Origin of the sequence: Leifsonia poae (assembly GCF_050632865.1) — a bacterium.
Taxonomy (GTDB): Bacteria; Actinomycetota; Actinomycetes; order Actinomycetales; family Microbacteriaceae; genus Leifsonia; species Leifsonia poae_B.
This window is the reverse complement of sequence record NZ_JBODSA010000001.1, coordinates 396,185-616,152: the sequence shown is the minus strand read 5'-3', so window position 1 is coordinate 616,152 and position 219,968 is coordinate 396,185. Positions and strand designations below refer to the sequence as shown.

The 219,968-nt window shown below is 70.4% G+C and carries 227 protein-coding genes, 1 tRNA gene and 14 pseudogenes (2 of these 242 running past the window's edge); 118 read left to right on the top strand and 124 right to left on the bottom strand.

The genetic code is table 11. From position 1 onward, the window contains the following. Positions 1-213 carry the start of a DEAD/DEAH box helicase gene (locus tag ACRAWB_RS03100; protein ID WP_431352016.1) on the bottom strand. 2,376 nt of this gene lie to the left of the window's left edge, so only the first 213 of its 2,589 coding nucleotides appear in the window; the start codon lies at positions 211-213; its stop codon lies off the left edge, out of view. Between the two features lie 105 nt (positions 214-318). On the opposite strand from ACRAWB_RS03100, the pseudogene ACRAWB_RS03095 reads away from it, so the two are divergent. The 9 genes and pseudogenes from ACRAWB_RS03095 to ACRAWB_RS03055 all read left to right on the top strand — a co-directional run bounded on the left by ACRAWB_RS03095 (position 319) and on the right by ACRAWB_RS03055 (position 8,776). Beyond that, positions 319-1,844: pseudogene (locus ACRAWB_RS03095) on the top strand (molybdopterin-dependent oxidoreductase). A gap of 40 nt (positions 1,845-1,884) precedes the next feature. Next, on the top strand, positions 1,885-3,018 hold the full coding sequence (locus ACRAWB_RS03090; RefSeq protein ID WP_431352015.1) for a ThiF family adenylyltransferase: 1,134 nt from the start codon (positions 1,885-1,887) through the stop codon (positions 3,016-3,018). Positions 3,019-3,050: 32 nt separating this feature from the next. Next, positions 3,051-4,280 (top strand): molybdopterin molybdotransferase MoeA, encoded by a 1,230-nt coding sequence (locus ACRAWB_RS03085; protein ID WP_431352014.1) that lies wholly within the window; start codon positions 3,051-3,053, stop codon positions 4,278-4,280. After that, positions 4,277-5,275: a bifunctional molybdenum cofactor biosynthesis protein MoaC/MoaB gene (gene moaCB / locus ACRAWB_RS03080; RefSeq protein WP_431352013.1), complete on the top strand. Its 999-nt coding sequence runs from the start codon at positions 4,277-4,279 to the stop codon at positions 5,273-5,275. The genes ACRAWB_RS03085 and moaCB overlap by 4 nt, the downstream gene beginning before the upstream one ends. Further along, complete coding sequence (locus ACRAWB_RS03075; RefSeq protein WP_431352012.1) at positions 5,272-5,685, top strand: molybdenum cofactor biosynthesis protein MoaE; 414 nt, start codon at positions 5,272-5,274, stop codon at positions 5,683-5,685. The genes moaCB and ACRAWB_RS03075 overlap by 4 nt, the downstream gene beginning before the upstream one ends. A gap of 55 nt (positions 5,686-5,740) precedes the next feature. Continuing rightward, the gene (locus tag ACRAWB_RS03070; RefSeq protein ID WP_431352011.1) at positions 5,741-6,145 is read left to right on the top strand and encodes a TOBE domain-containing protein; all 405 of its coding nucleotides are present in this window, start codon (positions 5,741-5,743) and stop codon (positions 6,143-6,145) included. Continuing rightward, the gene (modA, locus tag ACRAWB_RS03065; RefSeq protein ID WP_431352010.1) at positions 6,142-6,936 is read left to right on the top strand and encodes a molybdate ABC transporter substrate-binding protein; all 795 of its coding nucleotides are present in this window, start codon (positions 6,142-6,144) and stop codon (positions 6,934-6,936) included. The genes ACRAWB_RS03070 and modA overlap by 4 nt, the downstream gene beginning before the upstream one ends. Next, entirely contained in the window at positions 6,933-7,760 is an 828-nt protein-coding gene (locus ACRAWB_RS03060) for an ABC transporter permease (RefSeq protein ID WP_431352009.1), read from the top strand. The genes modA and ACRAWB_RS03060 overlap by 4 nt, the downstream gene beginning before the upstream one ends. Next, the gene (locus ACRAWB_RS03055) at positions 7,757-8,776 is read left to right on the top strand and encodes a sulfate/molybdate ABC transporter ATP-binding protein (protein WP_431352008.1); all 1,020 of its coding nucleotides are present in this window, start codon (positions 7,757-7,759) and stop codon (positions 8,774-8,776) included. Before ACRAWB_RS03060 ends, ACRAWB_RS03055 begins: the two co-directional genes overlap by 4 nt. 72 nt (positions 8,777-8,848) lie before the next feature. Here ACRAWB_RS03055 and ACRAWB_RS03050 read toward each other — a convergent pair whose 3' ends face one another. Both ACRAWB_RS03050 and moaA read right to left on the bottom strand, forming a co-directional pair. Beyond that, the gene (locus ACRAWB_RS03050) at positions 8,849-9,094 is read right to left on the bottom strand and encodes a MoaD/ThiS family protein (protein WP_431352007.1); all 246 of its coding nucleotides are present in this window, start codon (positions 9,092-9,094) and stop codon (positions 8,849-8,851) included. Next, entirely contained in the window at positions 9,087-10,172 is a 1,086-nt protein-coding gene (gene moaA, locus ACRAWB_RS03045) for a GTP 3',8-cyclase MoaA (protein WP_431352006.1), read from the bottom strand. Before moaA ends, ACRAWB_RS03050 begins: the two co-directional genes overlap by 8 nt. Positions 10,173-10,219: 47 nt before the next feature. Here moaA and ACRAWB_RS03040 point away from each other — a divergent pair, with 47 nt between their 5' ends. Genes ACRAWB_RS03040 through ACRAWB_RS03030 form a run of 3 tightly spaced genes read left to right on the top strand, consistent with a single transcriptional unit; the run spans position 10,220 to position 11,840 of the window. Further along, positions 10,220-10,813, top strand: a complete 594-nt coding sequence (locus ACRAWB_RS03040; protein ID WP_431352005.1) for a sulfite oxidase-like oxidoreductase — start codon at positions 10,220-10,222, stop codon at positions 10,811-10,813. Then, the gene (locus ACRAWB_RS03035) at positions 10,810-11,577 is read left to right on the top strand and encodes a ferredoxin reductase (RefSeq protein ID WP_431352004.1); all 768 of its coding nucleotides are present in this window, start codon (positions 10,810-10,812) and stop codon (positions 11,575-11,577) included. The genes ACRAWB_RS03040 and ACRAWB_RS03035 overlap by 4 nt, the downstream gene beginning before the upstream one ends. Next, positions 11,574-11,840, top strand: a complete 267-nt coding sequence (locus ACRAWB_RS03030) for a DUF6510 family protein (RefSeq protein WP_431352003.1) — start codon at positions 11,574-11,576, stop codon at positions 11,838-11,840. Before ACRAWB_RS03035 ends, ACRAWB_RS03030 begins: the two co-directional genes overlap by 4 nt. Before the next feature lie 9 nt (positions 11,841-11,849). Here ACRAWB_RS03030 and ACRAWB_RS03025 read toward each other — a convergent pair whose 3' ends face one another. Both ACRAWB_RS03025 and ACRAWB_RS03020 read right to left on the bottom strand, forming a co-directional pair. Next, positions 11,850-13,814 carry an amino acid transporter gene (locus ACRAWB_RS03025; RefSeq protein WP_431352695.1) on the bottom strand — a complete coding sequence of 655 codons (1,965 nt, stop codon included), beginning with the start codon at positions 13,812-13,814 and terminating at the stop codon, positions 11,850-11,852. Positions 13,815-13,875: 61 nt separating this feature from the next. Beyond that, on the bottom strand, positions 13,876-15,378 hold the full coding sequence (locus ACRAWB_RS03020) for an SDR family NAD(P)-dependent oxidoreductase (RefSeq protein ID WP_431352002.1): 1,503 nt from the start codon (positions 15,376-15,378) through the stop codon (positions 13,876-13,878). 29 nt (positions 15,379-15,407) lie between these two features. On the opposite strand from ACRAWB_RS03020, the gene ACRAWB_RS03015 reads away from it, so the two are divergent. Next, positions 15,408-15,839, top strand: a complete 432-nt coding sequence (locus tag ACRAWB_RS03015; protein ID WP_431352001.1) for a DUF1622 domain-containing protein — start codon at positions 15,408-15,410, stop codon at positions 15,837-15,839. Between the two features lie 3 nt (positions 15,840-15,842). Here ACRAWB_RS03015 and ACRAWB_RS03010 read toward each other — a convergent pair whose 3' ends face one another. After that, a complete protein-coding gene (locus ACRAWB_RS03010; protein ID WP_431352000.1) occupies positions 15,843-16,226 on the bottom strand; it encodes a DUF5997 family protein in 384 nt (127 codons plus the stop codon). A gap of 33 nt (positions 16,227-16,259) precedes the next feature. On the opposite strand from ACRAWB_RS03010, the gene ACRAWB_RS03005 reads away from it, so the two are divergent. Together ACRAWB_RS03005 and ACRAWB_RS03000 are read left to right on the top strand one after the other, a co-directional pair. After that, complete coding sequence (locus ACRAWB_RS03005; RefSeq protein WP_431351999.1) at positions 16,260-16,892, top strand: LysR family transcriptional regulator substrate-binding protein; 633 nt, start codon at positions 16,260-16,262, stop codon at positions 16,890-16,892. Between the two features lie 433 nt (positions 16,893-17,325). Beyond that, positions 17,326-18,627, top strand: coding sequence for an alpha-hydroxy-acid oxidizing protein (locus ACRAWB_RS03000; RefSeq protein ID WP_431351998.1), 1,302 nt, complete (start codon positions 17,326-17,328; stop codon positions 18,625-18,627). A 4-nt stretch (positions 18,628-18,631) separates the two neighbouring features. Here ACRAWB_RS03000 and ACRAWB_RS02995 read toward each other — a convergent pair whose 3' ends face one another. The 4 genes from ACRAWB_RS02995 to ACRAWB_RS02980 all read right to left on the bottom strand — a co-directional run bounded on the left by ACRAWB_RS02995 (position 18,632) and on the right by ACRAWB_RS02980 (position 21,818). Beyond that, a complete protein-coding gene (locus tag ACRAWB_RS02995; protein ID WP_431351997.1) occupies positions 18,632-19,039 on the bottom strand; it encodes a hypothetical protein in 408 nt (135 codons plus the stop codon). A gap of 30 nt (positions 19,040-19,069) precedes the next feature. Further along, the gene (locus tag ACRAWB_RS02990; protein ID WP_431351996.1) at positions 19,070-19,993 is read right to left on the bottom strand and encodes an NADP-dependent oxidoreductase; all 924 of its coding nucleotides are present in this window, start codon (positions 19,991-19,993) and stop codon (positions 19,070-19,072) included. A gap of 76 nt (positions 19,994-20,069) precedes the next feature. Beyond that, positions 20,070-21,098: a 6-phosphofructokinase gene (locus ACRAWB_RS02985; protein ID WP_363808147.1), complete on the bottom strand. Its 1,029-nt coding sequence runs from the start codon at positions 21,096-21,098 to the stop codon at positions 20,070-20,072. Positions 21,099-21,194: 96 nt separating this feature from the next. Next, positions 21,195-21,818 carry a CYTH domain-containing protein gene (locus tag ACRAWB_RS02980; RefSeq protein ID WP_431351995.1) on the bottom strand — a complete coding sequence of 208 codons (624 nt, stop codon included), beginning with the start codon at positions 21,816-21,818 and terminating at the stop codon, positions 21,195-21,197. A 76-nt stretch (positions 21,819-21,894) separates the two neighbouring features. On the opposite strand from ACRAWB_RS02980, the gene ACRAWB_RS02975 reads away from it, so the two are divergent. Both ACRAWB_RS02975 and ACRAWB_RS02970 read left to right on the top strand, forming a co-directional pair. After that, positions 21,895-22,287 (top strand): DUF3224 domain-containing protein, encoded by a 393-nt coding sequence (locus ACRAWB_RS02975; protein WP_431351994.1) that lies wholly within the window; start codon positions 21,895-21,897, stop codon positions 22,285-22,287. 44 nt (positions 22,288-22,331) lie between these two features. Further along, positions 22,332-22,532 carry a hypothetical protein gene (locus ACRAWB_RS02970; protein WP_431351993.1) on the top strand — a complete coding sequence of 67 codons (201 nt, stop codon included), beginning with the start codon at positions 22,332-22,334 and terminating at the stop codon, positions 22,530-22,532. Positions 22,533-22,552: 20 nt separating this feature from the next. Here ACRAWB_RS02970 and ACRAWB_RS02965 read toward each other — a convergent pair whose 3' ends face one another. The 3 genes from ACRAWB_RS02965 to ACRAWB_RS02955 form a co-directional block, all read right to left on the bottom strand. Next, positions 22,553-24,712, bottom strand: coding sequence for a DEAD/DEAH box helicase (locus ACRAWB_RS02965; RefSeq protein ID WP_431351992.1), 2,160 nt, complete (start codon positions 24,710-24,712; stop codon positions 22,553-22,555). Positions 24,713-24,881: 169 nt separating this feature from the next. Beyond that, positions 24,882-25,226, bottom strand: coding sequence for a DUF6804 family protein (locus tag ACRAWB_RS02960; protein ID WP_431351991.1), 345 nt, complete (start codon positions 25,224-25,226; stop codon positions 24,882-24,884). Between the two features lie 131 nt (positions 25,227-25,357). Continuing rightward, complete coding sequence (locus ACRAWB_RS02955) at positions 25,358-25,786, bottom strand: RbsD/FucU domain-containing protein (RefSeq protein ID WP_431351990.1); 429 nt, start codon at positions 25,784-25,786, stop codon at positions 25,358-25,360. A gap of 171 nt (positions 25,787-25,957) precedes the next feature. Between ACRAWB_RS02955 and ACRAWB_RS02950 the strand changes: the two genes are divergently transcribed. Genes ACRAWB_RS02950 through ACRAWB_RS02935 form a run of 4 tightly spaced genes read left to right on the top strand, consistent with a single transcriptional unit; the run spans position 25,958 to position 28,104 of the window. After that, positions 25,958-26,236, top strand: coding sequence for a metal-sensitive transcriptional regulator (locus ACRAWB_RS02950; RefSeq protein ID WP_431351989.1), 279 nt, complete (start codon positions 25,958-25,960; stop codon positions 26,234-26,236). Between the two features lie 4 nt (positions 26,237-26,240). Further along, complete coding sequence (locus ACRAWB_RS02945) at positions 26,241-26,771, top strand: O-acetyl-ADP-ribose deacetylase (protein ID WP_431351988.1); 531 nt, start codon at positions 26,241-26,243, stop codon at positions 26,769-26,771. Then, on the top strand, positions 26,768-27,436 hold the full coding sequence (locus tag ACRAWB_RS02940) for a M20/M25/M40 family metallo-hydrolase (protein ID WP_431351987.1): 669 nt from the start codon (positions 26,768-26,770) through the stop codon (positions 27,434-27,436). The genes ACRAWB_RS02945 and ACRAWB_RS02940 overlap by 4 nt, the downstream gene beginning before the upstream one ends. Continuing rightward, a complete protein-coding gene (locus ACRAWB_RS02935; RefSeq protein ID WP_431351986.1) occupies positions 27,433-28,104 on the top strand; it encodes a M20/M25/M40 family metallo-hydrolase in 672 nt (223 codons plus the stop codon). The genes ACRAWB_RS02940 and ACRAWB_RS02935 overlap by 4 nt, the downstream gene beginning before the upstream one ends. Positions 28,105-28,108: 4 nt before the next feature. Here the strand turns inward: ACRAWB_RS02935 and ACRAWB_RS02930 are convergent, their stop codons facing one another. From ACRAWB_RS02930 to ACRAWB_RS02910, 5 genes are all read right to left on the bottom strand, one after another. Next, entirely contained in the window at positions 28,109-28,588 is a 480-nt protein-coding gene (locus ACRAWB_RS02930) for a GDSL-type esterase/lipase family protein (RefSeq protein WP_431351985.1), read from the bottom strand. Positions 28,589-28,835: 247 nt separating this feature from the next. Then, a complete protein-coding gene (locus ACRAWB_RS02925) occupies positions 28,836-29,696 on the bottom strand; it encodes an aldehyde dehydrogenase family protein (protein ID WP_431351984.1) in 861 nt (286 codons plus the stop codon). Next, on the bottom strand, positions 29,693-31,189 hold the full coding sequence (locus tag ACRAWB_RS02920; RefSeq protein ID WP_431351983.1) for an aldehyde dehydrogenase family protein: 1,497 nt from the start codon (positions 31,187-31,189) through the stop codon (positions 29,693-29,695). The genes ACRAWB_RS02925 and ACRAWB_RS02920 overlap by 4 nt, the downstream gene beginning before the upstream one ends. A gap of 18 nt (positions 31,190-31,207) precedes the next feature. Beyond that, positions 31,208-32,260, bottom strand: a complete 1,053-nt coding sequence (gene deoC, locus ACRAWB_RS02915) for a deoxyribose-phosphate aldolase (RefSeq protein ID WP_431351982.1) — start codon at positions 32,258-32,260, stop codon at positions 31,208-31,210. 11 nt (positions 32,261-32,271) lie between these two features. After that, complete coding sequence (locus ACRAWB_RS02910) at positions 32,272-33,255, bottom strand: sugar-binding transcriptional regulator (RefSeq protein ID WP_431351981.1); 984 nt, start codon at positions 33,253-33,255, stop codon at positions 32,272-32,274. Between the two features lie 91 nt (positions 33,256-33,346). Between ACRAWB_RS02910 and ACRAWB_RS02905 the strand changes: the two genes are divergently transcribed. Next, positions 33,347-34,309 (top strand): ROK family protein, encoded by a 963-nt coding sequence (locus tag ACRAWB_RS02905; RefSeq protein WP_431351980.1) that lies wholly within the window; start codon positions 33,347-33,349, stop codon positions 34,307-34,309. An 18-nt stretch (positions 34,310-34,327) separates the two neighbouring features. On the opposite strand, the gene ACRAWB_RS02900 is transcribed toward ACRAWB_RS02905, so the two are convergent. From ACRAWB_RS02900 to ACRAWB_RS02870, 7 genes are all read right to left on the bottom strand, one after another. Beyond that, complete coding sequence (locus ACRAWB_RS02900; RefSeq protein ID WP_431351979.1) at positions 34,328-35,461, bottom strand: hypothetical protein; 1,134 nt, start codon at positions 35,459-35,461, stop codon at positions 34,328-34,330. 73 nt (positions 35,462-35,534) lie between these two features. After that, on the bottom strand, positions 35,535-36,755 hold the full coding sequence (locus ACRAWB_RS02895; RefSeq protein ID WP_431351978.1) for an MFS transporter: 1,221 nt from the start codon (positions 36,753-36,755) through the stop codon (positions 35,535-35,537). Further along, a complete protein-coding gene (locus tag ACRAWB_RS02890) occupies positions 36,755-37,699 on the bottom strand; it encodes a bifunctional riboflavin kinase/FAD synthetase (RefSeq protein WP_431351977.1) in 945 nt (314 codons plus the stop codon). Before ACRAWB_RS02890 ends, ACRAWB_RS02895 begins: the two co-directional genes overlap by 1 nt. Further along, positions 37,696-38,184, bottom strand: coding sequence for a hypothetical protein (locus tag ACRAWB_RS02885; RefSeq protein ID WP_431351976.1), 489 nt, complete (start codon positions 38,182-38,184; stop codon positions 37,696-37,698). Before ACRAWB_RS02885 ends, ACRAWB_RS02890 begins: the two co-directional genes overlap by 4 nt. Positions 38,185-38,223: 39 nt before the next feature. After that, positions 38,224-38,592: a hypothetical protein gene (locus ACRAWB_RS02880; protein WP_431351975.1), complete on the bottom strand. Its 369-nt coding sequence runs from the start codon at positions 38,590-38,592 to the stop codon at positions 38,224-38,226. Then, the gene (gene truB / locus ACRAWB_RS02875) at positions 38,589-39,500 is read right to left on the bottom strand and encodes a tRNA pseudouridine(55) synthase TruB (protein WP_431351974.1); all 912 of its coding nucleotides are present in this window, start codon (positions 39,498-39,500) and stop codon (positions 38,589-38,591) included. Before truB ends, ACRAWB_RS02880 begins: the two co-directional genes overlap by 4 nt. Further along, a complete protein-coding gene (locus tag ACRAWB_RS02870; RefSeq protein WP_431351973.1) occupies positions 39,497-40,159 on the bottom strand; it encodes a TetR/AcrR family transcriptional regulator in 663 nt (220 codons plus the stop codon). The genes truB and ACRAWB_RS02870 overlap by 4 nt, the downstream gene beginning before the upstream one ends. A 73-nt stretch (positions 40,160-40,232) precedes the next feature. Here ACRAWB_RS02870 and ACRAWB_RS02865 point away from each other — a divergent pair, with 73 nt between their 5' ends. From ACRAWB_RS02865 to ACRAWB_RS02855, 3 genes are all read left to right on the top strand, one after another. Then, positions 40,233-41,723 carry a DHA2 family efflux MFS transporter permease subunit gene (locus ACRAWB_RS02865; protein WP_431351972.1) on the top strand — a complete coding sequence of 497 codons (1,491 nt, stop codon included), beginning with the start codon at positions 40,233-40,235 and terminating at the stop codon, positions 41,721-41,723. Positions 41,724-41,816: 93 nt separating this feature from the next. Continuing rightward, entirely contained in the window at positions 41,817-42,584 is a 768-nt protein-coding gene (locus ACRAWB_RS02860) for a ketopantoate reductase family protein (protein ID WP_431351971.1), read from the top strand. Between the two features lie 11 nt (positions 42,585-42,595). Next, a complete protein-coding gene (locus tag ACRAWB_RS02855; protein ID WP_431351970.1) occupies positions 42,596-42,817 on the top strand; it encodes a ketopantoate reductase C-terminal domain-containing protein in 222 nt (73 codons plus the stop codon). On the opposite strand, the gene ACRAWB_RS02850 is transcribed toward ACRAWB_RS02855, so the two are convergent. Then, positions 42,806-43,399 (bottom strand): hypothetical protein, encoded by a 594-nt coding sequence (locus tag ACRAWB_RS02850; RefSeq protein ID WP_431351969.1) that lies wholly within the window; start codon positions 43,397-43,399, stop codon positions 42,806-42,808. The two genes, ACRAWB_RS02855 and ACRAWB_RS02850, sit on opposite strands and share 12 nt — an antisense overlap. A 38-nt stretch (positions 43,400-43,437) precedes the next feature. Here ACRAWB_RS02850 and ACRAWB_RS02845 point away from each other — a divergent pair, with 38 nt between their 5' ends. Then, complete coding sequence (locus tag ACRAWB_RS02845) at positions 43,438-44,301, top strand: A/G-specific adenine glycosylase (RefSeq protein ID WP_431351968.1); 864 nt, start codon at positions 43,438-43,440, stop codon at positions 44,299-44,301. Here ACRAWB_RS02845 and ACRAWB_RS02840 read toward each other — a convergent pair. The 4 genes from ACRAWB_RS02840 to ACRAWB_RS02825 all read right to left on the bottom strand — a co-directional run bounded on the left by ACRAWB_RS02840 (position 44,286) and on the right by ACRAWB_RS02825 (position 48,352). Then, positions 44,286-44,657: a YciI family protein gene (locus ACRAWB_RS02840; RefSeq protein ID WP_431351967.1), complete on the bottom strand. Its 372-nt coding sequence runs from the start codon at positions 44,655-44,657 to the stop codon at positions 44,286-44,288. The two genes, ACRAWB_RS02845 and ACRAWB_RS02840, sit on opposite strands and share 16 nt — an antisense overlap. Before the next feature lie 38 nt (positions 44,658-44,695). After that, positions 44,696-45,142, bottom strand: coding sequence for a 30S ribosome-binding factor RbfA (gene rbfA / locus ACRAWB_RS02835; protein ID WP_431351966.1), 447 nt, complete (start codon positions 45,140-45,142; stop codon positions 44,696-44,698). 58 nt (positions 45,143-45,200) lie between these two features. Further along, positions 45,201-47,996: a translation initiation factor IF-2 gene (infB, locus tag ACRAWB_RS02830; RefSeq protein ID WP_431351965.1), complete on the bottom strand. Its 2,796-nt coding sequence runs from the start codon at positions 47,994-47,996 to the stop codon at positions 45,201-45,203. Positions 47,997-48,100: 104 nt separating this feature from the next. Next, a complete protein-coding gene (locus ACRAWB_RS02825) occupies positions 48,101-48,352 on the bottom strand; it encodes a YlxR family protein (protein ID WP_431351964.1) in 252 nt (83 codons plus the stop codon). A gap of 138 nt (positions 48,353-48,490) precedes the next feature. Between ACRAWB_RS02825 and ACRAWB_RS02820 the strand changes: the two genes are divergently transcribed. Next, positions 48,491-50,935, top strand: coding sequence for a cell wall-binding repeat-containing protein (locus tag ACRAWB_RS02820; protein WP_431351963.1), 2,445 nt, complete (start codon positions 48,491-48,493; stop codon positions 50,933-50,935). Between the two features lie 25 nt (positions 50,936-50,960). Here ACRAWB_RS02820 and nusA read toward each other — a convergent pair whose 3' ends face one another. Then, on the bottom strand, positions 50,961-51,968 hold the full coding sequence (gene nusA, locus ACRAWB_RS02815; RefSeq protein WP_431351962.1) for a transcription termination factor NusA: 1,008 nt from the start codon (positions 51,966-51,968) through the stop codon (positions 50,961-50,963). Between the two features lie 108 nt (positions 51,969-52,076). Here nusA and ACRAWB_RS02810 point away from each other — a divergent pair, with 108 nt between their 5' ends. Then, the gene (locus ACRAWB_RS02810; protein WP_431351961.1) at positions 52,077-52,868 is read left to right on the top strand and encodes a DUF1206 domain-containing protein; all 792 of its coding nucleotides are present in this window, start codon (positions 52,077-52,079) and stop codon (positions 52,866-52,868) included. Between the two features lie 57 nt (positions 52,869-52,925). Next, positions 52,926-54,659, top strand: coding sequence for an Ig-like domain-containing protein (locus tag ACRAWB_RS02805; protein ID WP_431351960.1), 1,734 nt, complete (start codon positions 52,926-52,928; stop codon positions 54,657-54,659). A 13-nt stretch (positions 54,660-54,672) separates the two neighbouring features. Here the strand turns inward: ACRAWB_RS02805 and ACRAWB_RS02800 are convergent, their stop codons facing one another. Next, positions 54,673-55,641 carry an aldo/keto reductase gene (locus tag ACRAWB_RS02800; protein WP_431351959.1) on the bottom strand — a complete coding sequence of 323 codons (969 nt, stop codon included), beginning with the start codon at positions 55,639-55,641 and terminating at the stop codon, positions 54,673-54,675. Between the two features lie 132 nt (positions 55,642-55,773). Here ACRAWB_RS02800 and ACRAWB_RS02795 point away from each other — a divergent pair, with 132 nt between their 5' ends. Continuing rightward, the gene (locus ACRAWB_RS02795; RefSeq protein WP_431351958.1) at positions 55,774-56,271 is read left to right on the top strand and encodes a methylated-DNA--[protein]-cysteine S-methyltransferase; all 498 of its coding nucleotides are present in this window, start codon (positions 55,774-55,776) and stop codon (positions 56,269-56,271) included. Continuing rightward, positions 56,268-56,891 carry a DNA-3-methyladenine glycosylase I gene (locus ACRAWB_RS02790; protein WP_431351957.1) on the top strand — a complete coding sequence of 208 codons (624 nt, stop codon included), beginning with the start codon at positions 56,268-56,270 and terminating at the stop codon, positions 56,889-56,891. The genes ACRAWB_RS02795 and ACRAWB_RS02790 overlap by 4 nt, the downstream gene beginning before the upstream one ends. Positions 56,892-57,194: 303 nt before the next feature. Here the strand turns inward: ACRAWB_RS02790 and ACRAWB_RS02785 are convergent, their stop codons facing one another. The 13 genes and pseudogenes from ACRAWB_RS02785 to ACRAWB_RS02725 all read right to left on the bottom strand — a co-directional run bounded on the left by ACRAWB_RS02785 (position 57,195) and on the right by ACRAWB_RS02725 (position 67,984). After that, complete coding sequence (locus tag ACRAWB_RS02785; RefSeq protein ID WP_431351956.1) at positions 57,195-58,004, bottom strand: YaaA family protein; 810 nt, start codon at positions 58,002-58,004, stop codon at positions 57,195-57,197. Beyond that, a complete protein-coding gene (locus ACRAWB_RS02780; protein WP_431351955.1) occupies positions 58,005-58,562 on the bottom strand; it encodes an AAA family ATPase in 558 nt (185 codons plus the stop codon). A gap of 1 nt (position 58,563) precedes the next feature. Beyond that, positions 58,564-58,824: a F0F1 ATP synthase subunit epsilon gene (locus ACRAWB_RS02775; protein ID WP_064111460.1), complete on the bottom strand. Its 261-nt coding sequence runs from the start codon at positions 58,822-58,824 to the stop codon at positions 58,564-58,566. 2 nt (positions 58,825-58,826) lie between these two features. Further along, positions 58,827-60,287, bottom strand: a complete 1,461-nt coding sequence (gene atpD, locus ACRAWB_RS02770) for a F0F1 ATP synthase subunit beta (RefSeq protein ID WP_431351954.1) — start codon at positions 60,285-60,287, stop codon at positions 58,827-58,829. A gap of 25 nt (positions 60,288-60,312) precedes the next feature. Next, the gene (locus ACRAWB_RS02765; RefSeq protein WP_064111457.1) at positions 60,313-61,212 is read right to left on the bottom strand and encodes a F0F1 ATP synthase subunit gamma; all 900 of its coding nucleotides are present in this window, start codon (positions 61,210-61,212) and stop codon (positions 60,313-60,315) included. Positions 61,213-61,247: 35 nt separating this feature from the next. Beyond that, positions 61,248-62,885, bottom strand: a complete 1,638-nt coding sequence (gene atpA, locus ACRAWB_RS02760; protein ID WP_431351953.1) for a F0F1 ATP synthase subunit alpha — start codon at positions 62,883-62,885, stop codon at positions 61,248-61,250. Positions 62,886-62,907: 22 nt separating this feature from the next. Continuing rightward, positions 62,908-63,699: a F0F1 ATP synthase subunit delta gene (locus tag ACRAWB_RS02755; RefSeq protein WP_431351952.1), complete on the bottom strand. Its 792-nt coding sequence runs from the start codon at positions 63,697-63,699 to the stop codon at positions 62,908-62,910. Then, positions 63,699-64,256 (bottom strand): F0F1 ATP synthase subunit B, encoded by a 558-nt coding sequence (locus ACRAWB_RS02750; RefSeq protein WP_431351951.1) that lies wholly within the window; start codon positions 64,254-64,256, stop codon positions 63,699-63,701. Before ACRAWB_RS02750 ends, ACRAWB_RS02755 begins: the two co-directional genes overlap by 1 nt. Before the next feature lie 32 nt (positions 64,257-64,288). Continuing rightward, positions 64,289-64,510 (bottom strand): ATP synthase F0 subunit C, encoded by a 222-nt coding sequence (gene atpE / locus ACRAWB_RS02745; protein WP_064111451.1) that lies wholly within the window; start codon positions 64,508-64,510, stop codon positions 64,289-64,291. Positions 64,511-64,561: 51 nt separating this feature from the next. After that, a pseudogene (atpB, locus tag ACRAWB_RS02740) lies at positions 64,562-65,358 on the bottom strand (F0F1 ATP synthase subunit A). A gap of 173 nt (positions 65,359-65,531) precedes the next feature. Beyond that, positions 65,532-66,026 carry a hypothetical protein gene (locus ACRAWB_RS02735; protein ID WP_431351950.1) on the bottom strand — a complete coding sequence of 165 codons (495 nt, stop codon included), beginning with the start codon at positions 66,024-66,026 and terminating at the stop codon, positions 65,532-65,534. Next, positions 66,023-67,285: an MraY family glycosyltransferase gene (locus ACRAWB_RS02730; protein ID WP_431351949.1), complete on the bottom strand. Its 1,263-nt coding sequence runs from the start codon at positions 67,283-67,285 to the stop codon at positions 66,023-66,025. The genes ACRAWB_RS02735 and ACRAWB_RS02730 overlap by 4 nt, the downstream gene beginning before the upstream one ends. Positions 67,286-67,288: 3 nt before the next feature. After that, the gene (locus tag ACRAWB_RS02725) at positions 67,289-67,984 is read right to left on the bottom strand and encodes an L-threonylcarbamoyladenylate synthase (RefSeq protein ID WP_431351948.1); all 696 of its coding nucleotides are present in this window, start codon (positions 67,982-67,984) and stop codon (positions 67,289-67,291) included. Positions 67,985-68,044: 60 nt separating this feature from the next. Between ACRAWB_RS02725 and ACRAWB_RS02720 the strand changes: the two genes are divergently transcribed. Beyond that, the gene (locus ACRAWB_RS02720; RefSeq protein ID WP_431351947.1) at positions 68,045-68,677 is read left to right on the top strand and encodes an HAD family hydrolase; all 633 of its coding nucleotides are present in this window, start codon (positions 68,045-68,047) and stop codon (positions 68,675-68,677) included. A 12-nt stretch (positions 68,678-68,689) separates the two neighbouring features. Here the strand turns inward: ACRAWB_RS02720 and ACRAWB_RS02715 are convergent, their stop codons facing one another. Both ACRAWB_RS02715 and ACRAWB_RS02710 read right to left on the bottom strand, forming a co-directional pair. Next, the gene (locus ACRAWB_RS02715) at positions 68,690-69,487 is read right to left on the bottom strand and encodes an ABC transporter permease (RefSeq protein ID WP_431351946.1); all 798 of its coding nucleotides are present in this window, start codon (positions 69,485-69,487) and stop codon (positions 68,690-68,692) included. Then, positions 69,484-70,389, bottom strand: a complete 906-nt coding sequence (locus tag ACRAWB_RS02710; protein ID WP_431351945.1) for an ATP-binding cassette domain-containing protein — start codon at positions 70,387-70,389, stop codon at positions 69,484-69,486. Before ACRAWB_RS02710 ends, ACRAWB_RS02715 begins: the two co-directional genes overlap by 4 nt. Positions 70,390-70,497: 108 nt before the next feature. On the opposite strand from ACRAWB_RS02710, the gene ACRAWB_RS02705 reads away from it, so the two are divergent. Beyond that, on the top strand, positions 70,498-71,445 hold the full coding sequence (locus tag ACRAWB_RS02705) for a TetR/AcrR family transcriptional regulator C-terminal domain-containing protein (RefSeq protein ID WP_431351944.1): 948 nt from the start codon (positions 70,498-70,500) through the stop codon (positions 71,443-71,445). A 4-nt stretch (positions 71,446-71,449) separates the two neighbouring features. Here the strand turns inward: ACRAWB_RS02705 and epsC are convergent, their stop codons facing one another. Both epsC and cysK read right to left on the bottom strand, forming a co-directional pair. Further along, positions 71,450-72,019 (bottom strand): serine O-acetyltransferase EpsC, encoded by a 570-nt coding sequence (gene epsC, locus ACRAWB_RS02700; protein ID WP_431351943.1) that lies wholly within the window; start codon positions 72,017-72,019, stop codon positions 71,450-71,452. A 5-nt stretch (positions 72,020-72,024) separates the two neighbouring features. After that, positions 72,025-72,963 carry a cysteine synthase A gene (gene cysK, locus ACRAWB_RS02695; protein WP_431351942.1) on the bottom strand — a complete coding sequence of 313 codons (939 nt, stop codon included), beginning with the start codon at positions 72,961-72,963 and terminating at the stop codon, positions 72,025-72,027. Between the two features lie 163 nt (positions 72,964-73,126). Here cysK and prmC point away from each other — a divergent pair, with 163 nt between their 5' ends. Then, positions 73,127-73,945: a peptide chain release factor N(5)-glutamine methyltransferase gene (prmC, locus tag ACRAWB_RS02690; protein ID WP_431351941.1), complete on the top strand. Its 819-nt coding sequence runs from the start codon at positions 73,127-73,129 to the stop codon at positions 73,943-73,945. Positions 73,946-73,962: 17 nt separating this feature from the next. Here prmC and prfA read toward each other — a convergent pair whose 3' ends face one another. From prfA to lysA, 6 genes and pseudogenes are all read right to left on the bottom strand, one after another. Then, positions 73,963-75,039: a peptide chain release factor 1 gene (prfA, locus tag ACRAWB_RS02685; RefSeq protein WP_431351940.1), complete on the bottom strand. Its 1,077-nt coding sequence runs from the start codon at positions 75,037-75,039 to the stop codon at positions 73,963-73,965. Positions 75,040-75,129: 90 nt separating this feature from the next. After that, a complete protein-coding gene (gene rho / locus ACRAWB_RS02680; protein ID WP_431351939.1) occupies positions 75,130-77,319 on the bottom strand; it encodes a transcription termination factor Rho in 2,190 nt (729 codons plus the stop codon). A gap of 254 nt (positions 77,320-77,573) precedes the next feature. Continuing rightward, complete coding sequence (thrB, locus tag ACRAWB_RS02675; protein WP_431351938.1) at positions 77,574-78,530, bottom strand: homoserine kinase; 957 nt, start codon at positions 78,528-78,530, stop codon at positions 77,574-77,576. Next, positions 78,527-79,650: pseudogene (thrC, locus tag ACRAWB_RS02670) on the bottom strand (threonine synthase). The gene thrB and the pseudogene thrC overlap by 4 nt, the downstream one beginning before the upstream one ends. Next, positions 79,650-81,023 carry a homoserine dehydrogenase gene (locus ACRAWB_RS02665; protein ID WP_431351937.1) on the bottom strand — a complete coding sequence of 458 codons (1,374 nt, stop codon included), beginning with the start codon at positions 81,021-81,023 and terminating at the stop codon, positions 79,650-79,652. Before ACRAWB_RS02665 ends, thrC begins: the two are co-directional and overlap by 1 nt. Then, positions 81,020-82,477, bottom strand: coding sequence for a diaminopimelate decarboxylase (gene lysA / locus ACRAWB_RS02660; protein ID WP_431351936.1), 1,458 nt, complete (start codon positions 82,475-82,477; stop codon positions 81,020-81,022). The genes ACRAWB_RS02665 and lysA overlap by 4 nt, the downstream gene beginning before the upstream one ends. Before the next feature lie 155 nt (positions 82,478-82,632). Between lysA and ACRAWB_RS02655 the strand changes: the two genes are divergently transcribed. Then, entirely contained in the window at positions 82,633-82,884 is a 252-nt protein-coding gene (locus ACRAWB_RS02655; RefSeq protein WP_431351935.1) for a hypothetical protein, read from the top strand. Between the two features lie 12 nt (positions 82,885-82,896). Here ACRAWB_RS02655 and ACRAWB_RS02650 read toward each other — a convergent pair whose 3' ends face one another. Further along, the gene (locus tag ACRAWB_RS02650) at positions 82,897-83,691 is read right to left on the bottom strand and encodes an LmeA family phospholipid-binding protein (RefSeq protein WP_431351934.1); all 795 of its coding nucleotides are present in this window, start codon (positions 83,689-83,691) and stop codon (positions 82,897-82,899) included. Between the two features lie 8 nt (positions 83,692-83,699). Next, a complete protein-coding gene (gene argS, locus ACRAWB_RS02645) occupies positions 83,700-85,397 on the bottom strand; it encodes an arginine--tRNA ligase (protein WP_431351933.1) in 1,698 nt (565 codons plus the stop codon). Between the two features lie 284 nt (positions 85,398-85,681). On the opposite strand from argS, the gene ACRAWB_RS02640 reads away from it, so the two are divergent. After that, positions 85,682-86,146 carry an iron ABC transporter ATP-binding protein gene (locus ACRAWB_RS02640; protein ID WP_431351932.1) on the top strand — a complete coding sequence of 155 codons (465 nt, stop codon included), beginning with the start codon at positions 85,682-85,684 and terminating at the stop codon, positions 86,144-86,146. 51 nt (positions 86,147-86,197) lie between these two features. Then, a tRNA-Arg gene (locus ACRAWB_RS02635) sits at positions 86,198-86,270 on the top strand. 20 nt (positions 86,271-86,290) lie between these two features. Here the strand turns inward: ACRAWB_RS02635 and ACRAWB_RS02630 are convergent. Beyond that, complete coding sequence (locus ACRAWB_RS02630) at positions 86,291-86,932, bottom strand: TetR/AcrR family transcriptional regulator (protein ID WP_431351931.1); 642 nt, start codon at positions 86,930-86,932, stop codon at positions 86,291-86,293. Positions 86,933-87,087: 155 nt separating this feature from the next. Between ACRAWB_RS02630 and ACRAWB_RS02625 the strand changes: the two genes are divergently transcribed. From ACRAWB_RS02625 to rlmC, 7 genes and pseudogenes are all read left to right on the top strand, one after another. After that, entirely contained in the window at positions 87,088-88,767 is a 1,680-nt protein-coding gene (locus ACRAWB_RS02625) for an ABC transporter substrate-binding protein (RefSeq protein WP_431351930.1), read from the top strand. 79 nt (positions 88,768-88,846) lie between these two features. Continuing rightward, entirely contained in the window at positions 88,847-89,671 is an 825-nt protein-coding gene (locus tag ACRAWB_RS02620; protein WP_431351929.1) for an ABC transporter ATP-binding protein, read from the top strand. Continuing rightward, positions 89,668-90,480 (top strand): ABC transporter ATP-binding protein, encoded by an 813-nt coding sequence (locus ACRAWB_RS02615; RefSeq protein ID WP_431351928.1) that lies wholly within the window; start codon positions 89,668-89,670, stop codon positions 90,478-90,480. The genes ACRAWB_RS02620 and ACRAWB_RS02615 overlap by 4 nt, the downstream gene beginning before the upstream one ends. Further along, positions 90,477-91,544 carry an ABC transporter permease gene (locus ACRAWB_RS02610; RefSeq protein WP_431351927.1) on the top strand — a complete coding sequence of 356 codons (1,068 nt, stop codon included), beginning with the start codon at positions 90,477-90,479 and terminating at the stop codon, positions 91,542-91,544. The genes ACRAWB_RS02615 and ACRAWB_RS02610 overlap by 4 nt, the downstream gene beginning before the upstream one ends. Positions 91,545-91,546: 2 nt before the next feature. Further along, positions 91,547-92,578 (top strand): ABC transporter permease, encoded by a 1,032-nt coding sequence (locus tag ACRAWB_RS02605; RefSeq protein ID WP_431351926.1) that lies wholly within the window; start codon positions 91,547-91,549, stop codon positions 92,576-92,578. After that, entirely contained in the window at positions 92,575-94,860 is a 2,286-nt protein-coding gene (locus ACRAWB_RS02600; protein ID WP_431351925.1) for a glycoside hydrolase family 3 N-terminal domain-containing protein, read from the top strand. The genes ACRAWB_RS02605 and ACRAWB_RS02600 overlap by 4 nt, the downstream gene beginning before the upstream one ends. 13 nt (positions 94,861-94,873) lie before the next feature. After that, positions 94,874-95,997, top strand: a pseudogene (gene rlmC, locus ACRAWB_RS02595) (23S rRNA (uracil(747)-C(5))-methyltransferase RlmC). Positions 95,998-96,004: 7 nt separating this feature from the next. Here rlmC and ACRAWB_RS02590 read toward each other — a convergent pair. From ACRAWB_RS02590 to msrB, 4 genes are all read right to left on the bottom strand, one after another. Beyond that, positions 96,005-96,817 (bottom strand): ABC transporter permease, encoded by an 813-nt coding sequence (locus ACRAWB_RS02590; protein WP_431351924.1) that lies wholly within the window; start codon positions 96,815-96,817, stop codon positions 96,005-96,007. Further along, positions 96,814-97,686, bottom strand: coding sequence for an ABC transporter ATP-binding protein (locus tag ACRAWB_RS02585; RefSeq protein ID WP_431351923.1), 873 nt, complete (start codon positions 97,684-97,686; stop codon positions 96,814-96,816). Before ACRAWB_RS02585 ends, ACRAWB_RS02590 begins: the two co-directional genes overlap by 4 nt. Positions 97,687-97,771: 85 nt before the next feature. After that, entirely contained in the window at positions 97,772-98,281 is a 510-nt protein-coding gene (msrA, locus tag ACRAWB_RS02580) for a peptide-methionine (S)-S-oxide reductase MsrA (protein WP_064111397.1), read from the bottom strand. A gap of 14 nt (positions 98,282-98,295) precedes the next feature. After that, on the bottom strand, positions 98,296-98,745 hold the full coding sequence (gene msrB / locus ACRAWB_RS02575; RefSeq protein ID WP_431351922.1) for a peptide-methionine (R)-S-oxide reductase MsrB: 450 nt from the start codon (positions 98,743-98,745) through the stop codon (positions 98,296-98,298). A 194-nt stretch (positions 98,746-98,939) separates the two neighbouring features. On the opposite strand from msrB, the gene ACRAWB_RS02570 reads away from it, so the two are divergent. Beyond that, a complete protein-coding gene (locus ACRAWB_RS02570; protein WP_431351921.1) occupies positions 98,940-99,665 on the top strand; it encodes an alpha/beta fold hydrolase in 726 nt (241 codons plus the stop codon). On the opposite strand, the gene ACRAWB_RS02565 is transcribed toward ACRAWB_RS02570, so the two are convergent. Continuing rightward, positions 99,662-100,132, bottom strand: a complete 471-nt coding sequence (locus tag ACRAWB_RS02565; protein ID WP_431351920.1) for a hypothetical protein — start codon at positions 100,130-100,132, stop codon at positions 99,662-99,664. The two genes, ACRAWB_RS02570 and ACRAWB_RS02565, sit on opposite strands and share 4 nt — an antisense overlap. Continuing rightward, positions 100,129-101,304, bottom strand: coding sequence for a mechanosensitive ion channel family protein (locus ACRAWB_RS02560; RefSeq protein WP_431351919.1), 1,176 nt, complete (start codon positions 101,302-101,304; stop codon positions 100,129-100,131). Before ACRAWB_RS02560 ends, ACRAWB_RS02565 begins: the two co-directional genes overlap by 4 nt. Positions 101,305-101,510: 206 nt before the next feature. Here ACRAWB_RS02560 and ACRAWB_RS02555 point away from each other — a divergent pair, with 206 nt between their 5' ends. From ACRAWB_RS02555 to ACRAWB_RS02520, 8 genes and pseudogenes are all read left to right on the top strand, one after another. After that, positions 101,511-102,518, top strand: coding sequence for an SDR family oxidoreductase (locus tag ACRAWB_RS02555; protein WP_431351918.1), 1,008 nt, complete (start codon positions 101,511-101,513; stop codon positions 102,516-102,518). Positions 102,519-102,626: 108 nt separating this feature from the next. Beyond that, complete coding sequence (locus ACRAWB_RS02550; RefSeq protein ID WP_431351917.1) at positions 102,627-103,745, top strand: ROK family transcriptional regulator; 1,119 nt, start codon at positions 102,627-102,629, stop codon at positions 103,743-103,745. A gap of 82 nt (positions 103,746-103,827) precedes the next feature. Continuing rightward, positions 103,828-105,159 (top strand): ABC transporter substrate-binding protein, encoded by a 1,332-nt coding sequence (locus ACRAWB_RS02545; RefSeq protein WP_431351916.1) that lies wholly within the window; start codon positions 103,828-103,830, stop codon positions 105,157-105,159. A 10-nt stretch (positions 105,160-105,169) separates the two neighbouring features. Then, positions 105,170-106,153, top strand: a complete 984-nt coding sequence (locus ACRAWB_RS02540) for a carbohydrate ABC transporter permease (RefSeq protein ID WP_431351915.1) — start codon at positions 105,170-105,172, stop codon at positions 106,151-106,153. After that, positions 106,150-107,058 (top strand): carbohydrate ABC transporter permease, encoded by a 909-nt coding sequence (locus tag ACRAWB_RS02535; RefSeq protein ID WP_431351914.1) that lies wholly within the window; start codon positions 106,150-106,152, stop codon positions 107,056-107,058. Before ACRAWB_RS02540 ends, ACRAWB_RS02535 begins: the two co-directional genes overlap by 4 nt. Positions 107,059-107,063: 5 nt before the next feature. Further along, a pseudogene (locus tag ACRAWB_RS02530) lies at positions 107,064-108,334 on the top strand (6-phospho-beta-glucosidase). Next, entirely contained in the window at positions 108,331-109,332 is a 1,002-nt protein-coding gene (locus ACRAWB_RS02525; RefSeq protein ID WP_431351913.1) for an N-acetylglucosamine kinase, read from the top strand. Before ACRAWB_RS02530 ends, ACRAWB_RS02525 begins: the two are co-directional and overlap by 4 nt. Before the next feature lie 37 nt (positions 109,333-109,369). Then, positions 109,370-109,987: a protein-L-isoaspartate(D-aspartate) O-methyltransferase gene (locus ACRAWB_RS02520; RefSeq protein ID WP_431351912.1), complete on the top strand. Its 618-nt coding sequence runs from the start codon at positions 109,370-109,372 to the stop codon at positions 109,985-109,987. Positions 109,988-109,996: 9 nt separating this feature from the next. On the opposite strand, the gene ACRAWB_RS02515 is transcribed toward ACRAWB_RS02520, so the two are convergent. Further along, on the bottom strand, positions 109,997-110,731 hold the full coding sequence (locus tag ACRAWB_RS02515) for a gamma-glutamyl-gamma-aminobutyrate hydrolase family protein (RefSeq protein ID WP_431351911.1): 735 nt from the start codon (positions 110,729-110,731) through the stop codon (positions 109,997-109,999). A 147-nt stretch (positions 110,732-110,878) separates the two neighbouring features. Between ACRAWB_RS02515 and ACRAWB_RS02510 the strand changes: the two genes are divergently transcribed. The 7 genes from ACRAWB_RS02510 (at position 110,879) to ACRAWB_RS02480 (ending at position 118,153) form a co-directional block, all read left to right on the top strand. Beyond that, the gene (locus ACRAWB_RS02510) at positions 110,879-112,948 is read left to right on the top strand and encodes a TPM domain-containing protein (protein WP_431351910.1); all 2,070 of its coding nucleotides are present in this window, start codon (positions 110,879-110,881) and stop codon (positions 112,946-112,948) included. Between the two features lie 59 nt (positions 112,949-113,007). Continuing rightward, positions 113,008-113,757, top strand: coding sequence for a PspA/IM30 family protein (locus ACRAWB_RS02505; protein WP_431351909.1), 750 nt, complete (start codon positions 113,008-113,010; stop codon positions 113,755-113,757). Then, on the top strand, positions 113,754-114,620 hold the full coding sequence (locus ACRAWB_RS02500) for an arginase family protein (protein WP_431351908.1): 867 nt from the start codon (positions 113,754-113,756) through the stop codon (positions 114,618-114,620). The genes ACRAWB_RS02505 and ACRAWB_RS02500 overlap by 4 nt, the downstream gene beginning before the upstream one ends. 10 nt (positions 114,621-114,630) lie before the next feature. Continuing rightward, positions 114,631-115,416, top strand: a complete 786-nt coding sequence (locus tag ACRAWB_RS02495) for a crotonase/enoyl-CoA hydratase family protein (RefSeq protein WP_431351907.1) — start codon at positions 114,631-114,633, stop codon at positions 115,414-115,416. A 66-nt stretch (positions 115,417-115,482) separates the two neighbouring features. Further along, complete coding sequence (locus ACRAWB_RS02490; protein ID WP_431351906.1) at positions 115,483-116,934, top strand: dihydrolipoyl dehydrogenase family protein; 1,452 nt, start codon at positions 115,483-115,485, stop codon at positions 116,932-116,934. Further along, positions 116,931-117,311 carry a Fe-S oxidoreductase gene (locus ACRAWB_RS02485; RefSeq protein ID WP_431351905.1) on the top strand — a complete coding sequence of 127 codons (381 nt, stop codon included), beginning with the start codon at positions 116,931-116,933 and terminating at the stop codon, positions 117,309-117,311. The genes ACRAWB_RS02490 and ACRAWB_RS02485 overlap by 4 nt, the downstream gene beginning before the upstream one ends. Further along, a complete protein-coding gene (locus tag ACRAWB_RS02480; RefSeq protein WP_431351904.1) occupies positions 117,308-118,153 on the top strand; it encodes an SDR family NAD(P)-dependent oxidoreductase in 846 nt (281 codons plus the stop codon). The genes ACRAWB_RS02485 and ACRAWB_RS02480 overlap by 4 nt, the downstream gene beginning before the upstream one ends. A gap of 135 nt (positions 118,154-118,288) precedes the next feature. On the opposite strand, the gene ACRAWB_RS02475 is transcribed toward ACRAWB_RS02480, so the two are convergent. Further along, positions 118,289-118,729, bottom strand: coding sequence for an SIP domain-containing protein (locus tag ACRAWB_RS02475; RefSeq protein WP_431351903.1), 441 nt, complete (start codon positions 118,727-118,729; stop codon positions 118,289-118,291). Positions 118,730-118,808: 79 nt separating this feature from the next. On the opposite strand from ACRAWB_RS02475, the gene ACRAWB_RS02470 reads away from it, so the two are divergent. Then, the gene (locus ACRAWB_RS02470) at positions 118,809-119,879 is read left to right on the top strand and encodes an ATP-dependent DNA ligase (protein ID WP_431351902.1); all 1,071 of its coding nucleotides are present in this window, start codon (positions 118,809-118,811) and stop codon (positions 119,877-119,879) included. 52 nt (positions 119,880-119,931) lie between these two features. Further along, positions 119,932-120,569 (top strand): annotated as a pseudogene (locus tag ACRAWB_RS02465) (UdgX family uracil-DNA binding protein). A 3-nt stretch (positions 120,570-120,572) separates the two neighbouring features. Here ACRAWB_RS02465 and ligD read toward each other — a convergent pair. Next, positions 120,573-121,592, bottom strand: coding sequence for a non-homologous end-joining DNA ligase (gene ligD, locus ACRAWB_RS02460; RefSeq protein WP_431351901.1), 1,020 nt, complete (start codon positions 121,590-121,592; stop codon positions 120,573-120,575). Between the two features lie 155 nt (positions 121,593-121,747). On the opposite strand from ligD, the gene ACRAWB_RS02455 reads away from it, so the two are divergent. The 3 genes and pseudogenes from ACRAWB_RS02455 (at position 121,748) to ACRAWB_RS02445 (ending at position 124,484) form a co-directional block, all read left to right on the top strand. Beyond that, positions 121,748-122,425, top strand: coding sequence for an endonuclease/exonuclease/phosphatase family protein (locus ACRAWB_RS02455; RefSeq protein WP_431351900.1), 678 nt, complete (start codon positions 121,748-121,750; stop codon positions 122,423-122,425). Continuing rightward, on the top strand, positions 122,422-122,964 hold the full coding sequence (locus tag ACRAWB_RS02450) for a cysteine hydrolase family protein (RefSeq protein WP_431351899.1): 543 nt from the start codon (positions 122,422-122,424) through the stop codon (positions 122,962-122,964). Before ACRAWB_RS02455 ends, ACRAWB_RS02450 begins: the two co-directional genes overlap by 4 nt. Positions 122,965-123,030: 66 nt before the next feature. After that, positions 123,031-124,484: pseudogene (locus tag ACRAWB_RS02445) on the top strand (lipase maturation factor family protein). A gap of 1 nt (position 124,485) precedes the next feature. Here ACRAWB_RS02445 and ACRAWB_RS02440 read toward each other — a convergent pair. Further along, complete coding sequence (locus tag ACRAWB_RS02440; protein ID WP_431351898.1) at positions 124,486-124,992, bottom strand: hypothetical protein; 507 nt, start codon at positions 124,990-124,992, stop codon at positions 124,486-124,488. Between the two features lie 7 nt (positions 124,993-124,999). After that, complete coding sequence (locus ACRAWB_RS02435; protein WP_431351897.1) at positions 125,000-125,566, bottom strand: DUF7144 family membrane protein; 567 nt, start codon at positions 125,564-125,566, stop codon at positions 125,000-125,002. A 62-nt stretch (positions 125,567-125,628) separates the two neighbouring features. Between ACRAWB_RS02435 and ACRAWB_RS02430 the strand changes: the two genes are divergently transcribed. Together ACRAWB_RS02430 and ACRAWB_RS02425 are read left to right on the top strand one after the other, a co-directional pair. Further along, on the top strand, positions 125,629-125,928 hold the full coding sequence (locus ACRAWB_RS02430) for a DUF1905 domain-containing protein (protein ID WP_431351896.1): 300 nt from the start codon (positions 125,629-125,631) through the stop codon (positions 125,926-125,928). A gap of 111 nt (positions 125,929-126,039) precedes the next feature. After that, positions 126,040-127,371, top strand: a complete 1,332-nt coding sequence (locus ACRAWB_RS02425; protein WP_431351895.1) for a glycosyltransferase — start codon at positions 126,040-126,042, stop codon at positions 127,369-127,371. A gap of 9 nt (positions 127,372-127,380) precedes the next feature. Here ACRAWB_RS02425 and ACRAWB_RS02420 read toward each other — a convergent pair whose 3' ends face one another. Continuing rightward, the gene (locus ACRAWB_RS02420; RefSeq protein WP_431351894.1) at positions 127,381-128,073 is read right to left on the bottom strand and encodes a DUF1345 domain-containing protein; all 693 of its coding nucleotides are present in this window, start codon (positions 128,071-128,073) and stop codon (positions 127,381-127,383) included. Between the two features lie 136 nt (positions 128,074-128,209). Here ACRAWB_RS02420 and ACRAWB_RS02415 point away from each other — a divergent pair, with 136 nt between their 5' ends. Both ACRAWB_RS02415 and ACRAWB_RS02410 read left to right on the top strand, forming a co-directional pair. Further along, a complete protein-coding gene (locus ACRAWB_RS02415) occupies positions 128,210-128,680 on the top strand; it encodes a (deoxy)nucleoside triphosphate pyrophosphohydrolase (protein ID WP_431351893.1) in 471 nt (156 codons plus the stop codon). Further along, positions 128,677-129,707, top strand: a pseudogene (locus tag ACRAWB_RS02410) (zinc-dependent alcohol dehydrogenase family protein). Before ACRAWB_RS02415 ends, ACRAWB_RS02410 begins: the two are co-directional and overlap by 4 nt. Positions 129,708-129,753: 46 nt before the next feature. Here ACRAWB_RS02410 and ACRAWB_RS02405 read toward each other — a convergent pair. Next, complete coding sequence (locus ACRAWB_RS02405; RefSeq protein ID WP_431351892.1) at positions 129,754-130,545, bottom strand: hypothetical protein; 792 nt, start codon at positions 130,543-130,545, stop codon at positions 129,754-129,756. Between the two features lie 112 nt (positions 130,546-130,657). Here ACRAWB_RS02405 and ACRAWB_RS02400 point away from each other — a divergent pair, with 112 nt between their 5' ends. Together ACRAWB_RS02400 and ACRAWB_RS02395 are read left to right on the top strand one after the other, a co-directional pair. Next, entirely contained in the window at positions 130,658-131,266 is a 609-nt protein-coding gene (locus ACRAWB_RS02400; protein ID WP_431351891.1) for a cyanamide hydratase, read from the top strand. After that, complete coding sequence (locus ACRAWB_RS02395) at positions 131,263-132,150, top strand: 3-methyladenine DNA glycosylase (protein ID WP_431351890.1); 888 nt, start codon at positions 131,263-131,265, stop codon at positions 132,148-132,150. Before ACRAWB_RS02400 ends, ACRAWB_RS02395 begins: the two co-directional genes overlap by 4 nt. A gap of 15 nt (positions 132,151-132,165) precedes the next feature. Here the strand turns inward: ACRAWB_RS02395 and ACRAWB_RS02390 are convergent, their stop codons facing one another. Next, a complete protein-coding gene (locus ACRAWB_RS02390) occupies positions 132,166-134,667 on the bottom strand; it encodes a penicillin-binding protein (RefSeq protein ID WP_431351889.1) in 2,502 nt (833 codons plus the stop codon). 214 nt (positions 134,668-134,881) lie between these two features. Here ACRAWB_RS02390 and ACRAWB_RS02385 point away from each other — a divergent pair, with 214 nt between their 5' ends. After that, positions 134,882-135,973: a type I restriction endonuclease gene (locus ACRAWB_RS02385; protein ID WP_431351888.1), complete on the top strand. Its 1,092-nt coding sequence runs from the start codon at positions 134,882-134,884 to the stop codon at positions 135,971-135,973. Between the two features lie 128 nt (positions 135,974-136,101). Here the strand turns inward: ACRAWB_RS02385 and ACRAWB_RS02380 are convergent, their stop codons facing one another. From ACRAWB_RS02380 to ACRAWB_RS02370, 3 genes are all read right to left on the bottom strand, one after another. Next, positions 136,102-138,648 (bottom strand): ATP-dependent Clp protease ATP-binding subunit, encoded by a 2,547-nt coding sequence (locus ACRAWB_RS02380; RefSeq protein ID WP_431351887.1) that lies wholly within the window; start codon positions 138,646-138,648, stop codon positions 136,102-136,104. Positions 138,649-138,709: 61 nt separating this feature from the next. Continuing rightward, positions 138,710-139,564, bottom strand: a complete 855-nt coding sequence (locus ACRAWB_RS02375) for an aldo/keto reductase (protein ID WP_431351886.1) — start codon at positions 139,562-139,564, stop codon at positions 138,710-138,712. Positions 139,565-139,618: 54 nt separating this feature from the next. Further along, positions 139,619-140,074 (bottom strand): Lrp/AsnC family transcriptional regulator, encoded by a 456-nt coding sequence (locus ACRAWB_RS02370; protein WP_431351885.1) that lies wholly within the window; start codon positions 140,072-140,074, stop codon positions 139,619-139,621. 103 nt (positions 140,075-140,177) lie between these two features. Here ACRAWB_RS02370 and ACRAWB_RS02365 point away from each other — a divergent pair, with 103 nt between their 5' ends. After that, positions 140,178-140,642 carry a DUF2000 domain-containing protein gene (locus tag ACRAWB_RS02365; protein ID WP_431351884.1) on the top strand — a complete coding sequence of 155 codons (465 nt, stop codon included), beginning with the start codon at positions 140,178-140,180 and terminating at the stop codon, positions 140,640-140,642. 19 nt (positions 140,643-140,661) lie between these two features. On the opposite strand, the gene ACRAWB_RS02360 is transcribed toward ACRAWB_RS02365, so the two are convergent. Both ACRAWB_RS02360 and ACRAWB_RS02355 read right to left on the bottom strand, forming a co-directional pair. Next, positions 140,662-141,210, bottom strand: a complete 549-nt coding sequence (locus ACRAWB_RS02360) for a hypothetical protein (protein ID WP_431351883.1) — start codon at positions 141,208-141,210, stop codon at positions 140,662-140,664. Continuing rightward, on the bottom strand, positions 141,210-143,048 hold the full coding sequence (locus tag ACRAWB_RS02355) for a glycoside hydrolase family 15 protein (RefSeq protein ID WP_431351882.1): 1,839 nt from the start codon (positions 143,046-143,048) through the stop codon (positions 141,210-141,212). Before ACRAWB_RS02355 ends, ACRAWB_RS02360 begins: the two co-directional genes overlap by 1 nt. Before the next feature lie 157 nt (positions 143,049-143,205). On the opposite strand from ACRAWB_RS02355, the gene ACRAWB_RS02350 reads away from it, so the two are divergent. Both ACRAWB_RS02350 and ACRAWB_RS02345 read left to right on the top strand, forming a co-directional pair. After that, positions 143,206-144,291, top strand: a complete 1,086-nt coding sequence (locus ACRAWB_RS02350; protein ID WP_431351881.1) for a DUF998 domain-containing protein — start codon at positions 143,206-143,208, stop codon at positions 144,289-144,291. Positions 144,292-144,329: 38 nt separating this feature from the next. Continuing rightward, positions 144,330-145,421 carry a DNA glycosylase AlkZ-like family protein gene (locus ACRAWB_RS02345; RefSeq protein ID WP_431351880.1) on the top strand — a complete coding sequence of 364 codons (1,092 nt, stop codon included), beginning with the start codon at positions 144,330-144,332 and terminating at the stop codon, positions 145,419-145,421. Between the two features lie 28 nt (positions 145,422-145,449). Here ACRAWB_RS02345 and ACRAWB_RS02340 read toward each other — a convergent pair whose 3' ends face one another. The 6 genes from ACRAWB_RS02340 to ACRAWB_RS02315 form a co-directional block, all read right to left on the bottom strand. Further along, the gene (locus ACRAWB_RS02340) at positions 145,450-145,785 is read right to left on the bottom strand and encodes a hypothetical protein (protein ID WP_431351879.1); all 336 of its coding nucleotides are present in this window, start codon (positions 145,783-145,785) and stop codon (positions 145,450-145,452) included. Then, on the bottom strand, positions 145,782-146,147 hold the full coding sequence (locus tag ACRAWB_RS02335) for a hypothetical protein (RefSeq protein ID WP_431351878.1): 366 nt from the start codon (positions 146,145-146,147) through the stop codon (positions 145,782-145,784). Before ACRAWB_RS02335 ends, ACRAWB_RS02340 begins: the two co-directional genes overlap by 4 nt. Before the next feature lie 10 nt (positions 146,148-146,157). Continuing rightward, on the bottom strand, positions 146,158-147,402 hold the full coding sequence (locus ACRAWB_RS02330; RefSeq protein ID WP_431351877.1) for a hypothetical protein: 1,245 nt from the start codon (positions 147,400-147,402) through the stop codon (positions 146,158-146,160). Further along, positions 147,399-147,767 (bottom strand): hypothetical protein, encoded by a 369-nt coding sequence (locus tag ACRAWB_RS02325; RefSeq protein WP_431351876.1) that lies wholly within the window; start codon positions 147,765-147,767, stop codon positions 147,399-147,401. The genes ACRAWB_RS02330 and ACRAWB_RS02325 overlap by 4 nt, the downstream gene beginning before the upstream one ends. A gap of 139 nt (positions 147,768-147,906) precedes the next feature. Beyond that, complete coding sequence (locus ACRAWB_RS02320; RefSeq protein ID WP_431351875.1) at positions 147,907-148,347, bottom strand: hypothetical protein; 441 nt, start codon at positions 148,345-148,347, stop codon at positions 147,907-147,909. A 41-nt stretch (positions 148,348-148,388) separates the two neighbouring features. Then, on the bottom strand, positions 148,389-149,162 hold the full coding sequence (locus ACRAWB_RS02315; RefSeq protein ID WP_431351874.1) for an SDR family oxidoreductase: 774 nt from the start codon (positions 149,160-149,162) through the stop codon (positions 148,389-148,391). A 101-nt stretch (positions 149,163-149,263) separates the two neighbouring features. Between ACRAWB_RS02315 and ACRAWB_RS02310 the strand changes: the two are divergent. From ACRAWB_RS02310 to ACRAWB_RS02285, 6 genes and pseudogenes are all read left to right on the top strand, one after another. Next, positions 149,264-150,129 (top strand): annotated as a pseudogene (locus ACRAWB_RS02310) (helix-turn-helix transcriptional regulator). Positions 150,130-150,139: 10 nt separating this feature from the next. Further along, complete coding sequence (locus ACRAWB_RS02305; RefSeq protein WP_431351873.1) at positions 150,140-151,072, top strand: hypothetical protein; 933 nt, start codon at positions 150,140-150,142, stop codon at positions 151,070-151,072. Continuing rightward, complete coding sequence (locus ACRAWB_RS02300; protein WP_431351872.1) at positions 151,069-151,791, top strand: histidine phosphatase family protein; 723 nt, start codon at positions 151,069-151,071, stop codon at positions 151,789-151,791. The genes ACRAWB_RS02305 and ACRAWB_RS02300 overlap by 4 nt, the downstream gene beginning before the upstream one ends. Beyond that, positions 151,784-152,661: pseudogene (locus ACRAWB_RS02295) on the top strand (NAD(P)H-hydrate dehydratase). The gene ACRAWB_RS02300 and the pseudogene ACRAWB_RS02295 overlap by 8 nt, the downstream one beginning before the upstream one ends. Before the next feature lie 103 nt (positions 152,662-152,764). Further along, positions 152,765-153,145, top strand: a pseudogene (locus tag ACRAWB_RS02290) (SHOCT domain-containing protein); the annotation flags it as partial. Positions 153,146-153,266: 121 nt separating this feature from the next. Continuing rightward, on the top strand, positions 153,267-154,511 hold the full coding sequence (locus tag ACRAWB_RS02285) for an AI-2E family transporter (protein WP_431351871.1): 1,245 nt from the start codon (positions 153,267-153,269) through the stop codon (positions 154,509-154,511). Here the strand turns inward: ACRAWB_RS02285 and ACRAWB_RS02280 are convergent. Further along, positions 154,508-155,596: an ATP-binding protein gene (locus ACRAWB_RS02280; RefSeq protein ID WP_431351870.1), complete on the bottom strand. Its 1,089-nt coding sequence runs from the start codon at positions 155,594-155,596 to the stop codon at positions 154,508-154,510. The two genes, ACRAWB_RS02285 and ACRAWB_RS02280, sit on opposite strands and share 4 nt — an antisense overlap. A 55-nt stretch (positions 155,597-155,651) precedes the next feature. Beyond that, positions 155,652-155,990 (bottom strand): hypothetical protein, encoded by a 339-nt coding sequence (locus ACRAWB_RS02275; protein WP_431351869.1) that lies wholly within the window; start codon positions 155,988-155,990, stop codon positions 155,652-155,654. A 100-nt stretch (positions 155,991-156,090) separates the two neighbouring features. Between ACRAWB_RS02275 and ACRAWB_RS02270 the strand changes: the two genes are divergently transcribed. After that, positions 156,091-157,491, top strand: coding sequence for a DUF2252 domain-containing protein (locus ACRAWB_RS02270; protein ID WP_431351868.1), 1,401 nt, complete (start codon positions 156,091-156,093; stop codon positions 157,489-157,491). Positions 157,492-157,602: 111 nt separating this feature from the next. On the opposite strand, the gene ACRAWB_RS02265 is transcribed toward ACRAWB_RS02270, so the two are convergent. After that, positions 157,603-158,397: an alpha/beta fold hydrolase gene (locus ACRAWB_RS02265; RefSeq protein ID WP_431351867.1), complete on the bottom strand. Its 795-nt coding sequence runs from the start codon at positions 158,395-158,397 to the stop codon at positions 157,603-157,605. Next, the gene (locus ACRAWB_RS02260) at positions 158,394-159,083 is read right to left on the bottom strand and encodes an ABC transporter ATP-binding protein (protein ID WP_431351866.1); all 690 of its coding nucleotides are present in this window, start codon (positions 159,081-159,083) and stop codon (positions 158,394-158,396) included. The genes ACRAWB_RS02265 and ACRAWB_RS02260 overlap by 4 nt, the downstream gene beginning before the upstream one ends. 228 nt (positions 159,084-159,311) lie before the next feature. Here ACRAWB_RS02260 and ACRAWB_RS02255 point away from each other — a divergent pair, with 228 nt between their 5' ends. From ACRAWB_RS02255 to ACRAWB_RS02215, 9 genes and pseudogenes are all read left to right on the top strand, one after another. Further along, the gene (locus ACRAWB_RS02255; RefSeq protein ID WP_431351865.1) at positions 159,312-160,322 is read left to right on the top strand and encodes an acyl-CoA dehydrogenase family protein; all 1,011 of its coding nucleotides are present in this window, start codon (positions 159,312-159,314) and stop codon (positions 160,320-160,322) included. Further along, complete coding sequence (locus tag ACRAWB_RS02250) at positions 160,316-161,224, top strand: PIG-L deacetylase family protein (protein ID WP_431351864.1); 909 nt, start codon at positions 160,316-160,318, stop codon at positions 161,222-161,224. Before ACRAWB_RS02255 ends, ACRAWB_RS02250 begins: the two co-directional genes overlap by 7 nt. Continuing rightward, positions 161,179-161,583, top strand: a complete 405-nt coding sequence (locus ACRAWB_RS02245; RefSeq protein WP_431351863.1) for a class I SAM-dependent methyltransferase — start codon at positions 161,179-161,181, stop codon at positions 161,581-161,583. Before ACRAWB_RS02250 ends, ACRAWB_RS02245 begins: the two co-directional genes overlap by 46 nt. Then, positions 161,580-162,260 (top strand): glycosyltransferase, encoded by a 681-nt coding sequence (locus ACRAWB_RS02240; RefSeq protein WP_431351862.1) that lies wholly within the window; start codon positions 161,580-161,582, stop codon positions 162,258-162,260. Before ACRAWB_RS02245 ends, ACRAWB_RS02240 begins: the two co-directional genes overlap by 4 nt. Positions 162,261-162,442: 182 nt before the next feature. Continuing rightward, complete coding sequence (locus ACRAWB_RS02235) at positions 162,443-162,994, top strand: hypothetical protein (RefSeq protein WP_431351861.1); 552 nt, start codon at positions 162,443-162,445, stop codon at positions 162,992-162,994. Continuing rightward, positions 162,981-163,334 (top strand): hypothetical protein, encoded by a 354-nt coding sequence (locus ACRAWB_RS02230; protein WP_431351860.1) that lies wholly within the window; start codon positions 162,981-162,983, stop codon positions 163,332-163,334. Before ACRAWB_RS02235 ends, ACRAWB_RS02230 begins: the two co-directional genes overlap by 14 nt. Positions 163,335-163,343: 9 nt before the next feature. Next, complete coding sequence (locus ACRAWB_RS02225; RefSeq protein ID WP_431351859.1) at positions 163,344-164,231, top strand: hypothetical protein; 888 nt, start codon at positions 163,344-163,346, stop codon at positions 164,229-164,231. Then, the gene (locus ACRAWB_RS02220; protein ID WP_431351858.1) at positions 164,228-165,430 is read left to right on the top strand and encodes an OmpA family protein; all 1,203 of its coding nucleotides are present in this window, start codon (positions 164,228-164,230) and stop codon (positions 165,428-165,430) included. The genes ACRAWB_RS02225 and ACRAWB_RS02220 overlap by 4 nt, the downstream gene beginning before the upstream one ends. A gap of 55 nt (positions 165,431-165,485) precedes the next feature. Beyond that, positions 165,486-166,132 (top strand): annotated as a pseudogene (locus tag ACRAWB_RS02215) (NADPH-dependent F420 reductase). 21 nt (positions 166,133-166,153) lie between these two features. Here the strand turns inward: ACRAWB_RS02215 and ACRAWB_RS02210 are convergent. Continuing rightward, positions 166,154-166,429 carry a hypothetical protein gene (locus tag ACRAWB_RS02210; protein ID WP_431351857.1) on the bottom strand — a complete coding sequence of 92 codons (276 nt, stop codon included), beginning with the start codon at positions 166,427-166,429 and terminating at the stop codon, positions 166,154-166,156. A 126-nt stretch (positions 166,430-166,555) separates the two neighbouring features. On the opposite strand from ACRAWB_RS02210, the gene ACRAWB_RS02205 reads away from it, so the two are divergent. Further along, positions 166,556-169,111: a DUF4062 domain-containing protein gene (locus ACRAWB_RS02205; RefSeq protein WP_431351856.1), complete on the top strand. Its 2,556-nt coding sequence runs from the start codon at positions 166,556-166,558 to the stop codon at positions 169,109-169,111. A gap of 96 nt (positions 169,112-169,207) precedes the next feature. Here the strand turns inward: ACRAWB_RS02205 and ACRAWB_RS02200 are convergent, their stop codons facing one another. Both ACRAWB_RS02200 and ACRAWB_RS02195 read right to left on the bottom strand, forming a co-directional pair. Further along, on the bottom strand, positions 169,208-169,474 hold the full coding sequence (locus ACRAWB_RS02200; RefSeq protein WP_431351855.1) for a hypothetical protein: 267 nt from the start codon (positions 169,472-169,474) through the stop codon (positions 169,208-169,210). A 137-nt stretch (positions 169,475-169,611) separates the two neighbouring features. Beyond that, the gene (locus ACRAWB_RS02195) at positions 169,612-169,926 is read right to left on the bottom strand and encodes a hypothetical protein (RefSeq protein ID WP_363807913.1); all 315 of its coding nucleotides are present in this window, start codon (positions 169,924-169,926) and stop codon (positions 169,612-169,614) included. 123 nt (positions 169,927-170,049) lie between these two features. On the opposite strand from ACRAWB_RS02195, the gene ACRAWB_RS02190 reads away from it, so the two are divergent. After that, positions 170,050-170,307 (top strand): hypothetical protein, encoded by a 258-nt coding sequence (locus ACRAWB_RS02190; protein WP_121259778.1) that lies wholly within the window; start codon positions 170,050-170,052, stop codon positions 170,305-170,307. Between the two features lie 60 nt (positions 170,308-170,367). Here ACRAWB_RS02190 and ACRAWB_RS02185 read toward each other — a convergent pair whose 3' ends face one another. The 4 genes from ACRAWB_RS02185 to ACRAWB_RS02170 form a co-directional block, all read right to left on the bottom strand. After that, positions 170,368-171,138 carry an EAL domain-containing protein gene (locus ACRAWB_RS02185; RefSeq protein WP_431351854.1) on the bottom strand — a complete coding sequence of 257 codons (771 nt, stop codon included), beginning with the start codon at positions 171,136-171,138 and terminating at the stop codon, positions 170,368-170,370. 75 nt (positions 171,139-171,213) lie between these two features. Continuing rightward, positions 171,214-171,417, bottom strand: coding sequence for a hypothetical protein (locus tag ACRAWB_RS02180; RefSeq protein WP_431351853.1), 204 nt, complete (start codon positions 171,415-171,417; stop codon positions 171,214-171,216). An 84-nt stretch (positions 171,418-171,501) separates the two neighbouring features. Next, the gene (locus ACRAWB_RS02175; RefSeq protein ID WP_431351852.1) at positions 171,502-172,848 is read right to left on the bottom strand and encodes an MFS transporter; all 1,347 of its coding nucleotides are present in this window, start codon (positions 172,846-172,848) and stop codon (positions 171,502-171,504) included. A gap of 10 nt (positions 172,849-172,858) precedes the next feature. After that, positions 172,859-173,719: an SDR family NAD(P)-dependent oxidoreductase gene (locus ACRAWB_RS02170; RefSeq protein WP_431351851.1), complete on the bottom strand. Its 861-nt coding sequence runs from the start codon at positions 173,717-173,719 to the stop codon at positions 172,859-172,861. Positions 173,720-173,778: 59 nt separating this feature from the next. Between ACRAWB_RS02170 and ACRAWB_RS02165 the strand changes: the two genes are divergently transcribed. The 5 genes from ACRAWB_RS02165 (at position 173,779) to ACRAWB_RS02145 (ending at position 177,253) form a co-directional block, all read left to right on the top strand. Further along, complete coding sequence (locus ACRAWB_RS02165) at positions 173,779-174,432, top strand: TetR family transcriptional regulator (protein WP_431351850.1); 654 nt, start codon at positions 173,779-173,781, stop codon at positions 174,430-174,432. Between the two features lie 32 nt (positions 174,433-174,464). Then, positions 174,465-175,940, top strand: a complete 1,476-nt coding sequence (locus ACRAWB_RS02160; protein WP_431351849.1) for an MFS transporter — start codon at positions 174,465-174,467, stop codon at positions 175,938-175,940. A 356-nt stretch (positions 175,941-176,296) separates the two neighbouring features. Then, a complete protein-coding gene (locus ACRAWB_RS02155) occupies positions 176,297-176,542 on the top strand; it encodes a hypothetical protein (RefSeq protein ID WP_431351848.1) in 246 nt (81 codons plus the stop codon). Position 176,543: 1 nt separating this feature from the next. Beyond that, positions 176,544-176,873: a hypothetical protein gene (locus ACRAWB_RS02150; protein ID WP_431351847.1), complete on the top strand. Its 330-nt coding sequence runs from the start codon at positions 176,544-176,546 to the stop codon at positions 176,871-176,873. Positions 176,874-176,878: 5 nt separating this feature from the next. Further along, complete coding sequence (locus ACRAWB_RS02145) at positions 176,879-177,253, top strand: hypothetical protein (protein ID WP_431351846.1); 375 nt, start codon at positions 176,879-176,881, stop codon at positions 177,251-177,253. An 11-nt stretch (positions 177,254-177,264) separates the two neighbouring features. On the opposite strand, the gene ACRAWB_RS02140 is transcribed toward ACRAWB_RS02145, so the two are convergent. From ACRAWB_RS02140 to ACRAWB_RS02115, 6 genes are all read right to left on the bottom strand, one after another. Then, positions 177,265-178,296 (bottom strand): cupin domain-containing protein, encoded by a 1,032-nt coding sequence (locus ACRAWB_RS02140; RefSeq protein ID WP_431351845.1) that lies wholly within the window; start codon positions 178,294-178,296, stop codon positions 177,265-177,267. A gap of 97 nt (positions 178,297-178,393) precedes the next feature. Continuing rightward, positions 178,394-178,984: a YdeI/OmpD-associated family protein gene (locus ACRAWB_RS02135; protein WP_431351844.1), complete on the bottom strand. Its 591-nt coding sequence runs from the start codon at positions 178,982-178,984 to the stop codon at positions 178,394-178,396. 39 nt (positions 178,985-179,023) lie between these two features. Continuing rightward, positions 179,024-180,925: a Na+/H+ antiporter NhaA gene (gene nhaA, locus ACRAWB_RS02130; RefSeq protein ID WP_431351843.1), complete on the bottom strand. Its 1,902-nt coding sequence runs from the start codon at positions 180,923-180,925 to the stop codon at positions 179,024-179,026. 71 nt (positions 180,926-180,996) lie between these two features. After that, positions 180,997-181,290: a hypothetical protein gene (locus tag ACRAWB_RS02125; RefSeq protein WP_431351842.1), complete on the bottom strand. Its 294-nt coding sequence runs from the start codon at positions 181,288-181,290 to the stop codon at positions 180,997-180,999. 39 nt (positions 181,291-181,329) lie between these two features. Beyond that, the gene (locus tag ACRAWB_RS02120) at positions 181,330-181,728 is read right to left on the bottom strand and encodes an ATP-dependent DNA ligase (RefSeq protein ID WP_431351841.1); all 399 of its coding nucleotides are present in this window, start codon (positions 181,726-181,728) and stop codon (positions 181,330-181,332) included. A 5-nt stretch (positions 181,729-181,733) separates the two neighbouring features. After that, positions 181,734-182,048: a hypothetical protein gene (locus tag ACRAWB_RS02115; RefSeq protein ID WP_431351840.1), complete on the bottom strand. Its 315-nt coding sequence runs from the start codon at positions 182,046-182,048 to the stop codon at positions 181,734-181,736. 146 nt (positions 182,049-182,194) lie between these two features. On the opposite strand from ACRAWB_RS02115, the gene ACRAWB_RS02110 reads away from it, so the two are divergent. Further along, the gene (locus ACRAWB_RS02110) at positions 182,195-182,836 is read left to right on the top strand and encodes an NAD(P)-dependent oxidoreductase (RefSeq protein WP_431351839.1); all 642 of its coding nucleotides are present in this window, start codon (positions 182,195-182,197) and stop codon (positions 182,834-182,836) included. Here the strand turns inward: ACRAWB_RS02110 and ACRAWB_RS02105 are convergent. Beyond that, the gene (locus ACRAWB_RS02105; protein ID WP_431351838.1) at positions 182,830-183,132 is read right to left on the bottom strand and encodes a hypothetical protein; all 303 of its coding nucleotides are present in this window, start codon (positions 183,130-183,132) and stop codon (positions 182,830-182,832) included. The genes ACRAWB_RS02110 and ACRAWB_RS02105 overlap by 7 nt on opposite strands. A gap of 168 nt (positions 183,133-183,300) precedes the next feature. Between ACRAWB_RS02105 and ACRAWB_RS02100 the strand changes: the two genes are divergently transcribed. Together ACRAWB_RS02100 and treS are read left to right on the top strand one after the other, a co-directional pair. After that, positions 183,301-183,708 (top strand): Rho termination factor N-terminal domain-containing protein, encoded by a 408-nt coding sequence (locus ACRAWB_RS02100; protein WP_431351837.1) that lies wholly within the window; start codon positions 183,301-183,303, stop codon positions 183,706-183,708. A 110-nt stretch (positions 183,709-183,818) separates the two neighbouring features. Next, positions 183,819-186,056 carry a maltose alpha-D-glucosyltransferase gene (treS, locus tag ACRAWB_RS02095; protein WP_431352694.1) on the top strand — a complete coding sequence of 746 codons (2,238 nt, stop codon included), beginning with the start codon at positions 183,819-183,821 and terminating at the stop codon, positions 186,054-186,056. A gap of 12 nt (positions 186,057-186,068) precedes the next feature. Here the strand turns inward: treS and ACRAWB_RS02090 are convergent, their stop codons facing one another. From ACRAWB_RS02090 to ACRAWB_RS02080, 3 genes are read right to left on the bottom strand one after another with little or no spacing between them, the layout of a single operon-like run. After that, entirely contained in the window at positions 186,069-187,130 is a 1,062-nt protein-coding gene (locus tag ACRAWB_RS02090) for an LLM class flavin-dependent oxidoreductase (protein WP_431351836.1), read from the bottom strand. A 29-nt stretch (positions 187,131-187,159) separates the two neighbouring features. Then, a complete protein-coding gene (locus ACRAWB_RS02085; protein ID WP_431351835.1) occupies positions 187,160-187,819 on the bottom strand; it encodes an NADPH-dependent F420 reductase in 660 nt (219 codons plus the stop codon). Next, positions 187,816-188,307 carry a MarR family winged helix-turn-helix transcriptional regulator gene (locus tag ACRAWB_RS02080; protein WP_431351834.1) on the bottom strand — a complete coding sequence of 164 codons (492 nt, stop codon included), beginning with the start codon at positions 188,305-188,307 and terminating at the stop codon, positions 187,816-187,818. Before ACRAWB_RS02080 ends, ACRAWB_RS02085 begins: the two co-directional genes overlap by 4 nt. A 104-nt stretch (positions 188,308-188,411) precedes the next feature. On the opposite strand from ACRAWB_RS02080, the gene ACRAWB_RS02075 reads away from it, so the two are divergent. Next, entirely contained in the window at positions 188,412-188,705 is a 294-nt protein-coding gene (locus tag ACRAWB_RS02075) for a hypothetical protein (RefSeq protein ID WP_431351833.1), read from the top strand. 184 nt (positions 188,706-188,889) lie between these two features. Here the strand turns inward: ACRAWB_RS02075 and ACRAWB_RS02070 are convergent. From ACRAWB_RS02070 to ACRAWB_RS02030, 9 genes and pseudogenes are all read right to left on the bottom strand, one after another. After that, a pseudogene (locus tag ACRAWB_RS02070) lies at positions 188,890-190,148 on the bottom strand (alpha-hydroxy acid oxidase). A 268-nt stretch (positions 190,149-190,416) separates the two neighbouring features. Then, a pseudogene (locus tag ACRAWB_RS02065) lies at positions 190,417-191,535 on the bottom strand (rhamnulokinase); the annotation flags it as partial. Between the two features lie 50 nt (positions 191,536-191,585). Continuing rightward, on the bottom strand, positions 191,586-193,622 hold the full coding sequence (locus ACRAWB_RS02060) for a bifunctional aldolase/short-chain dehydrogenase (protein ID WP_431351832.1): 2,037 nt from the start codon (positions 193,620-193,622) through the stop codon (positions 191,586-191,588). A 5-nt stretch (positions 193,623-193,627) separates the two neighbouring features. Further along, positions 193,628-194,791 (bottom strand): L-rhamnose isomerase, encoded by a 1,164-nt coding sequence (gene rhaI / locus ACRAWB_RS02055; RefSeq protein ID WP_431351831.1) that lies wholly within the window; start codon positions 194,789-194,791, stop codon positions 193,628-193,630. 40 nt (positions 194,792-194,831) lie between these two features. Continuing rightward, entirely contained in the window at positions 194,832-197,111 is a 2,280-nt protein-coding gene (locus ACRAWB_RS02050; RefSeq protein ID WP_431351830.1) for a family 78 glycoside hydrolase catalytic domain, read from the bottom strand. A gap of 49 nt (positions 197,112-197,160) precedes the next feature. Further along, positions 197,161-197,454 carry a hypothetical protein gene (locus ACRAWB_RS02045; protein WP_431351829.1) on the bottom strand — a complete coding sequence of 98 codons (294 nt, stop codon included), beginning with the start codon at positions 197,452-197,454 and terminating at the stop codon, positions 197,161-197,163. Beyond that, the gene (locus ACRAWB_RS02040; protein WP_431351828.1) at positions 197,433-197,993 is read right to left on the bottom strand and encodes a carbohydrate ABC transporter permease; all 561 of its coding nucleotides are present in this window, start codon (positions 197,991-197,993) and stop codon (positions 197,433-197,435) included. Before ACRAWB_RS02040 ends, ACRAWB_RS02045 begins: the two co-directional genes overlap by 22 nt. Next, on the bottom strand, positions 197,990-198,937 hold the full coding sequence (locus ACRAWB_RS02035; protein WP_431351827.1) for a carbohydrate ABC transporter permease: 948 nt from the start codon (positions 198,935-198,937) through the stop codon (positions 197,990-197,992). The genes ACRAWB_RS02040 and ACRAWB_RS02035 overlap by 4 nt, the downstream gene beginning before the upstream one ends. 96 nt (positions 198,938-199,033) lie before the next feature. Next, positions 199,034-200,347 (bottom strand): ABC transporter substrate-binding protein, encoded by a 1,314-nt coding sequence (locus ACRAWB_RS02030; protein WP_431351826.1) that lies wholly within the window; start codon positions 200,345-200,347, stop codon positions 199,034-199,036. A gap of 208 nt (positions 200,348-200,555) precedes the next feature. Here ACRAWB_RS02030 and ACRAWB_RS02025 point away from each other — a divergent pair, with 208 nt between their 5' ends. Then, positions 200,556-201,569 (top strand): LacI family DNA-binding transcriptional regulator, encoded by a 1,014-nt coding sequence (locus tag ACRAWB_RS02025; protein ID WP_431351825.1) that lies wholly within the window; start codon positions 200,556-200,558, stop codon positions 201,567-201,569. 92 nt (positions 201,570-201,661) lie between these two features. On the opposite strand, the gene trxA is transcribed toward ACRAWB_RS02025, so the two are convergent. The 3 genes from trxA to ACRAWB_RS02010 are packed head-to-tail and all read right to left on the bottom strand — an operon-like array spanning position 201,662 to position 204,395. Then, positions 201,662-202,084, bottom strand: a complete 423-nt coding sequence (gene trxA / locus ACRAWB_RS02020; RefSeq protein ID WP_431352693.1) for a thioredoxin — start codon at positions 202,082-202,084, stop codon at positions 201,662-201,664. Further along, positions 202,081-203,796, bottom strand: coding sequence for an ABC1 kinase family protein (locus tag ACRAWB_RS02015; RefSeq protein ID WP_431351824.1), 1,716 nt, complete (start codon positions 203,794-203,796; stop codon positions 202,081-202,083). Before ACRAWB_RS02015 ends, trxA begins: the two co-directional genes overlap by 4 nt. Positions 203,797-203,801: 5 nt before the next feature. Continuing rightward, a complete protein-coding gene (locus ACRAWB_RS02010) occupies positions 203,802-204,395 on the bottom strand; it encodes a PadR family transcriptional regulator (RefSeq protein ID WP_431351823.1) in 594 nt (197 codons plus the stop codon). Positions 204,396-204,572: 177 nt separating this feature from the next. Between ACRAWB_RS02010 and ACRAWB_RS02005 the strand changes: the two genes are divergently transcribed. The 4 genes from ACRAWB_RS02005 (at position 204,573) to ACRAWB_RS01990 (ending at position 207,754) form a co-directional block, all read left to right on the top strand. Next, a complete protein-coding gene (locus tag ACRAWB_RS02005) occupies positions 204,573-205,880 on the top strand; it encodes a GmrSD restriction endonuclease domain-containing protein (protein WP_431351822.1) in 1,308 nt (435 codons plus the stop codon). Between the two features lie 72 nt (positions 205,881-205,952). After that, a complete protein-coding gene (locus tag ACRAWB_RS02000) occupies positions 205,953-206,171 on the top strand; it encodes a hypothetical protein (protein WP_363807868.1) in 219 nt (72 codons plus the stop codon). Between the two features lie 39 nt (positions 206,172-206,210). Next, positions 206,211-206,828 carry an HAD-IA family hydrolase gene (locus ACRAWB_RS01995; protein ID WP_431351821.1) on the top strand — a complete coding sequence of 206 codons (618 nt, stop codon included), beginning with the start codon at positions 206,211-206,213 and terminating at the stop codon, positions 206,826-206,828. Positions 206,829-206,977: 149 nt separating this feature from the next. Then, on the top strand, positions 206,978-207,754 hold the full coding sequence (locus ACRAWB_RS01990) for a hypothetical protein (RefSeq protein ID WP_431351820.1): 777 nt from the start codon (positions 206,978-206,980) through the stop codon (positions 207,752-207,754). Between the two features lie 106 nt (positions 207,755-207,860). Here the strand turns inward: ACRAWB_RS01990 and ACRAWB_RS01985 are convergent, their stop codons facing one another. After that, complete coding sequence (locus tag ACRAWB_RS01985; RefSeq protein WP_431351819.1) at positions 207,861-208,550, bottom strand: response regulator transcription factor; 690 nt, start codon at positions 208,548-208,550, stop codon at positions 207,861-207,863. A 481-nt stretch (positions 208,551-209,031) separates the two neighbouring features. Here ACRAWB_RS01985 and ACRAWB_RS01980 point away from each other — a divergent pair, with 481 nt between their 5' ends. Together ACRAWB_RS01980 and ACRAWB_RS01975 are read left to right on the top strand one after the other, a co-directional pair. After that, entirely contained in the window at positions 209,032-209,250 is a 219-nt protein-coding gene (locus ACRAWB_RS01980) for a hypothetical protein (protein ID WP_431351818.1), read from the top strand. Positions 209,251-209,292: 42 nt separating this feature from the next. Next, a complete protein-coding gene (locus ACRAWB_RS01975; RefSeq protein ID WP_431351817.1) occupies positions 209,293-209,895 on the top strand; it encodes a GrpB family protein in 603 nt (200 codons plus the stop codon). A gap of 29 nt (positions 209,896-209,924) precedes the next feature. On the opposite strand, the gene ACRAWB_RS01970 is transcribed toward ACRAWB_RS01975, so the two are convergent. The 3 genes from ACRAWB_RS01970 to ACRAWB_RS01960 all read right to left on the bottom strand — a co-directional run bounded on the left by ACRAWB_RS01970 (position 209,925) and on the right by ACRAWB_RS01960 (position 212,074). Then, on the bottom strand, positions 209,925-210,746 hold the full coding sequence (locus tag ACRAWB_RS01970; RefSeq protein WP_431351816.1) for a MerR family transcriptional regulator: 822 nt from the start codon (positions 210,744-210,746) through the stop codon (positions 209,925-209,927). A gap of 37 nt (positions 210,747-210,783) precedes the next feature. Further along, positions 210,784-211,641, bottom strand: coding sequence for an NADP-dependent oxidoreductase (locus ACRAWB_RS01965; RefSeq protein ID WP_431351815.1), 858 nt, complete (start codon positions 211,639-211,641; stop codon positions 210,784-210,786). Positions 211,642-211,759: 118 nt separating this feature from the next. Further along, positions 211,760-212,074 carry a DUF5652 family protein gene (locus tag ACRAWB_RS01960; RefSeq protein WP_431351814.1) on the bottom strand — a complete coding sequence of 105 codons (315 nt, stop codon included), beginning with the start codon at positions 212,072-212,074 and terminating at the stop codon, positions 211,760-211,762. Positions 212,075-212,370: 296 nt separating this feature from the next. On the opposite strand from ACRAWB_RS01960, the gene ACRAWB_RS01955 reads away from it, so the two are divergent. From ACRAWB_RS01955 to ACRAWB_RS01920, 8 genes are all read left to right on the top strand, one after another. Beyond that, positions 212,371-213,096, top strand: a complete 726-nt coding sequence (locus ACRAWB_RS01955; RefSeq protein ID WP_431351813.1) for a hypothetical protein — start codon at positions 212,371-212,373, stop codon at positions 213,094-213,096. A gap of 8 nt (positions 213,097-213,104) precedes the next feature. After that, positions 213,105-213,419 carry a hypothetical protein gene (locus ACRAWB_RS01950; RefSeq protein ID WP_431351812.1) on the top strand — a complete coding sequence of 105 codons (315 nt, stop codon included), beginning with the start codon at positions 213,105-213,107 and terminating at the stop codon, positions 213,417-213,419. A gap of 434 nt (positions 213,420-213,853) precedes the next feature. Next, on the top strand, positions 213,854-214,060 hold the full coding sequence (locus ACRAWB_RS01945) for a hypothetical protein (protein ID WP_431351811.1): 207 nt from the start codon (positions 213,854-213,856) through the stop codon (positions 214,058-214,060). A 26-nt stretch (positions 214,061-214,086) separates the two neighbouring features. After that, positions 214,087-214,401: a helix-turn-helix domain-containing protein gene (locus tag ACRAWB_RS01940; RefSeq protein ID WP_431351810.1), complete on the top strand. Its 315-nt coding sequence runs from the start codon at positions 214,087-214,089 to the stop codon at positions 214,399-214,401. A gap of 71 nt (positions 214,402-214,472) precedes the next feature. Further along, positions 214,473-214,775, top strand: a complete 303-nt coding sequence (locus tag ACRAWB_RS01935) for a hypothetical protein (RefSeq protein WP_431351809.1) — start codon at positions 214,473-214,475, stop codon at positions 214,773-214,775. Between the two features lie 11 nt (positions 214,776-214,786). Next, positions 214,787-215,353, top strand: a complete 567-nt coding sequence (locus ACRAWB_RS01930) for a hypothetical protein (RefSeq protein ID WP_431351808.1) — start codon at positions 214,787-214,789, stop codon at positions 215,351-215,353. A gap of 33 nt (positions 215,354-215,386) precedes the next feature. After that, complete coding sequence (locus tag ACRAWB_RS01925; protein ID WP_431351807.1) at positions 215,387-216,397, top strand: hypothetical protein; 1,011 nt, start codon at positions 215,387-215,389, stop codon at positions 216,395-216,397. A gap of 50 nt (positions 216,398-216,447) precedes the next feature. Then, the gene (locus ACRAWB_RS01920) at positions 216,448-216,717 is read left to right on the top strand and encodes a hypothetical protein (RefSeq protein WP_431351806.1); all 270 of its coding nucleotides are present in this window, start codon (positions 216,448-216,450) and stop codon (positions 216,715-216,717) included. Between the two features lie 303 nt (positions 216,718-217,020). On the opposite strand, the gene ACRAWB_RS01915 is transcribed toward ACRAWB_RS01920, so the two are convergent. After that, positions 217,021-217,737, bottom strand: a complete 717-nt coding sequence (locus ACRAWB_RS01915; RefSeq protein WP_431351805.1) for a hypothetical protein — start codon at positions 217,735-217,737, stop codon at positions 217,021-217,023. 132 nt (positions 217,738-217,869) lie between these two features. Here ACRAWB_RS01915 and ACRAWB_RS01910 point away from each other — a divergent pair, with 132 nt between their 5' ends. After that, positions 217,870-218,175 (top strand): hypothetical protein, encoded by a 306-nt coding sequence (locus tag ACRAWB_RS01910; RefSeq protein ID WP_431351804.1) that lies wholly within the window; start codon positions 217,870-217,872, stop codon positions 218,173-218,175. Between the two features lie 153 nt (positions 218,176-218,328). Here the strand turns inward: ACRAWB_RS01910 and ACRAWB_RS01905 are convergent, their stop codons facing one another. From ACRAWB_RS01905 to ACRAWB_RS01895, 3 genes are all read right to left on the bottom strand, one after another. Continuing rightward, positions 218,329-219,219: a hypothetical protein gene (locus tag ACRAWB_RS01905; RefSeq protein ID WP_431351803.1), complete on the bottom strand. Its 891-nt coding sequence runs from the start codon at positions 219,217-219,219 to the stop codon at positions 218,329-218,331. A gap of 70 nt (positions 219,220-219,289) precedes the next feature. Next, the gene (locus ACRAWB_RS01900) at positions 219,290-219,526 is read right to left on the bottom strand and encodes a hypothetical protein (RefSeq protein ID WP_431351802.1); all 237 of its coding nucleotides are present in this window, start codon (positions 219,524-219,526) and stop codon (positions 219,290-219,292) included. Continuing rightward, a protein-coding gene (locus tag ACRAWB_RS01895) for a hypothetical protein (RefSeq protein ID WP_431351801.1) crosses the window boundary here: on the bottom strand, positions 219,526-219,968 show its end. The gene runs 1,999 nt beyond the window's last position; 443 of the gene's 2,442 nt are visible here — the last part of the coding sequence; the start codon falls outside the window, past its right edge — the gene reads right to left on this strand; it ends in the stop codon at positions 219,526-219,528. Before ACRAWB_RS01895 ends, ACRAWB_RS01900 begins: the two co-directional genes overlap by 1 nt.

Here is a 219,968-nt window from a genome sequence, read left to right as displayed (position 1 = left end):
GGTGCCGGTCGGGGTGCTCAGGATGAGGTTCGCGCCGCCGACGACCTCGATCGCCGACTCGTCCTGCGCCGGGTACAGCTCGATGCCACCGGCCTCGACCCACGCGACGAACGTCTCGTAGACGGCGTCCTCGGACACCGAGCCGGGCCCGGTCCACCCGGGGATGTCCTCGACGCGCAGGCGGCGTGGGGCGGAGGCTTCGGAATCCGACATGATTCCTCCACCCTTTCACAGGCGGCGGCCCGCCGAATCGGGTGAAAGCATTACGAATCCGTAATCCCTGCGCCCACGCACAGGCGGCGGCCCTAAGTTGGCGGTATGGCGGAGTTCTGGCGGCCGGCGGCCGCGGGCGTGGCGAGCGTCGTCGCGGGGGTCGGCGCTGCGGAGCTCCTGAGCGCCTTCCTGGTGCAGAACGGCAGCCCGGTGCTCACCGTGGGCGCGCTCCTCATCGACCTCGCGCCGCCGTGGCTGAAGGAGGCCGTCATCGGCCTGTTCGGGACCGGTGACAAGGCGTTCCTCATCGTCTCGCTCGGGGTGGTGGTGCTCGCGGGGGCCGCGCTGGCCGGCTGGCTGGAGCGGATCCGTCCGCCGCTCGGCCGCATTCTCATCGGCGTGGGCGGCGCCGTCGGCGTGCTCGCGGCCGTCACGCGCTCGGGCAACGGGATCGTGGATGCGCTCCCTCGGTCCTCGCGGCGGCCCTGGCGATCCTGCTGCTCGGCTGGCTGATGCGGATGCTGCGCGACACCGAGCCGACGCGCGCGACCCCGAGAGGGCGGGTGAGCCGGCGGCGGTTCGTCGGTGCGACGGCGGCGACGGCGGCGGGCGGAGCGCTCGCGCTGGTGATCGGCCAGGCGGTGGCGGGCGGCTTCCGCGCGGCCTCGGCGGCGCGGGCCGCGATCCGACTGCCGAGCCCGGCGAAGAAGGCGCCGCCGGTCCCCGCCGGAGCCTCGTTCGACATCCCGGGCCTGTCGCCGATCATCACGCCGAACGCCGACTTCTACCGGATCGACACCGCCCTGCAGATCCCCGGCATCGACGCGAACGCGTGGAAGCTGCGCATCTTCGGGATGGTGGAGCAGGAGGTCGAGCTGACGTTCGCAGAACTCCTCGCCCTGCCGTTGGAGGAGTCGACCACCACGCTGACGTGCGTCTCGAACGAGGTCGGCGGCGACCTCATCGGCAACGCGACCTGGCTCGGCTACCCGATCCGCCACCTCCTGTCGAAGGCGAAGCCCTCCTCCGACGCCGACATGGTGCTGTCGACGAGCCAGGACGGCTGGACGGCGTCCACGCCGCTCGAGACCCTGACCGACGACCGCAACGCGATCCTTGCGGTCGGGATGAACGGCACCCCTCTGCCGCTGGAGCACGGCTACCCCGTGCGGATGGTCGTGCCAGGCCTGTACGGCTACGTGTCGGCGACCAAGTGGGTGGTGTCGCTGGAGGTCACCCGCTTCGACGAGCACACGGCTTACTGGACGACGCGCGGCTGGTCCGAGCGCGGCCCGGTGAAGCTGTCCTCGCGCATCGACGTGCCGGCGGCCGGACGGCAGGTGAAGGCCGGGACGGTCGCGGTGGCCGGCGTGGCGTGGTCGCAGCACGTCGGCGTGAGCGCCGTGCAGGTGAAGGTGGACGACGGACCCTGGCAGGAGGCGACGCTCGCCGACGCGATCTCCGCCGACACCTGGCGGCAGTGGCGGTACGCGTGGGACGCGACGCCCGGCACGCACACCCTCCGGGTGCGGGCGACCGACGCGAAGGGCCTGGTGCAGACCGCGACCGAGCGGGACGTGGTCCCCGACGGCGCCACCGGACTGCACGAGGTGCAGGTGACCGTGGTCTGAGGTCGGTGCGGCGGCGTCCCGGGTGTGATTGGCTGAGGACATGGCCCTCCCGCCGCTGGTCGACCCCGGCCCCGAACTCTCGCCCGAGCGCACCGCCCGCTACGCCCGCACCTCGCAGCTGCCCGGCTTCGGCCCGGTCGCGCAGCGCCGCCTCGCCGCCGCGCGCATGCTCGTCGTCGGCGCGGGCGGGCTCGGTTCCGCCGTGCTGCCGCTGCTCGCCTCCGCGGGCGTCGGCACCATCGGGATCGTGGACGACGACCGCGTCGAGCCGAGCAACCTGCCGCGGCAGAGCATCCACACGCCCGCCGACGTCGGGCGCGCGAAGGTCGAGTCCGCGGCGGACGCCGTCCGGGCGCTCGACGACGACATCGAGCTGCGGCTCTTCCGCGAGCGGCTGACTTCGGAGAACGCCGAACGCATCCTCGCCGGGTTCGACCTCGTGCTCGACGGCAGCGACAACTTCCCCACCCGGTACCTTGTGGACGACGCGGCGACGCTCGCGGGCATCCCCGTGGTGTGGGGCGCGGTGCACCAGACCGGCGGCCAGGCCGGCCTGAGCTGGGCTCGGCAGGGGCCGACCTACCGCGACCTCTTCCCGGTGCCGCCGGCGCCGGGAAGCGTCGCGAGCTGCGCCGAGGCCGGGGCGCTGCCGTCCGTCTGCGGCGTGATCGGCGGCCTGATGGTCGGCGAGGCGCTGAAGCTCATCACCGGCACCGGGGATCCGCTGCTCGGCCGGGTGATCGTCCACGACGCGCTGCGCGGCGCGTTCCGCGAGCTCGCCTACGAGCGCGATCCGCAGGCGGCGCCGGTGACGGAGCTGATCGACTACGACCTGTTCTGCGGCGTCACCGACACGATGTCGCCCGCCGAGCTCCACGCCCGGCTGATCGCCGGGGAGCCGCACACGCTCCTCGACGTGCGGGAGACGTGGGAGGCGGAGATCGTCGAACTGCCCGGCTCGCTGCTCGTGCCGCTCGGCGTCGTGCAGGGCGACCCGTCGGGAGTGGCCGCGCGCCTGCCGCAGGACGACCCGCTCGTGATCGTCTGCCACCATGGCATCCGCGCCGAGACCGCGCGGCAGCTGCTCGCCGACGCCGGGATGCGCGGCGTCGTGCTCGCGGGCGGGCTCGACGCGTGGGCGCGCGACGTCGATCCCGAGATGGCGCGGTACTGAACGCGACGCGCGCGGCGCGGGATACTGAACCCATGACACGCGACCCCGCCGACGAGCGCCGGACCGTCGAGGAGCACGCCGCCATCGTCGCGCGGATGCTCGAACCGCTCACCGAGCAGCCCGCCACCGAGTCGGTGCCGCTCGACCGCGCGCTCGGCCGGGTGACCGCGGCGGAGGTGCGGTCGGAGGTCGACCTGCCGCTCTTCCGCAACTCGCAGATGGACGGCTACGCGGTGCGCGCCGCCGACGTGCGCACGGCGCCGGTCGCGCTCGAGGTGAGCGGCGACATCCCGGCCGGCCACACCAGCCCCGTCTCGCTGATCCCCGGTACCGCGCTGCGGATCATGACGGGCGCGCCGGTTCCGACCGGGGCCGACGCGATCGTTCCGGTCGAGGACACCGAGCTCGTGCTCGGCCGCGACGACGACCTCGCCGGCGCGGTCGTCGAGATCCGGCGTCCGCGCAAGCGCGGCGAGTACGTGCGCGAGCGCGGCAGCGACCTGCGACGCGGCGAGGTGCTGGTCGCGGAGGGAACGCGTCTCGCCCCGCGCCACCTCGCGGCCCTGGCCGCAGCGGGCGTCGAGACGGTGGCCGTGCGCGCCCGGCTGAGGGTCGGGATCCTGACCAGCGGCACCGAGCTCGTCACCGGGTCCACGCCGGCGTTCGGGCAGGTCTACGACGCGAACGGCATCGCGCTCGCGGCGCTCGTGGAGGAGGCCGGCGCCACGGTGTCCGTGCGCGCCAGCAGCAGCGACGACCCCGCGGCGTTCGAGCGCATCCTGGACGACGCGTTGCACAGCAGCGACCTTGTCATCACCTCCGGCGGCATCTCACGCGGCGCCTACGAGGTGGTGCGGGAGGTGCTGCACCCTCACGGCGCCGACATCACGACGGTCGCGATGCAGCCGGGCGGCCCGCAGGCGACCGCTGTGATCGGCGGCGTGCCCGTGTTCGCTTTCCCCGGCAACCCGGTGAGCACGCAGGTGTCGTTCACGGTGTTCCTCCGTGGCCCGCTGCGCGCCGCCGCCGGCCTGCCGGAGATCCGGCCGGTGGACGCGACGCTGACGCACCGCGTCGTCTCCGTGCCCGGACGGCGCCAGTTCCTGCGCGGCCGGCTCGACGTCAACGGCGGCGTTGCCCCGGCCTCCGGGCCCTCCTCGCACCTCGTCGCCGGGATGGCGCAGGCCGACGTGCTCATCGACATCCCCACCGACGCGGACGTCCTGGACGAGGGCGCCGCCGTGACAGTCTGGACGCTATGACCCAGCTCACCCACCTCGACTCCGACGGCCGCGCGCGCATGGTCGACGTCGGAGGCAAGCCCGAGACCGACCGCGAGGCCGTCGCGCGAGGACGCTTCGTGACGACCCCCGAGGTCGTGCGACTCGTGGCGGCCGACGACCTGCCGAAGGCGGATGTGCTGGCGACTGCGCGCATCGCGGGCATCGGCGGTGCGAAGCGCACCAGCGAGCTCATCCCGCTCTGCCACCCGCTGCCTCTCAACAGCGTGCGGGTCGACTTCGAGCTGGATGCCGACGCCGGAGCGATCGAGATCGAGGTGGTCGCGCGCACGCACGGCCGCACCGGCGTCGAGATGGAGGCGCTGACCGCCGTCGCGGTCGCCGGGCTCACCCTGCACGACATGGTGAAGGCGGTGGATCCGGCGGCGAGCCTGACGGACGTGCGGCTCGTCGCCAAGAGCGGCGGCAAGCGCGGCGAGTGGCGGCGGGACGGGGAGCCTGCGACTGCTGCAGCTCAGGCTGCGCCCGACGTCGCGGGCCCCACCCCGGCCGCGGGCGCGATCGTGCTCGTCGCCTCCACGCGCGCCGCCACCGGCGTCTACGAAGACACCACGGGTCCCGTCATCGCCGAATGGCTGGCCGAGCGCCGCCTCCCCGCCGACGTCCGCGTGGTGCCCGACGCCGAGGTGGACGCTGCCCTGCGCGACGCCGTCGGCGCGCGTCCCCTGGTCCTCATCACCACCGGCGGCACCGGAGTCTCCCCCACCGACCGCACACCGGAGGCCACTGCGGCCGTGCTCGACCGCGAGCTTCCCGGCGTCGCCGAGGCGCTGCGGGCGCACGGCGCCGCCGCCACACCGCTGGCCGCGCTCAGCCGCGGGCTCGTCGGCGTGGCCGGCCCCACGCTCGTCGTCAACCTGCCCGGCTCGCGCGGCGGCGTGAAGGACGGCCTCGAGGTGCTGGACGGCCTGCTCCCCCACCTGCTCGACCAGCTCCGCGGAGGCGATCACCGATGAGCGACATCCTGGCCACCGTCACCCCCGATCCGCTCGAGCCGTCGACCGTCGACGAATTCGTCTGGCGCGCCGAGGCGGGTGCCGTCGTCTCCTTCCAGGGGATCGTCCGCGACCACGACGGCGGCCGCGGCGTCGTCTCGCTCGACTACCGCGCGCATCCCGAGGCCGAGGACTTCCTCCGGCAGTGCTGCGAGGAGGTCGCCCGCACCACCGGACTGCGCGTGGCCGCGCAGCACCGGGTCGGGTCGCTGACCATCGGCGACCTCGCCCTCATCGCCGCGGTCGCGGCCCCGCACCGGGCGGAGGCGTTCGCCGCGTGCTCGGAGCTGGTGGAGATCATCAAGGCGCGCGTCCCGATCTGGAAGCGGCAGCACTTCACCGACGGCGCCTCGGAGTGGGTCGGCCTCTGATCCTACGGGCGCGACGCCCTCGACCTGCCGCACCTGCGGCTCTACGATGGGTTTCATGCCGCAGATACGGATCAAGGACGCCGCGCTCTACCTCGGGGTGAGCGACGACACCGTTCGCCGCTGGATCGACTCCGGAGTTCTCAGCAGCCGGCACGACGGGTCCGGACGCACCGTCGTCGACGGGCTGGAACTCGCCCAGCTGGCCAAGCAGAACGCCGTGCTGCCGGCCGACCCGTCGGGCGTCGCCGGGTCCGCGCGCAACCGGTTCGTCGGGCTGGTGACCGACATCGTCGCCGACAAGGTCATGGCACAGGTCGAGCTGCAGTGCGGCCCCCATCGCGTGGTGTCGCTGATCAGCAGCGAGGCCGTGCGCGAGCTGGGGCTCGAGCTCGGGTCGGTCGCGGTCGCGGTGATCAAGGCGACCAACGTCATGGTCGAGGCGCCGTCGGTGGCGCGATGAGCCGGCGGCTGCGCGTGGCCGCCGCTCTGCTCCTGGCATGCGCGGCGCTCACCGGCTGCAGCTCGGCCGGTTCCGCCCCGGACCTGAGCCCGAGTGCATCGGCCGGCGACGACGTGACCGGCACGGTGACGGTGTTCGCCGCCGCATCCCTGACGAAGACGTTCACCGAGCTCGGGAGGGACTTCGAGGCCGCGCACCCCGGAGCCAAGGTGACGTTCTCGTTCGCCGGCTCCTCCGACCTCGTGTCGCAGTTGACCGCGGGCGCCCCGGCCGACGTGTTCGCGTCCGCCGACGAGGCGAACATGACCAAGGCCGTGGAGGCGAAGGTCATCGACGGGAAGCCGGTCGACTTCGCGACGAACGTGCTCGCGATCGCCGTCCCTTCTGGGAACCCCGCCCACGTGAAGAGCTTCGCCGACCTCGCCTCCCCGGGCGTGAAGACGGTCGTCTGCGCGCCCCAGGTGCCGTGCGGCGCCGCGACCGCGAAAGTCGAGAAGTCGGCGGGCGTCACGCTGACCCCAGTGAGCCAGGAATCGTCCGTGACGGACGTGCTCGGCAAGGTCAGCAGCGGCGAAGCGGACGCAGGGATCGTGTACCGGACGGACGTCAAGGGAGCGGGGTCGGCGGTCGAGTCCGTCCCGTTCCCGGAGGCCGCGAAGACGGTGAACGTCTATCCGATCGCCACGGTCGCGAAGGCGCCGAACGCGCAGGGCGCGGCGGCATTCGTCGCGTTCGTCACCGGCCCAGACGGACGGAAGGCGCTGACCGCCGCCGGATTCGGCGCGCCGTGATCGCGGGCGCGCGGCTGGCCGTCCCGCGCTGGATCGTCGCCGTCGCAGTCGTCGGGGCGCTGTTCGTGGTGCTCCCGCTCGTCGCGATGGCGCTCCGGGTGGACTGGGCGCACTTCCTCCCGCTGATCGCCTCGCCGTCGTCGCTGGATGCCCTGCTGCTCAGCCTGCGGACGTCGCTGCTCGCGACGGCCGGATGCCTGGTGCTCGGCGTCCCGATGGCCATCGTGCTCGCGCGCGTGCCGTTCGCCGGGCAGCGGGTGGTCCGGGCGATCGTGCTGCTGCCGCTCGTGCTTCCGCCGGTGGTCGGGGGTCTGGCGCTGCTCGCGCTGTACGGGCGACGTGGACTGCTCGGCGGCGCGCTCGACGTGGCGTTCTCGACCCCGGCGGTGGTGATCGCGCAGACCTTCGTGGCGCTGCCGTTTCTGGTGCTGAGCCTGGAGGGTGCGCTGCGGTCGGCGGGCGAGCGGTACGAGGCCGTGGCGGCGACGCTGGGCGCGCGTCCCTCGGCCGTGCTGTTCCGGGTCACGCTGCCGCTGGTGCTTCCCGCGGTGGTGTCGGGCGCGATCCTGTCGTTCGCGCGGGCGCTGGGCGAATTCGGGGCGACGCTGACCTTCGCCGGCAGCCTGCAGGGCGTGACCCGCACTCTGCCGCTCGAGATCTACCTGCAGCGCGAGACCGACCCGGATGCGGCCGTCGCACTGTCGCTGGTGCTCGTCGCCGTCGCGATCGCCGTCGTCGCGGTGGCGCACGGCGCGGGCGAGCGGGTGCAGCCGTGGCGGGCGCGGCGGCGGACCCGGGCCTCCACTGCGCGGACCGCCGCATGAGCCTGCGCATCGCAGCCGCGCATGCGGAGCGCGACGTCTCCATCGACCTCGCGGTCGCGGCCGGTGAGACGCTTGCCGTGCTCGGTCCGAACGGCGCGGGCAAGTCGACCGTACTCGGGATGCTCGCCGGGCTCATCCGGCCCGACCACGGGCGCGCGACCCTCGGCGACGACGTGCTGTTCGACCTCCCCCGCGCCTGGCTGCCGCCGCACCGCCGTGGCGTCGCGCTGCTCGCCCAGGACGCGCTGCTGTTCCCGCACCTGAGCGTCCGGGCCAACGTCGCATTCGGCCCGCGGTCGGCCGGCGCCACCCGGATCGAAGCGGGGTCGCGAGCCGACGAGTGGCTACGCCGCACCGGCACGGAGGCGTTCGCCGACCGGCGCCCGTCCGAGCTCTCCGGCGGCCAGGCGCAGCGCGTGGCGATCGCCCGGGCGCTCGCGGCGGAGCCGAGCCTGCTCCTCCTCGACGAACCGCTCTCGGCCCTCGACGTGTCCGTCGCGGCGGAGGTTCGTGGGGCGCTCGCCGACGTCCTGGCCGGACGCACGACCGTGCTCGTAACGCACGACGCGCTGGACGCCTACCTCCTCGCCGACCGCGTCGCCGTCATGCACGACGGCCGGGTCGTCGAGGAGGGACCGACGCGCCAGGTGCTCGAGCGGCCGCGGCATCCGTTCACCGCCGAGCTGTCCGGCCTGACCCTGCTGCGCGGAGTGCGGACCACCGAGGGCCTGGAGACGCCCGAGGGCCTGCGACTGACCGCGGACGGGCCGGGCGCCCCGGGCGCGGAGTTCTTCGCCGCCGTACGGCCGTCCGCAGTCCGCCTCCTGCCCCCGGCCGCCGCCCCGGTGGTTGCGACCGTCACCGCCCTCCAGCCGCAGGCCGACCTCGTCCGCGTCCGCACCGACCGCCTCGACGCCCTCGTCCCGCCTGCGGTCGTGGCCGACCTCGCCCTCCACCTCGGAGCCCCCGTCGGCCTCCACATCCCGCCCGACGCCGTCTCCCTCTACCCCGCCTAGCCCCCGAGCACAGGAAAAACGTCCCCGAGGGACCCGAGGACGAACGTTTTTCCTGTGCTCGACGGCTGGGGGTCAGCCGCCGGCGAAGGGCGGGAGGACGTCGACGGTGGCGGTGAGCTCGCGGGAGGGGTCGCGCGAGACGACGCCGCCGACGAGGAAGGAGCCGGAGCGGACCACGCGCTCCATCGGCTCGCCATAGCGGGCGACGAGCTCGGTCTGTAGGCCGCCGACCGTCGCGTCGGCGACCTCGACGCGCTCCTCGGGGCGGCCGGCCGCATCCTCCGCCGCCGCGAAGTACCGCACCAGCACCTCAGCCACCGATCGCCCCCATGCTCCGTACCGGCGGCGCGAAGCCGGCCGCGTCCATCCCGTGACCGGACTGCTTGCCCCACATCGCCGCGCGCCACCACTGCGCGATCTCGGCGTCGTCCGCACCTCCGCGCAGCAGGCCGCGCAGGTCGGTCTCGTCGTCGCCGAACAGGCACGACCGCACGGTGCCCTCCGCGGTGATCCGCGTCCGGTCGCACGCGGCGCAGAACGACCGCGTGACCGAGGCGATGATGCCGACCGTCGCGGGCGCGCCATCCAGCGTCCAGCCTTCGACCGTCCACTCCTCGGCCGGCGCGTGCGGGTCGTCGCGGCCCGCCTCGGTCAGCTCGAACCGCTCGCCCAGCACCGCGAGCAGTTCGGCCGCCGGGACCATGTTCTCGCGCAGCCAGGAGCGGTCGGCATCCAGCGGCATCTGCTCGATGAACCGCAGACGGCAGTCGTTCTCCAGCGCCCACTGCAGCAGGTCGGGGGCGTCGGCCAGCGTGTCGCGCATCATCACCGCGTTCAGCTTCAGCGGGGTCATCCCGGCCTCGTGCGCGGCGCGGATGCCGGCGAGCACCGCGGGGAGCCGGTCGCGACGCGTGAGCCGGGCGAAGTGCTCGCGGTCGACCGTGTCCAGCGACACGTTCACGCGGGTGAGTCCCGCGTCCACCAGGGCGTGGATGCGGTGGTCCAGCCCGATGCCGTTCGTCGTGATCGAGAGGTCGATGCCGGGCGCTGCCGCCGCGGAGAGGCCGATGATCTCGGCGAGGTCGGCCCGCATCAGCGGCTCGCCGCCGGTGAACCGCACCTCACGCACACCCAGCTCGCGGACGCCGATCCCGACCAGCCGCGCGATCTCCGCCGCCGACAGCAGGTCGTCGCGCGGGATCGCGGGCAGCCCTTCCGCGGGCATGCAGTACGTGCAGCGCAGCGAGCACTTCTCGGTGACCGACACGCGCAGGTCGCGCGCCACCCGTCCGAACCGGTCGATCAGCCCCGCATCGTCGGGGCGATCGGAGGTGTCTGGCGGTGAGGCCGGCGGCAGGGTCGCCCGCAGAGGGAGCCCCAGATTCACGGCGGTCATGCCTTCACCATAGACCGGCCGGAGCGCAGGTGGATAAGCTTCCGCTCATGGGTATCATCTCGTCCGGCTTCCTCGGCCGTCGGAGGACCGACGACCCCCGCCTCCCGCCCGGTCAGTACCTGACCGAGGGCTTCCCGGTGCTGAGCGCCGGGCCGACGCCCCGCATCGCCAAAGACGACTGGGCGTTCACGATCACCACCGAGAAGGGCGACGTGCACCGCTGGAGCTGGGACGAGTTCCTTGCGCTCCCGCAGGAGGACGTGAGCACCGACATCCACTGCGTCACCAGCTGGTCGAAGCTCGGGACGTCGTGGCGCGGCGTGGCGCTCGACACCCTGTTCAAGGATGTCGACACCTCGTACGAGTACACGATGGCGCACAGCTACGGCGGCTACACCACGAACGTGCCGCTGGCGGACCTGCTGAACGGCAAGGCCTGGGTCGCGCACAGCTTCGACGGTAAGGACCTGGAGCCGGAGCACGGCGGCCCCGCGCGCCTGCTCGTGCCGCACCTGTACTTCTGGAAGAGCGCCAAGTGGGTCAACGGGCTGCAGATGCTGCCCCAGGACCAGCCGGGCTTCTGGGAGCAGAACGGCTACAACATGTACGGGGACCCGTGGAAGGAACAGCGCTACTGGTGAGCAGCGTATGGCGGGTGGCCGACGTGGTCGATACGCGCATGGAGACCCCGACGGCCCGCACCATCCGGTTGCGCATTCCCGGCCTGCACGGCCACCTCGCCGGCCAGCACGTCGACATCCGGTTGACGGCGCCGGACGGATACCAGGCCGTCCGCTCGTACTCGATCGCGTCGGGCGGTGGCCTGGGTGCGCTCGAGCCGCACCAGCTGCCGGACGACGAGCTCGAGCTGACGGTCGAAGAGCTCGCCGACGGCGAGGTCTCGCCCTACCTCGTGCGCGGCCTCATGAACGGCGACCAGCTGGAGGTGCGCGGACCAGTCGGCGGCTGGTTCGTCTGGCGACCGGGCGACACGACTCCGGTGCAGCTCATCGCGGGCGGATCGGGTGTCGTACCGCTCATGTCCATGGCCCGCGCCCATGCCGCCGCGGACAGCACGGCGCCGTTCCGGATGCTGTACTCGGTGCGCGCGCCGTTCTCCCGCTACTACACGGACGAGCTCGCGAGCCTGGCCATGAACTCCGCGCCGCTCGAGGTCGACTACATCTACACGCGGCAGGCTCCCCCTGGGTCGGACGCGATGCCCGGTCGCCTGACCGCCGAGGGCCTGATGCAGCGCGTGCTGCCGGCCTCCGACTCCCCCACCTTCTTCATCTGCGGTTCCACGCCGTTCGTCGAGGCGGTCTCCGGGTGGCTGGTCGACGCCGGCCACGACCCGGCACGCGTCCGCACCGAGCGCTACGGCGGAGTCGGAGGCACGCCATGACCGATCTCTCCTACCTCGACGGCAACGCGGCCGCCGGCCTCCTGTCCGAGGTCTTCGCCGCCGACATCACCACCGCGGTCGGCCGCTGCGCCAACTGCGGCGACGAGGCGGTGGTCGCGCGGGCCCGCGTGTACGTCGACGAGCACGGCCTCGTCGTCCGCTGCTCGGTCTGCGGCGACGTCATCGCCGTCGCCGCGGAGCGCGCCGGCCGCCTCTGCCTCGACCTCCGCGGCCTCGCCTGGTTGGAGTTCCCCGTCGAGTAGGCGCCCGCGTCAGGAGACGTGCACCGCGGGACGGCGCTTGACGTCGCGCTCGGCCTCGCGCAGCACCTCGCGCGTCACCGGCGCCACCTCGCCGACACCGGTGATCAGGTAGCGGAACATGTTCGAGATCGGGTTGCCCTCGGTCCACTCGAAATAGATCGTCGGGACGACGCCGGTCACATCCCGGATCTCGATGAGCACCGCGGCGATCGTGTTGGGCACGTTGCCGCTCTTCACCTGCAGCACCCGGTAGCCGTGCTTGACGACGCCGTGCACGACCAGGTCCTCCTCGAAGTCGGAGGAGTCGGACTTCATCACCTCGAGGAAGATCGTCCGCGAGCGCTGCGGGATGTGGCTGTACTTCCGCTCGTCCTTGTTCTTCTGCTCGTACTCCTTCGTCGTGTCGACATCGGGCTCGTGCGAGATGATGCGGATCTCGCCCTCCTCCGCGTCCTCCAGGATGAAGTCGAGCGCCGTGACGTCGAACGTCACCGACGTGGCGCGGAGCTGGAACGACCGGCCGATGCGCGACACGATCGACACCACGAGGATGCCGAGGATGAAGAGCGTCGCGATGCGCAGGCCGTCGGGCCGCTCGATGATGTTGTCGATGGTCGTGTAGACGAAGATCGCCGTGATCAGTCCGAACACGACCGTGCGCTTCGGCTGCCGTTTGCGCTTGGCGGAGAGGGTCACCGCGAGGGATGCGGACGTGATGAGCACCAGCACGCCGGTCGCGTACGCGCCGCCCTGCGCATCCACGCTCGCCTGGAAGATCAGCGTGATCAGGAAGGCGATCGCGGTGAAGACGAGCACCAGCGGGCGCACGGCGCGCGCCCACTGCGGCGCCATCCCGTAGCGGGGCAGGTAGCGCGGCACCAGGTTGAGCAGGCCGGCCATAGCGGAGGCCCCCGCGAACCAGAGGATGAGGATGGTCGACAGGTCGTAGACCGTGCCGAAGCCGTTGCCCAGGTACTCGTGCGCCAGGTACGCGAGGGCGCGTCCGTTCGCCTGGCCGCCGGGCTGGAACTCGCGCTGCGGGATGAGCAGCGTCGTGGTGAAGCTCGACGTGATGAGGAAGACGCTCATGATGATCGCGGCGGTGGTGAGCAGCCGGCCGGCGCCGCGGATGCGCCCCTTCGGGTACGCGGGGTCGTCGTCGGGGCGCCCCTTGATCTGCGGCATCACCGCGACGCCGGTCTCGAAGCCGGAGAGGCCCAGTGCGAGCTTCGGGAAGACCAGCAGCGCGACTCCGACGATGATCAGCGGATTGCCGTTCTGCCGGAACAGCGCCTCGGACCAGTCGGTGACGGCGGTGGGATGCGCGAACACCTGCACGATGGAGACGCCGACCACGACGACGTTCAGCGCGAGGTAGACGGCGACCAGCACCACGGCGATGCCGATGGCCTCCTTGAACCCCTTGAGGAACACCGCACCGAGGAGCGCCAGCAGGAACAGCGTGATGAGGACGTTGTTGCCGTGGAACCACTCGGGGGCGAACGGGTTCTCGATCGCGTGCGCCGACGCGTCGGCGGCCGACAGCGTGATCGTGATCATGAAGTCCGTCGCCGCGAAGCCGAGCAGCACGAGCACGAGCAGCTTGCCCGCCCACCACGGAAGCAGCCGCTCCAGCATGGCGATCGAGCCGGAGCCCTTGAAGCTCTCGCGCGCGACCCGGCGGTAGACCGGGAGGGCGCCGAGCAGCGTCAGCGCCACGAGCACGAGCGTCGCGAACGGCGAGATCAGGCCGGCGGCGAGCGCCGCGATGGCCGGCTGGTAGCCGAGGGTCGAGAAGTAGTCGACACCGGTGAGGCACATGACCTGCCACCACGGGTGGGTGCGCTCGGGGTTGCGACCGTGCGGTCCCTGCTGGGTGCCGCGCTCGTCCACGAGGCCGGTGAGCAGCCAGTGCCGCAGGGCGCCGCCCTTCGCCGCCTGCGGGACGGGACGCGCCTGCCCCGGAACGGTGATCTCGCTGCGCGGGGTCACGCGCGGCAGGGGCGTGTCTTCGCTCACGTGTTCAGGGTAGCTCTCACCAGGCCGAGGCACGGTAGTCCTTCAAGAAGACACCGTGAAGGTCCTCGCCGGCCTCGCCGCGGACGATCGGGTCGTAGACGCGGGCGGCGCCGTCGACCAGGTCGAGCGGGGCGTGGAAGCCCTCCTCGGCGAGCCGCACCTTGGTGTGGTGCGGGCGCTCGTCGGTGATCCATCCCGTGTCGACGCTCGTCATGAGGATGCCGTCGCTCTCGAACAGCTCGCCCGCGCTGGTCCGCGTGAGCATGTTGAGCGCCGCCTTGGACATGTTGGTGTGCGGGTGACCGGCGCCCTTGTAGCGGCGGCCGAACACGCCCTCCATGGCGGACACGTTGACGACGTACGACCGTCCCGCGGCGGCGAGCGACGGACGCAGCCGGTCGATCAGGATGAACGGCGCGGTCTGGTTGCACAGCTGCACCTCGAGCAGTTCGAGGGCGCCGATGCTGCCGATCGCCTGCGTCCAGCTGTTGACGCGGGCGACGTCGGGCACGAGACCGCCCGCGTCGATCGCCGTGCCGTCGGCGTGCTTCGCCAGCGACGACGACCCGGCGCTCATCGCCGCGGTCGCGAGGTCGTCGGCGGTGAGAGCCGCGGCCCCGGCCAGCTCGGCGATCGTGCCGCGCACGTCGGCCGCGGAGAGCAGCGGATGCGCGGCGACGGAGCGCTCGAGAGCGAGCGGATGCGGGGCGGCGGTGTGGCCGAACGTCTCCAGTTCCGGCAGCGGCCCGTCGGGCAGCGGCTGCGTCTCCGCCTCGGCGAGCAGCGAGTACGCGCCGGGCGAGCGGCGGACCGTCTGCGCCGCGTTGTTGATGAGGATGTCGAGGGAACCGCGCTCGGCGACCGAGTCCGCGAGCGCGATCACCTGCGCGGGGTCGCGCAGGTCGATCCCGACGACGCGCAGCCGGTGCAGCCAGTCCCCCGCATCCGGGAGCTGCGAGAAGCGGCGGACCGCGTCCCGCGGGAAGCGCGTCGTGATCGTCAGGTGCGCGCCGTCCCGCAGCAGCCGCAGCGCGATGTGCATGCCGATCTTCGCCCGGCCGCCGGTGAGCAGCGCACGCTTGCCCGTCAGGTCGGTGCGCGCGTTGCGCTTGGCGTGGCTGAATGCGGCGCACGACGGGCAGAGCTGGTGATAGAACCAGTCGACCTCGGTGTACTGCTGCTTGCAGATGTAGCAGGCCTGGGAGTTGAGGAGGGTGCCGGCGGTGGTCGAGCCGGTCGTACTCGAGGTCAGCTCGCGGCCGCGGGTCTCGTCGTCGATGCGGTCGGGCGCGCCGGTCGCAGTGGCGGCGATCACGGCGCGGTCGGCGGCGAGCTCCTGCTCGCGGAGCTCGCGGCGGCGCGCCTGCTTCGAGGCCTTGAACATGTGCGAGGTCGCCCGGCGCACGGTCACGTAGTCCGGGTGTTCCTTGTCGAGCTCGTGCAGCTGCGCCAGGACGCGGAGGGTGGTGGCGAGCTCGTCGGGATCGAGGCCGGGAGCGGCCGGGGTTTCGGGAGGCACCGGAAGATTCTACGTGGCACGATGAACGCATGGATGCGCACGCGTTCTTCGAGGTGACCGGCATCGCGTTCGAGTTCGCCGGGGTCGGCGCGATGGCGGTCGGCTTCATCGTGTCCGTGGCGCTCGCGGTCACGGCGTGGACGCGACAGCGGAGCGGGGCGGCGGCGTTCCGGACGCTGCGCGAGAGCTTCGGCGGCGTCATCCTGCTCGGGCTCGAGATCCTGGTCGCCGCGGACCTCGTCAAGACGGTCACCTCGACGCCGTCGCTGACCGACGCGTTCGTGCTGGCGATCATCGTGCTGATCCGCACCATCCTGAGCTTTTCGCTGCAGGTCGAGATCGATGGAGTGGCGCCGTGGAAGCGCGCGCTGCTCACGAACGGGCCGCAGACGCTCGCGCGCGCGGCCCGGTCGGCGACGGCGCGGACCCCGGACGGCGGGCAGCAGCCCAGCGGGGTGTAGCGGCTACTCGGCTCTGCGCGCTGCGCGCTCGGCGTCGCGCTGCTTGACGCGCGCGTTCTCGGCGCGCACCGCGGCCTGCGTCGCCCGCTCGTCCACCAGCCACTGCGGCGGATCGGCGAGCAGCGCCTTGATCTCCGCGGTCGTCAGCGCCTCCGTGACGCCGCCGCGCGCGAGGCCGGAGTTGGAGACTCCGAGCTTGCGCGCCACGACGTCGCGCGGGTGTGGTCCGTCGGCGCGAAGGGTCTGCAGCCACTCCGGCGGGTTGGCGTTCAGCTCGTCGAGCTCGGTGCGGCTGATCTCGCGGTCGCGGAAGTCGTCGGGCGCCGCCGGCAGGTAGATGCCGAGCTTCTTGGCCGCCGTGGCCGCTTTCATGGTCTGCGCCTTCATGTCCTCCAGGCTACCGTTCGCTACCCTCGTGGGATGTCCACCCGCTTCTCGCTCGCCTTCCCGCTCGGCGTCACCGTCGGCAAGTGGACGCGCACATTCGAGCAGCGCTTCCCCGACGTGGAGCTCGTGGTGCGGCCGAGCGACGACCCGCTGGGGATGCTCGCGGCCGGCGAGGCGCACATGGTGTTCGCCCGCGACGCCTCGGCGGACGACGAGCGGCACCTGATCCCGCTGTACTCGGAGGACGTCGTCGTGGTGATGCACCACGAGCACCTGCTGACGCTGGAGGAGCACCTGTTCCTGGAGGAGCTGGCCGACGAGCCGCGGGTGACCGGCGAGCCGTCGGAGGCGTTCATGCGCAGCGTCGCGGCCGGGGACGGCATCGCGCTGCTGCCGGCCTCGGTGGCCAAGGCGCTGCGACGCAAGGACGTCGTGGCGCTGCGCGTCGAGGACGCCCCGCAGAGCAGCATCGGCCTGACCTGGCCGCGCGAGGGACAGCATCCCCTGGTCGACGACTTCATCGGGATCGTGCGCGGCCGCACGGCGCACTCCTCCCGCAACCCCGAGGTCGCCGCGCGCGAGGCGTCCGCCCGCGAGACGGCGCCGCGCAAGCCCGCGCCGCGCCCGGCGCCCGCGGCCCGCGGCAAGCGCCCCCGCCGCCGCTGACGCGCATCCACGGGCCGCAACACGCCGTTATGCCGCGCCCGTAACGGCGTGTCGCGTCCCATAGATCACCTACTCGTCCAAACACGCCGCTAAGCCCCGCTGCATAACGGCGTGTCGGGACCAGCGGATGGCCGCCCCTTGCGTCATCCATGGGCCGCAACACGCCGTTATGCAGCGCTCATAACGGCGCGTTGCGTCCCATGGATGACCTACTCGTCCCAACACGCCGTTACGTGGCGGCCCACAACAGCGTGTCGGGCCGAGTAGGTGGCGGCCGCTGGCAGCAGCATCCAGGGGTCGCAACACGCCGTTATGCCGCGCCCGTAACGGCGTGTTGCGTCCCATGGATGAGGTGGTCGGGCCGACACGCCGTCAGGCGGCGACGCATGGCGGCGTGTCGGGAGCTGCGGGTGGCCGGGCGCAGAATGGGGGCATGAGCAGCGCCGGCAGAGACGCCCAGTCGGAGATCTACCGCGCGGGGGTGTCCGGCCGGCGGCCGCGCATCCCTGTGGGGTTCCGGCAGCTGGAGCGGGTGGCCCAGCGGCGGATGAGCCGTGCGGCTTTCGCGTACATCGCGGGTTCCGCAGGCCTCGAGCGCACCGCGCAGGCCAACCTCGACGCGTTCGCCCGGCACCGGATCGTCCCGCGCGTGCTGCGCGACGTCGCGGCGCGCGACCTGTCGATCGAGCTGTTCGGCGTCCGTCGCCCTACTCCCCTGCTGCTCGCCCCGATCGGCGTGCTCGAGCTGGCCCGTCGTGGTGGGGACGCTGCGGCAGCGCGCGCGGCGGCCTCGCTCGGCGTCCCGGCCACGCTGTCCACCCAGGCGTCGCAGCCCATGGAGGAGGTGGCCGCATCCATGGACGCGGTCGCGCCCGGCGCGTCCCGCTGGTTCCAGCTGTACTGGAGCTCGTCCCGCGACTTGGTCGCCAGCCTCGTCTCCCGCGCCGAGCGCTCCGGCTGCGAGGCGATCGTCGTCACCCTCGACACGCACGTGCTGGGCTGGCGTCCGCGCGACCTCGACCTCGGCTACCTCCCATTCAGCCGCGGTCTGGGCATCGCGCAGTACACCAGCGACCCCGTGTTCCAGGAGCTCGTGCGCGAGCGGGCCGCGCGCGGCGGGCGTCCGGCCACCACGCCGACGCCTGCCGCTCTCGCCTCGTTCGCGAGCATCCTGCGCCACCACCCCGGCACCCTGCGCGAGAACCTGCGCTCGGGCGAGCCGCTGGCCGCGGTCGAGACCTTCCTCGACGTCTTCGCCGACCCGTCCCTCACCTGGGACGACCTCGCGTTCCTGCGCGACCGCACCCGCCTGCCGATCGTGCTCAAGGGCGTCCTGCACCCCGACGACGCACGTCGGGCGATCGACGCCGGGATGGACGCGGTGCAGGTCTCGAACCACGGCGGACGCCAGATCGACGGCGAGATCGCAGCCCTGGATGCGCTGCCCGGGGTCGTCGAGGCCGTCGCCGGGCGCCTCTCGGTGCTGTTCGACAGCGGCATCCGCAGCGGGTCGGACGCAGTGGTCGCGCTCGCGCTCGGAGCCCGCGCGGTCGCGATCGGCCGGCCCTACGCGTACGCCCTCGCGCTCGCGGGCGAGGAGGGCGTACGCGAGCTGCTGCGCAACACCATCGCGGAGCTGGACATCACCCTCGCCCTCGCGGGCGTCCGCAGCGTGGACGACCTGGACGCGCGCATCCTGGCCGCCTCCGCCTCCGCCGCCTTCTCGGCTGGTTGACCCCCTACGACACCGACGCCCCGATCAGCGACAGCAGCGCCTGCGCGTACGCCGTCGCGGCGTCCTCGTGCTCGTAGAAGCGCTCCTCGCCGCCGAAGTACACGGTGACGCGGTAGCCGTCGGGCGTCCGCGCCAGGTGGCGGAAGCTGCCGGCGAGGAGTTCGCGCAGCTGGTCCTCGCGCGGGATCCACAGCGCGTCCTCGACGGCCAGCGAGTCGAGCGCCCACTCCGTCGTGCCGTTGAAGCCGAGGATCGTGCCCGTGTCGAAGTGGTGGGGCTCGATCGTCATCTCGCTGACCGTGAACCGCTCACCCTCCATCCCGGGCCGGTCGATGGCGAACGTGTCGCCCGACGCCGGCTGCCAGCGCAGGCCGGCGGCACGCAGCTGCCGGGCGATGTCCTCTGCGATCATGGATGCTCCTCTCGGCGGCCGAGGCCGCGCTCAGTCGGTGACGACGACGACCTTGCCGCGCACGTGGCCGCCCTCGAGCCTTCCGTAGGCCTCGACTGTCCGCTCGATCGGGAAGATGGAGTCGATGGGCAGCACCAGCTCGTTCTCGGCCAGCAGGTCGGCCAGCTCGGCCAGTTCGGCGTTGCCCGCAGCGCGGCCGCCGACGCTCCGGGCGCCCTGCGCCTGCGGACCGAAGACCGCGATGGTGTTGACCCGCTCGATGGGCACGCCGAGTTCGAGGGCCGCCTCGATGGTGTCGGCGCCGTGATTGTCGAGCACCACGGTCACGCGGTCGTCGTCGAGCACATCGCGCACGCGCTGGGCCAGGCCCTCCCCGTAGGTGACGGGGATGACGCCGAGCGATTCGAGGAATTCGTGGTTCTCCTCCCCCGCCGTGCCGATGACGGTCGCGCCGGACCGCACCGCCAGCTGCGCCGCGAGCACGCCGACCCCGCCGGCCGCGGCGCTCACCAGCACCGTGTCCCGCTCGTGGATGTCGGCCGCGCGCACCGTCGCCATCGCCGTGCGGCCCACCACGCCCAGCGACCCGGCCACCTCGAAGGTGAGCGGATCGGGCTTGGTGATCACCTGTCCGTCCTCCGGGACGACCACGAAGTCCGCGATCGCGGCGAACGGCGCGGTTCCGAGCACGGCCTGCCCCATGTCGAACCCCGTGACGCCCTCGCCCAGCTCCTCGACGAAGCCCGCGAAATCCTGCCCGATGCCCGACGGCAGGGTCACCCCCATGTGCGCCGCGGCCTGCTCGGAGCGGTACGCCTTGATGTCCATCGGGTTGAGCCCGGCGGCCATGACGCGCACCAGGATCTGGCCGGGCCCCGGCCACGGTCTCTCCCGCTCGACCACCTGCAAGTAGTCGCGCGAACCGAACTCCTCGAACTGGACGAAACGCGGCACCGATGGGGCTCCTTCCCTCTCGTAGGAGGGAGCCTAGCCCCGCCGTCCGTGCACCGGCACCGGGTGCAGCGGATGCTCAGCCGAAGAGCAGCGCGGCCTCTTCGTAGCGGGCCTCCGGAACGGTCTTGAGTCCTCCGGTCGCGTCGGCGATCGAGACGTTGACGACGTCGGTGCCGCGAAGCGAGACCATCGAGCCCCAGCGTCCCTCGTAGACCGCGTCGACCGCGGCCATCCCGAGGCGCGTGGCGAGCACGCGGTCGTAGGCGCTCGGCACGCCGCCGCGCTGCATGTGGCCGAGGACGGTCGCGCGCGACTCGATGCCGGTGCGCTCCTCGATCATCGGGGCGAGCATTTCACCGATGCCGCCGAGGCGCGGACGGTTGAACGCATCCAGGCCCTTGTGCGAGTGCGCCTCCTCCATGGTGTCGAGGTGGAAGCCCTCCGACACCACGATCACGGGCGCCCGACCGCGGTCGCGCACCGACTCCACCCACTCGCAGATCTGCTCGATGGACTGCGGCTGCTCCGGGATGAGGATGGCGTGCGCGCCGCCGGCCATGCCCGAGTGCAGGGCGATCCAGCCGACGTGGCGGCCCATGACCTCGACGACCATGCAGCGCTGGTGGGACTCGGCCGTGGTGCGCAGGCGGTCGATCGCCTCCGTCGCGATCTCGACCGCGGTGTCGAAACCGAACGAGTAGTCGGTGGCGGCAAGGTCGTTGTCGATGGTCTTCGGCACGCCGACGATCTTGAGACCGGCGTCGGTGAGGCGGCGGGCGGCGGTCAGCGTGCCCTCCCCGCCGATGGCGATGATGGCGTCGATGCCGTTCTCGTCCATCATGCGCTGGATGTTCTCCGGGCCGCCCTTGTCGCCCTCGAACGGGTTGGTGCGGCTGGAGCCGAGGATGGTGCCGCCCTGGCGGGACAGGCCGCGGACGCTGTGCCGGTCGAGCGGCATGATGTCACCCTCGACCACACCGCGCCAGCCGTAACGGAAGCCGGCGAACTCGGAGTGGTGGACGCGGTCGCCCTTCAGGACCGCGCCGCGGATGACCGCGTTCAGGCCCGGGCAGTCGCCGCCGCTGGTGAGGATGCCGATCTTCATGCTGCTCCGTTTCGAGTCCGTGCTTGAATCATGCCCGCCCGCGCCGGGCTGCACAAAATCGCACTGGACGGATGACGGCCGTCGGTGGTAGGCGGATCAGAGCCCGAGGGCGCGCTGCAGCTTCGACGAGCTCTCCGACGGACGGGCGCCCGCGTCGCGCAACCGCTCCTCGATCGCGTCGAGCAGAGCCTCCCGGCGATCGCGCTTGTCGGGAGCGCCGGCGAGCAGTTCGACCTCCCACTCGCGCCACTCCTGCGTGCCGCCCGAGCGCAGGTTCTCGCTGCGGACGTGGTCGTCGGTCAGCTCGGCGAGGTCGAAGCCGGCCGCATCCTGGAGCACGACGCTGTCGCGCTGGTTCGTGACCCGGGCGATCGGGACGAGCGACTGGTCGCCGATCAGCGGGCGCAGGTGCTCGCGGACCTCCGCGGGCGGCTCGTCGTCGTCGGTCAGCGGCCAGTGCAGCTCGGTGCGGCCCTCCTCAGCCGGCTCCTTGATGTGCCAGCCGGCGTCGTGGCCGCCGCGGCGCACGCGCAGCGCCGTCCGGTGCTGCGCGAGGGTCAGGTCGGCGGTGTCGAAGTAGGTGGCCACGAGCTCGTGCCGGACCGGCTCGCCCTGGACCGCGACCGCGCCCACGCCGACGAGCTGCGGATGCCGGGCGTCGGCCTCCACGTCGTACTTGCGCTCGATCTCGACCTGGGAATGGTGCTTCTGGTCCGGCATCCACCCTGTCTAGTCCACATTTCCGCCGACGCGAAATCCGATCCGCGCTGTCGGCGGCCTGCTCTACGGTGAACGCATGACTGTTGAGACGATCACCGCCCGCTTCGACGTCACCGGGTGGGAGCCGGCGGACCTGCCCGGTATCGACGGCGACTGGGTCGGGGCGGTCGTGATGCGCAAAACATACACGGAGGGCCTGGTCGGCGAATCCATCGCACACTTCGTCTCGTCGGGAACCGAGGAGGGCGGTCGCGGCTACCTCGCCGTCGAGCGGATCAGCGGACGGCTCGACGACGGACGCGAGGGCTCGATCACCGTGCACCACGGCGCGCTGCAGCACCCCGACGACCCCTCCGCGTTCGGCTACATCGTGCCGGGAACGGGCACCGGCGCCTTCGCCGGCTTCACCGGCCGGGCGCGGATCGTCCACGACGACGGCGGGCCGTTCTTCGTGTTCGAGCTCGACTGAAGCGGGCGCTTCACGAGCCTGACGCCCGGCGGTACCCTCGGGGCATGAGCGACCCCAAAGGACGTGATTACAGCGAAGACGACGACCTCGACGACTTCCGCGAGGCCCAGGAGACCGACTACGAGCCGGAGCCCGTCGTGCACGACCCCGAGGACATCCCGGTGGTCGACGACGAGGACGACGAACTGCTCCCCGACGACGACCGTCCGGTTCCGCTCGACCCTGACGACGCCGAGATCGCCTGACCGCGGCGTCGGCCGTCGGGCTACGCCAGCGCGTCCTCCAGGAGGTGGATGAGGGCGTCGAGCTGCACGGAGTCGGCCGAGCCGACCTCGACGTCGCTGCCGTCGAGGGCCCGCGCCGCGAGTCCCTGCTTGGCGTCGATCAGCTCCGCGATCTTGGAGTCGATGGTCTGCGCGGCGATGATCCGCCACGCGGTGACCGGCTCCTCCTGGCCGATGCGGTGGACGCGGTCGATCGCCTGCGTCTGCTCGGCGGCGGTCCACGACAGCTCGGCGAGCACCACGTTGGACGCGGCCTGCAGGTTGAGGCCGACGCCCGCGGCAGTCAGCGAGCACACCGCGACCGCGACCTCGGGGTCGTTGTTGAACGCGTCGATCTCCTTCTGACGCGCCAGGGCGGACTGGTCGCCGCGGATCGAGATCGTCTTCAGGTCGCGGGCCGCGAAGGCCTCCTCCGCCGCATCCATCACGTCGATGTGCTTGGCGAAGAAGACCACCTTGCCGACCGAACGCGCCAGCTGCGCGGTGTAGTCGGAGGCCAGCCCGGCCTTCGCCTGGCCGATCTTGCGGACCATCGTGAAGACGTTGTCGCCGGTCTTCGCCGACTTCGACTCCTCCAGCTCCGACTGCGCGACGAGGCGGATGAGGTGGCGGCGGTGCGCCTCGTCGTCGCCCTCGAACGAGTCGGGGCGACCGGCGGCCGCGGCACGGTGGAACTTCGCGACGAGTCGCGCCGCGAGCTCCTTCTCGGCCTGGCGGATGGAGCGGCCGAGCTCGTCGTCCAGCTCGACCGGCAGGTCGACGACGCGGCGGCTCGGCAGGTCGGCGGCCACGTCGATCTTGCGGCGGCGGACGATGCCCATGTCGATGACGGACTCGCGCGCGGCGGCGTAGAAGCCGAAGTCGGCCGGGGTCAGCCCGGTCTCCTCCAGGTGCTCCATGAGCTGCGCGGTCGGCTTGTTGCCGTCGATCCAGCCGAGGAACTGCCAGATCGCCTTGAAGTCGTCGATGTCGTTGATGAGCGGCGTACCGGTCAGCGCGATCATCAGCGGGTCGGGCGTGGAGTGACGGATGGCGTCAGCCAGCCCGAGCACGAGGCGTGAGCGCTGCGAGTGCAGGTTCTTGATGAAGTGGGCCTCGTCGACGACCATCCCCTTGAAGCCGAGCGTGCTCAGCCAGGAGAGGTGCCGATCCAGGACCTCGTAGTTGACGATGACGACGTCGGCGAACGCGTCCAGGCCCTCGCCGTCGCCGTGGATGACGGTGGCGCGGCGGTGCGGCGTCCACTGCTCGACCTCGCGCGCCCAGTTCATCTTGACGACGTTCGGCACCACGGCGAGCAGCGGGTAGGCCCCCGCGACGGAGGCGGCCAGCACCGACTGCGCGGTCTTGCCGAGGCCCGGCTCGTCGGCGAGCAGGAAGGAGCGGTGGCCCTGGCGCACGCTCTCGATGAACCGCGACTGGTGGTGCATCAGCTCCAGGCCGTTGGGCGAGTAGCGGTCGATGAGCGGCGCCGGTGGCAGCTCCATGCTGGCCGCCTGGCCGCCCGCTCCGTACTCGAACGACTTGAACAGCGGGCCCAGCAGTTCCCACGAGTCCAGGCGGCGGCGCGGGGTGGGCGCCGCGGGCGTGAGCCGGGAGAGGTCGGGCGCGAGGAACGGGTTGGACAGCTGGCGCGCCTTCACCGACGGCGGCACGACCTGCTTCTCCGCCAGCTCCGGCGGGATGACGCTGTCCTGCTTGGGAGCAGGACGCTCGATCGTGATGATGAGGTCGTCCGGCGACAGCTCGGTGCCCGACTCGAGCAGCCAGTCGCGCCGCATCTTCTGCGCGGTGGCGCTGGACGCGGTCTCGCTCTCGAGCAGGGAGATGAGCGACGTGTCGCGCGCGGCCGTCTTGGCGAGGATGGTGGCGATGCCGTCGAGCCGCTTCAACTGCTCGGCGCGGGCGGCGTCGCTCAGCTCCGGGTCGGCCTTGGCGCGTGCGCGCTCCTCGCGCATGAGGAAGGCGATCACCTGGAACTTGGTGCGGTTGGTCGGCCCGAGCTTCTTGCCGTCGGCCGCCTTCGCCTCGACCTCGCGTACCTTGCGGGCGAGCACGGGGATGAGCCCGTCGTTGTTGGCGTGCCGGTTCTTCCGCTGCTGCGGCCTGGTCGGGCTGGTGCGCTGACCGGAACGAGACATGGTCCTCCAGTGGAGGCGCCGTGCGCGGACTGCGGGCACGACGCCAGTGGTCATGAGGCCGGCGGGGCGGCGAGCTTCGGGAACCGAGTGGTCCGGGCTCGACGCGGTGACGCCGGGAGCGCGACACAGGACGGTCGCGCAACATCCATTCTACCGGCTGCGGAGCCGTTCAGCGACGAGTGTCGGCGGGGATCTTGATGGTGAGCGCGGCGACGATGAAGACGGCCGCCGCGGCGAGGCTCAGCAGCGGCAGCGCGCCCGCCACCGCGGTGATCGGCCAGACCGGGTTCCACAGCACGGCGATCGGGATGAGGCCCGCCAGCCACCACCAGCGTCCGGCCTGTCCGGCGAAGACGCAGAGGATGAGCGCGAGGATGCTGACCGCGTACCGGACGTAGAGGTACCAGTCACCGGGAAGCGCCAGGCCGAACAGGAGAATCAGCGCTCCGAGCATCCCGGGTGCGAGCGCCGCCCGGTTGAAGGCGGGCTGCTGCGGCGTATGGGGACGGGACACGGCATCCCACTCTACGCGGCCCGGGTGCGATCGGCGGCCCGGACATGGTGCGCCCGCCCGGGTATCGGAGACGTCCTCTCCGGCCCGGACGGGCGACGTGGTGGTGCGGGTGCTGTGTTGCAGGCGGCCGGTCAGAGGACTCCCCGGCGGAGGAGGAAGGCGCACGGCGGTGCGTCGGAGCCGACGCGGACCGTGACGGCGGAGTCGCACGCGAGCTCGAGGAACGGTTCGAGCTCGAGGCGGGTCATCGATACCCGACGGAGTTCGGCGTCCGACGCGATCCCGTTCACCGCGAACGCGACGTCGGGTACGTCGTAGGGCTCGTCGGCGAGGTCGAGGAACACGATCGGGGAGGCGTCGTCCTGATCGAGCGGGAACACGGAGAGGATCGCCTCGGCGGCGGCCTCCGTGGTGACGTCGTCCCCGAGGTGGACGACGGGCGACGTGATCCGGTCTTCGGGATAGCCGCTGCCCACGAGGGTCAGCGTCTCGCCATCTGTCATGGCGTCGAGAGCGCTCAAGAGCGCGCCGGACAGCAGTGGGCTGAGGTTCTTCAGCAAAGTCGGGCCTTTCCTGTTAAACGAATATTTCTCAACCCCTCCCTGGAGGATAGACCCAGCTGTATGTCCGCACGTATCCCCCGTTCGGGGGATGCTGCTTGCGGAACGTTCGCTCGACGACCATCGAACTACCCCTCTGGGGTATGCCGCCCGCGGGCATATCCTGAGGGGATGATCGCGGACATCAAGAAGCGCGCGCTGCACCGGACGCGCATCCTCGAGGGCCAGCTCCGGGGGCTCGAGAAGATGATCGAGAACGAGGACTACTGCATCGACATCATCACGCAGTCGCTCGCAATCCAGAAGTCGCTCGGGTCGCTCAACCGGCTGCTGGTGGAGAACCACCTCCGCACCCACGTCACCGAGGCGTTCGAGGAGGGCGGCTCCGCGGCGGACGACGCGATCGTCGAGCTGCTGAAGATCTACGAGCTCTCGAACAACCGGGGCTGACGGGATGGCCGAGGAGCTGATCCGCATCGTCCGCGGCGACATCACCGACGAGACCGTGGACGCGATCGTGAACGCCGCCAACAGCTCGCTGCTCGGCGGGGGCGGCGTCGACGGCGCCATCCACCGCCGCGGCGGCCCACGCATCCTTGACGCGACGAAGGAGCTGCGCGCGACGACGCTGCCCGACGGGCTGCCGACCGGCCAGGCCGTCGCCACGACGGCGGGCGACCTCGCGGCCAAGTGGGTCATCCACACGGTCGGACCGGTGTGGTCGTCCCGCGAGGACCGCACCCCGCTGCTGCAGAACGCTTACCGCTCGTCGCTGCGGGTCGCACGCGAGCTCGGCGCGCGCACGGTCGCGTTCCCCGCGGTCTCGGCCGGCATCTACGGCTGGCCGATGGACGACGCGGCGCGCATCGCGATCAGCACGGTCCGGGCGGTGCTGTCGTCGGGCGTCGGGTCGGTCGAGCACGTGCGGTTCGTGCTGTTCAACGACGAGGCCTTCGACGCCTTCCGCGAAGCGGCCGGCGAGTGACGGGCGCCGACGCCGCGGAGGCGCTGGAGCGCTTCCGGACGCTGCTGCACATCCCGACGATGTCGCGCAACGCTGTCGAGGAGACCGACTGGGAGGCGTTCGACCGCTTCGTGGACGCGCTGCCGGGGCTGTATCCGGCGCTGCACGCCACGCTCGAACGCGAGCGGCACGGGCATTCGCTGCTGTACCGCTGGCGCGGTGGGGGATCGGGCGCGCCGACCGTGCTGATGGCCCACTACGACGTCGTCCCCGCCACCGACGAGGGATGGACGCATCCCCCGTTCTCCGCGACGCTCACCGGCGACGGCCAGCAGCGGCTGCTGTGGGGGCGCGGGGCGATCGACGACAAAGGCGCGGTGGTCGCCATCCTCGAGGCGGTGGAGGCGCTGGTGCGGTCGGGCTTCCGGCCGGCCGACGACGTCTACCTCAGCTTCGGGCACGACGAGGAGACTGTCGGCTCGGGCGCACGCGGAATCGCCGCGGTGCTCGCCGAGCGCGGGGTCCGGCCCGCCCTCGTGCTCGACGAGGGCGGCGCGGTCGTCGAGGGCATCTTCCCCGGCGTCGCGAAGCCCATCGCGGTGGTCGGCGTCAGCGAGAAGGGCATCACCAGCGTGCGGCTCACCGTCGAGCAGCAGGGCGGGCACGCATCCACTCCCCGGCCATGACGGCGACCGTGCGGCTGGCGCGGGCGATCACCCGGCTGAACGCACGGCCGTTCCCGGCGCGGCTGACCGAGACGAACCTGCGGATGGTCGAGACGCTGGGCGCGCACGCGACCGGACCGCTGCGGTCGGTTTTCACGCGTGCGCGCCGCCTGCAGCCGGTGCTGCGGACCGTGTTCGGGCGGCTGAGCGACGAGACGCGGGCGATCGTCCGCACCACGACCGCGGTCACTCAGCTGCGCGGCAGCCTGGCCGCGAACGCGCTGCCCGAGACCGCCGAGGCCATCGTCAACGTCCGGATCGCGGTCGGCTCGTCGGTCGCCGAGACGCTGGACCACCTGCGCAAGGCGATCCGCGACGACGCCGTGCGCGTGGAGGCGGTGGATGCGAGCGAGCCGTCGCCGGTGTCCCCCTCGGACGGACCGCAGTGGGACCGGCTGGCCGCCGCGATCGCGGCTGTGCACCCGGACGCGGTGGTGACGCCGTACATCATGCTCGGGGCGAGCGACAGCCGGCACTTCACCGGCATCTGCGAGGCTGTGTACCGGTTCACGCCGTTCGAGCTGAGCGCGGACGAGCGCGCCGCCCTGCACGCCCGCGACGAGCGCATCCGCGTCGCCACCTGGCTGCGCGGCATCGCCGTCTACGAGGGCCTGCTCCGCGCCTCCTGAGCCTTCAGGAGTCTCCGCCGAGGTACGGCAGGGTGATCGCGCGGGAGTTCGGCGGGAGCTCGCGGATGCGCTCCAGCGCCGGCGCGAGCTCGCCGGCCCAGACGCGGTAGCCCTCGGCGTTCAGGTGGAGTCGGTCCTCGGTGTAGGCGGGATTCAGCTCGCCGTCCTCCAGAGCCAGGGCAGGCCAGAGGTCGAGCCAACCGGCGTGCGCGCTCGGCGCGAACTGCCAGAGGTGGCGGTTGATGTCGCGGATCTGATCGGCGAACTCGTGCCCGCGCGGCATCACCGACTGGACCAGGATGCGGGAGTCGGGCAGCTCCCGCCGCAGCGTCACCAGCATGGTCTCGATGTTGCGCACGACGTGCTCGACCGACCGGCGCCAGGCCAGGTCGTTGGTCCCGACGAGCAGGGCGACCGTCGCGGGCCGCGCGTCGATCACGTCGCCGAGGCGCGCGATGACGTCGTCGGTCGTGTCACCCGCCATCCCGAAGTTGCGGACCGCCTCACCCGGCAGCAGCGCATCCCAGTCGCCCCCTGCGTCAGGCTGTCGCCGACGAGGGCCAGCTCTCCGTGCTCCGGTCTCCAGTCATCCCCCATGGCGCCTCCGTCTCGTCCCCTCCATCCTCCCTCACAAGCTTGGGAAGCGGAAGGAACGCCCACCGCGCCGATGTTCGTGCCGAATGTGCGCTCTTCGTGACGGATAGCGCACATTCGGCACGAATCTGCGGAGGTCAGAGCAGCGACTTGGTGTGCCAGACCGTCTTGGTCTCGGTGAAGAACGCGATGCGGTCGAGCGACGGGGCCGCGGCGTCCGGGCCGTTCTCGGGGGTGAGCACGCGCTTGAGCGTGTCGGCCGCCGCGATCTGCAGGTCGATCCACTCCAGCTCGCCGGCGCCGACGAGGTCGAGCGCGTTGACGTCGGCGTGCGACGCCAGCCACGGCGCGATCTCGGCCGGGGAGCCGGTCAGGATGTTGACCACGCCGCCCGGGACGTCGCTCGTCGCCAGCACCTCGCTCAGGCTGATCGCCGAGAGCGGGAACCGCTCGCTCGCGATCACGACGACGGTGTTCCCCGCGACGAGCGCCGGCGCGACCGCGCTGACGAAGCCGACGAGGCTCGAGTCCTGCGGCGCGACGATCGCGACGACACCGGTCGGCTCGGGCACCGAGATGTTGAAGTACGGGCCGGCGACCGGGTTGGCGTTGCCCGCGACCTGCGCGAACTTGTCCGCCCATCCCGCGTACCAGACCCAGCGGTCGATCGCCTCGTCCACCTGGGCCGTCGCTGCCGCGGCGGAGACGCCCTCGGCCTGCTGGATCTCATCCACGAACTGCGCGCGACGCCCTTCCAGCAGCTCGGCGATGCGGTAGAGCACCTGGCCGCGGTTGTACGCGGTGGCACCCGACCATCCGGAGACGGCGGCGCGAGCGGCGACCACCGCATCCCGGGCGTCCTTGCGCGACGCCTTGGCGGCATTCGCGAGGAACGCGCCCTTGGCCGAGACGACCTCGTAAGTGCGGCCGGACTCGCTGCGCGGGAACTTCCCGCCGATGTAGAGCTTGTAGGTCTTGGGGACGGCGAGCCGGGTCACTTGGATGCTCCCTTGCGAGCGAGGCGGGCGGGGATAGAGGCCGCGGCGGGCAGCGAGCGGCCCGGCACCAGGTAGGCGCCGAGACCGTGGCGGCCGCCCTCGCGGCCGTAACCCGACTCCTTGTACCCGCCGAAGGGGCTGGCCGGGTCGAAGCGGTTGAAGGTGTTCGCCCACACGACCCCTGCGCGCAGCTGGTCGGCGACGGCGAGGATGCGGCTCCCCTTGTCGGACCAGATACCGGCCGACAGGCCGTACGGCGTGTTGTTCGCCTTGGCGATCGCCTCCGCCGGGGTGCGGAAGGTCAGCACGGACAGCACCGGGCCGAAGATCTCCTCCCGGGCGATCCGGTGGCTGGTGGAGACGTTGTCGAAGATCGTCGGCGCGAACCAGAAGCCGTTCTCCGGGATGGCGCAGTCGGCCGTCCAGCGGTCGGCGCCCTCGGCCTCGCCGATGTCGGAGAGCTCGCGGATGCGCTGCAGCTGCTCGGCCGAGTTGATCGCGCCGATGTCGGTGTTCTTGTCGAGCGGGTCGCCGAGGCGCAGCGTCGAGAGGCGGCGCTTCAACCGGTCGACGACCTCGTCGTGGATGCTCTCCTGCACCAGGAGACGGCTGCCCGCACAGCAGACGTGGCCCTGGTTGAAGAAGATGCCGTTGACGATGCCCTCGATCGCCTGGTCGATGGGCGCGTCGTCGAAGACGATGTTGGCGGCCTTGCCGCCGAGCTCCAGCGTCAGCTTCTTGGAGGTGCCGGCGACCGTGCGGGCGATCTCGCGTCCGACGGCGGTCGAGCCGGTGAAGGCGACCTTGTTCACGTCGGGGTGCGCGACCAGCTCGCGGCCGGTCTCCCCCGCGCCGGTGACGATGTTGACGACGCCGGCGGGCAGGTCGGCCTGCTGCACGATCTCCGCGAACAGCAGAGCGGTGAGCGGGGTGGTCTCGGCCGGCTTCAGCACGACCGTGTTGCCGGCGGCCAGCGCCGGGGCGATCTTCCACGCGAGCATCAGCAGCGGGAAATTCCACGGGATGACCTGAGCCGCGACACCGAGGGCGCGCGGCGCGGGGCCGAGGCCGGCGTGCTCGAGCTTGTCCGCCCATCCCGCGTAGTAGAAGAACCAGGCGGCGACGAGCGGGACGTCCACATCCCGGCTCTCCTTGATCGGCTTGCCGTTGTCGAGGCTTTCGGCCACGGCGAGCTCGCGCGAGCGCTCCTGGATGAGGCGGGCGATGCGGAACAGGTACTTGCCCCGGTCGCTGCCGCTCATCCGCGACCAGACGCGGTCGTAGGCGCGGCGGGCGGCGGCGACGGCGGTGTCCACGTCGGAGGCGTCGGCAGTCGCGATGGTCGCCAGGCGCTCCTCCGTGGCCGGGGAGATGGTCTGGAACGGCGTGCCGTGGCCGGCGACGAACTCGCCGTCGATGAACAGGCCGTACTCGTCGCGCAGGTTCAGGATCGACCGCGACTCGGGAGCCGGGGCGTATTCGAGGAAGCTCATGTCAGTTCTCGTTTCGGGTCAGTCGATCGTCACGTAGTCGGCGCCGGAGTAGTGCCCGGTCGTCAGCTTCTGGCGCTGCAGCAGCACGTCGTTGAGGAGGCTGGACGCGCCGAACCGGAACAGGTGCGGCTGCAGCCAGCGCTCGCCGACGGTCTCCGCGACGGTGACCAGGTACTTGATGGCGTCCTTCGAAGAGCGGATACCACCGGCCGGCTTGACGCCGATCTCCTCGCCGGTGAGCCGATGCCAGTCGCGCACGACCTCCAGCATCAGCAGCGTGACGGGCAGGGTCGCGGCGGGCGCCACCTTGCCGGTCGAGGTCTTGATGAAGTCGCCGCCGGCCAGGATGCTGAGCCAGGACGCGCGACGCACGTTGTCGTACGTGTTCAGCTCGCCGGTCTCGAGTATCACCTTGAGGTGGGCGTAGGTGCCGTCCTCGCGGCGGCAGGCCTCCTTGACGGCGACGATCTCGTCGAAGACCTGGCCGTAGCGTCCGGAGAGGAAGGCGCCGCGGTCGATGACCATGTCGATCTCGTCGGCGCCCGCGGCCACCGCGTCCGCCGTGTCGGCCAGCTTGACCTTGAGGGACGCACGTCCGCTCGGGAAGGCGGTGGCGACAGCGGCGACGTTGATGCCGCCACTGTGCCCATCGGCGTTGGCGCCGGCCCGGCGCACGGCACCGGCGTGGGATGCGCCCAGCGCCTCCACCGCGTACGGAACCATGTCGCCGTACACGCAGACGGCGGCGGGACGCGGGGCCGTCAGGTCCGACGGGTCGGGCGTGAGCGCCTTGGCGACGAGCGAGCGCACTTTGCCGGGCGTGTCCGCACCCTCGAGCGTGGTGAGGTCGATCAGCTCGATGATCGTGTCGAGGGCCCACTTCTTGCTCGTGGTCTTGATCGAGCGCGTGCCGAGGCCGGCAGCGCGCTGCTCCAGCCCGACCGCGTCCACCCCCGGGATACCGCCCAGGTAGCGCCGCAGCGACCCCTCGGTGAGGTCGCCGCCCAGCACCTCGACGGCGCGGGCCGCCGGCGCCAGCGTGCGCACGGGCGGCGTGGTCTCGATGGTCATGTGGTCCTCCATTACTGTGCCGCGACCTGGTCGGCCGTGGCGCTCGGCGCGGTACGGCCGAGCAGATCGTTGGCGGTCGCCTCGTCGGTGATGAGTGTCGTGCACAGGCCGCTCGCCACGACGGCGTGCGCGACCCGGTGCTTCGCCTCCCCGGCGATGACGGCGATGGATGTGCGCGCCGAGCGGAGCTCGTCGAGGCTGAGTCCCAGCGTGCGCGAGTCGAGCTCAGGATCGGCGACCTGGCCGTCGTCGGTGATGAAGCGGCCGACGACATCGCCGACGGCGCCCTTCTCGGCGAGTCGGGCGACATCCTCCACCGAGAGGTAACCGGAGTCGACGTGCACCGAGCTGGTGTCGACGACGCCGGCGCTGAACAGGTAGGCGCTCGCGTTGCGGGCGAGATCGAGCACGCTCTGCACCGAGCGGTCGGCCTCGATCGCCCGGCGGGTGGCGGCGTGCTCGAAGATGGCGGGACTGGGCAGCAGCGTTGCGGTGCCCTGCGCCTTGCGCGCGATGACGACGGCGGTGTCGGCAGCGGCGGTGGCCTGGCGGGTCGAGGAGACACTGCCGTTGATCTGCACCGGGTTGACGCCGACGGCCCAGCCCGGTCGCAGGCGCGCCGCGACGGCGTGCAGCGTGCGGCCCCAGCTCACGCCGAGGGTGCGCGGGACCGGACGCAGCGTGGTCAGGTAGTCGGCGGCCGCCTGCGCGACCCGGCCTTGCACCTCGGCGTCGGACTCCGCGGCGGGGACGACCACCGCGTCATCGATCCCGTAGAAGCCGCACAGCTCGCGCTCCAGCGAGAAGCGGCGGGCGCTCGGGTGCACGATCTCGATGCGCACGAACCCGTGCTCGCGGGCGGCGACGAGGAGTCGGCCCACCTTCCAGCGGGAGACGTTGAGGGCGACGCCGATCTCATCCTGCGTCTTGCCGGCCTCGTAGTAGAGCTCTGCGGCTTTGACGGCGAGGATCTCGTCGGAATCGTTCAGGGCCACCCCTCAAGCTTAGGAAGCGTCCGCGCACGTGAGCAACATGTGCGTGGTAGGTGCTCAAATGAGCACGGCTCGTCTCGTCTATCGTTTAGTCGTGCCCACGGACCTCCAGCCCAGCTCCTCTCTGTTCGCCCTCGCCGTCGACTTCGGCGGCACGAAGGTGGAGGCGGCCCTCGTCGACACCGACGGGCGCCTGGTCGAGGGCTCGCGCCACCGCCGTCCGACCGGGCGCAACGCGACGGTCCCGGAGCTCGAGGAGTCCGTCGGCGGCGTCGTGCGCGCCGCGTTCGCGGCCCTGCCCGAGGGCGGCCGGATCGTCGGTGTCGGCATCGGCAGCGCCGGTCCGATCGACCGCCAGAAGGGGCTCGTCTCGCCGCTCAACGTGCCGCACTGGCGCGACTACCCCATGCGCGACTTCGTCTCGCGCGTCGCGACCGAGCTCGGCCTCGACGTGCCGGTCACCCTGGAGATGGACGGCGTCGCGATCACCATGGCGGAGCACTGGGTGGGCGCCGCGCAGGGCGTCGAGAACGTGATGGGGATGGTCATCTCGACCGGGATCGGCGGAGGCCTCATCGTCGGCGGCCGCGTGATCACCGGCCCGACCGGCAACGCCGGGCACATCGGCCACGTGGAGGTCGGCGACATCCGCGGTGAGGACACGTTCGGCAGCCCGTTCGCGCTGGAGGCGATGGCCTCCGGCCCGCACACCGTCGCGTGGGCGCGGCACCAGGGTTTCGAAGGCACGACCGGTGAGGAGCTGGCGGCGGCGTACGCGGCGGGCGACCCGATCGCGCACGAGGCCATCGCACGCACCGGCCGCGCGGTCGGCCACGCGATCGCCTCCGCGACCGCACTGCTCGACCTGGAGCTGGTCGCCATCGGCGGCGGCTTCTCGCACTCGACGCCTGACCTGTTCGACCATATGCGCGCCGTGATCGCCGAGCACTACTTCCCGTTCGTGCGCAAGGTCCGCATCGTCCCGTCCGGCCTATCGTCCGAGGGCCCGCTCGTCGGCGCCGCCGCCCTCATCCACCGGTCGCACCTGCTCCCCTAGCCGCCGGGCTTCGGAGGCTCAGGGACGCCAGCGCAGCTCGATGATCTGGTGCGCGTCGCTGAGATAGAAGACGTTCTGCGTCCCGTCGTCCACTTCGACGAACGCCGCGGCGTCGCCGACCACCGGTGGCGCGCCGACGGCCGCCGCGACGTCGTTGAAGTGCCACACGCCTGAGCCGTACCAGAGCTCGTGGAGCAGCGAGTCGGTCCCCGCGTACCAGACGTGCTGGGTCGCGTCCGGCTGGAGCCGCCCGGACTCGAAGGCGTAGCCCGTCGGGCTCGATCCCGCGAGCGCGAGAGTGCTGGTTCGGGACGCGTTGGTCAGGTCGTTGTGGTGCCAGCCGGAGGGGTAGTACCACCACAGCTCGTGGACATGGCCGTCGACGCCGACGTAGTCGATGTGCTGCGTCCCCTCCCCGCGGAAGACGTACCCGTGGATGCTCTCGCAGGGCGAGATCGGGGGCGCACCGACCGTGGCCGTGAGGTCCGCCCAACGCCAGGAGGAGCCATCCGACCAGTACTCGATGATGTGCCCTTTTCCCGAGTCCGCCTCCGTGTGCACCAGGACGTGCGCCGTGTGCTGATCCTCGAAGGAGTAGCCGACCGGCGCGGACGTCGGCGCGGCGTTCGGCGCACCCGCCGCGGCCGTCAGGTCGAGGTGGTGCCAGCCGTCCCCGGAGTTCCGCAGCTCGTGCACATGAAGGTCGCGCCCCTGGTAGACGACCCGCTGCGACCCGTCGTAGTACGTCTCGTAACCGGACGGCTGACCGAGGGTGAGGGGCGCCCCGGCGGCGTTCGTGAGGTCGTTGGCGTTCCAGCCGTCGTCGCTCGTGTACCAGAGCTCATGCACGTGCCCGTCGAACTGGCGCCCTTGGTAGACCACGTGCTGCGACCCTTGGTGCGCCCAGATGTAGCCGTTCGCGTTGGTGGCCGCCGCTGCGCCTCCCGCCTCCGACACGAGGTCCTTGACGTGCCAGTCGTCGCTGGCACTGCAGTACAGTTCATAGAGCTGCCCGTCGTCGCCGTTCGTGAAGTCGAACCCCTGGAACACGACGTGACGGGTGAACTGCGCGAAGAGCCACGCAGTGGGCTGGTAGACGGCGAGGCGAGTCCCCGGTGTGCTCGTCGTCAGGTTCTTGGTGGTCCATCCCATGATCCCGCTCCGATCTCGAACCCACCCAGGCTAGAACCGGAGGAGCCGATCGAGGCTGCGGGAATCCCGGTGGTCAGTCCTCGAGGTAGCGGGGACGGGCGACGACGGCGCCGGCGATGGCGGCGGCGAGGACGGTCGCGGTCAGGACCAGGAGCGCCAGCGTCCACGAGCCGGTCAGTTGGTGCAGCACGCCGACCGCGAGCGGTCCGAGGGCGCCGAGCGTGTACCCGAGGCCCTGCGTGAAGCCGCTCAGTGCGACCGAGCCCGCGTGCGTCCGCGTGCGCACGTTGATCAGCACCAGGCACAGCGGGAACAGCAGCGGCCCGAGACCGGCGAGCGCCACCCACAGCCACGTCGCAGCGCTCGGCGCGAGGATGAGCCCGAGATACCCGACCACGAAGAACGCGACGCCGGCGTAGATCAGGATGGCGACGTTCCGCATCCGCGCCGCGAGCAGCGGGACGAGCAGTCCGGCCGGTATGCCCATCCCGGCATACACCGAGAGCAGCGCGCCCGCGTCGGCCGGCGGGACCCCCGCCACGTCGTGCAGGATCTGCGGCAGCCAGGCGAACATCGCGTACGCGTTCAGGCTCGACACCGCGAACACGACGGCCAGAGCCCACGCGAGCGGCGAATGCCAGACGCGTCCCGCCATGGCCGGCTGCGCCTTCTCGACGTCGACGTCGTGATCGGGATGCGCCGGCCGGTGGGTGATCAGGATGCGCAGCCACGGCAGGATGGCGAGCAGGCTCACCAGCGCCCACATGCCCACCGAGACATGCCAGCCCGCGGCGTCGGCCACGGGCACCGCGACCAGCGGCGGCAGCAGGGTCGACACCGACATCACCGTCGCGTAGAGCGAGGTGACGAGCCCGATGCGGTCCGGGAAGTAGCGCTTCACGAGCGGCGGCAGCAGGACGTTGCCCACGCCCATCCCCGCGAAGGTCACCGCCGAGCCGATCGCGAGCACCGCGAACGACGTCGCCGAGGCCCGGATCAGGTGGCCGAGCAGGATGACGCCGAGCGCGAGCAGGACGACCGTTTCGAGCTTCAGCTTGCGGGTGAAGGACGGCGCGATCAGGCCGAACAGCGCGAAGCAGACCGGCGGGAGCATCCCGAGCAGCCCGACGCCGATGCTCGACACCTCGAACTCGGTGCGGATCTCGGCGAAGATCGGCGACAGCGCGGCGACGGCGGTCCGGAGGTTCGCGGCGACGAGCAGGATGCCGACCAGCGCGATCGCGCGGCCGTGCCAGAGCGGCCGCGCCCCCGCGGCCGAGTCGGGATCCGCCATCAGGACGGCTCGCCCGCGCCCAGGATGCGCCGCGCCTGCTCGACGTCGTCGGCGATCTGCGCGATCAGCGGCTCGATGCCGGTGTAGGCGACCATGCCCCGGATGCGGTGCACGAACGACACCTCCACCGTGTGGTCGTACAGGTCGAGCTCGCGGTCGAGCACGTAGGCCTCGACCTGCTTGTGCGGCACGCCCTCGAAGGTCGGGTTGTTGCCGACCGAGATGGCCGCCGGGTAACGCTCGCCCCCGTCGGTCAACCAGCCCGCGTACACGCCGTCGGCCGGGATGAGCCCTTCCGACTCCGGCGACAGGTTCGCCGTCGGGTAGCCCAGCTCGCGTCCGCGCGCGGCGCCGTGCACCACGAGTCCGCGGACGGTCGGCGCCGAGCCCAGCAGCTCGGTCGCGTGGTCGACGTCGCCGTCGGCGAGCAGTTCGCGGATCCAGGTGGACGACACGCGCCGGCCGTGCTCGGGCCGCACGTCGTCGATGAGCTCCACCGCGAACCCGTACGCCTCCCCCAGCTCGCGGAGCATGGCCACATCGCCCGCGCCGCGCGCGCCGAAGCGGAAGTCGCTCCCGACCAGCACCGCCGCAGCGTGGAGGCGGTCGACCAGGATGCGGTGGACGAACTCCTCGGGAGGCAGCCCGGCGAGCGCCTGATCGAAGTGGACCATGAGCGTCGCATCCACCCCGGTCGAGGCGAGCAGGTCGAGCTTCTGCGCGTTGCTCACGAGCGATGCCGGACACTTCTCGGGCGCCAGCACCTCGAGCGGGTTGCGGTCGAAGGTGATCACCGTCGACACCAGGCGGCGCTCGGCGGCGACCGCGCGCAGGCGGTCGATCACCGCGCGGTGCCCGGTGTGGACGCCGTCGAACTTGCCGATCGTGACCGCTGACGGCCCCCAGCCGTCCGGGACCTCCTCGACCGCGTGGAAGACCCTCACGACGCCGCCTCGGCAGGGGCCTCGACCGGCTTGTGGCCGCGCAGCCACAGCATCCCGAGCACCGGCAGCACGAGCGGGATGAACAGGTACCCCATCCCGTACACCGACCAGACGGTCGCATCGCGCCCGAACGGGTCGATGTCGTGCAGGCCGAGGACGGCGGGCGCGAACAGGCTCAGCGTGCCGATGATGAGCACGCCGGCCAGCTCGAAGCTGATGGTGATCCAGGCCACGCGGTACCAGACGCGCCCAGGGGCGATGAGAGCGATGGTCGCGACGATGTAGACGACCGCGGCGAGCGCCGACAGCGTGAAGGCGACCGGCGCCTCCGAGTAGCGGTCGATGATCTGGAAGACGCTGCGCCCGGTCGCGGCGAGTGCGAGAACGCCGTAGACGAAGACGAGCACCCGGCCGACCCCCGACATCCGGCGCCGCGGGGACGACGGAGCGGCATTCGTGCGCGAGGAGGTGGTGTGGTGGGACATCGCTTCGATTCTATTTGCCGCGGGAGCCGGCAGGGGCCGTCAGGCGCCCTGCACGAACCAGATCTGCCCCATCCGATAGACCATGACGGCGATGGCGAGGCAGACGCCGCCCAGGATCACGGTGCTCCAGCGGTTGCGCTCGATCAGCGCCCAGAACCCGCCGGCGAGCGGGAGGATGATCGCCGAGATGAGGTAGATGTAGAACTCCGCGAGGCTGCCGGAGGGGTTGTTGCCGACCGCGGGCGCGATGATCGCGATGACCAGCTGCGCGAGCAGCAGCAGCTCGACGAGCGCGACGGCGCCCATCGACACGTCGCCGGGAAGCCGCCCGATGAGTCCGAGCACCAGGCACAGGATGCCCGCGGCGCAGGCCACGAGGACCTGCACGGTCGTGAACCACTCGATCATGCGCGGCCGACGGCCTCGTCCGTGGGGAAGTTCACGAGCGTTCTGGCTTCCTTTCCGCGGAACTCGATCAGTCCCACAAGCGCTCCGTTCGGGGCGACGGCGGCGACGGGCTCGCCTCCCGGCCCTTCGCGGTCGGCCACGTGGATGCGCCGCCCGTGCGTCAGGTCGATCGCCTGCTGCTCGGTGAGGTCGAGCCGTTCGAACAGGTCGGTCGCCGCATCCACTGCCGGGATGAGGGCGGCCTCCGCATCGAGCGTAGCGAGGTCGTGGGCGTCGCGCACATGGAAGGCGCCGACGCGGGTGCGCCGCAGCGCGGTGAGGTGGCCGCCGACGGCGAGCGAGCTGCCGAGATCGCGGGCGAGCGAGCGGATGTAGGTGCCCGACGAGCAGACGACGCGGACGTCGAGGTCGATCGCCCCGTCGATCCGGTGGGTCGCCAGCAGCTCGAACTCGGACACCGTGACGGCGCGCGGCGCGAGCTCGACCTGCTCCCCCGCCCGGACGCGGGCGTAGGCGCGCTTGCCGTCGACCTTGATCGCCGAGACGGCGCTCGGGACCTGCTGGATCTCGCCGGTGAGCGCAGCGATTCCTGCGGCGATCGCGTCGTCGGCCACCGCATCCAGCGCGTGCTGCGAGACCTCCGCGAGCAGATCGCCCTCGGCGTCGTCGGTGGTGGACCCGGCGCCGAGCCGGATGGTGGCCAGATACTCCTTGTCGGCCCCGACGATGTAGGTCAGCAGGCGCGTGGACGAGTTGACGCCGACGATGAGCAGACCGGTCGCCATCGGGTCGAGCGTGCCCGCGTGGCCGACCTTGCGGGTGCCTGCGGCCCTGCGCACGCGGGCGACGACGTCGTGGCTCGTCATCCCGTCCGGCTTGTCGATCAGGATGAGTCCGCTGCCGGTCACGCGCGCACGCCTTCGTCGGCCGACACGTCGAGGACGAGCTGCAGCTTGGTGCGGAACGTGCACTCGATCAGCTCGGTCGCGGCGGGGTCCTTCTGGTAATCGTCCGTCAGGCGCAGGCCCAGCAGGGTGTTCAGCAGCATCCCCTCGGCGAGGAACGAGCGCGCCTCCTCCGGCTCGAAGCCGGCCTCCTCGCGCAGCAGCCGGTAGATGGTGAGGAAGCCGCCGCGCGCCTTCGCGCCGATGGTCGGGTCCTGCCCCATGCTGAACGCCTGCATCAGCGAGAGCAGGAGGCCGCGGTCCTCGATCAGGTTGACGTACGCGAGGCCGAGGCGGCGGCCGATCTCGCCGTGGACGCCCGGCATGATCGCGGCGATGTCGCTGCCGGGAGCGGCGGGCGACCCGTCGGCCTTCCACTGCGCGATCGTCTCCGTGAAGGCGACGAGCAGCCGCTCCAGCGAGCGCGAGAGGACGCCGACGAACAGGTTCTCCTTGCTGCCGAACATCCGCACCACGTAGGGCTGGCTGATGCCGGCCTCACGCGCGATCTGGTCGGTGGTCGCGCCGAAGTAGCCGCGCTCCCCGAAGACCCGGCTGGCGGCCTCGAGGATCTGGACGCGGCGCTCGGCGGAGGGGATCCGCTCGGTGTTCTTGTCCGTCACGCTTGACAGGTTATCAGTTGATTACTAATCTCAGCTCTTGTAATCATCCGATAACAACAACAGGAGGCGCCGCATGTCCGCACCCGCCGCACCGCGCACCCGCTCCATCCCCGTCTGGCTGGCGATCGTCGCGGCGTCCCTGCCGATGTTCATGGCGACGCTCGACAACCTCGTCGTCACGAGCGCCCTGCCCGTCATCGCGAAGGACCTCACCGCCTCCATCGAGGAGCTGCAGTGGGTGGTCAACGCTTACACCCTCAGCTTCGCGACCCTCATGCTCATGGCCGTCGCTCTCGGCGACCGGCTCGGCCGGCGGTCGGTGTTCCTGGCCGGCATCGCGGTATTCACGCTGGCAAGCGCCGCAAGCGCCCTCGCGACCGAGCCGTGGATGCTCATCGCCGCCCGCGCGGTGCAGGGAGCGGGCGCGGCCGCACTCATGCCGCTGTCGCTGACACTGCTCGCCGGCAGCGTCAGCGAACGCCTCCGCCCGGCCGCCATCGGCATCTGGGGCGGCATCTCCGGTCTCGGCGTCGCCCTCGGCCCGCTGATCGGCGGTGCCGTGGTGCAGGGATGGAACTGGCAGGCGATCTTCTGGCTCAATGTCCCGCTCGGCGTGATCGCCGTCCCGCTGGTGCTCGCCGCCCTGCCGAACAGCTTCGGCGCACGCGTCCGCGCCGACGTGGTCGGACTGCTCCTGGCCGCACCGGGCGTGCTGGGGGTGGTCTTCGCGATCGTGCGTGGCAACGACGCGGGCTGGGACAGCGCGCAGGTCCTCATCCCGCTGATCGCCGGGGCGGCGCTGCTGGTCGCGTTCGTCCTGTGGGAGTCGCGCGCCACCGCTCCCCTGCTGCCGCTGCGGCTGTTCCGCGACCGCAGCTTCACGGTCGCGAACCTCGTCGGCGTCACCTTCAGCTTCGGCATCTTCGGGGCGATCTTCATCCTCATCCAGTTCCTCCAGGTCGTGCAGGGCCACACCCCGCTCGAGGCCGGCGTGATGACCATGCCGTGGACGCTGGCGCCGATGGTGGTCGCGCCGCTCACCGGGCTGGTGTCGGGCCGGACCGGGACGCGCCTCCCGGTCGTCGCGGGCCTGGTGCTGCTCGCGGTCGCCATGGGCTGGATCGCGCTGACCCTCTCGGCGACGCTGCCCTACTCGCAGATGTGGCCGCCCTTCCTGCTCGCCGGCATCGGCATGGGCCTGGTGTTCGCGCCGTCGTCGACCGCCGTGCTGGCCAACATGCGCCCCGCCGACCACGCCAAGGCGTCCGGCACGAACTCGACCCTGCGGGAGGTCGGCGTCGCGCTCGGCGTGGCCGTGCTGACCGCCGTGTTCACCGGGGCGGGCGGGACGCTCACCCCCACTGGCTATGTGGATGCGGCCATCCCGGCCGTGTGGGTCGGCGCCGGCGTCCTGGGGCTGGCCGCCGTGATCGCACTGGCGCTGCCGTCCCGCCGCGCCGCCCGCGCGGCCGCCGCCGCCCTCGCCGAGCGCGAGGAGTCGCCGGCCGAGGCCGCCGTCGACGCGCTCGCCACCGCCGAGCCCGCGCCCGTCCTCGCCGACTGACGCCCGTCCCATCTACTGGGCCCGACACGCTGTTACGGCCTCGACCGTAACGGCGTGTCGGGCCCACTCGTTCGCCGGATTAGGCTTGAGCGCGTGCGTATCGGCGTGATCGGGACTGGGGCCATCGGCGGGACCATCGCGGCACTCCTGGATCGCGTCGGCCACCTCGTCGAGGTCACCGCGCGCGGCGAGCAGCTGGCGGCCATCCGGGCCGACGGCCTGCGGCTCGACGGAGCGTGGGGAACGCACACCGCCCATCCCGCCGCCGCCGAGACGCTGCAGACCCGCCCCGAGCTTGCGTTCGTCTGCACGAAGGCCCAGGATGCGGCGGCCGCGATCGAGGCGAACCGCGCACTGCTCGAGGGCATCCCGGTGGTGATCGTCCAGAACGGCCTCGCCGGCCTCCGCGAAGCGCAAGCGCTGCTGCCTGACTCCGACTGCGTCGGCGCGCTGGCCCTCTACGCCGCCAGCTACCTCTCCCCCAGCCGGGTCTCGGTCACCACCCCGGCGAACACCTACCTCGGGGCCGGCGACGGCCCGCCGCCGCCCGCTGCCGTGGAGGCCGCGCGCACCCTCGATGCCGCGATGCCGGCGCAGGCGATCGACAACTTCACGGGCGCCCAGTGGACGAAGCTCATCGTCAACCAGATCAACGCCCTCCCCGCCATCACCGGCCTGAGCGCCCAGGAGGTCATCGGCGACCGCCGGCTGCGGCCCATCCTCACCGCGAGCCTGCAGGAGGCCACGCGGGTCGGCTACGCCCGCGGCGTCCGCTACGGCAGCATCCAGGGCCTCGACGACCGCCTGCTCCGTATCGTCGCGCGTGCGCCGCGCTGGGCCGCGCAGGGGTGCCGCTGCTGATGAAGCGGCGGATGGGCGCCACACCGAACCCCGGATCGACGCTGCAGAGCATCCGCCGCGGCCAGCTGACCGAGATCGACTACCTCAACGGCGCGGTCGTCGACGAGGCGCGCGCGGCGGGCGTCGAGGCGCCCATCAATGCCGCGATCACGGCCCTCGTGCACGAGGTGGAGCGGGGCGGCTTCCTCACCCCCGATCAGGTCGCCGAGCGGATGCGTCCCCTACTGGGCTGAGTCACCCCGCGCCGCCCACACCGGACGGGACGGCTCGGTGTCATCCACGAGGTAGTCGGCGTGCGAGGCGGGATGCGCGTCCTCGATGTAGAGCTCGTCGCGCGGCGCGCTCACCAGCCGGATGGAGGCGTTCCATTCGCCGCGCAACGAGGGACGCAGCAGGAACACACCGTCGAGAACGAGCACCGCGTCCATCCCGGCCGTCAGCCAGCGCGCCTCCACCGGCTGGTCGCGCACCGCGTCGAACGCGGCGAGCTGGAAACCCGTGCTGCCGCCGAGGCGGAACGGGTCGAGGAGGACGCGGCGGAGCGTCACGTAGTCGTAGGCGTCGCGGTAGTAGCTCTCCGGCGTCTCGGGACCGAGTCGCGTGCGGTAGGCACGCGACGAATGGAAGCCCGACATCGACGCACGGAACGTATCGGACCCGGCTTCGCGGAACACCGCTGCGAGGTCGTCGGCGAACCCGCCGTCCACCCGGCCGCCGTCGACCGCGACGACCACCCTCCCGACCGGCGCCTGCCGGCGGATGGCGGCCACGAGCTCCCGCAGGAACAGCACGCGGGGCGTCGGCGGGAGCATCATGCGACGAGCATAGGCCGCGCACCGGTTAGCCTCGAAGCATGCACGACTTCGCCGGGACGGTGGTGGCCTGGTACCACGCCAACCGGCGCGACCTGCCCTGGCGGCGCGACGGCTTCACGGCCTGGGGGACGCTGGTCAGCGAGTTCATGCTGCAGCAGACTCCCGTGAGCCGGGTCATCCCGCGGCTCGAGGAGTGGCTGACGCGCTGGCCCACGCCGGCCGACCTCGCGGCGGTCCCGCCGGGCGAGGCGGTGCGCGCCTGGCAGTCGCTCGGCTACCCGCGTCGCGCGCTCTGGCTGCATGCCGCGGCGGTCGCGATCACCGAGAAGCACGGCGGGGTCGTGCCGGAGGATGTGGATGCGCTCCTCGCGCTGCCGGGGATCGGCGACTACACCGCGCGGGCCGTCGCGGCCTTCGCTTACGGCCACCGGCATCCTGTCGTGGACACCAACATCCGCCGGGTCATCGCCCGCGCGGTGGACGGACAGGCCGAGCCCGGGCCGCCCTCGAAGCGCGACCTCGCTGCGATGGAGGCACTGCTCCCAGAGGACCGGCCCGCGGCGACGGCGTTCAACGCCGGGATGATGGAGCTCGGCGCGATCGTCTGCGTCGCCCGCACACCGCGCTGTGACGCGTGCCCGCTCGCCGAGACGTGCGCGTGGCGGCAGGCGGGCTATCCAGCCTACGACGGGCCGCGCAAGGCGGTGCAGAAGAAGTACGAGGGCAGCGACCGGCAGGTGCGCGGCCGCATCCTCGCGGAGCTCCGCGCGTCGCACATCCCGGTCAGCGCGACGGAGCTCGAGGCGGTGTGGCCGGACGCCGCACAGCGCGACCGTGCACTCGCGGGACTCGTCGCCGACGGCCTGGCCGTCGCGGCAGAGGGCGGCTACACGCTCCCCTGATCCGCCGAATTGCTCGTCGTTGCGGTCGCGGACGGCGTGTCGACCGCATCCGCGAGCGATTCGCGGATCGCGACGGGGAAGACGAGCGGGTCCCAGTCCAGGATGCGCGACCGGTACACGAGGCCTTCGGTGACGAACGGGTCGCCCTCGCGGAACCGCTCGGCGGCCTCCCGAGACCGGAAGATCGCCATGGACCCCTGGGTCATCGGCTCGCCGAAGGTGCCGATCATCAGCACCTCGCCGCCCTTCGCGAACTCGTCCAGGTAGGCGCGATGTCGCGGGTACGCCTCGGCGATGCGCTGGAAGCTGTCGGGCGAGGCGTCCGGATCGGGGTCGTAGAACGAGACGGCGAACATGCCGTCAGCCTAGGACCGACCCCGACCCGGGTGGGAGGTCACTCCTCCTCGTCGTCCTCATCGAACTCGCGAGGCTTCACGTACGGGTCCTCGTCGCCGGCGTAGCTCGCGCCCGCGGCGAGGCCCGCGACCGTGGTGTCGCGCTCGCGCGCCTCCCGCAGCAGGTCCTCGATGTGGGCGGCGTTCTCGGGGATGGCGTCGAGCTGGAACTCCAGCGTCGGCGTCAGCCGCGCGGTGATGTTCTTGCCCACCTCGCTGCGCAGCATCCCGGTCGCCGCCTTCAGCGCGGCCGCCGAGTCCTCGCGCTCCTGCTCGGTGCCATACACCGTGTAGAAGACGGTCGCGTGCTGCAGGTCGCCGGTCACCTGGACGTCCGTGATAGTCACGAAGCCCAGGCGCGGGTCGCGCAGGCCGCGGTCGAGCCGCTTGGCGACGATCTCCTTGATCCTGTCCGCGAGCTTCCTCGCGCGTGCCGGATCAGCCATGATTCTCTCCCTTCAAGCACGATGGCCGGTGGCGTCAGCCACCGGCCATCGTTCGCGACTACACGCGAGGCTTCTCGCGAAGCTCCGTCGTCTCGATCTCGTCGCCGACCTGGATGTCGTTGTACTTGCCGAGGCCGATACCGGCCTCGAAGTCCGTACGGACCTCCGTGACGTCGTCCTTGAACCGGCGCAGCGACTCGATGGCGAGGTTGTCCCCCACCACGACGCCGTCGCGGATGACGCGCGCCTTGGCGTTGCGCGTAATCGTTCCGGACCGGACGATGACACCGGCGATGTTGCCGAACTTGGAGGAGCGGAACACCTCGCGGATCTCGGCCACACCCGACTGGACCTCTTCGAACTCGGGCTTGAGCATGCCCTTCAGCGAGTTCTCGATGTCCTCGATGGCGTTGTAGATGACCGAGTAGAAGCGGACGTCCACACCCTCGCGGGCCGCACGCTCGCGCGCCTTCACGTCCGGACGGACGTTGAAGCCGATCACGATCGCGTTGTCGATGGTCGCCAGGTCGATGTCCGACTCGGTGATCGCGCCGACGCCGCGGTGCAGGATGCGGAGGCTGACCGAATCGTCGACCTCGATCTTCATCAGCGACTCCTCCAGCGCCTCGACGGCACCGGACACGTCGCCCTTGATGATGAGGTTGAGCGCTTCGACCTTGCCCTCTTCCAGAGCGCGGGTGAAGTCCTCGAGCGAGATGCGCTTGCGGGCCTTCGCCAGCTGCGCGTTGCGCTCGGCGGCCTCGCGCTTCTCGGCGATCTGCCGGGCGGTGCGGTCCTCCTCGGTGACGAGGAAGACATCACCGGCGCGCGGGACGCTGGACAGACCCTGCACCTGGACCGGACGCGACGGAGCAGCCTCGAAGACGGCGTCGCCGTTCTCGTCGGCCATCGCACGGACACGGCCGTAGGCGGTGCCCGCCACGATCGCGTCGCCGACCCGGAGCGTTCCGGACTGGATGAGCACGGTCGCCACGGCGCCGCGGCCCTTGTCGAGCTTCGCCTCGATCGCGACACCGCGGGCGTCCTTGTTCGGGTTCGCACGCAGGTCGAGACCGGCGTCGGCCGTGAGCAGCACGGCGTCGAGCAGGTCGTCGATGCCGATGTTGTTGCGGGCCGAGACGTCGACGAACAGGACGTCGCCGCCGTACTCCTCCGCCACCAGGCCGAACTCGGTGAGCTGCTGTCGCACCTTGGCCGGGTTGGCGTCGGGCTTGTCGATCTTGTTCACCGCGACCACGATCGGCACGTTGGCCGCCTGGGCGTGGTTCAGCGCCTCGATGGTCTGCGGCATGATGCCGTCGTCCGCCGCGACCACGAGGATCGCGATGTCGGTGACCTGCGCACCACGGGCACGCATGGCGGTGAACGCCTCGTGACCCGGGGTGTCGATGAAGGTGATGGCACGCTCGATGCCGTCGTGCTCCGTCCACACCTGGTACGCACCGATGTGCTGGGTGATGCCGCCGGCCTCGCCCGCGACGACGTTCGCGTTGCGGATGGCGTCGAGGAGTCGCGTCTTACCGTGGTCGACGTGACCCATGACGGTCACGACCGGCGGACGGATCTCGAGGTCTTCGTCGGACTCGCCCTCCAGCTCGGCGTCGAGGTCGATGTCGAAGCCCTCCAGGAGCTCCTTGTCCTCGTCCTCGGGCGACACGACCTGGATCTTGTAGCCCAGCTCCTCGCCCAGCACCTCGAAGGTGGCCTCGTCGAGCGATTCGGTCGCGGTCGCCATCTCGCCCAGGTGGAAGAGGACGGTGACCAGCGACGCGGGGTTCGCGTCGATCTTGTCGGCGAAGTCGGAGATCGAGGAGCCGCGACGCAGTCGGATGACCGTGTCGCCGTTGCCGCGGGGAACGCTCACGCCGCCCAGCGACGGGGCCTCCCGCATCTCGAACTCTTGACGCTTCGCGCGCTTCGACTTGCGTGCCTTGCTCTTGCCGCCTCCGCGACCGAACGCACCGGCGGTACCACCGCCGGGGCCACGGCCACGACCGCCGCCTCCACCGGGACGCGGGCCGCCGAAGCCGCCGCCTGGACGCTGGAAGCCGCCGGCGCCTGCACCGGCACCCGCACCGCCGCCGCTGCCGGGGCGCTGCTGGAAGCCGGGACGACCGCCGCCGCCGCCCGGACGACCGGGACGGTTGCCGCCGCCCTGGCCGGGCGCGCCGACGCGCGGCGAGCCGGGACGCGGCGGGGTGGGACGCGGGATGTTGCCGGGCGAGGGACGCTGGCCCATGCCCTGCGACGACGAGAACGGGTTGTTGCCCGGACGCGGCGGACGCTGGCCCATGCCCTGGTTGCTCGAGTACGGGTTGTTGCCCGGGCGCGGGGCGCTCGGACGCGGGATGCTGCCGGCGCCGGGGCGCGGGCCCGCGGGCTTGGCGGCGTCCGGAGTGGACGGCTTGCCCTGGCTCGACGAGCTCGGGGCGGGGGTGCCGGCGGCCTTCTCAGCAGCCTTCTCGGCCGCCTTCTCAGCAGCGGCCTTCTCAGCCGCGGCCTGACGCTCGGCGACCGACATCGGCGCCTGCGGCTTGGGGCCTGCGGCGGTGTCGGACGAACCGGTCGAACCGGACGACGCCTGCTGCGGGCGCGGCGCAGCCGGACGCGGCGCCTGCGACGGCGCCTTGGGCGCAGCAGCGGTCGCCTTGTCGGCGGACGGCTTGGCGCCCTCGGCCTCGAGGGCGGCACGCAGCTTGCGTGCTACCGGAGGCTCGATGCTCGAGGACGGGCCCTTGACGAACTCGCCCATCTCCTTGAGCTTCGCGAGCGCGACCTTGCTGTCGACGCCGAGTTCGCTCGCGACCTCGTGTACGCGTGGTTTTGCAGCCACAATTCTCCTGTCTGGGGGCCTACCCCGGACAGGGCAGGCGTTAGTAGCGGACGGTACTCATTTCGAGCCGCTCATCGGTTGTCACTCATGTGAAGTCAACTTCTTCAGCCTGTTCTAATGAATTGCGACCGGATGGCCGCGGTGTCGAGGGCTCCTTCTACGCGGAGCGCCCGGCCGAAGGCCCGGCGCTTGACCGCGAGGTCGAAGCACTCGGCTGTCGGATGAAGCCACGCACCCCGTCCCGGTCGGGTGGCGGACGGGTCCGCCACGAGTTCCGATTCCTGGACGACGACCCTCAGAAGAGAGGACCGGGGAGCGCGAGAACGGCATCCGACGCACGTTCTGACGGATTCCATCTTACTCCTCCCGGCGCGCTGCGCCGAACCTGACGGCGCCGGGCGCCCGTCCCAGGCTAGTCGTCCCCCGGCGAGTCCGTCGTGTGGAGGACTGGCAGCGGTCCACCGATCGGTGGAGACTTCGCGCTGGGAGGGACCATGACCACTGAACGCGACGACGCGCATCCCGCAGGACGGCGCCTGCTCCACCTCACCCTGGCCGCGGCTCTGGCCGCCACCGCTCTCGCGGTGATGCAGCCGGCGGTCGCGCCCGCCGAGGCGGCGCCCGTCGCGTGGAGCCAGTTCGGGAACGGCCCCTCGCACTACGGTGTCAACGCCGCGGAGACGCAGATCATTCCGTCGACCGTCGGCAGCCTCAAGCCGCTGTTCACGGCGACGCTCCGTGGCGTGTCGGACGGGCCGCCCGTCGAGCAGCCGGGCGTCGCGACCGCGGGCGGCACGCGCGACCTGCTGTTCACGACGACCAAGGACGGCTGGATCACCGCCACCGACGCCCGGACGGGCGCGGAGGTGTGGGCGCACCAGAACGGCCCGGGCTCCTGCCGGATCAACAAGGGCGCCAACGTCTGCTATACCACCTCCTCCCCCGCCGTCGACCCGAGCGGCGCGTTCGTCTACAGCTACGGACTCGACGGCAAGGTGCACAAGTACGCGACCGGCTCGGGCGCCGAGACGACGGGCGGCGGCTGGCCGCAGGTGGCGACGGTCAAGCCGTACGACGAGAAGAGCTCGCCCGCGCTGAGCATCGTCAGCACCGGGGGCCACACCTATCTGTACGTCGCTAACGGCGGCTACCCCGGCGACCGCGGCGACTATCAGGGGCACGTCACGACGATCGACCTGGCCAGCGGATCCCAGAAGGTCTTCAACTCCCTCTGCAGCGACAAGACCGGCCACCTCGGGGCAGGCGCGTGCGCGAATGTTCAGTCGGCGGTCTGGGCGCGCCCGAGCGTGGTGTGGGACGCGGGCACGCAGCGCATCCTGTTCGCCACCGGCAACTCGGTGTTCGACGGCTCCCGCAACTGGGGCGACACGGTCCTCGCCATCAACCCGGACGGCAGCGGGAGCAACGGCGGTCCCGTCGACAGTTACACCCCGACCAACTACGCGCAGCTCAACCAGCAGGACGCCGATCTCGGCAGCACCGCGCCGCAGGTCGTCGCCCCGCCGGCCGAGTCGGACCTCTCGCACCTGGCCGTTCAGAGCGGGAAGGACGGGCGGATCCGGCTCCTGAACACCGCGAGGCTCGGGGGCGCGGGTCACGGTGCGACGGGCGGCGAGGTGCAGAACATCGCCGTGCCGCAGGGCGGCCAAGTGCTCACCCAGCCGGCCAACTGGGTCGACGGGTCGGGCACCTCGTGGGTGTTCATCGCCAACAACAGCGGCATCTCCGCGCTGAAGCTCGCCTCGGTCGGAGGCAAGCCCGAGCTCTCGACGGCCTGGTCGCAGACCGTCGGCGGGACCACGCCCATCATCGCGGGCGGCGTGCTCTTCTACCTCTCCCACAACGGCGTCCGGGCGCTGAACCCCGCCACCGGCGCGCAGCTGTGGACGGATGCGTCCGCCGGGGCGAACGGGCTCCACTGGCAGAGCCCCATCGTCGTCAACGGCGCGCTGTACTTCACCGACGGCGGCGGCAAGCTGCGGGCGTACTCGATCCCGGCGGGCGCGCAGAAGGTCGTACGGCTGGACGGCGACGACCGGTTCGGCACGAGCGCAGCGGTGTCGGCGGCGACCTTCGCGGCGAACGCGCCGGTCGCCTACATCGCGTCGGGTTTGCAGTTCCCGGATGCGCTGTCCGGCTCCCCCGCCGCCGCGCGGGCGCACGGGCCGGTGCTGCTCGTGCAACCGGGCGCGATCCCGGTGGCAGTGCAGACGGAACTGAAACGGCTACACCCGGCGAAGATCGTCGTGCTGGGCGGCGTGAACAGCGTGTCGGACGCGGTGACGACCCAGTTGAAGGGCTTCACCACCGGATCGGTGACGCGGCTGAGCGGGTCGGACCGCTTCGAGACGAGTGCCGCGGTGTCGCGGGCAACCGCGACCGTCGGCGCGCAGGTCGCGTACGTGGTCTCGGGTCAAGCCTTCCCCGACGCGCTGGCCGCGGGCGCGCTGGCGGCCCGCACGAGCGGGGCTCCCCTGCTGCTGACGGCGCAGGGCTCCCTCCCCGCGCCGACCGCCACGGAGCTGAAGCGCGTCGCGCCGAAGTCGATCGTCGTGGTCGGCGGTCCGAACGCCGTCTCGGATGCCGTGCTCACCGCCTTGAAGGCGTACACGGCGGGGTCCGTGACGCGCCTCAGCGGCAGCGATCGGTTCGAGTCGGCGGCTGCGGTCGCCAAGGCGTTCCCGGCCGGAACCGCGAACGTCTTCGTGGCATCGGGTCTCGACTTCCCCGATGCGCTGTCGGCCTCGGCCGCCGCGGGGCAGAAGGGCGCGCCCCTGCTGCTCACGCTGCCCGGCGCCGTGCCCGCGCCGACCGGCTCGCAGCTGTCGCGGCTCGGGCCGACCCGCATCGCGCTGGTCGGCGGGACGAACGTGGTGTCGGACGCGGTCAAGACGGCGCTGGCGGCCTACGCGAAGTAGGCCGCCAGCGGCACATCAACCGCGGTCAGTCCCGGTCGAGGATCGAATCCGGCTGGATGTCGATTTTCGCGCCCGTCAGCTTCGCCGCGAGGCGGGCGTTCTGACCCTCCTTGCCGATCGCGAGCGACAACTGGTAGTCGGGCACGAGCGCCCGAACGGCCTTCAGCGACTCGTCGATGACGAAGGCGCTTGTGACCTTGGCCGGGCTCAGCGCGCTCGACACGAAGGTCGCGAGGTCGGGCGAGTAGTCGACGATGTCGATCTTCTCGTTGTTCAGCTCCGCCGTGACCGCCCGGACGCGCTGCCCCAGCTCGCCGATGCAGGCGCCCTTGGCGTTCACACCCGGCTCGGTCGCGCGCACGGCGATCTTCGTGCGGTGGCCGGCCTCGCGAGCCAGCGAGACGATCTCGACGACGCCGCTCGCGATCTCCGGGACCTCGAGCGCGAACAGCTTGCGGACGAGCGCCGGGTGCGTGCGCGACACCGTGATCGACGGACCCTTCGGGCCCTTCGTCACGCTCGTGACGTAGACGCGGATGCGCGACCCGTGCGTGTACTCCTCGCCCGGCACCTGCTCCTCGGGCGGGAGGATGGCCTCCACCGTGCCGAGGTCGACGTGGATCATCCGCGGGTTCGGACCCTGCTGGATGACGCCGGCGACGATGTCGCCCTCGCGGCCCCGGAACTCGCCCAGCACCGCGTCGTCCGCGATGTCGCGCAGACGCTGGTTGATGACCTGCTTCGCGGCGAAGGCGGCGATGCGGCCGAAGTCGCTCGGGCTGTCCTCGGCCTCGCCGATGACGTTGCCCTCCTCGTCGCGCTCGGGCACGTAGACGGTGACATGACCCGTCTTGCGGTCGAGGTGCACGCGCGCGGCCGGCGGCTGGTCGCTGTGACCGTGCCGGTGGTCGGCCTGGTTGGTGTGCTTCAGGTAAGCGGTAAGGATGGCCTGTTCGATGATCTGCACCAGCTCGTCGAACGGGATCTCCTTCTCGCGCTCCATGAGACGCAAGACGCTGAGGTCGATGTCCATGCCGGCCTCCTCTATTCAGATCTCGCCGCCGCGCGATGGCGCGGCGGACTCAGTCCTCCAGGGTACCCGAGATTCCGGAAGCCGTGTGAGCCGGGTACCGTGCACGGCATGACGTCCCCTACCCGAGCGGCCGCCCGCGTCGAGCGCCAGCCCGCCGTGCGCGTGCTGGCCCGCGTCGGGCTGTTCGCCATCGGCATCCTGCACATCCTGATCGGGATCATCGCCCTGGCGGTCGCGGCGGGCACGGGCGGCAACGCCGACCAGTCGGGTGCCCTCCAGGCGGTCGTCGCCGTGCCCGGCGGCCTCTTCGCCCTCTGGGCGGTGATCGTCGGACTGATCTTCCTTTCGCTGTGGCAGATCCTTCAGGCGATCACGGCGCACGGAGCCGGCGAGAAGATCACGGAGGTGCTGAAGTGCGTCGTCTACGCCGCCCTCGCCGTGATCGCGATCTCGATCGCCCTGGGCGGGCGAAGCAACTCGTCGTCCTCGGAGAAGTCGAGCTCCGCCAAACTGCTCGCCATGCCCGGCGGCGTCTTCCTTCTCGCAGCCATCGGCGTGGTCATCGTGATCGTCGGCGCGGTGTTCATCTTCAACGGCGTGACCCACCGCTTCGAGCGCGACCTGCGCCTCCCGCCGAACCGCTGGGCGTACATCACCACGACGCTCGGCCGTGTCGGGTATGTCGCGAAGGGCGTCGCTCTCATCATCGTCGGCGGCCTCGTCGTGTTCGGCGCGATCACCTCCGACCCGAGCAAGGCGGGCGGGCTCGACGGCAGCCTGAAGGCGCTGACGAAGGTGCCCTTCGGAGTCTTCCTGCTGATCCTCATCGCCCTGGGGCTGATCGCCTACGGGCTGTTCTGGTGCGTCCGCGCGTTCGCGTCCAGGCTGAAGGAGCCGTGATCGCACCGAATGACCGCAATGGATTGAGGTGACGCATGTGACCCTAGGGTGGTTTTCATGCGAAATATCTCCTTCGGGCTGGCCGCGCTTGCTGTGACCGCGCTGGGCGTCGCCGCGCCCGTGGGCGCGGCAGCGTCGGCCGTCACCGCGGCGACCACTCCGGCTCCACCGCCCGCGCACGAGGTCGTCATCGACCCGAAACCGGTCGCCGCGGAGGGGCCGCTGATCTCGCAGCGCTCGCTCCCGACGCCGCCGCCTGCGCCTCTGTCCGAGACCTTCGAGCTCCAGTCGCTCCCTGGCGCCAAGCGCACGGTGTACCTGAACTTCGTCGGCGGGACCGTCGCCGGCAACGTCTGGAGCGACGACTACAACGACGGCAAACCGATCACGGTCGAGCCTTTCTCGATGAACGCCCCCGTCAGCACCGCCTTCGACGATCAGGAGCTCGCCGAGGTCCAGCGCATGTGGCAGCTGGTCGCCGAGGACTTCGCGCCATTCGAGGTCAATGTGACGACAAAAAACCTGGGCAAGGGCGCCATCGACCGCACGGCGCCGGAGGACGACCTCTACGGCACCGAGGTCTGGATCACCACGGACGGTCCGGTGAGCACGAACTGCGATTGCGGCGGGATCGGGCAGATCGGTTCGCTGCCCCACGTCTACGGACACGACTACCTCGGTGGGGCGTGGGTGTTCACGAAGGACGAGGGGACGCGCCGTCCGCTCAGCAAGGATGTCGGAGAGTCGATCTCCCACGAGGTCGGACACACCTTCGGGCTCCGGCACCACGGCACCTCCACCCGCTCCTACTACCTCGGTGAATGGCCCTGGGAGCCGATCATGGGCGCCAACTACTCGATGCCCGTGACGCAGTGGTCGCACGGCGAGTACCCGGACGCGAACAACCCGGGGCAGGACGACGTGGCGATCATCGCCGCGGCCTCCGGCCAGGAGGACGAGTTCGGAGACACGTCCGCCACCGCCTGGGCGCTCGACGCCTCCGCGCCCGTCGCCGGCATCATCCAGACCCGGACGGACGTCGACGCGTTCCGCTTCACGGCCGCCGGCAACACCACGGTCGCGGTGACCGAGGGTCCGTACGCCAACCTGGACGCCCAGCTCACGATCCTGGACGAGAACGGCACCACGGTCGCCACCGTCGACCCGCCGGTCGACACGATCAACGCCGTCGAGGCCTCGGGCCTCGACGCGAGCTGGACCGCCGTTCTGCCGTCGACGCCCGCGACCTACACGGCGCTCGTCACCGGCGTCGGGTCCGGCGACCCGCGCATCGAGGGCAAGTACAGCGACTACGGTTCGCTGGGCAGGTACACCATTAGCCTCTCCACGGAGAGCGCCACGACGGACCCCGACCCGGACCCGGTCGTCCCGGACGAGACGCACCCGCTCGCCTTCACCCACCCGGCAGACGGGAAGCCGTTCCTCGATGACGGCAGTGCGAGGATCACGGGAACCGGAACGCCGGGGGCGACGATCACCGTCACGGCCACCGGCGCCACCGTCGGCACTACGACCGTCGGCGCGGACGGCATGTGGTCGGTGCAGCCCGCGGCGGGCACCCTCTCGGCCGGCTCCGTCACGCTCACCGCGACGGAGGTCGACAACGGAGTGACCCGTACGGCGAGCGTGGACGTCGACGTGCTCGACGCGTCCCGGGTCCCCGAACTGCCGCTGGTCGACGCCCGTGTCCTCGCGGCGCTCGGGGTGGTCGGCCTCGCCTTCGCGGCGTTCCTCCTGGCTCGCAGACGGCGCGCGCACGCCCTCGGCTGACCAGCGGACGTCGTCAGTCGGCGGCGAAGATCTCCGAGATCGCGTGGACCTCGTCAGCGGACGGGGTCCACGCGGTCGCGGCTTCGGCGTTCGCGACGATCTGCTCGGGCTTGGTCGCCCCGGCGATCACGCTGGTGAGCCCCGGCTGGGCCAGCAGCCAGCCGAACGTCGCCTCGAGCATCGTCACGCCGTGCTCGTCGCAGAACGCCTGGAAGCGGTCCATGCGGTCCCACGGCGCGTTGTCCAGCAGGTGCCTGCGCAGGTTCATGATGCGGCTGTCGGCCGGGCCGCCCTCGCGCGTGAACTTGCCGGTGAAGAGACCGTTGTAGAGCGGGAAGTAGGGCAGGAAGCCGAGGCCGTACCGGTTCACCGCGGGCAGCACCTCCCGTTCGGCGTCGCGGGTGAGCAGGTTGTACTCGTTCTGGGCCGAGACGAACTTCGGGTGGTGGTTCAGCTCGGCGGTGAACTCGGCCTCCGCGATCTCCCAGCCGGCGAGGTTCGAGTGGCCGATGTAGCGGATCTTGCCCTCGCGGATGAGGTCGTCCAGCGTCGCCAGCGTCTCCTCGATCGGCGTGATGCCGTCCGGTCGGTGCAGCTGATAGAGGTCGATCCAGTCCGTCTGCAGGCGGCGGAGCGAGCTCTCGACCGCGAGGCGGATGTAGCGTCGGGACGCGCGGGCGTCCCAATCGGGGCCGTTGACGCCCTCCATGTCCATCCCGAACTTGGTCGCCAGGACGATGCGGTCGCGCTTGCCTTTCAGGGAGTTGCCCATCAGCGTCTCGGAGAGGCCGCGCTCCTTGCCGTAGATGTCGGCGGTGTCGAACAGCGTCACGCCCGCGTCGATCGCGGCGTCGATGACCGCGTCCGTGCCCTCCTGCGTCTCGGTCAGGGTGTCTTTGCGGCCGAAGTTGTTGCAGCCGAGCCCGACGGTGGAGACGACCAGACCGGAGCGGCCGAGGGTGCGGTATTCGATGTTCGCCATGCTCCGAGTCTAGGCACGCGATGACGGCCGGATGGGCGGGCTGAACCTGTCCACAGGCAGCGGTGTTCGCGAGTTATCCCCGATGTCCGATTCTCGCGAGTGCGCGTCGGCGGTGCACCCTAGAGTCGATCCATGAGCAGTTCCTTCGCCTACCTCCTTCGCACACCGAGCCCCATCGGGAGGCTCGAACTCACCAGCGACGGCACCGCCGTGACGTCGCTCTCCATCGAGCGCGCCGGGCGGCTGCCGCTCGAGGAGCACCCAGAACGCAGCACGGCCGTGCTCGACGACGCGGCGGCGCAGCTCGCCGAGTACTTCGACGGCTCACGCCGCGCCTTCGACGTGCCCGTGCGGCTGCAGGGCACGCCGTTCCGGCAGGCGGTCTGGGAACAGCTCGCGGCACTCGAGTTCGGCACCTTCGTCTCCTACGGCGAGCTGGGCGCCTCGCTCGGCCATGCCGGCTACGGCCGGGCCATCGGCGGCGCGGTCGGCGCCAACCCCGTGCCGATCATCGTCGGCTGCCACCGCGTCCTGTCTTCGAGCGGGCGCGTCACCGGCTACAGCGGAGGCGACGGCATCCCGACCAAGATCTGGCTGCTCGAGCACGAGGGGATCATGCTGGCCGCATGAGCGCATCGACCGACGAAGCCGCCTCGCCTGCCGAGGTGCCGGAGCGCACCGCCCTCGTGGTCGGCGCCGACGGGCTCGCGCGCTGCTCCTGGGCGGCGAGCGATCCGGAGTACCAGAGGTACCACGACGAGGAGTGGGGGCGTCCGCAGCACGATCCGCGGGCGCTGTACGAGAAGCTGTGCCTCGAGGGGTTCCAGGCCGGGCTGTCGTGGATCACCATCCTGCGCCGTCGTCCGGCGTTCCGCGAAGACTTCCTGAACTTCGAGCCTGAGAAGGTCGCCGGGATGACGGAGTCCGATGTGGAGCGACTACTGCAGGACGCGCGCATCATTCGGCACCGCGGCAAGATCGAGGCGACCATCGCCAACGCCCGGGCGGTGCTGGCGCTCGATGTGCCGCTCGAGGAGCTGATGTGGGGGTTCGCGCCCGGGCACCGAGAGCGCCGGCGTCCGAGATCGTGGGGCGACGTACCGGCGGTCACCCCGGAGTCGACGGCGATGAGCAAGGAGCTGCGGCGGCGCGGCTTCCGCTTCGTCGGGCCGACCACCATGTACGCGCTCATGCAGTCCACGGGGATGGTCGACGACCATTTCGAGGGCTGCTTCCGCGCGGGCGAGTAACCGAGAGAGTCGGGCCGACGGCGAAGGACTCCACCGCCGGATTCTCGCTGGTGAGGGCGATACCGCTCGTGCCCGACCGCAGGCGGATTCTTGGTGCCTCACACTCCGACGGGGAAACGACGCATGGGGATGACGCGCCGGCCTCCGCACATCGGCCCGACTTGTTGAGGTCGTAAGGTCTGCACACGTGCGCGCCTACGCCTCGGATCAGTGATCCTCTCTCTTGGTCGTGAGCTTATCTCACTTTTCATCACTGCACCACTGGGAATTCGCGGTGTGTCGCACGAAGATTCCGTGAGACATTCAGGCGCGCAATGCCGCCATGAGACGGCCCGGAACACCGCGCACCTCGGGCACCACGAGCAGCAGATCACGGGAGCCGTCGGCCGCCGGCCGCAGCTCGTAGCCCTCCTCCTCTGCCCACTCCAGCAGGTGGTCAGTGGAGCCGAAAGATGCTCCGGCCTCCACGATGGCGCGGGTCAGCAGCCCCTTGGCCTGCTTATTGAAGTGGTTCAGTGCGCGCACCTGGCCGTCGTCCCCGCGAGCCAGCACGCGGACATAGTGGGCGCCTTCCCGGTCCGGGAGCGGCGCGAGCGCCGCGTACCCCTCCGACCGGAGATCGAGCAGGAGGTCGTCGCGCTCCGCCAGCGCCGCCGCACCGGCGGCGGCCCAGCGTTTCTTGAGCGATGCGGCGCCCCGCTTCGTCGACAGCTTCGAGTCGAAGGAGAGCCGGTACGCGGGGATGGGGTCGGCAGCGCCCACGAGTCCGAACAGCGCCGATTGGACCGCCACCGACTCGGCGGCAGCCTGCCATTCGGCGTCGGACAGCGACGACGCCTCCAGCGCGTCGTAGAGCACGCCGGTGTACCGCTCGAGCGCCCGCATCGTGGGCGCTGTCGGGAGCGACCGGTTCCGCTCCACCTCGCCTGCCTGCTTGGGGCCGAGCTTGAGCGCCTTCACCGACGCCTCGCGGTCGGCGGACAGCTCCACCAGCGCACCCACCACCTCGCGGCGGACGGGGTGGAGCTCAGGGAAGCTCAGGCGGTCGAGGGCGAGCGGAGACCCCGCTCCCCCGTCCCTCTTGGTCTCCGAGGGCGGGAGCAGGATGAGCACTCAGCCCGCCACGAAGTCCAGGGCGGCGTCGACGTTCTCGCCCAGGGGGCCCGAGGTGTCGAGCGTGACACGCGGAAGAGAGCCGCAGGCGCCCCGCCACTCGTCGTACTCCTCGGTGTTCTGCTCGACGGCGTACGCCGCGACGAGGGGCGAGCGCTTGGACAGCCGCTCCTCGTGCAATTCCGGGTCGGAGCACACCGTCTCGACGACCCGGAGCTTCACGTCGCACCGCTCCGCCAGATCGCGCCACTGCAGGCGCGCCGGCTCCACGGCGTTGACGGCGTCCACGACGACCGAGTGTCCGGAGAGCAGCACCTGCTCGGCCATCGTCTCGGCGACGAGGTAGGCCGCGAGCCCGGTCGGCTGATCGGAATCGATCCCCGCGCGGAGGATCGACGCCTCGATCGGGTCCACCGAGATCACCGTCGCGCCGAGGCGGCCGGCCAGGATCTCCGCGATGGTGGACTTGCCGGAACCAGGAAGCCCCGCCATCGCCACCAGCATCGGGACGCGGACGTCTCCGAACTGGCGCTCCAGCGGGGCTCCCGGTTCAGCCATGTCAGACCAGCTCGGCCTGGCGGGCCACGATCGTGACCGTGTTGTTCTCGACGGAGAGGAAGCCGTCATCGGCGTTCGCCGTGACCGACTCTCCCCCGTTCAGGGTGACGCGCACCTCGCCCTCGGCGAGGATGGCGAGCAGCGGCTCGTGGCCGGGCAGGATACCGATCTGCCCCTCCACGGTCCGCGCGACGACCATGCTCGCCTCGCCCGACCACACCTCGTGGTCGGCGGCGACGACGCTCACGTTGAGGACAGCCATGCTCAGCCGTTCTCCTTCTGGATCTGCGCCCACTTCTCCTCGACGTCGGAGATCGCACCGACGTTGAAGAAGGCCTGCTCGGCGACGTGGTCGAACTCGCCCTTGGCGATCGCGTCGAACGACTCGATGGTGTCCTTCAGCGGAACGGTCGAGCCCTCCACACCGGTGAACTTCTTCGCCATGTAGGTGTTCTGCGAGAGGAACTGCTGGATGCGGCGCGCACGCGACACCGTGATCTTGTCCTCTTCGGAGAGCTCGTCGACACCGAGGATGGCGATGATCTCCTGCAGCTCCTTGTTCTTCTGGAGGATCTGCTTGACCGTGGTGGCCACGCGGTAGTGGTCCTCGCCCAGGTAACGGGGGTCGAGGATGCGCGAGGTCGAGGTCAGCGGGTCGACGGCCGGGTAGAGGCCCTTCGACGCGATCTCACGGGAGAGCTCGGTCGTGGCGTCGAGGTGCGCGAACGTGGTCGCCGGCGCCGGGTCGGTGTAGTCGTCGGCCGGCACGTAGATCGCCTGCAGCGAGGTGATCGAGTGACCGCGGGTCGAGGTGATGCGCTCCTGGAGCTGGCCCATCTCGTCGGCGAGGTTCGGCTGGTAGCCCACCGCGGACGGCATGCGGCCGAGCAGCGTGGAGACCTCGGAGCCCGCCTGGGTGAACCGGAAGATGTTGTCGATGAAGAGCAGCACGTCCTGGTTCTGCACGTCGCGGAAGTACTCCGCCATCGTCAGAGCGGACAGCGCGACGCGGAGACGGGTCCCCGGCGGCTCGTCCATCTGGCCGAAGACGAGCGCGGTCTTGTCGAAGACGCCCGCCTCCTCCATCTCGTGGATGAGGTCGTTGCCCTCACGGGTGCGCTCGCCGACACCGGCGAACACCGACACACCACCGTGGTCCTGCGCCACGCGCTGGATCATCTCCTGGATGAGGACCGTCTTGCCGACGCCCGCACCACCGAAGAGGCCGATCTTGCCACCCTGCACGTACGGGGTGAGCAGGTCGATGACCTTGATGCCGGTCTCGAACAGCTGGGTCTTCGACTCGAGCTGGTCGAACGCCGGCGGGTTGCGGTGGATCGGCCAGCGCTCGGTGATCTGCACCGTCTCGCCCGGCTCGAGGTTCAGGATGTCGCCGGTGACGTCGAACACCTTGCCCTTGGTCACGTCGCCCACGGGGACGGTGATCGGGGCGCCGGTGTCGCGCACCTCGCCGCCGCGGACCAGGCCGTCGGTCGGCTTCAGCGCGATCGCGCGGACCAGGTCGTCGCCGAGGTGCTGCGCGACCTCGAGGGTGATCTCGTTCGACTCGTCGCCGATCGTGATCGTGGTCTTCAGAGCGTTGTAGATGCCCGGGATCGCATCGTGCGGGAACTCGATGTCGACCACGGGGCCGGTGACGCGCGCGATGCGCCCGACGCCCGGCTGCGCGGTCGAAGCCTGGGCTTCGGCGGTAGCGGTAGTCATGATTTCTATCTCTCTCGTAGACGTTTTACTTGGCCGAGCTCAGCGCGTCCGCGCCGCCGACGATCTCGGAGATCTGCTGGGTGATCTCCGCCTGACGGGCGTTGTTCGCGAGACGCGTGTAGTCGGTGATGAGCTTGTCGGCGTTGTCGCTCGCGGCCTTCATCGCCTTCTGCGTGGCCGCGTGCTTGGAAGCGGCGGACTGCAGCATCGCGTTGAAGATGCGGCTCTCGATGTAGACGGGCAGCAGCGAGTCGAGGACGGTGCCCACGTCGGGCTCGAACTCGTACAGCGGCAGGACCTGCGTGCGGTCGGGCTCCTCGACACCCTCCACGACCTCCAGGGGAAGCAGGCGGACGACCTGCGGCTCCTGCGTCAGCATGCTGACGAAGCGGTTGTAGATGATGTGGATCTCGTCCACGCCGCCGTCGGAGGCGTCGCGCAGGAACGACTCGAGGATCGCGTCGGCGACCTCCTTCGCCTGCTCGAACTCCGGGGCGTCCGTGTTGCCGGTCCAGACCCGCTCGAACGCGCGGCGGCGGAAGCTGAAGTAGCCCTGCGCCTTGCGGCCGATGAGGAAGTACACGACCTCCTTGCCCTGGCTGCGCAGCAGCTCGGCAAGCTTTTCGCTCTCCTTGAGGACGTTCGAGTTGAACGCGCCGGCGAGACCGCGGTCCGACGAGAAGATGACGATCGCAGCGCGCTCGATCTTCTCCGGCTCGGTGGTCAGCACGTGGTCGACGTTCGAGTAGGTCGCCACCGCCGACACCGCGCGCGTGATCGCGCGGGCGTACGGCGAGCTGGCGGCCACCCGGGCCTGAGCCTTCTGGATGCGGGAGGCGGAGATCAGCTCCATCGCACGGGTGATCTTCTTGGTCGTCTGGGCAGATCTGATCTTCTGCCGGTAGACCCGAAGCTGTGCTCCCATGTGTCTCCTAAATACCTTGTCTCGTCAGGCCGCGCTCAGCGCTTGGCCTTGACGATGCGCTCCTGGTCGACCTCGTCCTCGTCGATGGCCTCGAACTCCTCGCGTCCGACCGAGGCGAGGGGCTTGCCCTCACCGGTCTGGAACTCGAGCTTGAACGCGTCCACCTCGGAGTCGAGCTTCGCGACCGTGTCGTCGTCGAGGACGTTGGTCTCGCGCAGCGTCGTGAGGATGTCGGTGTTGCGGCGCAGGTGGTCCAGCAGCTCCGACTCGAAGCGCAGGACGTCCTCCACGGCCACCTCGTCGAGCTTGCCGTTGGTGCCGGCCCAGATCGAGACGACCTGCTCCTCCACCGGGTACGGCGAGTACTGCGGCTGCTTCAGCAGCTCGGTGAGGCGTGCGCCACGGGCGAGCTGACGGCGGCTGGCCGCGTCGAGGTCGGATGCGAACATCGCGAACGCCTCGAGCGAGCGGTACTGCGCGAGCTCGAGCTTGAGCGTGCCGGAGACCTTCTTGATCGACTTCACCTGCGCGTCGCCGCCGACTCGGGAGACCGAGATGCCGACGTCGACCGCGGGACGCTGGTTAGCGTTGAAGAGGTCGGACTGGAGGAAGATCTGGCCGTCGGTGATCGAGATCACGTTGGTCGGGATGTACGCGGAGACGTCGTTCGCCTTCGTCTCGATGATCGGCAGACCGGTCATCGAGCCGGCGCCCAGCTCGTCGGAGAGCTTTGCGCAGCGCTCCAGCAGGCGGGAGTGCAGGTAGAAGACGTCGCCCGGGTAGGCCTCGCGTCCCGGCGGACGGCGGAGGAGGAGCGACACGGCGCGGTACGCCTCGGCCTGCTTGGACAGGTCGTCGAAGACGATGAGGACGTGCTTGCCGCCGTACATCCAGTGCTGGCCGATGGCCGAGCCGGTGTAGGGGGCGAGGTACTTGAAGCCCGCGGGGTCGGAGGCCGGGGCGGCGACGATGGTGGTGTACTCCATCGCGCCGGCGTCCTCGAGCGCGCCCTTCACCGAGGCGATGGTCGAGCCCTTCTGGCCGATCGCGACGTAGATGCAGCGGACCTGCTTGTTCTCGTCGCCCGACTCCCAGTTGGCCTTCTGGTTGATGATCGTGTCGATCGCGATGGCCGTCTTACCGGTCTGGCGGTCGCCGATGATGAGCTGGCGCTGGCCGCGGCCGACGGGGATCATGGCGTCGATCGCCTTGATGCCGGTCTGAAGCGGCTCGTGCACCGACTTGCGCTGCATGACGCCGGGGGCCTGGAGCTCGAGCTCGCGGCGGCCCTCGCTGGCGATCTCGCCGAGGCCGTCGATCGGGTTGCCCAGCGGGTCCACGACGCGGCCGAGGTAGCCGTCGCCGACCGGGACGGAAAGGACCTCGCCGGTGCGGGTCACCTCCATGCCCTCGACGATGTCGTCGAACTCGCCGAGGACGACGACGCCGACCTCGTTCTCGTCGAGGTTCTGGGCGAGGCCCAGCGTGCCGTCGGCGAAGCGGATGAGCTCGTTGGCCATGACGCTCGGAAGGCCCTCGACGTGCGCGATGCCGTCGGAGGCGTCCAGGACGTGGCCGACCTCGGTCGCCTCAGCGGCCGCCGGCTCGTACTTGGTGACGAAGTCCTTGAGCGCGTCGCGGATCTCGTCGGGGCTGATCTGGATGTCTGCCATTGTGATTCCTATCTTGAGGCGGTCAGCCCGCCAGCTGAAGCCGGAGTTCGGCCAGACGCGATGCGATGCTTCCGTCGATGACGTCGTCACCGATCTGTACGCGCAATCCGCCGATGATCGAGGGGTCGACGACCTGGTTGATCTTCAGGTCGCCGTAGGTGGCGCTGAGCACCGAGCGCAGGCGCTCGGCCTGGACCTCGGGCAGCGGGGACGCGGCGTAGACCGTCGCGATGGTCTGCCCCTCCTGGGCGGCCACGATGCGCGCGGCCGTACGGAGCGACTCCCGGATGCTGCGGCCGCGGGGCTGCTCGACGAGCTGCCGCACGATGGCGAGAGTCTCCTTCGACGCCCGTCCGCCGAGCAGGCGCTCGACCAGGGCGACCTTGGAGTCGGTGCCGGCGAGCTTGCTGCGCAGCGCGAGCTCGAGCTGCGCGTCGGAGGTCACGGCGCCTCCGAAGGTGAACAGCTCGGCCACGATGTCGACGTTCCGCGGCGCCGAGGCGGCGATCGCGCGGATCCCCAGCTCCTCGATGGCACCGAGCAGGTCGTCGTGCGACGACCAGCGCTGCGCGACGACGACGCCGAGCAGCGTGACAGCCGGCTCCGACAGGGAGGAGAAGACGCGCTTCACGAGCGCGGCCTTGCCCTCCGGGTCGGCCGTGGGGTCGCTGAGGACGGCTCGGAGCTGGGCGGAGTCGGCGACGACTCGTCCTGCGGCGAACAGGTCCTCGGCCGTCGCCAGATCGGCCTTGGATCCCAGGTCGGCGAGAGCCGACACGGACCGGGCCAATGCTTCTCTGGTGGCGCTTCCCATCAGTTGCCCGATCCTGCCTTCTGCTCGTCGGCCTCGAGGTCCGCCAGGAAGCGGTCCACGATCGCCTGAGCGCGCTTGTCCTCGTCGAGCGCTTCGCGCACGACGGTCGACGCGAGGTCGATGGCGAGCGAGCCGACCTCGCCGCGCAGCTGCACGAGCGCCGTCTGGCGCTCCGCCTCGAGCTGCGCCTGGGCCTGCGCGGTCACGCGGGCGGCCTCGGCCGCCGCTGCCTCGCGAGCCTCCGCGACGATCTTCTGACCGTCGGTGCGAGCCGTCTCGCGGATCTTCGCGGCCTCGGCGCGGGCCTCGGCGAGCTGAGCGGTGTACTCCTCGAGCAGGGCCTCGGCCTTGCGCTGCGCCTCGTCTGCCTTCTCGATGTTGCCTTCGATCGCCTCGGCACGCTCATCGAGCAGCTTCTTCATGCGCGGAAGCACGAGCTTCCAGAAGAAGAACAGGATGATGACGAAGCAGATGAACGCACCGACGAGGTCAGCGGGCTCCGGGATGAGCGGATTGTGCTGCTGCTCCTCCGCGGCGATCACCACACTTTCGAGCATGGTTCCTCCTTTACTGAGTGAGAAAAGAGGACTCAGACGAAGATGAAGTAGGTCGCGATACCGATGAAGGCAAGTGCCTCGGTGAACGCGATACCGATGTACATCAGGACCTGGAGACGGCCGGCCAGCTCAGGCTGACGGGCCACGCCCTCGATGGTCTTGCCGACGACGATGCCCACGCCGATGGCCGGGCCGATGGCGGCGAGGCCGTAACCGACGGTGGCGATGTTGCCGTTGATTGCAGCGATGTCCACGTTGTGTGTTTCCTTCCGTGATGGCGATCCGTGCGGGTGCGCGGATCGTTCTTAGTGTTCCTCGGCGACTGCCAGCTGGATGTAGACAGCGGTGAGCAGTGCGAAGACGTAGGCCTGCAGGACTGCGACCAGGATCTCGAAGAGCGTGAAGACGAACCCGAAGGCGAAGGTGCCGATGCCGAACAGCGACCACCAGCCGCCTGCCGTGAAGATGAAGAACGACGTCGCGCTGAAGAACAGGACGAGCAGCAGGTGCCCGACGACCATGTTCATCAGAAGTCGGAGGGTCAGCGTAATCGGACGCAGGATGAAGGTCGAGACGAACTCGATCGGCGTCACGATGATGTAGAGGAACCACGGCACGCCCGGCGGGAAGAGCGAGTTCTTGAAGAAGTTCTTCGGGCTCTTCTTGACGCCTGCGTAGATGAAGGCGATATAGGCGACGATCGCGAGCAACAGCGGGACCGCGATGACCGAGGTGCCCGCGATGTTCAGCCCGGGGACCACACCGGTGATGTTGAAGAACAGCACCATGAAGAAGATGGTGGTCAGCAGCGGCAGGAACCGCCGGCCGTCCTTCCGGCCCAGAAGGTCTTCCGCGATGTTGACGCGGACGAAGTCGAGGCCCATCTCGACGACCGACTGGAAGCGGCCCGGGATGAGCTTCATGCGGCGCGTGCCGAGCCAGAAGATCAGGAGGAGCGCGATCGTCGCGATGAGACGGACGATGATGATGCGGTTGAACTCGAGGCCACCGATGGTGAACAGGGTCGGGGGAAGAACTCGTTGATCGAGGGACCATGGAAGCTTCCATCATCGGAGCTTGCGGCCTGGACCAGCAGGTTCACAGCGTTAGCTAACAGCGCTATCTCCTGTTTCGGGGCGTCGAGCTCATGGCTCTCGCGACGACGAACGGTGGGGCACCCGGCACTACTCGCACTACGGTTTTCTTCGCGCGAACGGGTGGGGGATCACTGATAACTCTACAAGAGTTTTCAGTCCATAACGAATCAGAAACGAGTCAGCGCTTCTCACCCGGAAGGGTGACGTCGCTGGCGTAGGGGACGCGCGACCGGAAGACCACGATCATGTCCACCACGAGCGATCCGATCACCCCGGCGATCAGACTCAGGAACAGCACCACGGGGTTGATCCAGGGCTGGTCGCGCAGCAGGATCGCGAGCACCAGGAACAGCACGAACTTGACGATCCAGCCGCCCAGCACGATGCCGAAGAACAGGCCGACGAAGAGGTCGGAGCCGATGAACCGGTTGGCGATCAGGATGCTCAGCGCGGTGATCGAGAGGAACACCGCCGCCATCGCCGTGCCGATCAGGGCGCTGGTGACGCCGATCCAGCCGGCGAACAGGCCGCCGAGCAGCATCCCGACGATGGCGATGGCGCCGGCGAGGATGAGGCCGTACTTGAGGACGTCGCGCAGCACGGGCGTCGAGGTCGGCTGGGCGGCGGGCTGGGCCGGCCGGGAGGCGGGGGCGCCGTCCGGGTGGTCGGTCATCGGGGCTCCTCTGTGAGGGTGTGGTCAGGGAGGGTCTGGGTGGTGGATGCGGGGGCCGGGCGCTCGCTGGCGGCGTCGAGCTGGTCGAAGCGCGCCGTCTCGGCCGCTTCGACGCTGCCCGCGGGCGCGAGCTCTGCCACGGCCTCGTTGGCCTTGCGGCGGCTGAGCGGCGCGAGGGTGAAGGCGGTGCAGACGACCAGGCCGATGGCCACAAAGACGATCGCCATCCAGTACGGGTCGAAGAAGAACAGCAGGCAGCCGATCGAGAGCACGGCCGTCCACGCGTAGAAGATGAGCACGGCGTGGAGATGGGTGTGGCCCATGTCGAGCAGGCGGTGGTGCAGGTGCTTGCGGTCGGCGCTGAACGGCGACTTACCGGCCCGCAGGCGGCGGATGACCGCCAGCCCGAAGTCGAGCAGCGGGACGACCAGCACCGCGAAGGGCAGGATGACCGGGATGAACGCGGGCACCAGCGACGACTTGCCCAGCGTCTGCAGCGCCTCGGGGTTGATCGTTCCGGTGACCGAGATGGCCGACGTCGCCATGAGGAGGCCGATCAGCAGCGCTCCCGCATCCCCCATGAACATCTTCGCGGGGTGCCAGTTGAGCGGGAGGAACCCGGCGCACGCGCCGACCAGGATCGCGGCTATCACGCCGGCGAGGCTGAAGTAGTTCTGCGGGCTGATCTCGCGCTGCAGCAGGTACGTGTAGACGAGGAACGTGCCGTTGGCGATCAGCGCGACGCCCGCGACCAGGCCGTCCAGCCCGTCGATGAAGTTGATCGCGTTCATCACCAGCACGATGGCGAACAGCGTGATGATGATCGACATCACCGGCGATCCGACCGTGAGGCCGCCGATCGGCAGCGAGTAGATCTGCACGCCCAGCCAGGCCACGAGCCCGGCGGCCACGAACTGGCCGGCGAGCTTCGTCATCCAGTCGAGGTCCCAGAGGTCGTCGGCGACGCCGAGCACCACGATGAGCAGCGAGGCGCCCAGGATCGCGAGAATCGGCCCCTGGTCGGAGAAGATCAGCGACAGCACGCCGAACTGGCTCGACAGCAGCCACGAGACGCCGAATGCCACCAGGATGCCGAGGAACATCGCGACGCCGCCGAGGCGGGGCGTGGGACGCGTGTGCACATCCCTGGCGCGGATCTTCGGGTAGAGCTTGAAGCGCATCGCCAGCTTGTAGACGACGAACGACATCCCGAACGTGATGACGGCCGAGATCAGGGCGAGCGCGAGGAGGAGGGTCACGGGTCAGGCGTCCGAGGGGACGGCGAGGGCGTCGCCGACGACCTCCCGCAGCTGCTCGACCGAGATGACGCCGTGGCGGAGGATGCGCAGGCCCCCCGAGCCCGAGGCAAGCGCGGTGGCGTCCACGATGGTCGAGGAGCTGTCTTTGCCCTCGACGCGCTGGTAGCCGTCGCCGGCCTCTCCCCCGTCGAGGTAGACCGAGATGGAGTCGCCGAGCATCGCCTCGGCCTCCGCGGCGGTGCGGGCGGCGGGACGGCCGGTCTTGTTGGCCGACGAGACGGCGAGCGGCCCGGTCTCGGACAGCAGCTCGAGGGCGATGGTGTTGTCGGGCATGCGCAGCGCGACGGTGCCCTTGGTCTCGCCGAGGTCCCAGACCAGCGACGGGGAGGCGGGAAGCACGATGGTGAGGCCGCCCGGCCAGAAGGCCTCGACGAGCGCATCCACCTCGTCCGGGACCCGCTCGGCGAGCGCGGCGAGCGTCGGGACGCCGGGGACGAGCACGGGCGGCGGCGACTGGCGGCCGCGTCCCTTCGCGTCGAGGAGGCGCTGGACGGCCGCGGGGTTGAACGCGTCGGCGGCGACGCCGTACACCGTGTCGGTGGGGATGACGACGAGTTCGCCGCGCCCGATCGCCGCCCGGGCGAGACGCATGCCGGTGAGCAGTTCGGAGTCGACCGAGCAGTCGTAGATGGTTGCCATGACGGGGTCAATGATAGCCGGGGGGAAGACGCCCAGACTGGGAGGACGATACTGGAGGCGATGGACGTCTACTTCTTCGACTGCGACAAGACGCTCTACGACTACGACTTCCACAAGCGCCTGCCGAAGCTCGCGCAGTTGGGAGGCGTGAGCCAGTACCGGCTCGCCTCCTCCTGGTGGGCCGGCGGTTTCGAGCGGGCGGCCGAGATCGGCGAGTACGCCACCAGCGAGGAGTACCTGGACGCGTTCCACGAGGTCACCGGCGCTCGGCTCACCCTCGAGCAGTGGCAGGAGGCGCGGAAGGCCGCGATGACGCCCATCCCCGGGGCGATCGAGGCGCTGCACGAGGCTGCGGGGCTCGGGACGGTGTCGCTGCTCTCGAACAACCCCATCCCGTTCAAGGACTCGCTGCCGGTGCTGACGCCCGAGATCGTCGACGTGCTCGGCGGCAACGACCTGGTGTCGGCGGTGCTCGGCGCGCGGAAGCCCGAGCGCCGCATCTACACGCGAGCGCTCGGGCGGTTCGGTGTGAAGCCCGAGAACGCGATCCTGTTCGACGACTCGGTCGCGAACGTCGAGGGCGCCCGCGAGTGCGGGATGCAGGCGTACCACTTCGTCAAGCGCGAGGACGGATCGTTCGACACCGACGGGATGCGGGAGGCGATCCACGCCTTCGCCTCCCGCAACCGGTAGCCGCCGCGCGGCCTAGCGCCGGGCCGCCGAGCGGCGGAACAGCCAGGCCGCCCACACGTAGGCCCCGACGATGATGAGCGCGCACCAGCCGAGCGCCCACCACAGGTCGCTGCCCGGGTCGCGGCCGAACAGGAAGGCGCGGATCGTCTCGATGATCGGCGTGATCGGCTGGTTCTCGGCGATCCACTGCAGCCAGGTCGGCATGGTGTCCGTCGGGACGAACGCGCTCGACAGGTAGGGCAGGAACAGCAGGGCGAAGCCGTAACCGCTCGCCGCCGTCGGGCTCTTCGCCGCGAGGCCGATCCCGGCGTAAAGCCAGGTGATCGCGAGGATGAAGAGGGCAACGACGCCGAGGGCGCCGATCCACTGCAGGAGGTTCGCGGTCGGGCGGAAGCCGACCAGCAGGGCCACCCCGATCACGACGCCGGTCGCGAACAGGTTGCGCAGCAGGCTCGCGACGACGTGGCCGGTGACGACGCCGCGCGAGCGCAGCGGCATGGTGCGGAAGCGGTCCACGATCCCGTCGCTCATGTCCTGCGCGACGTCGACCGCCGTGCTGGAGGCGCCGAAGCCCGCGCAGAGCAGGATGATGCCCGGAACGACGTACTGCACATAGCCGCCCTCGCGATCCAGCGCTCCCCCGAACACGAACGTGAACAGGAGCATGAGCATCACGGGCAGGACGATCGCCATGGTCAGTGCCTCGACGTCGCGCAGGGAGTGGCGGATGCTGCGGCCCACGAAGACGCGGGCGCTGGTGAGCGGCGTGACGGCGCGCTCGGGGCGGGTGGTGAGGGTCGCGGTGGTCATCGGACGGCCTCCTTCTCGGTGGGTGTGGACGCGGTGGGCTGGCCGGTGAGGGCGAGGAACGCGTCGTCGAGCGACGGCTTGCGGATGCCGATGGCACCGCCCGCGACCCCGAGCGCGTCGAGCTCGTCGATCGCGGTGCGAAGCGCCTCCACGCTGCCGTCGGTCGGGAGCTCGCGCACCAGTTCGCCGCGTGCATCCCGGAGCTCGACGACCTCGCCCCCGACCCTGGCCTTCAGCTCGGCGGCCGTGCCCTCAGCGACGATGACGCCGTGGTCGAGCACCGCGATGCGGTCGGCCAGCTGGTCGGCCTCCTCGAGGTACTGCGTCGTCAGCAGGATCGTGGTGCCGCGGTGGGCCAGGTCGAGGATGATGTCCCACAGCGTCTGCCGGCTGCGGGTGTCGAGGCCGGTGGTCGGCTCGTCCAGGAAGATGACCGGCGGGGTCGCGACCAGGCTGAGCGCCAGGTCGAGCCGCCGGCGCATCCCGCCGGAGTAGGTGGAGACGCGCTTGCGGGCGGCGGCCTGGAGGTCGAAGCGCTCGATCAGCTCGGCCGCGCGGCCCTTGGCCTCGGCGGGCGTCGCGCCGGACAGCCGGGCCATCATGCGCAGGTTCTCGTCGCCGGTGAGCACGCCGTCCACGGCGGCCGCCTGGCCGGTGACGCTGATGACGCCGCGGATGCCGTCCGCGTCCGTCTCCAGATCGTGGCCGTCGATGACGACGCGTCCCGCATCCGGGCGGACCAGTGTGGACAGGATGGTGATGAGCGTGGTCTTCCCCGCTCCGTTCGGCCCGAGCAGGGCGAACACGCTGCCCGCCGGAACGCGCAGGTCGATGCCGTCGAGCACGGTCTGCGCGCCGTAGGACTTGCGCACCCCCGTGACCTCGATCGCCGGTCGATTCATGGTGATCCCTCTCTGTGTGTCACGTAAACTGTTTATGCCGCATACGGTTGTTTAAGTGATACACAGTTCTAGGATGAGTGTCAACACACTGATCGGAGAGGTGCGGGAATGGCCGACGACGTCGAGGACGCGCTCCCCCGCGCCGTCGCGCTCAGCTGGGGCGTCGCCGAGCGCCCTCAGCGCGGACCCAAGCGCGAGCTGAGCGTCGAGCGCATCATCGACACCGCGATCGAGCTGGCCGACGCCGAAGGGCTCGGGGCCGTGTCCATGAGCCGCATCGCGAGCGAGCTGGGCTTCACGACCATGTCGCTGTACCGGTACGTGACCAGCAAGGACGACGTGCTCGCGCTGATGCAGGACGCGGTGTGCGCCGTCCCCATCCCGCCGGACGACGCGCTCGCCGGCGGCGCTGCCAACCACGACTGGCGCGAGGGCCTGCGGCGGTGGTCGATGGCCACGATCGACGTGATGCGCGAGCACCCGTGGTTCCCCGACATCCCGATCAGCGGCATCCCGCTGATGCCGAACAACCTGGCAGTGCTCGACTGGGGGCTGCGCGAGATGCGGACGCTGCCGCTGACCGACGCCGAGAAGATGTCCACCGCGCTGCTGCTGTCGTCGTACGCCCGGGCCGTCGGCGTCGTGGAGCGGGATGTGAGCCGGTCGCGTCAGGCGGACGGGCCGCCGGCGAACGGCGATGCGTTCACGTCCGCGCTCGCAGAGCTGGTCACGCCGGAGCGGTTCCCCGACCTCGCGCCGCTGGTGGCGTCCGGCACGTACGCGGACGCGGAGGGCGACGATCTGGACGACTTCGCCTTCGGGCTGGAGCGCATCCTGGACGGCATCGAGCGGTACGTCGCCGCGCGGGGCGAGGGCGCTTCGATCGCGCCCATGCCGCGCCCGGAGTCCGCCCCGCGTGACAAGGCCGTGCGCGAGGCCGCCAAGGCCCGCCGCGAGGCCGAGTCGAAGCTGCGCGAGGCCCGGAAGCGCGAGCGCGAGGCCATCGCCCGCGCCGTCGAGCGCGCCGCCCGCGAGGCCGACCGCGGCTCCCGCTAGCCGGTCAGATGTAGATGGCGGGGTCGATCCAGTCGTCGCCGGCGATCTGCTCGTGGCCGGAGCGCGGGCGCGGGTGCGCAGGCACGCCGACGAGGAGCGAGTCGGGAGGCGCGTCGCGCGTGACGACGGCGTTCGCGCCGATCACCGAGTGCGCGCCGATCGTGATGGCGCCGAGCACCTTCGCGCCCGCGCCGACGATGACGCCGTCCTCGATCGTGGGATGCCGCTTGCCGTGCCCGCTCCCCCGGCCGCCGAGGGTGACGCCGTGGTACAGCATCACGTCGTCGCCGATCCACGTCGTCTCGCCGATGACCACGCCCATCCCGTGGTCGATGAAGAAGCGACGCCCGATGCGCGCGCCCGGGTGGATCTCGATGCCGGTCAGGAACCGCGTGAACTGCGACAGGATGCGGGCGGGCATGCGCAGACCGGCCTGCCAGAGGCGGTGGGCGACCCGGTACGACCAGACGGCGTGCAGGCCCGAGTAGACGACGGCGACCTCGGCATCGCCGCGCGCCGCCGGGTCGTGGCGGCGGGCGTTGCGGATGTCCTCGCGCGCCCGGAAGATCGGCACCCCGCTCAGTCCACCAGGTCGGCCCACAGCGGGGTCGAGATGTAGCGCTCGCCCGTGTCGCACACGATGGCGACGACGGTCTTGCCCGCGTTCTCCGGACGCTTCGCCACCTGCAGCGCCGCCCAGATGATCGCGCCGGACGAGATGCCCGCGAGGATGCCCTCCTCGCTCGCCAGCTTCTTGGCGACGTCGAGCGCGTCGTCGAGCGACACATCCACGACCTCGTCGTAGATCGTGGTGTCCAGGATCTCGGGCACGAAGTTGGCGCCGATGCCCTGGATCTTGTGCGGGCCGGGCTGGCCGCCGTTCAGGATGGGCGAGTCCAGCGGCTCCACCGCGATCACCTTCACGTCGGGCTTGCGCTCCTTGAGTACCTGGCCGACGCCGGTGATGGTGCCGCCGGTGCCGACGCCCGCGACGAAGATGTCGACGCCGCCGTCGGTGTCCTCCCAGATCTCCTCGGCCGTGGTGGCGCGGTGGATGGCCGGGTTGGCCTCGTTCTCGAACTGGCGGGCCCAGATGGCGTTGTCGGTGGTCTCGACGATCTCCTGCGCCCGCGCCACCGCGCCGCGCATCCCGTCGGGGCCCGGGGTCAGCACGACCTGGGCGCCGAACGCGCGCATGACGACCCGGCGCTCCTTGCTTGCCGTCTCCGGCATCGCGAGGATGACGGTGTAGCCGCGCGCGGCGCCGACCATCGCGAGCGCGATGCCGGTGTTGCCGCTGGTCGCCTCCACGATCGTCCCGCCGGGGCGCAGCGCACCGGCCTTCTCGGCCGCGTCGATGATCGCGACGCCGATGCGGTCCTTCACGCTCGCGGCCGGGTTGTAGAACTCGAGCTTCGCGAGCACCGTCGCATCGATGCCCTCGGCGAGCCGGTTCAGCCGGACGAGCGGTGTACGGCCGACGGCCTCGGTGACGTTCGCGTAGATGTGTCCGGACATGGTCCTCTTCCTTGGGCGAGGGGCGGATGGGATCGCGTCACCACTCTAGACGTCACGCGCGGACGGGGAAGGTCTGTGACGGGTAGGCTCGTCGGGCGATGTCACCCGAAGCCGCCTCCCCCGCCCCCGCTCCGCCCGCTCCCTCCGCGACGAGACCGCCGCCATGCTCGCGCGTGCCGGCGTCCCCGACCCCGAGGTGGATGCGGAGCTGCTGATCGGCCACGTGCTCGGCGAGAGCCGCGGCCGCGTCCAGGCGCTGATCGTGATGGATGCCGAGGTCTCCGCTGCCGACGCCGCGCGGCTGCGCGAACTGGTCGAGCGCCGCGCCGCCCGGGAGCCGCTGCAGCACATCACCGGCCGGGCGCCGTTCCGGTCGCTGGAGCTCAACGTCGGGCCGGGCGTCTTCGTCCCGCGCCCCGAGACCGAGCAGGTGGCGCAGTTCGCGATCGACGCGCTGCGCGCCGTCCCGTCGCCCGAGCCGGTCGCCGTCGACCTCGGCACGGGCAGCGGCGCGATCGCCTTGGCGCTCGCCACCGAGGTGCCGCACGCCCGCGTGTATGCGGTGGAGAACTCCCCCGAGGCGTTCATCTGGGCGCGCCGCAACATCGACGAGGTCGGCGCGACCAACCTGACGCCGGTGTTCATCGACCTCGCCGACGCGCTCCCGCAACTCGACGGGACGGTCGACGTCGTCATCTCCAACCCGCCCTACGTGCCGGACGACGCCATCCCGCGCGACCCGGAGGTGCGCCTCCACGACCCGCACGCGGCCCTGTACGGCGGTCCGGATGGCCTGGATGTGGTGCGCACGATCTCCCGCATGGCCCAGCGCCTGCTCCGCCCCGGCGGCACCCTGGTCCTCGAGCACGGCGAGCTGCAGGGCGCCGCGATCCGCGAGTTGCTGACGGCCGACGGCTGGCGCGCCGCGGCCACCCACCGCGACCTCACCACGCGCGACCGCGCCACGACCGCCCTGCGCTAGCAGCCCGAGCTCGGCGGCTAGTCCTGGGCGAGGTCGGCGAGGCGGGATTCCTCGTCGGCCTGGATGTTGCTGTCGATGACGGGGTCGAGGGCGCCGTTCATCACGGCGTCGAGGTTGTAGGCCTTGTAGCCGGTGCGGTGGTCCGCGATGCGGTTCTCCGGGAAGTTGTAAGTGCGGATGCGCTCCGAGCGGTCCATCGTGCGGATCTGGCCCTTGCGGAACTCGGCCGCCTCGGCGTCCGCCTCCTCCTGCTGGCGCGCGAGCAGGCGAGCGCGCAGCACGCGCATCGCGGCCTCGCGGTTCTGCAGCTGGCTCTTCTCGTTCTGCATCGACACGACGATGCCGGTCGGGACGTGCGTGATGCGCACCGCGGAGTCCGTCGTGTTGACCGACTGGCCGCCGGGGCCGGACGAACGGAAGACGTCGATCTTGAGGTCGTTCGGGTTGATCTCGACCTCCTCCGGCTCGTCCACCTCCGGGAAGACGAGCACGCCGGCGGCGGAGGTGTGGATGCGGCCCTGCGACTCGGTCGCCGGCACGCGCTGCACGCGGTGCACGCCGCCCTCGTACTTGAGGTGCGCCCAGACGCCCTCGGCCGGGTCGCTGGAGCTGCCCTTGAACGCGACCTGCACGTCCTTGATGCCGCCCAGATCGCTGGAGGTCTGCTCGATGATCTCGGCCTTCCAGCGCTTCGAGTCGGCGTAGTGGAGGTACATGCGCAGCAGGTCGCCCGCGAACAGCGCGGACTCGGCGCCGCCCTCGCCCATCTTGATCTCCATGATGACGTCGCGGCTGTCGTTGGGGTCGCGCGGGATGAGCAGGCGGCGCAGCTTCTCGGAGGTCTCCGCGACGCTCTCCTCCAGCCCCGGGATCTCGTCGGCGAAGGCCGCGTCCTCGGCGGCCAGCTCGCGGGCGGCCTCCAGGTCGTCCGTCAGCTGCTTCCACTCGTTGTAGGCCGCGACGATGCGCGACAGCTCGGCGTAGCGCCGGTTGACCTTCTTGGAGCGCACGGGGTCGCTGTGCAGCTCGGGGTCGGAGAGCTGGCGCTGCAGGTCGTCGTGCTCGGCGATGAGGGTGTTCACCGATTCGAACATGGGGGTCTTCTTTCTGCCGAGGGGAGGCCGGGGAACGACGAAGCGCCCGCCCGTCCTGCACGTGGCAGGGCGGACGGGCGCTGATCGCAGCTAGCGGTGGTCGTTCTCGTGGCCGTGCGAGTGCGCGTTGCCGTGGCCGTTGGTCGGCTGCGGCATCGACTTCTGCACCTGCATCAGGAACTCGACGTTGCTCGAGGTCTCCTTGAGGCGGCCGAGGACGATCTCGAGCGCCTGCTGCTGGTCGAGCCCGGCGAGGGCGCGGCGCAGCTTCCAGGTGATCTTGACCTCGTCCTGGCCCATCAGCATCTCCTCGCGGCGGGTGCCGGAGGCGTTGACGTCGACGGCCGGGAAGATGCGCTTGTCGGCCAGCTGGCGCGACAGGCGGAGCTCCATGTTTCCGGTGCCCTTGAACTCCTCGAAGATGACCTCGTCCATCTTGGAGCCGGTCTCCACCAGCGCCGAGGCGAGGATGGTGAGCGAGCCGCCGTGCTCGATGTTGCGCGCGGCGCCGAAGAAGCGCTTCGGCGGGTACAGCGCCGACGCGTCCACACCACCGGAGAGGATGCGTCCCGACGCCGGAGCGGTCAGGTTGTACGCACGGCCCAGTCGGGTGATCGAGTCGAGCAGCACGACCACGTCGTGACCGAGCTCCACGAGACGCTTCGCGCGCTCGATGGCGAGCTCGGCGACCGTGGTGTGGTCCTCGGCGGGACGGTCGAAGGTCGAGGCGATGACCTCGCCCTTCACCGTGCGCTGCATGTCGGTGACCTCTTCGGGCCGCTCGTCCACCAGCACCACCATGAGGTGCACCTCGGGGTTGTTGGCGGTGATCGCGTTGGCGATCTGCTGCATCACGATGGTCTTGCCGGCCTTCGGCGGCGCGACGATGAGGCCGCGCTGGCCCTTGCCGATCGGGGCGACCAGGTCGATGATCCGCTGGGTCACCTTGCTGGGCTCGGTCTCGAGGCGCAGGCGCTCCTGCGGGTAGAGCGGCGTCAGCTTGCCGAACTCGACGCGCGCAGCGGCCTCCTCCGGGGTCTGCCCGTTGATGGAGTCGACCTTGACCAGCGCGTTGTACTTCTGGCGGCTGTTGTTCTCGTTGTCGCGCGGCTGGCGGATGGCGCCGACAACGGCGTCGCCCTTGCGCAGGTTGTACTTCTTGACCTGGCCCAGCGAGACGTACACGTCGCTCGCACCGGGCAGGTAGCCGGTGGTGCGGACGAACGCGTAGTTGTCGAGCACGTCGAGGATGCCCGCGACGGGGATGAGGACGTCGTCCTCGGTCAGCTCGGGCTCGAACTCGTCGCCGGCGGCACCGCCGCGGCGCTTGCGGTTGCGGTCGCGGTAGCGGCCGCCGCGCTCGCCCTCGGGGTCGCTCTGCTGGTTCTGGGCGTTCTGGCCGCGGTTCTGCTGGCCCTGACCGCCCTGCTGCAGATCCTTCGGCTGGCCCTGCTGGTTCTGCTGGCCCTGCTCGTTCTGCTGCTGGTTGTTCTTGTTGCGGTTGCGGTTGCGGCGGTTGCGGCCGGAGCCCTGCTGCTCGTTCTGGCCCTCGCCCTGCTCGCCCTGCTGGTCGGCCTGCTCGCCCTGCGCCTGTGCGGCGTCCTGGGACTGCTGGCCGTTCTGCTGGTCTTGGCCGGCCTGACCCTGCTCGCCGTTCTGGCCGCCCTGGCCGCGGCCGCGGCGACGGCGTCCGCCGCCCTGGCCCTGCTCGGCGTTCTGCTGGCCACGGGCCTGCTCGCGGGAGGCGAGCGCGGAGTCGAGCAGCGCATCCACGTCGGGGATGAGCGAGTCGACGCCCGTGGCGCCGGAGTTGACGTGCGAGCCGGTCGCGACGGGGGCGGTGATGCCCGTGCCGTCCGGGCTCGAAACGCGGCGCGAGCCGCGGCGGCGCGGCTCGGAGCCGGCCTGGTCGCCCGTCGGCGCCTCGGCGCTCTGGGCGGAGTCGACCGGCGGGAGCACCGGGTCGCCCACGGTGGGCTCGACGCGCTCGGCGCCGGCCGGCTCGGCGATGAGCGGTTCGGCGATCAGCTGCTCGGTGAGCACCTGCGAGGCGGCGGCGGGTGCCTCCACCTCGGCGGTCTCGATCAGGGCCGGCTCGGCGGCATCGGCCGGAGCGCCCGCCGCACGCGCGGCGGCGATCGCCTCGACCAGCTCGCCCTTGCGGAGCCGGCCTGCGCCCTGGAGCCCGAGCTCTGCGGCGAGAGCCTGGAGCTCCGCCACCTTGAGCGAGGTCAGGTCGCTGGTGTCCACGCCCCCGGCGTGGAGTTCGACATCAGTCACGGAAGAGGATCCTTTCCCCCGGCGCGCCTTTGCGCGCCGTCTGTGAAGCTTCGTCACATGAACTGCCGGTACGTGCTGCGTTCTGATCCGCGCTACGTCGCCCTCTTCGGTTCTCGCGAGAGGAGAACCTGAAGGGCAGGCAGGAGTGACGGCATGATTGCTAGGAGATCACCCGGAAAGCTGGATTCGCTCGTGACGCGGGTTCTTCACGGGTGCGACTGCAGTTTACCACCTCGGGCGACGCGCTCCGGACGCTAGGCGGCCGGTGTGTCAGCCCGAGCCGCTTCGGTGCGCACGACCGTCGCGCCCTTGAAGTCGACGGCGAGCATCAGCGGCTGCCAGCGCGTCTGCGCGGCCTCCTCGACGAGCTTCGCGGCCGCGAGCCGCTGGCTCGGGTCGCTGCCCAGCACGAGGATGGACGGGCCCGCACCCGAGACGACGGCGGCGAAGCCGTTCTCGCGCAGCAGCGTGATCAGCCGGTCGGTCTCCGGCATGGCCGAGGCGCGGTAGCTCTGGTGGAGCTTGTCCTCGGTCGCCGCGTGCAGCAGCTCGGGGCTCTGGATGAGGGCCGCGACGAGCAGCGCGGAGCGGGAGACGTTGAACACGGCGTCCTCGTGCGGCACCGACTGCGGCTGCAGGCTGCGCGCGAGGGCGGTGGACATGACGTGCTCAGGCACCAGCACGAGCGGCGAGACGCCGCGGTGCACGATCAGCTTCTTGAAGCGCGGGCCGTCGGGCGTCACCCACGCGATCGTCAGGCCGCCGAACAGCGCCGGTGCGACGTTGTCGGGGTGGCCCTCCATGTCGTTGGCGAGCGCCAGCAGCTGCTGCGCGTCGAGGTCGACCACGCCCTCCAGGAGCCCCTTGGCCGCCATGATGCCGGAGACGATAGCGGCGCCGGAGGAGCCCATCCCCCGGCCGTGCGGGATGCTGTTGCGCGCCCGCAGGTGCAGACCCGGCAGCGGCACGCCGACGGCGTCGAAGGTATGCGCGATGGCGCGGACCACGAGGTTGCTCTCGTCGGTCGCGACCTCGCCCTCGCCGACGCCGGTGACCTCGACGGTCGCGCCGGGCTCGTCGCGGACGGAGACCTCGAGCTCGTCGTACAGCGCGAGCGCGAGGCCGAGGGTGTCGAAGCCGGGGCCGAGGTTCGCGCTCGTGGCGGGGACCTTGACGACGACCGTGCGGCCGCGCAGGTCGGGCGACGTCACGCGTTCGCCTCGGCGTTCGAGGTGGCGCCGCTGGCCTGCAGGCCGAGCACGTCGGCGATCGCCGTCGTGTCCACCGGCACCACGGTCGGCTGCACGTCGGAGCCGTCGGCGGTGCGGAGGGCCCACTGCGGGTCCTTCAGGCCGTGGCCGGTCACGGTGAGAACGACCGTCGCGCCCGCCGGGATGACGCCCGCCTCGGCGCGCTCGAGCAGGCCCGCGACGCTGATCGCGGACGCCGGCTCGACGAAGATGCCGACCTCGGCGGAGAGGATGCGGTGCGCCTCGAGGATCTTGGCGTCGTCGATCGCGCCGAAGTAGCCGTCGCTGTCGTCGCGCGCGTTGAGCGCGAGCTCCCACGAGGCCGGGTTGCCGATGCGGATCGCGGTCGCGATGGTGTCCGGCTCCTTCACGGCGTGGCCGAGCACGATCGGCGCGCTGCCCGCGGCCTGGAAGCCGAACATGCGCGGCAGCTTCGTCGACTCGCCGCGCTGCAGCTCCTCGGTGTAGCCGCGGTGGTAGGCGGTGTAGTTGCCCGCGTTCCCGACCGGGACGATGTGGAAGTCCGGCGCCTCGCCGAGCGCTTCCACGACCTCGAAGGCGGCGGTCTTCTGGCCCTCGATGCGGTCCGGGTTGACGGAGTTGACCAGGTGCACCGGGTAGTTCGTCGCCAGCTCGCGCGCGATGTCGAGGCAGTCGTCGAAGTTGCCCTGCACCTGCAGCAGCTGCGCGTTGTGCGCGATCGCCTGGCTGAGCTTGCCCATCGCGATCTTGCCCTCCGGCACGAGCACGACCGACTGGATGCCCGCGTGCGTCGCGTAGGCGGCGGCCGACGCGGAGGTGTTGCCGGTGGAGGCGCAGATGACGGCCTTCGCACCGTGCTCGACGGCCTTCGAGATGGCCATCGTCATGCCGCGGTCCTTGAACGACCCGGTCGGGTTCATGCCCTCGAACTTCACGTACACGTCGGCACCCGTGCGCGCGGACAGCGCGGGGCCGGGATGAGCGGCGTGCCGCCCTCGCCGAGCGTGACGATCGGAGTGGCGTCGGAGATGTTCAGGCGGTCCGCGTACTCGCGGAGAACGCCTCGCCACTGACGACTGTAGGCCTTCGGCTGGGGCATTACGATCCTTCGACTCGGAGAACGGAAGAGATGGCGACCACGACATCGCTCGCTGCGAGCGCTTCGACGGTGGCCGCGAGCGCGGCCTCCTCGGCTTCGTGGGTTCCGATGACCAGGGTAGCGGTGGCCGTCCCGCCGCCGTGAATCGGGGCGCCCGGTTCGCCGCCCGCGTTACCCGCGATGACGACGGGCCCGGTGCGGCTCGGCACCGACTGCTGCACGGTCTCGACGCTGACGCCGCCGTCGCTCAGGATGCGCGCGACCGCGGCGAGCACGCCCGGCTGGTCCTCCACATCCAGGGTGATCTGGTAGCGGGTGACGACGCGGCCGATGTCGAGCACCGGGATGCCCGCGTGGGTCGACTCCGCGACGCCCGGGCCGCCGACGACGTGACGGCGGGCCGCCGAGACGACGTCGCCGAGCACGGCGGAGGCGGTCTCGACGCCGCCTGCGCCCGCGCCGTAGAACATGAGGTCGCCCGCGGCGGCGGACTGCACGAAGACGGCGTTGTGCGCGCCGTGCACGGCGGCGAGCGGGTGCTCGCGGCTGATCAGCGCCGGGTACACGCGGGCCGATACGCCCTCCTCCCCCGTCTCCGGGTCGGTCATCCGCTCGCAGATCGCGAGCAGCTTGATGACGGCTCCGGCCTCGCGCGCCGCATCCACCTGCTGCTTGGTGATGCTGGTGATGCCCTCGCGGTAGACGCGGTCGAGCGGGACCGTGGTGTGGAAGGCGAGGCTCGCCAGGATGGCGGCCTTCTGCGCCGCGTCGTAGCCGCCGATGTCGGCGGTCGGGTCGGCCTCGGCGTAGCCGCGCTCGCCCGCGGTCGCCAGGGCGTCCTGCAGCGTCTCGCCGGTCACATCCATGCGGTCGAGGATGAAGTTGGTCGTGCCGTTGACGATGCCGAGGATGCGGTTGATCCGGTCGCCGGCCAGGCTGTCGCGCAGCGGCCGGATGATCGGGATCGCCCCGGCGACGGCCGCCTCGTAGTAGAGCTGAGCGCCCACCTGCTCGGCCGCGTCGAACAGCTCGGGGCCGTGGGTCGCGAGCAGCGCCTTGTTCGCAGTGATGACGTCGGCGCCGGAGTTCAGAGCCTCCAGGACGTAGCCGCGGGCCGGCTCGACGCCGCCCATCAGCTCGACGACGATGTCGGCGCCCAGGATGAGCGAGCTGGCGTCGGTCGTGAACAGGTGACGCGGGAGGTCGACGTCGCGCGGCGCGTCCACGTCGCGGACGGCGATACCGACCAGTTCGAGGCGGGCGCCGATGCGGGAGGCGAACTCGTCCCCCTGCTCCAGCAGCAGACGGGCCACCTGCGAGCCGACGGAGCCGGCCCCGAGCAGGGCGACGCGGAGGTTGCGGTACTCGATCATGCCTGGTTGCGCTCCTTCGACGCGGTGGGGCGGGCTGCGGCGGGGTCATAGGCGGCGTCGCGCGCCAGCAGGTCGTCGATCGTCTCGCCGCGGACGATCACGCGGGCGTCGCCGTCGCGCACGGCGACGACGGGCGGCCGCCCGAGATAGTTGTAGTTGCTCGACAAGGCGAAGCAGTAGGCACCGGTCGCGGGGACGGCCAGGAGGTCGCCCGGCGCGACGTCGCCCGGGAGGTATTCGGCGTCCACCACGATGTCGCCGCTCTCGCAGTGCTTGCCGGCGACGCGGACGAGCGCCGGGGGGACGGACGAGACGCGGTTGGCGATGCGGGCGGAGTATTGGGCCTCGTAGAGCGCCGGGCGCGCGTTGTCGCTCATCCCCCCGTCGACGCTGACATAGCGGCGGAGGGCGGACTCGCCGTCGTCCTGGAAGGCGACCGGCACGTCCTTCGTCGTCCCGACCGTGTAGAGCGTGAGGCCGGCGGTGCCGATGATCGACCGGCCGGGCTCGAACGCCACGACCGGGAGCGGGATGTCCAGCTCTTCGCATCCCGCCGCCACCGTCTCCGCGATGCGCCGGGCCAGCTCGTCGATCGGCGCCGGGTCGTCGGCGGACGTGTAGGCGATGCCGAAGCCGCCGCCGAGGTTGAGCTCGGGGACGTCGCCGCCCTCGAGCAGCTGCTTCTGCAGGGTGAGCAGGCGGGCGGCGGATTCGGCGAAGCCGTCCGCGCCGAAGATCTGCGAGCCGATGTGGCAGTGCAGCCCTTTGAAGACGAGCGAATCGCGCGAGCGGATGCGCGCCACGGCATCCACCGCCGCCTCCAGACCGATGCCGAACTTCTGGTCCTCGTGCGCCGTCGCCAGGAACGCGTGGGTGTGCGCGTGCACGCCGCTGTTCACGCGCAGGCGGACGCTCTGCCGCACGCCGTGGCGAGCCGCCGCCTCGGCGACGCGGTCGATCTCCTGCAGGCTGTCGATGACGATGGCGCCGACACCCACCTCGACCGCGCGGTCGATCTCGGCGAGCGACTTGTTGTTGCCGTGGAAGCCGAGCCGTTCCGGGTCGACGCCGGCGGCCAGCGCGACCGCGAGCTCCCCGCCGCTGCACACGTCGATGAACAGGCCCGCCGCGTCCATCCATCGGGCGACCTCGACGCTCAGGAAGGCCTTGCCCGCGTAGTAGACCTTCGCTGCGGTGCCGACCTCGGCGAACGCCTCGTCGAAGGCGCGGCGCACCTCGACCGCACGCGAGCGGGCGTCGTCCTCGTCGATGACGTAGAGCGGAGTGCCGAAGCGCTCGGCCAGCTCGGTCGCGGCGACGCCGCCGATGGTCAGGCCGCCGCCGTCACGGGCGACGGTGCGCGACCACAGACCGGGCGCGAAGGCGTTGGCGTCGGCGGGCACGTGCAGCCACGGCGGGGCGAGCGGGTTGGGGGCAGCGGCGGAGACGGCCATAGGGATCCTCACGGGCGGCGACGAGTGGGGGCCTCCTAGGCGAGCGGACCCGGATTGGCCCCTGAAGCCGGATGGAGAGTGCTCTGGAAGTCTATCGGGGCGGAACGGCGCCCATGCTGCGTGTTACGAACGGCCCCCACGACGTCTATAGGGGTATGGACACCTTCACCTACGACCTCCGCGTGCAGGGATGCACGCACCGCCAGCTCTCCGCTTACGCCCGCGCGGTCACGGGGCGCCCGGCGACGAGCATCCAGCCGGTGGACGCGCCCGGCGACGGCCCTGCCGCCTACCGCCTGGTGGTGCGGCCCGCCGCGCACGGCCTGGACGCCGCGACGACCGTCGCCTCCTTCGCCTGGATGCTGCGGGCGGCCGGCCGCCTCATCTCGCTGCGTCCGCGCTCCTGAACCGGCTCCGCGTCAGGAGCAGCTGCCCTTGCTGTTCAAGAACTTCTCGTCGAGCACGAAGTCGGAAGCGGTCAGCGTCACGGTCGCGTGACCGGGTGTGACCTGGATGTCGGAGACCTTCACGCCCTCCGGGAGGTACTGCGCTGCGCAGACCGGGAAGGGCCCCTGAGAGGTCAGCGACTGGAGCAGGCGGTCGAGGTTGACGTTGCCCGCGCCGGTCTTGAGCGACGCCTTGTCGGCGGTGAGCAGCACCTGGTCCCCGGCCGCCTCCGGCGTCGCGGTCACCGTGTAACCGACCGGGAGCCCGAGCAGGTCGATCGAGCCGTCGTAGCCGATCGTCCCGTCGTTCAGCGTGATGTCGCCGGTCGCGCCGGGGATCTGCACCAGCTTGTTGAGCGAGGCCTGGCTGACGGAGAGCGTCCCGGTCGCGTCGGCGATCGGCTTGGAGAAGTCGGCGGGGACTCCGGTGGCGACGACCTTCGCGCTCAGCGGCGCGCCCTTCACCACGACGTGGGGCGCATCCAGCTCGACGCGCTGGAACGTGCCCGAGAGGTACTGCTGGATGATCGAGAAGCCGCCGATGTGCGTATGCACCTGGCCCTGGATGTCGGACGGCAGGTTCTTCTCGATCTCATCGGAGACCCGCTGCTCGGCGTAGGCGCGCACGGCGAAATCGGCGATCACGAGGAGCACGACGATGACGACGACCGGGATGCCGATCCCGAGCAGCAGCTTCAGCCACCGGGGTCGCCGACGGCGCGCAGGCGCCTCGGGCGCCGGAAGGACCTGGGTGGTGTTGTCGCTCATACGTCCCCTCACATGCGGTCGGGCGCCGAGACCCCCAGCAGCCCGAGACCGTTGCGGATGACCTGGCCGGTGGCGTCGTTCAGCCACAGGCGGGTGCGGTGCAGGTCGGTCACCGGCTCGTCGCCGTGCGGGAGCACCCGGGTGGAGCCGTCGCGGACCGCGTACCAGGCGTGGTACAGCCCGGCCAGCTCCTCGATGTAGCGGGCCACGCGGTGCGGCTCGCGCAGCTCGGCCGCCTGAGCGACGATGCGCGGGAACTCCTGCAGGCCGCCCAGCAGCGCCGACTCGGTCTCGTGCGTCAGCAGCTCCGGCGCGAACGCGCTGTGGTCCACCCCCGCCTTCTCGGCGTTCGCCGCGACCGAGCGGGTGCGCGCGTGCGCGTACTGGACGTAGTAGACGGGGTTCTCGTTGCTGCGCTTGGCGAGCAGATCGAGGTCGATGTCGAGCTGCGAGTCGGTGGACGAGCGCACCAGGGAGTAGCGGGCGGCGTCGACGCCCACCGCGTCCACCAGGTCGTCGAGCGTCACGATGGTGCCCGCGCGCTTCGACATCCGCATCGGCTCGCCGTCCTTCACCAGGTTCACCATCTGTCCGATGAGAATCTGGAGGTTGACGTTCGGGACGTCGCCGAACGCCTCCACCATCGCCATCATGCGGCCGATGTAGCCGTGGTGGTCGGCGCCCAGCATGATGATGTTCTGCTCGAAGCCGCGCTCGCGCTTGTCGAGGTAGTAGCCGAGGTCGCCCGAGATGTAGGCCGGCTCGCCGTTGGAGCGGATGACGACGCGGTCGCGGTCGTCGCCGAAGGTGGTCGTGCGCAGCCAGATCGCGCCGTCCTCCTCGAAGATGTGACCCTGCTCGCGCAGGCGCTCGATCGCGCGCTCCACGGCGCCGGACTCGTGCAGCGAGTCCTCGTGGAAGTACACGTCGAAGTCGACGCCGAACGAGTGGAGGCGCTGCTTGATCTCCTCGAACATCAGCTGCGTCCCGATGGAGCGGAACACCTCCTGCTGCAGCTCGCGCGGAAGGGCGGCGATGTCGGTGCCCTGCGCCGTCGACTCCGCCACCACGCGGTCGGCGATCTCGCCGATGTACGCGCCGCCGTAGCCGTCCTCCGGCGTCGGCTCGCCGAGGTAGGCGGCGAGCAGGCTGCGGGCGAACCGGTCGATCTGCGAGCCGTGGTCGTTGAAGTAGTACTCGCGGGTCACGTCCGCGCCCTCGGCCTGCAGGATGCGGGCGAGGCTGTCGCCGACGGCCGCCCAGCGGGCGCCGCCCATGTGCACCGGTCCGGTGGGGTTGGCGGAGACGAACTCCAGGTTGACGGTCAGGCCGTCGTAGACGTGGCCGCGGCCGTACGCCTCGCCCGCCTCGACGATGGTCTGCGCCAGCTGACCGGCGGCGCCGGCCTCCAGGCGGAAGTTGATGAAGCCCGGGCCGGCGACCTCGGCGGACGCGACGCCGTCGATGCCGGCGGCCGCGGTCGCGATCTGCTCGGCGAGCTCGCGCGGGTTCGTTCCGACCTTCTTCGCGAGGCGCATCGCGACGTTCGAGGCCCAGTCGCCGTGGTCGCGGTTCTTCGGGCGCTCCAGCGGCACGTCGTCGACGGTCAGGGTCAGTTCGGGGATGTCGGCGCCGGCCTCTCGTCGCTGCTCGAGCACCGTCGTCACGATGTCGAGAAGGGCGGCGGAGAGGTCAGCGGGAGTCATGAGGATCGATTCTACCGGGCGCGCGGGTACGCTCCCGCGCGCGGTCGGGAGGGCGCAGCCCGAATTGATAGGGTCGTCGCGACGCGCGTCCCCGCACGGCGCGCGCCGAGCAGAAAGACGAGTCGCCGCATGACACTCACCACCCGCCGCTTCGCTCTTCTCGCCGCGACCGCAGCCGCCGGTCTGGCCGCCGCAGCCGTCCTCGCCGGCTGCGCCCCGAGCGCGACGCCGGCCGCCTCCCCTCGCCCAGCGCGAGCGCGAGCGCGACCGCGAAGCCCTCCGATGTGCCGCTGCCGGTCGTCACCCCGACGACGCCGCCGACCCCGGTGGGCCTCACCTGCGACCAGGTGCTCACCGCCGACCAGCTGTATGCGTACAACCCCAACTTCGGCCCGGATCCGGACTACGCGCCGAAGGACGGCTCCCTCGAGAAGAAGATCACCGACTGGCAGGGAGTCGCCTGCGCCTACCTCAACCAGACCAGCGGCGACGTCGTGCAGATCGCGGTGGCGAAGCCGCCGTCGGATGTGATGGAGAGCCTGAAGAACACGGCGATCACCACCGCGAAGCCGGTGCCGACCTATGGGACGCCGCCGACCGTCGAGGGCTACTTCAAGCCGGGCGATGCGGGCCAGGTGCAGATCTTCCGCGGGCCGTACTGGATCGTCGCGGAGTCGACGTCGTTCTTCGAGCCCGGCGACGCCGCGCCGCTGATGCAGAGCGTCATGGGGAACGTCCCGGGGTCCTGACCCGTGTCACGGGCTGCGCGCCGGGGATGCTAGCCTGGGTTGCGCACCCTGGCCCCCATAGCTCAGGGGATAGAGCGTCTGCCTCCGGAGCAGAAGGCCGTAGGTTCAAATCCTACTGGGGGCACCCTTTCACTCCTCGCCCTTTCACTCCTCGCGCAGGTACGACGACACCGGCGGCGCCGGCCGCAGCACGCCATCGACGATCGCCTCGATGGCGAAGGTGCTCGCCGCTGCGAGATCGACCTCCGTCGGGTCGAGCAGCCACTGCAGCTGCAGCCCGTCCATGACCGCGAGGATGGAGGCCGAGGCTTTCGCGATCGTCGCCGGCTCCGTCACGCCCTCCTGGGCGCAGAGCGCGCGAAAGGCCTCGGCGACCTCGCCGCGGAGGGTGCGATACCGTTCCTCGAAGAACGACTTCGCAGGGTGCTCGTCGGTCACGGACTCCGCCGAGAGCACGGTGTAGACCTGCACGATCCCTTCGCGCTGGGCGTTGCGCTGGGCCGTGGCGACGAGGTGGGCGAACAGCGCCGGCCCGTCGGGGATGCGGCGCGAGGCGAGGTGTGCGACGTCGTCGCGGTCGCGGAACTCGAGCATTTCGAGCAGCAGGTTCTGCTTCGACCCGAAGTGGTGGAGAACGCCGGCGTGGGTGATGCCGACCTGTTCGGCGACGTCGTTCAGGGTCCCGTTCACGGACCCCTTCGTGCCGAAGGTCTCGATCGCGGCCTGCAGGATGTCCCTGCGCTTGCGCTCCGTCTCGGGGCGCGGATGGGCGGTACCGCTGCTCATGGAGTCTTCCGTCGGCTTTCTTCTCGATGCGGTTGCGTGTGAGCTTACCAGCCAGTAACCTCACTCCAACTTGTTTACTTTCTGACCAGTAAGCAACGATCACAATCCCGCAGCACCCCGGACACAACGAACGTGTCCACCACGAAGGAGAAGCAATGAGGCTTAAGAAGTTCCTGGTCACCGCGTCCGCGGTTGCCGCCGTCGGTGCGCTGTCGCTCACCGGCTGCTCGTCGAACGGCTCGAACGGCGCAAGCAGCTCGACCGGCGGATCGCTCACGGTCGCAAAGCCCGACGGCGCGGCCATCCTGGCGACGCAGATCAACAACCCGTTCATCACCACCGGATCCGGCATGTCGCTCGGCTACGACCGGATGATCTACGAGCCCCTGGCGATCGTCAACCCGGTCGGCAAGAACGAGACCACCCCGTGGCTCGCGTCCAAGGTGAAGTGGAACGACGACTACACGCAGCTCACCGTCACCCCGCGCAAGGGCGTGAAGTGGAGCGACGGCAAGCCGTTCACCGCCGACGACATCGTCTTCACCTACAACCTGATCAAGAACACCCCCGCTCTCGACCTCGGCGGCCTCAAGCTCGCCGACGTCAAGAAGGACGGCGACGACGTCGTCCTGTCCTTCAGCGAGTCGAAGTTCGTCAAGCAGGGCGACGTCCTCCAGGTCGCGATGGTCCCTGAGCACCAGTGGAAGAGCATCGCCGACCCGACGAAGGACGCGGTCAAGGACGCGGTCGGCACCGGCCCGTACACGATCAAGACCTTCTCGTCGCAGGGCGTCGTGCTCAAGGCCCGCACCGACTACTGGGGCGGCAAGGTCCCGGTGGGCGAGCTGAAGTACCTCGAGTACAACGACAACACCGGCCTCCTCCGCGCGCTGCAGAGCGGCGAGACCGACTGGGCGCAGATCTTCATCACCGACTACCAGAAGAACTACGTCGACAAGGACCCGAAGCACAACGTGTTCTGGGGCGCCAACGTCCTCAGCCCGGACATGATCGTGGTCAACACGACCAAGGCCCCGTTCAACGACGTCGCGTTCCGGAAGGCCGTGAACCTGGTCGTGGACCGCAAGGCGCACGCCGAGAAGGCCCGCGGCAACGCCGGCCCCGAGCTGACCAACGTGACGGGCATCCCGCAGCCGACCGGTGACCAGTACATCGCCGACGAGTACAAGGACCGGACGTTCAAGATCGACGTCGACGCCGCCAAGAAGGTGCTGACGGACGCCGGCTACACCTGGAAGGACGGCGCCCTGATCGACCCGTCCGGCAACCCGGTCTCGTTCACCCTGCAGGACCCGCAGGGCTGGAACGACTACGTCACCGGCATCCAGCTGGCTGCGACCCAGATCAAGAGCACGCTGGGCGCGGACGCGAAGGTCGCCACCCCCGACGCCGACACCTGGTTCGCCAACATGGGGTCCGGCAACTTCGACGCCGCCCTGCACTGGACCGGCTCGGGCTCGAACCCGTGGCACATCTACGACGACGTCATGAACTCGAGCTACCTCGACCAGGCCGCCGACGGGAAGGTCTCGGACAACTTCGGCCGCTACAGCAACCCGGAGGCCACCGCCCTGCTGAAGGAGTACGCCCAGGCGTCCGACGACAGCGCCCGCACCGCCGCCCTCGAGAAGCTGCAGAAGATCTTCGTGGACGACGTCCCGGCCATCGCGATCGGCACCCACCCGCAGCTGGCCCAGTACAACACCCGGAAGTTCACCGGCTGGCCCAGCGAGAAGGACCAGTACGCGACCGCCGACCCGACCCAGCCGTCGGCCGTCCAGGTGCTGATGAACCTGAAGCCCGCAGGCAAGTAGTCACCGACATCCGGGGCGGGTGCGGCTCCCCGGCCGCACCCGCCCCGGACCCTCCGCGGACAGCAGGAAAGCGACACCCATGACAGACTCCCTTCTCTCCGTACGCGACTTCTCGGTCGTGTACGACGTGGACCCGCCGGTTGCGGCGGTCAAGAACGTCACCCTCGACATCAAGCGCGGCGAGATCGTCGGTCTCGCCGGCGAGAGCGGCTGCGGCAAGACGACCCTCGCCTACGGCGTGCAGCGCCTCCTCAAGCCGCCGGCGGTCATCACAAGCGGCAGCGTCGTCTTCCACGACGAGGGCGGCGAGGACATCGCCATCGACTCCCTCGACGCGGAGCAGATGCGGCGCTTCCGCTGGGACAAGATCTCGATGGTCTTCCAGGGCGCGATGAACGCCCTCAACCCGGTCGCCACCATCGGCTCCCAGCTGGACGACGTCTTCCGCGTGCACCGCCCGCGGATGAGCCGCCAGGAGCGCCGCGCGGCCGTCATCGAACTCCTGGAGATCGTCAAGGTCGGCGGCCAGCGGGTGAAGTCCTACCCGCACGAGCTCTCCGGCGGCATGCGCCAGCGCGTCATGATCGCGATGGCCCTCGCTCTGCGACCCCAGCTCATGGTGATGGACGAGCCCACGACGGCGCTCGACGTGCTCGTGCAGCGCGAGATCCTGAAGCAGATCTCGCAGCTCCGCCACGACTTCGGCTTCTCCGTCGTCTTCATCACGCACGACCTCCCGCTGCTGCTGGAGATCAGCGACCGGATCGCGATCATGCGCGAGGGCGAGATCGTCGAACTCGCGTCCGCCGAGCAGATCTGGACCAACCCGCAGCACGAGTACACCCGCACGCTGCTGAGGTCGTTCCCGCGTCTCACCGGAGAGAGAGGAGTGGTCGTCCGATGACGACGCTCGAGTTCAGGAACGTCACCAAGATCTACAACGTCCGCGGCTCCGGCCAGCTGAAGGCGCTGGACGACGTCAGCTTCACGCTGGGCCCGCGGCAGACCATCGGCCTCGTCGGCCAGTCCGGCAGCGGCAAGTCCACGATCGCGAAGATCCTCACCCAGCTGGAGACGCCCACGAGCGGCGAGGTGCTGCTCGACGGCTCCCCCGTCCCGCGCTCCGGCAAGCGGCTGCGCCGCTACCGGCAGCAGCTGCGGATGGTCTTCCAGGACCCGTTCGCCTCGCTCAATCCATCCCACTCGATCCGCCACCACATCGAGCGCCCGCTGCGCCTCGACCGCGTGGTGCCGCGCGCCCAGGTGGACGACGAGGTGCGGCGCCTGCTGAACCGCGTCCAGCTGGATGCGGACACGGTGATCGACCGCCGCCCCCATGAGCTCTCCGGCGGCCAGCGGCAGCGCGTCGCGATCGCCCGCGCGCTCGCGTCGCGGCCCGCCCTCCTGGTCGCGGACGAGCCGGTGTCGATGCTGGACGTGTCCCTCCGCCTCGGCGTGCTGAACCTGCTCGCCGATCTGCAGCGCGAGGAGGGACTGGGTGTGCTCTACATCACCCACGACCTCGCCACCGCGCGGCACTTCAGCGACGAGATCATCGTGCTCAACCAGGGCCGGATCGTGGAGCACGGACCCGCCGACGAGGTCATCCTCCGGCCCCAGGATCCGTACACCCGCGAACTCCGCGCCGCGTCCCCGGACCCCGAGGAGCACTTCGGGGCGCTGGCCGCACAGACTGCAGGAGGTGCGCTGTGAGCGCCGAGACCACCCGCTTCGACCCGACGCTGGTCGGCACGACCGCCACCCGCGCCGAGCGCGGCCGCGCCCGCGTCCCGTGGCGCTTCATCGGCGGACGCGTCGCGTTCTACGCCTTCACCCTGTGGGCCGCGATCACGATCAACTTCTTCCTGCCGCGCCTGATGAAGGGCGACGCCGTCGACGCCTACATGGCCCGCAGCCAGGGCCAGCTGACCCCGGACGCCGAGAAGGCGCTGCGGCTGATGTTCGGTGTGGACCATTCGGTGCCGCTCTGGCAGCAGTACCTCGACTACTGGAACATGCTGCTGCACGGCAACCTCGGCGTCTCCATCTCCACCGGCATGGCGCCGGTGGGCGACGCGATCGCGTCCGCCCTGCCGTGGACGCTCGGCCTCGTCGGGTTCGCCACCGTGATCTCGTTCCTGGTGGGCACGTGCCTCGGAGCCGTCATCGGCTGGAAGCGCGGAAGCCGGCTCGACCTGTTCATCCCGGCGACGACGTTCCTCGGGACCGTGCCCTACTTCTGGGTCGGCCTGATCTTCATCGCCATCTTCTCGACGACGCTCGGCTGGTTCCCCGCCGGGCACGCCTACGAGCTGGGCGTGGACCCCGGATGGAACGGGGACTTCATCGGCCAGGTGATCTCCCACGCCGCGCTGCCGATGTTCACGATCATCGTGGTCTCGCTCGGCGGCTGGGTGCTCGGCATGCGCAACATGATGCTCACCGTCCTCGACGAGGACTACATCACCGTCGCGCAGGCGAAGGGCATGCCGAACCGTCGCGTGCTCTGGCGCTACGCCGCCCGCAACGCGGTGCTCCCCCAGATCCAGAGCTTCGCGCTGGCGCTCGGCTTCATCGTGAGCGGCACCATCGTGATGGAGATGGTGTTCTCCTACCCCGGCATCGGCCTGCTGCTGCTCAACGCCACCAACGCCAAGGACTACGCGCTGATGCAGGGCATCTTCCTCGTCCTCGTGCTCGCGGTGCTGATCGCGAACATCATCGCGGACATCGCCTACGCCATCCTCGACCCGCGCACCCGTCAGACGGAGGCCTGACCATGACGACCCCCTCCACCTACCACCTGAAGGCCGTCGCCCCGAAGGCGGCGCCGTCCCGCGCGACGTTCTGGTCGCAGCTGAAGGCCTCGCTGGCCATGTTCAGCAACCGGAAGTCGGCCACCGGCCTGATCATCCTCGGCGTGTTCGTGCTGGTCGCGATCTTCGCCCCGCTGATCGCGCCCTACGACCCGAACGCGCAGCACCTGAACGAGACGCTGCAGCCGCCGTCGTTCACGCACCTCCTCGGCACGACGCACATCGGCCAGGACGTCTTCAGCCAGCTCGTCTACGGCACGCGCGGCGTCCTCGTCGTCGGCTTCCTCGCGACGATCATGGCGACCATCGTCGCGATCGTCGTCGGCGTGACCGCGGGCTATCTCCGCGGCTGGAAGAGCGAATCGCTGTCCGCGCTGTCGAACGTGTTCCTCGTCATCCCTGCGCTGCCGCTCATGATCATCGTGGCGTCGCAGTTCCAGGACCCGCCGCTCTGGCTGATCGCCGCGGTCCTGGGGCTCACGGGCTGGGCGTGGGGCGCGCGAGTGCTCCGCGCGCAGACGATGTCGCTGCGCAACCGCGACTTCATCCAGGCCGCCCGCGCCAACGGCGAGCCGCTGCACCGCATCATCCTCGTGGAGATGCTGCCGAACCTGCTGGCCATCATCGCCTCGAGCTTCGTCGGCACCATGACGGCCGCCGTGCTCGGACTCACGACGCTGGCGTTCATCGGCGTGATCCCGGTGTCGAACCTGAACTGGGGCACCATCCTGTTCTGGGCTCAGCAGAACAACGCGTTCCCCGACTACTGGTGGTGGTACGTCCCCGCCGGGCTCTGCATCGCGTTCCTCGGCGTCGCTCTCGCCCTCATCAACTTCGGCATCGACGAGTACGTCAACCCGCGCCTCCGTTCGGCCGGCGAGCGCGCCAGGGCGATGAAGCGCAAGGGCATGAACATCAACGCCGCCGTCACCCAGGTCCGCACCGAATCCCGCACGGCCGCACCGGCCGCATCCTCACCGGAAAGCACCGCATGACTTCGCTCCTCCCCTCGACCGACACCGAGACCGCACAGGAGGCCCTTCCGTACCGCGACCCCTCTCTCAGCACCGCCGACCGCGTCCGCGATCTGCTCGCGCGCATGACGGTGGAGGAGAAGATCGGCCAGATGCTGCAGCTGGACGCGCGCGACGACCTGCGCGACCACGTGCTGCGGCGCCACGTCGGCTCCATCCTGCACACGTCGCCGGAGCGCATCCTCGAGGCCAACCGGCTGACGGGTCAGACGCGGCTGCGGATCCCGCTGCTGGTCGGCGAGGACTGCATCCACGGGCACTCGTTCTGGCCGGGGGCGACCATCTACCCCACCCAGCTCGGGATGGCCGCGTCGTGGGATGCGGAGCTCATCGAGCGCGTCGCCCGCGCGAGCGCCGAGGAGGTCTCGGCGACCGGCGTGCACTGGACCTTCTCCCCCGTGCTCTGCATCGCCCGCGATCTGCGCTGGGGCCGGATCAGCGAGACCTTCGGCGAGGACCCGTTCCTCATCGGCGAGCTCGCGAGCGCGATGGTCCGCGGCTACCAGGGCACCGGACTCGACGACCCGTCCGCCATCCTCGCGACGGCGAAGCACTTCGCCGGGTACTCCGAGACCCAGGGCGGGCGCGACGCGAGCGAGGCGGACCTGTCCCGCCGCAAGCTGCGCAGCTGGTTCCTTCCGCCGTTCGAGCGGGTCGCCCGTGAGGGCTGCCGGACCTTCATGCTCGGCTACCAGAGCACGGACGGCGTCCCGATCACCGTGAACGACTGGCTGCTCAGCGACGTGCTGCGCGGCGAGTGGGGGTACACCGGCACGCTCATCACCGACTGGGACAACGTCGGCCGCATGGTCTGGGAGCAGAAGGTGCAGCCGGACTACGCGCACGCGGCGGCTGCCGCCGTCCGCGCCGGCAACGACATGGTGATGACCACGCCGATGTTCTTCGAGGGCGCGCTGGAGGCGGTGGAGCAGGGGCTGCTGGAGGCGGACGCGTTCGACACGGCCGTCGCCCGTATCCTGACGCTGAAGTTCGACCTGGGCCTGTTCGAGGACCCGCGCCTCCCCTCCCCGTCGCTGGACGAGGTGGTCGGGAGCGCGGCGCACGCGGAGCTCAACCTCGAGACCGCGCGCCGGTCGCTGGTGCTGCTCGAGAACGACGGGACGCTGCCGCTGGCGGCTTCCGCCTCGGCGGCGTCACCGCTGCGCGTCGCGCTCGTCGGCCCGCTCGCGGACGACGCCCAGACGCAGCTCGGCGACTGGGCCGGCGGCTCCGGCCAGGCCGGCTGGCTGGACGGCCAGCCCCGCGAGATGATCACCACCGTGCTCGACGGCCTGCAGGCGATCGAGGGCTGGGACGTCGTGCACGCCCGCGGCGCCGACATCCTGACGCTCGAGGAGGACCCGCGCGGCGCCACGTTCCCGGACGGGCAGCCGCGGCCACCGGTGGTGGTGCCCTCTCCGCCGGACCAGCGCCTGATCGACGAGGCCGTCGCCGCCGCCGAGGCGTCCGATGTCGTCGTCGCCGTCGTCGGCGACCGGATCGAGCTGGTCGGCGAAGGCCGCTCCACCGCGACGCTGGAGCTGATCGGCGGACAGAACGCGCTGCTCGACGCCGTGATCGCGACCGGGAAGCCGGTCGTCGTGGTGCTCCTCGCCTCCAAGCCGCTGGTCCTTCCGCCGTCGGTCGGACGCGCCGCCGCCGTGGTGTGGGCGGCGAACCCCGGCATGCTCGGCGGCCAGGCCATCGCCGAACTCCTGGCCGGCCGGATCGAGCCCTCCGGCCGCCTGCCGATCTCGTTCGCCCGCCACGTCGGCCAGCAGCCGACGTACTACAACCAGCTGCGCGGGCAGCACGGCGACCGCTACGCCGACCTCACCCAGCGGCCGGCGTGGGCGTTCGGCGAGGGCCTGTCGTACACGACGGTCGAGTACGAGGACCTGGCGCTCGCGCAGACCCGCCTCGGCATCGGCGACGAGATCGTCGCGGAGGTGACCGTCCGCAACACCGGAGCCCGTCCGGTCCGGGAGACGGTCCAGGTGTACGTGCGGGATGCGGTGACCAGCGTCAGCTGGACCGACCGGGAGCTCAAGGCCTACCGGCAGGTGGAGCTCGCGCCGGGCGCGTCCGCGCGGGTGCGCATCCAGCTGCCCGTCGCGGACTGCACCATCGTGGACGCGGACGGTGTGCGCGTGGTCGAGCCGGGCGCCTTCGAGCTGCTGGTCGGCCCCTCGTCGCGCGAGGCCGTGCTGCTCTCGGCGGGTTTCGAGGTGGTCGCGCCGTAGAATCGGGCGCGGGATGGACTGTTCGTACTTCGACGCCGGCGTGTGCCGCTCGTGCACGCTGATGGGTGTGCCGTACTCCGAGCAGCTGGAGGGCAAGGATCGACTCGCCCGCGACCTGCTCGCGCCGTTCGGCGACGCGTCGTGGCTGCCGCCGGTGGCCAGCGCCGAGTCGGGTTACCGCAACAAGGCGAAGATGGTCATCGGCGGCACCGCCGACGCCCCCACGATCGGCATCCTCGACGAGGCCGGACGCGGAGTGGACCTGCGTGAGTGCGGCATCTGCGCGCCCGGCATCCGCGCCGCGCTGCCGGTGCTGGCCCGGTTCATCGGACGGCAGCGGCTGGAGCCGTACAGCGTCCCGGACCGGCGCGGCGAGCTGAAGTTCGTGCTCGTCACCGAATCCCCCGACGGCGAGTTGATGGTGCGGTTCGTCGCGCGCACCGACGCGACGGTGGAGCGCGTGCGCGCCGGCCTGCCCTGGCTGCTCGCCGAGCTGCCCGCCGCGCGGGTCGTGACCGTCAACCTCCAGCCCGAGCACAAGGCGGTCGTCGAGGGCGAGACGGATGTCGTGCTCACCCGCGACTCCGCGCTGCCGATGCGGATGGGGCCGGTGTCGCTGCGCCTGCGGCCGCAGAGCTTCTTCCAGACCAACACCGCCGTCGCGACGGAGCTTTACGCGCAGGTCGCGGGCTGGGTGGACGAGGTCTCCCCGCCTCCGTGTGGGATCTCTACTGCGGCGTCGGCGGCTTCGCCCTGCACGTGGCCGCGCCCGGTCGCCGCGTCGTCGGTGTCGAGACCAGCCGGGAGGCGGTCCGCAGCGCGCGGGCCAGCGCCTCCGCGGCGGGGCTTCCCCAGGTGGCGTTCCGGTCGGGCGACGCGACGGCGTTCGCGCTCGGGGCCGCCACCGCGCCCGAACTGGTCATCGTCAATCCGCCGCGTCGCGGCATCGGGGCCGAGCTGTCCGGCTGGCTGGAGGACTCCGGCGTGCCGAGCGTCGTCTACTCCAGCTGCAACCCGAAGAGCCTGGCGACGGACCTCGCCCGGATGACCTCGTACCGCATCCGCGCCGGCCGCGTGCTCGACATGTTCCCGCAGACCGGGCACATGGAGGTGGCGGTCCTGCTCGAGCGGCGCTGACCTGCGCTCAGCCGTTCCGGCGGACCCAGCGGAAGGTGAGGCGGCAGCCGATCAGTCCGACGACCAGCCAGATGGACAGCACGACGGCGATCCAGCCCAGCTGCCATCCACCGCTCGGCTCGGACGCCGCGAAGCTGTCGGGCAGGAAGACGCTGCGCATCCCCTGTGCGATCCACTTCAGCGGGAAGATCGACGCGACGTTCTGCAGCCAGGCGGGAAGCACGTCGAACGGGATGTAGACGCCCGAGATGAACTGCAGGATGAGCACGATCGGGATGATCACCGCCGTCGCGCTGCGGCCGGTGCGCGGCACCGCCGACAGCGCGATCCCGAGCACCGCGGAGGTGACGATCCCGAGCAGGTAGATCCAGGCGAACCGCAGCCAGAGGTCCGGTTCGGTGGGGAGGGTGACCCCGAACGCGAGCCGGGCGACGACGAGGAGCAGGGCGATCTGAAGCACGCTGGTCGCGAGCACCTGGCCCATCTTGCCGGTGAAGTAGGACAGCACCGGCAGCGGCGTCCCGCCCAGGCGCTTCAGCGTCCCGTCGCTCTTCTCGCCCGCGATGTCGACGGCGAGGTTCTGCACGCCCGACAGCAGGATGCCGGCGGCGATCATCCCGGGGAGGTAGTAGGCGGCCCGGGTGATGCCGCCCGACCCGTCCGGGTTCGCGCCCACGTTGCCGAGCCCCTGGAAGGCGACGGAGAAGATCCCGAGCATGACGACCGGGAACAGGAAGGTGAAGAAGATGGTGTCCGGCTGGCGGAAGTAGACCAGGGTCTCGTAGCGGGCGCGCTCCAGCCCGAGGGACGCGGCGCTCACGTGCCCACCTCGGCCGGCGCCTCCGCCTCGCGGACGAGGTCGAAGTAGATGTCCTCCAGACTGGGCCGGATGACCTCGAGCTCGCGCGGCTCGCCGTCGGCCTCGCCGACCAGCCGCGCTACGAGGGAGGCCGGGCGCTCGCTGCGCTCGGACTGCAGCGCGCCGTCCCTGTCGCGCCAGCGCACGATCGGGATGCGGGCAGCGACTCCGCCGAGCTCGCCGACCGGCCCCATCGCGACGAGGCGGCCGGCGGCGATGACGGCCGCCCGGTCGCTCAGCTGCGCGGCCTCGTCGAGGTAGTGCGTGGTGAGCAGGATGGTGGTGCCCTCGCGCTTGAGCTGACGGATCAGCTCCCAGAACTGCCGCCGCGCCTCGGGGTCGAACCCGGTGGTGGGCTCGTCGAGGAAGAGCAGCTGGGGGCGGCCGATCACGCCGAGCGCCACATCCAGCCGCCGCCGCTGGCCGCCGGAGAGGTTGCGGACGCGCGTCTTCGCCTTCTCGGTGAGGCCGACGGCGGCGATGACCTCGTCCACATCGCGCGGCGCCGGGTAGAAGCGGGCGAAGTGGGTCAGCTGCTCGCGCACGCTGACGTTCGCCGCCTCGGCGCTGGTCTGCAGCACCATGCCGAGCCGCGACTTCCACGCCGTGCCGCCGGTCGCCGGGTCGACGCCGAGCACCGACACCTCTCCCGAGGTGCGGTCGCGATACCCCTCGAGGATTTCGATGGTGGTGCTCTTGCCCGCGCCGTTCGGACCGAGGAGCGCGAACGTCTCCCCGCGGGCGATGTCGAAGTCGACGCCGCGGACCGCCTCGACGGCCCCGTAGGACTTCGTCAGCCCGCGGACCGAGACGGCCGGATCACTGCTCACCGGGTCAGTATCGCAGCGAGCGCCGCATCCCGCACAGGTTCCGGGACGCGACGCTCACTGTGAATCGCCGGTGATGATCCTCGGATCAGCTCGCGGCGGACTCGCGCTTCGGCAGCTTCCAGCCCGGGCGCACGAAGTGGCAGGTGTAGCCCCACGGGATGCGCTCCAGGTAGTCCTGGTGCTCCGGCTCGGCCTCCCAGAAGGGTCCGGCCGCGGTCACCTCGGTGACGACCTTGCCGGGCCAGAGGCCGGAGGCGTCGACGTCGGCGATGGTGTCCTCGGCGATCCGGCGCTGCTCGTCGTCCTCGTAGAAGATGGCGGAGCGGTAGCTGGTGCCGATGTCGTTGCCCTGGCGGTTCTTCGTCGAGGGGTCGTGGATCTGGAAGAAGAACTCGAGGAGGTCGCGGTAGCTGGTCTTCTCGGGGTCGTACTCGATCTCGATCGCCTCGGCGTGGGTGCCGTGGTTGCGGTAGGTGGCGTTGGGGACGTCACCGCCGGTGTAGCCGACGCGGGTGTCGGTCACGCCGGGGAGCTTGCGGATGAGGTCCTGCATGCCCCAGAAACAACCTCCGGCGAGGATGGCCTTCTCAGTCATAGTCGTGTCCTTCGTTACTTGTTCTCGAAAAGATGGGTGTACTGGCCGTAGCCGGCCTCGTCGAGCTCGTCGAGCGGGATGAAGCGCATGGCCGCGGAGTTGATGCAGTAGCGCAGCCCGCCGGCCTCGGCCGGGCCGTCGTCGAACAGGTGGCCGAGGTGGCTGTCACCGTGAGCGGAGCGGACCTCGGTGCGGATCATCCCGTACGTGCGGTCGGTCTTCTCGACGATGTTGCCGGGCTCGACCGGGATGGTGAAGCTCGGCCATCCCGAACGGCTGTCGTACTTGTTGACGGACGCGAAAAGCGGCTCCCCCGACACGATGTCGACGTACAGACCCTCGTCGTGGTTGTCCCAGTACTTGTTGCGGAACGCCGGCTCCGTGGCGGCCTCCTGGGTGACCGCGTACTGCTGCGGCGTCAGCCGGCTCACGGCCTCCGGGCTCTTGCGGTAGTCCTGTGTCACGTTTCCTCCTTGCGCGGCGCGCTGGCTGCTGCGCCGTCAGTAGATGGAACACGGTTGGTGCCCCGGTTGGTCCCGCTGTTCCTGTGAGTTCGCCGAGTGCGCGAGGGCTAGACGCAGCGCGCGGGCGGGCCCTAGCCTGGCGCCGTTCCGAGAGCGTCATCCCACCCGTTCACAGCACCGAGCGAAGGAACCCCATGGCACTCCCCACCATCGTCCTCGTCCACGGAGCGTGGGCGGACGCGTCGAGCTGGAATCCCGTCATCACCGACCTCCGCGACCGCGGCTTCACCGTGCTCGCCCCGCCGAACCACCTCCGCAACGCCGCCGACGACGGGGCGTACATCGCCGCGTTCCTGCAGCAGCGCACCGAAGGACCCGTCGTGCTCGTCGGGCATTCGTACGGCGGCGCGGTCATCAGCGCCGGCGGCGCGCACGGCGGCGACGTGCGCGCGCTCGTCTACGTCGATGCCTTCCTGCCCGACGAGGGCGAGACGGTGTTCAGTCTGCTCGGCGGCTCCGGCTCGGTGTTCGACGTGCCCGACCCGTCGACCGTGTTCGACCTGATCGGCATTCCGGGCGCCGCGGAGGGCAACCCGGACGTGTTCCTCAAGCCGGCCACCGTGCACGCGTCGTTCGCGCAGGACCTCGAGGTGGAGGCGCGCGACCAGATCGTCGCGGGCCAGCGGCCGATCGCCCTCGCCGCGAACACCACGCCCGCCCCGGCTCCCGCCTGGCGCGAGCGGCCGGTATGGGCTGTCGTCGGCACCGAGGACAAGGTGATCCCGCCCGCGCTGCAGCGCCGGATGGCCGAGCGCGCCGAGGCGGTCGTCGTCGAGACGCCGTCCAGCCATGTCTCGATGCTGTCGGCGCCGGATGTCGCGGCCGGCGCGATCGTCGCGGCGGCGGAGTCGGTCTCCTAGCCCTCCGCCGGCCGCGCCTCATGGCCCGGCTCGCCGTGGGTCCGCCGATCCTCCTTCATCTCCGCCTCGAAGAGGTGACGGCGGCCCCCGGCGAGCCGGTAGCGGGCATCCTTCTCCAGCTCGCGGAACAGGGCGTAGTAGCCGTCGTCGAAGTCCTCGACGATCTGGAACGTCCACCGGCCCTCGATCACGTTGCGGCCCACCAGCTCGCGGTCGATGCGGTCGGCGAGCTCGGTGTGGCCGGCGTCCCGCAGCGACTCGACGGCCTCGCCGAGGGTCAGGTCCGCCTTGCCGGTCAGCCGGTGGAACCCGTACAGGAACCCACGGGCCTGCTCCATCACCTCCAGCGCCTCCGACAGCTTCCCCAGCGCCTCCACCGTGGCGTCGTCGAGCCCGTCCGGGCGGCGGTGGGCGGCGTCGGGTCCGTCGGCGGGGGCGGCTTCCGGGGCGGCGTCCTGACCGGTCATCGGTCCTCCTTCGGTGCTTTCGCAGTGTCCGGGATATCGGCGGGGTCGACCGCGACGGGTTCGCCCTCGGGCGACCGGATGATGGGGATGGCGTCGGTGAACTGCTGCGCGCGCTGCTCGCCCTCCGGCGTGCCGCTGAAGAGCCGGCCCTCGTCCTCGCTCCGCGCCCGCAGCGGCCGCTCCTGGGGCTCCGGCTTCTCCACCAGCTCGACCCGCTGCCGCGGGAGCGACGCGGGCGAGTAGCGCTGCATCCAGTCGATGAGGCGTTCGCGGATGAGGCAGCGCAGGTCGAACAGGGTCGGGGCGTCCTTCGCCGTCACCAGGACGCGGACGCGGACGAAGCCGCCGACGGCGTCCGTCACCTGCAGGATGCCCGTGCGGTGATCCCACAGGTCGGTGCCGGCCAGGACGCGGTTGAGCTCGGCGCGCATCCCGCCGGTCGAGACGCGCCAGTCGAGGTCGAACTCCACGGAGCCCAGCAGCTCGCTGTGCTGGCGGGTCCAGTTCTCGAACGGCTTGGTCGTGAAGTAGGTCGACGGCAGCACCAGCCGCCGGTCGTCCCAGACGTGCACGACGACGTAGGTGAGGGTGATCTCCTCGATCGTGCCCCACTGCTCCTCCACCACCACGACGTCGTCGATCCGGATGGCGTCGGAGAAGGCGAGCTGGATGCCGGCGAACAGGTTGGCGAGGCTCGACTGGGCCGCGACACCGGCGATGATGCCGATGATGCCGGCCGAGGCCAGCAGGCTCGCACCGGCCGCCTGCAGCGCGGGGAAGGTGAGCAGAATGGCGCCGAGGCCGATGACGACGGCGGCGACGACGGTCAGCCGGCGCAGGATGAGCACCTGCGTGCGCACGCGCCGCGCGTACCGGTTGTCGGGCACGTCGAGGCGGTAGCGGGCGAGCCCCAGGTCCTCCACGAAGATGACGAGCGCGGCGGCGAACCAGGTGCCGGTCGCGATCGTCAGGATGAGGAACGCGTGGTGGATGCCACTGCGCCACGCCGCGGTGGTGTCCGGCGGCAGCGTCACCGTCACCGCGATCCACAGGACGACGACCAGCAGGAACAGCCGGAACGGCAGTCGCGAGCGCCGGATGAGGAGGGCAGGCCACTCCCGCCTCCGTCCGATCAGCCGCAGGATCAGGGCGAGGAGCGCGGTGACCGCCACGGCGACGACCAGGGCCAGGAAGCAGGCGACGGCCAGGGCGGGCCAGCTGCGCAGGGGGACACGGGTCGGCGGACTCCTCGGGTCGGTTCGCTTCGGCAGTGTACGCGCGACGGGCCCGGGCCTCGACCCGGCCTCGCATGCGCGGTGAACCGGGACTAGCCTGGCCATTCGGGCGGAGGTCCCTCCCGGAACGTGAAGGAGCGGTGATGGCAGCGACACGGACACTCTTCATCGGAGGGACGGGCGTCATCAGCTCGGCCTGCGTGGCGGAGGCGCTGGAGCAGGGTCACGAGGTCACGGTGGTGAACCGCGGCAACAGCTCGACGCGTCCCCTGCCCGACGGCGTCGAGGTGCTGCACGCCGACGTCCGCGACCCGGAGAGCGTCCACCGCGTCCTCGGCGAACGCAGCTTCGACGTGGCGGCGGAGTTCCTGTCGTTCACCCCGGAGCACATCCGGACCGACCTCGGGCTGTTCGAGGGCCGGGTGGGTCAGTTCGTGTTCATCAGCTCGGCGTCGGCCTACCAGAAGCCGCCATCGCGCGTACCGGTCACCGAGTCCACTCCCCTGCGCAACCCGTTCTGGCAGTACTCGCGCGACAAGATCGCCTGCGAGGACCTGCTGATGGAGGCGTACCGCGACCGCGGCTTCCCGGTCACGATCGTGCGCCCCTCCCACACCTACGACCGCACGTTGATCCCGACGACGGGGCACTGGACCGACCTCGCGCGGATGCGGCGCGGCGCGCCCGTGGTCGTGCACGGCGACGGCACCAGCCGGTGGACGATCACGCACAACACCGACTTCGCCGTCGGCTTCGTCGGCCTGCTCGGACGCCCGGAGGCCGTCGGCGACAACTTCCACATCACGGGCGACGAGGCCCCCACCTGGGACCGGATCTACTGCGACCTCGCGGAAGCGCTGGGGGTCGAGGCCGAGCTGGTGCACGTCGCGAGCGAGTCGATCGCCGCCGTCATCCCGGAGGCCGGCCCCGGGCTCCTCGGGGACAAGGCCCACTCCATGCACTTCGACAACAGCAAGGTGAAGGCCCTGGTGCCCGGCTTCCAGCCGAAGGTGCCCTTCGCGCGCGGCGCCGGCGAGATCGTGGAGTGGTTCCTCGCCGACGCCGAGCGCCAGAAGGTCGACCCGGACCTGGATGCGGCGTTCGACCGGCTGGTCGACCACGCGCGCGCCTTCGCCGCAGTATCCGTCTGATCCCCTCCCAGCACTTTCCACCATCAAGAGAAAGAAACAGGAGCTTTACTATAAAGAAACTTTCCTGATACATTCTCCGGCAAGGATCGTTCCAACGAAGGGATGAGGATGGCCGGACCTGTACGCGGCACCCCCGGGTGGCTGCGCGAGACCAACGACCGCACCGCGCTGTCGCTGCTGCTCGAGCACGGTGTCCTCACCCGCTCCCGCATTGGCGAACTCTCCGGGCTCTCCAAGCCGACCGCCGCCCAGATGGTGGCGCGACTCGAGACGGCGGGCCTCATCCACGTTGTCGGCGAGGTCTCCGGCGGCCGCGGGCCCAACGCCGCCAGCTACGCGGTGCGGACCGACCGGATGCTCGGCGTCGCGATCGATATCGACGCGGAGGCGATCCGCTCGACGGTCGTGGATGCGGCGGGAGCCGAGCGGCCGATCGCCGTCACCCCGCTCGCCGGACGCGCACCCGAGGAGGACATCCGCCTCGCCGTCGACGCGGCCTGCGCGGCCTCGGACGCCGACCCGCAGCGCGTCGGCGCGGTCTGCATCGGCGTGCAGGGCGCGCTCGACCCGCGCACCGACGAGCTCACGTACATCGAGACGCTGCCCGGCTGGCCCAAGCAGGGCATCCGGCGCCGCCTCTCCGAAGCGCTCGGGATCGCCGTGCACATCGACAACGACGTGAACCTCGCAGCGCTCGCCGAACGCACCGACGGCGCCGGCCGCGACACGGGCGGGTTCGCCCTGCTCTGGCTCGACGAAGGCCTCGGCCTGTCGGTGGACCAGGGCGGCAGCGTCCACCGCGGCGCGTCGGGAGGCGCGGGCGAGATCGGCTACCTGCCCATCCCCCGCTCCGCCGCCGAACTGGATGCGGACGCCCGCGACCTGCAGGACCTCATCGGAGGCCCGGCGGTCGCCCGGCTCGCCGCCGCGCACGGGCCCGACCAGGACGCGTTCCTCCGCGAGCTCGCCCGCCGCGTCGCCGTCGGCGTCGTGCCGGTGCTCGCCCTCCTCGACCCCGAGCTCGTGGTGCTCGGCGGCGCGACCGGCCTGGCCGGCGGTCCGCGTCTCGCCGAACTCGTCACCGCCGAGCTCCGCCCCGCCTGGGGCGACCGCAGCGTCGTCGCGACCGGCGTCGCCGCCCATCCCGTGCTCCGCGGAGCCCGGGAACACCTCGCAGGCGTAGTGCGCGATGCGCTCTTCGCCGAGGTGTCGCGGATCGCACCGTAGCGACCGCGCACCGCACCATCCAGCACCGCACCACCCGGCACTGCACCATTCGGCACCACCCAACAGTGAGGGAGCCCCACCCGTGAAACACCGTCATCTCGTCGCCGCGGCCGCGATCACCGCCGCCGCCGCGCTCGCCCTCTCCGGATGCTCCGGAGGCTCCGGCGGCGCGAACTTCAGCGACAGCGCCCCGAAGGACCTGAGCGGCACCGTGTCGTTCTGGCACTTCTTCTCCGACCGGGAGGCGAAGGTCATCCAGTCGGTCGTCGACGACTTCGAGAAGAAGTACCCGAAGATCAAGGTCGACGTGCACTCCGGCCAGGACGACGAGAAGCTGCAGAAGGCGATCGCCACCGGCAGCAAGGTCGACGTCGGCCTCTCGTACTCCACCGATATCGTCGGCAACTTCTGCTCGAACGGCGCATTCCGGAGCCTCAACAAGGTGATCGAGCGCGACGGCGTCGACCTGAGCCAGTTCTCCGACACCGTGAAGTCGTACACCGAGTACAAGGGCACCCGCTGCGCGATGCCGATGCTCGCCGACGTCTACGGCCTCTACTACAACAAGGATCTGCTCCAGGCCGCCGGCTACACGGCGCCGCCGAAGACGCTCACCGAGCTCGAGGCGATGGCCGAGAAGCTGACCACGCTCAACCCGGACGGCTCGATCAAGACCCTCGGCTTCAACCCGACCATGGGCTGGTACGAGAACTCGGCCGCGCACTACGGACCCGCCGCGGACGCCGAGTGGCTGAAGCCGGACGGCACCAGCGCGGTCGGCTCCAGCGAGGGCTGGAAGCAGCTGATGACCTGGCAGAAGGGCTTCGTCGACAAGATCGGCTGGGACAAGCTGAACGCCTTCACCTCCGGGCTCGGCCAGGAGTTCTCGGCCGACAACGCCTTCCAGACCGGCCAGGTCGCGATGAACCTCGACGGCGAGTACCGAACGGCGTTCATCGACGACCAGGCGAAGGGGCTCAACTACGGCACCGCACCCTTCCCGACGAGCGACGATCACACCGACCTCTACGGCGGCGGCTACATCACCGGCAACATCATGGGCATCTCGAAGGGCTCGAAGCAGCCCGAGCTCGCCTGGGCGCTCTTGAAGTACCTGAGCACCGACACGGACGCGGTCGTGAAGCTGGCCAACGGCCTGAAGAACGTGCCGACCACGAAGGACGCGCTGAACAGCCCGAAGCTGGAGGTGTCGGAGCAGTTCAAGACGTTCCTCGACATCGCCTCGGACAAGAACGTCCAGACCACGCCGCCGAGCCCGCTCGGCGCCGGCTACCAGCAGACCTTCGAGGACTACTGGAACAAGTACCAGAGCCAGGGCGGCGACCTGGATGCGGGACTGAAGACGGTCGACAAGCAGATCGACGACGCCCTCTCGCTGAGCACCGGGCCGTGATCGGAGCGTCATGACCGCGACCATCGATCGTGCGGGGCGGGCCACCGCCCGCCCCGCACGGCGGTCCGCCGCCCGGCGCCGCCGCAGCCTCGTCACGCTCGCCCTGCTCGCCCCGGCGCTGCTCGGCCTGTTGATCTTCTTCGTCTACCCGCTCATCGCGTCCGTGTACTACTCGTTCACGCGCTTCGACCTGGTCTCGGCGCCGGAGTGGATCGGCCTGCGCAACTACGAGTACCTGTTCACGCAGGACCCGAACGTGTGGCTGGCGACCCTCAACACGCTGTGGTTCGTCGTGATCTGGGTGCCCGTGAAGACGGCGTTCGCACTGCTCATCGCCGGCCTCCTCGCCCGGGCGCGCCGGGCATCCGGGTTCTGGCGGACGGTGTTCTACCTGCCGGCGCTCGTGCCGCCGGTGGCGAGCGTCGTCGCGTTCGTGTTCCTGTTCAATCCGGGGACCGGTCCGGTCAACCAGGTGCTCGCGTGGTTCGGCATCAAGGGCCCGCTGTGGTTCAACGACCCCGCGTGGTCGAAGCCGTCGCTCGTGCTGCTCGGCATCTGGGTGATGGGCGACGTCATGATCATCTTCCTGGCCGCGCTGCTGGATGTGCCGCGCGAGCAGTACGAGGCCGCATCGCTCGACGGAGCGGGCGGGCTGCAGAAGCTGCGCTACGTCACCCTGCCGTCGATCAGCCCCGTGCTGCTGTTCGCGGCGGTCACCGGGGTGATCGCCGCCATCCAGTACTTCACGGAGGCGGCGGTCGCGTCCTCCGTCGCGTCTGGCAAGGCGGTGGTCGGCCAGGGAATCTCGACCAACCTCGGCTACCCCGACGGCTCGCTGCTGACGTACACGCAATGGCTCTACGTGCGCGGCTTCGGCACCTACCAGCTGGGCTACGCCTCGGCGCTCGCGGTGCTGCTGTTCGTCGTCGCGGCCGTCATCCTCGTCCTGCTGCTCCGCCGCTTCAAGGCGTTCACCCCGGAAGGCGCGCAATGACCTCCGCCACCCTCTCCCCCGGCACGACGACGAACAGTCGTCCGCCCACGAGCCGCCGCATCCCCACTCCGCGCTCGCTGCGCACCCGCAGCATCCTGGGCTGGATCGCGGAGCACACGGTGCTGGTGCTGCTCGCCGTGCTGTTCATCGCGCCGGTCGTGTTCGTCTTCCTGACCTCGCTGATGTCGAGTGAGCAGACGCTGACGGCGTCGCTGTGGCCGCAGCCGTTCCACTGGGACAACTACGTGAAGGTGTTCACCACCGTCCCGCTCGCGCAGTGGTTCGCCAACTCGGCGCTGTACGCGGTGCTCGCCACGGCGTTCATGCTGGTGTCGAGCGTCCCGGCCGCCTACGCGCTCGCGAAGATCCGCTTCCGCGGCTCGGGCGTGCTGTTCACGGTCATCATCATCGCGATGCTGCTGCCGCCGCAGGTGACGGCCATCCCGATCTACGTGATGTGGTCGCAGCTCGGGCTCACCGGGACGCTGTGGCCGCTCATCCTGCCGAACCTGCTGGGCGACGCGTTCTCGATCTTCCTGCTGCGGCAGTTCTTCCTGACCATCCCGAGCGAGTACTCCGACGCCGCCCGCATCGACGGCAACGGCGAGTTCGGCGTGCTCTGGCGGGTGGTCATCCCGATGGCGAAGCCGGGCATCGCGGCCACCGCGATCTTCCTGTTCTTCGCCTCCTGGAACGACTACTACGGACCCCTGCTGTACACGTCCGAGAACCCGGCCGCCTGGCCGGTCGCCTACGGGCTCGCGTCGTTCCGCGGCGTGCACGGCACCGACTGGGGACTGACCATGGCGATGACGATGCTCGTCACCGTGCCCGTCGTCCTGATCTTCTTCTTCGCCCAACGCGTGTTCGTCGAGGGCATCACACTCACCGGCGTGAAGGGATAGACCACGTGAAACTCACCGTCGTCGGAGGCGGCTCCACCTACACCCCCGAGCTCATCGACGGGTTCGCCCGGCTGCGCGCCGTGCTCCCGATCGAGGAGCTGTGGCTGGTCGACCCGGATCCCGACCGGCTGCGGCTGGTCGGCGGGATGAGCGAGCGGATGTTCCGCGCGGCCGGCCACACCGGGCGCGTGGTACCGACCTCCGACCTGGTCGCCGGCGTCGCGGACGCGGACGTCGTGCTCATCCAACTCCGCGTCGGCGGGCAGGCCGCACGGCACGGAGACGAGACCTGGCCGCACGAGTGCGGCTGCATCGGGCAGGAGACCACCGGCCCCGGCGGGTTCGCCAAGGCGCTGCGCACCGTGCCCGTCGTGCTGCGCGTCGCCGAGGAGGTGCGCCGGCACGCGAAGCCGGACGCCTGGATCGTCGACTTCACCAACCCGGTCGGCATCGTCACCCGTGCGCTGCTCCAGGAGGGCCACCGCGCGGTGGGGCTGTGCAACGTCGCGATCGGTTTCCAGCGCCGGTTCGCCGGGATGCTGGGGGTCGCGCCCTCGCAGGTGCAGCTCGGGCACGTCGGGCTCAACCACCTGACCTGGGAGCGGTCGGTGCTGGTGACCGACGACTCTGGAACCCGGGACGCGCTGCCCGGCCTCCTCGACGCGCGGCTCGAGCAGCTGGCGGAGGAGATCGAGCTGCCGGCGTCGCTGCTGCGGCTGCTCGGCGATGTGCCGAGCTATTACCTGCGCTACTACTACGCCCACGACGAGGTGCTGCGCGAGCAGCTGGACTCCCCACCCGCGCCGAGGCGGTGCAACGCGTCGAGCGCGAGCTGCTGGAGCTGTACGGCGACCCGTCCGTCGACACCAAGCCCGAGCAGCTGAGCCAGCGCGGCGGCGCCTTCTATTCGGAGGCCGCGGTCGACCTCATCGCGTCGCTCACCGGCGATCGCGGCGACGTCCAGGTCGTGAACCTCCGCAACGAGGGGACGCTGCCCTTCCTCCCGGACGACCATGTCATCGAGGTGCCCGCGACGGTGGACGCGCGCGGCGTGACCGCGCTGCCGGTCGAGCCGCTGCCCGCCGACCATGCGGGCCTGATCGCGCACGTCGCCGGCTACGAGCGCCTTGCGCTCGAGGCGGCGGTGCACGGCGGCCGCGACCGGGTGCTGCGGGCGATGCTCGCGCATCCCCTCGTCGGCCAGTACGACAAGGCGGAACGGCTCACCGACCTGCTCATCGCGCACAACCGGGACCACTTGGCGTGGGCGCGATGAGCGGCGATACGACGACCGGTCCCATCGTCGTGGCGGTGGACGGCGGCGGCTCGAAGACCGACGCCGTCGCCCTGTCGCTCGACGGCACCGTGCTCGCCGAGGCGCGCGCAGGCACCTCCAGCCCGCACGTGCTCGGGATGGACGGAGCGGTGGCGCTGGTCGGCGACCTGATCCGCGAGCTGCTGGCCGCGACCGGCCCGCGGCCGCTCGCCGCCGCGAACCTGTACCTCTCCGGGCTCGACCTGCCCGCCGAGATCGCGGACTTCCGTGAGCGGATCGTCGGCACGCCCTGGGCGGACGCGACGATCGACAACGACCTGTTCGCCCTGCTCCGCGCGGGGACCGGCGAACCGGATGCGGTGGCCGTGGTCTGCGGCACGGGCATCAACTGCGTGGGCGTCCGCTCCGACGGCGCCGTCGTCCGCTACGCGTCGCTCGGCACCATCTCCGGCGACTGGGGCGGCGGGTGGCACCTCGGCGAGCGCGCCCTCTGGTACGCCGCGCGGGCGGTCGACGGACGCGGCCAGCCGACCGTTCTCGCCGAGGCGGTCCCGGCGGCGCTGGGGCTTCCGAGCGTGCAGGCGGTGATCGAGGCCATCCACTTCGGACGGCTGGCGAGCAGCGAGCTGTCGCGCCTGTCGCCGATCGTGTTCGCCTGCGCGCGGGACGGCGACGCCATCGCCGCCGGGCTGATCGACGAGCAGGCGGAGGAGATCGCGACGATGGCGGTCACGACGTTGCGGCGCCTCGACCTGCTCGGCCGCGCGGTGCCCGTCGTGCTCGGCGGCGGCGTGATCGGCAGCCGGGACGAGCGCCTGCTCGGGACGGTCGAGCGGCTGCTCGCCGAGCGCGCGCCCCTGGCGCGGATGGAGCTCGTGACGGCGGCGCCCATCCTCGGTGCTGCGCTCCTCGCGCTCGAATCGGCCGGGGCGTCCGCCGACGCCGTGGAGACCGCGAGGAGCACCCTGACGGAGCGGCCCGCCGCGGTGGTTCACTAGTCGTATCGAGTACGACTACGCCGGCCAACGCGCGCGGATGGTCGAGGAACAGCTCGCCCGCCGCGGGATCGGGGATCAGCGGGTCCTCGATGCGATGCGGCGCGTGCCCCGGCACCTGTTCGTGGAGGCGACCGCCGCGCCGTACGCGTACGAGGACCATCCCATGCCCATCGGCGACGGGCAGACGATCTCACAGCCGTACATCGTCGCGCTGATGCTGGAGGCGGCGCGCATCGGTCCGGAGGACGCGGTGCTGGATGTCGGCACCGGCTCGGGCTACGCCGCCGCGATCGCCGCGGTGCTGGCCCACCGCGTGGTCAGCATCGAGCGGCATCCCGACCTCGCGGTCGGTGCGGCGGCGACGCTCGAGGCGCTGGGCTACCGGGTGGACGTGGTGACCGGCGACGGGACGCTCGGCTGGCCTCCGGGCGCGCCGTACGATGCGATCGTCGCGGCGGCGACCGGTCCGTCCGTCCCGCCGTCGTGGTGGGATCAGCTCGCTCCGGGCGGCCGGATCGTCATGCCCGTCGGCCGCCCCGGACGCGCGCAGCGCCTGGCGCTCTTCCAGCGCGACGACGCCGGGACGCCGCACGAGACCAACCTCGGCGGCGTCGCCTTCGTCCCCCTCCTCGGCGAGCACGGCTGGCCCGCCTGACCCTTGGTGTCAGGCGGCGGCGAGGGCGGGGGTGCGCAGGCCGGCCAGCAGGGCGGCGAGCTGACCCTCCGGAGCGTGGACGTCCTCGGGGTGCCACTGCACGGCGAGCACGGGCGCATCGCGGTGCTCGACCGCCTCGACGTGGCCGTCGTGCGAGCGGGCGGTGACGACGAGGCCGTCGCCGAGCGCGTCCACCGCCTGATGGTGGGCGCTGCGCACCTCGACGGTCGGCTCGCCCAGCAGCTCGGCGACGCGGCTGTCGTGCTCGACGTCCACCGTGTGCGTGGTCAGCACCTGCGGGATGGGGACGCCGCGGTTGACGTGTCCGCACTCCTCGCCGAGGTCCTGCACTAGGGTGCCGCCGAGGGCGACGTTGACGATCTGCAGGCCGCGGCAGATGCCGAGCAGCGGCGTGCGGCGGTCGATCGCCGCGCGGGCGAGCGCGAGCTGGGCCGCATCCGCGATGGGAAGGTGGCGTGACTCGTTCGGGTAGCCGGTCTCGGCGCCATAGAAGCCGGGGTGGATGTCCTCCCCGCCGACGATCACGATCGCGTCGGCCGCGGCGGTGGCGGCGAGCAGCGCCTCCGTGCCGGCGTCGGCCGCGAGACGGTCGACCGTCCAGCCCTGGGCGCCGGCCTCGGCGAGGACGTTGCCGACGAGGAGCTGCACGTAGTCGTGGTACGCCGGGTCGTGCGCGCGGAGGCGGGTCGCCTCGACGACGGCCAGGACGGGCTGCACGGACATGCGCTCCTCCTCTCGACCGGGACCACTCCATCCCAGCAGGCGACCCCGCCGGCCGCATCCCCGCCCGTAACAGGCCGAAACCTTCACAGTGTCCGGGTGCCCGAATAGACTCGGTTGCATCCCAGCCGGACCCGAGAGAGTGGGTGGATGTTGCGACGTCTGCTGAGCCGGGCCGTGCTCGTTCTGGGGCTCGCCGCCGGGTCGCTGACGCTCGCCGCCTCCCCCGCGGTCGCGACCGACCCGGTCGATCTCGGCCCCAGCCACGTCGTCGACCAGTCGCAGGTGCTGAGCAGCGCCGACGAGGCGCGCATCACCGAGGCCGCGAAGAAGCTGTACGACCAGGACCGCATCGACCTGTTCGTCGCCTTCGTCCCGCGGTTCACCAACCCGACCGAGGCGGCGGACTGGGCCAACGAGACGGCCGCGCGCAACGGGCTCGGTCAGCGGGACTACCTGCTCGCCGTGTCCACGGACGGCCGCACCTATTACCTCTCCGGCGACGACGACGGTCCGGTGAGCGCCGACCAGCTCGACAGCATCGAGCAGAACGACATCGAGCCGAAGCTGAAGGCGAACGACTGGACCGGCGCGGCCGTGTCGGCAGCGCAGGGGCTCGGCGACGCGGTCGGCGGCGGAGCCGGCGGAGCCGTGTTCTTCTGGGTGTTCCTGATCGGCGTGATCGTCATCGGCGTCGTCGTGTTCGTGCTGGTGCGGTCCCGCAATTCCCGCAAGAAGCAGGCGGCGACCGGGCCGGCCACCCCGCAGAGCGAACTGCAGACCATCCCGCTGGACGAGCTGGAACGCCGCGCCGGGTCGGCCCTGGTGCAGACGGACGACGCCATCCGCACCAGCGAGGAGGAGCTGGGCTTCGCGACCGCGCAGTACGGCGCGGACGCGGTGGTGCCGTTCCAGGCCGCGCTCGACCAGGCGAAGGCGCAGCTGCGGGAGGCGTTCACCCTCAAGCAGCGCCTGGACGACGCCGAGCCGGACACCGACGAGCAGCGGCGCGAGTGGAACATCCGCATCGTCCAGCTCTGCGGCGCCGCCAACCAGGCGCTGGACGCCCAGGCGGATGCGTTCGACGAGCTGCGGGCGCTGGAGAAGCGCATCCCGGAGGCGTCGGCCGAGATCCAGACCCAGGCGGCGGCGCTGCGGCAGCGGCTGACCACCACGACCGCGACGCTGGATGGACTCGCCCAGCGGTACACGGACGCGTCGCTCGCGACCGTGGCCGACAACGTCCAGCAGGCGACGCAGCGCCTCGATTTCACCGACACGGCGCTGGCCGGGGCCGCGCAGAAGGCGGCGGCCGGACAGGCCGGTGCGGCGGCGGTCGGCGTGCGCGCGGCCGAGGAGTCTGCCGACCAGGCCGGGCTGCTGCTGGACGCGGTCGACCGCCTCGGCGCCGACCTGGCGGCCGCGCAGCAGTCGCTCGACACCACGCTCGCCGAGCTCCGCAGCGACCTGGCCGAGGCCAAGGCCCTCGCCGCCGCGGACGACCCGGGCGGCACCATCGCGGCGACCGTCGCCGGCACCGAGCAGACGGTGACCGACGTGCAGGCGAAGATCGCCGCCGGTCGCGTGAACCCGCTGGAGCTGGCGCAGCGTCTGGACGCGGCCAACCGATCCATCGACGGCGTGCTTCAAGGCGTCCGGGATGCGCGGGCGCAGGCGCAGCGCGCAGCCTCGGCTCTGCAGCAGACGCTCCTCACCGCGAAGGCCCGCGTCTCGGCATGCGAGGACTTCATCACCGCCCGCCGCGGCGCGGTCGGCCCCGAGGCCCGGACCCGGCTCGCCGAGGCCGGGCGACTCGTCGTGCAGGCCGAGCAGACGGCGCCGACCGACGCGGTCTCCGCCCTCGCGCTGGCCCAGCGGGCCGCGCAGCTCGCCGACGAGGCGACCCAGCTCGCGCAGCAGGACGTGGGCGGGTTCTCGCCGCAGATGGGTGGAGGCCTCGGGGATGTCTTCGGCGGCGGCACGTCCGGCCGCGGCGGCGGAAGCGGCACCATGGGCGCGATCCTCGGCGGCATCCTCATCGACTCGGTGCTGCGGGGCGGCATGGGCGGCGGAGGCGGCAGCTGGGGAGGCGGCGGTGGCGGCTTCGGCGGCTGGGGCGGCGGAGGCGGCGGCGGTCGCAGCGGCGGGGGCGGCGGCTTCAGCGCGGGCAGCTTCGGCGGAGGCGGGACCCGCAGCCGGCGCGGCGGCGGACGGTTCTGACCGGAACCACGACAGACCTCACAAGCGCCCATCGGGGGCGGGAGCGAAAGGAAGAGCACATGGCGAAGCAGTCCATCTTCGGGCGGATCTCGCAACTGTTGCGGGCGAACATCAACGCCCTCCTCGACCAGGCGGAGGACCCGGAGAAGATGCTGGACCAGATGGTCCGCGACTTCACGAACAGCATCGCCGACGCCGAGAGCGCGATCGCGGAGACCATCGGCAACCTGCGGCTGCTCGAAGACGACCACCGCGAAGACGTCGAGGCCGCCGCCGAGTGGGGCGACAAGGCGCTGGCCGCGAGCCGCCAGGCCGACCAGTACCGCGCGTCCGGCAACACCGCCGACGCCGACAAGTTCGACAACCTCGCGAAGGTGGCCATCCAGCGCCAGATCTCGTCCGAGAACGAGGCGAAGGCCGCCGAGCCGCAGATCGCCGCGCAGACCGAGGTCGTCGAGAAGCTCAAGACCGGGCTCAACCAGATGAAGGAGAAGCTGGAGCAGCTGAAGAGCAAGCGCGCCGAGCTGATCGCCCGCGCCAAGAGCGCCCAGGCGCAGGCTCAGGTGATCGACGCCGTGAAGAGCGTCGACATCATGGACCCGACCAGCGAGGTCTCCCGCTTCGAGGAGAAGATCCGCCGCGAGGAGGCCAAGGTGCGCGGCCAGCAGGAGCTCGCCGCCTCCAGCCTCGACGCGCAGTTCGAGCAGCTGGACGACCTCGGCGAGCTGACCGAGGTGGAGGCTCGGCTCGCGGCGATCAAGTCCGGCGGCGGTGCGCAGCAGGCGGTCACGTCGGGCGCCGAGGGGTGAGCGGCGCGTCCTTCCTCGTCGTCCCGCAGTGGCAGGGCTCCGGGTCGTCGCGGGCGATGCGCCTGATCGACGGCGCGGAGGCCATCCGCGGCGACCTTCCCGGCGCTCGCACCCACCAGGTGCCCGTACCGGCAGCGGCCGGCGAATCGCTCGGGACCGGCGTCAACCGGTTCTCGTCGCTGGCCGCGGTGCGCGAGGCGACCGAGGCCGAGCTGGCGTTGCTCGAGGAGCCGGTGGTCACGATCGGCGGCGACTGCGGCGTGGAGCTTGCGGCCGTCCAGCACGTGTTGGCGTCGCATCCCGCAGGCACTGTCGCCGTGGTCTGGTTCGACGCGCACGGCGACCTCAACGACGTGGACTCGTCGCCGTCCGGCGCCTTCCACGGGATGGTGCTGCGCGCGCTGCTCGGCGACGGCCCGGACGGGCTCGCTTCGACGGAGGGAAACCGCCTGGCGCCGCCGCAGCTGGTGCTCGCCGGGACGCGCGCCCTCGACGACGGCGAGTCCGCCTATGTGACCGAACAGGACATCCGGGTCGTCGCGCCGGGCGAGTTCGACGACCCCGACGCGATCGTGAACGCGGTCGCGGCGACCGGTGCGTCGGCCGTGTACCTCCACATCGACCTCGACGTGCTCGACCCCTCCGCGATCGACGGGATCGGCTATCCCGAGCCGTTCGGGGTGCAGCCGGAGCGGCTGACGGAGGCGATCCGGGCGCTGCGGCGCCGGTTCGAGCTGGTCGGCGCCGGGCTGATGGAGTTCGCTCCCGAGTCACCGGATGCGGCCACGCGCGACCTGCCGGTCATCCTGCGCATCCTCGGTGCGCTGACCGGTCCGACCGGAGCCCCCGCGGAGGCGCGCTAGCGTGGGCAGCATGACCGAGCCCAAGATCCTCGTCGAGCGGCGGGGCCACATCCTGCTGATCGGCCTCAACCGCCCCGAGAAGCGCAACGCCGCCGACTTCGAACTGCTCTCGCAGCTGGCCGACGCCTACGGAGAGCTCGAGCGCGACCCGGAGCTGCGGGTCGGGCTGATGCACGCCGTCGGCGACCACTTCACCGCCGGGCTCGACCTGGCGGATCTCGGCCCTCGGATCGGCCGCGACGGCCTGTCGTTCGTGGGCGAGCACGGCATCGACCCGTGGCAGGTGTCGGGGCGACAGCTCACCAAGCCGGTGGTGATCGCCGTGCAGGGCACCTGCCTGACCCTCGGCATCGAGCTGATGCTGGCCTCCGACATCGTCGTCGCGGCCGCCGGCACGCGGTTCGGCCAGATCGAGGTCACGCGCGGCATCCTCCCGTTCGGCGGCGCCACGCTGCGCTTCCCGCGGGCGGTGGGATGGGGGAACGCGATGCGCTACATCCTCACCGGCGACCTGTTCGACGCGGCCGAAGCACACCGGCTCGGTCTGGTGCAGGAGGTCGTCGACGACGGGACGCAGTTCGACCGCGCGCTGGAGCTCGCCGAGCGCGTGGCCGCGCAGGCGCCGCTCGCGGTGCAGGCCGCGCTCGCGAACGCCAAGCGCGCGGTGCGCGACGGGGATGCGGCCGCAGAGGCGGACCTGCAGCCCGCGCTGGTCCGGCTGGTCGGCAGCGAGGATGCGCGGATCGGCATGGAGGCGTTCCTGACGCGGACCGAGACGCAGTTCGTGGGCCGCTGACCGATCCGATCCCTCCCAGACGACGAACAACCAGGAGCGGCACGGCCGCGGAACCGAGGAGAAGGCATGAGCGAGACCCGGGACTACGACGTCATCGTGATCGGGGCGGGTGCGGTCGGCGAGAACGTCGCGGACCGCGCCGCGCAGGGCGGGCTGAAGACGGTGATCGTCGAGTCCGAGCTGGTCGGCGGCGAGTGCTCCTACTGGGCGTGCATGCCCTCCAAGACCCTGCTGCGCAGCGGCGCCCTGCTTCGGGCGACCCAGCGGGTGGGCGGCACACGGGAGGCCGTCACCGGTCCACTGGACGTCGCGGCCGTGCTCAAGCGCCGCGACGACATGACGAGCAACTGGGACGACGCCGGCCAGGTCGAGTGGCTGAACGGCGCGGGCATCGACCTGGTGCGCGGCTGGGCCGTCATCACCGCGCCGAAGGAGGTGACGGTGACGGCCGAGGACGGCACGGTCACCGTCCTGCGCGCCAAGCACGCCGTCTCCGTCTCGACCGGGTCCGCCGCCCTGATGCCCGACATCCCGGGCCTGCGCGAGAGCGAGCCGTGGTCCAGCCGGGAGGCGACCAGCGCGCAGCGCGTGCCGGTGTCGCTCGCGATCCTCGGCGGCGGCGTGGTGGCCACCGAGATGGCGACGGCCTACGCCGGGTTCGGCACCGAGGTGCACCTGATCGCGCGGAGCGGGCTGCTCGGCGGCGAGGAGCCGTTCGCGGGCGAGATGGTGGAGGCGTCGCTGAAGGAGCTCGGCGTGACCCTGCACCTGGACGCGAAGACCGAGAGTGTGGAGCGCACGGACGACGACGGCTTCCGCATCCGGCTCGACGACGGCACGGTGGTCGAGACGGACGAGTTCCTGGTCGCGACCGGTCGCCTCCCCCGCACGTTCGGCATCGGCCTGGACGCGTTCGGGCTGGAGGAGGGCGCCTGGCTCGACGTCGACGACAGCATGCGCGTGCTCGGCTCCGACGGCCGGCCCGTGGACGGCGGGTGGCTGTACGGCGTCGGCGACGTCAACCACCGGGCGCTGCTCACCCACCAGGGCAAGTACCAGGCGCGGGCCGCCGGCGACGCGATCGCCGCCCGCGCGCACGGTCGCGACGTCTCGCTGGAGCCGTGGGGCACCTACGTGGCGACCGCCGACCACCAGGCGGTCCCGCAGGTGACGTTCACCGACCCGGAGGTCGCGTCGGTCGGACTGACGGCCGCGCGCGCCGAGAAGGCCGGGTATCGCATCCGCGTGGTCGACTACGACATCGGCAGCGTCTCCGGGGCGCACGTCGTCGCCGACGGCTACACGGGCAAGGCCCGCATGGTCGTGGACGAGGACCGCGGCGTGGTGCTCGGCGTCACCTTCGTCGGCCAGGACGTCGGCGAGCTGCTGCACTCGGCGACCGTCGCGGTCGTCGGCGAGGTGCCGCTGAGCCGACTGTGGCACGCCGTCCCGTCCTACCCCACGGTCAGCGAGGTGTGGCTGCGGCTGCTCGAGGCCTACGGGCGGCCCACCGAATGACGGCGTTCGACCGGACGCCGCTCGGACGCCTCCTGCTCGACTCACCCCTCTCGCGATTGGGCTACCTCTACGCGACCGCGGTCGGCCACGCCTGGGGGTTCCTGTGGAGCACCGGGCGGATCGAGCGGCGCGCCGGGCTGACGGTGTTCCGAGGGATGCCGACGCGCACGTTCGGCCGCGGCGGCTCGTGCGTGGGAGGCGTCTACCTCACCGACCACAACGTCAGCGACGACGTTCTCGAGCACGAGGCCGTGCACAAGCGGCAGTGGCAGCGGTACGGGATGCTGTTCCCGTTCCTGTACCTCGTGGCGGGGCGCGACCCGCTGCAGAACCGATTCGAGATCGAGGCGGGCCTCGAGAAGGGCGGCTACCGATGACGCGCACCATCGTGATCACGGGGGCGAGCTCCGGCATCGGCGTCGTCGCCGCGGAGCAGCTGGCGGCGGCGGGCGACGAGGTCGCGATCGTCGGCCGCAACCCCGAGCGGACCCGCGCGGTCGCCGAGCGGATCGGCGCCACGCCCTTCCTCGCCGACTTCGAGCGGCTGGACGACGTGCGCGCCCTCGCCGCCGCCCTCCTCGACCGCTACGACACGATCGACGTGCTCGCCAACAACGCCGGCGGCCTCAACCACGAGCGCGAGTTGACGGTCGACGGGCACGAGCGCACCATCCAGGCGAACCACCTGGCGCCGTTCCTCCTCACCGCGCTGCTGCGTCCCCGGCTCATCGAGACCGCGGCGGCGGGACGGGACGTGCGCGTCGTGTCCACCGCGAGCCTCGCCAACCGCTTCGGGCAGCTCCGCGTCGACGACCTCGACTGGGAGAAGCGGCCGTGGCAGGGCGGTTGGCGGGCGTACGGCACGGCGAAGCTGGCGACGATCCTGTTCGCCGCGGAGCTGGCCGAACAGCTGACCGGGACGGGCGTGACCGCGTACTCGTTCCATCCCGGCACCATCGCCACCAACTTCGGCAACTCCTCGCCGCTCATCCGCTTCGGGCACCTGGTGACCCGGAGCACGTTCGGCATCCCGGTCGAGGCGGGCGCTGCGCCGCTGCTGTTCCTCGCGGGACCGGCGCCGGTCGGAGCCCCGAGCGGCACCTACTTCGACAGGCTGACCGCCAACGGCCGCACCAACCCGCAGGCGCGCAACGCGCAGCTCGGCCGCGACCTCTGGGCCGCGAGCGAGACGCTGGTCGGCCTCCGCACCCCCGCCTGACCCGCCTCTGGTTGACGCAACACGCCGTCCCGCCATCTCGCCGCACGGCGTGTTGCGTCAACCAGACGGCATCCAGGGGACGCAACACGCCGTTATGCACGCCGCGTGACGGCGTGTTGCGACCCATGGATGGGGTCAGCGGGCGGCGGAGACCGCCTCGGGAGGCATGCCGACGGCGTCGAGGAGGTGGTCGCGCACCTCGGCGGCGAGCGTGAAGGCGCCGGTCACGATCGCTCGGGTCTCGCCCGGGCCGTCGCACAGCATCTCGTCGCACCAGGCCCGCACGGCGCGGGAGCCGGCCTCGCCAGGGGCGCACCGCTCGCCGGTGCCCGGGCGTCCGCTGCGCTGCGAGCGCGCCAGCCAGGTGACGGTCATCCGCATCGGCGTGGCCAGCGGGACGATCTGGGAGTCGTCCGCGACCTCGACGAACACCCGCCCCCGGGCGCACAGCGGCAGCAGCGCGAGCTGCGCCTCCAATTCGGCCAGCGACGTCTCGTCGCCGACGACCAGGAACTGGACGCGGTCGTCCGCATGCGCGGTCGACGCGGTGTGGGCGGCGTGGTCGGGACGGTACATCTCGCCTTCCACTATAGGTGAGCCTCACCTAACCTCCGCATCCCTTCCGGAGGTCGGGGGTTCGCGGCATGATCGGAGCATGCAGCCCTCCGCCTCCTCCCCCATCGCCCCGATGCTCGCGAAGGCGGTCCCCGCCGTGCCCGCGCCCGACAGCGTCGCCGGCGGCCTGAGCTACGAGCCGAAGTGGGATGGCTTCCGCGCGATCGTCTACGCGGAGGACGCCGGCGACGGCACGATCGGCGACGTGCAGATCGGCAGCCGCGGCTCCAAGATGCTGACCCGCTACTTCCCGGAGCTGGTCGACGCGTTCCGCCGCATCCTCCCGGGGCCGTGCGTGCTCGACGGCGAGATCGTGGTGCCGACCGGCGAGCCCGGGAGGCAGCGGCTGGACTGGGAGGCGCTATCGCAGCGCATCCATCCCGCCGCGAGCCGTGTGAACATGCTCTCCGAGTCCACCCCGGCCACCTTCGTCGCGTTCGACCTGCTCGCGATCGGCGACGAGTCGTACGTCGACCGGCCGTTCGCGGAGCGCCGCGCTGCGCTGGAGGAGTTCGCCGGCGACCTGCCCGCGCCGATCCAGCTGACCCGCACGACGACCGACCTCGAGACCGCGCAGCGCTGGCTGGTCGAGTTCGAGGGCGCCGGCCTGGACGGCGTGGTCGCCAAGCCGTTCGCCGGCCAGTACGCCCCGAACAAGCGCACGATGCTGAAGATCAAGCACCACCGGACGGCGGATGTGGTCGCGCTCGGCTACCGCATTCACACCAGCGGGCGCGGCGTCGGCTCCCTGCTCGTCGGCCTCTACGACGACTCGGGGCGGCTGCTCAACGTCGGCGGCGTCTCGGCGTTCACCGACGCCAAGCGCCTGGCGCTCATCGACGAGCTCGCCCCGCTGGTCGAGCGGGACGAGAACGGCGAGGCGGTCACCGGCGAGACCGACCGCAGCCGGTTCTCCGGCAGCAAGGACGTGTCCTTCGTGCGGCTGCGTCCCGAGCGCGTGCTGGAGGTCCGGTACGACCAGATGGAGGGGATGCGGTTCCGGCACACCGCGCAGTTCGAGCGCTGGCGGCCCGACCGCGAGGCCCGGTCGTGCACCTTCGAGCAGCTGGACCGCCCGATCGCCTACGACCTCGGAGACGTGCTGACCTGATCCGGCCGCGCGGCCGTTGCGCGGCCGCCGGGACGGTGGTTGCGTGTGCCGCATGGCAGACGAGGAGCGGCCGGGCGCCGAGCGGTTCCTGCCGCCGAAGCGCGATGTGGAGTCGCTGCGCGCGGCGGCGCCGGACTGCCGCGGCTGCGAGCTGTACCGCGACGCCACGCGGGTCGTGTTCTCCGCCGGCCGCCCGGGCGCCACGCTCGTGCTCGTCGGCGAGCAGCCGGGCGACCGCGAGGACATCGAGGGCGAGCCCTTCGTCGGCCCGGCCGGCCACCTCCTCGACCAGGCCCTCGAGGATGCGGGCATCGACCGCGGCGACGTCTACGTGACCAACGCCGTCAAACATTTCCGCTTCCACCGCCAGGCAAGCGGCGCATCCACGAGAAACCGGCGGTCGGCAACATCGTCGCCTGCCATCCGTGGCTGGACGCGGAGCTCGCCGCCGTCGATCCGCGTGTCGTGGTCTGCCTGGGCGCGACCGCCGGGCGCAGCGTGTTCGGCCGGCCGGTGCGCATCCAGCAGGAGCGCGGTCGTGTGCAGGAGACGCGGGACGGCCGCGCCGCGCTCATCACGACGCACCTGTCCGCACTTCTGCGGCTGCGCGACGACCCGGGATGGGATGCCGCCTACGACGCGTTCGTCGCCGACCTGCAGGCGGCAGCGAAGGCCGCCACCGCGTCCTGACCCCTACGCCTTCTTCGCCCGGCTCGGCTGCACGCGCGGCGGCTCGCCCGGCATCTTCGGGTAGTCCGGTGGGAACGGCAGCTCGCCGAGCCCGTTCGAGAGGTCGCGCTCCCACCAGCCGAGGAGTTCGTCGATGCGCCCCGGGGCTTCGGCGAACGACTCCCACGGGTCGCCGACCGTGCGCAGCCGCTCCGGCATCGTCAGCACGGTGAACTGCTCCGGGGACACGTGCTCGAGCTCGTCCCAGGTGATCGGCGCGGAGACGGAGGCGTGCGGCAGCGCCCGCGGGCTGTACGCCCCGGCCATCGTGCGGTCGCGGTTCGCCTGGTTGAAGTCGACGAAGATGCGCTCCCCGCGCTCCTCCTTCCACCACGCGGTCGTGACCTTGTCCGGCATCCGGCGTTCGAGCTCGCGCGCCGCCGCGATGACCGCGTGCCGCACATCCAGGAACTCCCGCTCCGGGACGATCGGCGCGAACACGTGGAGGCCGCGGTTGCCCGAGGTCTTGATGAACGCCGTGAGCCCCGCCTGCTGCAGCACCGCGCGCAGCTCGATCGCGGCGGGCACCGCGTCCGCGAACCCGGTGCCCGGCTGCGGGTCGAGGTCGATGCGCAGCTGGTCAGGGTTGTCGGAGTCCTCGGCGCGCGACGGCCACGGGTGGAAGACGACCGTGTTCATCTGGGCGGCCCACACGGCCGCGGCCGGCTCGTCGATCACGAGCTGTGGGTGCGATCGGGCGCTCGGATAGACCACCGGCACCGAGCGGACGTAGTCCGGCGTGCCGCGCGGCGGGTTCTTCGAGAAGAACTGCTCGCCGTCGATCCCCTCCGGGAAGCGCTGGAGGGACACCGGCCGGTCGCCGTTGGCGCGCACGAACACGTCGCCGACCTCGACGAGATAGTTCGCGAGGTCGAGCTTGGTGATCCCGACCTCGGGGAAGATGACCCGGCCGGGACTCGAGATGCGCACCTCCCGATCGCCGTGGGGGCCGGGAACCGTGAGGACGACCGCGTCACCTGCCATGGCACCCACCGTACCGCCCCAACCGCCGGTGTCCGCGATGTGAATTCGCAGTGGGATACCGCGGGGCCGCTTGAGCCCGGCCGCGCGTGGGACAGAATGGCTAAGCGGGCACGCATTCGTGCCGCCCGCGCTGAAGAGGTCTCGAGAAGAGGTGCATGACCCTGAGGATCGTGAGCTACAACCTCCGTAAGCACGCCGCCAGCGGCGAGCTGCAGGACATCGCGCAGGACCACGACGTCGACGTGCTCTGCCTGCAGGAGTGCGACAGCGAGGCGCTTCCGCCCCGCCTCCACCACCTGGCGCTCGCCGACACCACCCGCGCCAATCGGCTGGGACTCGCGGTGTACGTGCGCGACGACCGCTACGAGATCCTCCACTCGCAGGTGTTCGCGGTTAAGAAGTCCCTGCACGACCGGGTCCTGGCTCCCGCCAACGAGCGCCTGCTCGCGGTTCACCTGCGCGACCGGGACAGCGGCGAGGACGTCCTCGTCGGGTCGTTCCACGCGGCGCCCCTGACGGCCCTCAACTCGCTGCGCCGCGAGCAGATCGCAGCAGCGCACGCCGGGATGCGGTCCCTCTCGCCCGACACGCCCGCGGTCATGGTCGGCGACTTCAACTACCCGTGGTTCATCCGCGGCCTGGAGCGCCACCTCACGACCTCCGGCTACACGCTGAAGCGGACGACCGAGCCGACCTACCTGCGCTACAAGTTCTTCTCCGGCTACTTCGACTTCGTCACCTCGACGGGCTTCGAGATCGAGCACGTGGACGTGCTGCCGGCCGGGGCGTCCGACCACCGGGCCATCCGTCTGGATGCGGAGCTCGTGGCGTGAGCGACGGCGTCCCCTCCGCCCTGCTCGTGATCGACCTGCAGAAGGGCGTCCTTCCCGGCTGCGTCGACGTCCCTGCCGTCTTGGGGCGCACCGTCGCCCTGGTCGACCGTGCCCGCGCCACCGGCACCCCGGTCATCTGGGTGCAGCACGAGGAGGACGGGATGGAGGAGGGCACGCCCGCCTTCGACCTCGCCGACGAGCTGACGCCGGCCGACGGCGAGCCGCGCATCCTGAAGCACTACCGCGACGCCTTCGCCGACACCGACCTCGACGAGATCCTGGAACGCCTGGACGTCGGCCGCCTGGTCATCGCCGGCGCGCAGACCGACTACTGCATCCGCACGACGGCGCAGAGCGCGGCGGTCCGCGGCTTCGACGTGACCCTGGTGTCGGACGCGCACACCACGACCGACACGGAGTGGGACGGCGTCGAGATCAGCGGACAGCAGATCGTCGCGCACACCAACCGGTACTTCGCGGGGCTGCGGTACCCGGGTCAGCTGTTCGCGGCGGAGCCCGCGGCGGACGTCGTGCTCTGACTCCGGCCTCGCGCCGCCGGTAGCCCCGGCGTACCGTGACCCGCATCCGACGGCGAGGTGGTGTGGATGGAGTTCCCCGCGTGGCTGACCGGGTGGCTGGCCGGCGACGACTACACGATCGCCCGCGAGATCCTGGAGCGGGGTGTCGCGGCGATCTACCTCATCGCGTTCGTGTCGGCCGTCAACCAGTTCCCGGCGCTGCTCGGTGACCACGGGCTGTTGCCCGCCCGCCGCTTCCTGCAGCATCCATACGCCCAGAAGCAGCCGACCCTCTTCCGTTGGCGGTACTCCGACCGGCTGCTGCGAACGGTCGCGTGGACGGGCGCGGTGCTGTCCGCCCTCATCGTCGCCGGAGTCGTGCAACTCGCCCCGACGTACGTCTTCGTCCCCGTCTTCCTCATCGTGTGGTTCCTGTACCTGTCGATCGTCAACATCGGGCAGACGTTCTACGGCTTCGGCTGGGAGAGCCTGCTGTGCGAGGCGGGATTCGTCGTCGCCTTCCTCGGCGCCTGTGACACGGCCCCGCCGATCACGATCGTGTTCTTCATCCGCTGGCTGGTGTTCCGGCTGGAGTTCGGCGCCGGGATGATCAAGATGCGCGGCGACCGCGTGTGGCGCGACCTGACCGCGCTGTACTACCACCACGAGACGCAGCCCATGCCCAACCCGTTCAGCCGGACCGCGCACCTGCTACCGAAGTGGTGGCACCGGGTGGAGGTGCTGGGCAACCATTTCGCGCAGCTGATCGTGCCCTGGTTCCTGTTTGCGCCGCAGCCCGTCGCGAGCGTCGCCGCCGCCATCATGATCCTCACCCAGCTGTGGCTCGTGCTCACGGGCAACTTCGCGTGGCTGAACTGGATCACGATCGTGCTGGCGTTCGCGGGCATCAGCGACGGCGTCTGGAGGTGGCTGCTCGGCGGGGCGCCGGTCGGCGGGATCGGCGCGGACATGGTCCCGCTCTGGTACGCCGTGGTCGCGGTGGCGGTTACCGTGTTCCTCGTCGTGCTGAGCTGGCCGCCGCTGCGCAACCTGTTCGCGCGCCGCCAGCTGATGAACGCGAGCTTCAACCGCTGGCACCTCGTGAACGCCTATGGCGCTTTCGGCAGCGTGACGCGGGAACGCTACGAGGTGGTCGTGGAGGGCACAGCCGACGACCCGCACGACCCGGAGGCGGTCTGGCGCGAGTACGGGTTCAAGGGCAAGCCCGGCGATCCGCACCGGGTGCCGCGGCAGTTCGCGCCATACCATCTGCGGCTGGACTGGCTGATGTGGTTCCTCGCGCTCGGCTCGCGCGACTCCCCTGGTTCGAGGTGTTCCTGCTCCGTCTGCTGGAGGCCGACCGCCCGACGCTGAAGCTCCTGCGGCAGGATCCTTTCGACGGGGAGCCGCCGCGCGCCGTTCGGGCCAGGATGTTCCTCTACCGCTTCTCGACGCACGCCGAGAAGCGTGAGACCGGCGACGTGTGGGTGCGGTCGGAGGTCGGCGAGCTGGTGCCGCCGATCAGCCTCCGCGGGCACTGACTCAGTAGCCGGTGCGCTCGTCCTCCAGGCGGGCGAGGTCGCGCCAGATGAGCAGCTTGAGCCGCGCCGGCTTCTCGCGCTCGTAGTCGGCCTTCAGCGCCTCGGCGCCCGAGAACGCGTCCAGCCCCGCCTCGATCGCGCGGCCGACCTCATCCCAGGCGTCCTTCCGGCCGCGCTCGACCAGCGCCGTCAGCTCGTCGTCGGAGTCGGCCTTCGCCCGCAGCTGCCGGGCCAGCTCGATCGCCGCATCCCGTCGCAGCCGGAGGTTGTCCACATCCACCTTGCGGTAGTCGTGGGGATGCTCGGCGTCGCCGCCCAGGTTCTCGGCCGCCTCCAGCTCCTCCTCGATGCGGCCGGCGGCGATCCCCTGCTCGGACGCCAGCTCGCGCAGCATGGCGGCCGCCTCCATCGCGTGCAGCGCGGGATCGTACGAGTTGCCGTACTGGATGGTGTCCACCACGATGTGGTTCTTCACCGACATGCGGGTGGCGTATTCCGCGAGGAGCATGCCCTCCTCAACCGACTGCTCGAGGGTGGGCGCGACGGGCTCTGGCAGGGCGTCCTCGTCGAACGGACGCGTGCGCGTCGTCTTCTCGACGCTCCTGCGGAACCACTTCGGCCAGCGCATGGAACTCCTCGGAACAGGGGCGCAGCTCTCGCGCCCCCGTCCATTCTGGCCGATACCGCCGACGGATCAGCGGCCGGCGAAGAACTCGTCTCGCGCGCCGCGTGTAGAGCAGGACGATGATGAGCAGCGACCACAGGATCTGGATGATCCCGCTCGCCACCTGCGAGGTGAACAGCATGAGCAGGCCGTTGAGGATGTCGATGATCATGACGATGGTCACCACCGCCCGCGCGCCCGAGCTTCCCCGCAGCAGCCCGCGGGCCACGATCACGACGATGATGCCGAGCAGGATCGACAGGATGGCCGCCGTCGTGATCCCCGCCAGCGCGCCGCCGTTCCCCGCCGCCATCTGATCGCGCGTGAACAGCACGATGATGCCGCCGATGATGTTCAGGATGCCGTTGATGTAGGCGAGGACGGCCACGAAGGTGACCGATCCGGGTCGTGGGTTCATGTCCTGATCCTCCGCTCTCGCCGACCGCGCCGATGTCGGTCGCTTCCGGTAGCTTGGCGGATATGGCCGGCTACCGCTACGAGTTCGAGGCAGAGCTGTTCCGCTGGGCGTCCCGGCGGGAGCTCTGGGTGTTCGCCCGGCTGCCGCTGGAGGTGTCGGAAGATATCCGCCTCCAGCCGCATCCACCCGCCGGGTTCGACTCGGTGAAGGTGTCGGTGACCTTGGGCGGCTCTCGCTGGTCGACGTCCATCTTCCCGCAGGAGGACGGCAGCTACGTGGTGCCGATCAAGAGCGCGGTCCGCAAGGCCGAGGGCGTCGAGTTGGGCGACCGGGTCAGGATCGGGGTCGAGCCCCTGCTGTAGTCCGAAAATGTGCCGACGCGCGTAAGGAATCGCACGTCGTCCCGTCGTAGTAGATGTGTGGTTGGACATCTCGACAGCAGCGTCGGTGCTCATCAGCAAGGAATCGAACTCGTGAGGGCTGTCGCCTGCGCGGTGTTCGTCCTCGCGTCAGTGGGCTTCGCGATCCTGTGGTGCTGCGCGGGCGGCCCCGGTTGGTACGGGATCGTCGTGACCGTCCTGTGCGCGTCGAAACTGCTCCTGTCGTGGGTGCACCGGCCGAAGGTCGTCCGCGCGCCGGAGGAGCAGGCGCAGCTCGACCGGCTGCGCGTCGGTGTGGCCATCCCGATGTACAACGAGGATCCCCACATGCTGCGTGCGTGCCTGGCCTCGTTGCTGGTGCAGACCCGCGCCGTGCAGAGCGTCGTCGTCGTGGACGATGGATCGCATGATCCGACATCCATCGAGGAAGCCCGGGGGTGGATCCCGTCCTTCGCCGAGCGCGGCATCCGTCTCGAGGTCGTGGAGTTCGACACGAACCGGGGAAAGCGCGAAGGCCTCATGGAGTGCGTCGAGCGGCAGGCGCAGACGAACCTGATGCTCTGCGTGGACTCGGACACCGTTCTCGACGAGAAGGCGGTGGAACAGGCGATCATCCCCTTCGTGCAGTCGCAGGTCACGGTCGTCACCGGTCTCGTGCTCGCCATCAACTACCACAAGAATCTCTTGACGCGTCTCACCGATCTTCGCTCCGGCAATGCCTTCCTCTACGAACGCGCCGCCTATTCGAGTCTGCGGTCGGTGCTCTGCGCGTGCGGCTCGCTGGCGGTGTATCGCACGGCGATCATGCGCGCACGACGGGAGGACTTCCTCACGCAGACGTTCCTCGGCATTCCCGCCGTCTTCGGCGACGACCGGAGGCAGACGAACTACGGACTGCTCGAAGGGGACGCCCTCCTCCAGCCGTCGGCCATCGCGTATACGGCGGTGCCCGAACGGTTCAGCCATTACACCCGGCAGCAGATCCGGTGGAACAAGTCATTCTTCCGTGAATCCCTCTGGGTGCTCGGGTCGATCCGCCCGACGGAGGCCGCATTCTGGCTGACGGCGGTCGAGCTGGTCAGTTGGGTCGCGCTCTCGCTGGGCATGGCCTACGCGGTGCTCGTCGCGCCGATCGTCTACGGCAGCTCACCCTTCGTGCTGTATCTGCTCTGTATCGTGCTCCTCTCCTACGCACGGTCGATCCGGTACCTGGACATGGAGGGGACGACTCGTTCTCGCTCCGAGCGCGTGGGCGGTTTCCTTCTGGCGCCGGCATACGGGCTCCTCCACGTGTTCTACCTCCTGTGGCTTCGGGCCTACGCGCTGGTGACGTTACGACGCGGACGGTGGGGCACGCGACGAAGCGTGGAGGTCGTCCTGCCGGAGGAGCACCGAGTGGAGCCCGAACGTCTGGGCGCGCGATAGCCCCGGCCGTCACCTGCTGCCGGTGATCGTGTTCAGCGCGAGCACGATGATGAGCCCGTTGAAGAAGAAGCTCAGCACCGAGTGCCACACGACCGTCCAGCGCAGGCGCGTGCTCAGTACCTCCACGTCGGAGGCGGCGAACGTCGTGCCGAGGGTGAAGGCGAAGTACACGAAGTCCACGAAGCGCGGGTCGGTCGGGGGCTGGTCGGCGGGATGCGGGAAGCGCAGCATCGGCGTCGGCGCGCTGTAGTACCGCTGGTAGTAGATCTGCGAGAAGCCCCAGTGCAGGAACCCCCAGGCCAGCAGCATGGACCAGACCCCGACGACGTCGGTGAACGAGCCGATCTCCGGATCGTTGCGGGGACCGAGCACCTGGATGGCCGCGCCCAGCCCGATCAGGCTCGCGAGGATGGTCGCCGTCATCGACACCACCCGCGCGCCGCGGCCCGTCTCCCAGCGCGCCGGACGGCCGGCGGGCGGCGCCACGGCCTTCGCGAGCCGACCGAGCACGATCAGCGTCACGATCAGGTAGACCGTCCCGATCGAGCACCACAGGCCGAGCAGCAGAAGCGCGGTGACCACGTCGTCCTCCGCGAAGACGACCAGCCACAGCCCCACCGCGATCATCGCCAGCTGGGCGAGCAGGCTCGCGACGAACCCCACCACGACCATCGGGCGCCGTGCGGGCGCGCTCTGCGACATACCTGGATGCTAGGGGCTCGTGCCGCCAATGTCGGAGATTCGGGCGTGATCCGTCCGAATCTCCCGCCGCACCGCCTTCCGTCGGAGATTCGGACGGTGTTCTCCGACGATCAATGCCACAGGGCAGGATGGAGGGATGCAGCCCCTCCTCGTCGTCGCCGCCGTCATCCGGTCCGACGACGGCGGCCGCGTTCTCGCCTGCCGGCGCGCGCCGGGCAGGGACGCCGCGGGGCGGTGGGAGTTCCCGGGCGGCAAGGTCGAGGCCGGCGAGGCTCCGGAGGCGGCGCTCGCGCGGGAGATCGGCGAGGAGTTGGGCGCCGGCATCCGGGTCGGCGGCCTGCTCGACCGCACGGTGACGGTGAGGCACGACGGCCGGGCGATCGACCTCGCCTGCTACGACTGCCGGCTTGACGGCACCGTCCCGGTCAGCAGCACCGACCACGACGAGCTGCGGTGGGTGGGTCCGGCCGAGCTGGCGGAACTGGACTGGGCTGAGGCCGATCTGCCGGTGGTGAGGATACTGACCGAGGGCCGCCTGGCGCGTGCTGGAGGCGACGAAACGAGCGTCCGGCGCCGTTCGGCGGGCGACGACGAGGAGGACACGTGAAGGCCCTGTACTACGAGCGGTTCGGCGGACCGGTGACGGTCGCCGACCTCCCCGACCCCTCGGTGCCCGACGGCGGCGCCGTCATCCGCGTCGGAGCGTCGGGTCTGTGCCGCAGCGACTGGCACGCGTGGGTCGGACACGACGACACCGTGGCGCTCCCGCACGTTCCCGGTCACGAGTTCGCCGGGGTCGTGGAGGCGGTCGGCGCCGGCGTGACCCGCTGGCGCCCCGGCGACCGCGTCACCGCGCCCTTCGTGAACGGCTGCGGCGAGTGCGAGTGGTGCCGCGCGGGGGCGGCGCAGGTGTGTCCGCAGCAGACGCAGCCCGGGTTCACGCACTGGGGTTCGCACGCCGAGGTCGTCGCCGTGCGGGCCGCGGACACCAACCTCGTCCGCCTGCCGACCGGCTTGGAGGCGGATGCGGCCGCCGCCCTCGGCTGCCGGTTCGCGACGGCGTTCCGCGCGGTGACGGCGCGGGCGCGCATCCAGCCCGGGCAGTGGCTCGCGGTCTACGGAGCCGGCGGCGTGGGATTGAGCGCGGTCATGATCGCAGAAGCGCTGGGCGCGCGGGTGGTGGCCGTCGACCGCTCCCCGCTGCGCTGGAACTCGCGACGCGGCTGGGCGCCGAGCGTACCGTCCTCGCCGGCCCGGACGCCGCGGACGCCGTGGTGGACGCGACCGGTGGCGGCGCGCACGCGAGCATCGACGCGGTGGGGTCGGCCGAGACGGCGGCCGCGTCCGTCCGCTCGCTGCGCCGCCAGGGCCGCCACGTGCAGGTCGGCCTGCTCGCGACCGCGGTCCCCGACCTCCCGCTCGACCGCGTCATCGGCTGGGAGCTCGACGTGCTCGGCAGCCACGGGATGGCCGCGGCCGACTACCCCGAGATGCTGGCCCTGGTCGCCTCCGGACGCCTCCGCCCGCAGGACCTCCTCGGCCGCACGGTCGGCTTCGAGGAGGCCGCGCGGCTGCTGGAGACGGCGGACACGGCGCCGCCGACGGGCATCGCGGTGCTGCACCCCGCGGGCTGACCCGGATCGGCTCCTCAAGATCCGGACATGCTTCAAGGTCTGGCCGTCAGGGTGCGGACTCGGGTGGGGATTCGGTGGAGAGCGCTCCCGCGGACGGCCTCTCGGGGATCGGAGGAGCCCACTCCTGACCTTCGGGACTCGACGGCGGTTCTGCAACGATCAGCTGCGGTGCATCCACCGCGCCGGCACCGTAGGTCACCGGGTTCGCCGAGGTCTTCGGCTCGAACGCGAACACAATGACCGGGATGAGAAACAGTACTGCCGTCACGAGTGTCGCCGCGCCCACGAGACGCCACCACACATCAGGCCATTCGAGTTCGGGCAGCGTCGGCGGCAGGGCGAGCAGGACGGCGATCGCCCAGACGAAGGCGACCGCCAGGGAGGCGAAGACCTTCGTGGCCTGCGATGTCGCATTGGCTACGAACCGACGCCCGTACGTCTGAGTGACGAGCAGCGCCGCGCGGACCAGAACGATGATCCAGAAGAACCGAAAGAACTGCGTGGACCAGACGACGGCGTTCGCGGAGTCCTCCGGCTGGAAGAGACCACCCCACGTCTTCAGCAGTCCGACGAGGACGAGGATCGCATTGACCCCCGTCGACACCGGCAGATACCACCGGTGAGGGCCGTTGGCCAACCCGGCGTCGAGCACAACAGTGCCCGCGAATGCCGCTGCGATCAGCAGTGTCAGCCACGCGCGTCCGGCGATCTCCGCCTGATCGCCCAGGATGATGAAGACCGACCCGAGTAGCGCTGCCGCCACGAGGACACCGATCGCCAGCCACAACGACAGGCGTCGCCAACGTGGACCTCGGGTCGTCGTGCCTACCTGATCCATGCTGATTCCTGCCGTTCCGCTCGTGAGCCGCCGGTACGGAAAGTCCGTACATCAATGAAGACGAGCTCGACGGGGAATCATGACGCCCCAGACCATCGGGCAGAATGAAGGGATGCGCATCGCCGACTTTCCTCGCCCGGACACGGCCGCCGCCCGCGCCGCCGTCCAGATCGCGACGACCTACCACACGCCGTCGCTGCTGAACCACGTGCAGCGGTCGTGGCTGTGGGCGGAGGCCTTCGCCGCGCACGGCGGGTTCGCGCCCGACCACGAACTCCTCTACGTCTCGGCGCTGCTGCACGACCTCGGCATCACGCCCGAGTTCGACAACGCCACCCTCGCCTACGAGGACGCCGCCGGGCACGTCGCCATCGCCCTGACCGCCGGGGCGGGGTGGCCGGCCGAGCGCCGCGTCCGCGCGCACGAGGTGATCGTGCGGCACAACTGGCCCGAGGTCGACCCGGCGATGGATGTGGAGGGCCACCTGCTCGAGATCGCCACCGCGCTCGACATCTCGGGCGCCCGCGCCGACGTCCTTCCGGTCGAGTTCCAGCGCGAAGTGCTGACGGCGTACCCGCGGTTGGAGCTCGCCGCCGAGTTCGGCGCGTGCGTGGCCGACCAGGCCGAGCGCAAGCCGGACACCTCCGCCCGGCGGCTGGTGGACGGCGGCGTGCAGCGCAAGCTCCGCGACAACCCGCTGGAACGTATCCTCGAAGGGTGACCGCCGCCCTCGACTCCGTGCTTCTGCCCGCGGACAGCTGGCGCGACCGCGAGCGCGCGCACGCCGAACGCGCGGACGCGCTGACCGCGGACCATCGCGCCCGGGCCGCGCGCGGCGAGAAGCACCCGGTGTGGGACTTCCTGTTCATCTACTACTCGTACTCCCCCGCGCAGTTGCGCCGTTGGCATCCGGGGCCCGGGGTCGAGCTCGCCGACGCGACGGCCGACCCGCGCGCGTCCTGGCGCTGGTACACGCCGGGCAGCACGCCCGGCTCACTGACCGTCGACCGCGACGGGATGGAGCGCGAGAAGGCGCCGATGCTGCGCACGGTCGAGCGCATCCTGCGGTCCACCGCCGCGCGTCCCGGCCGGTTCGGCTGCTTCGGCCTGCACGAGTGGGCGATGGTCTACCGGCAGGACGAGCACCGGCATCCCGTGCCGCTGCGGCTCGGGCAGATAGCGACCGATGCGGTGGTCGAGTCGCACGAGCTGCGGTGCACCCACATCGACGCGTTCCGCTTCTTCACATCGGACGCCGTGCCGCTCAACCGGTACGCCCCGACCCGGGAGACGCAGCCCGAGCTGGAGCAGCCCGGCTGCCTGCACGCCGGGATGGACGTCTACAAGTGGGCGATGAAGCTCGGCCCGCTGGTGCCCGGCGAGGTGCTGCTGGATGCGTTCGAGCTCGCCCGCGACATCCGGCTGCTCGACATGCAGGCCTCGCCGTACGACATGCGGCCGTGGGGCGCCGAGCCGGTCGCGATCGAGACGCCGGACGGCAAGGCCGAGTACGTGCGGCGGCAGCGCGCCTTCGCCGAGCGGTCGAATGCGCTGCGGGCGCGCATCCTCGACGCCTGGCTCGGCGCGGAGGCGGCCGCCGCCTGACCCCGGCCCGGCCGGTCAGCCGTTGCCGCCGCCCTTGCCCTTGCCGTCGCTCTTCGTCGGACTCGGCGTCGGCGCGGGTGTCGGCACAGCGGTCCCGTTGCCCGGGCCCGACGATCCGCCCGCCGTGCCGTTGCTGACCGTCAGGGTCACCGACTCCCCGTCGCTGAGCGTCGCGCCCGCCGCCGGGTCGCTCGCCGCGACCGTGCCCGCAGGCTGGTCGCTGTCGACCGGCGTCGGGTCGACGGTGACATCGAGCCCCAGGCCCTCGAGGAGCTTCTGCGCCACATCCGGCGCCTTGCCCGTCACATCCGGCATCGTGATCTCGCTGCCGTAGAGCACGGCGTCCGTCGGCTCGGTGAAGTCGGTGCCGCCGTACAGCGCGTTCAGCGCCGTCAGGATCGGCTTGGCGATCCGGAACTTCACATTGCCGCCGCCGACACCGTTGAAGTACAGCGAGCGCAGCGGGGTGTCGCCCGAGACGTTGCCCACCCACGTCGCCGTCGCGACCTTGGTCGTGGAGGTGATCAGCCAGTTCTCGAGCGAGTCATCGGTCGTGCCGGTCTTGCCCATGATCGGGATGTCGTCATAGGGGTTCGCGCTCGCCGCCGTGCCGCCTCCCCGCATGACGCCCTGCAGCGCGTACGTGACCCCCGCCGCAATGTCGGGCTTCAGCCCCTGCGTGCACGTCGTCTTGCTGACCGCGTGGTCGGTGCCGTCCGCGTTCACGACGCGGTCGATCGCGACCGGCGTGCAAACCGTGCCGTTGTTCGCGATGCCGGCGTACGCGGTCGCCATGGTGAGCGGGGAGATGTAGTTCGTGCCGAGGATCATCGACGGTGTCGAGATCAGCGGGTTGCTCTTGGAGGCGGGATGCACTCCCAGCGACTTCGCGGCATTCAGGATCGCGCAGAGGTCCGTCTTGGTGCCCATCTGGGCGAACGCGGTGTTGACCGACTCGGCCGTCGCCGACATCACCGAGAGTCGGCTCGCCGATCCCTCGTCGTTGGTGACGTGCCAGTCCGGACCGTCGATGTTCGCGCAGGTGTTCGTGAAGTCGGAGGTCGGAAACGTGTGCTGCGAGGCGTTGACCGTCTCGTAGAGGCTGTGCCCCGACTCGAGCCAGGCCGCCAGGTCGAACGCCTTGAACGTCGACCCGGTCTGGAAGCCCTGCGACCCGCCGTAGTCCTCGTCGGTGTTGTAGTTCACCGCGGTCGTCCCGTCGATGGGCGTGTCCGTGTTGTTGAAGGCGCGGTTCTGCACCATCGTCACGATGCGTCCCGTCCCCAACTCCATGGCGACGTTCGATGCGCCGAGGTCGATGTCCGGCCGGGAGGCGGGGATGTAGTTGTTCAGCGACGCCTGCGCCACCTGCTGCAGGTCGAGGTTCAGCGTCGTGTAGATCTTGAGGCCGCCGCGGTTGAGGGTCTGGAACCGCTCGTCCGCCGTCTTGCCGTACGCCGGGTCGGTGAGGATGACATCCCGCACGTAGTCGCAGAAGAACGCGGCGTTGAACTGCTGCGCGCCGGCGCATCCCTGGGTCGTCGGGGTGATCGTGGGCGTGATGGGCGTGGCCTTGGCCTGGTCGCGCTGCTGCTTCGTGATCGTGTGCGTGATGTACATGCGGTCGAGCACGTAGTCGCGGCGCTCCTTGGTGAGCTTGTAACCGTTGGCCTTGCCGTTGTCCTTGTTATCCGGCTGGTCGATGCGGAGGTTCGCCGGGTTGTTCAGGATGGCCGCGAGCGTCGCCGCCTGCGCCAGGTCGAGCTTCGCCGCCGTCGTGTTGAAGTAGTACTGCGCCGCGGCCTGCACGCCGTAGACCTGGCCGCCGAAGCCGACGACGTTCAGGTAGCCGGTCAGGATCTCCTTCTTGGAGTAGTTCTTCTCGACCTGGACCGCGTAGCGCATCTCCTGCACCTTGCGCTGCAGGGTCACGCCCGCGGCATCGGTGTAGCAGGCCTCGATCTTCTTCTGGCTGGTCAGTGCCTCGCACTTCTCGACCTCGACGTTCTTCACGTACTGCTGCGTGATCGACGAGCCGCCCTGCACATCGCCGCCGGCGACGGTGGAGACGGCGCCGCGGAGGGTGCCCCAGATGTCGACAGCGCCCTCCGAGTAGAAACGCGGGTCCTCGGCCGAGATGGTCGCGTCCTTCATGGTCTGCGCGATCTGCTCCCACGCGACGTCCTGTCGGTTCTGCGCGAAGAACGTGGCGATCGGCACATCCTGACCGCCCTGCTTGGCGAAGACGGTCGAGTTCTGGGCGAACTGCTGGATGTTCAGGTTCGACGGCAGGGCATTGAAGTCGCTGGCCCCGGCCGCGGCGGTCGCACCGAGCCCGACGAACGCGGGCAGCACGAAGATGGAGCTGAGCACGGCCGCGACGAGGGCGAGCCCCAGGAACTGGGCGATCTGCCCGCCACGGGTGCGGGCGGGCGTGAACTCGAAACGCTTGACAGGCTCCAGCCGCTCGTCGAGCGCGGCGAGCCGAGAGGGCAGGGGTCGGTCGGGTGCAGACATCCCCTCCAACAAACCAGGAGAATCTGGGCGACTCCAGGGGGTTGCGTGTATGTGGGTTTGGAGATGTTCAGGATGCGTACATGACGAAGCAGTTCGGAAACCGCACATTGGTTTCCGCTTCGTGTCCCCAATAGAGGTGCGAACGCCCGAACGAACCATACCGACCGGTCTGTCTTCGATACTGTCTGACTGACACTCGATCGGGGAGCATTAATTGGAGTTTGCAGAAGTACTCGCCGCCATGGCACAGAAGGTCTCGAACCAGCGCGAGGCCATCCACACCGAAGAAGCGACGAAGAACGCGTTCGTCATGCCGTTCATATCGAATGTGCTCGGCTACGACGTGTTCGATCCGCTGGAGGTGGTGCCCGAGTTCACGGCCGACGTGGGCATCAAGAAGGGCGAGAAGATCGACTACGCGATCGTGCGGGACGGCGAAGTCCAGATGCTGATCGAGACCAAGAAGTCGACCGAGGCGCTGACCATAGAGAACGCGTCGCAGCTCTACCGCTACTTCGCGGTGACCAATGCGCGCGTTGCGGTTCTCACGAATGGACAGGTATACCAGTTCTATACGGACTTGGACGCGCCCAACCGGATGGACGACAAACCGTTCCTCGTCCTCGACCTCCTCGATATCGACGAGACGCTGATCCCGGAGCTTCGGAAGCTGACAAAAGAGTCGTTCGATCTCGAATCGGTCATCAACGCCGCCGGCGAGTTGAAGTACATCGGACAGATCAAGCGAGTGCTGGCGTCGCAGTTCCGCGAGCCGGAAGACGAATGGACGCGCTTCTTCATCAGCCGCGTCTACGACGGCGCGATCACGCAGCGCATCCGCGAGCAGTTCGCTCCCCTCGTCGCCAAGGCCACCAAGCAGTTCCTGAACGATCAGGCCAACGATCGCCTGAAGTCGGCACTTGGCGGATCGAGTTACGCGACGGTCGAGGCCGCTCCCGGCGAAGCGGTCAGCAGCCAGCCGGCCGCAGATGACGACCTCAACCGCGACACGGAGATCGAGACCACCCTCGAAGAGCTCGAGGGTTACCAGATCGTTAAAGCCATCGCGTGCAGCGAGGTGAAGCCGCAGCGCGTCGCCCAGCGCGATTCCAAGTCCTACTTCGCTGTTCTCATCGACGACAACAACCGCAAGCCGGTCGCCCGCCTCCACTTCAACGGCAAGTCGAAGAAGTATCTGGGCTTGTTCGACGCCGACAAGAACGAGACCCGTCACGAGATCGCATCGCTGGATGAGATCTACCGCTTCGCTGACGACATCCGCGAAGCGGTCCGCCGCTACGCCTGACCTCGGTCAGCCCTCTACTGGTCGCAACACGCCGTTATCGGCGCCGCCATAACGGCGTGTTGGGACCAGTAGACGCGACGAAGGCGCCGGCCCTGCGAACAGGACCGGCGCCTTCGGGGTGCGGTGGGTTACGCCGCGAGCGGCAGCGACACCGACGCCGCGGTGACACGCAGCTCGCCGTCGGCGGCGTCCACGAGCACGCGGCCGCCCTCCTCCAGCTCGCCCGAGACCATCAGCTCGGCGATGCGGTCGTCGACCTCGCGCTGGATGACGCGGCGGAGCGGGCGGGCGCCGTACTCGGGCTCGTAGCCGGCCTCCGCGATCCAGGCGATCGCCGCGTCCGTCGCCTCGAAGGCGATCTCGCGGGCGGCCAGGCGGTTCGCGGTCGCGTTCACCAGCAGGCGGACGATGTCGCGCAGCTGCTCGGTGTCGAGCTTCCGGAACAGCACGATCTCGTCGATGCGGTTCAGGAACTCGGGACGCATCGCCTCACGGAGCTTGCCCATCACGCGGTCGCGGATGTCCTTCTCCGAAGCGAAGCCGTCCGAGCCCGCCGGGACGAAGCCGAGCGCGCCGCTGCGGGAGGCCAGGAACTCCGAACCGAGGTTCGAGGTCATGATGACCACCGTGTTGCGGAAGTCGACCGTGCGGCCCTGGCCGTCGGTCAGGCGGCCGTCGTCGAGCACCTGCAGCAGCAGGTTGAACACGTCCGGGTGCGCCTTCTCGATCTCGTCGAACAGCACCACCGAGTACGGGTTGCGGCGGACACGCTCGGTCAGCTGGCCGGCCTCGTCGTAGCCGACATACCCGGGAGGGGCGCCGACCAGTCGGGCGACCGTGTGGCGCTCGCCGAACTCGCTCATGTCGAACCGCAGCATCGCCTTTTCGTCGCCGAACAGCGACGACGCGAGCGACTTCGCCAGCTCGGTCTTGCCGACACCCGTCGGACCAAGGAAGAGGAAGCTGCCGACCGGGCGGCGCTCGTCGCCGAGGCCGGTGCGGTTGCGTCGGACCGCCTTCGCGACCGCGACGACCGCGTCGTCCTGGCCGACCACACGCTCGTGCAGCTCCGACTCGAGGCGCGCCAGGCGCTCACGGTCGGCCTCGCCGACGCGGGACACCGGGATGCCGGTCGCCCGCGACACGATGGCCGCGATCTCCGGCTCGCCGACGACCGCCTCAACGCGCGGGGCCGAGGCGAGGGCATCCAGCTGACGCTGCACGTCCTCGATCTCGTCGCGCAGGCGCGACGCCTCCTCGTAGTGCTCGGCGGCGACGGCGGAGTTCTTCTCGGACTCCAGTGTGGCCAGGCGCTCCATGAGGGCGGACGTGTCCACGCGCTTGCCGAGCGACAGGCGCAGGCGGGCGCCGGCCTGGTCGATCAGGTCGATGGCCTTGTCCGGCAGGAACCGGTCGGAGACGTAGCGGTCGGAAAGCTCCACCGCGGCGCGGATCGCGTCCTCGGTGTAGCGCACGCCGTGGTGCTCCTCGTAGGCGGCGCGGAGGCCGTCCAGGATGAGGACGGCGTCCTCGATCGAGGGCTCGCCGACGGTCACCGGCTGGAAGCGGCGCTCCAGCGCCGGGTCCTTCTCGATGCGGCGGTACTCCTTGAGCGTGGTCGCGCCGACCAGGTGCAGGTCGCCGCGGGCAAGGCGCGGCTTGAGGATGTTGCCGGCGTCCATGCCGCCGGACTCGCCGGACCCTCCGGCGCCTACAACGGTGTGCAGCTCGTCGATGAACACGATCAGCTCGTCCTTGCCGGCGCTGATCTCGTCCATGAGGTTGGTGAGCCGCTCTTCGAAGTCGCCGCGGTACCGGGTCCCTGCGACCATCCCCGCGAGGTCGAGCGAAACGACCTTCTTGTCCTGCAACTGCTCGGGCACGTCGCCGGCCACGATCGCGCGGGCCAGGCCCTCCACGATCGCGGTCTTGCCGACGCCCGCCTCGCCGACCAGCACCGGGTTGTTCTTGGTGCGGCGGGAGAGGATTTCGACCGTCTGCTCGATCTCGTCGAGGCGGCCGATGACCGGGTCCAGCTTGCCGTCGCGCGCGAGCGCGGTCAGGTCGGTGCCGAACTGGTCGAGCATGGGGGTCTCGGAGGCGCTGCCCTCCGCGGCCGGGTCGCCGGGCCGGCCGGCGCCCACGGTCGTGCTCTCCTGCATCGACTCGGTCAGCGCCTCCGGGGTCACGCCTGCGGCCTGCAGGACGCGGCCCGCGGGGGCGTCACGGCCGATGACGAGCGCGAAGAAGACGTGCTCGGGGTCGATGTAGGTCGAGCCGGAGGCCTGCGCCACCTGGTACGCGTGGAACAGCGCACGCTGCAGCGCACCGGTGATGGAGGCGCCGTCGGCGCGGATGACGTCGCCGGACGCGGGAAGGCGCGACTCGGCGGCCTGCGCGACCCGCGACGGGTCGACGCCGATGCGGCGCATGGCGTCCGCGGCCGGCTCCTGCTCGGCCATGACGCGCAGCACGTGCAGAGCGTCGAGCTCGCTGTGGCCGTGCTCCAGCGCGAAGCGTCCGGCCTCCGCCAGGATCTCCTGGGTGCGCCGGCTGAGGAAGCGGCTGATGTCGATCGAGCGTCCGTTGCGCGCACGCTCGCCCGCGAGGTAACGGGCAAGGAACTCGTCGAACGAGTTGGCGCCGTCACCGTCGGGAGTGAAGTTCTCAGGCACGTGTTCTCCTGTTTCTGAAAGTTGAGCCTTGTGCACTCAAGTTCAACGCAAGAGGGGGAGGTTATTCCCGGCGTGCTGAGAACTCCACTCCGGGGCGGCTACTCCCCGCGTCGAGCGCGTCGAGGGCGGCCACATCCTCCGGCGACAGCTCGAAGTCGACGTCGGCGTTCTCGCGGATGCGCTCGGGGGTGGTCGACTTCGGCAGCGGCAGGATGTCCTTCTGCAGCAGGTAGCGGATGCTCACCTGGGCGACCGACTTGCCGTACTTCTGGGCGATCGCGGCGATCTCCTCGTTGTCGAGCAGGCGGCCGGTGGCGAGCGGCGAGTAGCCCTCCACCAGAATGTCGTGCTCCTTCGACCACGCCGTCGTCTCGGGCTGGGTGTTGCCCACGAACCAGCGGATCTGGTTGGCGTGCGGCACGACCTCGGTCGCGTCGACCAGCGACTCCAGGTCGGCCACCTCGAAGTTGCTGACGCCGATCGCGCGGGTGAGACCCTGCTCGTAGACCTCCTCGAACACCTTCCAGACCTCGATGTTGCCCGCGCGGTGGTCGCTGCCGATCGCGTTCCACGGCCACGGCGCGTGGATGAGGTAGAGATCGATCGGGCCGAGGTCCAGCAGTTCGGTGGAGCGCTGGAACGCGTGGCGGGCGCCGTCCGCATCCTTCACCTCGGCAGGGCATTTCGTGGTGATGAAGATGTCCTCGCGGGCGATGCCGCTGTCGCGCACCGCGCGACCGACGCTCGCCTCGTTGCCGTACGCGCGGGCCGTGTCGATGTGGCGGTACCCGACATCGAGGGCGGTGCGGACCGAGTCGTAGGTCTCGTTCCCGTCCGGGATCTGCCAGGTGCCGAACCCGATCTTGGGGATGGCGACGCCGTTGGAGAGCGTGAAGGTGTCGGTCAGAGCAGGCATGCGGGGTTCCCTTCAGAAGGATGCGGTGCGCCACATCGTAGACCCGCCCGGCGGTCAGTCCAGCGGCTGCGGCGCTCCGTTACGCAGGTGCTCGTAGACGACCGAGGTGCGGACGTCGGCGATCTCGCGGCGCTGCGTCAGCCGGTCGATGACGAACGCGTACAGGCTCTCGTTGTCGGCGACCGCGACGTGGACGATGAAGTCCTCGTTGCCGCTCGTGACGAACACTCCAAGGGTTTCGGGCAGCGACGCCACCCAGTCCCGGAAGCCTTCGATCACGGGACGAGACGGCGGCCGGATGCGCACCGCGATGAGCGCCTGCACGGGCCGGCCGATCGCGGAGAGATCGACGTCGAGGGTCGCGCCGCGGATGATCCCTCGCCTGCGCAGCGCCCGGGTGCGCTCCAGCGCGGTGCTCGGCGAGACGCCGACGGCCGCCGCGATGTCGCGGTTGCTGCGCCGCGCATCCGACTGGAGTTCGCGCAGGATCGCCCGATCTAATTCGTCCATGCCGGGCAGGATATCGCTTTGGTCGAACGAAATTCGGACAGCCAGCGAGCATCCCGCGTTCTCTGTAGATTCTCCCGCACAACACCGAACGAGAGGACGACGCATGCACGCCACCGTGGGCTTTCTGCCCGAGGAGATCGACACCGGAGCGCCCACCCGGGCCGCGCGGCTCAAGTGGGTGGTGATCGTCGGGGAGTCGCTGCCCGCCGGCATCGCCGCCAACGCGGCCATCTGCACCGCCGCCGCGACGGCGACTCGCGTCCCCGGCCTCCTCGGTCCCGACGCGGTGGATGTGGAGGGCGGCGTGCATCCCGGGCTGCCCTGGGCGGGCGTCTCGGTGCTGCGCGCCTCCGCCGAGCAGCTGAACGGCATCCGCGAGAAGGCGCAGACGGCGGAGGACGTGTTCGTCGCCGACATGCCGGCCGCCGCCCAGCTCACCCGCGTGTACGACGAGTACCTGCAGACGGTCGCGGGCGCGGCCTCGGCCGACCTGCCGTACTACGCGGTCAGCGTCGTGGGACCGCGCAACCGGGTCGACAAGATCGTGGGGCGGCTGCCACTGCTGTGAGCCTCAGCGCTGCGGGCGCTCAGTGCTGCAGGGCGCTCTTGAGCAGGATGACGACGACGCCGAACGAGCCGGTGACCACCGCGCCGAGCAGGCACACCATGATCGATCGGCCGCGCAACAGGAAGATGGAGAACCCGAGCAGCGCCAGCATCAGCACGGAGAACCACAGCGACAGCGCCACGCCGAAGTCCGGCGGCAGCACGCCGAGGGCGGCCAGGAGCAGCGGGATGCTGGGCACGATCGCCGCCTCCAGCATCCCTCCCGATTCGGCGAGCGCATGCCGCAGGGAGTCGCGAAGGCGATCGGCGGCGTGCTGCTCGTCGCCCTGGAACCCGAGCGCGGTGGAGTAGACGTGCGCCAGCCAGAACACGACGATGCTGACCACGCTGAGGACGAGCAGGCGCACGGCGGAGGCCTGGTCGTCTTCGACTCCGGAGGCGGCGGCCACGACGCTCGCGTACACGATCGTCCCGTAGATCGCGGCCGGCGTCCCCCAGTGCCGCCAGATCCCGCGATGGAGGGCGCCGCGGTCCCCCGAGGTGCGGGGGCCCGGTTCGTTGAGGTCCATCAGCGGCGGGCTGCTCGGGCCTCGAGCGCGGCATCCAACTCGCTCGCGGCCTGGATCAGCGCGAGATGCGTGAACGCCTGGGGGAAGTTCCCGAGCTGCAGCCCCGACGGGTCGATCTCCTCCGCGTAGAGGCCGACGTGGTTGCCGTAGGTCAGCATCTTCTCGAACGCGTACTGCGCCTCCTCCAGCTTCCCCGCGTCGGTGAGCGCCATCACATAGAAGAAGGAGCAGAGCGAGAAGGTGCCCTCCTCGCCGGGCAGCCCATCAGGCGACGCGGCCGGGTTGTAGCGGTACACGAGGCTGTCGGTCACCAGCTCCTCGGTGATGGCGTCGAGGGTCGACAGCCACATGGGATCGCGCGGCGCGATCATCCCGACCCTCGGCATGAGGAGTGTGATCGCGTCCACCACGTCCGTGCCGGGGTACTGCGTGAACGCCTTGCGCTCCGGGTTCCAGCACTTCGTGAACACCTGCTCGTAGATGGCGTCGCGCTCAGCCTCCCAGCGGTCGAGCGGCGCCGGGAGACCGCGGTCGCGGGCGATCCGGATCGCGCGGTCGAACGCCACCCAGCACATGATGCGGCCGTAGGTGAAGTCCTTCCGCCCGCCGCGGGTCTCCCAGACGCCTTCGTCGGGCTGGTCCCAGTTGTCGGCGAGCCATTCCATGATGCCGCGGAGCTTCGTCCACCCGGGGTTGCCGATCGGACGCAGCTTGTCGCCGACCGCCAGCGACTGCATCGCCTCGCCGTAGATGTCGAGCTGGAGCTGGTCGGCGGCGCCGTTCCCGACGTGCACCGGCCGCGATCCGGCGTAACCCTCGAAGTGGTCGAGGTCGAGCTCCACGAGGTCGGAGGAGCCGTCGATCCGGTACATGATCTTGAGCGGTCCGGACTCGTCGCCCGCCTGTTCGGCCACGCGGTCGCTCAGCCAGAGCATGAACGACAGGGCCTCTTCGGCGTAGCCGAGCGACAGGAGGGCGTAGACGCTGAAGGAGGCATCGCGCACCCAGGTGTAGCGGTAGTCCCAGTTGCGCACGCCGCCCAGCTGCTCGGGCAGCGCGGCGGTGGGGGCGGCGACCAGAGCGCCGCTCGGCGCATACTGCAGCAGCTTGAGCACCATGGCGGAGCGCTCCACCGACTCGCGCCAGCGGCCGGTGTAGGTGCCGCGCGACAGCCACTCGCGCCAGAAGGCCGCGGTCTCGCGGAACAGCCGCTGCCCGCGCCCCCGGCCGATCTTCCGGGCGTCGGCGTCCGGCTCCGTCTCGAAGGCGATGATGTGGAGCTTGCCGTCCGAGAACGTCAGGGTGGTGTCCACATCGCCGTCGACGATCGCGTCGGCGGAGATCCCGTGCAGCTCTGCGCTCATCCCCTCGGCGTCGAAACGGACCCCGGTCTCGAAGGCGGACGCCGTGTGCGGGCGGCGGCCGTAGTCGAAACGTGGACGGCACTGGACCCGGAAGCTCAGCTCGCCCCGGACGACGCGGATCCCGCGCACGATCGTACGGTTCGTCGTCGCGACGGTGGGCTCGTCGGCGACCGGCATGAAGTCGATCACCTCGCCGACGCCGTCGTCCGACATGAATCGGGTGATCAGGATCGCCGTCTGCGGGAAGTACATCTGCTTGACGCGCATCCCCTCGCCGAGCGCGTGGATGCGGAAGTAGCCGCCCTTCTCGCGGTCGAGCAGCGAGGCGAAGATCGACGGCGAGTCGAAGCGCGGCGCGCAGAACCAGTCGATCGTGCCCTCGGTGGAGACGAGCGCGACCGTCTGCAGGTCGCCGATCATGCCGTGCTGGTCGATGTCCGGAAAGCCTCCGTCGTCCCGCGCTTGCGCAGCCATGTCCGCCCTCTCCGACCCGTGCTCCCCCGGCGACCGGTTCGCGCGCATGCTAACGCCGCCGTCGCCACCGCGGGAAGCCACGACTCGTGCGCAGAATCGGCTGTTGCCACGGCGTCGCTCGGCGGGGCATCATGCGGCCGACGGAGGAGGTGGCGGGATGACCGGCGTGCGCCAGCGGAGCACCGAGCGGGTGGCGGCGCGGGCCGCGGCCCTGGATCTCGAGGGAGCGGCGATCGTCGTCGGCGCCGCCGCGCTCGTCGTCGGCGCGATCGTGTCGCTGCCGTTCTTCTGGGGACGGTCGCTCCCGATCGCGGGCCCCGGCTCGCTGTCGCAGTTCGCGGCGTTGACGGCCGGGGTGGTCGGTATCGCGGCATACGTGGTCGCGCGCCTGTGGCATCGGGACGCGCTGACGCCGTTCGGGGGCAGAGCCGACCGGCCGTCGGAGGCGCCGGCCGCTCGCCGGTCGCTGACCGGCCCCGCCCTGTTCGACACCGTGGTGATCGCGCTGGCACACGGCATCATCGCCGTCCTCGGCTGGCTGGTGCTCGGCGCCATCCTCGCCGACGGCTTCCAGGACGCGACGGTGTACGCGGTGTCGGCCACGGTCCTCGCCGGCGTGGCCGTCGGCTTCAGCGCCTACGTCATCTTCCTGTCCGGGGCGAGGATGGACCTGATGCGGCTCTCCACCGTGCTCGCGGTGTTCGCCGCGTTCGGCATCCTCGCCGCCATGCTGAGCGCGCCCGACCCGCACTGGTGGGAGTACCACCTCAGCGCCCTCGGGATGACGAAGAGCGTGTCGTCGCTCACCTTCAACCTGACGCTCATCGTCGCCGGCCTGATGATGGCGGCGATCGCCCGCTACGCGACCGACCTGACGGGCGTCGACCCCGCCGTGCGGCCGGCCCGGATGCGCGTGCGCGTGTGCCTCATCCTGATCGGTCTGCTGCTCGCCGGGGTCGGGCTGTTCCCGCTGAACGTCTCGCAAATCCTGCACAACGGCTCGGCGGTCGGCATGCTCGTCGCCTTCTCGCTGCTCGTCTTCTGGGTGCGGCGGGCACTGCCCGAGGCGCCGCGATCGTTCTTCCTGCTCGGCTACGTGCTGTTCGGGGTGATCGTGCTGGCAGCCGTCTTCTTCGTCACCGGCTATTACGTGCTCACGGCGACCGAGCTCATCGCCGGCGTCGCCGTCTTCGCCTGGCTGACGGTCTTCCTGCGCGTGAGCGGGGCTGCGGCGCGCGGGTGAGCGGTGACGCTGTCGGCAGCAGCCGGTAGCGTCGGGCCATGGCATCCGAGATCGTGCTCGACCGGGAGGAGGCGCGGCGGATCGCCGTGCGCGCGCAGAGGCTCGATGCGGCGCGCCCGGAGGGACTGGTGCCGCTCGTCGAACACCTCACCTTCCTGCAGCTCGACCCGACCGCGGCCATCGCGCCGAGCGCCGACCTCATCGCCTACACCCGGCTGGGCGCGTCGTACCGGCCGGAGGACCTGGCAGCGGCGGTCGAGACCGACCGGACGCTGTACGAGTGGAAGGCGCAGGACGACCCGGTGCAGCCTCCGTTCGCCATGCTCCGCCCGGTCTCCGACCTCGCCCTCAACCTCGACCGGATGGCGAACGGCCCCATCGCCGGGACCTGGACCGCGTGGCTGGAGGCCAACGCGCGCTTCCGCCAGGACGTGATCGAGCGGCTGCGCGACGCGGGTCCCCTGCTGTCGAAGGACATCCCGGACACCGCCGAGGTGCCCTGGCAGTCGACCGGGTGGACGCACGAGCGCAACGTGACCCACATGCTGGAGCTTCTGCAGGGCCGGGGCGTGGTCGCGGTCGCGGGCCGCGTCGGGCGCCAGCGCACGTGGGACCTCGCCGAGCGCGTCTACCCGAGCGGGATCGAGGCCGTGCCCGAGGCGGAGGCGGCCCCGTTGCGCGACGAGCGGCGGCTGCGGGCGCTCGGCATCGCCCGGCCGCAGCTGGTCGGTGGCGCGGGCGTCCCCGCCCGGGTCGACGGGAGCGACCGCGAGTGGCGGGTCGACCCCGACGCCGTCGGTCTGCCGTTCGAGGGGCGCGCCGCACTGCTGTCGCCGTTCGACCGGCTCGTGCACGACCGGGTGCGCAGCCACGACCTCTTCGGCTTCGAGTACCTGCTGGAGATGTACAAGCCCGCGGCGAAGCGCCGGTGGGGCTACTTCGCCCTGCCGATCCTGCACGAGGACCGGCTGGTCGGAAAGCTGGACGCCGCCGCCGACCGCAAGCGCGGCGTTCTGAGGGTGGAGGCGGTCCACGAGGACGCACCACTGAGCTCGTCCGCTCGCGACGAGGTCGACGCGGCGATCGACGAGCTGGCAGCGTGGCTGGGGCTCACGGTCGAGCGGCCGTGAGGCCGTACGCCGTCGCGGGTGCGGCTAGTCAGTCCGTTGTGTCGCGTTGCGCGAGGTAGCGCTCGCGCTCGTCGGTCTGGTCTCGCAGCAGCTGGTCGTTCTCTTCTTCCAGCTCCGCGACCTTGCGGCCGGCGTAAGCGACGTTCTGGTCGACGATGTCGGATGACCGACGGAGTTCGTCGCGGAAACCACTATCGTCGCCGATGCCTTCCCGCGAAGCGAAGTCGGAGAAGCGTTCCTGCACTTCCTGAATGCGAGAGCGGTAGTCGTGGACGTACTGCTCGGCCGCCTCGATACGCAAGCGCGCGTCCGCGCGTTGTTCCGCCTGCGCATCCTCGAGCTCGCGAAGCTCTCGATCGGTCACCATCGAATGCTGTTCACCCCTTTCGAATAGTCGCTCCGCCTGGTCAGCTCGGCGAGCCCCTGCTTCACCTTGTCGGCGACAGCACCGGCGAGAACACCGTTGCTGGTATCCGCCGCGCCGACGTCCGCGTGGATGCCGGCGTGGGCGGGCAGCACGACCGCGGACTCGCTGACCTTGACCGCGGTGTTGTTGGCGTGGACCAGCGGAGGGAGCATGCTGTGCAGCAGCCCCACCGCCATCCCGTGAACCTGCGCTTCGATCCAGGCCTGGACCTCGGCGACACCGGTGCGAACTTCGCGGTCGATCGCACCGAACAACTCCTCCACGAACATCGCCGGGTCAAGCGCACCATGATTCGACACCGGGCACCTCCTACTTCTGCAATCCGAAGGTCATCGCCCACCGGGCATCCTGGGCGAGGGTGTTGGTCACGGATCGGGTGATCCCGTCGCTGAGTTGGCCAACGAGAACCAGGTGGTCATCGAGGAGCTGGCCGACCTCGCGCACGGCGTCCTCGTCGACGTTCTGCCGGACATTCAACCCGTTCATCTCGATGCACATGTCGATGTCGTAGGACGTGATGTACGGCAGACCGGCCACCGCGTTCTTCGCCTGAAGCAACCCGGCCTCCATCCGTGGAACGATCCGGCCGTTGGCCTCCTTGACCTGGGTCAGCGCGATCGCCGTGGCTCCGATGCTCGCCGCCAGGCCGAGAGCCGCCGCCGAATTCACCGCGACCATGGCCCCGGATGCGGCCTTCGCCAACGACGCCATCGCCGCAGGACTCCGAGCGATCCCGGCCAGCACCGAGATACCCGGGGAAAGGGTGATGGACGCGCCCGGGGCGATCTTGTCGACCGCGTTACCGATGATCTCCTCGAGGCGACGACCCTTCGCCCCCGCGCCCCTGACCGAACCATCGGGGTTGAACGAGAACGCCGTGTCTTCATCGTCACCGATGTTGTGGTAGCTCAGGACATCCCGTCCCGGGTCGTCGGCGACGTAGTCGGCGGCACCCGTGCGATTGCCGAAGATGTTGCCTACGACATCCCACACGTTGACGTAGTTGTGCAGCCGGTTACGGCCCGCTTTCGTGTCGGCCTGCAGTCTCTCCTTAGCCCCCGGGGACAACAAATCCCAGGCATCGGGCGCGTTGAACGTCGTGGAATCCCAGTCGTTCTCCGCTCCCACCAGTAGGGCCAGCAACCCACCGAGCGAATGCCCCGCCGTCGTGAAGGTCGACCCGCGATACTGCGCCCGCACCCGATCCGCGAAGAAGTGAGCGTCCAGCACCTGAGACATCGGCCCCTGATCGCCTCCGACCACCGTCGTGACGTCCTCGAGGATGTCAGCCCGATGATCCGGGTTGGTGCCCGCGAAGGCGATCACGATGTGTGAGGTGTCCACCGCACCGTTCACGACCGGCGCGACAGCCATCGCCTGAAAGCCGTTGGCGTCATGGTTCTCGGTGTCGAGAACTTCGTATCGCTGCGTGGTGCCGCTGGGATCGACAAGTACGCGGAACCGTCTGCCCTTCACATACGGAGGATCGAGCCGCAAGCGGTCAACGCGGTATGCCGCATCAGAGAGCCACAAATATTCGTCGGCGGTCGTCACTCGATGACCTCCGACGTTCCGTCGCTGTAGATCACCGTGAGCGGAAGGTGCGGAGAAGGTGTCGGCGCTTCGGGAGGCTCACCGTTGTCGCCGACGAAACCGACTCCGCCGCTCGGGCCGATAATCACCTGATAGTCGATCCCCTTCACCGTGGCCACAGCGTTGACGCACCAGGTCGCTCCGAGACCCGGCCTGCCGCCGTCCCGGGTGAACCGAATCTTCTCGACATCCGGTTGCCACTTGTCGCGATAGTAAATCGCGGACTCCCGCTGTAGTTCTTTCACCGGCGGGTCTGGAGTCATGATGCGATCCCTAATCAACGAGCAGGCCGTCAGACCCGCCACAAGAACGACGCCCAGGGCCACAGCCCCGAGTATCCGCGCTAGCCGCATCCTCGCCCCGCTCCCTAACGAAACGGCCGGACCACCAAAGCCACGACCGGACGGATGAACCCGTCACCCTAGAAGACGAAGCGTTCTACGGATCGTGACGCGATGTGCGTCCTCAATGCTCGCGATCTGTGGCGCTCGGTGTCGGGGTGGGGGTTCGCGGCATGCACTCCGGATTCGGGTCGTTTTGAATCCCGAAGCTGTTGCCACCGGTGCTGCAGAATCCTGCTTCGAAGCCGACCAGCCGATATGGATCGGCCGGACTTAGCACGATTGCGGTGCTCGAAAGGAACGTTCCGTCGAGCTTTATATCGCGCACGGCTTCATGGAGTGCAATGACGTCGGCCACGCGCAGTTGACCTGCGGTTTGTTTGATGACTACCGCTCCCGAACACCCCTCAGAACAACCGCTCTCGGCGGTGACGGTGAATTGCAACCCATGGCCGGCGATCGGCGCGATGGCCGCTTCGACCTGAGGAATACCGCGCTCCGCGACGGCCCGCGCCTCTTCCGCGTTGGCGCACCCGCTTACGCCCAGGGCTACGGCGAGCAGCACAGCCCCTGAAGCCAATGATCCCAATCGTGACGCGGGTACCGCTACGCCGCATCCTTCCCATGCGGATCGGCCGCGTTGAGCACCTGGACCACCCGGTCATAGTCCCCCCGCGCCTCGCCGTACCGCAGGAACTTGACGCGCTCGACCTGGAGCTCCTTCGCGTCCGGCTGGGTCTCGATGAGCTCCATGACCTCTCCGACGAACTCGTCGAGCGGCATGGCGAACTCGCTCTCGCGCTGGCCGGGCATCAGGTCGGTCGCGACCGACGGCGGCTCGAGCTCCACGATCTTCACGGACGTGTCGGCGAGCTGGAGGCGGATGCTCTCGCTGAGCATGTGCACCGCCGCTTTGCTGGCGTTGTAGCTGGGCGTCGCCTTGAGCGGCGTGAACGCCAGCCCGGACGAGACGGTCACGATGGTCGCGTCCGGCCGGGTCTGCAGGTGCTCGACGAAGGCGGCGATGAGGCGGATGGGCCCGAGGACGTTGGTGGTGACGATCGACTCCGCCGACTCCAGGAAGCCGGCAGACGTGTGCCAATCCTCGACCCGCATGATGCCGGCCATCGCGACGAGCACGTTCAGGTCGGGATGCGCGGCGAGCACCTGCGCGGACGCCTCCCGGATGCTGTCGGCGTCGGCCGTGTCGATGCGGATGGTGTCGATGCCGGGGTGCTCGGCGGCGATGCGCTCGAGCAGGTCGGCGCGGCGGCCGCCGACGATGACGGTGTTGCCGCGCTCGTGGAGGGCGACGGCGAGGGCGAGCCCGATGCCGCTGGTGGCGCCGGGGATGAAGACGGTGTTCCCTGTGATGTTCATGCCTCCACCATCGGGTGGCGGGCGAGGCGGAGGAAGTGGAGCGGTCATCCAGGGATCCGCGGTCCCTGGTTCGCACGTGCCCGCGCAGCCATCATGGAGGGATGGACCGCATCGCCCTCGCCGACTTCCTGCGCCGTCACCGCGAGGCGCTGCGCCCGGAGGACGTCGGCCTGCCCGAGGGAGCCCGCCGGCGCGCGCCCGGCCTGCGGCGCGAGGAGGTGGCGCTGCTGGCGGCCATGTCCACCGACTACTACACCCGCCTCGAGCAGCGCCGCGGCCCCCAGCCGAGCGAGCAGATGCTGTCGTCCCTGTCGCGCGCGCTCCGTCTCACCGACGACGAGCGCGACTACCTCTACCGCGTGGCCGGCCACAACACCCCCGACCGGTTCTCCGGCGGCGGACACGTCTCCCCGCGCTGCTGCGCGTGCTCGATCGGCTGGAGGACACGCCCGCGCTGGTGCTATCGAACCTCGGCGAGACCCTGGTGCAGAACCGCATGGCCGTCGCGCTGCTGGGCGACCGCTCCGGCTACACAGGCCTGGCGCGCAGCGAGTACTACCGCTGGTTCACCGAGCCGGAGACGGCGCGGGCGCAGTACCCCGAGGAGGACCGCGCCCGGCAGAGCCGCGCCCAGGTCGCCTCCCTGCGCGACGCGTACGGCGCCCTGGGTCCGCGGTCGCGTGCGGGCGAGCTGGTGCGGGCGCTGCTCGCTCAGAGCCCGGAGTTCGCGGAGCTGTGGGACCGGCACGAGGTCGCCCGGCGGTTCGAGGACCACAAGACGCTGCTGCATCCCGAGCTCGGCGCGATCGAGCTGGACTGCCAGGCGCTGTTCACCGAGGACCAGTCGCAGTGCCTGCTGGTGCTCACCGCCGCACCGCGCACCGAGGCCGCCGAGAAGCTGGCCCTGCTCTCGGTGCTCGGCACGCAGTCCTTCGCCCCTGCTGCGCCGGGCGGCGAAGCCCGGTAGCCTGGCGCGCATGAGCGCGGGGGCTGTCGACGATCCGACCGTGGTGTGGCTGCTGGAGGGCGACCCGTCCATCCGATGGCAGACGCTGCGGGATGTGGTGCAGGCACCCGACGAGGAGGTCGCCGCCGAGCGTTCCCGCGTCGAGCGCGAGGGCTGGGGCGCGGCGCTGCTCGACCGGCAGGACGCGTCGGGCGCTTGGGGCGGGACCGTCTGGAAGCCCGAGGACCGCGACGCCACCGACACCATCGCGCTCCTGCTCGCGCTGCTCGGCGCCGACGGAGAGCGTACCCGCGCCGCCCTCGACCGCACCGCCGCCGGCGTCGACTGGGGCGAGGAGTGGGGCCGCAGTCCGTTCTTCGACGGCGAGGTCGAGCCGTGCATCAACGGGAGGGTGCTCACCGCCGCCGCGCCGTACGGCCACGCGACGGAGACCGTCCTGGGCAAGCTGCTCGACACGCAGCAGACCGACGGCGGCTGGAACTGCTACGCCGAGACCCGCGACGACCCGGGCTCCTTCCACAGCACGATCTGCGTCGTGGAGGCGCTGGCGGCCTACCGCGATGCCGGCGGTCCGTCCGACGTGGCCGAGCCGCTGCGCCGCGGGCAGGAGTACCTGCTCGAGCGCAGCCTGATGCGCCGCAAGAGCACCGGCGAGCTGATCGACGAGTCCTGGCTCGACTTCCGCTTCCCGTACTACTGGAACTACGACGTCCTGCGCGGGCTCGACCACCTGCGGGCGTCGGGCGTGCCGTACGACGATCGCGCCGCAGAGGCGGTCGAGGTCGTCCGGTCGAAGCGCGGTTCGGACGGGCGGTGGACGCTGGACGCCCTGCTCCCGGGCCGGCCGGCCGTGACGTTCGAGGCGGTCGGCGAGGCGAGCCGGTGGAACACGCTGCGGGCGCTTCGCGTGCTGGAGTGGGCGGGCGTACAGTCCCCTGCATGACCGCTCGCACCCTGCTCCTCATCCGTCACGGCGAGAGCACGGCGAACGTCGCGGCTGCCGCCGCCGAGGCCGCCGGCGCCGAGGTCATCGTCGTCGAGGCGCGCGACCCCGATGTGTCCCTCTCTCCGCTCGGCGAACTCCAGGCGTCCGCGCTCGGGGCCCGGCTCCGCCCTGCGCTGCCGGCTGGCGCCGTCGTCTTCAGCTCGCCGTACCGCCGCGCGATCCAGACGGCGCGCTTCGCCCTCGGCGAGGAGGTGCCGTTGCGGATCGACGAGCGGCTGCGCGATCGCGAGCTCGGCATCCTGGACCGGCTGACCGCCGTCGGCGTCGAGCGCCGCCTGCCGCTGGAGGCGGAGCGGCGGCGCTGGTCCGGCAAGTTCTACTACCGGCCGCCGGGCGGCGAGGCGTGGACGGATGTCGCGCTGCGCATCCGCTCGTTCCTCCGCGACGCGCTCGACGCGACCCCGGGCGACGACGGCGTTGTGGTCGTCTTCGCGCACGACGCCGTGGTCAGCCTGTTCCTCTACGTGCTGCTTCGGATGACGGAGGCGCAGCTCGCCGAGCACCTGCTGACGCATCCTGTCGCCAACGCGTCGGTGACCGAGCTGACGTTCGACGGCGGCCAGTGGATGCTGGAGGCCTTCGCCGACGACGCGCACCTGGCCGCGGCGGGGCTCCCCTCGACCGACCACCCGGGAGAGGCACGCGCCGATGCGTGACCGGAAGGATGCCCGGCACGAGCCGGCCGAGACCGTCACACCCGAGCTGCTGCGCTCCTGGCCGCTGCCCGAGCCGTCCGGGTCGAAGAAGTCGCGCGGGGAGGTCCTGGTCGTGGGAGGGGCGCTCCGCTCCCCGGCGCCGCGATGCTCGCGGGGCGCGCCGCCCTGCGCGTGGGCGCCGGCCGGCTGACCCTGGCGATCGGATCCTCCGTCGCGGCCCAGGTCGCGGTCGCCGTGCCCGAGTCGGGCGTGGTTCCGTTGGCCGAGACGGCGGCCGGGAGCATCCGCGGCACCGGGATCCGCGCGGCGGCGGCCGACCTCGCGGGGGCCGACGCGGTCCTGCTGGGGCCCGGGCTCGACGACGCGGCGGAGACCGCCCGGATGCTGCCCCGCGCCGCCCGAGCCGCGGGCGGCGACACCGTGCTCGTGCTCGACGCCTACGCGCTCGGGGCGCTGGCCGGGCATCCGCGGCTCGCCGGCGACGGCCCGCGCATCCTGACCCCGAACACGGAGGAGGCCGCCCGGCTGCTCGGCCGCGAGACGGACGACCTCGACGCCGACGCCCGGGAGCTCGCCCGCCGGTACCGCGCGGTCGTCTCCTGCTTCGGCCGGATCGCCGCGCCGGACGGACGCCTGCTGACGGTCGGCGACGGGGACGTCGGGCTGGGCACGTCGGGCAGCGGCGACGCGCTGGCCGGAGCCATCACCGGCCTTGCCGCGCGCGGCGCCGACCCCCTCCAGGCGGCGGTCTGGGGCACCTACCTCCACGTCGCCGCCGGCCGCCACCTGACGGCCGCGATCGGCCCCCTCGGGTTCCTCGCATCGGAGATCGTGGACCGTCTGACGGCGGAGCTGAGCACCCTCTCCTGACGCGGTGCCCCCGCGAAAGTGCCCTCTAGCCGTGCGAACCGGCACCGCGTTACTCTCACGCCACATCCAGACACAGGAGCTGGAGTCGAGAGGGGAGTCCACCATGGACTGGAGCAACTTCTGGAGTGTCATCTGGCTGTTCTTCTGGAGCTTCGCCTTCGTGGCGTACCTGTTCGCGCTGTTCGCGATCATCAGCGACCTGTTCCGCGACCACAAGCTGAACGGGTGGTGGAAGGCGGTGTGGATCATCTTCCTGATCTTCGTGCCGTTCCTGACCGCCCTGGTCTACCTGATCGCCCGCGGCCCGGGCATGGCCGAGCGCAGCCAGAAGGAGGCGCGCCAGGTGCAATCGGCGACGGACGACTACATCCGCCAGGTCGCGGGGTCCAGCCCGGCCGATGAGATCGCGAAGGCCAAGGCGCTGCTCGACAGCGGCGCGATCACGCAGCAGGAGTTCGACCACCTGAAGGCGCGCGCGCTCTCGGGTCAGCACGCCGCTCCGGCCGCGCCTGCGCCCGCCGCGTCCGCCGCACCGGTGCCGCCCGCGGCCCCGGCCGGTCCCGCCACCCCGCCGCCGGCCGCGCCGACGGTCTGAACCCGGTCCGATGAGCGCCGGAGAACCGGCCGCGCCGCCTCCGGCACGAGCGCAGCGTCGCTGGCCGTTCCGGCGCCGCACCCGCCCGGCGCCCGAGGAGGCGCCGGGCGCTCCTGACAGCGAGACCGGAGTCGGAGGCCTCGGCCGCGGCAACCGCATCCTGATCGGGCTCGCCGCCGGCGTGGTGATCTCGTTCGGGATGGCCGCGATCACCGGCATCCTGGCCCCGACCCTGCTGGCCCTGGTCCTCACCATCTGCGCGCAGCCGGTGCGCGTCTGGCTGGAGCGGCACGGCACGCCGCAGGGGCTCGCGACGGGCGCCGTCGGACTGACCGTCTTCGCCCTGCTCGCCGGGTTCATCGGACTGCTGTGGGTGGCGACGGCGCAGTTCGTCGGGATGCTGCCCCAGTACAAGCCGCAGCTGGAGCAGCTGGGCGCCCAGATCGGGGCCTGGCTGCAGAGCATCGGGGTCGGCCCTCAGCAGGTGAAGGACATCGAGCAGGGCTTCAAGCCGGGCAACCTGCTCAATTTCTTCACCGGTCTGCTGGGCAACGCATTCGGGCTCGTGGCGTTCCTCGTCATCGTGCTCACGATGCTGATCCTGATGCCGGCGGACGCGGCCTACACGCCGAGCCTGCTCCGGCAGCTGGAGCCCACCCGACCCAACTTCGTCTACGCCTTCGTGACCTTCGGCCACTCCGTGCGTCGCTACATGGTGGTCACCACCCTGCTCGGGGTGGCGCAGGGCATCCTGAACGGCATCGTCCTGGTGATCCTCGGCGTGCCGGCGGCACTTCTGTGGGCGATCTTGTCGTTCCTGTGCAGCTTCATCCCGAACGTCGGCTATTTCTTCGCGCTGATCCCGCCGCTCGTCTTCGGCTACCTCACCGGCGGCTGGGGCACGGTCCTCGCGATCGTCATCGTCTACGGGCTCATCAACGCCGTCGTCCAGTCGGTCGTGCAGCCCAAGGTCGTCGGCAACGCCGTCGCGCTCAGCCAGACGCTCACCTTCTTCTGCGTGCTGTACTGGGCGGTGGTACTCGGGCCCATCGGCGCCATCCTGGCCGTGCCCCTCACGCTCCTGGTGCGGGCGGTTCTGGTCGACTCCGATCCCCGCTCCCGGATGTGGCGGCCCATCCTCGGCGACCTCAAGCACACCCGCGAGCTGATGAAGGCCGAGGCGCTGGCGCGCAAAGAGGACCGCCGCCAGGCCCATGCGGGAGGCGCGGGCGCCGCCCCGCCCCCGGCCGCCTAGCCGACGTGCTCGGCGACCGCCAGGTCGCTCCCGCCCTCGACGGTCAGCCGCCGCCCGATGCGCACCCGCTGCGGCTGCTCCGAGAACGCGCCGGCGAACAGCGCCTCGCCCTTGCGGAAGTGCGGCGACTCCGCCAGCACGTCGTGCGGGACGAAGCCGAACACGTCGCCGAGCTCGGCGAGGTCGCGCGGGGAGTTCATCCGCATCATCCCCAGGTTGTCGCACTGCGAGAGGACGTTCGGGTGGATCTTGGTCGGCCGCTGCGTCGACAGGAACAGCCACAGGCCGAACTTGCGGCCCTCTGCGGCGATCTGGATCAGCTGCTCGGTCAGCTGGGCCTCCACGCTCGACCGCGGCGACGGCGGGCAGAAGTTGTGCGCCTCGTCGATCACGATGAGAAGGGGTCGCCGCTCCATCCGCCGCTCCCACAGGTCCTCGAGGATGCCGAGCGCGGCCGCCTGCGGCTCGCCCGGGTGGGAGAAGCCGCCCACGTCGAGCACGACCGCCTGGGGCCGGTCCTCCACCGTCGTGGACGAGGATGCGCCGCCGAACGCCCACAGCGGCCAGTCCAGGATCTCGAGGTTGTCGATCCGCAGGCCCAGGCGACGCAGTGCCGAATCGTTCGAGGCGGCGAGCGTCTGGAGGAAGGTGTCGCGGGCGAAGTCCTCCGGGCTCACGTTGAGGTGGAGGAGCGCGTTGAACTGCTCCTCGTCGACGATCGGGTCCAGCCGCGCCACCGCCGCCTTCGACCGCACGCTGAGGTCGACGAAGCGGATGCGCAGCTGCGGCTCTCGCGGCGTGCTGGAGTGGAACACCCGGATGCCGAGCCGCGACCAGCGCTCCGCATCCGCCGCATCCACCTCATCGCGCGTCCGGCCCAGCTCGGTGAAGTCGGCGTTCGGATCGAGCACGGCGATCGGGAGCTCGGTGTGCAGGAGCAGCTGCTCGAGCACCACGCCGAGCGCGTACGTCTTGCCCGATCCGCTCTGCCCGCACCAGAACGTGTGCCGGTTGAAGCGGGAGCCGTCGATCACGGCCGGCGTGTCCGGCGCATCGGCCAGCGTCCCCACGGTGAGCGGAATCATGGGCGGATGCTAACGCCGCTCTCTCCCGCTTGGGCACCCCGGAATCCGGCGCCCCTCACACCGGTCGAAGCGACTCGGGGATGGGGAACGGCAGCGTGTAGATGAGCTGCGGCGCGTCGATGGCGCCGAAGTCGTCCTTCTTCACGACGATGCGCTCGGTGGAGACCTCGGTCAGTCGCACACGCAGCCGGCGTCCGTCCGCCAGCGCCAGCTCGTACCGGTCGGCGAGGTAGCCGATCCCGGCCGACTCCAGCAGCTCCTCCCCCGTCAGCCAGTCGACGGGGCCGCTCAGCTCGCGGCCGAGGAGGTCGACGGGCACGAACCCGTCGCCGTCGGGGCGCAGCCAGCCCAGGCGTTCGCCGTCCTCGCGGCGGTGCTCGATCCATCCCTGCATTCCGGATACCCTAGCGGGCTCGCGCGGACCTATGATGTGCGCGTCCGCACCCGGGCGCCCCGGCGACCAGGCGGACGCCGGTGGCCGAGGGAGGTGCGCCATGACCATGGATGTGGCTGCGACGGGCGAGCGGGCGGAGACGCCGCTGTCTGCGGAGGAGTTGTTCGAGGCGGGACGCGCGGCGCGGGCCGACGTGCCCCGCTCTGCGCACGCGGTCTACAAGCCGGCGCCGGACCGGGACCCCCTCGGCATCCTGCGCGCGCAGCACGAGGACCGCCTCCAGGACCTCATCGACCTGCGCGTCGAGCGGATGAGCGCCGACCCGTTCGCTTTCTACCGCGGCACGGCGGCCATCCAGGCGGCCGATCTGGCCACGGGACCGGACACGGGTGCGGAGGTCGTGGTGTGCGGGGACGCGCACCTCGGCAACTTCGGCATCTACCGGTCGCCGGAGGACTCGATGGTGTTCGACATCAACGACTTCGACGAGGCCACGGTCGGCCCCTGGGAGTGGGACCTGAAGCGCCTGCTGGCCAGCGTCGTGCTGGCCGGCCGCTCGATCGGCCTCCCTGCGCCGCGGATCCGCGAGACCACGCAGGGGACGGTCTCGACTTACCGGATCTGGCTTCGCCGGGCGCTCGAGGCGCCGCTGTACGCCCGGTACTTCTCGCCGGCCGCCGTGGAGACGGGCAGCGGGCGCAACCTCCTCAGCAACGACATGCTCAAGCTGATCGACGCGGTGATGAAGGAGTCCCGCAAGCGCACGACCGAGCACGTCGCCCGCAAGACGCTCGAGACCGGCGACGACGGCGTCCTGCGCTTCGTCGACCGGCCGCCGATTCTCCGGCGCGCGGAGCCGGAGGTGCAGGCGCTGGCGCAGTCCGCCTACGACCAGTACCGCGAGACCCTTCCGCCGAACACGGCCCTGCTCGCCTCGCAACTGCGGGTCGACGACGTGGCGCGCCGGGTCGTCGGGGTCGGCAGTGTGGGCACCCGCTGCTTCCTCATCGCCCTGCGCGGCCCGACCGGCGAGGTCGTCATCCTACAGCTGAAGGAGGCGGAGGCGTCCGTGGTGGAGCGGTTCGGCGGTGTCGCGGCGCTCCCGGGCTATCTGGACCTGTCGCTGCTGCCCGGGGAGCAGGGCTACCGCGTGGTCGCGTGCCAGCGCATCCTGCAGGCGGTGTCCGACCCGTTCCTCGGCTTCCTGCGCGTGGAGGGCTTCGCCTTCTACATGCGGCAGTTCCGCAACCGGAACGCGTCGTTCGACATCCCGGCGATGAACCCTGTCCAGTTCTTCGACTACGCCCGGATGTGCGGAGCGGTCCTCGCCCGGGCTCACGCCCGCTCGCCGAAGTCGGCCTTCATCTCCGGGTACATCGGTTCGGGCGCATCGTTCGTGCGCGCGGTCACGGAATGGGCGGAGCTGTACGCGGACCAGGCGGAGGCGGATTATGCGGAGTTCGTCGCGGCGGCGCGGGACGGGTACTTCGCGGTCGGGTGAGCGTGGGCGCCCGCACAACGTCGGAGTTTCAGCGCCGAATCTCCGACGAGAGGCAGTCCTGCAGGAACTCCTGTCGGGAGGGGGCCGATTCTCCGACGTAAGTGCGGCGCTTCAGCCCGCGCGTGACGCCGCCCGCTGCCCCTCGGGCAGCAGAAACGCGCGCACGGCCTCCAGCACGTCCGGGGTGTCGAGGTGGAGGCCGTGGCCGGCGTTGAAGACGGCGAGGGTCGCGTCCGGGACGCGTTCCGCCAGCACCTCGCCGTGCGGCAGCGGGGTGAGCGGGTCGTGGGTGCCGTGCACCACGAGCGTCCGGGCGCGGATGCGGGCGAGCACGTCGGCGCCGTCGTGGTCGCGGCTGGCGGCGAAGTGGCCGCGCAGCGCCGGGCGGGAGGCGGTGCGGGTGAAGAAGCGGTCGACGTCGGCGGGATGGGTGCTCGCCCATGAGTCGTCGAAGAACAGCGGCACCATCCGCCCGAGGTCGCCGCTGAGCAGGTCCGCGACGGCCGCCGGGTCTCGGCGCGCGGCGCTGCGGTCGCCGGAGGTGGTGGCCATGAGCACCAGACGCCGCACGCGTTCCGGGTGGTCAGCAGCCAGCCACTGCGCCACGCGGCCGCCCATCGAGTGGCCGACGACGTGCGCCGCAGCCACGCCGGCCGCGTCGAGGACTGCGACCGCATCGTCCGCGAACGCCCTGGTGGAGTAGAGGCCCGGGTCGCCGAGGCCGCTCTCGTCGATTCCGCGGTGGTCGTAGGCGATCACGCGGAAGTCGCGGGCGAGCGCGTCCGCGAACGGGCCCCAGCCGCGCATGCCCGTCGCCTGGCCGGCGATCAGCAGCACCGGCACGCCGACGCCCTTCTCCTCGTAGGCGATCGGCGTCCCGTCGTCGGCGGTCGCGAACTCCGTCATCGCGACTGCTCCGCAGCGGCGGGCATGGGGATGGGACGCTCGCGAACCGCCCGCGCGCTCCAGCGTCCCTCCGCCTTCGACACCCGGATGCGGTGCTCGAACGCCCGCGAGACCGTCTCGGTGGTGATGACGTCGTCGATGGAGCCCGCCGCGACCGTGCGCCCGTGCGCGATCAGGAGCGCGTGCGTGGTGGTCTCGGGCAGCTCCTCCAGGTGGTGCGTGACCAGCACAGAAGCGAGGTCGGGTGCGGTGTGCGCGAGGCCGTCGATCGTCTCCAGCAGCTGCTCCCGGGCCGCGACGTCGAGGCCGGTGGTGGGCTCGTCCAGCAGCAGGAGGCGCGGGTCGGAGATCAGCGCGCGGGCGACCAGGGCGCGGCCCCGCTCACCCTGCGACAGCGTGGGCCAGCGGGCCTCGCGGCGGTCATCCAGGCCGACCGCGTGGATGAGGTCGCGTGCCCGATGGAGCTCGGCCTCCGACGGCTCCCACCGCATCGGCGGCTCCAGCGAGCCGGTGATGCCGGTCAGGACGACCTCGGTCACCGTGAGCGGCGAGCGCACCGGGTGCCGCGGGTTGACGTGGCCGATGTGGCGGCGCAACTCCTGGAGGTCGACGCGGCCGAGAAGCCTGCCCAGCACCTCCACCGTGCCGGAGGTGGGGAACGCGACCGCCCCGCAGAACCCGAGCACCGTCGACTTGCCGGCGCCGTTCGGCCCGAGCAGTGCCCAGTGCTCCCCGCCCGCACGGTGAGGTCGATGCCTTCGAGGATGTGCGTCCCGTTACGACGGAAGGTCACGTCGCGCAGCTCGAGGACGGTGTTCGGAGTCACCGATCCACCCTATCCGCGACGGACCACCGGCTCGGCGCGGCCCGTCAAGGCCTCGCCGAGGGCTGCGCGCGGTGGGAGGGTAGGTGACATGACGACGATCGCGGCCGCGGGCCTGGCGACCTACGAGGCCGCGGCGGAGACGTCGAACGGCCACGTCGACCCCCTTCTGGATGCGCTGGCGGCGACGGACCCCCAGGCCGTCCCTCTGCCCGGCGCCGGGCGGACGCGCGACCGCTTCGCCGTGCTCGCCCGCGTAGCCACGGCGGACGTCACCGCGGCGCGCGTGCTCGAACCGCACCTCGACGCGCTCGCGATCCTCGCCGAGGCGGGACACCCGGTTCCGCCCGCGGGCACGACCTGGGGCGTCTTCGCGGCAGAAGCGCCGGGCTCCTCCCTTACCGCCGACCGCACCGCCGACGGCTGGACGCTCACCGGCGTGAAGCCGTGGTGCTCGCTCGGCGACCGGCTCACGCACGCGCTGGTGACCGCCCGGGACGGAGACGACCGGCGGATGTTCGCGGTCGACCTCCGCGCGCCGGGGGTCAGGGCCGAGCCCACCGCCTGGGTCGCCCGCGGGCTCGCCGAGGTGACCAGCGGGCCGCTCCGCTTCGACAGTGTGCCGGCCGAACCCGTCGGCGACCCGGGCTGGTACCTGGAGCGTCCCGGCTTCCGCTGGGGCGGCGTCGGCGTCGCCGCCTGCTGGTGGGGCGGCTGCGTGCCGTTCTTCCGCGCGCTCGCCGACCGTGCCGCCGCGTCCGACGACCCACTTCGTGCAGCCCGCACCGGCGAGCTCTACCGCGCGCTGGAGTCGGCGCGCCTCCACCTGGCCCGTGCCGCCGAGGCGATCGACGAGGGCGCCGGCGGAGACGAGGCCGCCGTGCTCGCGCACACGGTCCGCGGTGCCGCAGCCGATGCGGTCGCGCTGACTCTCGCGGCTGTCGGCGACCTGCTGGGACCGGCCGCGCTCGCCTTCGACGAGGCGCACGCCCGCCGCGCCGCCGACCTCGAGCTGTATGCCGCGCAGTACCACCGCGGCCGCGACGACGTCTCCCTGGCGAACCGCCTGCCCGGACTGGACGGCGAGTCCGCCTGGTGGTGAGCTTCGACCCGCGCGTCGCGGTCACGACCCCTGCGGAGTGGGAATCCGTGGCCGACTGGGATGCGGTTCCCTCCCTGGAACAGCTCCCGGCCGAACTGGTGGTCTTCTCCGCGCATCCGGACGACGAGACGTTGGGCGCCGGCGGCCTGATCGCCTGCACGGCGCGCGCCGGGTCGGCCGTCCGCGTGATCGTGGCGACGGCCGATGGGCCGGAACGCGTCGACGAGCTGGAGGCGGCGCTCGACGACCTCGGCGTCGCGGCGGCGCCCGACCGCGTGACAGCACTCGGTCTGCCCGACGGCGCGCTCAAGCACCACGCGCCGACCCTCCGGGCGCACATCGCAGACGTGCTCGACCGGCTGCCCGCCGAGGGTCGCGCGGGGCGCCTGCTCGTCGCGCCGTGGACGGGCGACCGCCACGGCGACCACCGCACGCTCGGCCGCGAGGTCGCGGCGGCGGCGCGCGACCGCGGCGAGCGCACCCTCCTCTACCCGGTGTGGCTGTGGCAGTGGGGCACGCCGGAGGACGTGCCGTGGGTGCGCGCGCACGACATCCCGCTGACGGATGCCGACCGCCGAAGCAAACGGCTGGCCCTGACCCGCTTCGCGAGCCAGCTCCGCACCCCCACGAACCCCGACGGCGTGCTGGAGCCGGGCTTCGTCGAGCGCGCCGTGACGGGCCGCGAGATCCTGATCGCGCCGCCCCCGAGCGCGGAGGAGCACTTCGAGCGGATGCACCGGGAGCGGGACGACCCCTGGCGGGTCCGCAGCCGCTGGTACGAGCGCCGGCGGCGTGCGGTGCTGACCGCGTCCCTCCCCGCGAGCGCTATGGCCGGGCGATCGAGCTGGGCTGCTCGGTGGGCGAGACGACGGCGCTCCTCGCAGACCGCTGCGACGAGCTGATCGCCGTGGACGGGTCGGCCGCGGCCGTCGAGACCGCCGCCGAGCGCGTCCGCGACCGGCCGCACGTCACGGTCGAGCGGATGCGCGTGCCCGACGAGTGGCCTCCGGGCCGCGCCGACCTCGTCGTGGTCTCCGAGCTGGCCTACTACCTGCCGGAGGACGAGTGGGATGCCGTGATCGACCGCATCCACGCGTCCCTGCGCCCCGGAGGCGAGGTGCTGCTGTGCCACTGGACGGGCGACGCGGACGACTTCGCCCAGTCCGGGGCGTCGGCGCATGCCCGATTCCGGGAACGCTCGCCGCTGTCCCCGGTCGTCCTGCATCAGGACGCCGAGTTCGTGCTGGAGGTGTTCGCGTGACGCCGATCCGTCGTATCGCGGTCGTGATCCCGGCACGCGACGAGGAGGGGACGCTGGAGGCGTGCCTCGCCTCGGTCGAGGAAGCAGCCGATCGCGTCGGTGTGCCCGTCGACATCGTGCTCGTCCTCGACGCGTGCACCGACGGGTCCGCGCAGATCGCCGCCCGGCATCCCCGGGTGCGGACCGCGTCCGTCGCCTTCCGCAACGTCGGGCGGAGCCGAGCACACGGCGTGGAACTGGCCCTCGCGGCACCCGACGATCATGGCCTCTGGCTGGCCTTTACCGACGCCGACAGCCGGGTCCCCCGAGGCTGGCTCGCGCAGCACCTGCGTGCCGGTGCGCGCGCCGACGCGTACATCGGCGCCGTCGTGCCGGTGCTGGACGACCTCGACCCGATCCGCCGCAGGGTGTGGGTCGACGGTCACCCGCCCGGCGCGACGCTGGGCCACGTGCACGGCGCCAACCTCGGGATGCGGGCCTCGGCGTACCGCAGGGCCGGCGGGTTCGCTCCACTGGACACCGCGGAGGACGTCGATCTCGCCGAGCGTCTGCGCGCCTCCGGAGCCGTGATCCTCTCGTCCGAGCGCGAGCCGGTGCTCACGTCCGCGCGACTGGCCGGCCGTGCTCCGCGCGGTTACGCCGGGTATCTCGAAGCCCTTGCGGTCGAAGCCGGCTGAGGTCTCCGGCATGGGTCACGGTTCGATCACGTTCGGGGTTCCTTCGACCGCTACCTAGCGGACGCACAGGCCCGCTCCCTACGCTCCCGCGTTATGACGCAGCGACACCCGGAGTGCCGGTGAGAGCAGGACCGCTTACTCGATGGCGCCTCGCCCGGCAGGCGCGGAGCGATGCAGCGGCCGTGCACGACGCACCGGCCGCCGGCCCCGAGACGACCACGCCGACGGTCGCCGCGCTGCAGGCCCGCGCCGACGCGTACGCCCGCCGCGAGGAGCAGCGGTTCTTCCGCGACATGCGCGGCGAGCTGACCGAGCACCGGGTCGTCACGGCCGCGCTGCGTGCCGACCTCGACGCCTACGACGACCGGCTGGAGCGGCTGCCCGAAGCCGACCGGCTCCGCATCGCCGAGGGACAGGGCCCCGCGTTCGAGGAGCTGCGCCGCCTGGAGCGCCGCATCCGCCGGGCGCACCGCCGCGCCGACCAGCTGAGCGCGCTCATCAACGCCCGCTTCACCACCGCGCAGCTCCGCGCCGCCCGGAGGTTCGACCGCACCGACGAGCGCACCGCCGTGTACTGGGGCGCGCTGCGGCGGGCGACCTCCGGCCGCGTGGCCGCGCAGCCCGCCCCGATCCGCCGCGCCGGCTGGCTGTCGTCGCGCGGCACCGCCGTCGATGCGCTGCATTCGATCGCTTCGCACGAGACCGACCCCAGGAGGACCGATGCCCCGGCGTGAACGACTCAATGACTACCGCGTCCCCCGCACCGGCGGCCTGCGCCGCCGCCTGCTATGGCGTCTGCGCCGCATGCGCCACGCGGTCGACGTCGAGACGCTGGAGGTGTTCGAGCACGAGCTCGCCGCCTTCGAGCGCGCCGGCGTCGCCGACCTGGAGCGGCAGCGCACCCGCAACGTCGCCGTCGCGTCCGCCCGCGTGGCGGAGGCGCAGGCACGCGAGGAGCTGATCCGCCGGGCCCTCGACCGGGTCGAGACGGACATCCGCCGCGCTGACGTGGACGCCGAACGGCTCGACGCCAAGCTCGCCGGTCACGACCCCGACTTCCACACCTACGCCTGAGAGGCCGCCATGGCTCGCGACATCGTCACCCGCCCTCCCCGGATGCGCCCCCGCGTGGGGCACGTCTCCCCGCTCGCCCACGTGCTCGTTTACGTGCTCCTGGTCGCCATGATCGCGGTGGACTACATCCTGCTCGCGCAGGCGCTCACCCTCCTGCTGCGCAACGACAGCCAGTACGGCTCCATCGGCGTGCAGATGTACGTGATCACCCTGGGCATCTCGCTCGCCGTGGTCACTCTGCCGCACGTCACCGCCATCCTGCTGCGGCGCGTGCAGGCCGGGGTGATGTCCCGTCGCTGGATCGCGGTCTCGATCGTGCTCGCGCTGGTCTGGGCGGCCATCCTCGCGGCGATCACCGTCGCCCGGATCAAGGCCGGCATCGACGCGCAGAGCGCCGGCGGCCTCACCGGGCTGGTCGGCGGCTCACAGACCACCGCGCCCGCCGGCTTCTCGTGGACCGCTCCCGACACGATCATGGCGTTCCTCATGCTCGGCGTGCTCGTCACGTCCGGAGCGATCAGCTTCGTGGTCGCCTGGCTCACGACCCGGCCGCTGCTGACCGCCGCCGAGAAGGCCCACGCCCACGCCGCGCGCCTCCGGGTGCACCGCGACCGGCTGCTCGGCGAGGCCGTCGCCGCGCAGGAGCGCACTCGATCCGCCATGCTGCTCGACGCCCACGACGCGGTGCGGTACACCGGCGCCCGCGTCACGTTCCACTCGCGGATGGACGTGGTGCGCGCTCAGCTCGCCACCCGCCTGGCGCAGCGCGAGCGCGACCCTGAGAGCACGAGCCAGATCATCCGGGAGCTGCGGTCGCGCCGCAGCGTCGAGGCGCCGGACGTGGTGCCTCCCCTGCCGCCGAGCGCCCCGGCCGGACCGAGCGGAGCCGCCCAGTGAGCACCCGCCTCCGTACCCGCCTCCGCCCGCGCCTGCTGGCCGCCGCGGCCGCCCTGGTCGCGGTGACCGCGGGCCTCACCGCATGCACACCGGCCACCGCCTCCGGCGAGGCCTGCGACCAGTCGCACAAGCGCAACCTCGGCGTGGTGGCGGGCAGCACCGCGAACGCGCCCGCCGTCGCCCTCCCCGCGTCCGCCTCCTCACAACTGGAGGCGGCGGGCAAGACGAACGGCTCCGTGACGGTCGTGGTCCCCTCCGGCACCCCGCAGGTCATGGGCACGACCGCGCTCGGATCGTCGGCGCAGGACGCGATCGTCTGCCAGAACGACCAGCGCACCAAGCTGACCCAGATCACGTCGTACATCGACGGGCTCAAGGCGGCCGCGCCGGAGGTCGACTTCCTGGGCGCGATCGACCAGGCCGCGCGCAACCTGGGCAGCGACCCGATGGGCGTCATCGTCGTCGGCAGCGGCCTCCAGACCACCGACCCGCTGAACTTCGCCGGCACCGGTCTGCTCTACGCCGATCCGGCGCAGGTCGTCGCCGATCTCACGGCGCGCAACCTGCTCCCCGCCGATCTCAAGGGCGTCACCGTCTACTGGTCCGGGATGGGCGACGTCGCGGGTGCGCAGCAGCCGCTGACCGTCCCGGCCCGGAGCAACCTCGAGGCGATCTGGTCGGCGGTCATCAAGGCCGCCGGCGGCACGCTGTCACTGCTGCCCGAGCCCGCGTCGGGCAGCGCCGCCGCGTCCCTCCCCGCCGTCACGCCGGTGACGGTCGAGGCCGTCGCGACCAAGACCGACTGGACGAAGCCCGTCGTCATCCGCAACAGCGACCTGCTGTTCACGAAGGACACCGCGTCCTTCTCCGACCCGGCCGCCGCGCAGAAGGTGCTGGCCACACTCGTGCCGGCCATCGAGCAGAACGGCAAGCCGGTGACCATCACCGGCACCGCCTCCAAGGACCAGGCGAAGGACAACACCGCCGACACCGCCCTGTCACTGCGACGGGCGGACGCGGTCAAGGCAGCGCTCGTCGCCCTCGGCGTCCCCGCCGCGTCGCTGCAGACCGCCGGCGTGGGCTACGAGTGGTGCGGCTGGAAGAAGGAGACCGACGCGTCGGGCGCGTACTCGGACGCGGTGGCGGAGCAGAATCGCACGGTCATCCTCACCTCGGCGGGCGTCGGGCTCTGCGACTGAGCGGGCTCTCACCCCGGACGGGAATCCGGCGGCGACGCCCGCGGTTGCCGCAACCATGACCACTATCGGACTCATCGGTTCAGGCCACATCGGATCCCAGCTCGCGCGCCTCGCGGTCGCGCGCGGCTACGACGTGGTGCTCAGCAACTCCCGCGGCCCCGAGACCCTGCAGGCCCTCGTCGACGAGCTCGGCGAGCACGCCCGCGCAGCGACCCCGCCGAGGCGGCCGCCGCCGGCGACATCGTCGTGGTGACCACCCCGCTCGCCGCGGAGGCCACCCTGCCGGTCGACGAGCTCGCCGGAAAGATCGTCATCGACACCAACAACTACTACCCGCAGCGCGACGGCCACATCGCGGAGCTGGACGACGAGTCGACGACCGTCGCGGAGCGCCTGCAGAAGGTGCTGCCCACGTCCAAGGTCGTGAAGGCGTTCAACCACATCGGCGCGCGCGAGCTCACCAGCCAGAGCCAGCCGGCCGGCTCCGAGGGCCGCCGCGCCCTCATCGTGGCGGGCGACGACGCCGGGGCACGCGAGCGCGTCGCGGCACTCATCGACGAGTTCGGCTTCGACCCGGTGGACATCGGCGAGCTGGCCGAGGGATGGCGTGCGCAGCGCGACACCCCGGCGTACGTGAAGCGCTACGACGCGGCGGGGCTGCGCGCGGCGCTGGGGGCGGCGAAGCGCTACCGCGACATCTGACCCGCTACGGGGCGGTGGGGCTCAGGCGGCCGTCTCGGCCGGCAGCAGCTCCACCGTCACCATGGCGTCGTCCGATTCGGCGGCCGCGCGAGAGGTCAGGTAGCTGCCGCTGACGAACGCGATCAGCCCGAACAGGAGCGCGACGACGAGGTCGGCCCATTCGGTGGGCGAGAGGTGCTGCAGCAGCCCTCCGGAGACCTCGCGGGTGTCGCCCGCGTCCGGTGCCAGGAGCAGCCCGAACGCCAGCGCGCAGACGGCGGCGGAGAATCCGAGGACGTACCAGGCGATTTCTTTCACACGCCTAGCAAACGCCCGTCCGGGAGGCGGCTGTAGAGCCTTGTGCTGTACGCGGGGGCCGTGTTATACGCGCCACGCGGACAAACCTCTGTACAAGCGCATGCGAACGCAACAGAATGAGGTTACATGAGCAGTCCTCATGTGATTCGCACGCCGGACCAGCGGCTCCGGATCTTCGTATCCTCCACGCTGCAGGAGCTCGCCGCCGAGCGCCGGGCCGCGCGAACCGCCATCGAACGCCTCCATCTCGCGCCCGTGATGTTCGAGCTGGGGGCCCGTCCCCATCCCCCGCGCGAGCTCTACCGGGCCTATCTGGAGCAGAGCGACGTCTTCGTCGGCCTGTACTGGGAGCGCTACGGCTGGACCGCCCCGGGCGAGGAGGTGTCCGGACTCGAGGACGAGTACAACCTCTGCCCGCCCGAACTGCCGCGCCTCCTGTACGTGAAGAGCCCGGCCGACAACCGGGAGCCGAAGCTCGCGACCCTGCTCGCGCGCATCCGGGACGACGACCGCGCCGCCTACAAGTACTTCGAGACGCCGAAGGAGCTGGCGGGGCTGATCGAGAACGATCTCGCCACGCTGCTCGCCGAGCGCTTCGACATGAGCCGGGCCGCCGTCACCGCCGACGTGGCCAGCGACGCCGACCGCGTGGTCGAGCCGGTGCGCCTCCCGGTGCCGCTCACCGGGCTGGTCGGGCGCGACGCCGACATCGCGTCCATCGTCGACCGGCTGCGGAACGGCACCCGGTTCGTCACCCTGGCCGGCCCGGGCGGGATCGGCAAGAGCAGGCTCGCGATCGCCGCAGCCCGCGCGGCCGCGCAGGACTTCGAGGACGGCGCCGTCTTCGTCGACCTCTCGGCCGTCCACGACCCGCAGCGGGTGCCCAACCGCATCGCTCAGGCGCTCGGCGTCCGCGACACCGGCGACGCGCCCATCATGGACAACCTGGTCACCGCACTGCGCGACCGCCGTATCCTGCTCGTGCTCGACAACTTCGAGCAGGTGCTGGACGCAGCGCCCCAGCTGACCGGACTGCTCGCCGCCGCACCCGGCCTGTCCATCCTCGTGACCAGCCGCGCCCTGCTGCGGGTGAGTGCGGAGCAGAGCTACGAGGTGGGTCCTCTGGCCGAGGACTCGGCGGTGAACCTGTTCGTCGAGCGCGCGCATGCGGTGAAGCCCGACTTCGAGATCACGCCGGAGAACCAGGAGGCCGTCGCGCGCGTCTGCGCCGCCCTCGACGGCGCCCCGCTCGCGATCGAGCTCGCGGCGGCCCGCATCCGGGTGCTCTCCCCCGCCGAGCTGCTGGACCGCCTCGACCGCCGGTTGTCGGTGCTCGTCGGCGGCTCCCGCGACCTCCCGGAGCGGCAGCAGACGATCCGCCGCACCATCGAGTGGAGCACGCAGCTGCTCGCCCCCGAGCAGCGCCGGCTGCTGGCCCGGCTCGGCGTCTTCGAGGGCGGCTTCACGCTGGAGGCGGCGGAGTCCGTCGGGGACGGCGACGGGATGGACGTGCTCAGCGAGCTCGCGGTGCTGATCGACTCCAGCCTGGTGTCGCAGCACGACAGCGACGACCGCCCGCGCTTCACGATGCAGGCGATCGTGCGCGAGTACGCCCGCGAGCAGCTGGCGACTGACGGCGAGCTGGACAGCGCGCGGGAAGCCCACGCGCGGTACTTCATCGACCTCGGGGCGCGAGCGCGGCTCCCGCTCAAGGCCGGCGGCCAGCGCGAGTGGATGCAGCGGCTCGGCGACGAGCGCGACAACCTGCGGGCGGCCGAGCGGTTCCTCCTGGACGCCCGCGACTGGGACCGGGCCGCCCAGCTCGCCTTCCCGCTCTTCCTCTACTTCTGGGTCACCGGACTGCTCGGCGAGGTCCGCACGTGGATGGACGAACCGCTCGAGTCCGGGGACACCCTGCAGGACCGCACCCGCGCCATCGCGCTCTACTTCACCCGGACCATCCGGTTCTGGAAGGACCCGGACGGCCGGGTCGCCGCCGACCTCTCCGAGGCCGCCGACCTGTTCCGCCGCTGCGGCGACCGCTCCGGCGAGGCGATGGCGATGATCTCGCTGGCGCTCGCCCTGATGGCGGGCGAGAAGCCGGACACGGCGCGGGCGGGCGAGGTGATGGACCGCAGCCTCGCGCTGTTCCGGGAGACCGGCGACGGCTGGGGCGAGTCGATGGCGCTGGTCCTGCTCGGGCGCGTGGCCCTGCTGCAGCAGCACCTCCACACCGCCTTCGAGCGCTTCGACGAGTCGCTGGCCCTGACCCAGCGCAGCGGGGACGCCGTCGGCGGCCGCATCGCCGCCTACCACCTGGGCTGGGCGCACCTCCTGCTCGGGTCGCCCGAGGACGCCAGGAAGGACTTCGCCCTGAGCGTCACCCTGTCGACCTCGCTCGGTCACATCGAGGGCATCGCCTACGGGCTGGAGGGCCTGGCGGCCGTCGCCGCGCTCGCGGGCGATGTGGACCGCGCCGGCCGTCTCGCCGGGGCGGCGCACGCACTGCGGGAGCGATCGGGCACGCACAACGGGCCGACCTTCACCTTCCACCAGCGCTACCTGGATCGGCTGGCCGCCGCCACTGCTCCCGGACGCCTGGCCGCGGCGGTCGCCGAGGGCCGTGAGCTCGGCGTCGAGCAGGCGGTGGCAGAGGCATTGACCGAGCCCGCGATCAACTGACGGCTTAAACGTTGGAACCCCGGCACCAGAACGGTGCCGGGGTTCCGCCAGATCCCGGTGGGCGCACCCGAAACGCCGGCCGGGATGGTCTGTGCGTCAGGCGATGAGCGCCTGCTCCGAGGTCTCCTCGACGCGGGCCGGCGACACCCAGGCGCCGTACACGGCGACGCGGGCCGACTCCTGTGTCGCGTAGACGCCCAGCTCGCGGCCGGTGCAGTCGGTGGCGACGAAACCGTCGTGGTTGCGGTCCACCATGCCGACGTAGGCGGTCGGCGTCGAAGCCACCCACAGCGCCTCCGCCGGCGAGTGCCAGGTGACGTACTCGGTCGGGAGGTCGATGATGTCGGCGAGCTGTTCGGCCATGGTCGTTTCCTTACTTCGCTTCCGTCGGGGTCGATCGCAAGATCTATTCAGATGATCGAACTATCCATCTGGCGAAGCAAGAAAATGCGGGGGCCTTGTTTTCCCTCAGGCCATCCGCTATAAGCAGTGGCCCAGCGTCATCGCTGGGCGGGGGGACGCAGCTCCGATTCCTCCATGACGACCATCCCGGAGGCGCGGGCACCGGTCTGGATCATCGCCTCGATCCAGTCCTTGTTGAGCGTCGGGACCTTGGAGCCGGAGAAGAAGATGTGCAGGGGGACGCCGTTGTCGACCCAGATGGTGTGACGGCCGCTCCCGAGCTCCGCGGGGACCGGCCAGGTGAGGAAGAAGTTCTCACCGCGACGCAGCTTCGTGCTGATCGCGATCTGGATGTGGAAGAGCAGACGGTCGTCGAGTTCGTAGCTTTCGCCGTCGTAGCGGAGGGTGCCCACAGGTGCCTTTCGTGTGTCGGGTTGGCGCGCGTTCTGTGCTCACCGAAGCATATACGCGCCCGATACAGGTGTATCGTGACCGCGCGATAGAGTTTTTCGCAACCCGATGAAAGGAATCACGGCATGATCGTTCACCGCCTCACGGTCGATGGAAAGGACTACTTCCTCCCCGATCCGGTGGACGACCTGCGCGGGAAGATCCTCGAGGCCGTGCGCGCCGGCGGCGGCTACGTCACCATCCCTCCGCTGCGCGGAGGCCCCGGCGTCGACGTGCTGTTCTCCCCGGGCATGCCGGTGACGTGGGCGCAGATCGAGGTCGACCCTCCCGCCACGCGTCAGGAGGAGCCGCGCGTCGACATCGACTCGTTCGACGCGCTCTGAGCACGCGCTGAGCATCGTGGATGCGCGCGACCTGTCGTCAGGTCGCGCGCATTCGTCGTCTCAACGGCGATTCGTGCGGGCGCGGTACCACGAGCGCAGGGCGTTGGCCGGCTGCGGTTTCGAGATCCAGTAGCCCTGAGCGCGGTCGCATCCCGCCTCGGCCAGGCGGTCGAACTGCAGCTGCTCCTCGACGCCCTCTCCGACCACGCGGATGCCGCGGTGGTGGGCTTCGGTGATGATCTGCGCGACCTCGCGGACGCGCGAGTCGTCCTGCACGAGGCTGCGGTCGAGCTTCAGCTCGCGTGCGTGCAGCGACTCCACGCGCGCGAACGACGAGTGCCCCGTGCCGAAGTCGTCCACGGAGATGGTCACCCCGCGGGCGGCAAGCGCCTCGAGCGGCGCCGCCACGCGCTCCGGGTGCTCGACGCTGTGACTCTCGGTCACCTCCACCACCAGCGTGTGCGGATTGCAGCGTCCGGTCGCGAACGCGCCGTCGAACATGTCGTAGAGCGAGGGGTCCTCGAGCTGGGTGGCCGACACGTTCACCGCGACGTCGATGACGCAGCCCGGAACGTACTCGGTGGTCACGTCGGAGATGATGCGCGCCGTGAGGAGCGGTAGCAGGCCGGTCTTCTGCGCGACGTCGACGAAGATGTCGGGAGCGATGGGCCCGCGCGCCGGATGCGTCCAGCGGGCCAGCGCCTCCACGCCCACCACGGTTCCGTCGGCGACCGCGACCTGGGGCTGATAGGCAGCAAGGACCTGGCGCTGCGCCAGCGCGATCTCGAGATCGCGGGCGAAGTCCTCGAGGGTCCCGTCCACCAACGTCATCTTTCCGATGGTCCCCACGCGCGGGAAAGTTGTCAACTTTCCCGCTGACCCCTTGCGCAAACAGCCCCTGGACCGCTAGCGCGCTCGGCGCTTGCGGTGGCGCACACCTCCCGCGATTGCCAGAAAAGTCGCCGCCGCCGCCCCCGCGACGCCCGCGACCACCAGGTCCACCGCCACCACGGCCGGCTCGATGGCGGTGCCGACCGGCGCGAACGCCAGCACAATCGCCGCCAGCGCGATCGCCGCGGCGAAGGCTCCCGCCGATGACAGTCCTTGCATGGCCTCATCCCCCGTTCGAAGGCCTTCGTACGGGTCGGACTATATCCACCCGGCACCCCGTCGGGGAGGTACGACTTGTCGTGTTTACCGAATCGTCACCACGCGGCCGTTCGGCTCCTCGTCTCCGTACGCGGCCGAGAGGATGCGGTAGGAGCGGGTGAGGAACGCGCCGAGCGCGAGGGCGATCATGATCAGCCCGGAGAAGACGAAGACGAGCGCGATGCCGCGAGTGCTGCCGTCGCCCAGCAGCCAGCCCCAGGTTGCCCCGCCGGCCTCGGTCGTCATGTACGGGATGATGAGGAACTGCGCGATCGGGGCGATGATGAACGCGGTCACGGGAGCCGCGGCCGACTCCATCGCCTGCGCGAAGCCGAACACCCGCCCCTGGCGGTCGTACGGGACCACCTTCTGGATGACCGTCTGCTCCGCCGCCTCGACGGCCGGGATGAGCAGCATGTAGACGAAGATCCCGCCGGCGTACAGCGGCCACCACTCCCGCAGCGTGAAGGTCGCCCCGAGCACGCCCATCCCCGCGACCAGCAGCAGCATGGTGCGGATGGGGTTGCGCCCGAGGCCGAACCGGGCGACGACGAGGCCGCCGAGGATGAAGCCGGTGGACGCGACGCCCAGCACGATCCCCCACAGCTCGACCGAGAAGAGCTGTAGGCCGTACGGGTCCATCAGGGCGAGGTACACGCCGCCGATGAGGTTGTTGAACGTCGAGAAGATGATGAGCGCGAAAAGCCCCGGCGCGCCCCGGATGGCGGACACGCTGCCCCGCAGGTCGATGGCCGGGGTCGACGCGTCCGGCTCCGGCAGCTCCTCCGGGATGCGCAGCCACAGGAGGTGGAAGGCGACCAGCCCGGTGAGCACGATGGCGATGACGAGCGTCCATCCCATCCCGAGCAGTCCCACCGAGAGCCCGCTGAAGACGCTCGTGACGATGAACGCCAGTCCCTGCACCGTCCCGACTAGGCCGTTGGCGTTGGCGTGGCGTTCGACCGGGACGAGCAGGGTGACGGTGGTCGACAGCGCGATGTTGCGGAGGTTCTCGACGACGGCGCCGAACAGGATGACGCCGGAGAAGATCCAGAACATCGGGCCGCCGAGGTCGAGCAGGGCGTCCTCCGGGAAGAACAGGAAGAGCACCCCGGCGACGCAGAACGACACGAGCGTGATGAGGGCGGCGAGCAGCATGACCGTCTGCTTGCGGTGGCGGTCGACGAAGGTGCCGAACAGCAGCGACACCACGGCGACCAGCAGCATGTACGCGCCGCCGACGATCCCGGTCGCGAGCACCGACCGGGTCTCGAGGTACACCCAGAAGACCAGGGCGAACCAGAGGAAGCTCGTGGTGACGTTGGCGACCGCGGTGTTGACGAGCACCTGCGCGAACGTGCGCATGCCCTCCTTCGCGGACGCCGTCGTCATGGCCCCGACCCTACTGGGCGGGGAACTCCGCCGGGTAGGGCTGGTCGGCGTCGGCCGAGCGGCTGACGGGCGCCCACGCCTGGTCGGAGGTGAGGAGGCGGCGGTCCTGGGCGACGCTCATCTCGCTCGCCGTGACGCCGAGCGGGAGGTTGGTCGGGATGTCGTCCCGCTTGGCGACCGCGACCAGGATCTCGGCTGCGCGGACCGGGTCGCCGGCGGGCGCGTTCCCGCTCTGCCGGACGCGCGCGTTCATGAGCCCGACGGTCTGCGCGTACTGCTCCGGGATGTCGTGCACCTCCATGGAGGCGCCCGCCCAGTCGGTCCGGAAGCCGCTCGGCTCCACGACGAGCACCTTCACCCCGAACGGTGTGGTCTCGGCGCGGAGGACGCGGCTGAAGCCGTCGATCGCGAACTTCGCCGCCTGGTACGAGGCGATGCCGGGGGAACCGCCGACGCGGCCGCCGACGGACGAGAACTGGATGACCAGCCCGCCGCCCTGCGCGCGCAGCAACGGGATGGCGGCCTTGCTGACGTTGTAGACGCCCCAGAAGTTGGTCTCGAACTGCGTGCGGACGTCGGCGTCGTCGGCCGTCTCGATCGGCGCCACGTTGGCGTAGCCGGCGTTGTTCACGATGACGTCGATGCGGCCGAAGCGTTCCCGCGCCTCCGCGAGTGCCGCGGCGGCACGCGCGGCGTCGGTGACGTCGAGGGCGAGCGGGAGGATGCGGTCGCCGTACTCGGCAACGAGGTCGTCGAGCTGTTCCGGCCGGCGCGCTGTGGCGGCGACCCGGTCGCCGGCCTGGAGGGCGGCGACGACGAGGGCGCGGCCGAAGCCGCGCGAGGACCCTGTGATGAACCATGTCTGTTCCATGGACTTAATGAAACACCGTTTCGCTACGTAATGCAACTCGGTTGCGCTAAGCTGGGTCCATGAGCTCTGCCGACACGTTCCAGCGGGCCCGCTCCGCCGAGGCGAAGGCCGCCCGCGAGCAGGCCATCCTCGATGCCGCGCGCACCCTGGCATCCGAGCGGGGCATCCGGGAGATCACCCTCACCGACATCGCCGACGCGGTCGGGATGCACAAGTCGGCGATGCTCCGCTACTTCGAGACGCGCGAGGAGATCTTCCTCCGGCTGACGGCGGACGGCTGGCGCGAGTGGACGCCGGTGCTGTGCGACCGCGTGCGCGCCGCATCCACTCCCTCCGGCGTCGCCGCCGCCTTCGCGGCCACGCTCTCCGCGCGCGGGACGTTCTGCGACCTTCTCGCGCAGGCGCCGCTCAACCTCGAACGCAACGTCTCGGTGGAGGCGGTCCGCGCGTTCAAGCTGACCACCGGCGCGAGCCTGGCGCGAATCGCAGAGGCGGTCCGGGAGGCGCTGCCGGAGCTCTCGGACACGGCCGCGCGCGACCTCGTCGCCGCCGCGACCTCGCTGGCCGGCACGTTCTGGCAGATCTCCACGCCGCCGCCTCCCATCGCGGAGCTCTACCGCACCGACCCGCGGCTCGGACACGCGCTCGTCGATCTGGAACCCCGGCTGCGCCGGATCCTCACCGCCTACCTCACCGGCGCCCTCGCGGGCTGAACTGCCGGCGCCGCCGGGCGTACGGTATCGGCGTGACCGACGCCTCCACCGCCCCCACGTCGACCTCCCGCCGCAGCGCGTCGTCCGGCCGCACGCCCGCCTTCGCCGTCTGCATCGCGGTCGGCGCGCTGACCATCCTCGACCTGTCGGGGGTGAACGTCGCGCTGCCGTCCATCCAGCGCTCGCTGCACGCCGACTCGACGCAGCTGCAGCTCATCGTGGCCGGGTACGCGCTCGCGTTCGGGCTCACCCTCATCCCCTCCGGGCGGCTGGGCGACACCCGGTCGCGCAAGGCGATGTTCGTCATCGGCCTGATCGGCTTCAGCCTGGCGAGCGCTCTGTGCGCTCTGGCGCCCGGGATCGTGTGGCTGACCGTCACGCGCTTCCTCCAGGGTGCCGCGGCGGGCGTCCAGATGCCGCAGGTGCTCGGGATGATCCAGCAGCTCTATAGAGGAGAGGAGCGCGGGCGCGCGTTCGGCGTCTTCGGTGCGATGGTCGGCATCGCGACGGCGATCGGGCCGACCCTCGCCGGTTCCCTCATCGCGATCGGGGGCGCGACGGAGGGTTGGCGGCTGCTGTTCTGGTTCAACGTGCCGTGCGGAGCCATCGCGCTGTTCTTCGCGCTCCGCTACCTGCCGAAGCGCCAGGACCGCCCCGAAGGCGGCACCCAGCTCGACCCGATCGGGCTGGTGCTGCTCGCCGCCGCCATCCTGGGCCTGATGCTGCCGTTCCTTCTCACCACCGGGTCCTCGACCGACGACCCGAAGCGGTGGCTGTGGCTGATCGCGTTCGTCGTCGCAGGCGCGGCCTTCCTGCTCTGGGAGCGCGCCTACCGGCGGCGCGGACTGTCGCCGATCGTGCACCTGGAGCTGTTCCGCATCGCCTCGTACCGCAACGGCCTGCTGATCGCGGCGGTGTACTTCGCCGGGCTCCCGGCGAGCTTCCTCGTGACAACGCTCTACCTCCAGGAGGGGCTGCACGCGCAGCCGCTCGCCGCTGGGCTGGTCAGTGTCCCGTTCGCGCTCGGCGCCGCCGTCTCGGCGTTCGTCGGCGGCCGGCTGGTCCAGCGTTTCGGGCGTGCACTGGTGGTGACCGGTCTGGTCATCGTGATCGTCGGCATCGGCGCGCTGCTGGCGTCCGCGACCCTGGCTCCGCCGTCCACCGCCGCGTGGTTCATGGCCGGGTCGACCCTGATCGGCGGGATCGGCGGCGGGTTCGTCATCTCGCCGAACCAGACGCTGACGCTGTCCGAGATCCCGCCGGAGGAGGGCAGCGCAGCCGGCTCGATCGCGCAGCTCGGACAGCGGATCGGGACGGCCGTCGGGATCGCGCTGGTGACGGCGGTGTTCTTCGCGACCGTGCCGGGCGGAGGGTCGCATCCCGTCGCGCAGTATCACGACGCGGTTCGCAGCGGGTATCTGATGACCCTCGCGCTGCTCGCGGTCGCGCTGATCGTCGGTCTGGTGGACCTGCGCGAACGCCACAAGGCCGGCAAGCGCGGCATCTGACGGCCGCTGGCGCGTCACTCCCGGGGAAGCCGCCGGCCTCCCCGTAGCCTGAACCTGTATTCAGCCGCTCGGGATGGGGGTCCGATGCTCACGCAGTCCGCGCGCCGTCGTGCGCCCTTCGTCGCCGTTGCGGCGGCCGGTCTTCTCGCCCTCGCCGCCCTCACCGGATGCGCAGGCAAGGTCGGCAACGCGCCCGCGGCGCTTCCGAGCGACGCACCGCTGACCGCCACCCCGCTCGCGACGGCGAGTGACACCCCGACGGCGACGCCGACTCCCACGCCGACCGGGGCGCCCGTCCCCGACCCTCCGGCGACCGCGCCCACTCCCCGGACCCCGCCGCGGCGAAGGCGCTCGCGGTGCAGGCGTGCGAGACGATCGCGGACGGCTTCGCGGCGGCGAGCGTCGCCACGGCCGCGCCCCTGGCCGCGCAGGCGGCGGCCGGTGACGCCGTGTGGCAGCCGCTCGCGAACGACCTCGAGTTCATCCGCACCCACCCCATCGACCCGCAGACGGGAGTCGGTCCGCAGCAGACGGTCGACTCCTCCACCGCGGCCGCGCACGACTGCTTCACCCTCGCCGGCGTCACGGTGAGCCAGGACTGACATGCGACGCTCCCCACGGACCGTGCTCCGCGCCGCCCTGCTGCTCGTCGTCGCCCTGGTGGCGGGCGCCGCGACGGCCGCCTCCCCCGCCGCCCCCGCCCAGGCGTGGCTCTCGCAACCCGCCGAGAGCCGGTGCGTCGAGACGTGCGTCAACGTGCCCACGACGCCGCAGGCCGCGGCGCAGAAACTGCTCGACTACAACGCGTCGGGCCAGCTCATCATCGAGTGGGCCGAGCGGGACATCATCCCGAACGAGATTCAGCCGATCGCCAACGGCACGATCGGCGCGACCCCCAGTGCAACATCGACCTCCGAACGCTGCAGACGCTGATCATCGTGATCCGCAACTACGGCTCGGTGCAGGTCAGCGACCTCAACCGGCACTGCGCCAACGACGGCGTCGCCACGTGCGCGAGCAACCCGACCTCGCGGCACTGCACCCCGGCCGGCGCGCCGAACGCCATGGACCTCACCTGGATCGGCGGCGGACGCACACGCGGCAACGACGTGTCCACGAACGTGCTGCTGCCGTTCCTCGACTCCTTCATGCCGTCCGGGTCGCGCGCCGGCCAGGCCGCAGGCAGCGACGGCTGCGGCGCGTACTGGATGCCGCCACTCGCGAACATCTCGCGGTTCGCGGACTACTGCACGCACATCCACGTCGACTTCGGGTCGACGACCGCTGCCCTGCGCGGGCTGACGACGCGCTGACGCGGGGTTCTTCAGTCGATCGGGTTTGTCCGCCCGACGATCAGCGGGTCGACCGGCGTGAACGGGAACCGCGGCAGCTGCGCCTCCGGCACACCGAACGCGGCCGACAGCACCTCGCGCGAGAACGCCGACGCGGTCGCCCGGTAACCGATGTCGCCCGGCGTGGGCTGGTCGAAGAAGATCAGGAAGTGGATGCCCTCCTCCCCCAGCGCCTCGATGTGGTGCGGATACGCGCGCGGGATGAAGTACGCGTTGCCGGGCTCCAGCTCGTACGTGTCGAGGGTGCCGTCCGGGTCGAGCACCGTCATGCGGGCGTGTCCGCTCTGCACGTAGCCGAGCTCGGCGGTGACCGGGTGCCAGTGCGGCTCGCGCATCCCCGTGTTCGCCACCTCGAGCGAGTACATCGAGAGGTCGTCAAGGGCCGCCCAGAACTGCTTGCGCCCGAGCCGAGCGCTGCCGTAGTCGTACGAGAGCGGCGGGTTCTGGCCGCCCAGGTCGAACAGGTGGGCGTTCGGCAGGCCGGCGGTGTCCGGGATGCGCGCCGCACCCTCCCGCCGCACGATCTGCTGCGCGTCGTGCCGGTCGAAGGCTGCGAAGGCCGAGGACGGGAGGTCGTAGGTGTTGCCGAGCACGGCATCCGTCATCGCGTTGAAGCTGTTCTGCAGCGAGAAGTGCGCAGGGCGCGCCGTGCGGAGGGACGCGATGATCTCCGCCGTCTCCTCCCCGACGTTCTCGATGTGGTAGATCGCGCCGGATGCCACGTGGTACATCTGCCCGGGCTGGACGACGAAGCTCGCGAACTCGTCGGCGTTCGCCAGCATGGAGACCAGGACCGTGCCGCGCACGACATAGGCGATCTGGTTGGCGTTGACGTTCCACTGCGGCTCGCGCACCCCGCCGGGCTCGAGCACGATGCGCTTGAGCGACATCCGCTTCAGGATCGGGAAGTCGTCGGCGGTGAGCTGTGAGATGCGGCCGAAGTCGTTCTCGTAGGTGTCGGCGGAGTCGATCAGAGAGGCGACGTGCGGGGAGGTCGTGGGCATGCGGGTTTCCCTTCGGTGAACGGCTTCACCGCCACGCTAAGGGCCGCCCGCGGCCGAGGACAACGCTTGCGGGAGAACGATCACTGCCTGTAGGAGATCACTGCGGGTAGGGCGTCTCGCCGCGCTCGAGCATCCCGATCAGCTTCGCCAGCCGGTTGGCGCGGCTGGTCTCGCTCGGTGCGGTGTTCACCCGCCAGAGCACGGCGTACCGGTTCTGCGCGTTCAGCCGCTCGAACGTCGCGGTCGCCTCCGGGGAGGCGGACAGCGCGGCGGCGAGGTCGTCGTGCATCCCGATCGTCCCGGCGCCGCTGTATGCGCGCTCCCAGCGCCCGTCCGCCTTGGCGCGCTCGATCTCCGCGTGCCCGGCTGGACGCATCCGCCCCTCGGCGATCAGGGTCGCGACGAGGCCGATGTTGCGCTCCGACCACAGCGACGTCTTGCGCCGCGGCGTGTACCGCTGCACGAAGGTCGTCTCGTCGCGCCCCTTGCGCTGCCCGTCGATCCACCCGCTGCACAGCGCCTCCTGCAGAGCCTCCTGGTAGGTCAGGCTCGTCGGCTCGGTGACGCCCTTCTTGGCGAGCACGAGCCAGACCCCGTCGGAGGTCGACTCGTTCTCATCGAGCCACGCGCGCCACGCCGCCTGATCGGCGACCAGGAGTTGCTGGGGTGCGGGTGCGTCGCCGGCCATGCCGCGATCCTACGGGCGACCGCCGACAGTGGGTGACGCCTACACCGTCCCCGGCCGCGGCTGCTCGGCCGCAGGCGCGTCCGCCGTCTCCTGCAGCGCGCGGATCAGCGACCGCGCGTCGTACGGGCCGACGTGGCGACGGCCGTTGATGAAGAAGGTGGGGACGGCGGTGATGTCCATCGCCTCGGCATCCAGCATGTCGTCGCGGACGCGGGCCGCGACCTCGGGCGACGCCAGGTCGCGTTCGAAGCGGTCGAGGTCGAGGCCGAGCTCTTCGGCGCGGCGCATGATGTCGGACGGGAGCTGGTGCTCCTGGTCGGCGAACAGGCTGCGCTCGAACTCGAAGAACTTGCCCTGCCGCGCCGCCGCCTCCGACGCCTCGGCCGCTGCCAGCGCGTTCGGGTGGAAGCGGGTCAGCGGGGCGTGCCGCCAGACGTAGCGGAGCCGGTCGCCCAGCTCGCGCTGCACCTCCACCACCGAGCCAGTGGCCTTGAGGCAGAAGCCGCACTGGAAGTCGCCGTACTCGACGATCTCGAACGGCGCGTCGGGCGATCCGAAGACGTGGTCGCGCGCCGGGTCGACGGGGCGCATGAGCCGCACGCCGGCCTCCTCCTTCGGCCGATGCGCGTCCGAGATGCGGAACAGCACGGTCGCGACCAGGAACGCGACGATCGTCGCAGCGAGCACGCCCACGCGCGCCGCGTTCTGCGCCTCCTCGCCCGGGATGGCCAGGTCGACGATGAACAGCGAGATGGTGAAGCCGATGCCGCACAGCGCGGCCCCGCCGGCCAGCCGGTCGAGGGTGAGGCCGGGCCCGAAGTCGCCGATGCGAAACACGCGCAGCAGCGCGGTCGAGCCGAAGACTCCGACGAACTTGCCGACGACGAGGCCGACCAGGACACCCCAGGCGATGGGCGAGACGATGGCGCCGAGGAGGATGTCGCCGCTCAGCCGCACCCCGGCGTTGGCGAGTGCGAACAGCGGCAGCGCGACGTACGCCACGTACGGCCCCCACGCCGACTGCAGCCGCTCGTTGATCGAGATGGACTCGCGCAGGCTGTTGGCCGCGGCGCGGGCGTACTCGGTGTTCGGCGACTGCCGGAAGGTGCGGGCCAAGTCGAGCGCGTGCTCCACATCCCGCCGGTTGGGCCGGTAGACCGGGATGAGCAGGGCGATCGCGACGCCCGCGAGCGTCGGGTGCACGCCCGAGGCGAGGAACGCCAGCCAGACGATGATGGCGAGGGTCGCGTAGACCGGCCCGCGGCCGCCGCGCAGGTAGCGGGTGAAGTACACGCCCGCCAGCCCGACGGCCGCCACGATCAGCGGGACCGGGTTGAAGTTCTCCGTGTAGACGAGCGCGATGATGCTCAGCGCACCGATGTCGTCCACCACCGCGAGCGCCAGCAGGAACACCCGCAGGCGGCCGGTCGCGCGCGGGCCGACGAGGGCGAGTGCGCCCACGAGGAACGCCGTATCGGTGGAGATCACGACTCCCCAGGCGTGCTCCATGCCCGTGCCGAGCGTGAACATCACGTAGATGATCGCGGGCACCGCCAGCCCGAAGACGGCCGCGACGACCGGGACGACGGCGCGCGACCAGCTGGTCAGCTCGCCGATCGCGAACTCGCGCCGCACCTCCAGCCCGACGGTGAAGAAGAAGATCGCCATCAGGGCGTCGTTGACGAGCGAGTGGAGGGTGAAGTCGAGCTGCAGGTCGCCGACACCGATGTTGAGGTGCGTCTCCCAGAACTGCTCGTACCCGGCGAACGAGATGTTGGCCCACACGATCGCGACGAGGGTCGCCGCGACGAGCAGGAGCGCCCCGATCCGGCTGCGGCCCATCGCGCGGAACCGCTCCGTCAGCGTGGGACGGCGGTCGCGCGACTGCTCCGGGGACTCGGGGTCCGGCGAGCGCTGGATGACGGTGAGGGGGATGGCCACGGGCGCGAGTTTACCGAGTGCGGCGGCTGCGGTCACGCCTTCGCGACGCGGCTGTGGAGGGAGCCGTGCGGCTACCGCCGGACCTCCTCCGTCGCCCCCGGCTCGAGGTCTCGCGACGGGCGGGCGTGGCGCTCGGCACGACGACGGCGTCCGCGGACGAAACCCGTGGCGAGGAGCAGAATGCCCACTCCCAGCAGGACGGCCGCGCCGACGGTGAAGCCGACGTTCCAGGCGGCGAACTCGCCCGTGCTGTTGCTCCCCGGCGTCTCGACGCCGTAGCGGGTGAGGCACACGATCCCCGCCACGACCAGCACCGCCCCGACCACGTAGAAGACGACCGATCGTCCTCCGCTGAACATGCTCATTCCCTGTCTCCTTCCACTCGATCTCACGGCGCCTCACGGTCAGCGCTGGCGGCGCCCCCGGCCGCCGCCGTGGGTGCTCCCGTTGGCGCCGTTCGCCTTCCGGCTGCCGAGCGCGATGCTGATGGCGGGCACCGCGACGACGGCCTCGCCGTCCCGGCCCGCGACGATGAGCCCCGTCGAGCTGTCCGCGGAGTCCGCGAGCCGGAGGAGCCATTCACGGTCGATGTCGGGCGCGCGCGAGCCGTCGAACTTGAAGTACAGGGGGATGGACGGATCCACCCAGATCGCGCTGCGGCCGTCGCCGACCTCGTTGGCGTCACGCCAGGACACGGCGAACGACTCGGATCGCCGGAGCTTGTTGACGATGACGATCTGCAGGTGGGCGAGGACACGGTCCTCGAACTCGACGCGCATGTTCCCGTAGATGAGGTGTCCCATGGGGCTCAGTTCTCGAGCGGGTCGTGGTCGGTGCGCATCTCGTAGGACTGCGTCAGCCGATTGATCCCGCGTCGCATGTACTCGACGACGAGCTCGTTGTCGGGCTCGCTGCCGCTGCCGTTGGTGGACTCGATCACCATGGTCGTGGACGGGTTCAGCAGGAACGTCGCGTCGACCTCGTTGCCGTCCACACCCATCGCGCGCAAGGTGACGGAGTCGGTGCTGTTGTTCCGACCGAGGACGGTGGCGTAGCTCATGAGCAGGTCGGCTGCCTCGTCGCCGACCAGCAACGACTTGTCGCCGTAGGTGACGTGCTTCATGGGGTCGACGGTAGGCGCGAGAAAACCCCGCACAGGCGGTTGACAAACCGGCCCGGGCGGTGAGTCACGTCCTCGGGAAGAAACGCGGGACGCTCCCGGTTGCCGGTTTCTGACGGGGCGAGCGCCGCCCCGCGAAGGAGGACGACATGGCGGACATCACGATCATCGGCGGCACCGGTTTCACCGGCTCCCACATCGCACAGGAGGCCGTGTCGCGCGGCCACCGCGTCACCTCGCTCAGCCGCTCCGAGCCGGCCGAGCCGGTGGACGGAGTGAACTACCTGACCGGGTCGGCCGACGAGCCGGAGCAGGCCGTCGACGGCGCCGACGTGATCGTGGCGACCGTCTCCCCGCGCGGCGACAGCGCCGGCACCCTGGGCCGCCGCTACACGCGTCTGGCCGAGCTGGCGGATGCCTCCGGAGCACGGCTGGTCGTCATCGGCGGGTTCAGCTCGCTGCGCCCGGCGCCGGGTGCTCCGCGGTTCGCCGAGGGCGACGACCTGCCGCCGGAGTTCGCGGACGAGGCCCGCGAGCTGAACGCCGTGCTGGAGGACCTGATCGCGAATGCGCCGGAGGGCCTGGACTGGGTCTTCGTCAGCCCCGCCGCGACCTACGGCTCGTACGCGCCGCAGACGGAGCCCCGCGGCTCCTACCGCGTCGGCGACGACGTCGCGCTGTTCGACGCCGACGGCGCCTCCTTCATCGGCGGCGAGGACTTCGCGAAGGCGGTCGTCGACGAGATCGAGACCCCGTCGCGTCGCCGCGCGCAGGTGCACTTCGCCTACTGAACCGCCTCCGGCGGGGTCGCATCGGTGTGGACGCCGACGAGCGTGATGCTGCCGAGCAGGGCGAGTTCGTCGAGCATCCGCTCGACGACCTCTCCGCTCGCGCTCACGGCGGAGGAGAACTGGAGCGACAGCGGCCGCCGTCCCGCGATGAGCACGTGCTCCTCGGCGTCGCGGGCATGCACGACGAGCGACACGCTCCCGTGGGCGGAGAGCGCCTGCATGAGGACCGGCTGGAGGTTCACGAGGTCGGCATCGTCGATCTCATAACATCGACGATCCACGAGCAGCTGCCCCATGATGGCTTCCTCCTCTATTGGTAAGCCGGGCTAGATAGTAACTCTCCTATTTATTGCCCGGGCCGAATAGACACGAATTCTCAGGGAGACGGGTCTCCTGCGCCTTGCCCACTCGGCGGCCCCGTGGCACCGTTCAGAGGGAACGCGATCGACGGGAGCGGAGCGGGGATGGCGAAGCAGAAGATGCTCGAGAAGGCGGCCGAGAAGGCGTTGAAGCGCGCCGAGAAGGCCGTGGACCAGGCGCTCGAAGCGGTCGAAAGGCTCGACAAGAAGAAGGCGAAGAAGCGGGCCAAGGCGATGCAGAAGGAGCTCGCGGACGCCGTCGGCCGGAGCACGACGGGGACGGACGATGCAGCGTCGTCGGTGGTCGACCTCACTCCACCGCTCCCGTCCGTTCGGGACCAGGGCGTCGAGGAGACCGTCGAGTTCGCCGGCTCGGTCACCACCTCCGCCCCGCACGACCCCGAGCTCGACGGCCTCACGGTTCAGGCACTGAGGGATGTAGCTCGCACCCGCGGCCTCCGCAACGTCTCGAAACTGAGCAAGGGCCAGCTCATCGAACGCCTGAGCGAGTAACCGCCCGGTCGACGTGCCCCACGGCACGACGGACTACGGTGACAACCACGGAAGGAGACCGAGTGGACGACGAGGCGCCCGAGGTGACCGAGAGCACGACCGATACCGGCGTGGAGACCACCGGGGAGGTGACGGAGGAGCTGCCGCCGGAGGAGATCACCTACGACGAGCAGCTGTACCCCGCGCGTCCCCGCCGACTGCGGCCGCGGGCGAACCTGCGCGGCGGCAGCATCCGCCGGTCGTTCTCCGACCCGCGCGCGGCCAACGGCCAGAACCCGGCGTACGTCGAGTGGCTGGTCCGTCAGTCCATGCTGAAGGATGCGGACGTGCTGAGCCGTCAGCTCTCCGGCTCGCCGAGCATGTGGCGCAACCCCTACGCCCGCCCGGACGCGCGCCGCGCCGTCTCGACCTCGGACGTCTGGTTCACCGCGTACCCGATCTCGCTGATCACCCGGCCCGGGGAGTCGTTCCTGACCGCGCTGGCCGATCCCGAGCTGTGGACCGCGTTCGAGCGGATCGGCATCAACGGCCTCCACACCGGTCCCGTCAAGCGGGCCGGCGGCATCCGGGGCTGGCAGGAGACCCCGAGCGTCGACGGCCATTTCGACCGCATCGGCACGCAGATCGACCCCGCCTTCGGCGACGAGGAGACCTTCCGCCGCCTGACGGACGTCGCCGAGGAGCACGGCGGCAGCGTCATCGACGACATCGTCCCGGGCCACACCGGCAAGGGTGCCGACTTCCGCCTCGCCGAGATGGCCTACAAGGACTACCCCGGCATCTACCACATGGTCGAGATCCCGCCGGACGAGTGGCACCTGCTGCCGGACGTGCCGGAGGGCCGCGACTCGGTGAACCTGGATGCGGCGACCGAGGCGTCCCTCGCCGAGAGCGGCTACATCATCGGCGAACTGCAGCGCGTGATCTTCTTCGCGCCGGGCGTCAAAGAGACGAACTGGAGTGCGACGGCACCGGTGATCGGCGTGGACGGCATCACCCGTCGCTGGGTCTACCTCCACTACTTCAAGGAGGGCCAGCCCTCGGTGAACTGGCTCGACCCGACCTTCTCGGGCATGCGGCTGGTCATCGGCGACGCCCTCCACTCGCTCGGCGACCTCGGCACCAGCGCTCTTCGACTGGATGCGAACGGCTTCCTCGGCGTCGAGAAGAGCGCAGAGGGGATGCCCGCCTGGTCGGAGGGGCACCCGCTCTCTCACGCGGCGAACCACATCATCGCCGGTATGGTCCGCAAGGTCGGCGGCTTCACCTTCCAGGAGCTGAACCTGACGGTCGAGGACATCCGCGACACGGGTGCGGTCGGCGCCGACCTGTCCTACGACTTCATCAACCGCCCGGCGTACCACCACGCCCTGGCGACCGGCGACACGGAGTTCCTGCGGCTCACGCTGCGCACCTCCCTCGAGCTGGGCGTCGAGCCGGTGAGCCTGGTCCACGGCATGCAGAACCACGACGAGCTCACCTACGAGCTGGTCCACTGGGCCACCCTGCACGCGAACGACGTCTACACCTTCCGCGGCGAGGAGATCACCGGAGGAGAGCTGGCCCAGCGCATCCGCGCCGACCTGACAGAGGCGATCACGGCCCCGACCGCGGACTACAACCTGGTCTTCACGACGAACGGGATCGCCTGCACCTCGGCGTCGCTCATCGCGGCGACGCAGGGCCACGCGACGCTCGACTCGATCACCGAGGACGACATCCCCGCGATCCGGGATGCTCACCTGCTGCTCGCGGCGTTCAACGCCTGGCAGCCAGGCGTCTTCGCACTCTCCGGCTGGGACCTCCTCGGCTCGCTGACCGTCCCGCGCTCGGAGGTCGCCGACCTGATCGCCGAGGGCGACACACGCTGGGTGGAGCGCGGCGCGCACGACCTCCTCGGGGTCGCCCCGGAGGCGGAGCGCTCGCCGTCCGGAATGCCGCGGGCGCGCTCCCTCTACGGGACGCTGCCCGAGCAGCTGCGGACGCGCGACTCGTTCGCGAGCCGCCTGCGCCAGCTGCTGCGCATCCGCAACCGCTGGGGCATCGCGACCGCCCGCCAGGTGGACGTGCCGGACGTCGCGCATCCCGGGATGCTCGTCCTGGTGCACGAGCTCGAGACGCTGGATGAGCAGGGGCTGCCGATCGTGCAGTTGACCGTGCTCAACATGACGGACTCGGCGGTCGACGGCACCGTCCGGTCGGAGGCGCTTCCCCACCGCGCGACGGTGACGGACGCTGCCGACGGCAGCGAGGTCGGGACTGTGGACGACCTGGCGAGCTTCCCGGTCAGTGTCCCGGCGTACGGCGCCCGCTTCCTCATCCTGAAGCGGACGCCCGCCGAGCAGTGACCGCGCGCCGGATCAGGCCAGCAGTTCCCGTACGCGGGGGACGACCTCCACGCCGTACAGCCGGATGGCGGTGAGCAGGGACTCGTCGGTCATGCCCGGGATGCCGTACTTGAGGTCGAACCGGTGGGCGCCCAGGATGCGGAGGTTCGCGGCGATCTTCGTCGCGACGGTCTCCGGCGAGCCGACGTAGAGGCTGCCGTCCGGCCCGAGCTCGCGCTGGAACGACGCCTCGGTCGGGATCGCGAAGCCGCGGGTGGCGCTCACCTTGGTGATCATGTCGCGGAAGTGCGGCCAGAACTCCTCCCGCGCCTGCTCGTCGGTCGCGGCGACGTGGCCGGGCGAGTGCAGACCGATCCGCCCCGGAGGCCGGCCGAACTGCTCCAGCGCCTTGTGGAACAGCTCCGCGTACGGCGCGAACCGGGCGGCAGGGCCGCCGATCACGGCGAGCATCAGGTCGAAGCCGTAGTGCGCCGTCCGGATCACGGACTCTGGGCTGCCACCCACGCCGATCCAGGTGGGCAGCGGCGATTCGAGGTGCGGGACCACATCCTGGTCGCGCAGGCCGGCGCGGGTGCGCCCCTCCCAGGTGACGGGACCGCCCTCACGCAGGCGGGCGAAGAGGTTCGTCTTCTCCTCGAACAGGTCCTCGTAGTCGGACAGGTCGAAGCCGAACAGCGGGAAGGAGTCGATGCTCGAGCCGCGCCCCAGGATGATCTCGGCCCGGCCGTCCGAGACGGCGTTCAGCGTCGAATAGCGCTGGAAGACGCGGACGGGGTCGTCCGAGCTCAGCACGGTCACGGCGGAGCCGAGGAGGATGCGCTCGGTGCGGGCGGCGATCGCGCTCAGCACGACGTCGGCCGCCGAGAGCGGCATGTCGTCGGTGTGGTGCTCGCCGATCCCGAAGAAGTCGACGCCGGCCCTCTCAGCGGCGACGCCGTGCCCGACGAGGTCGCGGATGGTCTGCGCGTGCGAGATCGGACGGCCTTGGGCGTCGGCGGTGACGTCGCCGAAGGTGTTGAGGCCGAAGGTGAGCGGGAAGGTCCGGGGCTCGGTGTTCTTGGGTGCGGTGTTCATTTGTGTGTATCTCTCGGGTGATCGGTGATTCAGGCGGCCGTCTCGAGTTCGCCCGCGACGGCGGCGCGGAAGGCGGCGGCGTCGAGCCGCGCGCCGAAGACGGGACCGCCGGGCTCGAACGCGACGCCGTCGCGCAGGCTCTCGGCGAGCACCGTGTCGTAGCCGGCGTCCTCGATGAGGGAGGCGACGACCGCGGCGGCGTCCGGGTCGTCCGATGCCACGCCGAGCGCGCGGCGGTCGGGGTCGCCTGCGGGCCGGCGGTCCTCCTCCATCTCGTGGTAGCCGATGTGGTTGAAGGTCTTCACGATCCGGGCGGCGGTGAGCTCGCGCTGGACGATCTCGCTGCTGGTCAGCTCGCCGTCCTCGAACAACGGCTGAACGCCGTCCGTCGGCGCCCAGTAGTTCATGGAGTCGACGACGATCTTCCCGTCCAGCATCGAACGGTCGAGCCCCGCGAACCGGTGCAACGGGATGGCGAGGATGACCACGTCCGCGTCGGCGACGGCCTCCGCGGCCCAGCGCGGGCGGGCGCCCGGCATGACGACGGAGGCGATCAGCTGGATGCGCTGCGGGTCGCCCGAGGCGGCGACATCCACCTCGTACCCGGCGTCGAGCAGGATGCGCGCGAGCGCCGAGCCGACGTGTCCGACGCCGAGGATGGCGACGCGCGGTCGGGTGATGGCGGTCATGAGCGGTCTCCTTCCGTGGCGTCTTCTGCGGCGTCGAGGTGCGTGCGGATGCTGCCGAGCACGTCGGCGAGGGCGTCGAGCTGCTGCGGCTCCAGCGCGTCGGCGAAGAGCCGCTTGACGGCCCGCAGGTGCGGCCCGGATGCCTGCCTGATGGCCTGGAACCCGTCGTCGGTGAGCAGGACGAGCGCGCCGCGGTTGTCACCGGGGCAGTCGGTGCGGCGGATCAGACCGCGCCGCTCCATCCGGCCCAGCTGGTGCGAGACACGGCTGCGCTCCCAGCCGATCGCGTCCGCGACCTCGGACGACCGCAGGGTGCGGTAGGGCGCCTCGGTGAGGCCGAGCAGCACGGCGTAGTCGCCGGGCGACAGCTCGACGCGCTGCAAGTCGGCGGACAGCAGGCGGCGCAGCTGGTCCGTGGTGTCGAGCAGCGATCGCCAGACGGCGAGCTCGCGGTCGGTCAGGCGCTCGGGGGCGGCGGTCGGTGTCATAGTGGCTCGGTCCTGTCCGTCAGCGAAAGTAGCTGACATGTCAATCAACCGAGGGACGCCGCCGTTTGTTCCCTGCGTGCGCGCGGGCTTGTACGGTTGCATCCATGACCGAACTGCCGGACGCGCTCCCCGCCGACTACGACCCCGCCACCGTGTTCCGGGTCGTCGCGATGCCGGTCAGCCAGGGCTGGGGCGTCTGGCTGCGCGCGGCGGACGACAGCATCATCCACAGCTTCGGCCTGGGCTTCCCGCCCGGGACGCCCTTCGACCCGGACGTGCTGAACGTGCTCGGCCCGATCCTCAACGTGCAGTACGCGCTGGCCTACCACGGCCCCGAGTCCTGGGACGAGCTCGAGGGCCACTGGTCGGCCGTCGTGTACGAGTACACGCCGCGGTGAGCGCACCTCCCCTCCGCGCTTGATTCGTGCCCAATGTGCGCTATTCGTCACGAATACCGCTCATTCGGCACGAATCACCCACCCACTGGGGCGCTCTCGCGCTTCGCCCCCTCGCCCCGCTCCAGCGCGATTCGTGACGAATGGTCGCTACTCGTGGCGAATACGGTGCATTCGTCACGAATCGTTAGGCGTCGGTGTGCTCAGGGGTGGTGCGGCGGAGGGGCTGCAGCCGGGTGAGTTGGGTGACGTGGTGGGGGCCGAGTTCGGCGAGGGTGCGGACTTGGAGGAGTTTCATGGTGCGCATGAGCTGGTCGGTGAGGATCTGGATGGTGCGGTCGACGCCTTCGCGGCCGCCGGCCATGAGGCCGTAGAGGTACGCGCGCCCGATCAACGTGAACTTCGCGCCCAACGCGTAGGCGGCGATGATGTCGGCGCCGTTCATGATGCCGGTGTCGATCGCCACCTCGGTGTGCTGCCCGACCTCCCGCACCACCTCGGGGAGGAGGTGGAACGGGATCGGTGCCCGGTCCAGCTGTCGGCCGCCATGGTTGGACAGCACGATCCCGTCCACACCGAAGTCGGTGAGCTTCTTCGCGTCCTCTACGTTCTGCACGCCCTTGATGACGAGCTTCCCCGGCCACAGCGCGCGGATCTCGGCGAGGTCGTCGTAGTCGATCGACGGGTCCATCGCCGCGTTCAGCAGGTCACCGACGGTCCCACCGGTGGCCGACAGGGACGCGAACTCCAGTTTTGGGGTGGTCAGGAAGTCGTACCACCACCACGGCCGCGGGATCGCATTCACAATGGTGCCCAACGTCAACTGGGGTGGGATGGAGAACCCGTTCCTCTTATCCCGCAACCGCGCCCCGGCGACCGGGGTGTCGACCGTGAAGAACAGGGTGTCGAACCCGGCAGCGGCCGCCCGCTCCACCAGCCCGTACGAGATTTCCTTGTGCCGCATCACATACAGCTGGAACCAGTTCCGCCCCGTTGGGTTCGCCGCCTTCACCCCCTCGATCGACGTCGTCCCGAGCGTGGACAGGGTGAACGGAATCCCCGCAGCCCCCGCCGCACCAGCCCCCGCGGTCTCCCCTTCGGTCTGCATCAACCTCGTGAACCCGGTCGGCGCGATCCCGAACGGCAACGCCGACCGCCCACCCCAGATCTCACACGACGTATCCACCGTCGACACATCCCGCAGGATCGACGGGTGGAACTCCACATCCTGAAACGCCTGCCGCGCCCGCGCCAGTGACAGCTCCCCTCCGCAGCCCCTTCCGTGTAGTCGAACGCGGCCCGCGGAGTCCGACGGCGAGCGATCCGCGCCAGATCCTCGATCGTCAGCGCCGACTCCAACCGCCGCTTTTTCAGATTCAGCTCCGGCTTCTTGAACTGCATCAGTTCCAAGAGTTCGACGGGCTTCGGGAATTGACGGTCGACCATGCGAATGGATCCTAACGGGGGTCGTAGCGGACGATGTGGGCGGTGCGGGCGACCAGGGCGCGCAGCGTCTCCAGGTCGCCGGTGAGGAGGCCCGCTGCGCGCGCCTGCACCAGGACGTTTCCGATCGCGGTGGCCTCCACGGGCCCGGCGAGCACGGGCAAGCCGCTGCGGTCGGCGGTCGCCTGGCAGAGCAGCGCGTTGCGCGCTCCCCGCCGACGATGTGGATGGTCTCCACCGGCACACGGGAGAGCTCCGCCGCGCGATGGGCGGTCTCTGCGATTGCGGCCGCAAGGCTCTCGACGATCACGCGCACCATCCCGGCCGGTGATACGGGGGCGCGCAGTCCGCGCTCCTCGAACCATGCGGCGATGCGGGACGGCATGTCGCCGGGTGCGAGGAAACGGGGGTCGTCGGCGTCGAACACCTCCGCCGGGCGTGGCAACTCAGCGGCCTCCGCCAGCAAGCCCGGCAGTTCGACGTGCAGACCGCGACGCTGCCACTCGCGAATGGACTCGCTCAGCAGCCACAGGCCCATGACGTTGTGGAGGTAGCGGATGCGGCCGTCGACGCCGCCCTCGTTGGTGAAGTTCGCCGCGCGCCCCTCCTCGGTGACGACGCGGTGCGGCAGCTCCACGCCGACCAGGCCCCACGTGCCGCACGAGATGTACGCGGCGCGGGACGCATCCATCGGCACCGCGACCACGGCCGAGGCGGTGTCGTGCGAGCCGACCGCGGTGACGACCGGGCCGGAACCCGCGAACGGGAGGTCGGCGGCGAGCGACGGAAGCATCCCGCCGACCGCGGTACCGGCGTCCACGAGCGGGGCGAACGCTCCGCGCGGGAGGCCGAGCCGTTCGACGAGCGCGTCGTTCCAGTCGCCGTCCGCGGTGAGGAGCCCCGTCGTGGACGCGTTGGTCCGCTCCGCCTGCCGGGCACCGGTGAGCCAGTACGTCAGCAGGTCCGGGATGAGCAGGAAGCCGTCGGACGATGCAAGAGTCCCGTCGGCCGCATCCACGGCCAGCTGGTACAGCGAGTTGAACGGGAGGAACTGCAGCCCGCCCTGGCGGTAGAGCTCAGCCGGATCCACCGCTGCGTGCGCCAGTGCGACGCCCCGCTCGGTGCGCTCGTCGCGATAGTGATACGGCTCACCCAGAAGCCGGCCGTCGCGCAGCAGCCCGTAGTCGACGGCCCACGCGTCCACGCCGATGCTGCGCAACGCGGGGTCCGACCGGGCGACCGACGCGAGCCCGTCGAGCACGCTCGCGTACAGCCCGGTCACGTCCCAGTGCAGGGCCGCGCGGTCCCCCTCCCACACCCGCACGGGCGTGTTGGGGAAGCGTGCCGCCTCCGTCAGCTCGAGCGTGTCCGCCCCGACGCGGGCGTGCATGACCCGGCCGCTGGTCGCGCCCAGGTCGACCGCGGCGACGGTACCGGTGCTCATCGCAGGAAGGCCGCGGCCACTCCGGCGTCGACCGGGATGTGCAGGCCCGTGGTGTGGTCCAGGTCCGCGGAGGTCAGCACGGCCACCGCGTTGGCCACATTCTCCGGCAGAACCTCGCGCTTGAGCAGCGTCCGCTGGGCGTAGTACTTCCCCAGCTCCTCCTCCGGCACCCCGTAGACCGCGGCGCGCTTGGCGCCCCAGCCGCCGGCGAAGATGCCCGAGCCGCGGACGACGCCGTCAGGGTTGATGCCGTTGACCTTCACGCCGTAGTCGCCGAGCTCGGCCGCGAGCAGCCGCACCTGGTGCGCCTGGTCGGCCTTGGTGGCCGAGTAGGCGATGTTGTTCGGGCCGGCGAAGACGGAGTTCTTGGACGAGATGTAGACGATGTCGCCGCCGAGGCCCTGCTCGATGAGGACCTTCGCCGCCGCCTTGGACACCAGGAACGAGCCCTTGGCCATGACGTCGTGCTGCAGGTACCAGTCGGCTTCGGTGGTCTCGAGCAGCGGCTTGGAGATCGACAGTCCGGCGTTGTTGACGATCAGGTCGAGTCCGCCGAACTGCAGAAGCGCCTCCTGGATGCCCTTCTGGATGTCGGACTCGCTGGTGACGTTCGCCGCCACCCCGATCGCCACATCCATGCCGCCCAGCTCCGCCGCCGCCTCCTGCGCCTTCGCCAGGTCGAGGTCGGCGATGACGACGCACGCGCCCTCAGCAGCGAGCCGGGTCGCGATCGCCTTGCCGATCCCGGACGCCGCACCGGTGACCAGCGCGATACGGCCGGCGTGGGACTTGGGCTTCGGGAGGCGCGCCAGCTTGGCCTCCTCCAGCGCCCAGTACTCGATCCGGAACTTCTCCGACTCGTCGATCGGCGCGTACGAGGAGATCGCCTCGGCGCCGCGCATGACGTTGATCGCGTTGATGTAGAACTCGCCCGCCACCCGCGCGGTCTGCTTGTTCGCCCCGTAGGAGAACATCCCGACGCCCGGGATGAGCACGATCGCCGGGTCCGCGCCGCGCATCGCGGGCGAGTCCGGTGTCGCGTACTTCTCGTAATAAGCGGTGTACTCGGCCCGGTACTGCTCGTGCAGCTCCTTCAGCCGGGCGATCGAATCCTCGATGGACGCGTCGGCCGGCAGGTCGAGGATCAGCGGCTTCACCTTGGTGCGCAGGAAGTGGTCCGGGCACGAGGTGCCCAGCGCGCCGAGGCGTGCGTGCTCCTCCGAAGCGAGGAAGTCGAGCACGACATCCGCGTCGGTGAACGAGCCGACCTGCGGCTTATCCGTCGACGCCAGCCCACGAAGGGTCGGCGCGAGCGCCGCCGCCTTCGCCCGGCGCTCCGCCGGCTCCAGCGGCTCGTTCGCCGCGATGCGCGCCCCGAACGGCTCGGGACGGCCGTTGGCGGCGATGTAGTCGGCGGCGGTCTGGATGATCCACAGCGAGTTGGCCTCCGCCTCCTCGCTCGTGTCCCCCCAAGCCGTGATCCCATGCCCGCCCAGGATGGTGCCGATCGCCTCCGGGTTCGCGGCCTTGATCGCCGCGATGTCGAGGCCGAGCTGGAACCCGGGACGTCGCCACGGCACCCACACGACGCGGCCGCCGAACACCTCGGCCGTCAGCCGCTCGCCATCCGCCGCCGTCGCGATCGCGATGCCCGAGTCCGGGTGCAGGTGGTCGACGTGCGCCGCATCCACCAGGCCGTGCATGGCCGTGTCGATCGACGGCGCCGCACCGCCCTTGCCGTGGAGCGTGTAGTCGAACGCGGCGACCATCTCATCCTCGCGCTCGACCCCGGGATACACGTTCTGCAGCGCACGGAGCCGGTCCAGGCGCAGCACGGCGAGCCCTTGCTCGGTGAGCGTGCCCAGGTCTCCCCCGGAGCCCTTCACCCACAGCAGCTCGACGGGCTCGCCCGTCACGGGGTCGGTCTCGGTGCCCTTCGCGGAGGTGTTGCCGCCGGCGTAGTTGGTGTTCTTCGGGTCAGACCCGAGGCGGTTGGAGCGGGCGATCAGGGCTGCGACGGTCTCGTTCGTCATGCGGGTCACGCTCCCCATCCGGCCTGGGTGCCGCCCACGCGCTCGGCCTCGATCTTCTCCTGGTACCCCGACGCCTTGTACGCGGCCATCGGGTCCGCCGGCAGCCCGCGCGACTCGCGCCAGGCGGCCAGGTCGGCGCGCACATCGGTGTTGAACGCATCCATGAACACGGTGTTGGCGGCGAGCACGTCGTTCGCGCGCTGGGCGGCGTCCAGCGCCTCCACATCCACCAGCAGCGCCTTCGCGGTCGCCTCCTGCACATTGAGCACCGAGCGGATCTGGCCCGGGATCTTCGCCTCCAGGTTGTGGCACTGGTCGAGCATGAAGGCGACCTCGGGGTTGCCGTAGCCGCCGCCCTGGATGACCTCGAAGATGATCCGGAACAGCTGGAACGGGTCCGCGGCGCCGACGATCAGGTCGTCGTCGGCGTAGAAGCGGCTGTTGAAGTCGAACGACCCGAGCTTCCCGAGGCGCAGGAGCTGCATCACGATGAACTCGATGTTCGTGCCCGGCGCGTGGTGGCCGGTGTCGAGGCAGACGAACGCGCGGTCGCCGAGCGCCGCGGTCTGGACGTAGCTCGTCCCCCAGTCCGGAACATCCGTGTGGTAGAACGCCGGCTCGAAGAACTTGTACTCCAGCACCAGCCGCTGGCCCTCGCCGATCCGCTCGTAGATCTTCTGGAGGCTGTCGGCGAGCCGGTCCTGCCGGGCGCGCATCGAATCCTGGCCCGGGTAGTTGGTGCCGTCGGCGAGCCAAATCTTCAGGTCGCGCGAGCCGGTCTCGTTCATCACGTCGATGCACTCGAAGTGGTGGTCGATCGCCTTCTGGCGGATGCGGTCGTCGTGGTGTGTGATCGACCCGAACTTGTAGTCGTCGTCCTGGAAGGTGTTCGAATTGATCGTGCCCAGCTGAACGCCGTTGTCCTCGGCGTGCTTCTTGAGGTCGGCGTAGGAGTCGACGCTGTCCCACGGGATGTGCAGCGCCACGGTCGGCGCGAGACCGGTGTTCTTGTGAACCTGCGCCGCATCCGAGATCTTCTCGAACGGATCGCGCGCGGTGCCCGGCGTGCCGAACACCCGGAACCGGGTGCCCGAGTTCCCGAACGCCCAGCTCGGCAGCTCGATCGCCTGCTGCGCCAGCCGGTCGCGGATGTCGTCGGTGAGAGTCATGGTTTCGCTTTCTCGACAGCGGTGGATCGGTGGGCGTACGTCAGCGGCCGGCGGGCACGGAGTCCGGGAGGTCGGCAGAGGCGGAGACCCGCCCCGCGCCGATCGGCCGCTCGCCGCCGTCGGGCAGCCGCAGAACGCCCTCGACGCCCTCCGGCAGCTCCGCCTCGACCGTGAACGAGCCGTCCGCGACGCGCCAGCTCACGGACACGCGGCCGTGCGGGGTCTCCAGCGAGGTCGCGGCCTCGGTGAGTCCGCCGCCGGGCTGCGGCGCGACGAGCACGCGGGCGTAGCCCGGCTCCAGCGGGGCCAGACCGCCGACGACCCGGTGCATCCAGTCGGCCACCGCGCCGAGGGCGTAGTGGTTGAAGCTGGTCATCTCGCCCGGGTTGATGGTGCCGTCGGGCAGCATCGAGTCCCAGCGCTCCCACACCGTCGTCGCGCCCATGGTCACCGGGTACAGCCAGGACGGGCACTCCTTCTCGAGCAGCAGCCGGTAGGCGACGTCCGTGTGGCCGGTCTGGGTGAGCGCGTCGGCGATGAAGGGAGTGCCGGCGAACCCGGTCGAGATGCGGTAGCCCGCCTCGGCGGCGAGCTCCGCCAGGCGCTCGCCCGCCACCGCCTCGTCGGCCTCGGACAGCAGGCCGAACACGATCGCCAGGGCGTAGACCGTCGTGCAGTCGCTCTTCACGATGCCGGCGTCGACGTACTCCCGGTTGAAGGCCTCCCGCAGCGCCTCCGCGTGCGCCGCGAACTCCGCCTGCTCCTCGGCTCGCCCGAGGATGCCCGCGGTGTCGGCGACGATCTTCGCCGACCAGTACGCGCACGCAGTCGCGACGACGCCCGTGTCGGCCTTCGCCTTCGCCGGGTCCTCCGGCGGGGCGTCCGGGTCGAGCCAGTCGCCGAACTGGAAGCTGCCGTCCCAGACGCCCGCCGGCGACAGCAGCGACTTCACCCGCCGCACGTGGCTCGTCATGGAGTCGAACTGGCGCGCGAGCACCGCGGTATCGCCATACGCCTGGTACAGGTCCCACGGCACCCAGACCGCTGCGTCGCTCCAGATCGCGGTCGTGTCGGGCTTGCCGAAGGCCTCGGGGAACGGCATGTACTTGAGCACGTCCGGGATGACGAACCCGACGATGCCGTCGTTGTGCTGCTGCTCCAGGTCGAGGTCGATCAGCCAGTCCGAGAGGAACGCGTCGACGTCGTAGAGGAAGGCGGCGGTCGGAGCGAAGGCGGCGATGTCCCCGGTCCAGCCCAGGCGCTCGTCTCGCTGCGGGCAGTCGGTGGGCACGTCGACGAAGTTGCCGCGCATCCCCCACACCACGTTCTCGTGGAACTGGTTCAGCAGCGGGTCGGAGGTGTGGAACTCGCCGATGCGGGTCAACTCCGAGCCGATCGCGACCGCGGTCAGGTCCTCCGGCTTCAGCTCACCCGGCCATCCGGAGACCTCCGCGTAGCGGAAGCCGTGGAAGGTGAAGGTGGGCTCGAACTCGTCGACTCCCCCGCTCAGGATGTAGCGGTCGGTGGCCTGCGCGGTGCGGAGCGGGCGCACACCCAACTCCCCGTGCTCCAGCACCTCGGCGTGACGGATCACGATCTCGGTGCCGGCAGGGCCCTCGACGCGGACCTTCACCCAGCCGACGAGGTTCTGGCCGAAGTCGACGAGCGTCTTCCCTGACGGGGAGGTGGTGATCTCCTGCACCGGCAGCGCGGCCCAGCGGGTGACCGCGGGTCCGACATACGGGGTCAGCTGTGCGGTGTCGAACTCCACCGCCTTCACGCCGGCCCAGCTGTCGCCGGCGAACCCGGGACGCTTCCAGGCGTCGTCGCGCCGCCGCGCGTCGATCGTCTCGCCGTCGTACAGGTCGTTCGCAAGGATCTCGCTCGGCCCGCTCGACCACTCCTCGTCGGTGACGACGAGTCGGGTGGTGCCGTCGGCGAACTCCAGCTCCAGCTGGGCGAACGCGCCGAGCTGGTCGCCGTACCAGGCCGCGCCGCCCGTCCAGCCGAGCCGGCCGCCGAACCAGCCCTTGCCGAGCGCGATGCCGAGCACCGTCGTCTTCTCGATCAGTGCTGTGACGTCGTAGGTCGCATATCGCAGGCGCCACTCGTAGGCGCTCCATCCGGGCGTGAAGAGGTCTTCGGACACCGGCCGTCCGTTGAGCCACGCCTCGACGATGCCGTGCGCGGTCAGGTGGAGGGTCGCCCGGGTCACAGCGCCGTGACCCTCCTCGAGGCGGAACTCGCGGCGCAGGTGCGGCGCCGAGTCGAGCTCGTGGGCGGGGGCGATCATGTGGGCGTGCCAGGTCATCTGCGTCATCTCTCCGTTTTCGTGTGTCGTCGTGGTCTCGTGGTCGTGCGTGGTCATGTCAGCCCTTCACCGCTCCGCTCGTGATGCCCGCGATGATCTGCCGGTTGAAGAAGATGTAGGCCAGCAGAGGCGGGATGGTGATGAGCAGGATGTCCATGAACAGGAGGTTGTAGAAGCTCAGGTTCTGGCCCGAGAAGGTGTAGAGCGTCGTCTGGACGGTGGCATTGTCCGACCCGGGCAGGAAGTACAGCGGGCCCTGGAAGTCGTTGAAGACGAACACCGACTGCACCACGATCACGGTGACGATAACCGGCCGGAGCAGCGGCAGGATCACCTGGAAGAACAGGCGCACCCGGCCGGCGCCGTCCAGGATCGCGGCCTCGTCGAGCTCCTCGGCACGGTGCCGAAGAACGCCCGGAACAGCAGGATGCAGAACGAGAGTCCGAAGGTGGTCTCGATGAGGATCATGCCCGGCATCGTCTTGTAGAGCCCGGTGCCCTGGAGCACCCAGATGGTGGGCACGACGGCGGGCGGCACGATCAGGCCGGCCAGCACGAAGAAGTTCACGACCGGGCCCCACTTGCTGCGCTTGCGGGCCAGGATGTAGCCGGCCATCGCCGAGATGATCACCATCAGCACGACGGACCCGACGGTCAGCACGAACGAGTTGAGGAACGCCCGCCAGATCAGCCCGTCGTTGCTCTCGAGCACGGCGATCAGGTTCGGGAAGAAGGCCCACTCCTTCGGCCAGGTGAAGGCGAGGGTGGACGCGTCGTCCGGTGTCTTCGACGCCTGCAGCACCACGAAGGCCAGCGGCACGAGGAACACGACGACGGAGACCAGGATGGCGAGGACGCCGACGCTCCAGGAGCGGATGCGCGCCTGCTTCACAGCTCCACCTGCTTTCTGTTGAGGAAGTACGAGAGCGGCACCATGATCACCGTCACGACGAGGAAGAGGATGACGTTGCCGGCGGTCGAGAGACCGTAGAACCCGGCCTGGTACTGCTTGTAGATCACCGAGGCGAGCACGTCGCTGGTGAAGCCGGGTCCGCCTCCGGTGGTGGCCCAGATGATGTCGAAGGAGCGCAGGCCGCCGATCAGCGACAGGATGATGACCGTCGCGGTCGCGCCCTTGCTCAGCGGGATCGTGATGTCGCGCAGGATGCGCCACCCGGAGGCGCCGTCCATCCGCGCCGCCTCGAAGTACTCGTTCGGGATGGCGACGATGCCTGCCATGAAGATCAGGGTGGCGATGCCGACGCCCTTCCAGATGTCGACTCCGGCGATCGTGTAGAGCGCGAGGTTCGGGTCGGTGAACCAGCCCGGCTGCGGCAGTCCGAAGAACCCGAGCACCGCGTTCACCATCCCATGGAAGGGATCGAGCAGGGACTTCCAGAGGATGCCGACGCCGATCGTCGACAGCAGCACCGGGAAGAACACGATCGCCCGCAGGTAGCCGCGGCCCACGACAGGGCCGGTCAGCAGCAACGCCAACAGGAAGCCGATGACCACCTTCGCGGCCGACGTCAGGAACGCGTAGATGAAGGTGTGGATGAAGCTCGTGTAGAGCTGCGGGTCCTGGAAGAACTGCACGTAGTTCGCGAAGCCGATGAACTGCGAGTCGAACAGCGACCACCGCGTCAGCGAGAAGTAGAACGACGAGAACGTCGGGAGCGCGAAGAACACGACGTAGAGCACCAGCGCCGGGATGAAGAACCAGGTCGGGTATGCCGACTTGATGCGCGATCCGCGCGGTTTCGTGGCACCGGGACTTCTGCCCTCGGTGATGATGTCGGCCGCTTGCATCGCGGTCGCCGGGGTGGCCGTCGACATTGTCTGCTCCTCGTCGAGTCTTCTGTTCGCCGTCTGTGTGCGCAGGGCTCGGGTGGTCGTCCGGGCCGGCTGGGGGATGCCGGCCCGGACGACGGCTCACCAGCCCTTGATGCCCAGCTGCTGGGCCTGTGCCTTCACATCCTGGTCATACAGGGCCGCGCCTTCCTGCGCGGTCGAGATTCCCGATCCGACCTGGATTAGGATCTTCTCCAGGTTCGGGCCCTTGATGGGCGACAGGAACTCGAGCGCGAGGCCGGTCTTCTTGTCCTCCTGGTACTTCAGGACGTCCTGGACGAGGGCGGGGGCGTCGGACGAGACGGTGCAGGCGCTGGTGGCGAATGGGCCGCCCGGCGTGCCGACCTTGTTCTGGAGGTCGCAGCCGGCGGGCGAGTTGATGAACGCGATGAGCTTCTTCGCGGCGGTCAGCTTGTCACCGGTGGTCGTCTTCGGGATGTACGCCCCGTTGGGCTCCCAGACGGTGGCATGCGTGTCGCCCGACTCGGCCGGGACGGCGAAGAACCCGATGTCGTTCACTTGATCCGGGTTGGACTGGACGACGTTGCCGATCACCGCGGAGAGCATGGGGTACTGCGCACCGTCGCCGGTGGCGAGCATCTTCAGGGCATTGACGTTGGTGAGGGACGCGTAGTCTTTGTTGAGCAGGCCCTTGTCGAAGATCTCCTGGGTGTGGGTGAACCCGGCGAGCGCCGGCTCCTTGGTGTACTTCGCGCTGGACTTGTTCGCGGTGTAGTCGGAGGCCCATTCCGGGTCCTTCGCGCTCACGTTCGCGAAGTCGGCGAGAACGAGGAGCTGGCTGGTCCAGGTGTCGCCGTACGACTGGATGATCGGCGCGATTCCCGCGGCCTTGATCTTCTCGCTGTTGCTGATGAACTCGTCCCACGTGGTGGGGACGCTGAGGCCGAGCTTCTCGTAGACCTTCTTGTTGTAGAGGATGCCACCGTCGAAGCTGGTGCCCCACGGAGCCCCGTAAAGGCCCTTGTCCGTGCTGACCGTCTTCTTGAAGTCGCTGGTGAGCGTCTTCACCCAGGCCTCGTCCGTGAGCGGCTGCAGCTGGGAGTCCGGCCGCAGCGCCTGGAACAGGGAGCCGGAGTTATAGAGGAAGACGTCGTTCATCTCGCCCGTGGACAGGCGCGTCTTGATGAGATTGTCGCCGTCGGTGCCGCCGGGACGTGTCTCGACCTTGACGGTGATCTTCGGGTTGGCCTTGTGGAACGCCGTGGCGAGGTCCTTCGCGAACTTCGTGTTGACGGGGTCGTTGCCTCCCGCGAGGAGCGAGATGGTGGTGTCTCCACCGGATCCGCCGCTGGAGCAGCCGGCGAGCGCTGCGCCCACGAGGGCGGCTCCGCCGAGAATGGCGGCGACCCGAGTCGCCGTCCTCCGAGTGAACATCCAAATACCTCCTTGTATTTTGAAACGCTTCATCGAACCATAAAGGCACGTCGTGCAGGACGTCAAGGAAAACTTCATAACGATTCAATCGGCACGATTTTCATTGCGGGGGCCACTGGCGAGTGGATAGACTGCGCCGACACCGGGGCTTCGGGTTGCGTCGATTCAATAGCCGCGTCCCGTACACTTCGAGGAGGAAGGGGGCGACATGGCGTCGGCGAGCGTGAAGGATGTCGCAGCCCTTGCGCGGGTGTCCGTGGGCACCGTCTCCAACGTCCTCAACCGGCCGGAGCTCGTCGCCCCCGAGACCGTGGAGCGCGTCACACAGGCGATGGAGAAGCTCTCCTACGTGCGGAACGAGGCCGCGCGGCAGCTCCGCCTCGGTCACAGCCAGGCGCTCGGGCTCATCACCCTCAGCGGGGGCAACCCGTTCTTCACCGACATGGCCACCGCCGCCGAGGACGCCGCCGCCGAGGCGGGCTTCTCGGTCATCGTCGGCAACAGCAACGATCTGAAGGAGCGCGAGACCGGCTACCTCAGCCTGTTCGAGGAGCTTCGGGTGCGTGGCGTGCTGCTCTCCCCCGTCGGAGATCCCGCGGCGCGGCTGCGGCGCATGCGGGAGCGCGGTATCTCGGCCGTCCTCGTCGACACCGTCAGCAGCGACAGCTCGTTCAGTTCCGTCTCGGTCGACGACGTCGCCGGCGGCGCTCTCGCGGCCGCCCATCTCATCGAGACAGGTCGCCGTCGTCTGGCCTTCGTCGGCGGTCCCATGGAGATCAGACAGGTGCGCGACCGCCTCGCGGGGGCGCGGCAGGAGGTCGACACGCATCGGGGTGTCAGCTTGGAAGTGGTCGACGTCGCCGCCCTCACGGTCCAGGAGGGGCGCGCGGCCGGAGCCGCGATCGTCGCCCGCCCGGCCGCCGACCGCCCGGACGCGGTCTTCGCCGCGAACGACCTGCTCGCCATCGGGCTGCTCCAGTCGCTGTTCATCAACGGCCGCCTGGCGATCCCCGAGGAGATCGCGCTGGTCGGCTACGACGACATCCAGTTCGCCAGCGCCTCGGTCGTGCCGCTCACGTCCATCCGCCAGCCGAGCGGCCTCATCGGCCGGACAGGCGTCGGCATCCTCCTCGAAGAGGCAGAGGACCCCGAACTGCCGCCCCGCCACATCCTGTACCAGCCGGAACTCGTCGTCCGCGCGAGCAGCAGCGCCGACACCTGACGGAGGCACCTGACGCGCCTCGCCCCGAAAACGAAAAAGGCGCGGCACCCGTCGAGTGACGGATGCCGCGCCTTGAACGGAAAGTCCGCGGGTCAGCTCTGCTGCTGCTCCGCCTTGGCCTTCAGCTCCTCGTACTGCTTGCGCACCTCGGTCATGTCGAGGGCGCGGATCTGGGAGATGAGGTCTTCCACCGCCTCGCCCGGCAGCGCGCCGGCCTGCGAGAACAGGGGGATGCCGTCGCGGTAGGCGACGAGGGTCGGAATGGACTGGATGCCGTACGACGCCGCGAGCTCCTGCTGGGCCTCTGTGTCGATCTTGCCGAAGGTGACATCGGTGTGCTGCTCGGACGCCTTCTCGAAAACGGGCGCGAACATGTGACACGGGCCGCACCAGTCGGCCCAGAAGTCGAGCAGCACGATGCCGTCGGAGACGGTCTGGTCGTGGTTGGTCGAGGTGATCTCGGTGGTTGCCATGATGTGTGAAACGCTACTCCACCAGGTTTTGTTCCCCCTCAGCTCCCCCGCCGGCCTGTGAAGACGGTGAACGCCAGCGGGATGAGGGACGCGACCAGCAGCACCGTGCCGAGCACGGCATCCGTCGCGTGCACGATCGCGCCGGCGATCACGACTCCTCCGAACACGACCGCGGCCGCGAGCCGCCGCACCGCGCGCTCGACGCGTCCCACCCGCTGCTCGAGGCGGGGAGTGCTCACGGCTACGTCGCCCTCCTCGACCCGGGTCACGAGACTGTCCAGCCGCTTCGGGAGCCGCCACGCGATCCCGGCGATCTCCAGGGCCTGCTGCGCCACATCCTGGACCACGTTGCCGCGCTCGTCGCGGATCAGCTGCTGCGCGTACGGCTCGACCGAGTCCCACAGGTTGAACGTGGGGTTGAGCGCGCTGCACACGCCCGAGGTCAGGGACATCGCGCGGATGATGAGCAGGAAGTTCTCCGGCAGCTGAAACGGCAGCGACCGCACCACGTCCCCGAACTCGACCGCGAACTCGCGGAACTCGCGCGGGTCCACCTCGCGCAGCTCCGCGAACCCCATCCCGCCGAACCGTCCGAACAGGTGCGTCATCGCGCGCTCGAGCTGGGCGGTGTCCGCCGTCGGAAGCAGCACTCCCACATCCTGGATCGCGTCCACGAGCCCCTTGCCGTCGCGCGACGCCGCCGCGATCAGGAGCTTGCGAAGGCCCTTCCGGGTGCCGGGCGGAACCTCGCCCATCATCCCGAAGTCGACGAACGTGAGATGCCAAGGCCGTTCCCCCGCCGCGTCCGGGTGGGGCGTGACGAAGATGTTGCCGGGATGCGGGTCGGCGTGGAAGAAGCCGTTGGTGAACAGCTGGTCGAACATCACCTCGGCGAACACGGGCGCCACCTCGGCCGGGTCGACGCCGGCCGCGCGCAGCGACTCGGCGTCGGTGATCTTGATCGCGGTGACGTCCTCCAGGGTCAGAACGCGGCGAGTGGTCCGCTCCCAGGCGATCGCGGGCACGGTGACGCGCGGGTCGCCGGCGAACTCCTCCGCGAATCGCTCCGAGTTGGCGCCCTCGTGCAGGTAGTCGATCTCCTGCAGGCTGGTGGTCGCGAACTCCTCGACCAGCGCGGGCGCGTCCACCCGGTCGGACACCAGGCGGACGTGGGTGAGCCAGCGGCCGACGCGGCGCAGGGCGGCGAGGTCGACGTCCACGATCGCGTCGATGCCCGGCCGCTGGACCTTCAACACGACGGCGCTCAGCCCCGTGTGCTCGGCGGTCTCGGCGGTCAGAACCGCGCGATGCGCCTGGCCCAGTGACGCCGCCGCGACCGGCACCTCGTCGATGGACGCGAACGCGGTTTCCAGCGGCACGCCCAGCTCCGCCTCGGCGAGCGCCCGGATCTGCGGGAACGGAACGGCCGGGACCTCGTCCTGCAACCCCTCCAGCTCGGTGGTGATCTCGGGAGGCAGCACGTCCAGGCGCGAGGACATGAACTGCCCGACCTTGATCATCAGCCCGCCGAGGTCGACCGCGAGCGCATGGAACCGCTGCGCGAACCGCCGCATGCGCTTGCTGCGGGTGCGGGCGGCGACGCTCGCCAGCCCGATCCGCGGCAGGAACAGCTCGTACCACCAGGTGACGGCGAGGTTCCAGCCGGCGAAGCGCAGGATGCGGCGGTAGCGCGCGCGGGTGGCCGGCGTCGCCGCGGGCCGTGAGGCGGGGGCGACGGCCTGGTCCGACGTCACCCGCGTCAGCCCTCGGCGAGGATCGCGTACAGCCGGCGACGGGCCTCGTCGAGCACGGTCGCCGCCTCCTGGATCTGCTCCGGGGTGCCGCTGCGGTGCACCTGCGCGGCCGCCTGGGCGAGCTCGACCCCGGCCCTGGGGAGGCGTCCGGAGGTGGCGCGGCGGTCGGCGCCGGGCGTGCCCGTGCCCGTCGTGCCGCCGCTCGTGCCGGTGCCGGAGCCGGTGCCGTCGGCCCACGGGGTCGCGCCTTCGCTGGCCGCGACCTCGCGTCCCTCCTCGGTCAGCGCATACGTCTTGCGGCCGTTCGACTCCTCCGCCGTGATGAGCCCTTCGTCGGCGAGCAGCTGCAGTGTCGGGTAGACGGAGCCGGCGCTCGGCTTCCAGCTGCCGCCGCTGCGCTCCTCGATCTCGCGGATGATCTGGTAGCCGTGCATCGGCTTCTCGGCGAGCAGGCTGAGGACGGCGGCGCGGACGTCACCGCGTCCCATCCGCGACCCGACCTTCTTCTCGAACGTCGACCGCAGCTGCTCGAACGCCTGCCACATGGCGTCCGGATCCATGCGGGCGCCGAACCCGCCGGAGGGGAATGAGGTGGACATGGGATGCCTCCTATCGTCAGCGATAGTTCACGATATGTCGTTGAGGCGCGGAGTGGAAGAGGTCGACCCTGTGAATAGACCTCGCAAAGCATGCTTTGACCGCGCAACGCGGTCCGGCTGCTCATGGATCGCCGACCCGGTCAGTACGGTGTCCCAGGCACTCACAGGAAGATGAAGATGAGCAACGACACCGAACCGGCGCGACCAGGCGCCAAGGCCAGCTGGATCACCCTCTCCGTCGCGATCGTGGTCCTGATCACCGCGCTCTCCCAAGGCATCGGATCCTTCCTGGTCGTGCTCGGTCTCCTCGGAGTCGTTGCGGGCATGTACACCGTCGTGACCCGCAGGCGCGGGTGGTTGCTTCTTCCGGCCTCTCGACCCATCGCGGGGATGGTCGCCGGTGGAGCCGCCGTCATCCTGCTCCTGGGATCGTTCACCCAGACCGGTGCGTCGCGCGCGGACTCCGTCGGCGCGGCCGCCACGGCGTCCGCCACCCCGCGTAGCACGACCGCCGTCGAGGCGACGCCCCTGGCGGAGCCGCTGGATCCGGACACCGTCACTGCGTCGGACAGCGCCCCGACCGTCGTTCTCGTCGACAACGCCGTCACCTCCACCACAGCACTCGATGTGCTCGCCACCCTCCCGGTGAAGGGCAAGTCGCCCGCCACGGGCTACCAGCGCACCACCGACTTCGGGACGGCCTGGCTGGATGTGGACCGCAACGGCTGCGACACGCGCAACGACATCCTGTACCGCGACCTGAAGAATGCCGTACGCCAAGGACCCTGCAAAGTCCTCTCCGGGACACTGGATGACCGCTACACCGGTAAGACGATCCCCTTCCTCCGCGGCGAGAAGACATCCGCGCTGGTCCAGATCGACCACATCGTCCCGCTCCAGAACGCGTGGATCACGGGCGCCCAGAAGCTCACGCAGGCACAGCGGGTCAGCCTCGCCAACGATCCGCTCAACCTCATCGCGGTGGACGGTGCGGCGAACCAGCAGAAGTCCGCCGGAGACGCGGCGACCTGGCTGCCGGCCAACAAGGCGTTCCGCTGCGAGTACGTCGCCCGGCAGATCTCGGTGAAGGCCACCTACGGACTCTGGGTCACGAGGGCAGAGCACGACGCGATGGCGCGCATCCTCGATGGATGCCCGTCGCAGGCCGCGGAGTCGTCGGCGTTCACGCCGGTCGCGGCGTCGGCGCCAGCGCCCGCACCTGCCCCGGCGCCTGCCCCCGCACCCGCGCCTGCTCCCGCACCCGCGCCTGCTCCCGCACCCGCGCCGGCACCCGCGCCTGCGCCCGCGCCTGCGCCCGCGCCTGCGCCCGCACCCGCGCCCGCTCCCGCGCCTGCTCCGGCCCCGGATGTGTACTACGAGAACTGCGCTGCCGCCCGCGCGGCCGGTGCGGCGCCCATCCACGCGGGCGAACCCGGCTACTCCCGCAAGCTGGACCGCGACGGCGACGGTGTCGCCTGCGAGTGACGCGCATACTCGTCATCCACACTTCTCGTACCGGCAACGGGGAGGAAACACGCCGCCCGTAACGTGAGTGGCATGGGATTCTTCTCCTTCACCGAATGCGGGCACTGCAACGAGCAGCAGCCGGTGCTCGCGGACGGTCGGATCGCCATCCACTTCACCCGCGACGGCGACCGCTGCCACGGTTCGGAGCGCCGCCGCGACAACGAGGGCGTCAGCAGCGAGCAGGCCCGCCGCATCGAGGCCCAGCTCCGCCAGGCGCTGTGGCAGGCGATGCGGGCGCAGGCGAGCTGACACGGGGAGGCCGCGACGGGCGCCCGTAGAGTGGGGCGCATGACGGACCGCTGGCTGCTCCTCGACATCGGCGGCGTCCTTGAACTGGTGGACGACCGGGGCCGCCCGGGTACGTTCGCCGCCCGCTGGGCTCCTGTGCTGGGCATGACGGAGGGTGAGTTCACCGAGCGCCTGGCCGTCGCCGACCTTCCCGACGCGACGCGTCGCACAGGTGTCGCCGAGCTCTACTGGAGTCGCGTCGGGCAGGCGCTCGGAGCCTCGCCGGACCAGCTCGCGTCCATGCGAGCGGATTTCTGGGACGACTACTGCGGCGTCCTGAACCAGGAGCTCGTCGCCTCGCTGGCGAGACTGCGCGCCACCGTCGGCCTCGCCGTCCTGTCCAACTCCGGTGACGGCGCGCGCGAAGAGGAGGAGCGCCGCTACCGGTTCTCCGAGCTGTTCGACCCGATCTGCTACAGCCACGAGATCGGCGCCACGAAGCCCGGCCGGGCGGCGTTCGAGGTCGCGCTCGACCGGATGGATGCGGCGCCGGGCAGCGTCCTGTTCATCGACGACGTGCCCCAGAACGTCGAAGGCGCACGGGCCGTCGGGATTCGGTCCCACCTCCATTCGGACAACGCGACCACGCTCGAAGCCATCGGGCGATTCCTCCAATAACAACCGTCCGGAGGCGGGTCAACCACCCTGCGTGACCTCGCAGAGTGTCCGCACGAACGGTCCAGACGGGTTCCGTAACGTCGCCCACGCCTGCGATCCGAAGCGGCCGGCAGACCGGTCGGCCGCAGCGCGGGCACGGAAAGGATCCAATGGATTACACGAAGAACACCTCCGTTCGGAAGACCAGCGCCTTCACCGCAAAGCGTGCGGCCGTGGGCGCGGCATCGCTCCTCGCGGCCACCGCGCTGGTGGGCGTCGGCGCGCAGGGAGCGTTCGCGACCACCGTCGACGGCGGCGCGTCCGGCTCGGGCTCGGCCTCGGGCTCTGGCTCGCAGGCGACGGCCCAGGCTCACGTCTCGACGGACGCCGGCCACGAGCTCTTCGCCGGCCACCTGAGCGGCGCGAAGGCCCAGGCGCTCGCGAAGCGCGTGATCGCCGACAAGCCGCTGTTCGCCCTCCTGCCGGATGCGCTGCAGAAGGATGTGACGACCCTCGCGAAGGCGCCGGCGTCCGACCGCACCGCGGACGCCAAGAAGATCGTGGCGACCGCCCTCGACGGCGGCTACGGCGCAGCCATCAAGGACCTCGCCACTCACCTCAAGGACGCGCGCGGCGACCACGCCGGCCTCTCGGGCCTCTCCGGACTGAAGGGCCTGATCGGCGACCTCCGCTCGGGCGACCTCTCGTCGCCGCAGCTCGGCGACGCCGGCGCAACCATCGCGGCCGATGTGACCGCCGACGCGCAGCTCGCCGCGAAGCTGCCCGACTCGCTCCGCACCGACCTCGGCGACCTGGCGAAGGCCCCGGAGGCCGAGCGCACCCCGGACGTGCAGAAGATCGCCGCGACCGCCCTCGCCGGCGGCTACGGCAGCGACATCCAGCAGCTGGCGCAGCAGGCCCAGCAGGGAATCGCCTCCGGGCGCTGACCCGGGTGGATGCAGCGGCCCCGGCTCGTCGCCCGTATGGGCGGCGGGCCGGGGCCGTTCGCGTCCGGTGCGGCCACCGCAGCCCCCAGCGGGCCGCGAGGCCGGATCACAGCAGCTCGAGTTCCGTCGCCCGCTGTACCGCGAGCACCCGGTTTGTGACCCCGAGCTTGCGGTAGACGTGCTCGATATGCTTCCGCACGGTCCCTTCGCTGATCGACAGCTCATACGAGATCCGCCCGGACGTCCAGCCCTCGGCGAGCGCCGACACGATCGCGCGTTCGCGGCCGGTGAGCACGGCAGGTGCTGCCGCGACGCCGCCGGGGAACGTGACGCGGTTGGTGATCACCGCGAGCAGGGGAAGCAGCTCGGTCGCCACCTCGAGGTCGTCGTCGTCGAAGTCCGTGCTGGAGCGGGTGAGCGTCCATCCGCGTCCCACCACCGGGGCGTGGAGGGAGGTGACCATGCTCAGCTGGAACCGCCCGCGGTCGGGGCGGAACACCTCCGCGTAGGCGGCCGTGGCCTCCCACGCGCGCTGACTGGTCACGTCCGAGGCGCGCCGCGGAGTCAGGTCGGACGGGTCCAGGAGGTAGCTGGTGGTCAGCGGGTGCATGCCGTACTCGGTGACCAGGATGCCGGTGTTGGTGAAGCGATGTCCGTTGACGAGGTCGGTCAGCACGACGTCGGCCGCGGCGAAATCCAGCTCGACGTACAGGACGTGGTCGCAGGGAATGGACCGGGAGATGAGGGACGCGATGCGGGTGAGCGTGATCGGTCCCCGCTCGGTCGCTGCGACCAAGGCATCGATCCACTCCGATCGGACTGCGTACATGCCTCCGCTCCCGTTCGTCGGACGACAGGGTAGAGCATCCGTCCCATCACGCGGCAGACCTCGAAACGGCGTCGGCCGCGGGGGCCACCCGCCTCACCGCACGTGAAGCAGCAACAGTCGAGCGCCGACGCTCTCGAACGGGTCGAAGGGGATGCGCGGGCACCCCAGACCGAGGTGGCTCCACGCTCGCGCGCGGGCCAGGCACAACTGCGCAGACTGCTGCGCCCACACCGGCGAGAACTCGACGGTGTCAGACGCGACCGGCGACTCCTGCGGCGCGGGCGACGGTGAGAGGCATAGACACGACAAGAGAACGACCGCCGCGACCGACATGATGCACCCCAATTCCACCCCTCCGGACTGAGGATGCGCGCCAGGGAGGACGGGGTGCCATTCGCAGATCTGCGTATACGGCCGAGGCCGGCGCACCGGCCTCTAGAGTGAAGGCATGACGGATCAGGAGCCGAAGCGTCCCCGCTGGCTGGCAGCCCGCACGGAGACGGGCGCGCTCATCACGGGGATCGGCTACACCGTGCTCTTCATCCTCTTCCTGCTGATCGCGGTGGGCGGCGGCAGCGCGTGGAACGTGCTGCTGGGCATCCTGTGCGCGGTGCTCGCCGCGGTGGAGTGGGCGACGTACGTGTACTGGCGGAGGCACCGGGGCTGAGGTCGGCGCTGTCGCTCCCGACGCACCGCTACGCTGGGCGCCATGCTGACGCCGGAGCAGATCATGCGCCATTCGGGCCCCAATCCGGACGAAGATCCGTGGGTCGACGGTCCGCCGGCGGCGGAGGAGATCGCGGTCGTCGACTACGACCCGGCGTGGGCGGACACGTACCGGACGCTCGCCGAAGAGATCCGCGCGGCGCTCGGAGATGCCGTCCTCGCACTCGACCACGTCGGCTCGACCTCGGTGCCCGGCTTCGCGGCGAAGCCCATCATCGACATCGACCTCACGGTCGCGTCCAGCAGCGATGAGGACCGATACGTGCCCGGGCTCGAACGCCTCGGATACCGGCTGACCATACGCGAGCCGTCGTTTCACGGACACCGCTGCCTGCAGCGCTCGCAGCCGGCGGTCAACCTCCACGTCTGGTCCCCCGACAGCCCCGAGCTCGTGCGGCACGCGATCCTCCGCGACTGGCTCCGCGAGCGTCCGGACGAGCGCGAGCGGTATGCGGCGGCGAAGGCGCCGGCGGCCGACGGGGCGGACGGGGACATGCGGGAGTACAACCTGCTGAAGCAGGACGTGATCCGCGAGATCTACGGGCGGGCGTTCCGCGCGCGCGGGTGGGTGGACCCCAGTACCTGAGGAGGCACCGGAGTCCTGACGAGCCTGATTCAGCCGCGCTCGACCGGCACCTGGAGCTCGGTGACCCAGTCGGGCTGCGGGATGTGACCCTCGGCGTGGAGATACACCTCGCGGCTGGGTCCGGTCATCCGGTACCCGTCGGCGGTGAGCTGGTCGACGAGGGCGGACCACGTGTCGCCGATGCCCTCCATGTCGCCGCGGTGCAGGATGGTCGCGGCGGTCGGGACCCCCGGGAGCTCGACGAGTTCGTATCCGGGCCCCGGACGCGGCTCGGATTCGGCGGTGTACGAGACGTGGACGATCAGCTCCTCGCCCTCCCCCGGCTCGTACCAGAAGATGCCCGGTTCGACGATCTCGCGTCCGGCGTCGAGGAGGACCCGGTCGAGCCGTTCGATGAGCGGCCCGACGACAGGTGATACGTTCTCGGGCCCCATCCCGGGCGCGACGCCGGTCAGCGTGTAGACGACGACAGGCTCCACGGAGCGGTACTGCACTGCTTCAGACATGGTCTCTGTTCCTTCCAGAAGCCGGAGACGTCGCCGGATGCGGGCGAGCCGGGCGGTGTCGTCAGCGATCGACGCCTCGAGCTCCGCCAGCCGGGCTTCGAGGGTGTCGCGCAGGGCGGCATCCTCGTCGTCGGCGGTGAAGACCGCGGCGATGCGCTCGAGACCGACACCCAGCCGGCGCAGCTCGACGATCCGCAGCAGCCGCCGCAGCTGGTCGGGCGCGTACCGGCGGTATCCGGTCCGCTCGTCGACCCACGCCGGCTCCAGCAGCCCGATGGCGTCGTAATGCCGCAGCATCCTCACGCTCACCCGCCCGAAGGCGGCGAATTCTCCGATGGTGTACATGGTGGAAGCCACGATCGACCATGACACAGTGTGAGGGTCAAATGCGATCCGCTCGAACCAGCAGAAGTACTTTCCCATGCCGACGCCCGGGGGTGCCGGCCGTCTCGAACGCTTCTCGGCCGCGCTCCAGCGGGAACAGCGAGGCGACCTCCGCTGTCAGCCTGCGATTGGCCAGGAGGTCGTCCAACTCCGCGAGTCGCCGTGCATCGGCCGACACGACGAAGAACACCGTGCTGACCCCGTACTCGGATGCCAGCTCATCGTCCGGCGGGAACTGCAACGAGATGAGCGTTCCGTGCGGCGCGGCCGCGGCGTACATCCATCGCGGAATCCGGTCGCCGACCGCGTCGACGACGACATCGAAACCGCGCAGATCCTCGGGGTCACTGCCACGGGGCACGACGACCACCTCATCGGCACCCAGCGATCTCACGCGCTCGACGTCGTCAGCCGAAGACACCGTGGCCGTGACGTGGGCATCGGCCGCATGGCCGATCTGGGTGAGCATCGACCCGACCGCCCCGGCACCTCCGCGTACCAGGAGCCGCTGCCCCGCTGCGAGCTTCACCCGATCGTGAAGCGCCTCCCAAGCGGTGAGCGCCGGGAGGACTGCGGCCGCTGCGATCGTGGGATCGACCGAGGATGAGCGGTGCCCCATGGACGAGGCGGGGACGGCCACGAACTCCGCCGCGGCACCGTCGCGATCGAAAGGAACCAACCCGAACACGGGGTCCCCTGCCGCGAAGCCCTCGACGCCGTCACCGACCTCGGCGACGGTGCCGGCGAATTCGTGAGAGGGGATGATGGGCGTCCGGTCCACGCCGTCGGACTCCCAGGTCTCGGCCCAGGTCAGCTCGGGGGCGGTGATGGCCGCGGCTTCGACGCGGACCAGCACCTCTCCTCGCCCCGGGCGCGGGCGCGGGGCGTTCTCGACCACCAGCTTCTCCGGGCCACCCCGCTCGTGTGCTCGGAGCGCTGTCATCTCCGTCGTGTCATCCATCCCGATCTCGCCCTCAGGGACCGAGCGGCCCTCGGGGCTCGTCCCCGTGGCCGCCCTGTGCCGGCTCTCCGGTGGCGGAGAGGATGGCCTCCTCGTCGCGCCGGAGGCCGGGGCGGCGGCGGTCCACCGCGAAGAGGTACACGGCGTCGAGGGCGCCCATCGTGTTGCTCAGCAGCAGGGCGACGAACCACGGCACGCTGCCGTTGCGGGCGGCACGCCAGAGCGACACACCTTTCCACGCCAGGCTCCACCCGATCACGCCCACGAAGAGGGCGCGTCGGGACGGCGGGATGTCGGCCATCCGGAAGCGGGTTGTCTTGTCTTTCATGCGTCCATTGCAGCGCCGGGATGGGGACGGCGACAAGGGTCCAATCTGAGCGGGCGCCACCACACCAATCCCTCAGAGGTGCGCCATGCGGGGATGGCTGTGGCCGGTCCGTCTTGCATGCATACCGTCGAGCGCTGCGTCATGGTCGCTAGCGGCCTGCGTCCTAACCAGTGGAGGGCAACGTGCCCGCCCGGTAGTGGACTGGGACCGTTCCGGCTCGCCGGGTGACGGGCATGGGTCCACTTCGTTCTGTTCATGAACGAAAGGGGACCTCCATGCGGAAGTCTCGTGTCTTAGTGTCTGCAACCGCGCTGGTTGCCGCCTGCCTTGTCGGTGCAACCCTCACCGGTGCCGCGGCGCCAGAGCTGGGTTCTGCAAACTTAAGCAAGGTCGATGCTGACCTCCAGGGCTTTGCTGTGGTGGCCGGCGGCGAGGTGTACAACGCCGACTTTCAGCCCGTGGCAACGATCGATGAATACGTGAAGCAGTACGCCAAAGCAGGTGTCGCTATCCCCCTCTCGGAGGCGAACGAGACCAAGACGACGGACGGCCTTGCGCCGATCCAGACTCTCGGGACCGTCGATCTCTTTGGGAGCAAGGGGCTGAGTGTTGGCAACCGGATCAAGATGGAGACGTCGGGGTGTGTGGGTCAGGACAAGAACCGCAGCCTTCAGCGCTTCAACCGGACGGCAAAAGGTGGTGCCCCGCGTGGCATCGCTGATCTGCGGTGTGGAGTTGCGGGCCCGACCGGGTGGGGATGGCGGCACATCACGTCGGGCCATGCCGGAGACTACGGGCGTATCGCATCGCTGATGGGCAAATCGTGGGACAGCTACGCCAAGTGGTGCCTGGGACAGACGCTCGGAGTTCCGTCGTCAGCTGCATACCAAGCGGGCAACAGCACGTACGTTTATCACACGCCCATCCAGATTTGGAAGAGCGGCCGTCTCTACAAGACGTACACGAACCACGTCTCCGTGAGTAAGGGCGACTTCAGGATCATCACCGAATACTTCAGTTAGGGGAATGAATGAGAAGCAGCCTTGACCAGTTCTACGAGTACCTGGAGCACTGGGGCGACCCCGTCCAGGAAATCGATCGAGCCAGCGACACCGTTCTCGTGAAAGCACGAAACGGCCGAATTGTGTCGCTACAGGTCACGGCGGCAAGCGTGTCTCGGATGGCGTCGAGAACCGAGCTCGAATGGATGGGAGGGGCATCCGACGCTGAGCGCAGTTTCGGCCTGTTCATGATCCATCTCGATGAAACGATCAACTCGTTCGGCAATCAGGAGTACCTTCGGTTCGCGCTCAACGACGATGGAGGCCCCGAACCTGTTGAGTAGCCGCAGCAGCTAGTGCACCCCCGAGCGAATGCATTCAGGGGTTCGCCCTTCTGTACCCGCGGTTTATCTCTGTCAGGCTGCGCCCCACCCACTAGACAGCAGCGAGTAACGAAAAAGCCGGTCGGCATGTGGTCGCTTTGCGACCTTCATGCCCACCGGCTCTTTTCGTTACGTCGGGCTGACAGGATTTGAACCTGCGACCCCTTGACCCCCAGACATAGCACCCGTGTCGGGCCTAGGTGGATGAAGTCGGGAAACCCGCGGAATTTCGTCCGTTTCCACCATTTCTCAATCACCGAAAGTCCCCCGCATCGGGTCTGGTCGGGTCACGTTGGCAGCAGTTTGCACACAGGTAGGTGCACAGGATGGGGCGGCCTGACGCGTTTACCGAACCTCGCGTGCACCGCGGCGGAGAGTGGTGTTAGCGTCCAGCCATGCAAGACCCGGACTACTTCCTTCCGGTAGCGGCAGCCCTGAAAGCTGGCATTTCCGAAGTTGAGATACACGCTGCGATCAATCGCGGCGAGTTGCGAGCCGTGGTCTATCGCGGCGATGTCCGGATCCCCGCTGCATCGTTCTGGGAATTCGCGCGACGCCTGGCGTCGAACACTGAAGCTCCCTCCGATTCGGAACAGAGCTAGCAACCTCGCGCCGCTACTCTCGCGCTATGTACATCACAGAGGAACGCCTGCGACAGATCATCCGTGAGGAATTGCAAGCCGCTCTCCGACCCGCGGACGAAGAGCCAATGGGAGTGCAAGAACTAGCAGATCACTTGGGCCTCTCCGCGTACACGGTCAGTCGCAAAGCAATCACCGGGGACCTGCCCGCTTTCAAAGTCGGAAAAACCTGGCGCTTTTACCTCAGCGACGTGCGCGCAGCCCTCACCGCTCCCTCAGTGATCGACCCTTGGCAGAGGTCACCGCGGTCGGTCGCGGCGCACAAGGCAGCAGCCACGCGCAAGCGCAACGGCAATTTGTGAAGGAGTACGCGGCGCAAGAAACGGTGCTCGCACGGATGGCCGATAAGTGAGCATCGCTCTACTATTCCGCCATGAAAGAAGCACTCCGCCGGAACCCAGCCGGCATGCTCCTACTAGTAACAGGAGTTCTCGCAGCCCTCACTGGCAGCATCGTATGGATCGCCGGAGCGAACCAACTGAGCCATGACACCGTTGCCAACACCTATTCGCAAGCCCTCGTAGGATTCGACACCGGGAACGTCGGTGGAGACTGGTGGACGATCGGGACGGGGATCGGGCTGGTGGCCCTTGGCGTTCTATTACTCGTCGGTGCGGCGATTACCTGGGCCATTGTCGCAAGTGGTCGCGCAGCCGACGCGCAGCCTGCACAGTGACTGGCAAATAGATGAACTCGTGGATAGCGCTGCTGAAAGATTCCTTGCCCGACGGTGAAGAGATCTTGGGCGAAGCGGTTGAAGCGGATCTGCGTGCAGGTGAGGACGCTTGGCATCACGGCGCGATGGGAGTCGGGCTGCGCAATATCTACTTCACGGGGGAAGTTGGTTTCGCTCGCGTGGAGCTGACTGAACCAATCCTCGCGCTAACGGTCCTCGAGGAAGCGGGCACCTATACGCGGTTCCTGCTCAGACCCGGAGGTAATGAGTACCGCGCCGCCTCAACAGACACGGCAACATTGCAGCGGTCAGTTGACGAAGCCCTCGAACTTGAGCTTGTCCAGATTTCTGACGAGCGGTGGTCAATGCGAACTCACGCGTACTGGAATGGATCGAGCAGACGCGCTGGCTTCATTGAGAAGCGGACGGAAGGTACGGAGGCGCACTACTACGTCGTGTCACACGAATACATCCGCCCTGACGAAGATTCGCTTCCCTCAGGTCCGTGGGAATCAGCCGATATCGCATTCTCGCGCTTTCGGGAGTGGCGCGCCAATCTGCTGGCCGAGCGTCGCTAAAGCGAATCTGCCCTCACCGTTATCCTTCGAAGCGTGATCTTCACCTCGTGCGTTACACTGCTGGCGTTTGAGCTTCTGCGCGACGCGGCAACCCCTGCGCCAGCAAACACCGAGAACGCCGCCGGAACAGATCCCACAGCATGGATTGCCTTGTCGCTTTCGGTGGTGGCGATTCTCAGCCAGGTGTTCCTTAGGTATCTCGATGGCGGTCGGGTCCGCGTGCTCCTACGCAGTGCCCTCTGGGACAGACCCGATGGCGCTCTATGGACGGTCGAGACCGGGCGTTGGCGAATCCAGCCAGCCAACTTTGAGCGATTGGACGCACCGTTCTCGGCGGATTACGCGGTCGAGCTAGCGCAGGTCGTTGTGGAGAACAAGGGTCGTCACGCGGTCACGGTGGCGGATGTTGGTCTCGAGTGGAGGGGGCGGATTCCGGGCAAACTGAGGTCGGTTCGCCATCACGTTGTGCCTCGCGCCTTCGAACTCCCGGGCCACGGCCACGGCGACTACGTCGCGAAGCAACCCGTTCGAATTGAGCCAGCGGATCGAGTGTCGTTCCTGTTCGACTATTGGAATGTTTTCCCGCCAGGGCGCAAATCAACTCATGGGATCAGAATTGTGAGAGCTTCGGCCAAGATTGCTGGCCGCCGGCGCCGCACTCTATCCTCGCGCCGCTTCGCATGGAAGATAGCGGATCACGATGTCTCCGCCGTGGCCGGACGAATCCAACTGCGGCTCGGAGTTGTGGTTGGTCGCGTACTCGCCCGGATGGATCCTGATGGGTCCGGGATACCTCGCATGTTCGATCTGCATCTCTCGAAGGAGATCGGCCGTCACGGATGGCCCACCGAAGCTCAAGCCAAGCGCGACTTGATCAAGCGTGCCGTCGAAGGCACGCCCGACGCTGCTCTGATGGACAAGGCCAAGCTGCTGTCGTTTCAGTTCGCGTTAAGAGACGAGATAGATCGCTACAGGTCCCACATAGATTGGCCCGAGTGCGTTACGCCTGCCGCCAGCCAGGAGACCGACGGCGCGGTGCAATAGAGAAGAGGTTCGACGCTCCGCGTGATTCGAACATATGTTCTAATGATCCTGTGACACGACCGAAGCCAATCCGCTATGACACGGACACCTGGCTGGTGATGCGCGACGACCGCGTTATCCCGAAGGCCGTGATACGCCGCTACACCGACAAGTACGGCAAGGACCAGTACCTACTGATCCGGTGGGATCTTGACCCTGCACAGCGTCGACTCATGGCTGTATGCGAATCACTCGAGCGGGCCGACGACCTCGTGAGGTACGACAACAACACAACAGCCGGGTACTGGGACGGGCCACCGAACCCACATCCGGCAGGCTAACTAGCGATCGATATTCGGCCGGAGCTGCGCACGGTGATCGGTCTGAGAACCGGCGAGAACCGTGCGAAGAATGTCGCTGGCCTTTGGCATCATCGACGGCATGGATTGGTTGGGGCCTACAGCCGCAGGGTTGACCGCACTTGCGGGACTGATTACAGCTTTCGGCCTGCCTCCCAGGTCGACCTATTTCTCATGGTGCTAGCCCTGGCGGCTTCATTGCTTTGGATTGTCGGGGCGGTATTTTCGGCGCGACGCGCGAACCGCGCTACACAGCCAGTGACGAGCCGCGGGAATGACCAAGCGTTAGCTGGAGGGCGTCTCAATGAAGTGGAGTAAAGAGCGCCCCAGCTCGGTTGTGTGACACGAGAGCGCCCCGTCGACACTCATTGTCGACTGCGAGGGGATCTGCGCTAATCCATTGTCATTGAGAAAGCGACTAACGATTCTCGTGAGATCTGCCCATCCCGGTTGATTCAGATAGACCCACTCACCGATTAGCGACGACAATGATATTCCCGGGTTCAGTGCGTGCGGTAGGCGGGACGGGTCGTCGTCCACCTTCGCGATGAAGGCGCGAGGATCGTCTAGAAACTTGAGGGCGCGCACATGTGAATCGTCCATTTCGGTCACCCAGGCAAGCATCTGACGCCGCATGGCCTTGTTGACCGGAGACCAGTCCCCCATCTGCGCGGCAGCTCGAGCCAATCGCAGTCGGTGCTCTTGCGACTCCGATTCGGCTGCGAAGCGCGCGGTCTTCTCGTACGCAGCCATGAACTCGTCCGAATTCAGCACCGCCTCGGCTGACCACCCGTCAGCCTCTCTGAGCAAGTCCTCCAAGGTCTTCGCCAGCATGACGTTGTATTCATGCTGACGCTGCTGCTGGCGTGACGCCAGCAGGCCGGAGGCAATTTCGACTACGGGGCCTCCGACGATCGGGATGGTCGTGAGACTCGCAAACCCCACCGCGAGCGCGGCGTCCTGAGTTGGGTCGTGCGGCGGAACAAATTCTTGTAGGCCCATCGGCCCACACTAACGAGGGACCGGCATTCTTAGGGCTCATGCGGTCGTTGCCCGTGCGAAACCCGCGCGGGGGATGGGCGCGTGAGCCTCAACCGGGTGACAACCGCATCACCTTGCGGGCAATCTGTCTGCATGAGCAACCCGAATACGCGGCGGCTGGTAGGGCACGTCCTGGTCGACGCCATGACTTCGATCGATCCTGAGGCCGAAATGGGCGCCAACCTGGGCGCAATCAACCTCGCGTTACAACGGTTGAAGGACATTGGCGCTGCGGATCTTACTTACAACGAAGAATCAGGGGTCCAATATGACGCCACGAACATCGTGGTACCAGCGCTCATGGCTATGGTATGGCTGTCCTCAAGGCTAGCGTCCGTCACCGGTACCAGCGAGGAAGAGATATACGTGCAGCTTCGAGAGAGCTTCGACCAGGCTTGAGACACCGGCCGCTCGCAAGACAGCCTCAGTCCGGCCAGGCGCTTAGGGACGACGGCGGGCATTCCGTCCATACCCAGCCGGGACTGAGGTCGCCTTCACGTGGAAGCTATACCTGGCTGCGAGTGGTCCGACAGGTAGTGCTCGGTGAATTCCCTATACCGCGTCCGGGTGCTGCACCCAGGAGTCACCGATGAGCATCCCAGGAGGCTGGATCGCGGAAGGGTCGTTCGTGGACCGCCACTCAACCGGCCCGTTCGGGATGGACGGGCGGGGCGGCCACGTATGCGTGGACGAGTTGTACCCAACACTGCCCGTGTTCGGGGTGGCCGAGGTGAGACCCGCGATGTTGGTTTGTACGAACGCCGTTGTAGCAATACGGGTGTTGTTATCGCTGGCAGGCGGGGTGGGGGCTGTCGGGGTTCCCGTGAGCGCCGCATTATCGAGCGATACCGTTCCGCCGCCGCTATTCGGGAGGACGAGATTGAGGCGCTTACTTGGCGCCGTCCCTGTGATGCTCGCGGATGGCGTCGAACCGCTGGTGACCGTACCGATGGTGAGGTCGGTGACCGGGCCGGGAGGTCCCTGCACGATCGCAGTACCGCTCGAGCTGGCGATGGGTGCCGACCTTGTGAGATCGGTGAACGTGCTGGGATCGCTGGCCGTCGACGCGGGCACCTTGATGTCGAACTTGCGTCGGTCGACAACGCCACCCGAATACGAAACGTTCAACTGCACCGTGTAGCTGAAGTCGGTTGGATTCGTGTTCGTGTCATCCGTGGCGACCAGCCACACACCCTGCTGACCGTTGAACGTCAGATACCCGGACGAGTCGAGGGTTGCGGTGATGGGCTGCAATTCATAGGTGAACGGATCCGGGTTGCCGTTCGCCACAAGAACCTGCGCGACAGATGGTGTCAGCGTAACGGTGCCAGTGGGCACCACACCGTCAGGAAGGACATCAGCATCGATCCCGTCACCGACCGCGACAAGGTAACGGCCGACGACTTTGCCGTACGACGGTGGAGTTGGAGAGAAAGTGGCCATCGGCTACCTTTCGGGCACTAAAAAACCGCCCGTAGGCGGTGGGGTTTGCTGCGTTGGTTGCTGGGTTGTCTCAGGGACCGATTGGCAGGATGATCGGCTTGCTGGCCCTGCCGTCGACCATGAGCGCGTTTGCGGGACCGAGGGAGTAGGTAGCACCTGCGATCGAGACCCCGGGCACGTCGGTGCCCCCTTCGACCGTCACGAGCAGCGGGGACACCTGCGTGACTGTGCATGGGGCGAGGAAGACGTGCGCCCGCTGGTTTTGCGGGTCAGTGAGTTCGAAAACGAACGGATTCCTCTGCGACATCAGAACATCCTTCCGGCTCGTAATTGGGTGGCGGCTTGTCTGAAGAGCTCCCTGCCGCCCTGCTCCACACGCACGTCAATGAACTTGGTCAAATCGACTCCGTTGGAGCTGACGTACACGTTGACCGGGGCCTGCGACGCGCTTGCGCCCGCCTGCCGGTTAGCGATCTGCGCGATCTGCATCGGGCGCGCACCGCTGTTGATGGCCTTCAACAACACGCGGTTGTTGGAGGCCTGCCCGTAGCGGTTAGAAATGATCTCCTCCAAGGGGGCCAGCATTGCCGGCACTGAGTCCACCCATGAGGCGCCAGAACCAGGGACCGTCAGGCCAGTTGCGGCGTGCAGCGGGATGGTGCCGCCGTCGCGGAAGCCGACGTTGCCGCGACCCGGTGCGCCGGCAGGAGCGTTCACCACAGCGTCCACGAATACGGTCTTGCCGTGGA

Coding starts and splice junctions, on each gene's coding strand:
- ACRAWB_RS02865 (WP_431351972.1), top strand. CDS start 40,233: ATGTCCGCACCCGCCGCACCGCGCACCCGCTCCATCCCCGTCTGGCTG.
- ACRAWB_RS02525 (WP_431351913.1), top strand. CDS start 108,331: ATGAGCGGCGATACGACGACCGGTCCCATCGTCGTGGCGGTGGACGGC.
- ACRAWB_RS02200 (WP_431351855.1), bottom strand. CDS start 169,474: ATGGCCGAACAGCTCGCCGACATCATCGACCTCCCGACCGAGTACGTC.
- ACRAWB_RS02715 (WP_431351946.1), bottom strand. CDS start 69,487: ATGACCACCGCGACCCTCACCACCCGCCCCGAGCGCGCCGTCACGCCG.
- ACRAWB_RS02810 (WP_431351961.1), top strand. CDS start 52,077: ATGACGTCCCCTACCCGAGCGGCCGCCCGCGTCGAGCGCCAGCCCGCC.
- ACRAWB_RS02360 (WP_431351883.1), bottom strand. CDS start 141,210: ATGGACCTCAACGAACCGGGCCCCCGCACCTCGGGGGACCGCGGCGCC.
- ACRAWB_RS02370 (WP_431351885.1), bottom strand. CDS start 140,074: ATGGACGAATTAGATCGGGCGATCCTGCGCGAACTCCAGTCGGATGCG.
- ACRAWB_RS03075 (WP_431352012.1), top strand. CDS start 5,272: ATGAGCGACATCCTGGCCACCGTCACCCCCGATCCGCTCGAGCCGTCG.
- ACRAWB_RS02440 (WP_431351898.1), bottom strand. CDS start 124,992: ATGCTCCTCGCGGAATACGCCACCCGCATGTCGGTGAAGAACCACATC.
- ACRAWB_RS02140 (WP_431351845.1), bottom strand. CDS start 178,296: ATGCCCACGACCTCCCCGCACGTCGCCTCTCTGATCGACTCCGCCGAC.
- atpA (WP_431351953.1), bottom strand. CDS start 62,885: ATGGCAGACATCCAGATCAGCCCCGACGAGATCCGCGACGCGCTCAAG.
- ACRAWB_RS02795 (WP_431351958.1), top strand. CDS start 55,774: ATGAGCAGTTCCTTCGCCTACCTCCTTCGCACACCGAGCCCCATCGGG.
- ACRAWB_RS02805 (WP_431351960.1), top strand. CDS start 52,926: ATGCGAAATATCTCCTTCGGGCTGGCCGCGCTTGCTGTGACCGCGCTG.
- ACRAWB_RS03015 (WP_431352001.1), top strand. CDS start 15,408: ATGGATGCGCACGCGTTCTTCGAGGTGACCGGCATCGCGTTCGAGTTC.
- ACRAWB_RS01975 (WP_431351817.1), top strand. CDS start 209,293: ATGCTGACGCCGGAGCAGATCATGCGCCATTCGGGCCCCAATCCGGAC.
- ACRAWB_RS02435 (WP_431351897.1), bottom strand. CDS start 125,566: ATGAACCCACGACCCGGATCGGTCACCTTCGTGGCCGTCCTCGCCTAC.
- msrA (WP_064111397.1), bottom strand. CDS start 98,281: ATGACTGAGAAGGCCATCCTCGCCGGAGGTTGTTTCTGGGGCATGCAG.
- ACRAWB_RS03085 (WP_431352014.1), top strand. CDS start 3,051: ATGACACGCGACCCCGCCGACGAGCGCCGGACCGTCGAGGAGCACGCC.
- ACRAWB_RS02900 (WP_431351979.1), bottom strand. CDS start 35,461: ATGGGATGGACCACCAAGAACCTGACGACGAGCACACCGGGGACTCGC.
- ACRAWB_RS02625 (WP_431351930.1), top strand. CDS start 87,088: ATGAGGCTTAAGAAGTTCCTGGTCACCGCGTCCGCGGTTGCCGCCGTC.
- ACRAWB_RS02800 (WP_431351959.1), bottom strand. CDS start 55,641: ATGGCGAACATCGAATACCGCACCCTCGGCCGCTCCGGTCTGGTCGTC.
- ACRAWB_RS02935 (WP_431351986.1), top strand. CDS start 27,433: ATGACGGCGACCGTGCGGCTGGCGCGGGCGATCACCCGGCTGAACGCA.
- ACRAWB_RS01930 (WP_431351808.1), top strand. CDS start 214,787: ATGAACTCGTGGATAGCGCTGCTGAAAGATTCCTTGCCCGACGGTGAA.
- ACRAWB_RS02305 (WP_431351873.1), top strand. CDS start 150,140: ATGAGCGCGGGGGCTGTCGACGATCCGACCGTGGTGTGGCTGCTGGAG.
- ACRAWB_RS02495 (WP_431351907.1), top strand. CDS start 114,631: ATGACCGAGCCCAAGATCCTCGTCGAGCGGCGGGGCCACATCCTGCTG.
- ACRAWB_RS02790 (WP_431351957.1), top strand. CDS start 56,268: ATGAGCGCATCGACCGACGAAGCCGCCTCGCCTGCCGAGGTGCCGGAG.
- ACRAWB_RS02975 (WP_431351994.1), top strand. CDS start 21,895: ATGACTGTTGAGACGATCACCGCCCGCTTCGACGTCACCGGGTGGGAG.
- ACRAWB_RS02455 (WP_431351900.1), top strand. CDS start 121,748: ATGACCCTGAGGATCGTGAGCTACAACCTCCGTAAGCACGCCGCCAGC.
- ACRAWB_RS02470 (WP_431351902.1), top strand. CDS start 118,809: ATGCAGCCCTCCGCCTCCTCCCCCATCGCCCCGATGCTCGCGAAGGCG.
- ACRAWB_RS02485 (WP_431351905.1), top strand. CDS start 116,931: ATGACGGCGTTCGACCGGACGCCGCTCGGACGCCTCCTGCTCGACTCA.
- ACRAWB_RS02765 (WP_064111457.1), bottom strand. CDS start 61,212: ATGGGAGCACAGCTTCGGGTCTACCGGCAGAAGATCAGATCTGCCCAG.
- lysA (WP_431351936.1), bottom strand. CDS start 82,477: ATGGCCGTCTCCGCCGCTGCCCCCAACCCGCTCGCCCCGCCGTGGCTG.
- ACRAWB_RS02710 (WP_431351945.1), bottom strand. CDS start 70,389: ATGAATCGACCGGCGATCGAGGTCACGGGGGTGCGCAAGTCCTACGGC.
- ACRAWB_RS02280 (WP_431351870.1), bottom strand. CDS start 155,596: ATGATTCCGCTCACCGTGGGGACGCTGGCCGATGCGCCGGACACGCCG.
- ACRAWB_RS02735 (WP_431351950.1), bottom strand. CDS start 66,026: ATGACCGACCACCCGGACGGCGCCCCCGCCTCCCGGCCGGCCCAGCCC.
- ACRAWB_RS02475 (WP_431351903.1), bottom strand. CDS start 118,729: ATGTACCGTCCCGACCACGCCGCCCACACCGCGTCGACCGCGCATGCG.
- ACRAWB_RS01960 (WP_431351814.1), bottom strand. CDS start 212,074: ATGAAAGACAAGACAACCCGCTTCCGGATGGCCGACATCCCGCCGTCC.
- ACRAWB_RS02415 (WP_431351893.1), top strand. CDS start 128,210: ATGCAGCCCCTCCTCGTCGTCGCCGCCGTCATCCGGTCCGACGACGGC.
- nusA (WP_431351962.1), bottom strand. CDS start 51,968: ATGGACATCGACCTCAGCGTCTTGCGTCTCATGGAGCGCGAGAAGGAG.
- ACRAWB_RS02000 (WP_363807868.1), top strand. CDS start 205,953: ATGGGATTCTTCTCCTTCACCGAATGCGGGCACTGCAACGAGCAGCAG.
- ACRAWB_RS02725 (WP_431351948.1), bottom strand. CDS start 67,984: ATGGCAACCATCTACGACTGCTCGGTCGACTCCGAACTGCTCACCGGC.
- ACRAWB_RS01910 (WP_431351804.1), top strand. CDS start 217,870: ATGAGCAACCCGAATACGCGGCGGCTGGTAGGGCACGTCCTGGTCGAC.
- ACRAWB_RS02345 (WP_431351880.1), top strand. CDS start 144,330: ATGGCATCCGAGATCGTGCTCGACCGGGAGGAGGCGCGGCGGATCGCC.
- ACRAWB_RS02315 (WP_431351874.1), bottom strand. CDS start 149,162: ATGAACATCACAGGGAACACCGTCTTCATCCCCGGCGCCACCAGCGGC.
- ACRAWB_RS02355 (WP_431351882.1), bottom strand. CDS start 143,048: ATGGCTGCGCAAGCGCGGGACGACGGAGGCTTTCCGGACATCGACCAG.
- argS (WP_431351933.1), bottom strand. CDS start 85,397: ATGACTCCCGCTGACCTCTCCGCCGCCCTTCTCGACATCGTGACGACG.
- ACRAWB_RS02075 (WP_431351833.1), top strand. CDS start 188,412: ATGACCGAACTGCCGGACGCGCTCCCCGCCGACTACGACCCCGCCACC.
- ACRAWB_RS02930 (WP_431351985.1), bottom strand. CDS start 28,588: ATGGCGGGTGACACGACCGACGACGTCATCGCGCGCCTCGGCGACGTG.
- ACRAWB_RS02105 (WP_431351838.1), bottom strand. CDS start 183,132: ATGGGGCAGCTGCTCGTGGATCGTCGATGTTATGAGATCGACGATGCC.
- ACRAWB_RS02780 (WP_431351955.1), bottom strand. CDS start 58,562: ATGGCTGAACCGGGAGCCCCGCTGGAGCGCCAGTTCGGAGACGTCCGC.
- ACRAWB_RS01940 (WP_431351810.1), top strand. CDS start 214,087: ATGTACATCACAGAGGAACGCCTGCGACAGATCATCCGTGAGGAATTG.
- ACRAWB_RS02620 (WP_431351929.1), top strand. CDS start 88,847: ATGACAGACTCCCTTCTCTCCGTACGCGACTTCTCGGTCGTGTACGAC.
- ACRAWB_RS02820 (WP_431351963.1), top strand. CDS start 48,491: ATGACCACTGAACGCGACGACGCGCATCCCGCAGGACGGCGCCTGCTC.
- ACRAWB_RS02515 (WP_431351911.1), bottom strand. CDS start 110,731: ATGTCCGTGCAGCCCGTCCTGGCCGTCGTCGAGGCGACCCGCCTCCGC.
- ACRAWB_RS02060 (WP_431351832.1), bottom strand. CDS start 193,622: ATGACGAACGAGACCGTCGCAGCCCTGATCGCCCGCTCCAACCGCCTC.
- prmC (WP_431351941.1), top strand. CDS start 73,127: ATGCTCGCGCGTGCCGGCGTCCCCGACCCCGAGGTGGATGCGGAGCTG.
- ACRAWB_RS03090 (WP_431352015.1), top strand. CDS start 1,885: ATGGCCCTCCCGCCGCTGGTCGACCCCGGCCCCGAACTCTCGCCCGAG.
- ACRAWB_RS01900 (WP_431351802.1), bottom strand. CDS start 219,526: ATGTCGCAGAGGAATCCGTTCGTTTTCGAACTCACTGACCCGCAAAAC.
- ACRAWB_RS02655 (WP_431351935.1), top strand. CDS start 82,633: ATGGACACCTTCACCTACGACCTCCGCGTGCAGGGATGCACGCACCGC.
- ACRAWB_RS02510 (WP_431351910.1), top strand. CDS start 110,879: ATGTTGCGACGTCTGCTGAGCCGGGCCGTGCTCGTTCTGGGGCTCGCC.
- ACRAWB_RS02605 (WP_431351926.1), top strand. CDS start 91,547: ATGACGACCCCCTCCACCTACCACCTGAAGGCCGTCGCCCCGAAGGCG.
- ACRAWB_RS02650 (WP_431351934.1), bottom strand. CDS start 83,691: ATGAGCGACAACACCACCCAGGTCCTTCCGGCGCCCGAGGCGCCTGCG.
- ACRAWB_RS02110 (WP_431351839.1), top strand. CDS start 182,195: ATGGCGGACATCACGATCATCGGCGGCACCGGTTTCACCGGCTCCCAC.
- ACRAWB_RS02120 (WP_431351841.1), bottom strand. CDS start 181,728: ATGGGACACCTCATCTACGGGAACATGCGCGTCGAGTTCGAGGACCGT.
- moaA (WP_431352006.1), bottom strand. CDS start 10,172: ATGACCGCCGTGAATCTGGGGCTCCCTCTGCGGGCGACCCTGCCGCCG.
- ACRAWB_RS02405 (WP_431351892.1), bottom strand. CDS start 130,545: ATGGATCAGGTAGGCACGACGACCCGAGGTCCACGTTGGCGACGCCTG.
- ACRAWB_RS02165 (WP_431351850.1), top strand. CDS start 173,779: ATGAGCTCTGCCGACACGTTCCAGCGGGCCCGCTCCGCCGAGGCGAAG.
- ACRAWB_RS02825 (WP_431351964.1), bottom strand. CDS start 48,352: ATGGAATCCGTCAGAACGTGCGTCGGATGCCGTTCTCGCGCTCCCCGG.
- ACRAWB_RS02845 (WP_431351968.1), top strand. CDS start 43,438: ATGCACGACTTCGCCGGGACGGTGGTGGCCTGGTACCACGCCAACCGG.
- ACRAWB_RS02085 (WP_431351835.1), bottom strand. CDS start 187,819: ATGACCGCCATCACCCGACCGCGCGTCGCCATCCTCGGCGTCGGACAC.
- ACRAWB_RS02995 (WP_431351997.1), bottom strand. CDS start 19,039: ATGATCGCAGAGGACATCGCCCGGCAGCTGCGTGCCGCCGGCCTGCGC.
- ACRAWB_RS02600 (WP_431351925.1), top strand. CDS start 92,575: ATGACTTCGCTCCTCCCCTCGACCGACACCGAGACCGCACAGGAGGCC.
- ACRAWB_RS02090 (WP_431351836.1), bottom strand. CDS start 187,130: ATGAACACCGCACCCAAGAACACCGAGCCCCGGACCTTCCCGCTCACC.
- ACRAWB_RS02230 (WP_431351860.1), top strand. CDS start 162,981: ATGCCCCGGCGTGAACGACTCAATGACTACCGCGTCCCCCGCACCGGC.
- ACRAWB_RS02615 (WP_431351928.1), top strand. CDS start 89,668: ATGACGACGCTCGAGTTCAGGAACGTCACCAAGATCTACAACGTCCGC.
- ACRAWB_RS02270 (WP_431351868.1), top strand. CDS start 156,091: ATGACCATGGATGTGGCTGCGACGGGCGAGCGGGCGGAGACGCCGCTG.
- ACRAWB_RS02025 (WP_431351825.1), top strand. CDS start 200,556: ATGGCGTCGGCGAGCGTGAAGGATGTCGCAGCCCTTGCGCGGGTGTCC.
- prfA (WP_431351940.1), bottom strand. CDS start 75,039: ATGTTCGAATCGGTGAACACCCTCATCGCCGAGCACGACGACCTGCAG.
- ACRAWB_RS02705 (WP_431351944.1), top strand. CDS start 70,498: ATGGCCGACGACGTCGAGGACGCGCTCCCCCGCGCCGTCGCGCTCAGC.
- ACRAWB_RS03055 (WP_431352008.1), top strand. CDS start 7,757: ATGAGCCTGCGCATCGCAGCCGCGCATGCGGAGCGCGACGTCTCCATC.
- ACRAWB_RS02840 (WP_431351967.1), bottom strand. CDS start 44,657: ATGTTCGCCGTCTCGTTCTACGACCCCGATCCGGACGCCTCGCCCGAC.
- ACRAWB_RS02630 (WP_431351931.1), bottom strand. CDS start 86,932: ATGAGCAGCGGTACCGCCCATCCGCGCCCCGAGACGGAGCGCAAGCGC.
- ACRAWB_RS02350 (WP_431351881.1), top strand. CDS start 143,206: ATGACCGGCGTGCGCCAGCGGAGCACCGAGCGGGTGGCGGCGCGGGCC.
- ACRAWB_RS02535 (WP_431351914.1), top strand. CDS start 106,150: ATGACCTCCGCCACCCTCTCCCCCGGCACGACGACGAACAGTCGTCCG.
- ACRAWB_RS02850 (WP_431351969.1), bottom strand. CDS start 43,399: ATGATGCTCCCGCCGACGCCCCGCGTGCTGTTCCTGCGGGAGCTCGTG.
- ACRAWB_RS03030 (WP_431352003.1), top strand. CDS start 11,574: ATGACCGATCTCTCCTACCTCGACGGCAACGCGGCCGCCGGCCTCCTG.
- cysK (WP_431351942.1), bottom strand. CDS start 72,963: ATGTCCGGACACATCTACGCGAACGTCACCGAGGCCGTCGGCCGTACA.
- ACRAWB_RS02550 (WP_431351917.1), top strand. CDS start 102,627: ATGGCCGGACCTGTACGCGGCACCCCCGGGTGGCTGCGCGAGACCAAC.
- ACRAWB_RS02185 (WP_431351854.1), bottom strand. CDS start 171,138: ATGACGTTGGTGGACGGGACCCTCGAGGACTTCGCCCGCGATCTCGAG.
- ACRAWB_RS02035 (WP_431351827.1), bottom strand. CDS start 198,937: ATGTCGACGGCCACCCCGGCGACCGCGATGCAAGCGGCCGACATCATC.
- ACRAWB_RS02505 (WP_431351909.1), top strand. CDS start 113,008: ATGGCGAAGCAGTCCATCTTCGGGCGGATCTCGCAACTGTTGCGGGCG.
- ACRAWB_RS02190 (WP_121259778.1), top strand. CDS start 170,050: ATGATCGTTCACCGCCTCACGGTCGATGGAAAGGACTACTTCCTCCCC.
- ACRAWB_RS02275 (WP_431351869.1), bottom strand. CDS start 155,990: ATGCAGGGATGGATCGAGCACCGCCGCGAGGACGGCGAACGCCTGGGC.
- ACRAWB_RS01970 (WP_431351816.1), bottom strand. CDS start 210,746: ATGTACACCATCGGAGAATTCGCCGCCTTCGGGCGGGTGAGCGTGAGG.
- moaCB (WP_431352013.1), top strand. CDS start 4,277: ATGACCCAGCTCACCCACCTCGACTCCGACGGCCGCGCGCGCATGGTC.
- ACRAWB_RS02480 (WP_431351904.1), top strand. CDS start 117,308: ATGACGCGCACCATCGTGATCACGGGGGCGAGCTCCGGCATCGGCGTC.
- ACRAWB_RS02880 (WP_431351975.1), bottom strand. CDS start 38,592: ATGATCGAGTGGTTCACGACCGTGCAGGTCCTCGTGGCCTGCGCCGCG.
- ACRAWB_RS03000 (WP_431351998.1), top strand. CDS start 17,326: ATGAGCAGCGCCGGCAGAGACGCCCAGTCGGAGATCTACCGCGCGGGG.
- ACRAWB_RS02255 (WP_431351865.1), top strand. CDS start 159,312: ATGACGACGATCGCGGCCGCGGGCCTGGCGACCTACGAGGCCGCGGCG.
- ACRAWB_RS02985 (WP_363808147.1), bottom strand. CDS start 21,098: ATGAAGATCGGCATCCTCACCAGCGGCGGCGACTGCCCGGGCCTGAAC.
- ACRAWB_RS02150 (WP_431351847.1), top strand. CDS start 176,544: ATGCGACGCTCCCCACGGACCGTGCTCCGCGCCGCCCTGCTGCTCGTC.
- ACRAWB_RS01935 (WP_431351809.1), top strand. CDS start 214,473: ATGAAAGAAGCACTCCGCCGGAACCCAGCCGGCATGCTCCTACTAGTA.
- ACRAWB_RS02945 (WP_431351988.1), top strand. CDS start 26,241: ATGGCCGAGGAGCTGATCCGCATCGTCCGCGGCGACATCACCGACGAG.
- ACRAWB_RS02895 (WP_431351978.1), bottom strand. CDS start 36,755: ATGGCGGATCCCGACTCGGCCGCGGGGGCGCGGCCGCTCTGGCACGGC.
- modA (WP_431352010.1), top strand. CDS start 6,142: ATGAGCCGGCGGCTGCGCGTGGCCGCCGCTCTGCTCCTGGCATGCGCG.
- ACRAWB_RS02400 (WP_431351891.1), top strand. CDS start 130,658: ATGCGCATCGCCGACTTTCCTCGCCCGGACACGGCCGCCGCCCGCGCC.
- ACRAWB_RS02050 (WP_431351830.1), bottom strand. CDS start 197,111: ATGACGCAGATGACCTGGCACGCCCACATGATCGCCCCCGCCCACGAG.
- ACRAWB_RS02125 (WP_431351842.1), bottom strand. CDS start 181,290: ATGAGCATGTTCAGCGGAGGACGATCGGTCGTCTTCTACGTGGTCGGG.
- ACRAWB_RS02885 (WP_431351976.1), bottom strand. CDS start 38,184: ATGTCCCACCACACCACCTCCTCGCGCACGAATGCCGCTCCGTCGTCC.
- ACRAWB_RS02920 (WP_431351983.1), bottom strand. CDS start 31,189: ATGAGCTTCCTCGAATACGCCCCGGCTCCCGAGTCGCGGTCGATCCTG.
- ACRAWB_RS02005 (WP_431351822.1), top strand. CDS start 204,573: ATGAGCAACGACACCGAACCGGCGCGACCAGGCGCCAAGGCCAGCTGG.
- ACRAWB_RS02115 (WP_431351840.1), bottom strand. CDS start 182,048: ATGAAGCACGTCACCTACGGCGACAAGTCGTTGCTGGTCGGCGACGAG.
- rbfA (WP_431351966.1), bottom strand. CDS start 45,142: ATGGCTGATCCGGCACGCGCGAGGAAGCTCGCGGACAGGATCAAGGAG.
- ACRAWB_RS02265 (WP_431351867.1), bottom strand. CDS start 158,397: ATGACGGAGTTCGCGACCGCCGACGACGGGACGCCGATCGCCTACGAG.
- ACRAWB_RS02430 (WP_431351896.1), top strand. CDS start 125,629: ATGGCCGGCTACCGCTACGAGTTCGAGGCAGAGCTGTTCCGCTGGGCG.
- ACRAWB_RS02365 (WP_431351884.1), top strand. CDS start 140,178: ATGCACGCCACCGTGGGCTTTCTGCCCGAGGAGATCGACACCGGAGCG.
- ACRAWB_RS01990 (WP_431351820.1), top strand. CDS start 206,978: ATGGATTACACGAAGAACACCTCCGTTCGGAAGACCAGCGCCTTCACC.
- ACRAWB_RS03010 (WP_431352000.1), bottom strand. CDS start 16,226: ATGAAGGCGCAGACCATGAAAGCGGCCACGGCGGCCAAGAAGCTCGGC.
- ACRAWB_RS02490 (WP_431351906.1), top strand. CDS start 115,483: ATGAGCGAGACCCGGGACTACGACGTCATCGTGATCGGGGCGGGTGCG.
- ACRAWB_RS02100 (WP_431351837.1), top strand. CDS start 183,301: ATGGCGAAGCAGAAGATGCTCGAGAAGGCGGCCGAGAAGGCGTTGAAG.
- ACRAWB_RS01995 (WP_431351821.1), top strand. CDS start 206,211: ATGACGGACCGCTGGCTGCTCCTCGACATCGGCGGCGTCCTTGAACTG.
- ACRAWB_RS01980 (WP_431351818.1), top strand. CDS start 209,032: ATGACGGATCAGGAGCCGAAGCGTCCCCGCTGGCTGGCAGCCCGCACG.
- ACRAWB_RS02390 (WP_431351889.1), bottom strand. CDS start 134,667: ATGTCTGCACCCGACCGACCCCTGCCCTCTCGGCTCGCCGCGCTCGAC.
- ACRAWB_RS02225 (WP_431351859.1), top strand. CDS start 163,344: ATGGCTCGCGACATCGTCACCCGCCCTCCCCGGATGCGCCCCCGCGTG.
- ACRAWB_RS02205 (WP_431351856.1), top strand. CDS start 166,556: ATGAGCAGTCCTCATGTGATTCGCACGCCGGACCAGCGGCTCCGGATC.
- ACRAWB_RS02565 (WP_431351920.1), bottom strand. CDS start 100,132: ATGACCGGTCAGGACGCCGCCCCGGAAGCCGCCCCCGCCGACGGACCC.
- rhaI (WP_431351831.1), bottom strand. CDS start 194,791: ATGACTCTCACCGACGACATCCGCGACCGGCTGGCGCAGCAGGCGATC.
- ACRAWB_RS02030 (WP_431351826.1), bottom strand. CDS start 200,347: ATGTTCACTCGGAGGACGGCGACTCGGGTCGCCGCCATTCTCGGCGGA.
- ACRAWB_RS02720 (WP_431351947.1), top strand. CDS start 68,045: ATGGACGTCTACTTCTTCGACTGCGACAAGACGCTCTACGACTACGAC.
- ACRAWB_RS02180 (WP_431351853.1), bottom strand. CDS start 171,417: ATGCAAGGACTGTCATCGGCGGGAGCCTTCGCCGCGGCGATCGCGCTG.
- ACRAWB_RS01950 (WP_431351812.1), top strand. CDS start 213,105: ATGAGAAGCAGCCTTGACCAGTTCTACGAGTACCTGGAGCACTGGGGC.
- ACRAWB_RS02775 (WP_064111460.1), bottom strand. CDS start 58,824: ATGGCTGTCCTCAACGTGAGCGTCGTCGCCGCCGACCACGAGGTGTGG.
- ACRAWB_RS03005 (WP_431351999.1), top strand. CDS start 16,260: ATGTCCACCCGCTTCTCGCTCGCCTTCCCGCTCGGCGTCACCGTCGGC.
- ACRAWB_RS02555 (WP_431351918.1), top strand. CDS start 101,511: ATGGCAGCGACACGGACACTCTTCATCGGAGGGACGGGCGTCATCAGC.
- ACRAWB_RS02540 (WP_431351915.1), top strand. CDS start 105,170: ATGACCGCGACCATCGATCGTGCGGGGCGGGCCACCGCCCGCCCCGCA.
- ACRAWB_RS02375 (WP_431351886.1), bottom strand. CDS start 139,564: ATGCCTGCTCTGACCGACACCTTCACGCTCTCCAACGGCGTCGCCATC.
- ACRAWB_RS02980 (WP_431351995.1), bottom strand. CDS start 21,818: ATGCCGGACCAGAAGCACCATTCCCAGGTCGAGATCGAGCGCAAGTAC.
- ACRAWB_RS02950 (WP_431351989.1), top strand. CDS start 25,958: ATGATCGCGGACATCAAGAAGCGCGCGCTGCACCGGACGCGCATCCTC.
- ACRAWB_RS02970 (WP_431351993.1), top strand. CDS start 22,332: ATGAGCGACCCCAAAGGACGTGATTACAGCGAAGACGACGACCTCGAC.
- ACRAWB_RS02010 (WP_431351823.1), bottom strand. CDS start 204,395: ATGTCCACCTCATTCCCCTCCGGCGGGTTCGGCGCCCGCATGGATCCG.
- ACRAWB_RS02750 (WP_431351951.1), bottom strand. CDS start 64,256: ATGCTCGAAAGTGTGGTGATCGCCGCGGAGGAGCAGCAGCACAATCCG.
- ACRAWB_RS02135 (WP_431351844.1), bottom strand. CDS start 178,984: ATGGCCGGCGACGCACCCGCACCCCAGCAACTCCTGGTCGCCGATCAG.
- deoC (WP_431351982.1), bottom strand. CDS start 32,260: ATGACCATCGAGACCACGCCGCCCGTGCGCACGCTGGCGCCGGCGGCC.
- ACRAWB_RS01915 (WP_431351805.1), bottom strand. CDS start 217,737: ATGGGCCTACAAGAATTTGTTCCGCCGCACGACCCAACTCAGGACGCC.
- ACRAWB_RS02170 (WP_431351851.1), bottom strand. CDS start 173,719: ATGGAACAGACATGGTTCATCACAGGGTCCTCGCGCGGCTTCGGCCGC.
- ACRAWB_RS02755 (WP_431351952.1), bottom strand. CDS start 63,699: ATGGGAAGCGCCACCAGAGAAGCATTGGCCCGGTCCGTGTCGGCTCTC.
- ACRAWB_RS01905 (WP_431351803.1), bottom strand. CDS start 219,219: ATGGCCACTTTCTCTCCAACTCCACCGTCGTACGGCAAAGTCGTCGGC.
- ACRAWB_RS02300 (WP_431351872.1), top strand. CDS start 151,069: ATGACCGCTCGCACCCTGCTCCTCATCCGTCACGGCGAGAGCACGGCG.
- ACRAWB_RS02520 (WP_431351912.1), top strand. CDS start 109,370: ATGGTCGAGGAACAGCTCGCCCGCCGCGGGATCGGGGATCAGCGGGTC.
- ACRAWB_RS03040 (WP_431352005.1), top strand. CDS start 10,220: ATGGGTATCATCTCGTCCGGCTTCCTCGGCCGTCGGAGGACCGACGAC.
- ACRAWB_RS01945 (WP_431351811.1), top strand. CDS start 213,854: ATGCAAGACCCGGACTACTTCCTTCCGGTAGCGGCAGCCCTGAAAGCT.
- ACRAWB_RS03070 (WP_431352011.1), top strand. CDS start 5,741: ATGCCGCAGATACGGATCAAGGACGCCGCGCTCTACCTCGGGGTGAGC.
- ACRAWB_RS02965 (WP_431351992.1), bottom strand. CDS start 24,712: ATGTCTCGTTCCGGTCAGCGCACCAGCCCGACCAGGCCGCAGCAGCGG.
- atpD (WP_431351954.1), bottom strand. CDS start 60,287: ATGACTACCGCTACCGCCGAAGCCCAGGCTTCGACCGCGCAGCCGGGC.
- ACRAWB_RS02420 (WP_431351894.1), bottom strand. CDS start 128,073: ATGTCGCAGAGCGCGCCCGCACGGCGCCCGATGGTCGTGGTGGGGTTC.
- ACRAWB_RS02665 (WP_431351937.1), bottom strand. CDS start 81,023: ATGATCGAGTACCGCAACCTCCGCGTCGCCCTGCTCGGGGCCGGCTCC.
- ACRAWB_RS02855 (WP_431351970.1), top strand. CDS start 42,596: ATGGGCGCCACACCGAACCCCGGATCGACGCTGCAGAGCATCCGCCGC.
- ACRAWB_RS02080 (WP_431351834.1), bottom strand. CDS start 188,307: ATGACACCGACCGCCGCCCCCGAGCGCCTGACCGACCGCGAGCTCGCC.
- ACRAWB_RS02570 (WP_431351921.1), top strand. CDS start 98,940: ATGGCACTCCCCACCATCGTCCTCGTCCACGGAGCGTGGGCGGACGCG.
- ACRAWB_RS02285 (WP_431351871.1), top strand. CDS start 153,267: ATGAGCGCCGGAGAACCGGCCGCGCCGCCTCCGGCACGAGCGCAGCGT.
- ligD (WP_431351901.1), bottom strand. CDS start 121,592: ATGGCAGGTGACGCGGTCGTCCTCACGGTTCCCGGCCCCCACGGCGAT.
- ACRAWB_RS02175 (WP_431351852.1), bottom strand. CDS start 172,848: ATGACGACGGCGTCCGCGAAGGAGGGCATGCGCACGTTCGCGCAGGTG.